This window comes from Bacillus sp. URHA0034 (assembly GCF_056280405.1).
In genome coordinates, this window is record NZ_JBWCDK010000002.1 from 2,129,509 (window position 1) to 2,360,194 (window position 230,686).

The window sequence follows — 230,686 nt, forward strand, 5'->3', positions numbered from 1 at the left end:
TTATACCAGAAGAAGGATTTTTTCTTACTGCGTTCTAATGTTCCGCTGCCGTCATCGTTCCTATCAACATAAATAAATCCGTAACGTTTAGACATTTCACCAGTAGATGCACTCACTAGATCGATACAGCCCCAAGGAGTGTATCCAATCAGGTTAACACCATCTTCGATCGCTTCACCCATCGCTTTAATATGGTCTCTTAAATAATCAATCCGATAATCGTCATTGATTGAACCATCTGCTTCTACTTGATCTTTTGCCCCAAGACCATTTTCTACAATAAATAAAGGTACTTGATAGCGGTCATAGAGTTTGTTTAGTGAGATTCGTAGTCCTTCTGGATCAATCTCCCAGCCCCAATCACTAGCTTTAAGAAAAGGATTTTTTACACCACCAATAATGTTTCCAGATGCACCTTCCTCGTCCAACTTTTCTTTCTTTTCAGTGCGTGACATATAATAACTGAATCCAATATAATCGACAGTACCTTCTTTAATGATCTCTAAATCGCCATCTTGAATGTCTAATTCGATACCATTTTCCTTAAAGTAACGCTCGGCAAAAGCAGGATATTCACCACGAACTTGGACATCTCCACAATAGTAGTTAAAAATTTGTTCTTCTTTTAAAGCATACATGACATTCTCAGGGTTGCTATCGAAAGCGTACACTGGAGCATAAACAAGCATACATCCGATTTGCGAACCAGGTATAATTTCATGTCCTATTTTTACAGCTAAAGCACTTGCTACAAATTGATGATGCAGCCCTTGGAAGCTTTCTTGTAAACGAGCTTCTTCACTTGAGGCAGAAAAACCTAAGCCGAAAAGTGGGAAATGTGTTGCTCCATTAATTTCGTTAAAAGTCATCCAATATTTCACTTTATTTTTATACCGATTAAAAATGGTTCTAACATAACGTTCAAAGAAACCAATAAGTTTCCGATTTTTCCAGGCTCCATACTCTTTAATAAGGTGTAAAGGTGTTTCATAGTGAGAAATGGTCACGACTGGTTCGATACCATGTTTGTGTAACTCATCAAATACCCGGTCGTAAAAAGCTAAGCCTTCTTCATTCGGCGTTTCTTCATCGCCTCTTGGGAAAATACGTGACCAGGCAATCGACATACGGAATACCTTAAAACCCATTTCCGCAAAAAGAGCAATATCTTCTTTATAACGATGGAAAAAATCAATTCCTTCGTGGTTTGGATAATGATACTTAGTTTGGTCAATCTCATAATCGAAACCAGGTTTCATAAGAAGTTCTAAGCGAGCTTTTCCACCAGGAAGCACGTCTGCAAGATTTAAACCTTTGCCGCCTTCTTGATATGCTCCTTCTAATTGGTTTGCTGCGGTTGCTCCGCCCCATAAAAAGCCTTCTGGAAATTTACGATTCATCAAAAGTCACCTCATTGTTTTTTTATAAATCATTAAGTTTTACAGTAGATCATATGTAGAAAGTCAGGGGAAATTGGATTTCCCCGCACCTCCTATTACTGCAAGGCTAGAAATGCTTCACGTGCGTTAATGTTTCCTTTTTTAACCGGCTCAATGGTTTGGTAACGATCCGGATTTGTAATAATGACTGGAGTAATTAGGTCATATCCTTCTGCCTTAATGGCATCCATATCGAAAGTTACAAGAGTTTGACCTATCTCAACAAAGTCGCCGTCTTCCACATGTGCTGTGAAATGTTTTCCTTCTAGCCTTACTGTTTCCAAACCAACATGGATCAAAATTTCTGCTCCATTATCACTTGTAATCCCGATGGCGTGTTTAGTTTTAAAAATAGTTGTTACTCTACCATTCACAGGAGAAACTACTTTCCCTTCCTGCGGCTGAATGGCTAATCCTTTACCCATGATTTCTGTAGAGAAGGTTGGGTCATTTACTTCGCTTAATGCTTTTACCTCACCTTTTAATGGGCTGAAAATTTTTTCAGCGGCTATAATTAATTCAGACTTAGTGTCAACTGTGTTAGTTGATTCGGCTGTTGTTGAATCTTGCTCTTCTTCACTTTCTACATCTTCAAATCCCATAATAAAAGTAGCGATAGCACCTGCTGCGAAAGCAATTGGTAATCCAATGATAGCTAATACAAATGTCGATCCGATAAAGGAAGTGATACCTGGTAGACCAACGTTACCACCAAGAATGAAATATTTTACACCTACTGCACTGTAGTAAGCGCCGCCAACGGCACCACCAATTAATCCGCCAATAAATGGCTTCTTAAGTCGCATGTTTACACCATACATAGCTGGCTCTGTAATGCCCATAAGTGCAGTTAAACTAGTTGTCATAGCTAGTGACTTAAATGACTTATTTTTAGAACGTAATGATACTGCAAATGTTGCTCCTGCTTGACCCATATTCGCCATAAACATTGAAGGCAGGATCACGTCATAGCCCTTAGTTGTAAGATTGTTCATTACTATTGGAAGGAACGCGTAGTGCATACCTGTCATGATAATTAATGACCAGGTACCACCCAAGATTAATCCTGCAAAGATCCATCCATGTTCAAATAGTGCCCCAACCCCTAATGAAAGCCAGTTTCCGATAATTGAACCTAGTGGACCAACTGCGATTAATGTTACTGGAACAACAATTAATAAAGTTATTGTTGGAACTAGAATTAGCTTAAACATGCTAGGTATAATGCGGTCTACCCATTTTTCAACATAAGCTGCTATCCAAATCGCTAGTAAGATTGGGATGACTGTAGATGAATAAGTTACAGCAGTTACAGGGAGCCCTAAGAAGTGGATCGGTTTACCAGCACTTAATAATGCTGTTAATGTTGGATGTAAAAGAGCGGCCGCAATAGTTGCTGCTACATAAACGTTGCTGCCAAACTTTCGTGCTGCACTGACTGCTAATAGGATCGGCAAGAAGTAGAACGCTCCATCTCCGATTGCATTTAAAATCGTATATGCTTGGCTCTTATCTGTCATCCATCCAAGCGCAATCGCAATGGCAAGAATCCCTTTGATCATACCTGCTCCGGCCATCGCTGGAAGGATTGGTGTGAACGTACCTGAGATTACATCAAAAATAGCATTGATTGGATTTTTACCTCTTGTAGGTTTCTTGCTTTTGCTATCAATCTTAATTGCGCTGTTCTCAAGAATGGCGTTATATACCTTTGGTACATCATTTCCGATAATAATCTGGAACTGGTCACCGCTTACATTTGTGCCCATGATGCCAGGAACTTTTTCTAATCCTTTACGGTCTACCTTACTTCGATCATGTAAATTGAAACGTAATCTTGTCATACAGTGAATGACATTCTGAACATTTCCTTCTCCGCCGACAAGTTCTACGATACTAACTGCTGTTTTTTTGTAGTCCATGGTTATACCTCCTGATTTTTTGTAAAAAAATAACCTGAGGAACATGAGATGGAATTGACCCAATGGTCCCCGCTCGTGTTCCTCAGGTTTTGCCTGCATTACCAGTAACAATCCTGTTTAAAATATAAAGTTTACCGTAGCCGCTTGCAGGTGCTGGCCAGTCCCCACAAAGAAACTACGGCTTAGGGAATAAAAAAAACCTAAATTGTATAGCACACCCATAGAGTAATGGCCTACAATTTAGGTTTTGCCTGCTTGATCAGTAACAATCCTAAAAATTAATTAATTTGTAAACTTATAATAGCATCCGCTTTCACAGGCTGTCAACGCTTTCTTTTTAAAAAATTTCAGGATCTATTTACTACTCGTTCAATATGAATGGTAAGATAGGCCATTTCTTCCTTTGTCAGCTGATGATTATGTGTTTTTGCAATAAAATCGCGGATTTTCTCCACGCATGCAAAGGCGTCTTTTTGCTTCTCTTTGACCATCTCATAGAGAAAATCATCTTCATTGTTGTAGGGAGATTCGGCATATAATCGCTGTGCAAAAAATTTGAGATGAGTAAGAAAACGGAAATAATTCAATGATTCCTCATCAAGGTCTATTTTGAAATGATATTTAACGATATTTAGAATATCCTGAATTAACTTTGTCATGTTAACAACGTTGGGCATTTCTTCGTTTAACTCTGCATTGACAATATGCATGGCAATAAAACCGGCTTCATCCTGTGGAAGAGTAATCCCAAGCATCTCTTGTATTTTTGTTATGGCCTTCAAACCAATTGCATATTCGTCAGCATAAATTCGTTTGATTTCCCAAAGCAACGGATTTGAAATAATTAAGCCTTTTTGACTTCTTTCAATCGCAAAGGTGATATGGTCCGTTAACGAAACATAGATACTGTCATTTAAGTTTTTTCCCAGTTTCTCTTTCGCGTAGGAAATAATCCGTTCCGAGACATCCATGTATTCCATAGGAACATCATACAATAGTGTTTTAAATTTCTCCGAGACATCTTTATTATCTAATTTAAAAGTTTTCTCGATCTTTGATTCGTCCACAAGGTCACCTGGTCTTTTTTGAAACGCAATCCCCCTGCCCATAATTACAAGTTCTTTGTTATGGGAATCGATAACACTGATGACATTGTTATTAATTACTTTTGCAATTTTCATGTCAATCACCTCTAAAAAAATAAAAACCTAAAACTAACGATAATGGCATTAGTCTTAGGTTTTGCCTGATTTAACAGTAACAATCCTATAATATAAAAATTAAATTAATAAAATCTTAACATCAAATAAAAAGACAAGCAATAATTAAAAGAACGACAGATAGGAAAATCGTCCCTTGTTAGTTTTTAGGGAGGAGTCTTTGGATTAACGATTTGGGTTTCTTACGGAATTTTTCAACCATGAATTGGAATCCGTACATAAGGACGGATTTTGCCATAAACAAGATTCCCATTTGATAATGCTTTAATCTTATGAGTGAAACAATTCCCATCCTTTTTAGAATAAACATTCCGGGATAAGAAAATAAAAAGTCCGTGACCAAGTTCACGATTATATAACGAAAAAAGTTCCCAAATGTAAACTTTAAAATCCAAATCGAACCAATCATAAACGGTCCTAAAAGGAAAGGCAATTCCCCCATTGTATTGGGAATTAGTTTATCGTAAAATTTCCACCATACTCTCTTTTTGGCCACTACGCTTTCCACAGATATCCAAGCCATCATAAAAAAGGATGCTGGTAAAAAGCGCTTAAAGTTTCTTTTTCCGAGCATTGGCAATGACATCCATGGAACTATCAATAACACGAGTAACAACATTTTATTATATTTCATCTATAGCCATTCCTTTTTTATTTTTAATATGCGCCATACCCAGTGGTATTATTTACTATTTTGGAAATTACTTCTATAAATTTTTTCAAAATAATGTCATTGACCCATGTTTTTTTTTATAATAATATATTAGTTTGCAAGTATTCTAATTTAACGTGGTTCGAGAACCTCCCACGTAAAAAAACTAAGGAGAAATGAATATGGAGAAATTTGCGCAGCCGGAAAGTACAAATGCCTCAACAGGCAGAGTGCATAGCAATGTGCAAGGAATCGTCGTTAATGGGATTATTGCAGCGTTGTATATTGCAGTTTCAGCGTTGATTCAACCGTTCGGGTTTACCCAAGTACAGTTCCGTATATCGGAGATGTTTAATCACTTAGTCGTATTTAATAAAAAGTACATTTACGGGATTGTTTTAGGGGTATTTTTGACGAACTTATTTTTCTCGCCAATGAAGGCTTACGATTTGATTTTCGGAGTAGGCCAATCAGTGATTGCTTTAGTCATTACGATTTTATGTTCACGATTCATTAGAGAAATATGGGCTAGAATGGTAGTCAATACCCTTATTTTCACGGTAACGATGTTCTTAATTGCACTTGAACTTCATTTAGCATTTGATCTGCCTTTCCTATTCACATGGCTGACAACCGCTATTGGTGAATTAGTTGTGATGGCTGTCGGAATGCCGGTCATGTATGTCCTCAATAAACGAATCCATTTTGAAAAAATGGTTTAATTGTAAACGAAGGGTTGCCGCTTTTTGTGGCAGCTCTTTTATTTTTGAATGGAAATCGTGGCAAGGGTAGAAGTAATACATCAGGTTTTCTCGAGATTAAGCAGATAGATGGCAATTAAATTTTCAAAAAATTATAATATTTAGGTAAGTATTTTAATTTAAACCGATATATTTATCATTAAGCATCATTACAACAATCAGGAATAAACATCAATCATTGACTAAAGGGGGAAAATGGGATGGTTCAACGTCCAGAAGCGAGTGAGTTTCCTAAGTATTACCAGCCATATGTAAAGTTAGTTCCAGATGGGGACTTCATTGAGATTTTGAAGGAGAACTTGGAGAACACTACAGCCTTAGCTGATCGTATATCAGAGAAAGATGGGCAGTCTCGATATGCTCCAGGTAAGTGGAGTATCAAGGAGGTCCTTGGTCATATGACGGACACCGAACGGATTATGAGCTATCGTCTGCTGCGAGTCGGCCGCGGCGATCAAACACCACTTGCTGGTTTCAATGAGAACGACTATATTGCTGCATCTAACTTTAATACGTTGTCGGTTAAACAAATCTTGGAAGACTTCACAGCTGTACGCAGGGCTACCATCACACTCGTTAACAATATGCCAGATGAAGCCTGGGAGAGGATTGGCGTTGCCAACAATTCCGAAATCACTGCACGTGCCCTTGCCTACATCATAGCAGGCCACGCACTGCATCATCTTAAAATAATAAATGAACGATACCTATAGTATTAATGGTGTCAGGCACCATTATTTGGTTAAGCATAGGTGATAGAAAAAAAACCTTAATGGGTTTTCTTTTTGTTGCGAACATTTGTTCTTTGTTTTATAATTGAAATATTGGTAAGAATAGGAATTGTGTTGTTTCACTTATCCTTGTGCATACCAATGTTGTTTTATGTTCCAAACGGAAAGTGAAGTTTACCCATTAACCAAGGAGCTGATTTATTATGACATTACGTTTGATTCCCTATTTAGTGATGAATGGTAATGCAAAGGAAGCAATTGATTTTTATCAAAAGGCCTTAGATGCTCAGGTTCTCTTCAGCCAATCATTCGGTGAGATGCCGGAGAACCCTGAATTTCCATTACCTGCAGAGGCGAAGGATCTTGTTAGTCATGCAACCATTAAAGTTGGTGAAACAGAGCTAATGTTTTCCGATACTTTTCCTGGCCAGCCACATCAGAGCGGTAACCAGGTAACAATCTGTATTACAACGAATGATGCTGACCAGGCGCATAAATTCTTTGATGCATTACAGGATGGCGGTCAAGTGGGTATGCCGCTGCAAGAGACCTTCTTTAGCCCAGCATACGGCAGTGTAACGGATAAGTTCGGGGTTAATTTTCAAGTCTTTACTGAGGGTAGATAATCCTTTTGATCCCTTCCCTATACGGATATCAGCATGAGGCTCCTATACATAACGGAAAAGCAACTAAAAACGGCTTTGCATGCATTTTATGCAGCAAAGCCGTTTTTTTGAGTTTTTATCCATTTCTCACTCACTGATCGAGTCAATATTAATTTCGTTTATAAATTAACCTTTGCCTCTACACCATAATGGTCAGATACCACCATTTTATTGTGATTGTTAAAGATGACTCTTGAAGAATCTACTTGTACAGGTTGATTGGTTAAGATTAAATCAATTCGCAGGTCTTGTTTATTATTGCTCCAACCGGCAATTTTTCCTTTAACAGTGATTCCTTCATCATTGTTCTTCGCCAAATGGAACGTGTCATAAAGACCATGATTTAACAAGTATTCATAGCCCTCTCCCTCGAGTGATGCATCGTTGTTGAAATCCCCCATTAGAAAGAAATGCTCATCCCAATTCACTTTTTGAAACAGCTTATCTGCCTGTACCTTAAATGGTTCGACTTCATCGTGCCACCATCCCGTATGACAAGAATAAAAGGTGCAAGGCTTGTCCTGGTAGATAATCGTTGCACCCACTATTCTCCTTGTTTTCCAGTTAATGATATAATCTTCACTTTGTGAGACAAAAAATGAGTGCTTCTGAATGACTGGGTGCTTGGTTAGAAGAGCTAGTCCTTCTTCAAATGTTCCATTCGTGATAAAGTGAGAAATGTCCCATACCATCGAATATTCATTGCTTCCACGCTTTTTTAGTTCCTGTAACAATACGTAGCCGTAATTGTTTTTCCTAACCTGTCCATCCACATACTCTTCCGCTATTGCCTGGCTAACCTCTTGCAAGGCAATTACATCATATGAATTTTCGATTATGGTTTCAGCCAAATGCGCGATCTTATCAAGCTGATGTTCCTCATGCCAAGAATGACAGTTTAATGTTAAGAGTTTCATAATCACCATACCCCGATGTATTTTAACATAGTGAATATTTTAACATACAAGTATGATGTTATAAATTAATGAGTCTTCAACATTGGTATAGTGTTAATACTATTAATGGTGACAGGCACCTTTAACCTAGTCTGGTGCGGGCTGCGGCTGGCTGGTATTTTCTCATTGGTCCTTTTTCGAGGACTTCTTGGAGATAGAGATTACCCTTCGGACTCGTTTTCTTAAGCAGATCCAATAGATATGTAATGTCATCAAGCGCTCTATGTGTTTGATAATCTGTGATATCATGAGCCTGTAATAAAGTCAGGAGTTTTCCGTTTGGAAATCCATAGTTCTTCCAAGGGATATTTCTCATCGTACAATACCACTTTAGTTCATTGACTTCAGGATACATATGGTACAAAAAGCTGCGGTCAAAAGATGCGTTATGAGCAAACACCGTATCAGCACGGTGGAAATAGGTTTTAATTTTCACATCATAGAAGCTTTTCCCTCTTACTAACTCATAAGGAATCCCATGGACACGAAAGGCAGTATCATAATTGTTCCGGGCTGTCCTTGAAAGGGGCTCACGTAAAAAAGAATCCTCCTCGATTATTTCGATGATTTCTCCCGTTTCCCTCCTGTAGGTAAATAACTTCAGTGCAAGTTCAATTACTTCGTCTTTTGTTGGTCCTAAACCGGTTGTTTCAACATCCAATATTAACCCATATTGTTCCGATCTTTGCATACTGATCATTCCTTAAAGTAAAGTTATCCCCATTATATCAGAGCTCTGATAATTAAAACATTACCATTGTTTGGATGTAAGAATGAAGCTAACTGCTACTGACCATTCCCTTAAGAAACGCTTGAATAATGATGTTCAAACTATCATCCAAATCCAACTTCATTTTAAAACCACCTTTTTGCTCTAATGCAGCGAAACCATGCAAAATACTGCGTAATCCTCTAACAGTGTGTAAGGCCTGCTCTCCCTCCAAATGATAGGCTTGCAGGACACGGATTGAAAGGTCAACAATTTTCCTTCCGGCCTGTTGTACCTCTTCGTCATCTGGGTTTGGAGCAAGTAGAGTTGCCTCATAAATCCCTGGATGTTTTCGGGCAAAATTCACGTAAGCCCTGCTCATGGCAAGGACGGCTTCCGTTGTTTCCACCCCATTAGCGGCATCCGCCATTTCCTCATATAATTGGTCGATGCCATAAATAGCAAGTTTTTTTCGTAATCCGGGCAGTCCATCAAAATGGTTATACAATGAAGGGGGGCGAATCCCTAATTTCTTCGCAAGGTTTGCGAGTGTAACCTCGGACATCCCTTGGTGGTCGGCAATTTCCCCCGCTGTATCTAATATTGCGGACATTTCAAGTCCGACTTTTGGTCTTGGTGACATGTTCCTTCTCCTTTATCCGATTTTCCAATGAAATTCTTCTACTGCTTTTTCCATCACAGCAGTTGGGTTCTCCATCATTTCCCCGTGGCCAACCGCGAGCAGCTTGGGTTGATAGCTAAGCAATTTTTTGGCACTTGCTAAAGCCGTTTTCTTACTCCAAGTACCGAAAGCAGGGAATGGAAATAATGGTTTTATATCCCCGGCAACCGCGATACCGCCTCTTGTTTGAAAGGCATCGCCGGCAATTAAAGCTTTAGTCCGCAAATCGAGGAATGACATTGACCCCGGTGTATGACCCGGTGTTTCGATCGCTGTTAATGACCCAACTAAATCGCCTTCATTCAGTAAAATATTGGCCCGGGTTTTTAGATCTTTCGGAACTCCCCCTTTTATCGGAGTTTGATCTTCATGAGGATCAAGTGAACGATCATTATTCATTAGTCTGTAGTCACGGGATGAAATATAGACAGGTACTTCTGGGAGTGTCATTTTGATTTTATCAAGTGCACCCACATGGTCTTCATGGGCATGTGTTAGTACAATTTTAGAAATGGGTTTTCCGATTTTTTCGGCAGCCTGCAATATTCCTTTTGCACAAAATCCAAGGGCAGCATCGATTAACGTTAACCCATCCTCTTCTTCCACCAAATAGCAGTTTACCGGAAAAACACGTGCCATAAACGTTACTTGATAAACATATCCTTTTTTTAACAGCCTCATTAAACCCATCCCCCTAAAACTAATATTGTTAGTTTTATTTTAACTAATCGCATTAGTCTTATCAAGAATCATTTCCAATTTATTGAAATAAAAAAATAAGCACCCACTTCTCAGATTGAGATGGAGATGCTTATCTTGTACCACCAGATATGGTGTGGATTTCTAGTAGCTATTATCCTCATTAAGCTCTTGTTTGCTTTCATACCAATATGTAACCTGTGTAAGGATTGCATAAACAAAAAAGAAATTCATTGCCCAGACATTAATAAAAGGAGCAATGCCTCCATATTCAATCGTTTCATAGCCTTTTAGTTTCATTACGATCATTGATTCGATAAAAATAAGTACAAAACCAATTACACCCGCAACTGCTGCTTTTACCATTGAGCAATCCCTCCAAATTTTTCTGTCCTTTATGCTTATCCCTATTTATACATTAGCAATATTATATTTTCGACAATTTTATGAACACTGATAATTCTATTATATGGCATTTTTTAATAAACACAACTACCCAAAAGTAAAAAAGACGCCTGACACCCTTAGGGTGTCAGGCATCTTTTTTACTTTGTTAACAGTGTTTGTGGTTAAATACTTTATTTACCGTTGTCCTGGCGGTATGTGCCATGACCGTGGTGATATCCGTGACCTGGATAATAGCCTCCATGTCCATGATGATACCCATGTCCTGGATAATAACCGCCATGTCCATGATGATACCCATGTCCTGGATAATAACCGCCATGCCCATGATGATATCCATGACCTGGATACCCTACCGGCGTTGGATAATACCCTCCATGACCGTGATGATAACCCTGACCTGGATAATAGCCGCCTTGGCCATGATGATATGTTTGACCAGGAACCCCAAATTGTCTTTCCTCCATATAAATCCCTCCTTTATATCTAGCTTTAAACAGTGTATGACTATACTTCAAAATCGGAATAGATAGACGCCTATTACTCTGCGAAACATGTTAAAGTTAAGCTAATGGAAAAAGCCATCTTAGACATTAGCAATTTTCACAACTTCTACATAAGTTCTGCATAACTTCTTCATATATTTTTCTTATGATTAAGGTAACTTAATTAGGAAATAGTTCGAAGAACTGATTTCTTAAAACTTCCCATAATTTGATTGGTGAACCCACCAGTCTATTTTTTTGTCCTCAAAACCAAATCTTCACAACTTCCACATAACTTCCCCCTATTATCTACACAAGTTTTCATTATTATAAGAGTAACTTAATTAGGAATAAGTTCGAAGGAGCTCATTTCTTAAAACTTCCCATTTTGGATTGGTGCCGGCACCAATCTATTTTTTTGTCCGAACCACATGCCTGGTGCCTGTCACCATTTCCACTACCCTGACACACAAAAAGCCAGCCAACACAAAGTGTGATGGCTGGTTCGTTTTTAGTCTTTCTTTAATATACTCCTACTTGGTTCCAGGCGGAGGCAACTGCATTGTATTGGGTGCTGCCTGTGCCGTAGAGGTCTGCAGCGGCGGCCAGCAGTGAGGCGCGGGCATCGCTGAAGTTACTTTGTGGATTTAGATACACGGTAAGCGCACGATAGTAGATTTTCTCAGCAACGGATGTTCCTAAGCTGGAGATCGTTAAATAAGCAGCTTTGTTAGGGATTCCACTATTCGTATGCACTCCGCCATTATCAGACGTAGTATTGACATATTTGCTCATGTTATCAGGCTGTCCATAAAGGGCTGGGTTGGATAAACTGCGGAGCGCATCGCCTGATTTACTTGGCGTATACACGTCTTCACCGATTAAATAGTCTCCCTTGTCCATAAATACCCCGAATGTATCGGAAATCGACTCATTCAATGCCCCAGACTGGTTCACATAATCTAACCCTGCTGTTCTTTCCGTTACTGCATGTGTTAATTCATGGCCAACGACATCTAGAGCACCCGACAAAGGTCTAAAGGTTACTCCGTCACCATCCCCATAAACCATTTGTGAACCATTCCAGAAGGCATTATTGTAATTGCGGCTGTAGTGCACCGAAGAACGAATTGTTGCGCCATTGTTATCAAAGCTATTACGATTAAACGTATTTTTGTAATAATCATAGACTTTACCGGCATAGTAGTTGGCATCGACATCCGCGCCTTGGGAAACAGCATTGAATTGATTATCAGCGTCCACTGAGTAATTACCCGGTAACACGGTTCGGCTTTGTGCCGTTCTAGTTTCAATTACCCCGGACATCGGCTTTGTTACATCATATAAATAATAAGTGCTGTTTGAATAATAAGTATTTAGCGTTTTATAGTCCCCTAATACTCCGTACCCAGAGCCTGTTGTCGCACCATCCGCTACAGCATTATACGAATCTAACACATTCCCATTCACAGCATCAACATATACCACCCAGTTAGCACCATATGGCTGGATGAATTGCAGGTTAGTTTTGTAGGCCAGATAGAAATCACTTTCTTTTTTATAAACTACCAATTCTGCTTTTTCCACCGTATCTTCAAATTTCACACCAGTTGGCCCTGCTTCTGCATTGGTTAATGTTTCCTCTTTCGTTAAATTAATAGATTTCCAAGCTTTCTCAAGTGCAGCGTCTTTAGTCAACTGAGCTTTCAGATTCCTCTTAAAATAGTTGGCTGCGGCTGGAAAAACATCGCCATTAATCGCTGTAATGATGCCATTTTTATCAGTATGCACCTTGAATTTGGCCCCATCCACCGGAATTCCTTGCACAGATTGAACAAAATTATAGTGCTTGCTGCCAAGCTCGTCGGTCTGAACATCCAGCAATGTTAAATCTTTATCTGCGTCTAATTGATAGAGCGACTTATTATCTTTTAAAAATTGCTTTACGGATGTTTGATCTTTATAGGCCTTAGTAGATAGTTTACCGTGGACGAAGGAGGGAACGGTTTGCCCTTTTTTCCACGTTACCTTTGCATCCTTGCCAAACTGACTTGCATCCTTAGCAGCTGTAACATTATACGGAACAGTGTTGGCTGCAGCAGCCGTTATCGGCAGTACTGATCCAACCGTTAAACCTAATGCTAGCATGATAGATGTTCTCTTCTTCATCGTTTCCCAGCCTCCTAATAACATATTGTTTTATGGTGCAAGAACATCATATCATGGTAATATCAACCGCATAATTGGGAAAAAAGTGATAAGAAAGGGGCTCAGCAACTGTCGATTCTTGAAATTCTATTAAAAATCCCAACACTCCTATTTGCTGGCGTTGGGAAAATTAATATAAATCAAAGATTCATATTCAGTTCTTTAAATTTTCTTTCCTTCTTTAATTGAATAATGAAGTTTACAATAGGCATATCTTTAAGAACACGCATAAAGCCTATTTCTTCCTCATTAAATTGATCCTTTCCATGCCTTTATTAATCAAATGATTCCCCGCCAAAAAGACAGCAATGCATAAGATGACAGACCAAAAGCCCAATCGGCCTAAATAAATATTTCCAATAAAAATAATCAACAGCAGCCATCCACATTTAAGAGACCAATAGAGGAAATACATGAATTCCCCCCTTTCTGTCATACCATTTGTCTTTATATTCTCTGGAAATGCCTTAAATTTCAATCAGCACGTTCACAACAACTTCCCCCATTGTTTTTCCTATTACAGCCAATTCTTCCGGCCGCCGCAAGTAAAAGCGGCCCTTACTTTCATAAAATCATACATCAGCGCAGCCTTCCTGCCCTTTTCCGTATACGGATTCATCTTTGGGCGAAGACATTCAAGAAAATGCGAATCACATTCACAAGCTGATAAGCCGCGGCTAAGGCAATAGTCATGTTTTTGACAGCATGCGTCAACATCATTAATGGGGGCTCCAGGACCGCTGCAGCCGGGTCCACACCACTTATATCCTGGAAAAATACATAACGAAAAGAGACTCCTTCTCCTCTGATTTTGCATGGTAACACCTCCCTAACCTCTTTCTATTAGGGTATGAAAATTAAATTTGGATGAAATAGCCAAAATCCTATTTAACTATAAAACAACGCTCAAAGCAGGAAAGCCACTGAGCGTTGTTATTTTTAAACATATTCATTATTGCACTACTGAGGTCTTTCGATTTCAAATATCTCCCCTATTTTTGCATAATTATTACCTGCCAAGCGGCTTACCGCAGCTAAGCCTTTAGGATCGATTCTCCCACTTTTATAAAGGCTGCTTTCTATATGATATTGAACAATTCTACCGATTATAAAGTCACATCCCGGGGAATCTGTGCCGCCTAATTCTAAGGCTTGCTCTAATGTGCACTCCATTCTAACTTTAGCTTCCTTTACACCTGGTGTAGAAATCTTTTCGCTTTTTACAGGAGTTAATTGCGCTAAGTCGATTTCACTTTGGTCCGGCGGGAGGCTGGCCGCTGTTTTATTGATGAGTTCAACATTTTGTTCATCTACAATATGCACAACAAATTCTTTAAGGCCGATAATATTTCTCGCGGTATCCTTTTGCCTCCCGCCTGAGCGTTGAATAGCTATGGATAGCAATGGAGGATTGGCTGAAACAATATTAAAATAACTAAACGGTGCACCGTTTAAAACACCCTCGTTTGACATGGATGTCACGAAAGCAATCGGTCTTGGTATAATACTGCCGATTAGAAATTTATAATTTTCTCTTTCGGAATTTTTGGATGGGTCTATAGAAATCATAATGAAGTCCTCTCCTTGTTAAATGATCTAGTATAAATTAAATGTAACTTATTGATACAGTATTCCCCAATTTTATGCGGTTAAAAAAACAAGATTAATCGCCCCCTTCCCTGTAACGGCAGGAATAATATAAATAAGACCATCCACTAAAGTAAGAAGAAAGATTAGTATGAAGAAGGAAAGCCCTATCTTAACTCCTAATGTTAAGAAGATAAATGCAAGTTAAATAGGCATCGAAAAAATAAAATCTCATAAGGCTCCTCCACTAGGGAGTAAATAATGAGAGACTGTATCAAAAAAAGCAGCAATATGGTAAATGGTAATGAAAGCTAAAAAAGAATTCAATAAACTTAACCCAACGCCTTTTGATTAATAGAATTCAGCAAAAAAACAGCCAAATCGTAAGGGCATTATTAATGATAAAATTGATTTTATTTTCAATCGGACTATTTTGCATGACAGTATTTAGTATTAGAGCGATTACAATTAACGGCACGATCCAAAGATAGATTTCTCTTTTCAGATCGGCAAGTGAGTCAAACTGTTCTTTCATCAAATAATCATAGAAATTTTGACTTTCCTCAGATCCATGCATAACAGTTGAATAAATAGCAGAATCTATCTAATATTTGATTGGAATTTTTAGGAGGTTCTATGGAACTCAAACCAACAGCGGGAGAGATTTCGAATTTATGGCAGTTTATTATCGCCAATCAAGCCCACCTTTGTTTATTAACATATTGGGACTTTCACGCGGAGGACGAAGATTTAAAAAAAATTATAGAGAAATCTAAAAAAATAGCTTCAAAAATAGTTGATGATGGTCTTGCTTTATATAAAAAGGCTGGGTTTACTCCGCCAATTGGATTTAGTCTGAAGGGTGACGTGACCCCTGATGTCCCTCGGCTAATGTCCGATAAACTAACCCTATTTGTTCTCCATGTACTTTCCGAATATGGGATATATGGATATGGGTTAACCTTGGGAAAAACAGATCATCCAGAGGTTTTGCCTTTTTTTGAAACATGTCTAAAAAATTCAACGGAGCTTTATCGGATGATTACAGAAACTGTTCATAAAAAGGGATATGGGCATCAGCCTGTTTATATACCAGAACTAAAACAGCCAGAAATGATTGAACATCATTCTTTTATGTCAGGCTGGTGGGGGAACCAACGACAGCTTACAGGGATTGAAATTGATAACCTTATTTTTAGCCTGCGAGGTGTAATTCTCGCCAAAACAATGTTTATGATATTTTCACAAATTGCTAAAGATCCAAAGGTTCAAAAATATTGCCTAAGAGGTAAAAATATAGCTGGAAAAAGGGTAGAAAGATTTCAGTCCTTTAATACAGCGGAAAACCTTCCGTTTCAAGCTACATTTGAATCTGAGATAACAGAATCGACGATTTCTCCTTTCTCCGACCGCCTGATTATGTTTGAAGTGCTTTCGCTCGCTCAAATTGCCATCGCTAGATATGGGAATGCTCTAAGTTTTGTCGTCAGAAGAGATTTAAGCAGTTTATTTGGATTCCTAATTGTTGAGACCGGCACCTTTCTTGATGATGGATTGAACCTAATGATTGAGTATAAATGGTTGGAACAGCCCCCAATGGCTGCCCATAAAATAAAGTAATATAAGCGCTGCATGTTTTCCGATTTTTAAACAAAAGTCCCTAATATACTTATACTCCTGCCTATCGAAAAAAGGCGTCAACACCTAAACTGGTGTCAGACGCCTTTTTTTATCCTAAATGCTTATTCGAAGGTAAATGATTCAAGATTTGCTGATAGGCCGCCGCTTCCTTTACTAAGCCCTTAGCTTGATACATTTTACTAATCTTCCGGACAGGCGAGGGGTTCTGTGGCTGCAGCTCCATCTCCCAAGCGAAACAGTCAATTGCTTTGTCATATTGTTTAAATTCCGCATAATAGTCACCCAAATCCATCATCCGATCAGGATTTTCTAGTAAACCTGTCATTTCCTTTATTTTCCGAATCACCTTTGATGTTGGGAATACGGTCTGAAACGATAAGAGCTTCTCCTCAACAGAAGGAAGATCATATAAATCAAGCAGCTTTACCGATAATTGAAATAATTTCTCCTCCCATTGCAGAAGGGGATGATGATCAGGCAGATGCTCCAATGCAACAATCCATTCATTAATATGTGCTAAGACAAAGTCTGGATCGGATTTTTCCCAAATCTGTTCTAGCAACTCATCATAAGCCGATGGCAGGTCCTCAATAAATGGGAATAAGCAGCTAGCTGCCTTCTCCACCCTACCAGCCTGCAGCATTCTTTCGAGTGTGGGTTTTGCCTCAAGCAAAGAACTAAATGGATTAATATGGACCTGACTTAAGAGGAGGAGCCAGTCTTCCATCGTGATAAATTGTAAGGCTATTTCGGTATATTTTTCTACCCGGCCGGCATCCGGGAGTTCTAACCACAGCAATAAGGCAGCTAGACCATCTTGTTTGTTTAAAAGGAATTCTCTTTCTTTTTGATGGGAACGATGTCTGAAACAGTGTAATTCCACAAATAGTGGATCCTTTTCATAGAGAGAGGGGAAATTGTTGGAATGATAAATTAGATGATACGAATGAAACTCATGTGAATCCATACGTTCCTTTGCAGATTTTAATGAAGGAGAGAAATCATGTAAGAGTTGGATAACTTGAAAGGATTTTAAAAATTTGCCGTTTCTTCTAAAGCTAAAATAGATTTTATCTAAAATACTAATTAGCTGCTCTTGTTCATAAAAGGCGTCAAGTGTCGTCGCAATATAGGCAACTTCCTGGAGTGAAAAATGGAGTTGCAGCTGAGAGAAAAGTTTACTCTTCGAAGGAATGGTAACGGATAGATGGGGTATTAGTGCTGCTATGATTGGGTGAAAAGAATCAATGACTATTCCTTCAGTCAAAGCCTTTTGTATAAACGTTTCATCATCTACATGATCAAGCTTAGCTCCATAAGCCAAAGTGTTTTTATAATAAACTAAGTACCATTTTTCGTTATTCTCGGTTATGACCTCGAAAACCTTGCTCCTTGCAAAAACGGCCGCACGAGCAAGCTTCCCTTTTACCATTTGTTTTTTATCTTTAATCAAAATTTCACTACCCATAGCACTCGTCCCCTTCCTCACATGACAACTGGTTTTATCTAAAGTATATCATAAGTCTGAAAAAGACGAACTAAATCAAACAATTGTTAAAAGCCAGGGATATTAAAATGAAAGGGCCTGCCTCGTTTTTGAGGAAGGCCCAACTTAAATCTATATGGAATAATCCTCTGGGATAAACACCTTTAACTGCTTTGGTTTTATATATACTTCTTCCCCATTTTTAAGGTCAAGGTTTCGAAAATATTCCTTCGTTAATTCGGCTTCTAAATAATCACCAGTATCGTTTCGTATTAATTCCACCTGGACAATTGCACCAATTTGATGAATATAATTGACTTTGGCGCCTGCATAATCCTGCCTATATTCCCGTCTGATACTAATATCATGCGGTCTAGCATACCCAACCGCTTCGGTATTAATAGTCTCTGCAAATTCGGGAGCGTCCACTTCGAACTCCCCTTGCTGTAATTTTCCATTATGCAAACGGCCTTTAAATAGATTCACATTTCCTAAGAAGTGATAAACAAACGGACTATTCGGGTGTTCGTAGACTTCCTCCGGCGTGCCAATCTGTTCAATTTTCCCCTCATTCATGACGACTATCCGGTCAGCCACATCAAGGGCCTCCTCCTGATCATGGGTCACAAATATACTAGTAATTTGATAATCATCATGCAGCCTTCTTAGCCAGCGGCGAAGGTCTTTTCGTACCTTGGCATCCAAAGCGCCAAACGGTTCATCTAACAAAAGCACCTTAGGCTCGACTGCTAATGCCCGGGCAAGGGCGACACGCTGCCGTTGTCCGCCTGATAAATGCGACGGATAACGATTCGCAAATGCTTCAAGTTTTACTAGTTTCAATAATTCAGTGACTTTTTCTTTTATTTCACTTTTTGAGGGTCTATTTTTACGCGGACGGACTTTTAAACCATACGCAATATTATCAAAAACCGTCATGTGGCGGAATAGGGCATAATGTTGAAAAACAAAGCCAACCTTGCGTTCTTTTGCACTCAATAGAGTAATATCCTCATCGCCAAACAGGATTACACCATCGCTGGCATCTTCTAGTCCAGCAATGATTCTTAAGAGAGAGGTTTTCCCAGATCCAGAAGGTCCGAGGAGTGCAACCAGTTCCCCAGTTTGAATGTCTAGATTAATATGTTCAAGGGCTTGAAAGCTTCCGAACGATTTAGAGATGTTATTAATTTGAATGCTCATTTTATGCTTCCCCCTCTTCTGGTATCATGGTCTTATGTGCTTTCCACTCAATGATATTTTTCACTACTAACGTGATGATCGCGAACAGTGACATTAGTGATGCGACGGCAAAGGCCGCCGAAAATTGATATTCATTATATAAAATTTCAATATGAAGCGGCATCGTATTCGTCATTCCGCGAATATGCCCAGAGACAACCGATACCGCACCAAATTCTCCGATGGTCCGGGCCGTACAGAGAATCACTCCATATAATAAGCCCCATTTTATATTTGGAAGGGTTACCAGCCAAAACGTTTTCCATCCGCTTGCCCCAAGTGTCATCGAGGCCTCTTCATCGGCTGTTCCCTGTGTTTGCATTAACGGAATTAATTCTCGCGCTACGAAAGGCAAGGTGATTAGCAAGGTGGCCAGCACAATGCCCGGAACGGCAAAAATTATTTTTATATCATGCGCCTGCAGCCATGGACCAAATAATCCGTGACTGCTGAATAACAAAACAAACACCAGCCCGGCAATAACCGGTGAAATCGCAAACGGCAGGTCAATAATCGTAATCAGCAGACTTTTACCTTTAAAATTAAACTTAGTAATCGCCCATGCCGCGGCCACGCCAAAAATCGCGTTAAGCGGAACGGATATCAGAGCTACAAGCACTGTTAATTTAATCGCCGCTACGGCATCTGGATTGCTGATCGCCTCAAAAAATACGGCACTGCCTTTATCAAAGGCCTTTATAAAGATAGCAATAAGCGGTAAAACCAGAAACAAACCTAAAAATCCGACCGCTAATGTAATCAATAGATAACGAACCCAACGTGGTTCAGCTTCTTTCTTGGGATTCTGTATCTGTGGATTTGAGTATTGTAATGGAACATGTCCGGACATTATTTACACCCCATTATTAAATAAATTTTCGATTGGTCCACCATTGTAATAAGTTAATAACCAATAGCATGCAAAAGGAAAAAACAAGCATGACAGCGGCAATCGCAGTTGCTCCCGCATAGTCATATTGTTCTAGCTTTGTCATGATTAACAACGGGGTAATTTCTGTTTTCATCGGCATATTTCCTGCAATAAATACCACAGAACCATATTCACCCAGCGACCTGGCAAATGCCAAGGCAAAGCCTGTCAGAGCAGCAGGGAACAGCTCAGGCATAACCACTTTTACAAAAGTCTGGACCCTGTTTGCCCCTAAGCTCGCAGAGGCCTCTTCCACTTCTTTATCCACGTTCTGTAACACAGGCTGTACCGTTCGAACCACAAAGGGTAAGCCGATAAACATTAAGGCCACAGTAATTCCGAGTGGAGTAAACGCCACTTTAAAGCTTAAAAACTGTCCAACCCAGCCATTTTCCGTATACAAGGTCGTTAAGGCAATCCCAGCGATCGCGGTTGGCAATGCGAATGGTAAGTCTACGAGCCCATCAATGATCCGCTTACCTGGAAAACGGTATCGAACTAGGACCCAAGCGATTAAAACTCCAAAAATAACATTGATCGCTGCCGCCATTAGAGATGCACCGATGCTTAACTTATAGGATGCCATAACCCTTGGCTCCGAGATGGTATGCCAAATTTTTGACCAAGGAGCTGACGCCGAGTTTATAAAAATCATCGATAAAGGCAAGATAACTAGAATACTAATATAGGTCATCGTGAACCCTAGCGACAGTCCGAAACCAGGCAATACGCCTGTTCTCTTTTTAAAAAGACCCATGAGGTTGACCCCTTCCGATTTAGATACATAGGGAGCACGAATGCTCCCTATTCATATTCTTATTTTGGCTGATAGATTTGGTCGAATGTCCCGCCATCATTAAAATGTTTTTCTTGCGCCTTTTTCCAGCCGCCAAAATAATCATCAATCGTGACCATCTTAATTTGTGGGAAGACATCCGCATATTTCTTCAGAATTTCCTCGTTCCGAGGACGATAGTAATTCTTCGCGATAATTTCCTGTCCCTTATCGGAGTATAAATATTCAAGATAGGCCTTTGCCACTTCTTGTGTTCCCTTTTTATCTGCCACTTTGTCAACAACAGCTACCGGCGGTTCCGCAAGAATGCTGAGTGACGGATTCACGACCTCAAACTTATCTTTTCCTAGCTCATTTAAAGTAAGGTACGCTTCATTCTCCCAGGCAATTAACACATCACCAATTCCGCGTTCTACAAACGTAGTCGTTGCACCACGTGCTCCTGAATCTAACACTTCAACATTTTTATATAATTGACTCATAAAGTTCTTGGTTTTGGCTTCATTTCCGCCAAATTTCTCTTGAGCATACGCCCAAGCGGCTAAATAGTTCCATCTAGCACCGCCAGACGTTTTTGGATTCGGAGTGATAACAGAGACTCCTTTCTTCGTCAAGTCATCCCAATCCTTAATTCCTTTTGGATTCCCTTTTCTAACTAAGAAAACAATCGTTGAAGTATACGGTGTAGAATTATCCTTTAAATTCTTTTGCCAGTCCTTTGCAAGCAAACCATTATTAGCAATCTCATCAATATCATAGGCCAATGCCAGTGTTACAACATCTGCCTCAAGTCCATCAATAACTGCACGCCCTTGTTTACCAGAACCTCCATGTGATTGTTGAACGGTGACCTGCTGACCGGTTTTCTTTTCCCAGTATTGAGCAAATTCCTTATTGTACTCTTCATAAAGTTCTCTCGTCGGATCGTACGAGACGTTTAATAACTGGACTGGATCTTTCTTTTTAGTCGTATCTTGAGCGGCTGTTTTCTCTTTTTTCGTGGATGTTTCAGTACTAGATTTCTCGTTACTGCTGCACCCTGCTAAAATAAGTGCGATTAACACAAGTACCAGTGTAAATTTGTATAAATGTTTCTTCATCATGATTCCCCCTCTGATTTAAAAAAGCTGCTTAATTTTTATCCCTGCTTAGGAATCGTTGTGCCTCTCTCCAGGCAGAACTTAAGCATATGTAAAATTAAGCAGCCTTCAGTCGACTGATCGGCTAGAATTAAACTCTTTGATTTTTTGCAGTAGAACGTCTTGATTCAAAACGAGTCTTTTCTGTTTTATCTATTTGTGTGATCGCCCCGTCGTGAATCGTGATTGTAACAGAACCATACTCAATATTTTTTAATGCTTCTAAAATAACTTTTGTTCTCTCTTGATCTATTGCTGCCATTAGACCCTCTCCCTTTAAATTTAATTTATCAATATCACATCAGAATACTTGGTTTTATGAATAAAAAATTTTAAGGTTCCATCTGATTGACTACAATGCGGACTGCACTTACTAATTGGATACGTCATTTGCTGATCTCTCCTCTCTTAGACAAAAAAAGGCTTATACTCTCGTCTGGGAGTATAAGCCTTTGGTTGACCAATCAGCTTAACCTTTTTATTTAATAATTGGGCTTGAATTATTTCCATTTTATTCTGACTTTTCCGAGGTGTCAAGTGGGTTTTAGGATAATTTTATTAAATTATTAAAATATTTTTATTGATTAGATAGAGTTTCTTTATCAAAGCTGAGTCGGTAGGCTTTTACAATGATACCGTCATTGGCAGGTTGAAAATCATGTTGCGGTATACGCTCAAATCCAAGCCGTTCATATAATCTCATTGCACCAGTCATAAATTCTCCTGTATGCAAACCAATCGATTGGAAGCCTTTTGCTTTTGCCCTGGTGATGCATTCAGAAATCAGCGCCGTTGCAATCCCTTTTCCTTGGGCCTCAGGGGCGACAGCGAGCATGCGGATTTCCGGATAATCCAGTTTCTCGACATTGCCTTCGTAGGCATCTGCTTTAGCCGGGTATAAAACCACACTGCCGACAATCATTCCATCAATTACTGCCACGATACGTTCAATATCAGGATTGGTATCGGAATCAGTAGAAATGGCGTGTTTCAATGCATTCCAATGACCTGCTGGCAGGCATTTGGCGTGTATTTCATAAGCATAAACCCTTTGTTCTCGAATAAATGGCAATTCGCTTTCTAAGCAATCACGTAAGATCATTATCCCTTTACTCCTATTCTGCTTTCTCACATTTTATTAAAAATTTCTCAGGCTTATTACTTAAATTTTGACGATTATGATGGGAAGTTAGTCCCGAAAGATCTGGCCCTTTCGGCAAAATATGATAACTTTTTTGGTCATTGCTTGAGATATGGTTAGATAAATGGTAATGCCTTTTAATCGCATCAAAATCAGTCGTATCGCCAAAGCCAGGTGTCTGAAATAAATCGCGTAAATATCCCCATAAATTCGGAAAATCAACGATTCGATTACGATTCGCCTTAAAGGCGGAGTAATAGGCTGCATCAAAGCGGACAAGTGTAGCATAAAGTCGAATATCTGCATCGGTAATATAGTCGCCAAATAAGAATCTCTGTTTTGAAAGTCGTTCTTCTAATTCATCTAATCTTGAAAATAAGATATCATAGGCCAGTTCATATGCCTCTTGGGACTGGGCAAATCCGCATTTATAAACCCCGTTATTCACATCCTGAAAAATGATATCATTTAATTGGTCAATCTCGTCCCGTAAGTGTTCAGGATATAAATCCGGGGCATTCTCTTTATGAAACGGTGCCCATACGGTTTCGAAATAGTTTGTTAGTTTAAAATAATCATTATTGACGACCTTTTGTTCTAAAATATCGACGATAACAGGAACGGTGGGCCTGCCAGTGTAATCAGGATCTGTTTTTAAATATATTTCACTCATATAGCGAATCCCTAAGACTGGATCAACGCCATCCTTGTCTAACGAAAATTCCCAATCCACATGTGGTAAATTCGGTCTCATCGGACTGGCAGTCCCTAAACTGATGACCTCTTCCAGCCCCAGCAGACTGCGGACAATAACAGAACGATGTGCCCAAGGGCAAACTGCTGACCATAGCAGGCGGTATCTTCCTGCCTCAATGGCAAGCTCTCCTCCCTGATGTCCAAACGGAGTTGTAAATCTATTTTTTTGGCGATTAAACGAGCCATCAGTCTTAATTTCGTTTACTGATCCCTTACTCTCACTTTCCTGCATATTAACACCCTCTCCTATTGATCATTTAATTTTAGTAGTTCTATCTTTTATCGGTCAATACAAATAACTGACTATACACAATATTTAAAAATAATTTTTTTTTTGAAAAAAAATGCCCTTGCACGGATAGCAAGAGCTTTTGGCAGCCACTAAGTAAGATATTAAGAGGAACGCCGGTATTTATATTGTCTCCATTGATAATGGATAAAGCAGCCGATACAAAATCCAAGAATGGCGACAAATGCTGCAGCCGCAACTAGAATGGTAAAGATCAAGCCCAACGTATTCCAGCCCGCTAAAAAGCTAATAAAACCTACAGCCAGACAAGAAACAGCCAACTTCTGATTAAACTGTTGCTGCTCCCAATCTTCAGGAATGTAAGCCTTAGTCTCTCTTTTTAAAAATAATTTTGCAAACTGCATTATCGGATTGAATCCGAATAGTAGTCCACTCAACCCAGCAAGAAGCGGTATTAATAAAAGCCACTCTATACCAGATATCCATGTGAGGACCACACTTAGAACAATAACCCATTGGTTTGTTCTTACAAGCGGACGAGGAATTGATCGTATATCGTCAGTCATCCAAAATACCCACCTTTCTCATTGGAATTATATGTTTTATTTCAATTTAGTTTAACTTGAATTTATTTTTTTGTATAGTCAAACAGCCGTCAATTTTCCTTTACAGCAAAAAAGGTATGCACATATATATGCGATACCCTCCTTAGTTAGTATGGTTTTAATATCATAAGAGCGATGATAATGATGAAAATCAAATTTTCTAGGTATTCACAGCGAAATAAAATTTTCGCTAAACGCCAGTACTCCTCAGGGATCTCCTCACCTTGATGTGCCGCCAGCAATGCTTTTACAGGTTTTGACCTTGGAGACAAGACGAGCGGACCCATCGCAAGGGCCGCTAAAAATAAGACCAAACTTGTCACATACCAGCCCATCCGAAACAAGCTGGGATTTAAAATGCCCATTGTTAGGCCTGTAACCAGCAGCAGTGTGCCGCCTGCCATTACAAAAATATGGAGCTTGTGTCTGATCCGATAGGAATGTCTCAATTCAGTCATAGTATTTCCTGATTTAATGACCGTTGTTAGAATAAACCCCGGACCCATTCCGATGATCGCAGAAAAGATATGAATGAACACAACCATTTTGTAGAATGTAATCACTTGTAAACCTCCATAACCAGTTCCAATGTTCCCATTCTACCATATATTCGATAAAAGTCTGAGCTGCTGGGTTTACACGATCATTATCTATTAAATAAATAATGCACCGCCTCTTCCAATTCTTCAACTAATGGAAAGGAGTTTTGGTATCTCAGACTTTCTACAATCTGGGTATAGTACCATTCTTGTTTTTCCTTACCGGCATTAAATTTGCTCCAAATTTCATTCCCTATTTGCTGATAATCGTTCGTAATGGAACGTATGTTATGTAATTTATCCGCACAAGCGACTGCCCGGATATCACTTGGAGCGTTTTTTAAGTATTCGATCGTATGTGTTTTTCGTTGGCCCCACGATAAAGATTTATCCGGTTCAGAGCATCCAGCAACAATTTCCGCAATCTTGGTTCCGAATTCCTGTTCAACGTCTTGCAATGAAAGGTCTGTGTCTTCTACCGTATCATGAAGGATACCAGCCGCTATCAGCACTTCATCGTATCCTGCCTTCATTAAAATCATCCCGACTGCAACAGGATGCACAATATAGGGGATATCGCTTCCTTTTCGGCGTTGATTGACATGGGCTTTAGCCGCAATTTGCAGCGCTTTTTCAATGACATTCATTTGTTTTTCCCTCCTTTTTTACATCCTAATTTTACCAAAAAGAAGATAAACTTAAAAGGAGCTTGGATCTCCAAGCTCCTCTCTTTTGTTCATTTAAGCTTCTTTACTTTTTTCCAATACCGTAGATCCCTTGAATAGAGGAACTAGAAAAAGGACTCCGATTACAAACAGCAAAGCGGTCGTTTCATACATTGAAACTAGGGAAAAAGTCTTTTTCAACCAACCGCTCGTTGTCATTGTAATCACCATGCATCCCATGAAAATCGGATTTAATATCCCATTAACCCTGCCAATAAAGGCGGAATCGGTATTCTTTAAGATCATGGTATTGATTCCGATATGCACACATGGCATAAACAAGCCGCTGATAAATTGCGCTGTCAATGTCAGCCAAAACATGTCGGAAAGCCCCATTACCAAAAAGCCAAGTGCGCTGACACTCATACCAATCGCCAGCAGAATCTGCGCCGGTGTCTTTTTGGCGAACCCGACCGTTAAGCCCCCGCCTAAAATCATTCCGATTCCAAATGCCGCCATTAGCCATTGAAGCTGCTCTTTCGGCAAACCGAGCTGTTCAGTTACGAGAAATACCGCTAAAGGCTGGGTAAGGCCAAGCGCCAATCCCGCTGCCGCAAAACTGCCTCCAAGCATGGTAAGGGCACGGCTCTTCCATACATAATTGAAACCCGCCTTCATCTCTTCCAGTAACGTCGTAGCTTCTGACTTTTCTTCTACTTCATAGTCTGCCGGCAGAAGAAATAAGATCCCCGCTGAAAGTAAAAAGGCTACACCCATAATGGCAATCGCTGCATTGATTCCAAAATGCTGGTAAACAAACGTTCCAAGTACCGGTCCAAGAATCATAAACAAAGCAAAGATAGTTTGATAAATGGACATTCCCATTTGAATGAGCTCTTCTTTTACATGAAGTTTAAAAAGCTTCATTCCAGCAGGTTGTGAAAATTGCGATAAAATCGACGATACCAATGTTGCAAAAAAGATGACTTTCCATCCGCCAAAGAACAGAGCCAGCAAGACCACAAAAATCGAAATAGCACTAAGAAAATCACACCATATCATCGTCCTTTTCGGTTTCCAGCGGTCAGCAAACGTCCCGCCGATAAAAGAAAACAGAAAGATTGGGGCAAACTCCGCTACCGATATCAGTGATACAGCGACAGGGTCTTCATTTGTTTTTTCTACCACATATAACAATATGGAATAATTCCTTACCCAAACCCCAATTTGCAGAAAAAACGTCGAGAGTAATAACGTCTGAATTACCCTATTTCGAAGCAATGAACCAATTGAAACATTTGCATTTGTATTTGCTTGTTCCATAAAAAAACCTCCTTATCCAACAATCCGGACAGGAGGCACTTTAGGACATAAAACGGCAAAGTACTCGACTACTTCGCCACATTTATTAAAAAGCCCGCACGAATCCTATCCAGAATATGTTCGTTATCCGAATTTTTTCCAAAAATAGGATTAGTTAATCATCAGACTTTAAGTCACCCTTTTCGTTATAACGTATGTTTATCTTACTGTAATTCCAGTTTAGAATCAAGTGACTTTTGTAACTTTATGGAATTTTTCCTCTATTCGTGATCAAGCTCCTCTGTCAAATGTTTCGAGCTAAGATTAAATTCTGTATAATTATTAAGATTAGGACTGTTATTTAAAATCTGATGTGCATCCCACTGGGCCTTTAAAGGTTGAATGTAATGTTCTGGAACAACAACCCCTCTTTTTTTCAAATGCGAAAAAATGCTTTCTGTCATACTCAAGCGACCCCTTTCCTGTTAGAAGTGACACACTTGCTCCTCTATATCATTATATCACCCGAACCGCACATTTGATAGCGCTTTCATTAATTTCTAATAAAAGAAAATAACGTTCAGTTTGGATCATGAACGTTATTCATCATTTGGATTAATCATATATATATCCTTCCTTCAGCAACTAATTCCCTGTGTTATTTAAATGTAAGACCATATAGGCATCATCATAATATTTTCCGTTTATTTTTAAAGCATTCTTTTCTAGTCCAAACTCTTGAAAGCCGAATTGGGTATAAAGCTGTTTAGCACTGAGATTACTGGAAGTTACATTTAAATTGATTTGTTCAACTCCCTCGATATCCTTCGCCTTCTGGATGGCTGCATTCATCAATCCCTTTCCTGCCCCTAATCCCCGGCTGCTAGGTGTAACATACATAGCAAAAATATTTGCCCGATGACGAATTTTTATCCGTTCTTCTTGCAGAAGAGTCACAACGCCAATTAGTTTCCCCTGATCGAACGCACCAAAGGTAAAATTTCCTTCTGCTGTAAAGTTACGAGCTGTTTGTTCCACGGCGTTTTCCCTTGTGACTGACTCTTCATAGCTAGTTAAGAAGGCCTCGGGATGGTTCTTTAATGCTTCAAGCCTTAATCCCCAGTAGCTGTTGGCATCAGTAGGAGTTAATAACCGAATTTTCATTATCGCTCTCTCCTTTGATCATTTCGACTAGAAACTCTGAACGCTGACGATCTCCACTTTCAATTATTTCCAACATAAGTTATAACCCGATAACCAATGCTAATAAAAAGGGGTAATCATATGAAAAAACTTCTAGTCAGTTTGATTATTACGTTTGTTTTTATAGATATGGGATTATGGCAGATCCCCCACGAGGCCGCCGCCCAACAAAAACCCATCCCGCCATATGCCAAATGGGGAACCTTCGCAATGAAAAAAACGCAAGAAAGGTATCCTCAGGCAAAAATTATTGATTATCTTCATATTGGGAGAGTATCAGGCCCACGAACCAGCACTGAAAAATTTAAACTCTGGTTAAAAGATGACAAAAAGGAATTTGGCGTGTTTGTGGATATTGAGTTCAACCCTGCAACCAGTCAGGTCATCAGGACTACTTTTAAAGAAGCGACACGGTAAATGAAGGAGGGAATGTTGAGTTTCCCTCCTTCTTGGATTGGTCATTCGTTCGGACCGAACACTCTATTGCGAATATCTGGGGTTTCTCGTTTTTCCACCCGTTGCTGTAAAGTTTCCCTCATCCCAGGAGCGAGAAATTCACAAGCGGCGAGTTCCTTCATTTTTTCAAAATCTTGTTTTTGACCATGAAGGATTTCATTGCATGTTTGGATTGTCCAGTGTGGGCACGGACGTTCCAATAAGGTAACCGATTGGCCTTCCTCCACTAGACCTTCATTTAACACACGGAAGTACCAGCCTGTTCGGCCGGTGTTTTGTATTAACAGGGCTAATGTCTTCGTTTTAAATCGGCGCGCCGGCTTCCAGCATGGCTGCCGTGGCTGCGATATTTGAACAATGGCTTCACCAATTTGGAAGGTATCTCCAATTGAGACATCGGCTTCTGTAATATTTTTTAGAACAAAGTTTTCACCCATTCCACCTAAGGAAATATCGGTAATATTGTGTTCATTTTGCCAGTATGGATAGTGTTCGGAGGAATAAGCAAAAACCGCTTTCTCCGGCCCGCCATGATTTTTCTGATCATATTGGCCGTCGCCATTTAGGCCTGTTTTCCCAACCCAGACCGAGCCTTGGACAGGTTCTTTAAAAATGGCACTCGTCCATTCACGGTCCATCGGTTGGTTGGCGTCTTTTTGACCCACCGTTTTTGGCAGACCTGCATAAACCTTATGTAATAACATCTTGATTATCTCTCCCCACGTAATGCCTTTGTCAGCAGGCTGATAGCTTCGATTACCTCATTTACATTCTCTTGATCATTCATTTCATTTCTAGCATGGCGTAACACCGGCCTTAGGGATTCGACAGAACGGCCAAACTCGTTCATCCATTTGTAACGAGGAACCATCCAGGTGTGAAAATGGTGAGTAGTATCTTCGTTATAAAAATAATAAACATGGTCGATTCCTAAAACTTCTCTTTGCGCTTTTCTGATTTTCGTTAGTAAGTGAATATAATCAAGCTTCTCTTCTTCCGTTAATTCGTCAAAACCATATATATGCCGCTTGGAAGCTAAGATGATTAATCCTTTGATAGGGTAAGCGACATCCTGATGCGCGTGGAAATGCTCCGTCTCGATGACAACTCCACCATCAGGCTGCACTATGCCGCTCGTTAATGCACAGCTTAAACATTCTACCTCAACCGTGGTTCCGTTAGATAACATGATTTGTCTCATTACTATTCCCCTTTACTAGAATGCTATCTTTTTTAGTATAGTAGGGATAGGCAGGATCATGAATTAAAAGGCATATAAAATGAGTTTAATTTGTACTATTTTTGTTGGGAGATTCGGCTGACCAGTGTGATGGATAAGAAAGTAATCGAGGCAGCTTGGTCTTGGCATCTCCCTTGGCAGCATTAACTTGTGCTTGAATAAGAAAGATACTTCCAGTCAAATCGGCTCCGCTTAGGTTAGCATCGCGCAGGTCGGCACCAATAAAATCTACATTTCTTAGGTCAGCTTCTCTTAGGTCAGCCGCAATCAGATAGGCCCCACGTAAGCTAGTTCCTCTCAAATCCGTTTTTCTTAAGTTAGCTCCGATAAGGTCAGCACCACGACTTATCTTTCGTTTTGGTTTCGAACCGGCACGGACAAGTTCACTTGTTTTTACAAGTAAGTGATTGATCTCCGCTCTGTGTGCGGATACATTGAGTTGCTTAAGTTCGTTTGGACTTAGCAATGTAAGTTTTTCAGTTTGAGCGATGGCCTGACGAAGTGGTGTATGGATGGCTGCTGTGGATTTTAATGATAGGGCTTCAGATAAATACCAGAGCATCTCCTGTAGCTGCTGGACGATTGGGAATATAGCAAACATATCCTTGGTTGTTTCAGTGTCGCTGTGGTCGCGCCAGTCCTTACCTTGGTAGATAACTTGTGAGACTTTTTGTCCCGCTCCAAAACATTCATAAACCGCACAGCCTTTGAATCCTTTTTTCCTTAAATGCTGATGGATTCCGCAACGAAAGTCTGATTGAAGATTCGGACAGGGTGTGCCGCCATCTTTGTCAAAAGCGAAGTCTGCTGAAGCAGCATAAGGCAAGGCGACACAGCACAACCCAAAGCATTCTTCACACTTGGCACGAAGATGCTCTTGACTGCGGTCATCACGTAATAAAACTCCATGATTAGACATACGTTCACTCCTTTCTATTATCTACTATAAAACAAATGAATCAGGGATGGGAGTAGTTTTTTGGTTAGGCTTTGATTGGATCTTCTAAAATAAAATCCTTAAGGACTTTCCAAAAGAAATCATACTGGCTATTAGCTGCCCATTTTTAAGCCTTGTCATGAGGGAGCGTCTTTGAGCTAAAAAAACACAAGCAATCCAGATCGCTTGTGCCTGTAAAAATAATCCATTTATTCTTTATCTCCCGCAGAAGCAGCACCAAGAATATTTCTAAATGTTTTCCTCCATACCAAATACCCGTACTCCATTGTTGACAACGTCAACCCCATCCAGGCAGACAGACACGAACCTGGATAAAACTCATATGTACCCTGTTGGACAGTCTCTCCTTCATTCTCCCTCTTACACCGGCCAGAAGCAATTTTTTCAAGAGCGGGATCTTCCACCACATCCAGAGACACAGCTGCCACCTTTTCAGAAGCCTCAGCAGCGCCCTCTTCTCCTGCTTCTGATAGATCCACTACTGAATCAGCCACAGAACCGGAAGTCTTTTCAGGAACTACAGCTTCAAAAGATTCCCCCATTCTTGGAATCTCCGGTTCTGCCCCCTCATTCTCTTGAAGCAACCCATCAACAGGTCCGCCAGACATCGAGTTGATGGCCTCCGTTATAACCTTCGCAATTTCTTCCTTTGACAATACCTTAATGGAGATCCACCCGCGTGGATCCACCTGAAAACCGTGCTTTTTAATCGTATCCTCTGACATATACTTCCCGATCACGTAGCCATTTCCACTTGGGTGTAATTGTGTGGCCAAAATCTGCCCCTTTTGAACACTTTCAGGATAAACAAAGCTCACCTTTCCATTACCGTTCATCTTTTCCTTCAACTTAAATGAATGAAAAATAGCCTTTTTTTCCTCAAAAGATAACACTCCAATGACTCCCTTCCAAAACACCTATATTTTTTAAAAAAAAACAGGCAAAACTAATAAAGTAACAGTCATCAACTTCCAAGTAAATTTTACCAATACCAACATTATTATACCAAATAAATGACACTGGGACTTAATTTCTAGCCATTTTATAAGCCTTAAAGCCTTTTTTAAAATTACGTCAAAATAGTGAATGTTTTTGGATGTTATAGATTGTTTATGAAAGTTTTTGATTGATTTTTTCTCAAAAAGTCAGTATGATAGAACTACAAGTAAGTAATGAAAGCGTTTTATAGGAGGCAGATAGGATGTTAGAGCCTGAACGCCATCAAATTATTCTAGAAACATTAAAGAAAAAGAACTCCGTTAAGCTGCATGAACTAGTTGAGCTTACGAATTCATCAGAGTCTACGATTCGCCGGGATCTCACCCAACTAGAAGAAGGCAAATTTCTTAAAAGGGTCCATGGTGGTGCAGCCAGACTTCAAGGAAAGCTGCAAGAACCCAGCATGACTGAGAAATCATCCAAAAACCTTCAAGCTAAGCGGGAAATCGCTCAATACGCTGGAGGCTTGGTTGAAGAAGGTGATTGTATCTATTTAGATGCAGGATCGACTATTTATGAAATGATTCCTTTCCTTCCTAATCAGATTGTCGTTGTAACAAACGGACTTATGCATGCAAACGAGCTTCTCGACAGAAATATAAAGACATATTTACTAGGTGGTCAAATCAAGCCTACTACCAAAGCCATGGTTGGCCGCGGTGCACTTGAGAGCCTCGAACAGTACCGTTTTGATAAATGCTTTATGGGCGTAAATGGAATACACCCACAATTAGGGTATACAACTCCTGACCAAGAAGAGGCCATGATTAAACAACAAGCTATTAACCTAGCTCGTGAAGCCTACGTTTTAGCAGATGAGTCAAAGTTCTCTGAAATATCATTTGCAAAAATAACTGACCTTCACGAAGCAACAATCCTTACAAATCAGTTGGACCTCGATTCGAAGGAACAGTATTCCAGTAAGACAAAAATAAAGGTGGTTACTTCATGATTTATACAATAACGCTAAATCCATCACTTGATTATATCGTAGAGTTAGAACAAGTCACTTTAGGCGGATTAAACAGAACGAAAAAAGAAACTAAATTACCAGGCGGTAAAGGGATTAACGTATCACAAGTCCTAAAAAGATTAGGTATAACGAATAAAGCCCTTGGATTTATCGGCGGCTTTACAGGTGATTATATTGAAAACTATTTAAAGTCACTTGAAATTAACACGGATTTTGTCAGGGTTGATGGTGATACAAGAATCAATGTCAAGGTTAAGTCAGAATCAGAAACAGAAATCAATGCTGCTGGTCCTAGCCTAACCAAAGAAAACTTTGACGAATTAAAGCAAAGAATATACGAATTAACTAGCGAAGATACCCTTGTTTTGGCAGGAAGCATACCTTCCACTATGCCGACAACGACATACGAACAGCTGGCCGAGATTTGTAATGAAAAGGGAATTAAATTTGTGGTTGATGCCGAAGGAGACTTGCTAAAAAAGGTCATTCCATTGCAGCCTTTCTTAATCAAGCCTAACCATCATGAACTTGGTGACTTATTTGATAAAACGCTCTCCACTTGTGAAGAAGTGATTCCCTATGGAAGAGAACTTATCAAACAAGGTGCACAAAATGTCATCGTCTCACTTGCAGGTGAAGGTGCAGTCCTAATTAACAGAGACAAAGCCATCATCGCAACGGTCCCAACAGGAGAGGTTAAAAGCTCCGTTGGTGCTGGGGATTCTATGGTAGCTGGCTTTCTAGCAACCTATGAAAAAACAAAATCGATTGAAGAAGCCTTCCGCTTTAGTGTTGCGTCAGGAAGTGCTACAGCCTTTTCGATTGGTCTATGTACCCCTGAAAAAATTGAAAGTTTACTGCCGCAAGTAAAGCTCGAAACGAAATTATTTTAAGGAGAATGTCTATGAAAATTACAGAGCTTTTAACCAAAAATACTATTAACTTAAACATAAAAGGCACACAAAAATTAGATGTAGTTGAAGAGCTAGTTACCGTCTTAGATCATGCAGGTAAATTAACCGACAAGGCAGAATATAAAAAAGCCATTTTAGCAAGAGAAGAGCAAAGTACCACTGGCATTGGAGATGGGATTGCCATTCCTCATGCCAAAACAAAAGCAGTTAAACAAGCAGCGATTGCTTTTGGCCGATCAACAGGCGGCGTAAACTATGAATCTCTTGACGGCCAGCCTGCCCACCTTTTCTTTATGATCGCAGCAACAGAAGGTGCAAATAATACTCACTTAGAAGCACTGGCACGTCTTTCAACTATCTTAATGAACCCAGAGGCTCGTCAACAGCTGTTAGAAGCAAAGTCCGAAGATGCAGTGTTAGCAACCATCAATAAGTATGATCAAGAAGATAAAGAAGAAACACAGTCAATGTCTGGGAAGAATCAGTTTATTGTAGCGGTTACTGCGTGTCCAACTGGAATTGCCCATACGTATATGGCAGCGGATTCCTTAAAGGCAAAAGCGAAGGAAATGGGTGTCGACATTAAAGTCGAAACCAATGGATCCGGCGGAGCGAAAAACGTCCTGACAGCAGAAGAAATTGAAAACGCTGTGGCGGTTATCGTTGCGGCTGATAAAACAGTAGAAATGGCCCGCTTCAACGGCAAGCATGTGATTGAAACTGCGGTAGCAAATGGAATTCGCAAGCCGAAGGAATTAATTGACAAAGCGTTAATGCAGGATGCTCCAGTTTACCATGCTGCTGGCGGGGCAGGTTCCGCTAATAAAGAAGCTGGCTCACAAGGCGGGCGTGGTGTAGGTGCAACGATCTATCGTCACTTAATGAACGGTGTATCCAACATGCTTCCATTCGTGGTTGGCGGCGGTATTTTGATTGCCATTGGTTTCATGTTTGGCTTTAATGCATTTAATCCAGATGACCCATCATATAACCCAATTGCAGAAGCCCTTCATACCATTGGCGGCGGTAATGCCTTTGCTTTAATGGTCCCTGTCCTAGCTGGTTTCATCGCAATGAGTATAGCGGATCGTCCTGGATTCGCTGCAGGTATGGTTGGAGGTATGCTGGCAAATGCCGGCGGTGCAGGTTTCCTAGGCGGACTTATTGCAGGTTTCCTTGCTGGTTACTTAGTCGTAGGTTTGAAGAAAGTATTAACGTTTATGCCAGCATCACTTGAAGGTATTAAAACGATTCTTTTATATCCATTATTAGGTATCGCCTTAACCGGATTTATCATGTTATTTGTTGTCAATAAACCAGTCGGTGCGCTTAACCAAGCCATCTCTCACTGGTTATCCAATCTTGGAACTGGAAATGCCGTATTACTTGGAATTATCCTTGGTGCAATGATGTCGTTTGATATGGGCGGCCCAATCAACAAGGCAGCATACGTATTCGGTACTGGATTATTAGCAAATGGTGTATATGAGCCAATGGCAGCGATTATGGCAGCAGGTATGGTTCCTCCACTAGGTATTGCTATCGCAACGACTGTATTCAAGAAAAAGTTCAGCCAGCAGGATCGTGAAGCAGGTAAGGTAAACTACATTATGGGATTATCTTTTATCACTGAAGGGGCAATTCCGTTTGCAGCCGCAGACCCGCTTCGTGTCATTCCTTCTGTAATGGCAGGCTCTGCTGTAGCAGGTGCATTATCGATGATATTCCATATTGGCCTTCGTGCCCCTCATGGCGGAGTATTCGTAATGCCACTTGTTAGCGGTAACTGGTTGCTTTACCTGTTATCCGTTGTGATTGGAGCAGTTGTTTCCGCAGTCCTTCTTGGAATCTTGAAAAAGCCTGTCACAGAGTAATAGATAATAAGCTCGATTTCCTTACTGGGAATCGGGCTTTTTTTATGCTAGCGTCCCATTAATAAACTTTTTCAAAACACAATTGACCTAATTCCTTTTGTGATTATATAATAAAAGTGAGTAATCACTCATTTTTTATTCCCGAAGGGGGTTTATCTATGTCGGCATCAATTCTTTTGAAAGATGTTAGTAAAAGTTTTGGAAAAAAAGAAGTGTTGCATAATGTTAACCTATCTATTGAACCCGGACAAATCTACGGCCTAATTGGGCCCTCTGGCTCCGGCAAAACCACTCTAGTAAAAATTATTGTCGGAATGGACCGTCCCTCCAAAGGTGATGTACAGGTTCTTAATACGAAGGTACCTAACTTACACTTGCTGCAAAAAATTGGTTATATGGCCCAAGCCGATGCGCTTTACACCGACTTAACAGGTGAAGAAAACCTGGCCTTCTTCGCTTCTCTTTTTAAACTAAGAAAAGAAGTACAAAAAGTACGTATTGCCTATGCCGCCAATTTAGTCAATCTCACCGCCGATTTAAAAAAGAAGGTTCAAGACTACTCAGGTGGAATGAAACGCAGACTTTCTCTAGCAGTTGCCCTTATTCAGGACCCACAGGTTCTTGTTTTAGATGAACCTACAGTCGGAATCGACCCTGAGCTGCGTCTCTCGATTTGGACTGAAATCCAGCGTTTGAAGCACGCGGGCAAAACGATATTAGTCACGACCCATGTTATGGATGAGGCCGATAAATGTGATTATCTTGCCATGGTTCGAGATGGTGAAATTATAACAAGCGGCTCACCGCAGGAATTAAAGAAACAGTACGGAATTGCTACATTAGAAGAGGTATTTTTAAAGGCTGGCGGTGTTAAAAAATGAGAATCCTTGCTTTAGTTAAACGAATTATCCATCAAATGCTCCGCGATAAACGTGCACTTGCCTTGATGATGGTTGCTCCATTATTAATTCTCACTCTTCTCCATTACCTGCTGGGAAGTAATACGGTAGACCCGAGAATCGGTGTGATCGGAGCGGACGCTTCCCTTGTTAAACAATTAAAAAGTAAAGATATTATGGTTAAAGAATATCAAGAGCGTTCCAACTGGGACAAAGTTATTAATGAAGATGATTTAGATGCGGTCCTTCAAGTCAAAGATAACGATATCGATTTAACGCTAGTAAATGACCAGCCTTCAGCGACTAAGGCCTTGCTAATCAAGATTCAACAGACGATCGCCGTGGAAAATGGAAAAAAACAATCGGCAAAGATGAGCCAATTCCTTCAACAGATTCAGAGTAAGCTTCGAGGGACACCAATAAACATTGAACAGGCTAAGGCTCCAAAAATTAAAACGACATACATTTACGGTGATAAGGATACAACCTTTTTTGATCAGTTAAGCCCTATCTTAGTTGGTTTCTTTGTCTTCTTCTTTGTATTTCTCATTTCAGGTATCGCTTTACTTCGGGAACGGACCACTGGAACGTTGGACCGTTTATTAGCCACACCGATTCAACGAAGAGACATTGTGTTTGGATACTTGTCAGGTTACGGCTTATTTGCGATTATTCAAACCCTGATTGTCGTCGTTTATGCGGTCAAAGTATTAGACATTATGCTCGTGGGCTCGTTTTGGAATGTGGTCATTATTAATTTGTGCCTTGCGCTTGTTGCCTTGTCGCTTGGGATCCTTTTATCAGCTTTTGCCAATTCCGAATTCCAAATGATGCAGTTTATTCCAATCGCCATTGTTCCTCAAGTCTTTTTCGCGGGAATCTTTCCGTTTGAAGGAATGGCCGACTGGATGCAAGTGATCGCAAAAATTATGCCCCTGTATTACGGCGGGGATGCGTTGGTTTCCGTTATGTATAAAGGGCTAGGCTTTAATGATATTATGAACGATCTGCTCGTCTTATTAGGATTTGCTCTTGTTTTTATCCTCCTAAATATAGTAGTTTTGAAAAAGTATCGAAAAATTTAAAGGAGCTAACGATGTTTGAACAAGAAGAAATGCTCATTCAGCAACTGTTTGATGAGGATAAATTAACTGAAAAACAACGGAAGATACTTGTTGCGGCGATTGAGTCGTTTTCTGAAAAAGGGTATGCCTCCACGTCCACAAGTGAAATTGCTAAAAAAGCTGGTGTAGCGGAAGGAACGATTTTCCGTCATTATAAAACTAAAAAAGATCTATTAATGGCAATCGTTGTCCCCATCATGGCAAAGGTGGTCGGCCCCTATATTATAAATGACTTTGATAAAGTCTTAAACCAGCAATACGACCGCGTCGAGGATTTTCTCAGGGCCACGATCGATAACCGCAGAGATGTCTTAAAGAAACTGCTCCCTGTAGTTAAAATCATGCTTCAAGAGATTCCATTTCACCCAGAGCTGCGAGAACAATTTATTGATTTGGTTGCAAAAAATTTGTTTGGCCGTGTTTCAAACATCATTGAAGGCTACCAGCAAAAAGGGCAAATTACTGAAATGCCTCCCATAAGTGTAGCCCGTCTCGTGATTACTAGTGTCATGGGTTACTTATTTTCACGGTATATTCTATTCCCAGATGCTCCGTGGGATGATGAAATGGAAACAGAGCGCACGATTCAGTTCATCATGCATGGGTTAGGAAAAAAAGAATAATTCATGAAATAACCTGTACCTGAGCTTAAGGATACAGGTTATTTTTATGTGGAATATGATAGAATCCAATTATCTAAATCTATTGTTTCTGGTGTTTATACTAAAATAACCTGTTCAATCAAAGCAGAAAATGACAGGGAATTTATATCCACAGCAAAGTGATTGATATCGCCTTAAAATACGGATACGACACTTCTGAGGCTTTTTCCAAGGCCTTCCGAGGCCAGCATGGTTTAACACCAAGACAGGCCAGAAATCATATTGGAAAGCTAAAATCCTATAACCGCCTGGTCATCCAGGTAAATTTGAGCCCGCAAAAATGGATGATAGATAAAATAGCACAAGCAATCTAAAGTTGACTGCTTGTTCTCTGGTATGTTTAAAAACCAACCGTCATCTTATCCGGATGAGAACCTGCACGACTATCTTGGTTTAATCCATCAATTCTGTCCATATCCTCTTGGGACAACTCAAAATCAAAGACCTCGGCATTCTCAATAATGCGATTCTCCTTAATCGATTTTGGAATCGTCACTACTTCATTCTGCAAATCCCAGCGCAAGATGACTTGAGCTACGGATTTATTGTACTTTTGGGCAATATCGACAAGAACCGGTTCGCTGAGCAGCTGTCCTTGTTTTAAAGGAGACCATGCCTCAAGTTGAATACCTTCTTTTTTACAGAAAGCGTGAAGCTCCTTCTGTGTTAAATGCGGATGATACTCCACCTGGTTCACCATTGGTTTAATTTCAGCCGAACTAATCAAATCTTCTAAATGGTGGATTTGAAAATTGCTTACGCCGATGGCACGCACACGACCATCCTTATATAGCTTTTCAAACGCTCTCCACGTATCTATATATTTATCTTTTCCCGGCCAATGAATTAAATAAAGGTCCAGATAATCTAGTCCAAGCTTGTTAAGGCTCGTTTCAAAAGCGTTTAGCGTGGATTCGTAACCTTGTTCAGAATTCCAAAGCTTTGTCGTAATAAACAACTCTTCGCGGGGAATGCCCGACTCTTTAATTGCTTGGCCTACACCCTCTTCATTGTTGTAAATCGCAGCCGTGTCGATGCTAACGTATCCGTTCCGTAGAGCAGCTTTAACAGATTCAACAACTTCTTCGCCTTCTTTTACCTTAAACACGCCTAATCCCATCCATGGCATTTTCACGCCGTTATGTAGTGTCGTCGTATCTTTTAGATTAGCTGGCACCATCTTATCCCCCCTATCGGTTATTATCCTCTTGCCGCTTGTACTTTTTCGATATACTGCTTTGCATATTCAGTGATTTTTTCATATTCCCCGGTTTTAGCAGGTGCAACTAAATTTCCGCCTACACCAACCGCGACACAGCCATTCTTAATCCATTTATCAACATTCTCCAAATCAACACCGCCTGTTGGCATAATATTAATTTGTGGAAGCGGCGCTTTAACAGCCTTAACAAAATCTGGACCATAGGCACTGCCAGGGAATAATTTCACAATATCTACTCCCGCTTCTAACGCACGCTTCATCTCAGTAAGCGTCATGCAGCCTGGCATATAAGGAATTTGATAAAGATTACATAGTGTTGCCGTTGCTTCATCAAACGCCGGGCTGACCACAAACTGAGCTCCGGCTAAAATCGCAATTCTAGCAGTAGCCGCATCAAGGACAGTTCCTGCGCCAATCACTACATCAGGATGATTTTGATAAAGCGCTGCCAATCCTTTAATTACTTCATCTGCACCTTGAACAGTAAAGGTCACCTCAATACCCTGAATTCCGCCTTTTACACAGGCTTCAGAGATGTTTACGGCCTCTTCCTTAGAATCCGCACGGACAACTGCGACTACCCCGCAATCTACAATTTTTGTTAAAATATCGATTTTTTTTAGCACGCTGATCACCTCTTCAAATCTATTTTTTTCAAATAATCTACTTACATAGTATAAACCTATTTTATAGCTTAACGAAAGTATCTACATTCGTATGTATAAAAGTACTTACCTTTTAAAAAATGAACCCAGCTGCATTACCAGGTTCTCTTACTTATCTAAGCGTACTTAATATATGGGGTATCAATGATCAAAGGGCTTTCTTCTCTTACATAATAGTAAAGAACGGAAGGACGATTATGGCGAGGCACAGGAAAAATACAGCAGCAGCACTTAATTTTTGTTTTTCCTTCCAAAGGGTAACGCCAAAACCAAAGGTATAGGCTGTAATGCCAAACAAGATGATGTAAGTTATGAATTGCATCCTATCCTCCCACATTGACCGGTTTTTTTGATTGCTTTCCATAATCAATAATCTCTATTTCCGGTTTTACGATAATATCGGCTCTTAAAAACGATTTCCCCCAATTGAATTTTTCAAAGTCCTTGATCGTTAAAAAATAGGGACGTGCATAAAGGGATAAAGGATATGGTACACCCTTTAGTTGTGTTTGTGATTTTTTAAATAAATTTTCATTCATTACCTTGAAAAAGCTAATCACTTGTTTTTTAAGTATTTGCCTGTTTTTTTCAGATGTGTAGGAAACCATCGATGGATTGGTCATAATTTCTACTTTTAAAGGGATGCTGATAATCATTTGGGGCTTCGTCCCTTTTAAATTTTTCATTTTCACCTTATTATTTTCCCTTTTCATTATTCTGGCAGCAAATTGCATCCCTTTGTTAGAAAAAGGATCCGGAATATCGATTAATATATCTTTGATGTCGGTTGTATCATCAAGAATATTGACAAACCTCGTTTCCTGGCCAGTGAGCTTTTTCGTCATCACTCCATTCTTAAAAACAGCCGAACCAATAAATTGCGTATCATCCAGTTCACCGGTTGCATTTACCTGGCCCGCAATGTATTCATCTTCACTTTTTATCTTGGTCTTCTTACTCTTTACAGCCGTCGTATACATCGCTAAATAGAGGTCAGTACCTCTCTCGAGGGTTTTAAAATAGCGGAATAACGTTGAATCTGGAATCATCCCATTTTCAATACCGTGATCAACCATGTATTGAAAGTACTTATGCGGTCTAGTTTCCATTTTCGGTTTATTTTGCATGAAATAGGTACTTGCATTTTCTTTAGAAACGGCCAAATAAGTATTCATACGAATTTCTTTGTCCTTTTGGGTGTCAGAAATGGTCGTCGGAAAATTTTTATCCTTCGCATATTTCTCAGATACGATAATAATTTTTAAAAATTCATAACTTATGTTTCGAGAAATGATCGAATTGGCGGTCCCTTTGGCGGCAATAAGATCATTCACATCAAAGGTAATGATTTCTCGAGGCTTTTCGATTGACCCCCCGCCGCCCTGCATACTGCCTACCTCAGGATTCGCAAGCAGCATGGTCACTTTGATTTTTCCTTTATGTTCGGATTTATCAATTCCTAACCCAATTACATAGGAGCGATCTTCGATTTCCTGTCGATCCCAACAGCCCGTTAAAAGGCATACTACACTTAGAAATATCATTCCTTTACATACTATTCCTGTTTTTCGCATGTTTAAATTCTCCTCTTAACATTGCGGCTAACCAAAGCAAGACAGACATAGAAGTATATACAAGCCCAGCAGCACTCGAAATAAACATTTTAAGCTGACTGACCACTACTGCTGATTCGGGAAAGCTTCCAATTAATAAATAAAGTGTGGCTAAGGATGGAATTAAGTATTCGAAATCTTTGATTTTAAACAGAAAACCGAACATCATTCCATTAATATACAAAAATGCCGTAAAGCGAATAAATGCTGACATTAGCCAAATGACAAAAAAGATGATTTCTACATTAGGAAGATAGCTTCCCAGTGATATAAAGCGGATCAGTGTATGAAAAGGATAGCCAATTGTTCCTAACGAAGTGTCAAACATACAGATATAAGCTAGAATCATCACACTTAGGCTAAAGGTGATAAATATAAAAGAAATCCAGGTTCCTTTACGGAAATCCTTTCCAGAAGTTATAAAAGGGATGATGGTCGTAAATAGAAAAAAATCAGCAAACAATGATAGTCCAAGAAAGCTGCCTTTAACGATTTTTACAGGTCCTGACCCTAAAATCGGAAACATTGCGCGAATCGTACTGGTTTTGGTGCTTAACATAAAGGCAATATATAAGGAGATAACGGCATAGAAAACAATCAGATACGATACAGATCCAATATGTTGAATTCCTCTTTTGGCACCATATGCACATATTGCAAATAACAAGGCATAAATCACTAGTACCGGGGATGTTGGAAAATAAAATGTCCGGATGATATTAGAATAAGACCTGGAATCGAACGATACCCCACATGAGCTAATAAGGAAAATCAGCAGGCACATCAAAAAACCAATGTACTTGCCAAATAATTTTCGAATCACAGAAAACAAATCCTTGTCAGGGTACAATGTAAGTGTTTTTAATAATAAAAGTAATGGAACAACAAAAATTCCCGCGGCAAGAATGGGAATCATCCAGGAGGCATTTTGTACTACTTTGTAGAGAATGGTCGGGGTATCTTCGGTCGCCTTCGCCCCAACCATTAATATAGCAATAGATACATATTCACGAATACCAAGCTTTATCTGCTGCTGATCCATAAGTTTTTATCCCTTTCTTTGTCTAACCATATCCTTTGGTTTTAAATAACCAGGGCGAAACCTTTCTTTAAACGGAACATGCCGGATAATCAAATCCTTGGATGAAAAGAAGCGCGGTGTCATCGGTGCAAAGTATGGGGTACCAAATGATTTTAACGAAACAAGATAAAACAATCCTAACATAAATAAAGACGTTGCCCCGTAGATACCCATAGCCCCGGCAGCAAAAATAAATAAAAAGCGGCTGATTCGGATGGCAAAGTTAAGACTGGCATCACTGATAATAAATGAACTTAAGCCGCTTAAGGCAATGACGATGATAACGATTGGACTAATCACATTTGCTGATACGGCCGCTTGTCCCAAAATTAAGGCACCAACAATACCTATTGTAGGACCAATCGGAGACGGGACACGCAACCCGGCCTCCCGAATGAGCTCAAAGGCAATTTCCATCATCAAAATTTCGATAATCGATGGAAAAGGAACGCGTTCTCTTGTCCCAGCAATCGCCATTAATAAATCCGGTGGAATCATACCAACATGGTAATTGGTAATGGCAATATAAAAGGAAGAGGCGAATGCCGCAACAAACATCGCCATTAACCGCAAGATGCGAATGAAATTTCCATACGGTGTCCTTAGATAATGATCCTCAGGAGAATGGATGATTGCCCAAAATGTAGCTGGCAGCACCAAACAGCTGGGCGAGTTTGACATCAATAGAATAATATGACCCTCTTCAATGAAGGAGGCTGCCCGGTCAGGACGTTCTGTATACAATAGCGTTGGAAATAGAGATCTGGGCCGCTCTTCAAGATATTGCTCTAATATACTTAAATCGAGGATTTTATCTGTATCAAGTTCGGCTAATTTTTCCTTGATGTTTTTGAGCAGCTCTTCACTCGCTAAATCTTTCTGATAAACAAGAAAGACATCATTCCTTGACCGTTTCGATACAACCTGAGACTCAACAATGAGATTTTCATTTTTAATCTTTTTGCGGATAAGGGCTATATTATCAATTACCTTTTCATTAAAGGCTTCCTTTGCCCCTTTGACAATTACCTCATTCTCCGACGTCTCTATTCCACGACCGCGCGTTTTGGTCGTTTCAAACAAATAGCAGTCCTGATCACCATCGATAAACAGTGCGGTTAAGCCACCTGTTATAAACTCTGTAATTTCCCCGATGATGGTCGATGATTTTAGAATGGGATAGGAAACTATATCCTCAATATTTCCTGTAGGCTGATCGCTTTTGAGTAATTTTTCGATGATGCCTTCCTGAATATTTTGGACATCAACCATTGTACTTATATAGATAATAAAGGCACGACGGTCTAGTGCCCTAATCCTAAATTCACGTAGTTTGACATCCGCATTTTTCGGATAACTAAAGAGGGTTTTAAAGGTCTCCAAATTATCTTCATAATTCTTGCTTATATCTCTTTTCTTTAGATCTATTACCTTTTGATTAGAATGTTCGTCAAACTGTGGTTCAGAATTTAATTTGCTCAGAAGCATTTTCAAAATTGTCTTCTTCATTATGAACCACCCCCATTTTTAAATAGTTTTCCAACTTTTGGGGTCTTTATGTATGTAAGGAAAGGATTGGAATAATTGAATATAGTCTGATTTTTCTATAGGATAAGGAAAGTGAAAACTATTAAGAATTGAGGGATAAAAATGAATTTACTTTGGGATTTTGATGGGACCCTTTTTGATACATATCCAGCACTAGTTGAGGGGTTCGTAAGTCTTAGCAAGCAGGACCTTGATCGGACCGAGGTATTACGGTGGCTCAAAAAGGATTCCAAGACAGCCTTTAAGCATTATGGTATTTCGGAAGACCTGAGGGCTGAATATCAACGGTTATACAATATCCACTCTGTAAACAGCCAGCCTTTTGATCATATTGAGGAGGTTTTGGCTTCAGTTGATCATAATTTTATTGTCACACATCGTGAAAAGGAATCCACCCTGATGCTGCTTGAAAAATTCAATTTATTAAAATACTTCAAAGAGATTGTCTCCGTCGAAGAACAAGGGTTTACTAGAAAGCCGCATACGGCTTCCTATGAGTACGTCTTAAGTAATAATCACATTGATTTGGTTGTAGGTGATCGCGATTTGGATTTAATCCCGGCGCGTAGTTTAAACATTAAAACAGTTGCGTTTCAAAATCCTAATATCACCGCGGATTTTCACATTGATAATTATTCGGATTTTATTTCTAAGGTCCTTAATCAGTTATAGAATAGTGTAGAATAAATCTCATCCCAAAAGAACAAACTATCCCAAACAAATCATCGTTTGGGAGAAACGTATGTCAGTGTTTTTAGTCATTATCATGAGAACGATCACCGCTTTTATCATATTGTGGATTTTTGTACATATTCTCGGAAAACGGACCATTTTTCAAAAAACCTATCATTTGTTTATTGCCACCATTACCATGGGTACAATAGCAGGAAATTTAACCTTTAATTATAAAATCAGCTTTCTGTATTTTGTCCTTTCGTTTGTCATTATGGGATCCATTATTTTCACTCTAAATATCCTCTCTGTCAAAAGTCAGCGCTTTCGAGAACGAATTGCCGGAAAACCTGTCACGCTCATACATCAGGGGAAAATCCTAGAGGAATCATTACAAAAAATTGGGTTTTCAATTGACATGCTGAAACAAGCATTACGAGGCAAAGATATCTTTAATATGGATGAAGTCGAGTGGGCTATCTTAGAGGTAAATGGCTCCCTATCAGTTTTAAAAAAAGCAGAATACCAAAGTATCACCCGAAAAGATTTAAATATGAATCCGACACCGTACAAGGTTCCAGTAGAATTAATAATGGATGGTGAGATATTATCGGATAAACTCACAAACTCTCCCTACAGCGAAGAATGGCTCAAAGCAGAACTCAAAAAAAGGAATACTCAGGTGTCTGAAGTCGCTTACGCCGTCGTGGGGACAAAAGGAAACTTGTATATTGATTTATATCAAGACAAGCAGCAGCCATCAACCAAAAGATGAGCTGCTGTTTTTTTTAGAAACCCTCCAGAAAACGGTTGTGAAAACACGTATTTTATGATTCGATTAACTATACTAGGGGGGTTAGACATGAAAGGCAAAATGAGACTTATCACGACCATGCTCATCTTCGGGAGCATTGGGGTCTTTGTAAAAAATATTGAAATGTCTTCCAGTGAGATTGCGTTTTTAAGAGGGGTAATCGGAAGCCTGTTCCTGCTTGGAGTTAGTTTTTTAGTCAAACATAAGCCAGCGTTCAAAGCGCTAAAAGCAAACGCACTCCTACTCTTAATATCAGGAGGAGCAATCGGCCTGAATTGGATTTTCTTATTTGAGTCATATCGGTACACAACCATTTCTAACGCTACGATTAGCTATTACTTTGCGCCCATCTTTGTGATGATCCTGGCGCCATGGGTTCTGAAGGAAAAACTGACAAGCGTAAAGATTGGCTGCATTATCGCCGCGATGATTGGCCTGTTTTTAATTGTAAATCCTGGAGGAGAAGGGCAAAATCAGACCCTTGGCATCTTGTATGGTCTGCTAGCAGCAGCCCTATATGCAAGCGTCATCCTGATGAACAAATTTATTAAGAACCTATCAGGGTTTGAAATTACCTTAGTTCAATTAATGGCTGCAGCCATAGTGCTATTGCCATATGTATGGTGGCATGGGGATCTTACTTTTACAGGGCTAAACTCTACTTCATTTATCTTTATCCTGATTCTTGGTATTGTCCATACAGGATTGGCCTATTTTTTATATTTCACCTCGATTCAAGAACTTAAGGGCTCCACTATTGCTGTCCTGAGTTATATAGATCCTATTTCCGCCGTTATTATCGCAGCCATTTTCTTAGGTGAAAGCATGACGGTCATTCAAATGATTGGCGGTATCCTTATCCTCGGCTCGACCTTATTAAGTGAAAAACTAGAGTTAAAAATCAAGACTCCCACTACCACCCCGTAGTGGGAGTTTTGATTTTGTATTCTCACTTACATTAAGCCCTCACTGACTGTCAAATTTCTGCCATAACTTTTCGAACAAACTTTGAACTTATCCCTATTGCCATGTTTTTTAAGTGAAAAAAGAATATAGTAGAACCATAAAGAGAAAACAAAAAAAGAAGGGCGGAATCATTTATGTTTAACAAATTTTTAAGAGAAAATAAAATTGCTTCTTATATTCTAACTGTCTTGCGTTTATATCTTGGCTACTCTTGGATTAGCGGAGGAATTGGAAAATTAACGAGCGGTGGATTCGATGCTTCTGGATTTTTAAAAGGAGCGATCGCCAACCCAGTTAAAGGCCCGGACGGCGCAGTCGTATTTGGCTGGTATGTAGACTTCCTAAAACACTTTGCTTTGCCAAATGTTGATATCTTTAACGTCATCGTTCCTTGGGGTGAAACATTAATCGGGTTAGGCTTAATTCTTGGCTGCTTAACAACTGCTGCAATGTTCTTTGGTCTAGTGATGAACTTCTCTTTCTTCCTTGCAGGAACAGTATCTCATAACCCTAGAGACATTTTCTTAGGCTTCATCATCTTAACTGCTGGCTACAATGCTGGTAAAATCGGTTTAGACCGCTGGGTTGTTCCTTTTGTTAGAAAAATGGCTAACAAAAATGCTGGTGCTGAAAAGCCTAAAGCAACGGTTTAAAACAACATAATGAAAAGACGGTTCAGGATTCCGAACCGTCTTTTTTATTTTAATTATTTATTAAATCCGTTCCATAAGAGTTATCGATCGCACACAACCATTGCCCTTGTGCATCCTTCTTAAAAACATAGGTTGCTCTTCTATCCATTGAATACTCCGAATCCTTTTTATCGGTATCAAGCAGCGTTTGAGAAATAACCAACGCAGTGTCTCCGGTTTCTAAGATCAACATTTCTCCTTGTGTTGGTTGAAGACTGTTATTAAAATACTTTGCAATCGCTATAAAAGCTTTTTTGATTTCTTCTTTACCTTTTGCAATCATTCCAGGCTTAACAACCAAAATGGCATCATCAGTATAATAATTCATCAGTGTATCAAAATCTTCCTGCTTTATAGCATTGTCACACTTCTTTATAACCTCTTTTAATTCATGCTCCAACCATTTTCCCTCCCGATAAAACAATTTAGACTTAATAATATTTTAATAGAGAATTAATATGCTTATAACAAATAAGACACAGTTTGTTAATATTAAATGGGTATACTTCATATTAGTGGGGATAGCATGTGTGGCTATCATGGTATTTGGCGTAGGTGGAGCCGGTACTAGAGGGGACGGGATGATGAATTAAGTACTGCAGTTCAAGACCCCAGTAATTTACTTTTGGCCAATTGATTCCAATTTCTTTTTGATGGCGCGCTCTTGATCGATTTCTAGCTTCTCCTTAGGTAGCATGGATTTATCAAAAATTCAACACGGTACTGATTATTTAAATTTATAATTCTCTACTCGGGAGTAATTTCCCTTCATCCGAGACTAAACACCCCCCTTTTTTAGGCATAAAATCCTTTCATCCGAATGTCAGCTCTCTTTATCCAAAAGATGGACAGATTCCCTAATTCCATAAATATTTTCACCTCCTTCTAGAAACGATAAGAATGGAGGTGAAATATCCTGATGAAAAACGAAAACGACAGCGGGGGAAACCAAATGAAGTATAGTATTTGGAATACTCGTACAGAAGAAAATACTGAAATCACCAAAGAGAAAATAACCGAAGCTTTAGAACGTTCCCATCTGCAATCAAATTCAACAGATCAGCATGACTTAAAGCAGCCGTAAAATGGCTGCTTTAGTTTCTACCTAGATGCTCTGACCCATTCTGAATAATTCTAGACACTTTTTGACTCTCTTGTCTGCCGCCAAACTTAAATACCACAATTCCGGCCACAATCACCAGTACACCAAGCAAATGTTTAAAAGTAAAAGGAACCTTTTCCAGCCCCATAAACCCCATAGAATCCCACCATAATGCGAACGCAAGCTGCGAGATTAAGGCGATTGAAATAGCAACTGTTGGTCCGAGTCGTTTGATTCCTTGAACAATACAAGTCACCACTCCTACTCCAATGACTCCGCTCACCCAGTACCAGGGCTTCATCCCATGTAACTGAAACAATTCTCCCCCTTCAAAAATCAGTCCCATTATAAGAGATGCCAAAAATCCAAGTCCTAATACCAGGGTAGTTGTCGCCCAAGAACCAGCGCGTTCATTGACCTTACTGTTAAATATGTTTTGCAGACTTACTAACGAACCCGCGATCAACGCAAAAATAAATCCTACTATCATTTATGCTTCTCTCCCTAAACCTTATTCGTAAATATTGTCCCCAGCAAGCTTTCTTAATCCCTCTATATCCTTTACAACAATAAAGCCTCGATTCCGCTCAATCAGACCTTCATTGCAAAACTGAGTGATCACCCGATTTAAGTGACGGTAGCTTGTTCCAATTAAGCTGGCAGCGTCCTTTATACTGGTAATTAGCTCCGATTCCTCAAACGAAATAGATAAAAGGTAACTCGCCAGCCGGACTTCCACAGGGTACAAAATATTAAAACTCATTGATTTATTTTTAAGATGAAACTTTTTCGTAATAATCTCTAATAAAAAGTTGAGCAATGGTGCATGGTCACGCCCATATTGTTTCAGCCAGCGGTGCTGAACACCGATCATCATAACCGACGATACCGCTTCAACCGTGTTGATAAAATCAATCCCCTGTACGTATTCCAGGTCGCCAATGACCTCAAGCTGCGTTTTAAACGAAAGGATAAGGGTTTTGCCTTCAGGAGAATTAGTATAGATTTTAATCTTTCCTTCAACCAGAATATATAAATATTGCGCTGGATCACCTTGAGAGCATATCAACTCCCCCTTATCAAACCAATACAGAGTTAAATGCTGAAGGAGCTGTTCCGTAAATATCCTATCAATCCGATGCCTCTTGATATAAGACTCCAACTTACCGCGATCTATGATTTCCCGCATGTCTTCCGACCTCCATTTAGAAACGAAGTATGACTACACCGGCAATCATCAAACCAATTCCGATAAATTGCGGCAGTCTCATCCGTTGTTTGACAAGCCCAAACCAGCCATTACTATCAATAATAAAGGTTAACGTTAACTGGGCAATCAATATCGCCGAAATTGACATAGTCACCCCAATCCTTTGGATCGATGTGACGTTACCAAAAATAACAATTGCCGCAAACGCGCCTCCAGATAAATATAAAGGATTTACCTGTTTGAATCCTTGCCATTTATTTTCACGCACGAATAAAGTAATCACGAGGGCCACCACAAAACCGGTAAACTGGGTAATCGTTGCTGCCTGCCACGTCCCAATGCCCTCACTAATCCGTGTATTGGCTACCCCTTGTAGTGTAATAAAAGCTCCCCCCAAAACGGCAAATAGGAATCCTTTCATCTTGTATCTCTCCCTAAACTTGATTTACCTTTATTAAAAAATATTTCTTCATGTTCAGGGTAGGACATATGTCCTCAAGTTCAACATTTTTATTTTGACCCGGAGTATTAATATCGATCAATGAACAAGACTAATATAATATTCTCTGTTAGGCATGAGTTATTTAAAATGAGACAGCTAACCTTAAACTATATAATTTTATTTCTCGCCCTTATATGTTGGTTATCATCTATACCGGTTTAGGAATATACATTTTACATCAAGGCTGGACTCGTATTTTTTAATTCTCATTGATGGAATTATTATTACAATTAAAAAAACTGCAAAAAAAACGATGCTTCGTATTATGGATGCATCGTTCTAAAAAGCTTATTGTTTTACCTTTAATCCAATCAAAGAAGCAAACCCGATTGCCTGTTCCGGTGATACTTCACAGCCCGCCAGACTTTCAATCGACACATTTAATTTTTCAAATCGGCAAGTACTAATGTCGATCCCTTTTAATAGCGTTTGTTCAAAATGGGCATCATTAAGGTCGCATTCAGTCACTTTCACTTTAGTAAGTTTGCTATCATAAAAGTTTGCACTCTGTAACGAGCTTTGCTGAAAGGCTACCTGTTTTAAACTAGCATCAACAAACTCGCTGAAATTAGCCAAACAATTGTCAAACGTTACATTTCCCAGATTGGCATCAGAAAAATCCACACCCATTAATTTACAGTCCTTAAAGGAGACGCGGTGGATGATTCCTTCACTAAATCTAACATTGGACAAATCACAGTTTTCAAAGACTACATCTGTCATATCAATCCTATGCAGCTTAGCATTAAGAAACGTTACATTTTTAAAGACAACTCCCGAAAGTATCAGTTTATTAATTTCAACCTCATCTGCTCGAGACCCCGTAACCATACAATTGATTAATTGCGGTTCTTCTTCATTATAAACATCATTGAATTGAGCCGTACTTAAGTTTGTTGCTATTTTGGGAGATTCAATTTTAAGCCCTTTACTCATACTATCACCCTTAAGTTAGTTATTATTAGGTAACTCTACCATATGGAAGCTACTGATGATAGGTCTTTTATTTTGAAAAAAATTGTGCCCTTCTTCATTGCCCGGTGAGGTGAATTTTGCCCTGTTACGGTAAATGAAGCACTCTTTCATTCCCCGATGAGGTGAAATTTTGCCCCGTTACGGTAAATGAACGGTAAATGAAGATCCCTTTCATTGCCCGGTTGAGGTGAATTTTGCCCTGTTACGGTAAATGAAGATCCCTTTCATTGCCCCGTGAGGTGATGTTTGCCCTGTTACGGTAAATGAAGATCCCTTTCATTGCCCGATGAGGTGAATTTTGCCCTGTTACGGTAAATGGAGATCCCTTTCATTGCTCGGGTGAGGTGAATTTTGCCCCGTTACGGTAAATGAAGCCTCTTTCCATTGCCCGATGAGGTGAATTTTGCCCTATTACGGTAAATGAAGATCCCTTTGAATGAATTCTCTTCCTAAAATTAGAAAATAAATATCCAATTGACAGCCCATCATTTTAGTACTTAAACAAAAAGCACCGCAAATGCGATGCAATCAGTTAATCTGTCTAATGTGGAGATAAAAAGGAAACCGTTATAAATATCCAATCTCTCCCACAGTGTTAACTCTCCGATAATGATCGAATCTTTCTCAACGAAGGGAACAAATACATCCATAATCCTGCAACAATGATCGTTCCAACTCCACCAATAAAAGCAGCAGGAACTGTTCCAATAAGACCAGCTAGTGTTCCTGATTCAAACTCACCCAGCTGATTAGAAGTCCCAATAAATAGCGAGTTTACCGCATTCACGCGGCCGCGCATTTCATCTGGCGTTTGCAGCTGTACCAGTGAGGATCTTATGACCACACTGATGACATCCGAACCACCAATAAGCAATAACGCCACCAACGAAACAATTAAGCTGCTTGAAAGGGCGAAAAGCATCGTCGCCAAGCCAAACACAGCAAGTGCTCCAAACAGCTTTAATCCGATATTGTTTTTAAGCGGATAATAGGCAAGGACAAGCGAGACTAATAACGCACCTACTGCCGGAGCAGTCCGCATTAATCCCAATCCCCATGGACCTGTATGTAGAATATCCTGTGCATAAATCGGTAAAAGTGCGGTAGCCCCGCCAAGCAGGACGGCAAACAAATCAAGCGAGATAGTCCCTAAGATTACGGGATGACGATAGATAAATTCCAATCCTAAGAATATGGACCGTAATGATACCGGTTCTGATTTTCGGACGAATTCATGTTCAGCACGAATCATATATGTAAGAATAGCTCCGACAAGCAACGCGACTGTTGCCGTACTGTAAACAAAGGAAGCCCCTAATGAAAATAGTAAACCGCCTATCATCGGGCCTAAGATTTGGGATGTCTGCCCTGCCGTAGTACTTAATGAAATGGCTTGCTGCAGAATCTTTTTTGGTACCAATTGCGGCAATAACGCAGCTGAGGTGGGACCTTCAAATGCACGGCAAGCTCCAAGAATTGCAGCTGCCACCAATATCGCTTCACGCCCGAGCCAGCCGCCAATATTTCCATATAGAAGCAATCCAGCTATAAAAGCTTCAATAATGAGGCAGATAAAAACAATTTTTCGACGGTCATAGTTGTCTGCAACCTGACCAACAACAAATGTTAGTAGTACCATCGGAATGAACTGAGCAAGACCCACTAGCCCTAAACTGAAAGCGTCATGCGTCAAATCATACATTTGCCATCCGATCGCAACGGACAGCATTTGGAATGAGGTTGATGCTAAAATTCTCGATACCCAATAGTTCCGAAAAGCTGGCTCTCTAAAAAGTGAATCTCCTGATGAAAGCAAAATCAAATTCACGCCCTTTTTCTCAATAATGCCTATAATTTTATAGCGTCTATTATACTCCTTTTCATACTAGACTTCATTTCATATGTACCTCCATGAAGGTTCTCTTTTCTGGAACTCCACCCAATTTCACGAGAATTTGATTTTTTTCGAGGATATTGTTAATTAATTCCACGTAAATCCGACATTTTTCGTGCAAATTTAGCATATTTCCGCATAATTCCACTTTAAATTACTTTTTCTAAAACTTTTTAAGATATAATAAAGGAACCGACGGTATAGTAAAAGTTAATCGATATATTCGATACAACAACTAAAGAATTTGCGTCTTATTATAATGAAATAACTTTTCGAAAGGACTAGTCATTTTGAAGCTAAAACGGATAGGAAGTGTATTGTTTACTATAACTCTAGTTCTGGTCTTCATCCTATTCTATTTGGATTCTAAATCCTCAACACACTTGAAAAAAAATCAGTCAGTACCATTACCTACAGAACTCAATCCGGTTGTAAAAGAACGGAGCGATCAATTAATCCAACAGGCCGCCAAAAAGGGAATTGAAATTGTCATTACGGATGGCTTCCGAAGTGCGGCTGATCAGGACAGACTATATGAACAAGGCCGTACGACCGGGGGAAATATTGTTACAAATGCCAAAGGAGGAGAGTCCTATCACAATTTTGGGCTTGCCATTGACTTTGCCTTAGAGACTCCTTCAGGTGATGTAGTTTGGGATAGGGAATATGATCGAAATGAAAATGGTTTAGCAGACTGGACTGAAGTGGTTCAAATGGCAAAGGCTTTAGGATTTGAATGGGGCGGCGACTGGAAGGGTTTTAAAGATTACCCCCATTTAGAAATGAACTTCGGCCTGACTATTGCTGATTTACAGAATGGTGAGAGACCTGCCGGTACATCGCTAACAGCAGAACTCGACCAAGAATAACCATATAATAGTTACTTATGGCACCGCACTTCTGCGGTGCTTTGTGTTTCTAAAAACTAGTATGTTAAAATTGCATTTTTTAAGAATCGAGTAAAAATAAACACTTCCTCCGTCTCTACTTTTGTTAGTAAATAGGTTGAAGAAGTTGGAGGAAAAATTTGATCTGGCGTTATTTTTACTAACTTCTTCAGAGCGATTTCTTCCTTAACCACTGTAAGCGGTAAATAGGAAACACCCAGTCCTGCCTCAATAAACCGTTTGGTTACCTCCACTTGATTAACTTTCATGGTTTTGACCGTCGGATAATGCCTCTTAATCACGTCCAAAAGCGAATCCCAATAATCTGGATGGTTGTGGGTTATCAATCTATATGTATGAAGCACGTTTTGTTCATCTAAAGAGGATTCGCTTGGCCCAACTAAGATGACCGATTCTTTGTGGACTGTCTCTATTTTAATATTGGTTTGAATAGGCACGATTCTGCTTAACCCAAGGTCTGCCCTTCCAGCGCTGATTTCCTTGCCAATCTCATATGAATTGAGGACATTGATAATCACTTCGATATTCGGATTTTCATCAGTAAATTTTCGTAATAAAGCGGGCAGAAAAGATGAGGCAATTTGTGGGGCTGCCGCAATAATCAGCTTCCGATTATACCCCTGTTTCCACGATTCAAAGTCGTTCATCCCCTGCTCGTAATTATTAATTAATTCCCTCGCATAGGATAAAAACTTATAGCCAGCTGGCGTGAGAACCACTTTATTACCCACTCGTTCAAATAAAAGAATGTTAAGGTTCTCCTCCAGCCTTTTAATATGTTTAGTAACAGCAGGCTGAGTCAGAAAAAGCTCTTCAGAAGCTTCTCTAAAATTTTCATACCTGGCACAAATAATAAAGGTTCTTAACCACTTTATATCCATCGTAGATCCCCCCTATTCCAATAACAGTTTGTTATTAAATTCTATATTTTTTGTTAATATCCATTCTTTAACCCCTCCATTATAATCGAATCAATAAGAGTATACAGTTTATTTTAAAATTTCTTACAAAAGAGGAGCTGTTGCAAGATGGAAAAAATAATGGACACTTGGAATGCCAATTTATACGACTCGAAACATTCGTTTGTATCGATGTATGGGGAAAGTTTAATTGAATTATTAGCTCCTCAACAAGGGGAAAAAATCCTTGACCTTGGCTGTGGAACGGGAGATTTAGCAAAGCAATTATCTGATTATGGTTCAGAGATTATTGGGGTCGACCAATCTGACAAAATGATTGAACAAGCAAGAGGTAAATATCCAACCATTAAGTTCCTCGTTCAAGATGCAGCAGAGTTAAAATTCCAACATGAATTTGATGCTGTATTTTCTAACGCTGCACTCCATTGGATTAAACAACCAAAGCCAGTACTAACATGTATTTATAATGGCTTAAAACAAGGCGGTAGATTTGTGGCTGAATTTGGAGGTAAGGGTAATGTTCAGGCTATATCGGATGAATTGATTCGTCAAATTGAGGCAGAAGGTTTCACCTTTAACATGGAACAATTCCCTTGGTTTTTTCCGAGTATCGCTGAATACTCGTCCTTAATGGAACAAGCAGGGTTCAGAGTAACTTTTGCACAACACTTAGACCGGCCAACTCCATTGGAGGGAGAATCCGCAATTAAAAACTGGATCGATATGTTCTGCAGCGGCATGTTAGCAGGTGTTCCTGAAAGTAAAAAAGCCGGCATAATAGCAAAGGTGGAAAACAATTTAAAAGAGGTTCTATATAGAGACGGCAGCTGGATTGGGGATTATAAAAGGATTCGTGTTATCGGCTTTAAAGAATAGTTAGGACAATACAAATATTTCACCTCGAAAATAAACCAATACCTACAAGTTATGTAAAAATAACCTGTAGGTATTGGTTTATTAAAAATAACGACATAAAACAGGCTTTATTGGTATTCCTTCATGAGAGTAGGTAATAATTGCAAAATAACATTTAATGGGTGGCTTGTCTTTTGAGTAAGGCAGAGCATTATTCCACCTTCGATTGAAGCCGTCATCATAAGCGCAATTGAATCAGCTGTTTCTTTTGATAGACCATCCGCTGCTAACTTATCCGAATAAATTCCTTGCATCTTTATGTATAAGTAAGAACAGGCATTTCGGACTGGTTCACTTAATGATGCCATTTCACTAACGATACTGGTAAAGGTGTAACCAGCAATGGTACCTTCACGATCATAGTTAGCAATTAATTTTTCAATCATTGCCTGTGTGGCTTCTTGGGTAGTTTGATATCTGTTGAAAATATCCTCAATGTCTGTCGTAATCAACTCACTCATTGACTGCAGACAGGCAATAAGTAATTCTTCTTTTCCATTTGGAAAATGGTGATAGAGGGAACCCTTTGAGATGTTACACGCTTTTAATATTTCGTTTAAACCTACACCTATATACCCTTTTTGTTGGAAAAGAGTTGTTGAGACGTCGATGATCATCGATTTTGTATCCATTTCCGCTGTTAACCTCCTCGGGGTACTTCTGTTTATTACACTATCAAATAATTTTTCTATTTCAAGTTTTTGTTTAAAAATTAGTCCTATTAAAAAGAGCCCCACTCTACTATAGAAGGGCACTCCAAAGAAATATCCGGGTAGTTTCGGGTTTGGAGAATAAGAGCTGGGATAAATAAAGAAAGGAAACCTTGTTCAAGGCTTCTCCTTCTACTATCACTAAGTTAATCTTTCACTAACCCGCCTCTTAAATCAGTCACACCAAATTCCAGGTACCCTTTTAAACAGCTTAACATAAAGACCCAGCCTTCTTTATTATCTAACAGTTGATTTACAGAATCGGCATCGTTTTCATTGAAACCATCTTCAACAATTTCAATGATGGTATTAGATGGCTCCACCTCTTTTAAAGTTATAGTGACGACGTGCCCCTCTCCATTTGCGCCCCACTGGAACACAATTTTCTTGTTGGTTTGGGTTTCCAACACTTCGATTTCTAATTGGGCATTGTACTCTTTATACCTCACAGTAATGGTCTTACCTTGTTCCCATCTCTCTGAACTCGAAGAGAACCAGAAATTCCCGATTTTAGCTGGATCTACGAAGGCCTCATATACTTCATTTGCTGGTGTTTTTATATTAAATTTTGTAAGATTCCTCAACCTATCATCCCTCATTTTCTTTTTCATATTTTTAATCATTGTACTTTTAAGAGTGATTTATACTTGTAATCCCTTTAGTACTTATTTAACTCACAATATAGGATAACTTATTAATTCGCTGCGTTTCTCCCCCTACCTCCTTACAACTATGGAAAAATCTAATTGTAGTTCTTTTATCGTTCCTTTAACGATAGTTATTAGGTATTGAAGAGTTCAGTTAAAAATTCCTATGAATTTAGGAGGAGAAATGATGAAAGCGATCGTTTATGACAGATATGGTCCGCCAGATGTTCTTCAATTACAAGATGTGGAAAAACCTGAGCCTAAGGATAATCAAGTACTAGTAAAAATCCATGCAGCATCCCTGAATTATGGAAACTTGGTCCTCTTAAAAGGAGAACCGTTCTTAGCGCGCTTTGCCTTTGGTCTATTGAAACCTAAATACACTATTCCTGGAGGTGATATTGCAGGTCAGGTTGAAGCTGTTGGTAAAGATGTAAAGCAGTTTCAACCAGGAGATGAGGTGTTTGGTGACCTATCCGGATGCGGGTGGGCTGGTTTTGCCGAATATGTATCTGTTCCTGAAAATGCAATAGCATTAAAACCGGCCAATTTGTCCTTTGAAGAGGCTGCTGCGGTCCCAATGGCGGGAGTCACAGCGTTGCAGGGTCTGCGGGATAAAGGAAAACTTCAGCCCGGACAGAAGGTACTGATAAATGGTGCCTCTGGTGGTGTCGGAACGTTTGCTGTACAGATTGCGAAAGCACTCGGTGCTGAGGTAACGGGTGTGTGCAGTACGAGAAATTTAGATATTCTGGAGTCAATTGGGGCAGACTATTGTCTTGATTATACAAAGGAAAACATTACTGAAAAGGGGGAGCGTTATGACCTGATTCTTGGTGTTAACGGAGGTCTCCCTCTATCAGATTATAAGCGTGCTTTAACGCCTAACGGTATTTTTGTTCATGTCGGTGGTTCCGGCTCTCAAATGTTTCAAGCAATGGTCTTGGGACGATGGATTTCTATGACCGGGAGTAAAAAGATGGGCAGCTTTTTGCAAAGGGCTAACGAACAGGATCTGATTTTTATGAAAGAACTGGTTGAAGCCGGCCAGGTAAAACCAGTTATTGATAGATGTTATAAGTTGAGTGAAATAAGGGATGCCTTTAGGTATTTTGATGAAGGGCATGCGCAGGGGAAGGTTGTAATCACGATTTGAAAAGAATGATTCGATAGCTTTTAGGGATACCTTGTTGATCCTGTCGGAATCCCTCCTGCATTCGGACAGGACCTCCTCTCTTCGCAACTCTTCTGTCCGAATCAGACTCGGATTCGGACTTGCCCCCCTCATCTTCTTGACAATCCAGTCGGAATCAACCCTGTATTTGGACTAGCCGAGTCATCTTCCTGACGATTCTGTCCTAATCGCAAATCACTTTTTATGTAAATAAAAAAACGGATGGCATTTTACACCATCCGAAAGCTGCTGTTTGTTTTATTGTTCCGATTCAACTGGAAGCCAGGCTTGTGACCATTTCTCAATTTCTCTAATGATGGGTTCCAAGGCTAGTCCTTTATCGGTTAGGGAATATTCTATACGTACTGGTGTCTCAGGGAACACCTCGCGTTTAACGATTCCTTGATTTTCTAAATCCTTTAGACGCTCCGAAAGAACCCTTCCACTAATTCCCATAGAAGCTTCTAGTGAACAAAAGCGTTTCGACCCTGTTAGCAGCTGATAAATCACTAGACCTGTCCAGCGCTGGCTCATCATCACCATGGCTTTTTCGAATCGAGGACAAATTTCAGGTTGATTCATGGTTTCCCCTCCTATTCATTATTATCATATTACAAATCACAATATAATTACAATACATTATAAAATTATTTGACATAACTTAATTTCAAAAATATAATAAGTTACATAAAGTAAGTGAGTTATTAAGCCGAAGGAAGTAACATTATTACCATTATAATTCTGGTTCGATTGCTCTTTTCTTTTTACATTACCGATAAGTTGATATAAATAGAATCTATACGACACTAAATAAGGTGGTCCTTAAACATGAATTATGAAGCAGATGTTTGTATTGTCGGTGGTGGTCCAGGCGGTGCATTACTAGGATATTTGCTTGCGGAAAAAGGTATATCAACCATCGTTCTTGAACGTCACACAGGGATCGACAAAGAATTTCGGGGCGAACATCTCAATCAGGACGGAGAACGTGTTTTAAAAAAATATAATCTATATAATGAAGTACAAGAAGCTGGGCTGCTATTAATGGAACGGGTAGAATATTGGCAGCATGGTCATGTAATAAAAACTGTTATACCAGCAGCAGGTGAGGAACACGTGGGTATCCATGTCCCACAGAGAAATCTGTTAAGTGTATTGATTCGCAAATCTGAACCCTATCAGAATTACAAGCTTTTAATGGGGACAAAAGTGACTGAAATAAGCTTTAATAATAATGGAGATGTAACAGGTCTTATCGCAACAAAAGGCGAGCAAGAGGTAACCATAAAAACTAAGATTGTCGTTGGCGCGGATGGCCGATTCTCGACAGTTAGAAGGCTTGCGGAAATACCTTTTGCAACCATTAAACATGGGTATGACTTGCTTTGGGCGAAAATCCCGAGCCCTGAAGGATGGGAGCCAACCATTAAAAATGCTCTAGTCGGCGGCAAGCAGCTAGCCTTGTTTACCCAGGAAGGCGGATTTATTCAGATTGGCTGGAACATTGATGAAGACGCATATCCAACATTGAAAAAGCAATCATTTGCCCCATTTATTGAGCAAGTGATCGAGGCATTTCCAGAGCTAACGGAAACCGTCCATCAGAACATACAGTCATGGAACGACTTTATTTTATTAAAAGTACAAAGCAGTCATTCAACGATATGGGCGAAGGACGGGGTTGTCATCATGGGGGATGCAGCTCATACCATGAGCCCAACAGGTGCGTTCGGAATCAATTGCGCCCTTTTAGATGCTGATGCTTTAGCAGCTGTCATCGAGGAAGCACTCGATCGAAAAGATTGGAGTGCAGCACAATTAAGAAAATTAGAAGACTCCCGGCGTGCTGATACCGAGAAATTACAAAGGCAGCAATTGATTAAAGAACAAACCTTTCAAGACAATTTTAAAATTCCTGCACTGTCAACAAGTGTTTAGAAACCAATAAAAACATGGGATTGGGGAAATGATTATGGAACAAGTTCAATTAAAGGCGGACGTCCTTTCTATATTAGAGGATAAAATAAAATTGATTAAAAAAGGCGATGAGGCCATCTATCTGGTTGGTCCAATTAAACTGCCTGTTAATTTATATGGGGAAACGATTGAGTTTAAATGGTACAGCTGGTTAAAGACCGAGCATGTTACCGAAGATTTTCAACAAGTCATCCAGCATTTATCTTCTGCTAAGTTAGCAGAATTTCAACAATCAAGTGTCCTCGTTTACGGCGATTTTGAATACGGGGATGATGCCTTAATTCGGATGCACTCCATCTGCCACACTGGCGATATCTTTGGCAGCAAACGCTGTGATTGCGGCTTCCAGCTGAGACAGTCGATGAAAATGATTGTCGAGCATGGTTCAGGCGCGTTATTTTATCTAGCTAATCACGAAGGCAGAGGAATCGGTTTATTTAGCAAGGCAATGGCCTATATTCTTCAAGAAAATGGATATGATACAGTTGAGGCAAATGAAGGTTTAGGTTTTGCTGATGATACTAGAAACTATGATGATGCAATTGAAGTATTAAAGGCATTACGATCAAAGCCAGTAACACTCATTACAAACAATCCGAAAAAGCTGAAAGCCTTAAAAAATGCAGGTGCCCCGCTCTCCGGCAGAACTCCATTATGGGGTGATGTTTCTGAGTACAATGAGAAATACTTAAAGACAAAAGTTAATAAATCAGGACATTTAGAGTAGCTTGGAAAAGCTTTGAGAAACAGGATGATACGGCAGGAGGATATGGGTTTTATGAATGATGAATTTTATATGCAATTGGCATTAAAGAATGCCCAAGCCATGAAAGGTCAGACCGATCCGAATCCACTGGTTGGTGCTGTGATTGTCAATGACAATCGAATCCTAGGGGTCGGCGCTCACATGAAAGCCGGCGAACCACATGCTGAAATCCATGCCCTTCGAATGGCAGGAGATCACGCTAAAGGCGCGACCATCTATGTAACTCTAGAGCCATGTTCCCATCATGGGAGAACAGGTCCTTGTGCCGTAGCACTAGTCGAGGCTGGAGTGAAGAAAGTCGTCATCGCGACATTGGATCCGAATCCTGTGGTCGCAGGTAACGGAGTAAAAATACTTAAAGATGCCGGGATTGAAGTCGTAATAGGGGTTTGTGAGGAAGAATCCCGTCAAATGAATGAAGTATTTAATAAATTCATCATTGAGAAAAAACCATTTGTCACCTTAAAAGCAGCCACTACTCTCGATGGTAAAACGGCTACCCATACAGCCAGCAGCAAGTGGATTACCGCTGAGGCTGCACGGAGTGATGTTCATCAGCTGCGAAGTGAAAATATGGCAATCCTTGTCGGGGTTAATACAGTGGTGGAAGACAACCCTGAACTAACCTCAAGAATTCAAAATGGACGAAATCCGATTCGGGTGATATTGGATTCTAAGCTCAGAATTCCTTTGGGTGCTAAGGTAGTAACCGATCAGCAGGCAGAAACTTGGGTTTTTACTAGTGAAAATTATGACGTAGAAAAACGGAAACAGTTAGAGGAACTGGGCATCTCCGTTTTTGTAACTAGCGGCTCAAGTCAAGTGGATCCGGCGGAGGTAATGAATACCCTTGGGGAAAAGCTTGTATCCTCCGTGTTAATTGAAGCAGGCGGTACGATCAATGCGGCTCTTTTTGAAAAACAGTTAATTGATAAAGTGGTCCTATACATGGCTCCAAAACTTGTAGGCGGGCAGTCCGCTCCTACCTTTTTAGAAGGAGCAGGAATTGCCGAAATGGGTAATGCCGTTGAGTTAGCCAATCTAAATGTTGTACCAATTGGCAGGGATTTTAAATTCACGGGATATCCGATATATTAAAAAATGGACGGTGCTGGTCACCATCCATTTTTTTTAGATGAAAAAGCAGTTCATTTACCGTTACCGGGGTATGTTGTACCACACTGGGAAATGAAAGAGCGCTTCATTTACCTAACAGGGGTAATCGCCACCTCACTGGGCAATGAAAGGGTGCTTCATTTACCGTAACAGGGGTAATCGCCACCTCTCCGGGCAATGAAAGGGTACTTCATTTACCGTAACAGGGGTAATCGCCACCTCATCGGGCAATGAACGGGCTCTTCATTTACCGTTACTGGGGTAATTGCCATCTCATCGGGCAATGAAAGAGCTCTACAACAATCGAAATGGGAAAAGGAATTTTTCTAAAAGATAAAAATAAGCAATTTGAAAGAGGGGTTAACATGAGATTTGGTTTTGATATTGATGATACGCTGATTAATTTACGAGAGCATGCCTTCCACATCTATAATAAGAAACTAGGCCAGGAAATAGGACTTGAAGTTTTTAACGCGTTAAAAAAAGTAGAGATTCATGAGCCATTTGGAATGACAGCCGAAGAAGGCTCGAAGATGTGGAAAAATACACTGGAGGAAATTTACTACACTAATTGTCCCGCTTTTCCCGGAGCGGTGGAACTGCTGCAGGAGCTAGAAAGGCAAGGACATGAAATTTATTATATTACGGCACGTTACCACGAGCATGGTGAGCGTACGAAGAAATGGTTATTGGATCACGGCTTTCCTGTTCATGATGAGCGCTTCTTCTGGGGAATGAAGGATCATGAAAAAGTGAATATTATTAAGCAATTACACTTGGATTTTTACTTTGACGACAAGCCAGAGATTTTACAGACTCTGTCAGAAGAAACCGTAAAAGTCTATCTGAAAGATCAATCCTATAACCGGCATATAACAATGCCTCGGATTGTAAACTGGCCGGAGTATCAGGATTTTCTTAAGAATTTAGCAGACTAAAAACGAACATTTACCTCCATCTCAAATGTAGTATGATATACTAATTTAGGTTTGTTTTTAGAGAGGAGTATTATTAGTGGAGTTACAACATGAATCAACTGCACGTATGAAATCGACATATATATTTTTATTGGTTACTGGGATTGTATTAGTAGCCTTTAATCTGCGCCCAGCTATTACATCAGTAGGTCCCTTAGTGGGCTTGATCCAAGAGGATGTTGGACTTGCCCATTGGAGTGCCGGTTTATTAATGAGTTTTCCATTACTTGTTTTTGCCGCAATGTCACCGATTGTTCCAAAGCTGGCTAACCGTTTTTCTAATGAAATGACGTTATTACTCGGCTTAATCTCGCTTGTCATTGGTATCGTGATTCGGTCTATCCCCATGACGTTTTTTCTTTTCACAGGCACTCTTTTTATTGGGGTGGGAATTGCAATCGGTAACGTCCTTTTACCTGCTGTGGTAAAGGATAAGTTCCCCGAGAAATTCGGTCTCATGACAAGTGTCTATTCTACTTCAATGGGATTGGTTGCATCAATAGCATCAGGATTGAGTGTTCCTCTCGCAGAAGATATGAATCTTGGATGGCAGGGGGCCCTCATTGTATGGGGAATACCAGCCGTGATAGCCATCTTGTTGTGGGCCTATCTGGTTAGGTTTAATCAAGGGAATCAAAAAGAAGTCAAAAAGGCTGCATCAAGTTCCAAAGAAATGTGGCGATCGCCTCTTGCCTGGCAAATTGCCATCTTTATGGGGTTTCAATCCTTTCTATTTTATGTAACGATCTCCTGGTTACCTGAAATTCTCCAAAGTCATGGACTAAGTATGGGGACAGCCGGCTGGATGCTATCGATTACTCAATTAGTCGGGCTGCCCGCTAGTTTCTTTATCCCTGTCATCGCAGGACGTTATCGTTCCCAGATATGGATTGCATTTCTATTAGGGTTGTTGTCCATTATTGGTTATACTGGATTACTATTGGGAACATCCTACCCCATCTTAATCATTAGCATTATCTTTATTGGGGTTGCACTAGGCGGGAATTTCCCATTGGCGCTTAGTTATATTGGACTTCGCTCGCGGAACGCCAACAGGGCTGTAGAGTTATCGGGAATGACACAATCAACCGGTTATATCCTGGCAGCAGTAGGCCCATTGCTTATCGGCTATTTGTTTGATATGACCCATGTGTGGACCCTGCCACTTATTGCTCTGACGATCGTTTCTGTCGTTCTTACGGTTTTTGGTATGTTGTCAGGTCGATCTCAATATGTATAAAAGCCAACTTTCATTGTTGGCTTGTTTTTTTATTTAATCATTTATGATTGACTTATAAGCTGATTCATTGCGTTTAACTTGGAAGAAAGCTCATTAAACCAGTCTTGGTCCCCTGTAGATAAGGCCAAGTCGATTAGAAATAGGATCTGTGCTTTGTTGGATACGTTAGAAACCGGCAGCCGCTTGAGCCGCTCAATCAAAATCGGTACGGTCTTTCCAATGATTTCATGATTGTCACTGGTAACAACACTTACCTTAGCAACATCTGGAATATCCAATGATTCAATATAACCAATGATCAATTCCCCATCCCGTAACGTTCCCTTAATCCAATCACCTGTTTGTAATAACATTCTTTTCACCTTCTTATATATTTTAGTCTTAAATAGACAGTTAATAGCTCTACAATAAAAGCTTCTATTTTTAATTACAGCATTCAAGAATACCTAATAAATCAAACTGTAACTTTTTTCATTACAATTTCACTAAAAAGGAATATGCGATCATAAGACACCAGCAACTGATTATTGTTCCTGGTTGACTAGATCGACAACTTCCTTCATTGTATAATCCTTTAGATATTCACCCAGGTGTTTTTCAGCCCCGATGAAAATTGCACAAAGGACTCTTTGCATATTTGCGCCCACTATACACCGTTCATTTGAATCAGGACACTTAGGCTGCAGAGCACCTTCAGAGGTAATCAAATAGATATCCCAGAGACTTACTTCACTTAGATCTAATGCAAAAATAAATCCGCCGCCCGTTCCCTCTTTTGATTTTATAAATCCATGTTTTTTTAACAAACTTAACACTTTACGAATCCGTACGGGGTGGACACCTGCACTCTCTGAAATAGCATCACTTGTTGACATCCGGTCCGGCTGCAGCGCAAGAAAAGTTAAACTATGAATGGCAAGTGTAAAATCACTATTCATGGCCTGCCCTCCTAAAAAGTAAAAAACTGCTAATCACTTTTGTTTTATTAACGTACTGTAATACTAAACATTACAGATCATCCTGTCAAGGATCCTATAATCCTGTAATAGCTCGAAACCGGCTAGCAGATCATTTCTAGTTAAAAAGTTAAATATCCCATTGTTTTTTAACTTGTTCTTCTGCAATGCTTTTAATTTCATCCCATGCCATTTCTTTTTTCACAAGAACATTTGTATGATAATTCCTTTTTTTATAATTAACTGTTACGAATACTTCAATCATCTCTGTTTTCCTCCATTAAAATTAATACATTTTTAATTCGCCACATTTTCCCTTTCGGAATACAAAAATGTGCGAAGCTTGCGAGGTAGAAAACTGCGAATTTCCTCCTCGTTATATCCAACCTGTAATCTTTTTTCGTCCAATATAATTGGACGGCGTAACATTTTTGGGTGCTCCATGATTAATTTATAAAATTCATTGAGCGGAAGCGATTCAATATTTATATTTAACTCCTGGAAGGTCTTTGAATTGGTTGAAATAATTTCACTAGTGCCATCTTCTGTCAATCGAAGAATAGATTTAATTTCGTCGACGGTAAGAGGATTAGCTAATATATTTCTTTCTATATAGTCAATATGATGTTCCTCAAGCCACCCTTTCGCTTTTCGGCAAGAACCACAGCTTGGTGTTGAATAAAGAGTCACCATGTGCTTACACACTCCTTATATATTATGGTATACATAAGAGACCAAACCTTCCTCACCATTAGGTAGGTACCCCCATGTCAGTTAAATAAAACTAAGCTTTTAAATATTTATTACTGAAAAAGAACATTTCAACGACAATTAAATGTAATAAAAAAAATTACAGTTTAGTTTTTAAAAAAACAATGAGCTAACTCATTTACCAGTTTCTATACTGTAATTTTATTATTTACAGTTAAAAAAGTCAATAGGAAGGTGTTGGATTCAAATAAAATTTTATAGCAACTTACGAATAGGACAAGCAGTTCCCCTTTTGACAGCCAAAGACCAACTGATACTACTATCCATCGTACACTAACAACAATAATCGTACGGATGCAGCAGCGGCACAGCTTTAAATAACCAACTCGGTTTTAACGAGTGATCCTTCCAATGCCAAGCACCTAATGCGGTGGCACAGGCATCAATCCAATGACTTGGTTCCCCACTTAAGATAGGAAGTCCTACTAAATCTTGCTGACCTAGCCAGTCCCAAATAAACAAGCGTGATAACAGATCTTGTTTGTAGTTCAACACAAATTCAAAGTCATTTTTAGACAGCCTTGAACCCATAACAGCCCCGGGATGTACTTCAACGATGGAGACAGGGTTAGGGGTTCTAATATTCTCGATTTCCCTAGTAAGTTTAATTCCTCTTAGCGTTAAATATACCATTCTATTTAGAGTAGGCGGCATAATTGATCCTGGCTTCATCCCTAATCCGACAATAAACTTTCTAAGTTCACGGTCCCCTTGCCTGTCCCCGCCTCCATCCTCGTAGGATAATGGGGCATCTATGCCTATTACGACTTCCCCATGCTGACTTTGTAGTAAAATCTCATTTAAGATCGCCTGGTCGCTAATGTTACTAATCCATTTCACAAATTTCAACTGGTTACCTTCTTTTTCAAATACAGACAGAACAGTATCCTTATGGTTACTCGGCCCTGATAAATCAATGCCAATAACTCTCATCATCAACCATCACTTTCTTTAATAACATCTTTTTCAAATTAATTTCTATGTTGCTGTCTATACCTCTTTCAGTGAAATACTTGTTTATTTTCCAAAAGATCCAATTTACATTTTAATCGAGTAATACAATTTTTTCCATAAAAAGAATATGAGAATATCTGAATTTTCCATATAGAATCCAACAAAAAGTTGTTTACTAAGATAATTACCCATTGATTAATACAGTAAATTCGACTATTATCTAATTAGATATCGATGAAAGTAGGTGTATTTCAAGAATGCAATTAAACAAAATTGTTGAATTTCATAAAGCATTAGGGGATCTTACCCGGATTCGTATTATTGCTCTGCTCCAACAGGGGCCTCTACACGGCCAAGCTATTGCTGGAAAGCTCGGGCTAAAACCTCCAACCATAACCCACCATATGGCGAAGCTGCGGGAGGTTGGATTGATTTTTGAAAAACGCGACAAAAACACCATCTATTTTTCACTTAATACGAAAATATTAGAAAGCAGTGCTAAAGCGATTCTAACAGCTGGCACAGGAGGAAAATCAAGTATGGAAATGTCGGTTACCGCAGAGGAACGGGCAGCTATTATCAATAACTTCTTCACCAAAGACGGAAAACTGAAAACCTTTCCTGCCCAACGAAAGAAAAAGTTGGTAGTGCTTGAACATATGGTCAAAGGATTAGAATTTGGAAAAGTGTATCCTGAAAAAGAAATCAATGAATATTTAAAGCAATTTCATGAGGATTATGCCACATTACGGCGCGAGCTTATTATGTGCCAGTATATGTATCGTGAAAATAATCAATATGAATTAAACCCTGTTGAGCTGTGGTGGTTAAGCTAAAAGAGGTCATCCGGCGCTCGTTTTTTTTGCTTAACTAATTAGATAACCATGAAATTAGACTTTCATAGAGGCGGTCGTGATGGTCATGTTGCGAGAAGAAAAACTTTAAACCGAGATGCCAAAAAAAAGGATGCTGATTTAATAAGACACAAAACTTATTAAATCAGCATCCCTCCTGGGAATTATTTTCTTTTCGGAGCAAGTTCCACCCCTTGGCGGATTGCCTCCATTAAGCTCTTTTCTTCGACAATTCCCTTACCGGCAATGTCAAATGCGGTTCCGTGGTCTACACTGGTTCGAATAATCGGTAAGCCAACTGTAATGTTTACGCCGGCATCTAAGCCTAATACTTTAACTGGGCCGTGTCCTTGATCATGGTACATAGCAACAACGATGTCAAAATCGCCGCGAACGGTTCGGAAAAATAATGTATCTGCTGGTAAAGGACCTACAACATTGATTCCTTCTTCTTTGGCCTTATTGACGCCAGGAATGACCTTCTCCTCTTCTTCACCGTAACCAAATAAGCCATTTTCACCTGCATGCGGGTTGATTCCACAAACCGCAATTCTTGGGTTTTCAGTTCCTGATTTAGTAAGTGTTTCATGAGCTAACTTGATCACACGGTAGACACGTTCTGGATTAATCATTTTAACAGCATCAATAATACCAACGTGTGTTGTCACATGAATAACCTTTAAGTTCGGCGCAGAAAGCATCATTGAAAACTCGCTTGTATTGGTTAAATCAGCGAGAATTTCTGTGTGCCCAGGATATCGATGTCCCCCCTTGTGCAAAGCTTCTTTATTTAAAGGAGCCGTACAAATGGCATCAATCTTGTGGTTATTCGCTAAATCAATCGCTTTTGCTAAGTATTCAAATGCCGCATGTCCTGCCTCGGCGGACACTTGTCCAACAGGTAAGTCTTCGCTAAGTAAATTAAGGTCTAAACAGTAGACGATTCCGCGTTCAAACGTAAGTCCATCAATTTGATCATCAGTGATGGTTTCAACCGTTAAATCACTATTAACAAATCCTTTTGCGCGATTTAGAATTTTGGTATCACCAATGACAATTGGATTACAAATATCATATATTTCTTGATTTTGAAGGCTTTTCAAAATAATTTCTGGGCCTACACCTGCCCCATCTCCCATTGTAATTCCGATAATTGGTTTGGTTTCAACCATTTCAAACATCCTCTCTTGTCATATATTTCAAAGCATTTAGTAATGAATGCTCATTTCCAAAACCGCCGGCCTTTGTAACCGTCCAGAAGCTTCGAGCGTTGGCTGCATTACCTAATTTCCCTAAAGGTAGTCCCGCTTCTATTTCTGTATACAATTGCATTTGATTCATATTTAGTTCGTTACAAACCGCTTTTGCGGTGTCCCCGCCAGTTAGGATCAATCCATTAATATCGGGCATTGATTGAACAATGGCATTTGCAATAACGCCAAGTTCCCTGGAAATAGCTTCACTAATTTGTGTATTATCTATAGAAAGTTCAGTTCCAAGCTGTTTAGTTGCCTCTCTATTTTTATCTGACGAATCTACAAATAACACAAAATGCTGCTTGTTGGATTCCTTCGTGAACTCATCGGTAATGTCTGATATTCTATAGGTCTTTTTGATTAATTTAACAGGATCTAGTTCTACAAAATAAGTATCTGTCATCGTCTTTACCATCTCAAGCTGCTTTTTTGTAACCAATGATAGACTTGCTGATACCGTTAACGTCTTAGTGACCAGTAGTTCCTCTTGCTGATTTGATTCCGCCTTGTCTAGTTGCAAGGCATTCGGCAAATATTCAATTAATCCTGCTGATCCAGCCCAAACGGTTTTTTTATTAATCTGCGCAAATGTATCTGCAATCATCTTTAAGTCTTCATCTGTTGATGCGTCACAAATAAACCAAGTAGTGCCCTGCCCTGTATTCTCTACAATTTTATTGATTAAATTCTCGTTTGAGGAGTTTAATAAAGCTTGTTCGATTAGACAAATCCGATCGTCTACATATTTTTTTAATAAATTTGGAATAAAGCTATCCTTTACCGGTGTTTTCGGATCCCTGCCAAATTCTGTTTCCGAAACACGTTCACCGTTCACATATTGATATCCATTTATCGTTTGACGATTCATTTTTGGAAAAGCTGGAGCAAGAACAATAATTTCAGGTTGATAAACAGAAACAAGAGCCGCCAATTCAGCGGCCACATTTCCTCTTAAAGTAGAGTCTATCTTTTTATACACTTGTTCATATCCTTGTTTTCGAAAAATAGAACTTGCATTATAAATCGTTTCATAAGCAACCTCTTCACTCATCGCACGACTATCGGTATCAATTATTGCAACATCCTTTGTTGATTGTAAAGACGAATCCTTATAATCAAGGAACACGGTAGAAGATATCCCAATCTTCGATAACTGCACACCTGCATCATTTGCCCCTGTTAGATCATCTGCAATAATGTAAAAACGCTGCATAATTTAAGACTCCTTTACTACTACATTCTTTCCACAAATTTTAAACTGTTGCTTTTCGCTGCTCTACCCTTTTGGCAAACCAGGTGGTAATAAGCGGAGTGAAAATGGCAGTAACAATAACAGCTGCTGTAACTTGTAGTGTTGCTGTAGCAGCAATCTCACTATATCCGGTATAAACAGCCGCAACGGCCATTGGTACAGCTGCAGCATTTCCAGCAGTTGATGAAGCGGCAATACCTGCAATACCGTTTCCTCCTGTGATGCGATCAATGATAAATAGAACTATACCAGTAACTACAACTACCGCTACACCTAAGATGACCCCAGAAAATCCAGCTTTCACGACATTCGTTAAGTTAATTCCAGCACCGATGGCTAAAGAAAACAATGGAATAATAACGTCTTGTCCCTTACTTAAGAATTCCCGCATTTTTTCATCAAGGTTTCCAAGGATCATTCCAAGTAATAAAGGAAGGATAGCAAACACAAATGCTAACAATGGAAAACTTGCTAATCCAGCAACACCAAGAATTAACATCGTAAAGAATGGACCAGATTCAAGAGACATAATAGAATAGGCAGCAACATCTTCTGCTTTCTTTCCTAATTGCCCCATAAGTGCCATATAAAGTCCACCGTTTGTATCAGAAAATGCCGCTATAATCGCTAAAGCAGATAACCCTAAGAATAAGTGGTTCTGATCTGGAAAAATTGCTTTAATCAGTAAAGCAATGAGAAATGTTGTTCCAATTTTACCAACCCATAAGCTTACCCCTTTTTTCAGGATGTAACCGGTTGCCTGGAATCGTATGGTTGAACCTAAACAAATATAAAATGCTGCTAGTAGAGCAGAAGTTCCTGTTAATAGTCCCCCTGTAAATGAACTTTTAAATTCAGGTAAATCAAAAATCCCTGGTAAAAATGTACGAATTAACGCTCCAATAAGTAAAGGTATTAACATCATACCGCCTGGAACTTTATCAATAGCTGCTTTAATTCTCATATCAATCTCATCTCCTATGTTGTATTTTTAAACAGTAAAATAGCTGAAATCGATTACATTTTTTATCTTAACTCCAAAGGAGTAAAAATGCAACAACTTTATTTAAATTAAAACTAGTACAAATAAAATTGTTGCATTTTTAAACAGTTATTAAATTATCCTTTTAACTTCCGCCAAAGGGTTGAGCGATTAATATTTAAACGTTTGGCCGCCTTGGTTTGGTTATATGCCTCTTCTTCTAACACTTTTTCAATAATCTTCTTCTCAATATCTTCTAAAGTCCCCATTAAAAAATCAGAAGAAATTCCTACATCTACTAATCCTTTCTGATTCAACAGATTTTCAATTAATTCTTTTTCAATTACATACCCCTTTTCCGTGAGTACCGCATCTTTAAAAAATGCTTTTAATTCTTCCACATTACCTGGCCAATCATACTCCGCCAATAAAGCAAACCCATCTTCCTTCATTTTAATGGCAGATGTCCCTAACGTTTGGTTAAAATGAAGAATAAACGACGTCACAAGCTCCCTTAAATCTTCTTTCCGTTCCGCCAAAGAAGGGATATAGATCCGAATAATATCATCACTATATATTTCCCAAGAGTACTGTAGTTCAATCATATCAATAATAATTGTTATTCCTCTAACTTTTATAGATCCAATTTTTCTCCAAAGCTCATCTCTTAACGCCTCATCTAAAAGATCAAAAGAATGAATATAGAGTGTTTTGATATCCATATCAATCTTCTCAAGACTGATATCTAGTAAATCCAATGCTTTTACCGAAGCAAATAAGCCGTTCCCATGTGTTTTATGGTAATGAATATATTGAGCAATCAATTCCTTCTCGGTACCCTTTTTTCCATTTAAGATAAAACAAGCGTGCGAAAGACAGCGATCAATCATGGTGAGACATGCATTCATTGCTCTACTTTGATGAATGATTAGTGGGGGAGCCAGCACATTGACCTTCATTATTTCTTCTGATGCAGGATTAATCTTCAAATGAGAAAATTGACAAAAAAGATAGGAAGATTCTGTTGTCATTATTTTCGTTTTGATTAGTTTTAATGTTTCTCCGTTATGATCTTTTATATAGGAGATTTCCTTCCCGCTAACATCATTCTGATTTGTACCTATAATCAATGGAATTTCATTTAGGGGTCTTGAGTGGAAAGTAGTCCATTGTTCGTAGACAATATCGCCATTGTGGGAAAGAAGCATAAAGTCTTTTGCAGTAACATGTAATAAGGCCTTTAATCGTTCGATTTCCAGCTTATTATTCAACATCCATCGAGCCACCATTTTTGCTTCCTTAAATGAATCAAATATGGCTTCCCTTCCCGATTGAAGCAATATTCCTAGCAACCCCAATTTTGAAGCTGTTTCAAACGTTACGACATCCCCTATGATGAGTTGATACCCTTCTTGTTTTAACCTCGATAGTAATGGCTCTGTTTCCCTTGCATCATTAATCGTAAAAATATCTATCGGAATATCCAAAAGATCTATAATCGCCTTTGCTCCGAGAGTAATAGTTGGGAAACCAACAATTGCCTTCTTCCTTGGAAGATCATTGGCAAGCGTGAAGACTCGAAGCATATCGTAACCAGAAATATGGACATCGATAACTGGAATGCCGACCGCTTCACCAATCAATTTGGCCGTTCCACCACGACTGATGATGACGTCAAATCCTTGTGCTTCCGCTCTTTTTGCTAAAGCAACGCCTTCCTGAAGATTCCCAATTTTAATGTGGAGATCTATTTCGGTCTCTTCATACCGACACTCTTCTATTAAATTCTTCATAGCGGCATACGGGGCCACAAACAATGCTTTTATCTTCATTCGTACCACACCTATATCCTTTAAATTCTAGTCTAGTCATAGCATAAGTCGATGGGGATTGCAACGAGCAGTCCTTTATATTTTCAAACTGTTATATATAACTGTTTTGAAAATTATTGGCCAAAAGTGATATATTATGACTAAAAAACATTTTTCTCTTCTAGGAGGATTACATGAAAAAGCTCATAAAAGTTGTCGCAGCGATTATTGAAAATGAACAACAAGAAATTTTATGTGCACTTAGGTCACCACAAATGTCTTTACCAAATATGTGGGAGTTTCCAGGCGGAAAAGTGGAAGCAAATGAGGACATCTATTCAGCCTTAGCAAGAGAAATTGATGAAGAGTTGAACTGTAAGATTGAAACATTCAAAGATGTATTTAACGATAATACTCACGATTACGAAACATTTATTATTAATTTATTATCGATTAAATCCAGAATTGTTGATGGTAATCCTGTACCAAGTGAGCATTCCAAATTAATATGGTTGAAACGAGAGGATATGGATTCCCTTCAATGGGCACCGGCAGATATTCCAGCCGTTAAGCAATTAATGGAGGAAAAATCTTAAATAGCAAAAAGCCTTGCTGCATTCAACAAGGCTCATTAATTTATAAAATATTCTTATTTGCCCTTGGTACTAAATAAGAAGGCATTTCCTCCTTCAAGTTCCATATAAAGCTCATTGGCTTACTACCTGAATGATTTACATGATCCGCTGTACCGAGGAACACAAATGGTGAAGTATAACCATTTTCCTTTTTATACTCCCTAACAAAAAGGGCAATTTGATGATTTCTCTTTTTATGATGAATATATCGCTCCGCAATTTTGCTTCCTTCCGCAACACGACTTTGAGTTTGCCAATGAAAAAGCCGTTCATTAATCGCATAGTCATCATACAAAGTTGAAGGCGAGAAATCTTTTTCTGACTTATTTAAGGTTATAAAAAAGATATCAAGATTCTTATCTTCGAAATGCTTTACTCCTTCACGGAAGGCAGGGCTACTTGTTTCATTGTAATATCCAAAAGCAGCAAGTATTTGTGAAGTGTTATATTGGCAATGCACACCTAATGGACAATTAAAATCAAAGTCATTTTCAATCTCCAATGTTTCTAAGGATTGATACAGAAAGTGAAGGATCTCTTTGATTTCTTCTTTAAATTCAGGCTGTGCCAATACCTTAGCAATTCCCTCTTCAAGCGATGAAAATCCTTCACTTACCGGGTGTGCATTATAAAATGAATAGTAGAAAATCGCTAGCATTAACTGCTCTTCCTCATTGTAAACAGTCCGCTCGTCTATGTAATCCATAAAAAATTGTAGTAGCTTCTTGGAGTTTAGATGAAACAAGTTAGGTAATCGTTTGGTTATTACTTTTTCATCACCAAACTCAAACTTTAATGCAACACCTGCCTCAACCATCATCCGGCTAAAGCTTCGATCACCATTTTTTCCATAAAAGTCATAAATAGAAAGGTGATAATGGTTTAAAAAGTTGTCAAGGGTTAACTTTAAACCGGTATCTTGTTCAAAATATTTCATCTTGGCAACAAGATTTCCTCGAGTGTTAGCACTGGATTTAATATTTCGTAGAATGTAATCCTTTGCTTGTTTTTCTAATTGAACAAAGCAGCCTTTCGGGAGATGGAAGAAACCATTTTCAATATAGTGCTGAACGGAATGCTTGGTTTTCCCAATTAAAGCTCGGAATTTTTCTTCGAAATTATAGTTCTTATGTGCCTGTCCAACGAAGTCCAGGACAGTTAAACACTCTTTTCCTTCGGCTAAACGTAATCCCCGACCTAATTGCTGCAAAAAGACTGTCAAACTTTCTGTAGGTCTTAAAAAAAGAATGGTATTTGCCTCAGGTATATCGATCCCTTCATTATAGAGATCTACAACGAAAATGAACTTGATTTCACCTTGAACAAGCCTATTTTGTGCATCTCTACGTGTCTTACCATCGACATTTCCATATAGGGCAAGAGAAGGGACTCCCACTTTATTAAAGAAATCAGCCATGTACTTCGCATGTTCGATGGATACGCAGAAACCTAACCCTTTAACCTGATCAATATCTGTCACGTATTTATTGATCGATTTAACAATCTGGCTGCTACGCTGATCATTCAATGTATAAACATTCTCTAACTCTCTGATTTCGTACCCTCTTCGACTCCACTTTAGTTTGGATAAATCAACTGTATCGCTTACGCAGAAATACTGAAACGGGCTTAGAAGTTTTCGGTTAATTGCTTCCGTTAAGCGCATTTCGGCAGAAATCTTACCATCAAAATAAGTAAGAATATCTTTTCCGTCCATCCTTTCAGGTGTCGCTGTAAGTCCCAAAAGAATTTTCGGCTGATAGTGACCTAATAGCTTTTGATAAGAATCGGCCGCAGCGTGATGGAATTCGTCCACGATGATAAAATCATAAAATTCACTCGTCGTATTCTCATAGAGCTTTTTGCTATTAAAGCTTTGAATACTCACGAATAAATGGTCAATAGAGTCCGGCTGATAGGTTCCAACTAACATATCTCCAAAATTCGGATTCTTTAAAATGGTACGGAAGGTTTCAAGACTTTGCTTAAGGATTTCTTCACGATGTGCGACAAATAATAACTTAGCAGGTTTATTTTTATTCTTATACCGTTTATAGTCAAATGCTGAAATAACCGTCTTACCGACACCTGTCGCGGCAACTAAAAGATTTTTCATATGGCCAAAAACTTCTCGCTCCACCTGCAGCTTCTCGAGAATCTCTTTTTGATAGAAATAAGGCTGGATATCAAATAGAAACTGCCGCTCATTTTCATCATCATGGTTTTTACTTTTAGATAACGAATGCCTTAAAAGTATTTGGTCTTTTTCACTTTCAGGGTGAAACTTTTTGAACTCATTATCATTCCAATAGCTTTCAAATGTTGCCTCAAATTTCTTTACGATATCAAACGAATCCTTTTCCGTGACCTTGATGTTCCATTCCAAACCAGAAGTTAATGCGGGATTCGATAGATTGGAGGAACCAATATAGGCTGTACTGAAACCGGTCTCCCTTTTAAACAGATAGGCCTTAGCATGAAGTCTGGTTCTATCTACATCATAAGAAATCTTTATCTCCGTATTCGGGAGCTTGCTAAGCTCTTGAATCGCCTTATAATCCGTTGCCTCCATATAAGAAGTCGTAATTACTCTTAGTTTATTATTCGGATTATCTGTAAAAGTCTTCAAATCCTCAATAATACATCGAAGACCACTCCATTTAATAAACGAAACAAGCATATCTATCGAATCAGCTGTTACGATTTCCTTTTTCAGCTCTCCTAGCATATTAGGCTCATAATTGGAACCGGTAAAGAGTGAGCTCTGTGATAGAGGCGTAATAGGTCGGATCACTTCGCCCTTTTGGATACTGCGAATTGAATTGATCCGCGAATAGATAGACGTGAGTACCTCGCCTTCCTCTTCAATACGTAATTGGCGGAACTCCTCTTCATCTAGTCGCTCACTTAAAATGGATATAATTTCGTTGCATGTACGAATTTGATTAACTAGAGCCTGTTGATCATCACTTTCATTGTCACGGACAAATTTAAGAGCTTTTCTTGTAACTAATGATATGTAGGAAGATAATAGTTTTCTTGCCTCCTCAACGTCAATGCGTTCTTTGCCGATGTCATATGTATTAATATCAAAGCCTGTTAGTTCATCTTTTAGTTTTTTGCTAATGATTTCTTCGTAGATCCCTTGTTTAAGCATTTATATACTCCTTGTTTTTTCATTTTCAATCTCATGATCTTACTTTTTCTTCTTAATTTATTTGAAATCCTTTATTTTATAAATCTTCCCATAAAAAAATGTGGATATTTTCAACTACAGTTTTTTACTCAAAAATATAGTTTATGCACTCTACATGTGCGGAGTCTATTTGGCAACACATGGGGTGTTTATGAGTTTACACTTGTTTTAAAAAATTTTAGTTTAGAACCTAACCAATTCTTTGATTTTTCTGTAGTTATTCCCAAATGGCAATAACTCTTATCTTACCTCTAGTTTTGGTTGTATAATAGAGTCTTACCCAATGGTCATACGTCCAAGTAACTATAATTCAATAATGTTATTTTATTAAGACAGGGCGGACTTCAATTTTCAGAAAAGTAACTTCAAGATAGAAAAACAGGCCAAATTCTATTATGATAATCACATGTGATATTAGATAAGGGGTTAAAAAAAATGAGCGTATTAAACGTACAAAATTTAAGTCATGGTTTCGGTGATCGTGCGATTTTCAATGATGTGTCCTTTCGACTTTTAAAAGGAGAACACGTTGGACTAGTTGGGGCAAATGGTGAGGGTAAGTCTACTTTCATGAATATTGTGACTGGAAAGTTGCAACCCGACGAGGGTAAAGTTGAGTGGTCACGAAAAGTTCGTGTAGGTTATTTAGATCAGCATGCGGTACTTCAAAAAGGTACTACGATGCGTGACGCTTTGAGTACTGCTTTTCAATATCTTTTTGATGCTGAAGCAGAGATCAATGAACTTTATGCAAAAATGGGTGATGAAGGTGCTGACATCGATGCACTACTTGAAGAAGTTGGAGAATTACAAGAAACTTTAGATAGTAATGATTTCTATCAAATTAATTCAAAAGTTGAGGAAGTTGCTCGTGGTCTAGGATTAGACGATGTTGGACTCGATCGAGATGTAGATGATCTTAGTGGTGGGCAACGTACGAAAGTGTTGCTAGCTAAGCTTTTGCTAGAAAAGCCTGAAATCCTATTACTAGACGAGCCTACGAACTATTTGGATGAACAGCATATCGAATGGTTGAAGCGCTATTTACAGGATTATGAGAATGCATTTATCTTGATTTCACATGATATTCCATTCTTGAACAATGTTGTTAACTTGATCTATCATATGGAAAACCAAGAGTTGAATCGCTATGTTGGTGACTATGATAACTTCTTAAAAATATATGAAATGAAGAAGCAACAGCTAGAGTCTGCTTACAAGCGTCAACAACAAGAAATTGCTGATTTGAAAGATTTCGTTGCTCGTAACAAGGCAAGTGTTGCGACTCGTAATATGGCGATGTCTCGTCAGAAGAAGCTCGACAAAATGGAAGTAATTGAATTAGGGAAAGAGAAGCCGAAACCAGAGTTTAACTTCAAAGAAGCTCGTGCAGCTAGTCGTTATATTTTCACGGCTGAAGATCTTGTTATTGGTTACAATGAACCACTTTCCCGCCCACTGAATTTAAAAATGGAACGCGGACAAAAAATTGCATTCGTAGGTGCAAACGGTATTGGTAAGTCTACTCTTTTAAAAAGTATTCTTGGGTTGATTAATCCAATTTCCGGTAAAGTGGAACGTGGTGAGTATCAACACATCGGTTACTTCGAGCAGGAAGTTAAACAGTCCAACTACAACACTTGTATTGAAGAAATTTGGAGCGATTTCCCAAGTATGAATCAGGCTGAAGTCCGTGCTGCTCTTGCAAAATGTGGATTAACGACGAAACATATTGAAAGTAAAATCGAAGTCCTTTCTGGTGGCGAAAAAGCCAAAGTTCGATTGTGTAAAATTATTAACACAGAAACCAATTTATTAATTCTAGATGAACCTACCAATCACTTGGATGTGGACGCAAAAGAAGAATTGAAACGTGCTTTAAAGGCATATCGCGGAAGTATCTTGATGGTATCCCACGAACCTGATTTCTATCGCGAAATTGCGACCGATATTTGGAATTGTGAGGATTGGACTACGAAAGTATTTTAAATAAAGATTAAGGTGTACCCAATGAATAAAAATTCACTTGGGTACTCCTTTTTATTAACCATCCAAAATTTTTAATAAAAATATACTTTTAGATTTCTTAAAAAGCTCATCCAAACTAAAGTTGGAATGAGCTTCTATCTATTTCAATATTAATTTTACACCAGCTTCCACATGTGTGGACTGTAATTGGCAATACAAATAAATGTTGGTGGGTTTACCACCCCTTTCCATTAATAACTCTCCAAGAGCTGTTACATCATACATTTGTACCTCTCCTAATTTCTAGAATATATTAAGCCAGAAGACTGCTCTTCTGGCTTTTTATTTGAAATGGAACTAATTTAAGTTCTGCTTCGTAATCTATCAAGAAGCACGGCAATAACAATAACTATCCCTTTTACAACTTGTTGCCAGTAATAATCCACGTTAAGCAAAGTCATTCCATTCGTTAACACAGCCACAATCAAAACACCAATGATAGTTCCTTGTATACGGCCACGTCCCCCTACAAAACTAGTACCACCCAGCACGACAGCTGCTATCGCATCTAGCTCAAATGCTATTCCTACCATGGGCTGCCCTGAGAACAAACGTCCTGCCATCACAACGCCACTAACACCGGCGAGTAAGCCACTGATGGAATATACATTAATCAGGGTGCGATTAACCTTAATCCCTGTAAGATGTGCAGCTTCTTCATTACCGCCAATAGCATAAACATGTCGCCCGAACATCGTATACTTTAAAACGATTAACATGATGATATAAACAATTGCCATCACATAAATAGGAGCAGGAATCCCCAGAATTTGACCTGCTCCAATGAACTTGAACTGCTTTGATGCCAAAACTACAGGATATCCGCCGGTTATTACATAAGCCACCCCCCTCAGGTAGGTCATACTTCCCAGCGTCACGATAAAGGCAGGCAACTTAGGTACAGCTGTTAAAAACCCATTAATAGCCCCAGCCACATATCCTACAGCAACTCCTACTAACATAGCGATAACTGGAGGAGTTCCGGCATTTGATAGTAATACAGATATAACACCGCTCAATGCAAGGGTTGAGCCTACCGATAAATCAATTCCTCCTGTTAAGATAACTACAGTCATCCCAGCTGCCAGAATGGCAGTGATTGAACTCTGCTTTAGTACGTTTAAGATATTACTTGAGTCTGTGAAATTCGGTGCAAAAATAATCATAACTATGATTAATAAGGCAAGAATGATTACCATACCCAGTTGATTAAAAATCTGTTTTGACCGCTCCTTGAATGAAACTACGGATGGACTTGACATTTGTAAGTTTGTATTCATTATTTAACCTCTCCTGTAGCATAGTACATAATTTTTTCTTGTGTAGCTTCATCACGAGATAGTTCAGCTCTTAGTTTCCCCTCATGAATCACTAAAATCCGATCACTAACTCCTAATACTTCTGGTAATTCAGAAGAAATCATCAATACAGCAAGCCCTTGTTCTGCTAATTTACTTATGATCTTATGAATCTCAGTCTTTGCACCTATGTCTACACCACGGGTCGGTTCGTCAAGCAGCAGTATTTTAGGACCAATAGATAACCATTTAGCGATAACAACCTTTTGTTGATTCCCTCCGCTAAGCCCCATAACATTTTGTTCTTTTGATGCCGTTCTTACTCCAAGTTCTTTAATGTATCGATCCGCATCACGATTCATTTGCTTATACTGCAATAGTTTAAATTTACGATAGGTTGGCAATTGTGCCATTAGTATATTTTCTTTTACAGATAAATTTGGTAATAGCCCCTGTTCCTTCCTGCTCTCAGGAACATGAGCAATGCCAAGTTTTATTGCGTCAATCGGACTTTTTATATGAACCTGCTGGCCATCCAAAATTATTTGACCCTCTGACAGTTCGGATAGTCCAAAGATTGTTCTTATCAGCTCAGTCCGTCCCGCACCGACAAGGCCTGCTAAGCCCACAATTTCACCAGGGTAGATTTTCAGTGATATGCCCTTTACAAAATTCTTGTCAGAGACATTTTTTAACTCAAGGACTGGTTTTTGTTCAGACCTAACATTACTTTCGATTCTTTCTCTTACAAATAGCTCATTTAACTCTCTTCCTACCATTAGTTTTACTAGATTCTCGGGATTTGTATCCGAAATTGGCCCACTTTTGACCCAATGACCGTCTCTAAGAACTGTAAAGCGATTTGAAATTTTAAAAATCTCATCCATTCGATGAGAGATATAAACAATAGCTACGCCTTTTCTTCTTAATTCTTCAATGATGCCAAAAAGCTTTTCTATTTCTTTATCTGTCAGAGATGCCGTCGGTTCATCCATAATTAAAATCTCAGAATTAAGTGATAAAGCTCGAGCAATTTCTACCATTTGTTGTTGGGCAACACTTAAGGTGGAAACATCCGCTCGAGGATCCAAGGAAGATCCTATGGATTTTAAAACTTGGGCAGCATTTTCATAAATATCATTCCATTTTATTAGGCCCAGCCTATTTTTCTTAAATGTTGTCCCCATCATGATATTCTCACCAATGGACAAATTAGGCGAAAGGCTTATTTCTTGGTGAATAACACTGATCCCATTATTTCTTGCCTCCATTGGATTATTCCAATGTACTTCTTGACTTTTATATTCAATCGTTCCTCCATCAGGCTGATACACTCCGGCCATGATCTTCATTAAAGTAGATTTTCCTGCACCATTCTCCCCCATCAAGGCATGAACTTCCCCTTTATAGAGTTCGATATTAACGTTTTGCAACACCTTGACGCCGGAAAATTTCTTCGTAACCGCCTTCATCCTAAGGATGGGTAACTGACTCTCTGGTAGACGACGATTTATTTGTTCTTGAACTTGAAATACTGCCATTAGTGCCACTCCCTAAGTCTCTTTTTAAGCCCTATTTTACTTGGATATAAATATAGTGCTCCTGATTAGCACCATATTTTACCTCCACTAGAGGGAAATCAATTACCAGCCACTATAGGAATCAACATTATCTTTAGTGATAAATTTAGTTGGAATAAGAACTTTTGAGTCAACTTTCTTTCCATCAATGACTTTTAATGCTAAGGCAACACCATCAATAACCATTTGATTCGGGAATTGTGCTGAAGTACCAGCAAAGCTTCCGCCTTTTTTCAACGCATCAACCGCAGAAGGCGCACCGTCAACACTTACGACAAAGAATTCATTTTGTCTACTAGCTTGTTCTTGAGCAATTTGTACTCCAACAGCCTCTTCATCATTTATTGTAAATACTGCATCGATTTTTTTGTTTGCTGTTAGTGTACCTTCCATTACGGTAAGAGCCTTTTCACGATTACCCTCACCATTTTGTTTAGCAACCACCTTGATATCTGGATATTTTTTAATTACTTCGTTAAAACCTTTAATTCGGTCTGTCACTGCTGAAACAGGAGGTCCATCAATAATAACAATATTACCTTTTCCATTAAGTTGTTTTACAAGGTACTCCGCAGCTAATTTACCTGCTTGAACGTTATCAGACATAACCACTGAGTCAATGCCGCCTTCTGCAAATCCATCAAGCGCAACAACCGGAATACCCGCTGCTTTTGCCTCACTAACTGCACCAGCAATACCAGCGGAATCAAATGGGCTTAATAATATTAAATCAACTTTTTTTGTTATAAAGTCTTCAATTTGTGCAGTTTGTTTAGCAAGATCTTGATCCGCACTCACAGTCGTTACTTCAGCATTATACTTAGAAGCAACTTCTTTAGCCCCTTTAGACATCGCTACAAAGAATGGATTACTTAAATTTGGAACTGTTAAACCAATCTTTAGCTTTTTTTCAGTATTAGACTTGTCATCTGTTTTACTGCTATTAGAAGCGCTTTCATTATTGCTGCATGCACCTAAAAGGCATAAAGTTAAAATTAATATTACTATATTAAAAATTTTAAAGTTCTTCATAGTTTGTAATTCCTCCTAAATATGGTTTTGTAAAGTAATAGATATAGCAAAACACAACCTTGTAATAAAATCTGTAATACCGTAGTATAAAAATGAGTACTAAAATTAGTATTAATTTTAGATATACTCAGGCTGGGTTATGATTTTGGGCGTTTTTCCATTTGGTCGTGGTTGCCCTGAATCGTAACCTTTTTTTGTGGATCTTTCATTTTTCTCCCCCAAAGAACAAGTTAATTAAAGCGATTAAAATCCCCTTCTATTATTTTCACAACTCTTTAAGCATCACCTCCTAAAAATAGTGTGGATATTCATTAAAAACGCTTTCATTAATCACCCTCATTTTTCTGTTTTATCTGATAGTAGATCCTTACCTATGGGGGAAAAGTCAGACTACGCGAACAGAAATTCCTGATTCCTCGATGTGGTTAAGTACTGTCTTTTGTGCAGCACTATCGGTTTCACCGTTCTCAATAAGCTTAGCCGCTTCCTTTGCAATAGCCCTTTTCTCTTTTTGAAACTGCACTTCTTTCTCAATGTAAGTCGGTTCGAAGGTCACACTTTTGAACAAAACAGCCCCATCATGTGTTCTTTTTAACAATTGTGCTTCCTCTAGTTCCTTTAAGTCCCTATGAAGTGTTGATTCAGACAAGATGAAGTGTTGACTTAATTCTTGTACATCTACTCTAGCATTCTTGTTTAGTAACTCTAGTATGGCCGATTTTCTTTCTATACCGTACATAGAATCGTTTTTCCTCCAATTCATTTGAAATGCGAGGTTTGACCGTTCTAGCTCACTTTTGAATGAATTTGGTGTTTTGTGCTCATTTTTGATTATATGTGCTATTTTACCAATTTACAATATGAATTTCAGGATAATTGTGAAAATTTTAAAATTAAAAAAGTAAAATGAAAATACTTTTGTTTTTCGAAGATTAGAACACGTTATACTCAACCTATTAGGGGGAAACTCTGACTAAGTAAAATTTAGAAGTAAACATAAATAAAGGCTTCGAATGGTATTGATTGGAGAGAAATGAAAGTAACTTTGGCAGAGAAAAATTGAAGTATAAATTCTAAAGTTTCTCCATTTAGGGAGAAACTCCTAGTTTGTGGTCCCAAAATTGAATAGAGGCAGGAATCCCTTACTGGGTTCCTGCTTCTTCTTTTAAATCATAGCCGAGACGCATACGACGTGTGTGGACTGTGTAAAAATTAGAAACTTAAAATCAAAAAGATAAAGCTATTACTAATAAACTAATACTAATTGTTCGGTTCGTCATATCAATTCAATTCAGAAAATAACCTTTACCTTCCTTTCACCATCCTCTTCAACCCTGTCTGGTAAATTAATAAGAACTCTTTCACCAACCCCTCCCTTTCCAATAGTGACCTATACAACCTGTAACGAGAACATGGATCAAAATTTAGAGTTAAATCACAGCGAATTAAATTAAAAATTAAAAATTTAATCAGGCACAAAAACCGACAAGGTTCGAGCAAGACATTCTGTAAAATAATAGTATAATTTACCATTTCAAAGCATCGGAAATATTTCACACAAAATTAATTACCGAAGGCTGAAGGATGTTAATTGCTGAATTATCAGGTATGGGGGGAGCTATATGGAAAGCACAGTTACTATTCAAGAAATTGAGAAACAACGTCTAAAATCAACTAAATGGTATGCAAATTGGTGGTTTATCACAGCAAGCGCCCTCATTATTATCGCACTTATCATTGGAGCAGGCAGCTACTATCAGGCAAGCCACTTCAATTCAGTAATCAAGATTAATGACATCAAAGTTGGTGGACTGACGGCCGATCAGGCACTTAATAAATTAAAAACAACCGTATTTAAAAATGTTGTATATGTCGGGGAGCAACAGATTTTAGATGGAAAAGATACAACGATGGGATTTACAGATAAAGATCTGCCCGCTATCAAAAAATTATTAAAGAACCAGTGGACTTTTTTTCCCTCTTCAAAAGCTAAGGATTATTCATTAATGCCCAGCAATGAGGATCTGTATCGAAATCAGACATTGAAAAAGCAGGTGGAAGAAAAGCTGTTAGCCATGAATAAAAGTTTAAAAGCCCCACAAGATGCGGTAGTTCGTTTGGCACAAGGCAAAATCGTTGTTTCCCCTAGCATTAGCGGAGAGCAGTATGATGTTGCCAGTCTCTTGAAGGACTACGAAAAGCACGAATATATTAGTGAAATCCGGCTTAGCCCAGTATACATACAGCCAATTAAAGAAGACAGCGAGTTTGTAAAAAATCAACAGAAAAAGCTGGAAGAATTCCTTGCACAGACCGTCGATTATAAGGTGCAGGATAAAGTTTTTACGTTAAAGGGAAGCGAAGTAATTAAGAATGCCTCCATATCAAAAGATTTGCAGATTAAGATGGATGATGCCGGTGATATTAAAAATAAGATCGCTGATGTTAACAATTCCCAATCCACATTAAATAAAGATTTCACCTTTAAGACCCATTCAGGTTCGGTGATTTCAGTTAAAGGTAAAGGCTATGGATGGGCTATAGATGTAGAAAAAGAGGTACCGCGTATTAAGGAGGCTTTTGAAAAAGGAGCGAAATTGGTTTCCGCCTCTAATATTTACGGAAATGGTTGGAATGGTGAAGGCTACGGATATAATGCAAGTACGAACAATGGTATTGGCGATACCTATGCTGAGGTCTCCATTGCAGAGCAGCGAATTTGGATTTACAAAAAGGGCAAATTAGTCGTCACAACGAATGTCGTTACCGGCACGCATAATACCCATCATGATACATCACCAGGAGTTTGGTACATTCTTTATAAGCAGACACCTGCCGTCCTAACAGGCAGAGAAAATGGAAAAATCACTTATCAGGTAGATGTTGATTATTGGGCTCCTTTTACAAATGACGGCCAAGGATTCCACGATGCCAGCTGGCGAGGCAATTGGGGAAGTAAAGCCTATCTTTCGGCGGGGTCGCATGGCTGTGTCAACACACCGCCAAGCATTATGAGAACCGTGTATAACAATCTTAACACTCACGAGCCGGTTGTAGTTTATTAAGTCGCGGGAGGCTGCCCCAGGAGATTAATAGGATTGCGTGACACTTACTCGAATTCTATCGAAGGGATTTCGGAAGGTCCCGTCCTAGCGGTATTTACGCATTTGTGTGTGGGTGACGTTCACTATCTGTATGCTATAATTTGGAGTGGAAATATAAAAATAGAGGTGACCATTCTTGGCAATACACGTTGTACTATATCAACCAGAAATTCCAGCTAATACTGCAAATATTGCACGTACATGTGCCGCAACGGATACAACCTTGCATTTAATCCGACCACTTGGCTTTTCTACAGATGAGAATATGATCAAACAAGCAGGTTTAGATTTCTGGCAGTTTGTAAACATAACGTATTATGACTCATTGGATGAATTTTTTTCAAAAAATCAAGGTGAATTTTACTATATTGAAACGTTTGGCGAAAAACCACATTCATCCTTTGATTTCAGTGATATATCAAAAGATCACTATTTTGTGTTTGGAAAAGAAACAACTGGTTTACCAAAAGAGTATCTAGAAACAAATAAAGATCACTTTTTGAGAATACCCATGAATGAAAATATTCGTTCACTGAACCTTTCTAATACAGCTGCTATATTGGTGTATGAGGCTTTGCGCCAGCAAGGGTTTCCCAATTTACAATAAAAAAAGCAGACTTGCACAATTTTGTTCATATCAAAAACACTTATAAGAACGATGGAAATGTTATATTCCAACTTGTAAATACGTTATAGAAACACGAAAAGGCAACGCCCTCAGGGTCGTTGCTTTTTTTAAATGAGTTGCGGAATCAACTCCACATTTGTCTGAGTAAAAATTAATCAAAAGATAAGCCTTTTAAATAGCCCAAACTTCCCTTAAAAAAGGGAAGATGACAAGGAATAAATGAAAGTTCCTTGTCAGAGTATGCCTTTTCCTCGATTATTTTCTTATACCTAAGCGCATTCGATAGCTAAATAGAATATCTTTTGTTTCTCCGGAAAAAACTTTTTCCACATGGTTTCTAAAATCCTCGAATGCAGCTTCGAGGTCTTGTTCACCTAGTTTTAATGCCGTTTGAAGACCACCTTGACTTAGTGCAATATTGGCGTAACGGGCGGCATCACATTTTTCCCAGTGATGAAAAACAATTTCTTTTGTAAACGAAAACAATCCTGATTGTTGGATTTGATGCAGATGGTCCTCTTTATTCCATTTATGTGCTTGCTTTTCAGAAGGAAGAAGTTGGGAAAGACGATAGTCTGCGAGGGAGTATAATTTCATATAATGGTCTTCTAAACTCCAGTCACACGTTGGCGGCCAATCACAATCGTAAGCGGCGAATATTCCCTTCGGGCGAAGAACACGGGCAAATTCTTTTAAAGTGGATTGCGGCTCCATCCAATGAAAAGATTGTGAGCAGGTAATAATATCTGCCGTTTCATCGGGCAGACCAAGCTGATGGGATAATGATTTTACGAATTTAAGTCCAGACGGTTTTTGGGCTGCTTCCCAATTGGATAATGCCACCTCACGCATATCATCATTAGGCTCCACACCTATTACCTTCTCAGTTTCTTTAAACCAGATAAAGGTAGAAAGTCCGGTACCGCAGCCAACATCAACCACTAGCTTGGGTTTTTCTTGCAAGTAAGTAGTTAATATTTTTACCACTTCGTTTGGGGCACTTGGTCGATTACGATCGTACAGCACACTAAAACCATTAAAACGATCAATGTTATTCCTATTTAATTCCGCCACATGAGTTAACCTCCGTTTATTAACTTGAAAAATAATTATTTTTATCATTATGATAATAATATTTTCCTTTATGAGCAAAAAAACCTACGTAGCACCTACTAAAATGAACGGCTGCTTTTATTCATTATTCAAAAAGAGCAATCAGCATATAACTGATTGCCCCGAAGCGTTTGACTAACATTCAATTTCAAATCTTTCACAATCCACAGTAATCATGATTCCTTCAGCGGTTAGAGAAGTGCTGCCTGAAGAAACATTTTGTACGTTAAAAATATTACGCAATACTACCTTATATTGTCCGCTTAAACCTTCGCTGTTTACTTTAATACGATTTCCCTCTTTTACAGCTGTCACCTTAGCTGCTTTTTCTCCCTGATGAGTGTAAATTTCTGCAGAAGCAGGCGTGCCTTCTTGTAATTCAAATAGATGAAGGGTTACATTTTCAGTATAATCATAGGAGGCTTTATTTACTTCAGCTCCCATTGCAATAATGGAATTTTCGCGCGCCATTAAAGGCAATGTCATATACCCATGTTCTTCTTGAATCCACTTTCCTCCTTCAACTACCTGGTTCGTAATAAAATTGGTCCATTTTCCGGCAGGAAGATAATATTTTGCAAGACTCTGGTCATTAAGTATTGGTGCCACAAGCAAGCTGTCACCCAGCATATATTGCTGATCTAAATAATGACAAGTTGGATCCTCTTGGAATTCCAAAACCATCGGCCGCATCATAGGAATGCCTGATTGTGCCGACTCACATGCATTTCTATACAAGTATGGCATTAATTGAAGCTTCAGCTTAGTAAAATATCTTGATACTTCGACTGCTTCTTCACCATAAAGCCAAGGAACTTTGTATTCTCCGCTTCCATGATAACGGCTGTGTGAAGAAAGAAGCCCAAATTGAGTCCAGCGTTTATAAAGGTCTGGTGTCGCCCCTGCTTCAAAGCCGCTGATATCATGACTCCAATAGGAGAACCCGGACAATGCGAAGGATAATCCGCCGCGTAATGTTTCTGCCATCGAGTAATAATTAGACCAGCTATCACCGCCCCAATGAACTGGGAATTGCTGCCCGCCTACAGTGGCTGAACGTGCAAATACTACCGCTTCCTTTCTGCCAAACCTTCTTTCCAATAATTCAAAAACAGTCTTGTTGTAGAGATGTGTATAGTAATTGTGCATCTTTTGCGGATTGGAATGATCGAAGTACACCACATCTGTTGGAATTCTTTCACCAAAGTCTGTTTTGAAGCAATCTACTCCCATATCGAGCAATACTTCAAGCTTTTCCTGGAACCATTTATATGCATCCGGATTCGTGAAATCAACAAGGCCCATGCCTGCCTGCCACTTATCCCACTGCCAAACGCTTCCGTCAGCACGTTTTACTAAATAACCCTTTTCCATTCCTTCATCAAATAACTCAGACTTTTGCGCAATATATGGATTGATCCAAACGCAGATTTTTAAGCCCCTGTTCTTTAATCTTCTTAAAATGCCTTCTGGGTCCGGAAACATTCTGTCATCCCATTTAAAGTTAGACCACTCAAACTCCTTCATCCAGAAACAGTCAAAATGAAAAACTTCTACTGGAATATCCCTTTGTTCCATGCCTTCAACAAAGCTGGTAACCGTCTCTTCGTCATAATTGGTCGTAAATGAGGTACTGAGCCATAAACCAAAAGACCATGCTGGAGGCAGACTTGGTCTTCCCGTAAGTTTCGTATAGTTAGATAAAACATCTTTTATAGTAGGTCCATTTATAATAAAGTATTCCAAGTATTCCCCTTCCACACTAAATTGGACCTTAGAGACTTTTTCTGAACCTACTTCAAAAGAAACCTTTTCCGGATGATTCACTAGAACGCCGTAGCCTTTGTTGCTTACATAAAAAGGTACGTTTTTGTAAGCTTGTTCACTGCCGGTTCCCCCATCTTCGTTCCATACATCGACTGTTTGACCATTTTTAACAAACGGAGTGAAGCGTTCACCCAATCCGTAGATTAATTCACCTACATCAAGAGAAAGCTGTTCGCGCATAAAAGGCTGGTTTTCATCTGCTAAAATATAAGCCATAGAACGCCCATCAGATTGAGCTAATAATTCATCATTATGATGGAAGGATAGCTTCCAATCGTCTTTATTCACACTTGTTTTTAGATTTCCGCTAACAAGTGTTAGTACTTTCTCTTGGTTGTTAATGACCGTTTCCACATTTTCTTCATGGATTTCAAAATGAGGTCCAAGGTCTAAAGTCCCCTTATGATGGTACGCTTTTACTTTAATAACGTCGTTTATTGGGGAGGATAACTCGATTGTGATCATTCCTCCGTCTAAAGTATCGCCACGATGATTAATTTTTCGGCATGGGGCATAAATGGTCACTTTGTTATCTGTTAGCCTAGTATCATTTACCTCAGCAGGGTGAAAGAATTGGTACCCCTCTTTATTTAACCAGCATCCATTACTGAATTTCATTTGTTGATCGCCGCCTTTTATTAAAATGTATTTTTTTAAGACAGGTTAGTAATCCTTACAGATTCTCAAGGACTAATACATCTTTCGGTGACAGAACGATTTCCTCACCATTTGCGTACTCTTGTTTAGTAAGTAGATTCCGATAGGATTGCTCTAATACCAATTTTTTAGGAAGGTCATTATGATTTAATATAAAGGTATACTGATTTTCTTCCTTTACCCTCCTTGAAACTTCTATACCTTCATTTGCTCGCAAAATAGGTTCAATGCCTGCATCATGGCAGATATTTTTAAGTAATTTGGCTAAATACCCCTCTTCCGGATTAGAGCCGATATACCACGCTGCACCTTGTCCACAGGCATTTTTCGTAACCACTGGAATGCCCGCGTAAAAATCTTTTCCATATGTAGCAACGGCTTCTGCCCCTTTCAAATGGATAATGTCAAATAATAAATTACAGCTATAGGACTGTTCCTGTTCGATTATTTCATTACACTGATGAACTGGCAGAGCATCTGTTTCTTCCACCCAGATTCCCAACAACTCACTTAGTTTCCCAGGGTAGCCGCCTACCTGAACAAGGTCGTGTTCGTCTACATAGCCGCTAAAAAAAGTGGTCAGGAATGTACCGCCATTCTTCACAAACTTCTCTAATTTTTGGTCTACACCTTCTTTTACCATGTAAAGAACCGGGGCAATGATTAATTTATATTGATCAAAGTCATCATCCACGCTGATTAAATCGACATTGTAATTTTCGTTAAACAAAGCCTGGTAATAGTGAAGAATTTGTGTTTGGTACTTTAGATCAGCACTTGGCCCTGCAGAATATTCAATTGCCCACCAATTATCCCAATCAAATATAATGGCAATATCTGATTTGACTCTGCTTCCAAGAAGTTTACCACCTAATAGCTCCAGCTCCTGCCCCAATTCGGCGCACTCTCGGAACACTCTGGTATTTTCATGCCCTGCATGATCGATAACAGCGCCGTGGTATTTTTCACATGCACCTATGGATCGGCGCATCTGAAAAAACATGACCGTATCCGCACCATGGGCAACAGCCTGGTAGCTCCAAAGCCTCATCACACCTGGCCGTTTTAAGGCATTATAAGGAAGCCAGTTAGTTACACTTGGTGTTTGCTCCATCAACGCAAAAGGCATCCCTTTCTTTAATCCGCGCATTAAATCATGACTCATCGCTGTTCTGCTGTATGGATCATCATTGGATGGATAGTTATCCCATGAAATAAAATCAAGATAAGGGGCCCATTTTTGATAATCCAACGGTTTATAGAGGCCCATAAAATTGGTTGTGATCGGAATATTAGGTGTTATTTCTTTTAATACCTTGTATTCGTCTTTATAGCATTCTAGTAAGCTATCAGAATTGAATCTTGCATAGTCTAATGAAATTCCTTGGAAGGTTGTCCGATTATAGCCAAAATGTTCGCTCAAGCTATTAGGAGGGACAATCTCATCCCAATCATAAAAGGTGTGTCCCCAAAAGCTTGTATTCCAGGCTTTATTGACATTCTCGATTGTTTTATATTTTTCTTTCAGCCATACCCGAAAGGCATTAGCACAATTGTCACAATAGCACTCCCCGCCATACTCATTAGAAATATGCCAAGCCACAATATTTTCAAAGTCCTTATAGCGTTTGGCGAGTTCTGCAGCAAGCTTTACAGAGTACTTTCTATAGGTTGGACTATTCGGACAGGAGTTGTGTCTCATGCCAAATTTTCGTTTTCTCCCCTCAAAATCAACCCGTAATATATCCGGGTAACGTTTCGCCATCCATGCCGGATGTGCGGCGCTCGAGGTTGCCAGACAAACATTAAATTGATTTTTCTTTAACATCTCCATAATTTTATCAAGTTCAGAGAAATTATATTCCTCTTCATTAGGCTGTAATTTGGCCCAGCTAAACACATTGATTGTCACGGTATCAACATGTGCTTTTGGAAGAAGGCGCATATCCTCCTGCCAAACCTCCTCTGGCCACTGTTCCGGGTTGTAATCCCCGCCGTATAAAATTTTATGTACCTTAGGAGATTCTATCATGTGGTCATCACCTCATTTAAATCGTCAATAACAGATATGCAGCTTCTTTCGGCTCTAATTCAATGCAAATGGAGTCTAATAGATTTACTGCTTTACAATTCCGATCATGTTTAATGTTAAGATTTAGGAATAACGGAGATTGAATTGTAACTTGCTGCTTAATAGCCGATTCAATTTCTAAAATAATTTCCTTCTTCTCTGTATCCCACTTTAACTCTTTTACCAGCAATTGCCTTGGCAATAGAAGCCCCTTGACTGTTCCCTTCGAAAACTGTTCAGGTAATGCCCCCAATAGTGTTATCTCACTATGATTGTTACTATAAATAAGCATTTCATTGATAATTTGCGGGATTGCCCCATTCCCATCTACATTAAAGACATTCTGATTGTTGTAATGGGAAGTAACCATCGTTGGATACATCGAATCATTGACTATCATCATTTGCAAAATCTCATAGACTAATTGGCTCATCCCGAATTTGGTTGCACATAGGGCGGCATGCATTCTGCCATGTGTAGAGGACGTATCTCCCTCTTTGTTCCTGAGCCAGGCCTCCAACCGTTTTTCCAAAGCAATTTTAGAGGCATTCCATAACACTGGATTGCTACTGCTGGAAAATTCATTACTTTGAAAAATCGGATATAAATGTGAAAAATGCCGATGATTATAATTTTCCTCTTTTCCTGGGATTGACCATTCCTGAATCGCTCCTTCTTTATTAATTAAGTAGGATGGCAGTTTGGAAAGCATCGTTTCCCATTTGCTTATTTCATCTGATTCCAACCCCAGCTCCTTATGGGCTGCCATCAAATTGGTCAAAACCTCTTTTGCAACCGCTATATCCTGAGTCGCATTATCGCCGCAGCCATTTTCCGCTGAATAAGAAGGTGTAAATCGGTAAGTACCGTTGGAATCTTCAATTAAGAAATCTTCGTAGAATAAGGCACATTCTCTTAAATAAGGAATGGTTTCTTCCAAAAGAAACTTTTTATCTCCGCTATATTGATAATATTGATAAAACCAGTGACCAAGCCAGCCTGCTCCGCATGTCCATAAAATGAGCGGCCATTCTTCGTTCCAATGGAAGTGCCTTCCTGTGGTGCTTGAATGGCAGGAGGCAATGATTCCCCTGCAGCCGTAATAGCTGGCTGCATTTTCGCGAAATCCCGGCAAGAATTCTTTTACCATTCGGAAGAAGCCGTGCAGGCCTTCCATCATATTACATGAAAGGGCGGATGCAATTGATAACTGGACATTGGTATCAAACGTATAATCACCGCTCCAGGCAGGATGAAAATTCCCTGCCCATATCCCTTGCAGGTTGGGGGACAGTTCACCAGAACTGCAAATGAAAACGTAACGTCCTGCATCATACATTTTTTCAAGCAATGCCGGAGGAATCGTATCCGTTTCCTTTGCTTCCTGTACTAAATCTTCTATGGAACGCATTCGATCTCGATCCTCTACCAGATTTAATGATACGCGATTAAAGATTTCGGTATGGATGGCCGTATGCCTTTGTAAAAGCTCTTGGTAAGAATAGTCAACCTTGTTTAAATCGTTTCTAATGTCATCACTGCTTATTTCCAATTCGTGACGAATAGGAACGATTTTCATTAATAACGATACACTTTCCGCATGTTCTACATGAATGCCTCCCTCTGCCGCTTTTACATTTCCATTTGGGGCAATGATACGAATTCCTACCATATAGCCTTTTCCAGCGCCTTTTAGATAGAGATTATTTAAAAAGATAAAATTCTTCTGTATATCACGATGATGATCAATCAGCGGCTGCCCGTAATCCTCCACTTTAAGCAGGCAGGACACAGTGTTCTCACTGTTTGTAATTGAATGGACAATCATATTATCATAACGCGAGACAAACGTTTTTCGCTCGTGATGAATATTCTGTTCATCAACAAAGCTGACCACGATTTCACCTGTTTCAAAATTCTCCATTCTATAGTAATCACTAATCTCCTTTAATGGGGATTGGATATGCAAGTGAAAGCCCGGATGAGAAGGGTCGCTCATTTGAAGGCCGCCATAGCCTAACTCCATGCTTTTTTCATAAAAAAATTCAATCGCCTTTTGATAACCTTCCTTTTGAATCATCTTTCTTACCGTTGGCAGATAGGGTGCCATCTTGGGCAATGTATCATTGTTACCCTGTGGAAGGTATAATCGGCAATGCGTGCCAATGATTGTTTCATCGGAGGGATCGCCAAAGACCATAACTCCTTGGCTCCCATTTCCACTTACCATTGCATTTTCCCAAGTCTTTGCATATGAGCGATTTACTGCACCTCTTAATGGAACATTTTGAGCAATATTTATCATAGAATCTCCTTAAACGATTTTTAGACTATTTAAAGAAACAGGGCCTTCAAATTTTACATAGACATCGTGAATCCCTTTTACCTCTTCAAATTGTGCTTCAACATCCCGCCATTCAAATGGATACATGGAATTAACGCTGAGATTGGCAAGGCTCTTACCGTTTACCTCATCTAGCACAACGGCGATTGTTCCTGCACCGCCATCAGTTGCTGCATGTATCTCAAGCTGCCGGCTGCCTGCCCCTAAATCAACATTTTTAAAGCAAATCCAACCATTTGATTTATTGGTGACACAGTTCCAGTTGTGATCCCCTTTATTGAGGAACACGTTTTCATAGTCATCATAGTTTTCCGCTTTTGTTTCTCGAGTTAAATTTCTTGGTGGTACTGTTTCACCATCAATACTTATTTCAGTGCTTAATCGAATATCTTGGCTGGAGCTTCCAACTGACAGAATGCATTGTCCATTTTCCAAACAATTTCTTTCCTGGCTGACATCCCAAAAAGAAAGCTGCTTTGATTCCACCGTTAAGAAAAGCTTTCTTGTTTCACCAGGTTTCAGTGTGATTTTTTCAAAATCAACTAATTGCTTCAATGGACGTTTTACTGAAGAACCCTTTATTGTTGCATACAACTGAACGACTTCACTAGCTTCTATCTCACTGTTATTTTCAATTTTAAACGACACAGTGCTAGCGTGATCTTGGAATAGTGTATCTGTTTCTACTTCCAGACCTGAATAATTAAAATGTGCATAGCTTAAACCATGTCCAAACGGGTAAAGCACTTCCCCCTCTGTATACATGTAAGTTCGCTTGCCTTTAATGATGTCATAATCAAAGATGGATGGAAGCTGCGAAACATCCTTATACCAAGTCATACTTAATCTTCCAGATGGTGCCGCGTCTCCGAAAAGAATAGAGGCAATTCCATCACCGAGCCTTTGTGAACCATGTGAGGTGTATAGAATGGCTGGGATATGATCATTTGCCCAGTTAACGGCAAATGGGTAGCTTCCGACGATGACAACAATCGTATTTGGATTCGCTTTAAACACTTCCTGAATCAGTTTTTCTTGGTGTTCTGGCAACACGATATCTGGACGGTCTTCTGTTTCACGTCCATTAAGCATCGGATGATTTCCAACAACAACAATGGCTGCATCAGATTGCCCTGCTGCTTCCACTGCCCGTTCAATCCCTGATGAAATAACTACTTTCTCGAATTCCTCGGCTGTTGAAGAAGCAATGAGTTCTTTTGTTCCAGAAACGGCTAATGATTCACCTTCCCATGCTGATAAATGATAGTGACTGCCATGATTTAATTGGCTGAGGGTGACCTTCTCTCGAATAAACCAATCAAATACTTCATTTTTATCAGCTGAAAAATAAGCTCCCTTTTCCGCTTTTCTGATATATTTTTGCTGGGCCACACTCTTTAGGACATTACTGTCCCAGCCCCATTCTTCTAATTCAAAGACTTCGCTTTTCCCTATAGTAGAACTGCCTGCGACTACTCTATTTTCATCATTAACAGTTAAATAAGCATTTTCCCTAATAGACTTTAACGCAATTTCGTCATTCCCTTTTACGAATATAACCTCTTTATCTTTTAATCTATTGATGATTCCTTGTAATGGCGTCACCAGGTGCGGTGCATAGCCTGTATACCAATCCTTGTAAGCCTCGTCCGCGTTAGGTCCGATAACAGCAATTTTATGAATCTTCTTTTCATCGAGAGGTAAAACATGATCGTTTTTTAACAACACGATGGATTCCTTTGTGGCTTCAAATGCAAGCTGATCATGTTCTGCGCTGCACATTTTTTCAACTGGGATTTCATGATATGGATTCAATGACACATCCTGGTCAAAGTGGCCAAGGCGGAATCTTACACTTAACATATTTCTGATTGCTGTCGTAATATCGGACTCTGATATCCAATTGTTTTCCAATGCTTCATAAGCCGACTTTTCCACTAGCTCCTTGTCATCTACAAAACAATCAATTCCTTTTTTCAACGCATCCGCCAGTGCTTCGGCAGGTGTATCATAATAATGGTATTCTGTTACGTTAAGTGTAAGTGCCCCGCCATCACTGACAACATAACCATCCATGCCCCATTCATCTTTCAGGACATTCCTAATTTCATGAATCTGCATACATGGAATGCCGTTCACTCCGTTATAAGCTGTCATTAATGACAGCGCATTGCCTTCTTTGAATGCCGGTTCAAATGCCTTCAAATAATACTCGTTTCGATTTCTAGGATCGATACTGTTTGAAAGATGCCCACGGCCATATTCATTGTTATTTCCGTAAAAGTGTTTCGGTGCTGCTACCATTTTCAGGTAAAATGGGTGATCCCCCCGCATGCCGCGAATTAATTCCGTTGATAGTTTGCCGGTTAAGTATGGGTCTTCACCGTAAGCTTCCTCTGTCCTTCCCCAGCGCGGATCCCTTTCCATATCAATGGTAGGTGCCCATAAAGTTAAACCATGATTTCGATCATTGAGCTGGTAAAATACACGGGCTTCATCTCCAATAGCATCTCCGATTCTTCTCAGCAATTCTTTATTCCAGGTACTAGACAGACCAATGGGTTGTGGGAATACCGTTGTTTTCCCGCCCGAGCGGTCCACTACTCCGTGCGCCGCTTCTCCGCCTATATGATATTCTTCAATTCCAAGGCGGGGGATGGCACTTCCCGAAGTAGATAGCAGGCTGATTTTCTCATCTAAAGTCAGCTCTTCTATTAAATTATTTAATCGATCCTCAAAAGGCTGGGTTTCATCTTTAAATAGCAATGTTTTATTCATCCATCTTCGCCTCTTTCATTTATAATGTGTTTAATTTTTGAAGATTCATAGCCTTTACCTGGACTTTCTCGAAAGCTTTATTGGCAGACCACATGACGATATAACTTAGGATACTGCTGCCAAAAAAAAGAAAGACACCAGGAAGATAACGCAAGAGGATATAAGTGAACCATACTCCGGCAACCATGATGATAGTATAAGGAAATTGTGACAATCCCATCATGATGGAATACCTTATATAAGCAAGTGGATTTAATTTAAAATGTACGTAGGTCGGAAAGAAGTACATAAAGGAAATTAGATATAACACCGCTACGATCAGCAGCAACATAACCAGTACAATATTAAGACTGCCTGGTGATAGAACTAAAAATCTTTCATCAATAAACAAAACATAACCTCCAAGTAAATAGACAAGTCCCACTTTATTCGACTTAACAAACTCGGACTTGTATACTTTCAAAAAGGTGGACCAAATCGGTATATCTGTATTTCCTCTAATCCAGGCCCGTGTGATGGTAAATAAAGAAATAGTCGCCGGCATAAATCCAAAAATGATGAGTCCTGTCAATGTGAACAACATCCATAATAAATTTACATAGCCGAATTTCATGATCCAATCACAATATTTATATACATTCCCATTTAGCTTCATCTTTCTCCCACCCCTCTTGCTACATATTCTACTTAGTGGAAAAAAGGACCGAATAATTTTGCCAGGTCCTTTTTTCCCTCTTGTCATTTTAGATTATTTGCCGCTCCATAATTGAATACGAGCTTTAACCAGTTTGGTATATTCATCTTCCATTTTCTTAACGCCAATTTGATCAAGTGCTTTCAAATAAGCATCCCAAGCTTTGTCAAAGTCCTCAGGTTTTGCAAGGATTGCTTTTGAAATATAGGCTTTTGCAGTGTCTTCAGACTTTTGGAAAATCGCACCATATTCAGTATTGCTGGATGCATTAATGCTCCAAGCCGCACCCCATGCTTTAACAGGGAATTGATCTTTATCAGGGAATAAATCCTTCCAAGTTTTAGCGTTATAGTGTGCTAATACATCCTTTGTAGAAGCAGAATAGTTTTCAACAACGTTTTCTGGGAAGTTCGTCGTATAATAATTTCCGGTTGTATCTTTAACACCATCACCGAATCTCATAGAGATGTTATACATGCCAATACCGGTTTTCTTGGTAAACTCAGCATTGTTCTTTGTTTTTTCAGTTTGAACATCTGCTGGGATTACACGTTTCTCATTTTCAACTTTATATTCTTTACCCTCAATACCCCAGTTATTTAGGATTTGACCTTCATCTGATGCTAAGAAATCAAGGAACTTGATAGCACGAACAGGATCCTTGCAGCTTGTTGTGATACCAACTCCCCAGCCGCCTGAAAAACCAATATCTTGGAAATCAGCACGTTTATACTGGTCATTTATTACTACCGGATAGTGTCCATATGTTAAATCATCTTTACCTGCACCTTTTAAGGTGTTTTCAGCACTGCCATAATCCCATGATTGGTCAGCTAGACCGACAACGCGTCCGGAAGCAATTTTTGCCTGGTATTGGTCATATGTTTGCACAAAGCTTTGAGGATCTAACAAACCAATCGCATTCATGTGATTCAACCATTTGAAGTATTCTTTTTCTTCCGGAAGTCTAGAATGGAAAGTGGCTTTATATGTTTTTGGATCAATATAATATTCGCCATCATCCGGTTTGCCAGCGGCACCAAAGGCAGGATTGGTTACAGTAATAAGGAAATGCCAGTCACTGCCGATCAAAGACATACCAATTGTTGGTTTTCCATCGACTGTTGGATGCTTTTTCACGTAGGAAGTTATAACGTTTTCATAATCCTGCAGCGTCTTGATTTCTGGATAACCCCCCTCCTTAACAGCTGCATGTTGAAGCTCCATACCGCCGCCGGCATCAAAATATGTTTGTCCAACAGAATCATAAGTTGGAATGAAATAAACTTTTGGATCATCATTGCTATACCTTAAACGTCCCCAGTTGTCGCCAATCATTTTTTTGATATGTGGAGCATATTTTTCGATTAATGGTTTTAGGTCAATCATCGCACCTGCATCCACCATTTTGGCAGCAGAGCCTTTGGGGCTAATTAAATCAGGATATTGGCCGCTGGCAGCGATTAAGCCCACTTTATCATCGTTTCCTACTTGGAAAGATGCTTTTAACGTAACACCGGTTTTTTTCGTAAGTTCCTTCCCTACCTCATCCTGCATATTGTTCCAGGTCGGATTAGGGTCTGCACTAAAATAAGATAGAGTAATTGGACCAGTACTTGTTTTTTCTTTTGTAGCACTGGAGCTTGTATCGCTGCTACAAGCAGTTGTGCCGAGTAACATCATTGCGGCAGTAGCTAAACCTAACACTTTTCCTTTGACTTTCATGGATTGAACCTCCCTTTTTTATAAAACGGTTTCAGAAAATCTGGCCTTACTCAATCCTTAACAGCACCAAGTGTCATCCCCTGCATGAAATACTTTTGCAAAAATGGATAAATAAGTAGTACAGGTACCGTAACAAAAATTGTAACTGCCATCTTTATTGATTCCGGTGTTACCATATTAGCTAGTTTTTCTGCAGTTTGCGCGTTCACATTAGTGGTGGAGTTCGTGTTTTGCATAATTTTCACTAACTCAAATTGCAAGGTAGTTAAATTGGGGCTCAACGAGTTATAAAGGTACGTATCAAACCACGAATTCCATTGGCCAACTGCGATAAAAAGAGCAATCGTTGCAAGAACTGGTTTACAAAGCGGCAAGATGATACGCCAATAAATGACAAAATCATTTGCCCCATCAAGTTTTGCTGATTCTTGCAGTGAGATTGGTAATCCATCAATAAATGAGCGGATGATAAATATGTTAAATACACTAACCATCCCAGGTATGACATACACTAAAAATGTATTCATTAAATGAAGATCACGAATTAGCATATAACCTGGTACAAGCCCGCCAGAGAAATATAGTGTTAGGGCAAAAAAGGTAGAAATGAATTTTCTGGCACGATAATCTTTTCTGCTTAGTGTATACGCTATCATTGAGTCGCAAAAGACTCCCAAAGCAGTCCCAATCACCGTTCTTAAAACTGAATTCTTTAAACCGATTAGCAATGTGTCGTATTCTAATATCTTTTTATAATTATCTAATGTGAAGGCACGGGGCCAAATCGTAATACCGCCCTTAACAGTATCCTGTGATAGATTAAAAGAAATCGCCAGCACGTTTAAAAACGGGTATAGCATGACAACAACTACAATAAGCATGAAAACAATATTACAGGTATCAAAAATTCGATCAGAGGTACTGGTAGGTAAGGATTTTCTCTTCTTCGCCATGGTAATCCCCCCTTTACATTACACTTTCGCCAGTTGTTTTTTTGAAAATCGCATTGGATGTAAACAATAAAATAATACTAACAACCGAGTTGAAAATACCAACCGCTGTACCATACGAAAATCTGCCTAAACTAATACCGTAGTTTAATGCGTAAAGTTGAATAACATTGGAGTGACTTTGAACAAGTGGATTTCCCAGCAGCATTTGCTTTTCAAATCCGATATTAATTAAGTTACCAATTGATAGAATTAATAGAATCGTAATGGTGGTCCGAATTCCAGGTAATGTGATATGCCAAATTTGGCGAAATCTCGATGCACCATCTACTTTAGCTGCTTCGTACAGTTGTGGATCAATTCCAGCTATAGCAGCAAGATAGATGATGGTATTCCAACCAACCTCTTTCCAGACATCCGCGGCTGTGACAATTTCCCAGAACCAATTTTCCTTTGACATAAATTGAATTGGCTTATGGATAATATGCAGGTTTACGAGAATCTGGTTCACAATTCCATCGTCTGTAGATAGCATTTGTATTACAATTCCGGATACAACTACCCATGAAACAAAGTGGGGTAAATAGGAAATTGTCTGAACTGTTCGTTTGAAAACTTGATTTTTTAACTCGTGTAAAAGAACTGCTAGAACAATCGGGCAAATAAAACCAACAACCAACCCCATGATACTCATTGCAAGAGTATTTCTCATCACTAGGTAAAAGTCATGATCAAGAAATAATTGTTTAAAGTTTTGCAAGCCAACCCATTCTTGCTGTGAAAACGACAACCCAGGCTTATAATTCTGGAATGCCATTGTCCATCCCCAGATCGGAATATAGGAAAAGACAAAAACCCAAATAACAAAAGGAAAGGACATTAAAATTAAATACTTTTTATTTAGAATCTGGGCCCATAATGATTTTTTTGTTTTCACAACTATTGGATTTGAAACTTCTAATGGTTGCGCTTTCATTCCTCTGCCTCCTTTAAGTCTATGTAATTATAGTAATGGATTCGGTAAACTATAAAAACCTGAAAAATTTAGACACTTTTCATATAGTTTTTAATGATTTTAAACATGTCTTTTAAAAATCATTTATTAAGTAGAGAAAACTCATAATGTGTATGGTACGGTTAGAGCATTGACAACGAATTTAGAAAAAGTAGAGAATACTAATCTCTTATAAATTCAATCAAACGTTCGTTTAAAACTAAATTAATATAGAAAAACCAGGTACCCTATTTCATGATGGGTACCTGGCACACTTACTTAATTTCTTATTTTTGTTTTCTAAATTAGGAACTGGAGTTTTGCGGTATTGTTTATATCCTCTTCGTGGTACTGTCACAAGAGTTTACTTTTTTAAAGCTATACCTACAACCTGATCCCCGGCCTTGGTAACTTTATAAGTGATCGCTTCCCCGCTCCAGAAATGGAATGTTAATTCCACTTCACGTCCATCGGCAACATCCTTAAAGAAGCGGTCTAGTCCATATGGGAATGTTACCGTATTAGTTTCATAGGATGGTGAAAAAGCATAGCCAAATTCCTTATAGGATGTCCAATTTTGCGGACCAGCATTGCTGCCGTCATCTGTGTATTTCGCTTCCATTGTCCGTAATTGTGTTCCGTTAAACTGAAGTGGAATCGTAAAATTACTTGTAGTTCCTTGCGCATCCGCAAATACCGGTGTGTCATACTTATAAACATTGAAATACCAATTTGCACCACTGTCAAAATGAGCTGTTAATACAGCCACTCTTCCTAGTTTTTTGGAATTTAAGTTAGAAAGCAGGCTTGCTCTAATCGTTAAATCTTCACCCTTTAATTTATAGTCTTTACCAGCCTTTAAGTCTTTTCCATCAAGTTGAAGGGAAACAAAATGATTTCCTTTTAAATCAAGCCTTTTCGTGACATCCTTGAGTTTTTCACCCTGCTTCAAGTAAATAAAATCAGTATCAGCTGTCGCAGAGCGGCCGCTCCAGCTTGCTTTCATCATGTCATAAAGCTGAGGATCGTTCCACTCGTATGAGGTACGATTAATGTGTTGTCCATTGTCCCAAAGCATATGAACTAACCCTTTTTCCTGCGCATAATGAATCATAAACTCGAAGTATTTTAATTTTTCACCTTGTTCAATTGTACCGGTATTTTGGTCAAACCCAAGCAAACCATATTCACCAATAACGACTGGTATGCCGTTAGCAACAAATTTATCGTGAACTCGGTCAAACGTTGTTACGATATCGTTCATGGTATCTTTTTCAAAACTTGAATAACCGGCAATGTTCACGCTAAATGGCCAAAAACCATAGTAGTGTACCGTAGCAATAATATATGGATCATGTAATCCGGTAATGAAATCATAAAGCGCATTCACTTTTTCCGGCTCAGAGCCTGTATTTAACGTAGGCAAAACAAGCGGACGGATGTCATTATTCCCGCCGGTATTTCTTACGATATGATAGAAAGAAGCATTAAGCTCATTTAAATACTGGATATTTTGAGTGGTGTCACCTGTATAGAATTGCGGTTCGTTTTGGCTTTCAAACATTAAATCAAGAGGATAATCTTTGAAGCGGTCAGCCAGTTGTGTCCAAATCGCATTATATTTAGCGACAGTGTTATCATGAACATATGGCATATTGGCAATCCAGTTCCATGAATCGTGATGAACGTTGATCATGACTTTCAATCCTGCATCAAGTGACCAATCTACCACAGTTTGCACTCGGTCAAGGAATTCTGGATTAATCTTATTATCTTGATCCAATCTGGTTGCGAAAGTAATAGGGATACGGATACTTTTAAAGCCTTGCTGTGCAATTTTATCAATTAATTCCTTCGTTACTCTTGGGTTCCCCCAAGCTGTCTCATCGAATACATCTTTCCCTGTATCGAATCCATCAAATGAATTTCCCAAGTTCCATCCAGGCTGCATCGCATTGGCATATGATTGAATGTCATACTTTGGCTGCGGTGTTTCTACTGCAGCAAAGCTTTTGGCCGGGAATGATAAAGAAAACAGCATCAGAGCACATAATACTACCTTACTTATGTACCTCAAAAAAAACCCTCCCTTATTTTCTTCTGTAACTTGCGTCAGCGCTAACTAAACATCATTCACCTCCATCGTTTTATTTAAAATCCCTCTCCTAAGAACTGTTAGCGCTTTCAACTAAATTTTAGTATAAAGAGGATTTAAAAAATACAGGAAGAATTGGACCTAAAATCATATAATAATTAAGCTTTTTATCCAAACTAGATGGATCTGCTTCAATAAAAAAGAATAATAGTTGATAGATTTATAAAAAAGCTGCCTAACCAACTTAAACTTAGTTGATTAGACAGCTTTTTTTATTATAGAGTCAGGAAAGCTTTATTAAGCCAATTCTTTATCTGTTTCTTTTTTAAAGGCTGAAGGAGAAACACCAACATATTTTTTAAATTTGCTAAAAAAGTAATCTACATTCGTGTATCCAACAAGTTCTGCAACCTGATATACTTTTATATTTTTCTTTAGGAGCTCTTTTGCTTTTTGAATTCTCACTTTATCAAGATAGGTGTTAAAGGATTCACCAGTTGTATTTTTAATTAATTTTCCCAAATAGGGACTGCTGTAATTAAATATCTCCGCAAGAATTTCCAACTTTATATTTTTTTGATAGTTTTCATGAATGAATGCAAATAATTTTTCTATTTGCACTTCCTTTGTATCGATTTTCATCTCTTTTAAAATCAAAGAAAAGAAATCGATGATGCCGGCTTCTAGTTGATTAAAGCTTGCGGAATGATAAATTTGCTCAACCAGGTTCGGATATTCTTCCTCTAGCCATGATAGGCTTGAATCGGCACTGATTAACTTTGTTACAGCAGAGGAAACCAAATGAATATACTTCTTTTTAATCGCATTTCCAGATTCTTTATCCTCAATGCAAGAAAGAAAGTCTTGTTGAATAATTTTTAAAACTACTTCCTTGTTGCCCATTTTTAATCCATAAATAAGCTTATCAATCAGTTCATTCTCATTTTTTAAAAATTTATTTGCGTCCTGAAGAAAAGATAACTTTGGGTTAATGGATGTCTCAGGACAGATGGGTGTATTCTCAGAGTAGAAAAATTTCCTATTAAGCAATTCCTGGGCTGTTTCATATGAATTTTTTATCTCAGATAGCTGCTTGACTTCTGAACCTGCAATAATGCAAAAATCCCCATAAGGTTTTAAAATCCCCATTAATTCGAGGTACAAAAATTTTAAATTTTTATTTTTTGTTATTTGTTTATTCAACAGAATATAAATTGTTGATGTAAAAATAAATGGAACTCCTCTGTTGTTTTCACCAAAGTAGTTTTTTAAGAACTCTTTTAACTCTGTTTCTTTTTTCGAAAAAACGCCTTGTTGTAATTCCTGAAGCAGCAGAAGTTGATAGGAATCCCATATTAAGTCTAGGTTCTTCGCTTCAAGTAGAATAGTGTCATCATTAAATGTATCATTTTTGGTTAATAAAATTGAAATCAGTTGTTCTTTGCGAGCCGGAATATTTTTTTCCAAAAACGATTGATTTTGTTTTTCCTTATCGAGGACTATTTTTATTTTTTCTAAACTGCAAACCAGTTCATCCTCATTTATTGGTTTAAGAATATAATCTTCGACTCCCCAGGATATTGCTCTTTTCGCATAACTAAATTCAGTGAATCCACTGAGTATAATAAAGTGCAGGTGTTGATTCGTTTTTCTTATTTCTTCGATTAATCTGAGACCATCCATTCCCGGCATTTGAATATCTACTACCATCACATCAATTTTCCCTTGATATTGGTTATACTTTTTTAATCCTTCAGTACCACTTGAGGCAGTATCAATAATGTGAAACCCATATTCCTCCCAAGGAATAATTAGTTGTAAGCCTTCACGAATCATTGGCTCATCGTCGACAATTAACACATTATGCACTCTTAATTCCCCCTAAAGGTATAGTGAAGTATACTCTTGTCCCGAAGTTTGGCTCTGATTCTACCTTTAAGCCATAACTTTCTCCGTATGCGAGCCGAAGCCTTTGGTGAACATTACTCAATCCGATATGTCTTCCATCATTATCATTTATATCATTTAATCTTTCTTTAATCTCTTTTAGCTTATCTTGACTAATTCCCTGTCCATTATCGACAACCTCAATAAGTAATTCATGATCTATCATTCTTGCTTTCAAAGAAACAAAACCATCTTTTTCTTTATTTCGTAATCCATGAATCAGTGCATTTTCTACTAATGGCTGAACCGAAAGTGGTGGGATGTTGATAGGTTTAGATAAGGAGTCGATAAAGATATCATATGATAAGCGACTTCCAAAACGAAACTTCTGGATTTCTAAATAACTTTGAACCATTTCAAATTCACTCGTTAACGGTACGTCCGAGCTGCTAACCTCTAAATTTCTGCGCATTAGGTATCCAAGTTGTTTTACTATATGACTTGTCTCTTTGTCGCCATTAATTAGCGCTTTCATTCTTATTGATTCTAAAACATTATATAAAAAGTGAGGGTTAATTTGACTGGCCAGCATTTTAAACTTTATTTCTTTTTCTCTGATAACCTGCAAATTTTTCAGAATCTCAGCTTCTTTAATATCACTCATTAATTTCTTAATATTATCGATCATAAAATTGAATTGATGCGCTAGCTTGCCAATTTCATCATTACCCGCCAAATTTAATTTTGTATCAAGATTCCCTTTCGTTATCTCGTTTATTTGGGTACTTAAACGAGAAATCCGATTGGACAAGAATTTTGAAAAAAAGTAGATTAAGATAATCGCAATCATACTACTAATCAAAATGAGAGTAAGTGCAAGCATGCTCGTTTTATTGGCATTTGCAGTAATACTTTTAACAGGAACCATCGTTACAATTTTGAAATTATTGTAACTTGATTCAGGCTTTATACTGGTTATTACCATTTTATAGGAATGATTTTGTAACATTATATCAAATGTTCCATTATTCTTTAGTAATTTTAAAGGAAGTTGGGTGATATCGTGCTCTATTAAGCCTTTTTTGCTAGAAGCAATAATATCTCTTCCGTTAATAATTAAAGTGGGGGAAGTATACTCATCAAGAATCGAATCAAAATAAGAACGATCAAGATCTAAAACCAGCAGTCCATAGCTGTTGTCATGCAGGAAGTCAATTCTTCTTACCAATGTTAAATATTTTCGATTATTTTTTGTGAAATCTTCAGTGAAATACCAACCAATATAACCGCGATGTTTGACAGCTTCCTTATACCATACCTTCTTTTCCTCACTTTTATCCGGTTGGATGACTCTCCAATTATCGATCATCGTTGGGTTATTCATATAAAAGCGTAAGTTGGATACAAAATCATATAAATCCATGTATTCGTCGAAACGCTTATATTGCTGAAATGCCTCAACATATTGGGAGTTATTTATATATTTTGTATTGGCGAATTTCTCTAATTGGTTGTCAAGTAGTAATTGACTTGATATATTAATAGGAACTTGCAAAATCGCATTAACCTGTTTAGCAATCCTTTTATTATCATCCATGCTTTTATTCATCGCATCTTTAATGGAGATTTGCCGTAATTGGTGTGTTAAATAATAACCTGTAATCATGATGGGAATAAAAACAACTATAAGAAAAGAAAAGACTAGCTTTTTTCGGATACTAAGGTCGTTAATATTTGATATGAACTTCATAAAAAATTTGTTTTGCACGCATACCATCCAATACCTTTTTATTTAATCTATATTCCCAAGAAAGCATCCATACTTAGTCTCTCTATTTCCAAAAAGAGACTATAAAACTATTATAATACAATTTTTAAGCGTTTACATTCAAAATTCTGACAATTTTTTTAAAATTAAGGCAACCGCCCTAAATGAACTGACCCTCATCAAGTAAAGAGAGGAAAGAAATAATCTGCACTGAGCTCTTTTTCCCTGAATTCTAAAAATGCTCCCCCTAAGGCTAAACAGATTTTTATTTTTTCATCTGTCGTCTACCTAAGGGAGAGCATCTCTAAAATGGTTATAATTTTTGTTAAAGCATTTAGTGCTATTGTGAGTAAAACATTTTTTATAATATGTCCTTAAATTTGCTTAAATTCAATCCACTCAACTTGGAGTCCCGGCTTGATAAAATCAAGTTTTAACTCGTATAATCCTTCTTCCAGCTCAATTTTCACCAGCCTTTGAGTAACCCATTTGCCATCTGTTCCATTCGTTTGAATCGTTGTCAGGAATTGACCGTTTAAGGTAACATTGCAGGCATTTTGGGATAATTGATTATTCTTTGACATAGTCCTTACAAAAATACGATATATGCCGGCAGCTTCTACATTTATCATCGTAGATGCTTCAACACTAGGATTCACTTTGGCATCCTGTGACAAACTATGTGCTTCCTCCGAGCTAAGAGCAGAATTTCCTTTAAACTGAATAACCTCTTCCCCACTCTTCTGTTTTCTGAAGAAAACTGGTGCCTGCATTAAGAATCGGCAAATATTTATGGCATTGCGCTGTAACTCCCCAAGTGTAAGAGAACCATTTTCTAAAGATTCCAGGGTATTATCGCCCGAAGCATTCATTTCCGCCCCATAATTTGGAACCACCATATATAAATCATTTTGGGCCCTAGCCATAAAGCCTGTATTTTTCGTATCTGAAGCTCCTCCATTAATACAATCATTCATTTTGGCCCACCAATCTGTCATAACAATTCCTGTGAAGCCCCATTCCTTACGGAGGACAGTAGTTGTTAAATCATAATTCGATGCGGACCAATGCCCATTGATTGGATTATAGGAGGTCATGATTCCTTGGGCGCCGCCCTCTTTCACGGCCACTTCAAACCCTTTTAAATAAATTTCCCGAAGGGCCCGTTCAGAGACGATCGCATTCACATTGTGCCGTTCTTTTTCCTGACTATTGCAGGCAAAATGTTTCAGGGTGGCATTGGATCCGCCTCTCCTGATTCCTCGTATCGTTGAGATGGCAAAAGCACCTGTAATCAGTGGGTCTTCTGAAAAGTATTCAAAGTTACGACCATTTAATGGACTGCGCCGAATATTCATTCCCGGCCCAAGCAGCATATCAATGTTGTTGCTTACTAATTCTTGCCCCTCCAGTTCATAAAGGTCCTCAACCAGTTTGGTATCCCAAGTGGCCGCAAGCAGTGTACCGATTGGAACTTGCGTAGCCTTATGCCCGCTGTCCATCCGAATTCCTGATGGGCCGTCTGCTGTACAGCCAATTGGAATTCCAAGTTTATACAAATGATCACTTACACCCCCAAAAGCTGAAGCCGTTCCAGGGGTAACGAGCGGGCTGCCCATTCCTTCGCCGCGAGCAATCCCAGCCAGGTCTTCATCCGTTAGCTGGGCAATAAAGGTTTCCATACTTACTTTTTCATCATATACATCCTTTAAGGTAAATCCACAATCACCAGTTTGCTCAATGGATGCCGGAAGATGCTTTTCAATACGTTCTGCTAGGGAAATCATTTGTTTAGGCACAGGAATATACGTTAATTCATAGGTTCCATCTTCATTTCGAAGGCCAGGTTTCATCCTTGTAAAATCTTCCGTCGGTGCCAATACCTCTTCCAATTGTTCGATGACTTGAAGGCTTTCTACCAAATAACCGTTTTTTCCGTCAACACCGATTTTTACGGCATTACGCACACTGTTTCCGACGTAAATATTGTATAATCCAGTTTCTAATACATAGGCAGAGCGATGACCTGTAACCCCGCCATCATCGTAGGAGGCCATACGGCGAACGTGAAAACTAATGGTCAAGGTTTCTGTTTCTCCAGGCTGCAGCAAACCCGTTTTCGCAAACGCTCCTAAAACTCTTGCAGGTTTCCCTAATTCCCCCTGCGGCGCTTCATAATAAACCTGGATAACTTCTCTCCCTGCAAAAACCGCTCCAGTATTTGTCACTTTCACTTCAATTTCAAAATATTGCTCTCTATTTTTTGTTACCACTTTTGCTTCTTTCGACTCTATTTTAAAATTGGTATAGGACAAACCATAGCCAAATTCAAATTGAACCTTTTGGGGGCAAAAAGTTTCAAAATAGCGGTATCCTACATAAATATCTTCCTGATAACAGTTCCCCCGCTCACTTCCGTGGTTACTTGAAGATGGATAGTCATCAATCGAATAAGCAATCGTATCGGTTAATTTGCCGCTTGGGTTCACATCACCAACCATCACATCGGCGGCAGCATTTCCTCCCTCCATGCCTCCCTGCCATGTGTAAATCACACTGGTAATTGGATTTTGGTAACACTCATTGATCCAGCTCATATCAATAATGTTGGATACATTGAGGACAACTACCGTCTGTTCAAAATACGTGGTGACAAGCTTAATCATTGCTTTTTCATTATCTGTCAATAAGTAGCTGCCCGGTTCGGCTGCATTATCCTGATCCTCTCCAGCTGTCCGTCCAATCACAATAATCGCCTTGTCGGATTGGTTTCTTGCTTCTAAAACAATGTCATCTGTTAATGGCATCTCCTGTTGATGCCATGGCTCGGCTGCCCAGCCGCCTCCGCCGTTATCAAACGGATTATCTTCTATCCATTTTTCATATATAACTGCCAATTCTTCATTTACATTGATCTGCTTCTTGCTTCTAAGGCTATCTAACAGATTAGTGGTATATTCAACATTTACACTTCCACCTGAGCCAGTGCCGCTTCTGTAATAGTTAATTTGCGTTCTGCCAAAAATAGAAACCGTTTCGCCTTTTCTAATTGGAAGAGTCTGCCGATCATTTTTTAATAAAACTGCTCCTTCAGCGGCGGCTTTCCTGCTAAATTCAGCAAATCCTTTTAAAGGAACACCAATTGTTTGTATACTCACTTTTTCCCCTCCGTTATATATATTTCGATGAAGCTATCCATTTAGATTCAGGTTTGATGAACCCTTCTTGAGATATTAAACTATTTTTCTACCAATTAAATTCGGCAGGATACCTTCTTTTTCACCCTAACAGAAATCGCTTACATTAAAAACACAAAAAATTAAACGATTAATCATGTAAAAATTAGTGATTGTTTGCGGAAAATAAACCTATCATTCTTTCCTCCATAAAAAAAGAAGCAAGAGAACCGTCCCCTTGCTTCCTGCGCTTTATAATAAGGCGGTACTCTGAGCCACTTATGACGATCCAAATAATCTTTTACTGTTAAGCCAGCCATAGTTTTCTTTAAAATAATTTTGGAAAAAATTAAACCAACATCCGCACGAATTGACTCCGAGAGTCCTCTGGGAGCAAACGTCACACCCGAAGCAAGATTATAGGACATTAAATTTGCTCTTTCTTCATCATTTAATTTTGCACCCTCCGGTATATTCGGAAAATCACCGATTGGTTTTTCTGAAGTTGTTTGCGGCAATGGGATACCTTCTTTAATTAGAAACTCTTTAATTTCATCTCTAATTGGTATATGCACAGTTTCCCTTATATCCTTTAATAGTTGTTTTAGTTCAGGATCTTCTGAAAGATTGTAGTGGATTTCTTCACTACGTAATGACGTTTCCGTGCCTAAAAGAAAAAACCAAAGGTTGGAAACCTCCATCACGTTTAAAGGTCTTTTCTCCCCGTCCATAAGGGTTGAAATGCATCATGAATTACATCGAATGTATTCATATTTCTAACGTCCCACCAAACTTTGGATATATTTGTTTTGATGGTATTCTTCCCACATGAAAACTAAACCATACTAATTAAAATACCTTTGAAAAAGCCTATCTGCGGTGCGTATCGCCAAGGCCTGTGTTGTAAGCGTTGGATTCGGTCCGCCTAAACTATTAAAATGGACGCTGTTGTCAGCAACATATAACCGTTTTACTTGGAATGATTCACAATTTTCATCGACCACGTAACCGATTCTCATTGTACTTTCGATATGAATCATCATGCCTGGGGGCCAATTAGACCAAATAACTTTCTTTGCTCCTGCCTTTCGTAACAAATCAGCTGCCAATTTTACCATCTCTTTGCGCTTTTTTCTAGATGGTTGGGTGGGCCTATAGAAAACAACAGGGACAGGCCCATTTTCATCACTAACGGAAGGATCAACTGTAACTCCGTTCCGCTGAACCACATCATCGGCAGTAGATACTAAGATATTTAAAGTTTGACGGTAGGAGTTCATCCACTCTTTTAATCCATATCCAACCAGGCGCCCTTCAATATCCCATAAATCGTCTGTTTTAGCAGAGTGTAAAAAAGAATACCCCGATTCACTAATCCCATAAAAAGAAGCAGTCAATCCTGGACTCATCCCAACCGACTGTATCGCTCCCACCCCTGGAACATCCAGTCTTGCCCCACATGTATGTCCCACAAAGGGATTAAGTTCAGGGCTTCCCACTATAGAAAGCAAATCTTTTTCATCGAAGACTCCGGATACCCAGTCCATATAATGGTTTACCAAACCTCTCCCCACCCAGGGATTGTCCGGTAAGCCTGAATTTAACCAAAGGCGTGGACTTTCGATGCTTCCGGAAGCCATTACGACGATTTCCGCTCTTACCTCTTCCTGTTCTCCTGTCCATGTGTCCCTTATTTTTACACCAATGGCCCGTATTCCATTAGAACCGTTCTTTTCTGTAAGGATTTTTACCACAAAGGCATTGGGTCGTATTCTCACATTTCCAGTCTGTAAGGCAAGCGGAACATAGCTGACATTTGTTGAGCGTTTTGCAATTTTATCCATAGACGGACCATGCGGACAGCCGTTGATGCAGTGTCCAGCAAGTGTACATCCTTCCATCCAAGCTAGTTGTTCATCAGAAATATTGGGATTGGAGATGTTTTCATTGGGAGGTAAGATGGCATTAGGCTGCGGCCTATATCCAGGGACTGTCACATCCAGTACAGGAATCATCGGCCATCCTGCCTTCTTAGCACCATAATAAAATAATTCTTCTTTGGCCGTTACAGGCGCAAAGTTCACTGGTAATTCCGCCTCAACCTTTTCATAATAAGGGATAAGTTCACGATAAGATATGGGCCATACATGATCTATAGCCATTGGATATGCCCGTGGACAATTGGCTGTATAGGTTTGAGTAGTTCCGCCGACACCAGCAGATTGCCAAATCATACCCTTCTGTTTCACATTTCGAAACCATTGGGTCCTGCTTCGATCCGCTGGCCCCCAGCGAAACCTACCGGAAACCAGATCATTCATATTCATTTCATACTTGTTTAATAATTGTTTATATAGATTTATATCCAAATCAGCCAGTGATGAGCTATATTTATCTCCGTGTTCTCTATTTGGATGAGGCCACTTTTTATTACCGTACCATGGCCCGGCTTCCAGAACCAATACCTTTAATCCTTTTTCCCCCAATTCTTTTGCGATAACAGCTCCTCCACCCCCTGCTCCAATTACAATCACATCCTGATTCCCCATTAGACCTTCCCCTTTTTATGTGGCATAAATGCTAAAAACCCTCGAAAATCACGGTATGCAAAAGAGGGACCTGGATAATGAGACTGGATCCATCCAGGTGGAAAGTATTCAACTTTTCTAAACTCAGGAGTAAACTGACTTGTTGTCCCGTATCCTGTCCATTCTGAATAGAAGCCAAACAGTGTGAGTTGATTTAGTACATCAATCATAGTGTGGATAAGTGTCGGGTTATTTTGATAAGGAGGACTTAAGTTTTCAAGATTCAATTCCATGCTTTCAATAAGGGTAAGGGACCTTAACCGGTCAACCATTGATAACTTGGTGAACGGACCTCCACAATGAAAACTATTTATAATAAGAGGATAGACATTCTGTCCGGTCTTAATTAGTTGGATCGCTCCCTGGTCCAACAGTTCAGCGGTTGACCTCGTCATTGATCTTATGTTTAGTTTTGTTTTTACGGGAGGAGCAATTGAATGGTCCAAAATCCAAATTACATATCCATAAACCTTCAATTCCAATGCCCCTGGTAATTGAACAGGTTCTTGTATTCTTGCAGTAAGAGGAGTTGCTGGAATAATTGCCTGAACAAGTGACTCGAAAGTGGACCTTATATAACAATCGTCTGTTCTGTCACTTCCCTTAATCCCCATTTTTCCTCTCCCCTTCTAAAAATAAGAATGAATCATACCATTCCTAATATTATTTATCAGCTCGTTTTTCTATGTCAGGAAGTTTTTAAGTTTTATATAGGTACTTATTTCTCAACTATTAGCTAGTTCATATTGTGGGTTGTGCCACTGAATGTGAAGGAAGCAAAAGAACCGTCCCCTTGCTTCTCGGGACTCGCACACTTCCACAAAAAGAAGCAAAAGAACCGTCCCCTTGCTTCCTAAATGAGAATAAAAACAGGTAAAAGAGAAATGATTATTAATTTACTTACTATTGGGCAAAGTATCTGTACAGTTGATACATTCCGCTTGACAATACATTAGCTTGTATATGATAATACTTATTGAATTAGAATTATTATAGTTTACAAAAACTATCCAAACCATTTTAGGAGGAATTGATTATGTCATTAATCGGAAAAGAAGTACAAGCATTCACGGCTCAAGCTTACCATAATGGTGATTTCATCACTGTTTCTGAACAAAACTTCAAAGGTAAATGGAATGTTGTTTGCTTTTATCCAGCAGATTTCACATTCGTATGCCCTACTGAGTTAGAAGACCTTCAAAACCAATACGCAACATTGAAAGATCTTGGTGTAGAAGTTTACTCTGTATCAACAGATACTCATTTCACTCACAAAGCATGGCATGATCACTCACCAGCAATCAGCAAAATTGAATACATTATGGTTGGTGACCCTAATCAAAAGATTTCCCGTATCTTTGATGTGCTAGATGAAGAAGAAGGTCTTGCACAGCGCGGTACTTTCATCATCGATCCAGACGGTAGAGTACAAGCTATGGAAATCAATGCTGATGGCATTGGCCGTGATGCAAGCACGATCGTGAACAAGATTAAAGCAGCACAATACGTTCGTAACAATCCAGGTGAAGTTTGCCCAGCTAAATGGCAAGAAGGTGGAGAAACACTTAAGCCAAGCCTTGACCTTGTAGGTAAAATCTAAGCAGTACGTTTAACATTCTAAGGGAATTGGAAGCTTCCAATTCCCTTTTTTAGTACATAATGAAAACTACTATTTTGAACCTTACAGAATCCCTCTTCTTTTTAAGTCGAAAGTTATAGGTATTTTTCACTTGACTGATAATGAAGTTTATATGATAATAATTATTGAATTAGAATTATTATTATTAACAGAATTATCAACTGACTGATAGAAAAAAATTAAGGAGTGAGAGATTAATGATACTGGATAAAGATATAAAAGCACAGTTAGAACAATATCTTCAATTGATGGAGGGTGACGTATTACTTAAAGTTAGCGCAGGATCCGATGACGTTTCCCTCGATATGCTTGCATTAGTAGACGAATTAGCCAATATGTCCTCTTACATTAAAGTAGAGAAGACTGAATTACAAAGAACTCCAAGCTTTAGTGTCAACCGTGTCGGCGAAGACACTGGGATCACTTTCGCAGGTGTACCTCTTGGACACGAATTCACTTCTTTAGTTTTAGCATTATTACAAGTGAGCGGAAGAGCTCCTAAAGTTGATCAAAAGCTTATTGACCAAGTTAAAAATATCAAAGGCGAATATCATTTCGAATCCTACATCAGCCTTACCTGCCACAACTGTCCTGATGTCGTACAAGCTTTGAATATTATGAGTACGCTAAACCCTGGCATTACTCATACAATGATTGATGGTGCCGCTTTTAAAGAAGAGGTAGAAAGCAAAGACATCATGGCTGTACCAACTGTATTCCTAAATGGAGAATCCTTCGGCAGCGGCCGTATGACACTTGAGGAAATCCTCGCCAAGATGGGCACCGGTTCAGATGCCTCAGAACTTTCTGATAAGGAACCATTTGATGTGCTTGTTGTTGGAGGCGGACCAGCCGGTGCAAGTGCAGCCATTTATGCTGCACGCAAAGGTATCCGAACAGGTATTGTCGCTGAACGCTTTGGCGGTCAGGTTATGGATACGATGGGGATTGAGAACTTTATTGGTACAAAATATACAGAAGGTCCTAAACTCGCTGCAAGTCTTGAAGAACATGTCAAAGAGTACAATGTTGATGTCATGAATTTACAACGAGCCAAGCGTATTGAAAAGAAGGATCTTATTGCAATCGAGCTTGAAAATGGTGCTATTTTAAGAAGTAAAACCGTCATTCTTTCAACAGGTGCCCGCTGGCGTAATATTGGAGTTCCTGGCGAGGCAGAATTCAAGAACAAAGGTGTAGCCTACTGCCCACACTGTGATGGTCCATTGTTTGCAGGAAAAGACGTAGCTGTTATTGGCGGCGGTAATTCCGGTATTGAAGCAGCCATTGATCTCGCAGGTATTGTTAACCATGTAACCGTCCTAGAGTTTGCGCCAGAATTGAAAGCTGATTCTGTCCTGCAAGACCGTCTTTACAGCCTGCCTAATGTAACGGTTATAAAGAACGCGCAGACAAAAGAAATTACTGGTACTGACAAGGTAAACGGCATTTCTTATATTGACCGTGAAACTGGAGCAGAACATCATGTTGAATTGCAGGGTGTATTTGTTCAGATTGGTCTTGTACCAAATACGGATTGGTTAGAAGGAACACTTGAACGTACACGCATGGGTGAGATTGTTGTAGATAATCATGGCGCAACAAGTATCCCTGGAGTGTTTGCGGCAGGGGACTGTACCAATAGCCCATATAAGCAAATCATTATTTCAATGGGGTCAGGTGCAACCGCAGCACTAGGTGCATTCGATTATTTGATTCGAAATTAATTTTTGCATTTACTTTATGTAAACATTAAGGGAATTGGACGTATCCAATTCCCTTTTTAGCATTTCTATGTTTTATAAGGTTTACATACTTACCTAGATATAAAACATAATTACTTATGATAAGGTTCAATGTTAGAAATCAAAGAGAGGTTCTAAACTAAATAAGACCCATAATCAAGGGCCTTAACATTTAATAATTCAATTTTACGTACGACTCATATAGGCACGGACTGTCATAGGTGCAAAAATCGCCACGATAACTGCTGCACCTATGAGGGAAATAACAAAATCGGAGCCAATGTTACCATTGTTAGCAAGTTCACGAACGGCAGTTATTAAATGTGACAGTGGGTTCACCTTAACAAACCATTGGAGCCAAACGGGCATAGTATCAACCGGCACGAAAGCATTAGAGAGAAATGTGAGTGGGAACAACGCAAGCATCGAAATCCCTTGTACACTTGAAGCCGTTCGCGCAATCACACCAAAAAAGGCAAAGATCCAGCTGATGGCCCAGGAGCAGGCAATGACAAGGACTCCAGCAAAGACAACGTACCCGAATCCCCCGTCTGGCCGGTAGCCCATAATATAACCCATCGTAAAAGTTAACACGGTAGCAATGGTATATCGGATTGTATCTGCTAAAAGTGCTCCCGCTAATGGAGCAATACGTGCAATCGGAAGGGACTTGAAACGGTCGAATACCCCCTTATCCATATCCTCCCGCAATTGGACTCCCGTAACAACGGAGGTTGTTATTACAGTTTGAACGAGAATTCCCGGGATGATAACCGGCAAATAGTTTGCCACATTTCCTGAGATGGCCCCGCCAAAAATGTAGGTAAACATGAGGGTGAAAATAATTGGCTGAAGCGTAACGTCAAACAATTGCTCAGGTGTACGTCTAATCTTCAGCAAGCCTCGATAGGCCATAGTAAATGAATTTTGCACGGACTGACGAAAACTTGTATGGTTTTTCAGTTGCCGATTCGCATATAAAGCACTTTTCATCGTATTATCTCCTCTACATTCACCGATTTATTTAGGACACTAGTTACGTCTTCACTTACCCCATGACCAGTTATGGTTAAAAAGACTTCATCAAGGCTTGGTTTTTGCACACTTAACTCTGCTAAATGGATTCCAGACTCACGGAGAGCGATAAGCAAATCAGTGACCCGACTGGCATCTGCCATTGGTGCAATAATCTTCCCGCCTTCAGAAGACACATTTGACTTTGCATTTAACACTCGTTCTACAATATGACGGGCTGAACCAATATCCAGGGGATTTTCGATTTCCAGATGCAAGGAAGAGCTGCCAACTGATGACTTTAACTCATCCACTGTACCCTCCGCTACAACGATTCCTCTATCAATTACCGCAATTCTATCCGCCAATTCATCTGCTTCTTGTAAATACTGTGTTGTCAACAGGACGGTTGAACCTGTTTTTACTAACCGACGAATGGTTTCCCACATCTGATTCCGGGTACGCGGATCAAGCCCTGTAGTCGGTTCATCTAAAAAGATAAGCGGCGGCTGAGCAATAAGGCTGGCTGCCAAATCGAGACGACGCCGCATACCTCCGGAAAAGTTTTTCAATGGACGCCGTGCCGCTTCTGTTAACCCGAATTCCTCGAGTAACTCCTCTGCCTTCCGCTTTGACTCTGCTCGCCCCAATCCTAGAAGCCTAGAGAATATAACCAAATTCTCAGTTGCACTTAATGATTCGTCGACAGAAGCATACTGACCTGTAACCCCAATCAATTGACGAACAATCTGCGCCTCCTTCACGACATCATGCCCAAAGATTTTTGCTGAACCAGCATTGGGCCGCAGCAGGGTTGCGAGCATCCTGATCGTAGTTGTTTTACCAGCCCCATTTGGACCAAGCATGCCATAGATGGTACCTGCCTTCACGTTCAAATCGACGCCGTTGACCGCACGGTTCTCCCCAAAATTCTTTATAAGACCGCGTGCTTCAACGGCCCATTCACTATTTTCTGAATTCGTTTGGTGTAAATGTGCCATTTTCATTCCTCCTCTATCACTGTGAACATGGTAGCAAGCTTTTATGAACTGAATATGAACTCTTAGTTCATACTCAGTTCATAAAAAATGTGTATGCTAAAATAGAGCGGAGTATTTTTTTTATGAAAAAGGATGGAATTAAATGACCAAAATTCTAATTGTAGACGATGATCCTCATATTCGTAAATTGGTAGGCGTGATACTAACCGAGGAAGGCTTCTCGATTTTGGAGGCGCAGGATGGTAAAGAAGCGTTATCCTTGCTGGATTCTGAAAAGATCGATCTCATCATTCTCGATATTATGATGCCAAACATGGATGGCTGGGAACTTTGTGAGAATATTAGAGCTTATTATTATGAATATCTCCCTATCTTAATGCTGACGGCTAAAGGAGAAACAGTTCAAAAGGTAAAAGGCTTTGAACTAGGAGCAGATGACTATCTGGTAAAACCATTTGAACCAGCCGAATTGATTGCTAGAGTTAAGGTATTGCTCAAGCGTTACCACATTACTCTGTCAAATAAGGTAAGTATTGGAGCCGTTGAACTTGACCGAACCACCTTTCAAGTGTTCGATGGCAGGAACCATATTTCTTTACCGCTTAAGGAATTTGAGCTTTTGTTTAAGTTCATAGCGCATCCCAGTAAAACTTTTTCGAGAGAACAGTTGATTGAGGACATTTGGGGTTATGATTACGAAGGTGACGAACGAACCGTTGATGTTCATATAAAACGTCTAAGACAGCGTTTTTCAGATGACAGCTGCCCTTTTAAAATTATAACCATTCGCGGGCTTGGCTATCGTCTAGAGGTAAAAAAATGAAAATTATAAAGATCTTAAAAAAAGGCGGCGAGGTCTTAGCCATTTTGCTGCTATTATTTTTATGCTGGACAGTCGCTTTTTTCATTACCTCCTGGCTTTTACATGAGTTTTCAATTAGAAGTTTATCTTTATACATGAAGCAAATCATCGATTCTTTTTTGGGATTTTTCCTCTTTGGGTTGGTCATGTATGCCATTTCCAAAATTAAATTTTTCCAAAAAAAGCAGAGTCTTTTTTTTCGTCCAATGATTGATGCGATGAAAAATATGGCTCAAGGTAATTTTAATATTGATCTTTCTTTCTACAAGAAAGAGCTTGGGAATCGGAATCATCCTTTTCATGAAATAGTTGAAAATATTGCCCATATGGCAACGGAGCTCGGTGAAATGGAACAAATGCGCCAAGAGTTTATTTCCAACGTTTCCCATGAGATTCAATCACCGCTTACATCCATTTCAGGATTTGCTCATACCTTAAAAAACGTAAATTTATCTCATGAAGAACGCAGGCAGTACCTTGAAATTATTGAAGTGGAAAGCATGCGGCTTTCTAAGTTAAGCGATAACCTGTTAAAGCTGACTTCGTTAGAATCCGGTCATTCACCTTTCGAGCCAAAGTCCTATCGTTTAGACGAACAATTGCGCAGAGTCATCCTTTCGATTGAACCACAATGGAGAAATAAAGACCTTGAAATGGATGTTAAACTGGATAGAATGGCGGTTATTGCTGATGAAGATCTTATGAATCAAGTTTGGATTAATTTAATCCATAATAGCATTAAATTTACGCCCCACAATGGGAAAATAATCGTAAAATTAATAAAAAAGGATACAGATAAGATAGAAGTGATTATTAAAGATACGGGGATTGGGATGACAAAAGAGGTTCAAATGCATATATTTGAGCGTTTCTATAAGGCAGATCCATCAAGGAGCCGATCTTCCGGCGGAAGTGGATTAGGGCTCGCCATCGTAAAGAAAATCGTAGAAATGCATAAAGGTAATATACTGATTAATAGTTCACCAAATGAAGGTACGGAAATAAACGTGATATTACCAATCAACTTTATATGAGGGTTTTAACACAAAAATGGAATGATTAAATTGTTCTTTTTCCTTTTCATTCAACTCAATTTCGACTACTTTTCGGATGCCAACACAGTTAATGTCTTCCTTACTAAACGTTCCTTAAATTAAGAACCCTGCACTAATAATGAAGCCTTTATTTGGATAGGATAATATTCCAGATACATTGCTGTTTTGTTAGGAGTTGAATGAGATTGAAAAAATGCTTTCTTGCTGGACTTATTTGCCTATCAATTACAGCTGTTCCCTACTTCGTTTTAGCACAGTCACTTCAAAGCACAGAGATTAAATATAGACAAATGACCTTACGCCCTATTTCCACGGAAGTAGTCGTGATTGCTCATCGAGGGGCGTCTGCCTACGGACCGGAAAATACACTGGCAACCTATAAACAGGCCATAAGGATGAAGGCCGATTATGTGGAATTGGATTTACAAATGACGAAAGATGGCCAGTTAATTGCCATGCATGATGAAACATTGGCAAGGACGACCAATGCTAAAGAACTCTTCCCTAGCCGCTCACCATGGCGGGTAAAGGATTTTTCACTAGAAGAGATCAGACGTTTGGATGCAGGTTCTTGGTTTAATCAAGCATATCCGGCTCTGGCAAAAAAGGAGTACATCGGGCAGCATGTCCCAACACTTGAGGAAACCATCAAATTTGTCAAACAGTATGGAAATGGAAAGGTCGGGGTTTATCTAGAAACCAAAACACCAGGCGTTTACCCAGGAATGGAAGAGAAAGTAATTGAAATCTTAAAAAAAACGAATATTCTCGATGACCGGAATCTTTTCCTTGAATCATTCAGTGAGCAAAGTCTTCGTAAATTGAACAACCTCGCCCCAAAAGTAAAATTGATTCAGCTTTATAAAGGAAGCATGCTGTCAGGTAAGAATGTGTACAAAGAATTCAAGCGAATATCTGAATATGCTTCTGGAATCGGTCCTAATAAAGGGCTTGTTGTTCGGAAATTGATGAAGGCTGCTCATGAGAATCACCTTCTCGTCCATCCATGGACCGTCGATTCTCAGTTCGATATGGTAACATTGCTTTCACTTGGTGTGGACGGTGAGTTCACCAATACTACCGACCAACTTGTGGATTTACTAGAAAGGCCATTTATTTCACACGGAGCAGCCAACGGTAATGTTACTAACTCATCCGCCATTTTATGGGCCCGAACCAATGGAGATACAAAAGTACAATTTGAAATTTCAACTGACAGCCAATTTAAAACCCATTCGCTTGTCATGTCCAGCCACGCCGATGATCAGCATGATTTTATCGTAAGTGTTGAATTTGTCGGATTAAAGCCTAATACAAAATATTATTACCGGGCTCATGCCGTCTCTAGCAAATTTCATGTGACCGGCTCGTTTTATACAGAACAAGTGGAAACAGCTAAAGGCCAATAAAAAGATGTAAGATAATTGCTAATCTAATATAAATACTATATGAAGAGTTTTAGCATGGTTTTTTCACATTATTTTTTTCTCTCGTACCTTATGAAGTATTAAGGCGATATTTTTAAACACAAAAATAGCAGCGCCCCATCAACTATTGACGGACGCTGCTATTTTTTATGGTTTCATTGTTTCCCAGCTGCCAACATGGTGAACAGCTACTCCGCTGTATCCAGGCGTTCCGGAATAGAAGATTTTTACTTTGGCCAATTCCTGGTTCATGTAAGCTTCTCCCTCTCCAAAAAGGGAATTGCTCCACCTTCATCACAATAATTTCCCAAAGTCTCTTCATAAAGAATGAGGATTGATGTTCTTCAACCCGTACATCTTAGAATACTTATTTAGCCGTTTACGTATGTTATTATGTGTTGGTGGGTTCGATATAATATCACCGAACTTAGTAATAAATAGTAAGCTATTCCTCTGCCATATTCCCTTCTAATCACTGCATTATGTTCAATCAATACCATTAAAAGCTTTTTAAGGAAACCATCAAAAGGTAGTTTAATTTGCTGATGATTCTTCATGATGCTACCATCTAAATTTAGTACATTCTTATTAAAATTAACATGCCTCTCCTCAAGCTGAACCAATGTGTTTATTCGTATGCCTGTCTTAAACATCACTAGGACAGCGACAACATCCCTTAGCTGTATGAAATTGCTCAAATCTAGTAAGGAGAGTAAAATATTAACATCTAATAATTTTTCTTTTGGTCATATAAAAAAACCTTCTAGATCGTTTATGATTCGAGTCAATAATGGGTGTAATTTCTTACATGACCGTTATTCTGACCGTTTCACTAAACGATATAGAAGGTTGATTTGACGGGCTTTATCGCCCCTTTTCGATACGCGCCTTAGAGGATTCGAACCTCTGACCGTACGCTTAGAAGGCGTATGCTCTATCCAGCTGAGCTAAAGGCGCATTTATGGCGGAGAAGGAGGGATTTGAACCCTCGCGCCGGTTACCCGACCTACACCCTTAGCAGGGGCGCCTCTTCAGCCTCTTGAGTACTTCCCCAAAGACATAAAAATGGCTCCGCAGGTAGGACTCGAACCTACGACCGATCGGTTAACAGCCGATTGCTCTACCACTGAGCTACTGCGGAACAATAAGAAAATATGCTATATGGTCGGCCTAAATGGGCTCGAACCATCGACCTCACGCTTATCAGGCGTGCGCTCTAACCAGCTGAGCTATAGGCCCATATTGGAGCGGGTGATGGGAATCGAACCCACTACATCAGCTTGGAAGGCTGAGGTTTTACCAGTAAACTACACCCGCAATGTAAATTTGGAGGCAACACCCGGATTTGAACCAACGCATGTCGCAGTGAAAGTGCGATGCCTTACCGCATGGCTATAGCCCATTAATTAAAATGAAATAGGGCGACTGATGGGAATCGAACCCACGAATGTCGGAACCACAATCCGATGCGTTAACCACTTCGCCACAATCGCCATAATGGTGGAGGGGGACGGATTCGAACCGCCGAACCCTGAGGGAGCGGATTTACAGTCCGCCGCGTTTAGCCACTTCGCTACCCCTCCATATAAAAAAAGGTGGCTCAGGACGGAATCGAACCGCCGACACAAGGATTTTCAGTCCTTTGCTCTACCGACTGAGCTACTGAGCCACACAAAAAAATATCTATATCAACAGCAGTTTTACCTACTGGGATAAAAATGGCGGTCCGGACGGGACTCGAACCCGCGACCTCCTGCGTGACAGGCAGGCATTCTAACCAACTGAACTACCGGACCAAATTGCGGGGACAGGATTTGAACCTGCGACCTTCGGGTTATGAGCCCGACGAGCTACCGGACTGCTCCACCCCGCGATAATAGAAATTATAAAGTTTGGAAAATGCTCCATGTTTTGTTACTGACTGTCCCCATCTCAGAATGCCTATTCAAGCAGCAGCTCGATGGGTACAACTCGCAGTTTATTCCTAGAAGCAACGCTCGTTGCTCCACCCCGCGATAATAATATACTTTGTGGAGGAGGAAGAGGGATTCGAACCCCCGCGCGGTTTAACCCGCCTGTCGGTTTTCAAGACCGATCCCTTCAGCCAGACTTGGGTATTCCTCCGTTTAAAACAATGGACCCTGTAGGACTCGAACCTACGACCGGACGGTTATGAGCCGTCTGCTCTAACCAGCTGAGCTAAGGGTCCATTAACACTAATAGTAATATTAGCATTAATGTTTATAGCGGCGGAGGGGATCGAACCCCCGACCTTACGGGTATGAACCGTACGCTCTAGCCAGCTGAGCTACACCGCCATTTTTTTCAATAAATATAAATGGAGTCTAGGGGGATCGAACCCCTGACCTCCTGCGTGCAAAGCAGGCGCTCTCCCAGCTGAGCTAAGACCCCATGATTACTATTATTAACTTTCGTCTGGTCGGGAAGACAGGATTCGAACCTGCGACCCCTTGGTCCCAAACCAAGTGCTCTACCAAGCTGAGCTACGGGCTCATTAAATGGTGCCGAGGACCGGAATCGAACCGGTACGGTAGTCACCTACCGCAGGATTTTAAGTCCTGTGCGTCTGCCAGTTCCGCCACCCCGGCATATATGGAGCGGAAGACGGGATTCGAACCCGCGACCCCCACCTTGGCAAGGTGGTGTTCTACCACTGAACTACTTCCGCAAATATGCTAATTTTTTAATCATAAGCATGGTGCGGGTGAAGGGAGTCGAACCCCCACGCCTTGCGGCGCCAGATCCTAAGTCTGGTGCGTCTGCCAATTCCGCCACACCCGCAATATTTTGCTTTTGAAATAAACTATGGTGAGCCATGAAGGACTCGAACCTTCGACCCTCTGATTAAAAGTCAGATGCTCTACCAACTGAGCTAATGGCTCATACAAAGATGATTTTCTACAACTAATTTGTGGTAGGTCAGATGCTCAAAAGAACTTGCGTTCTTTCTCGCAGATTGCCCGCAGAAGCTGATTCACAGAAGTCTGCAATCTGCTCTACCAACTGAGCTAATGGCTCGTATTAAGGTGCCGGCGAGAGGACTTGAACCCCCAACCTACTGATTACAAGTCAGTTGCTCTACCAATTGAGCTACCCCGGCATATAGTAAGAAAAAATATATTAAATTCAAACACGCTGTCTTTGAAACCGTCATCTGACCTCAGAAAGATTATTCAAGTAGCAGCTCGGTCAGTATGCTGAAGCTTATTCAGGCAGCTTATTCGGTCTTGCTCTACCAATTGAGCTACCCCGGCATTAAGTAAAGAAAAATTATAGTGGAGGATGACGGGATCGAACCGCCGACCCTCTGCTTGTAAGGCAGATGCTCTCCCAGCTGAGCTAATCCTCCATATTTAAAAAATGGTGACCCGTACGGGATTCGAACCCGTGTTACCGCCGTGAAAGGGCGGTGTCTTAACCGCTTGACCAACGGGCCAACTGTAAAAAGTAAACAAAATAATAGCCCCAAAAGGGGCCTAGCCTGGCAACGTCCTACTCTCACAGGGACAAAGTCCCAACTACCATCGGCGCTGAGAAGCTTAACTTCCGTGTTCGGTATGGGAACGGGTGTGACCTTCTCGCCTTAATTACCAGACTATTTATTTAGAGAGTTCGTTCTCTCAAAACTAGATAATTTATAGAAGAAATTGGGTAAAAATGAGTTTATTCGCTTTAGACTATGGTTAAGTCCTCGATCGATTAGTATCAGTCAGCTCCACATGTCGCCACGCTTCCACCTCTGACCTATCAACCTGATCATCTTTCAGGGATCTTACTAGCTTGACGCTATGGGAAATCTCATCTTGAGGGGGGCTTCATGCTTAGATGCTTTCAGCACTTATCCCGTCCGCACATAGCTACCCAGCGATGCCTTTGGCAAGACAACTGGTACACCAGCGGTGCGTCCATCCCGGTCCTCTCGTACTAAGGACAGCTCCTCTCAAATTTCCTGCGCCCACGACGGATAGGGACCGAACTGTCTCACGACGTTCTGAACCCAGCTCGCGTACCGCTTTAATGGGCGAACAGCCCAACCCTTGGGACCGACTACAGCCCCAGGATGCGATGAGCCGACATCGAGGTGCCAAACCTCCCCGTCGATGTGGACTCTTGGGGGAGATAAGCCTGTTATCCCCGGGGTAGCTTTTATCCGTTGAGCGATGGCCCTTCCATGCGGAACCACCGGATCACTAAGCCCGACTTTCGTCCCTGCTCGACTTGTAGGTCTCGCAGTCAAGCTCCCTTGTGCCTTTACACTCTACGAATGATTTCCAACCATTCTGAGGGAACCTTTGGGCGCCTCCGTTACTCTTTAGGAGGCGACCGCCCCAGTCAAACTGCCCACCTGACACTGTCTCCCACCCCGATCAGGGGTGTGGGTTAGAATTTCAATACAGCCAGGGTAGTATCCCACCGACGCCTCCACCGAAGCTGGCGCTCCGGCTTCTCAGGCTCCTACCTATCCTGTACAAGCTGTACCAAAATTCAATATCAGGCTACAGTAAAGCTCCACGGGGTCTTTCCGTCCTGTCGCGGGTAACCTGCATCTTCACAGGTACTATAATTTCACCGAGTCTCTCGTTGAGACAGTGCCCAGATCGTTACGCCTTTCGTGCGGGTCGGAACTTACCCGACAAGGAATTTCGCTACCTTAGGACCGTTATAGTTACGGCCGCCGTTTACTGGGGCTTCGATTCAGAGCTTCGCGTGAGCTAACCCCTCCTCTTAACCTTCCAGCACCGGGCAGGCGTCAGCCCCTATACTTCGCCTTGCGGCTTCGCAGAGACCTGTGTTTTTGCTAAACAGTCGCCTGGGCCTATTCACTGCGGCTCTTCGAGGCTATGAACCCCAAAGAGCACCCCTTCTCCCGAAGTTACGGGGTCATTTTGCCGAGTTCCTTAACGAGAGTTCTCTCGCTCACCTTAGGATTCTCTCCTCGCCTACCTGTGTCGGTTTGCGGTACGGGCACCTTTTATCTCGCTAGAGGCTTTTCTTGGCAGTGTGGAATCAGGAACTTCGGTACTATATTTCCCTCGCTGTCACAGCTCAGCCTTTACGAGAAGCGGATTTTCCTGCTTCTCAGCCTAACTGCTTAGACGCACATATCCAACAGTGCGCTTACCCTATCCTCCTGCGTCCCCCCATCACTCAAACGATAAAGAGGTGGTACAGGAATATCAACCTGTTGTCCATCGCCTACGCCTTTCGGCCTCGGCTTAGGTCCCGACTAACCCTGAGCGGACGAGCCTTCCTCAGGAAACCTTAGGCATTCGGTGGATGAGATTCTCACTCATCTTTCGCTACTCATACCGGCATTCTCACTTCTAAGCGCTCCACCAGTCCTTACGGTCTAGCTTCAACGCCCTTAGAACGCTCTCCTACCACTGACACCAACGGTGTCAATCCACAGCTTCGGTGATACGTTTAGCCCCGGTACATTTTCGGCGCAGAGTCACTCGACCAGTGAGCTATTACGCACTCTTTAAATGGTGGCTGCTTCTAAGCCAACATCCTGGTTGTCTAAGCAACTCCACATCCTTTTCCACTTAACGTATACTTTGGGACCTTAGCTGGTGGTCTGGGCTGTTTCCCTTTTGACTACGGATCTTATCACTCGCAGTCTGACTCCCACGGATAAGTCTTTGGCATTCGGAGTTTGTCTGAATTCGGTAACCCGATGAGGGCCCCTAGTCCAAACAGTGCTCTACCTCCAAGACTCTAACTACGTGAGGCTAGCCCTAAAGCTATTTCGGAGAGAACCAGCTATCTCCAAGTTCGATTGGAATTTCTCCGCTACCCACACCTCATCCCCGCACTTTTCAACGTGCGTGGGTTCGGGCCTCCATCCAGTGTTACCTGGACTTCACCCTGGACATGGGTAGATCACCTGGTTTCGGGTCTACGACCACATACTAATTCGCCCTATTCAGACTCGCTTTCGCTGCGGCTCCGTCTCTTCAACTTAACCTTGCATGTAATCGTAACTCGCCGGTTCATTCTACAAAAGGCACGCTATCACCCATTAACGGGCTCTAACTACTTGTAGGCACACGGTTTCAGGAACTATTTCACTCCCCTTCCGGGGTGCTTTTCACCTTTCCCTCACGGTACTGGTACACTATCGGTCACTAGGGAGTATTTAGCCTTGGGAGATGGTCCTCCCTGCTTCCGACCGGATTTCACGTGTCCGGCCGTACTCAGGATCCACTCAGGAGGGAACGAAGTTTCAACTACAGGGCTTTTACCTTCTATGACGGGCCTTTCCAGACCGCTTCATCTACCCCGTTCCTTTGTAACTCCATGTTGAGTGTCCTACAACCCCAAGAGGCAAGCCTCTTGGTTTGGGCTAATCCCGTTTCGCTCGCCGCTACTTAGGGAATCGCGTTTGCTTTCTCTTCCTCCGGGTACTTAGATGTTTCAGTTCCCCGGGTCTGCCATCATTACCCTATGTATTCAGGTAAAGATACTGCTCCATTACGAGCAGTGGGTTTCCCCATTCGGAAATCTCCGGATCAAAGCTTACTTACAGCTCCCCGAAGCATATCGGTGTTAGTCCCGTCCTTCATCGGCTCCTAGTGCCAAGGCATTCACCGTGCGCCCTTTCTAACTTAACCTAAAAGGTTTTACTCTATTTAAATAGAGAGAAAAAACTAAAATGGCGATTTTACTCGGTTTTTACTTGGTTTCTTCTATACGATTATCTAGTTTTCAAAGAACGAATATACTCTTGAGAGATTGTACTCTCAAAACTAAACAAACAAAAAGCGGTCAACTTCTTATCAGTCCGTAAGGACTGCATTATCCTTAGAAAGGAGGTGATCCAGCCGCACCTTCCGATACGGCTACCTTGTTACGACTTCACCCCAATCATCTGTCCCACCTTAGGCGGCTGGCTCCTTACGGTTACCCCACCGACTTCGGGTGTTACAAACTCTCGTGGTGTGACGGGCGGTGTGTACAAGGCCCGGGAACGTATTCACCGCGGCATGCTGATCCGCGATTACTAGCGATTCCGGCTTCATGTAGGCGAGTTGCAGCCTACAATCCGAACTGAGAATGGTTTTATGGGATTGGCTAGGCCTCGCGGCTTTGCTGCCCTTTGTACCATCCATTGTAGCACGTGTGTAGCCCAGGTCATAAGGGGCATGATGATTTGACGTCATCCCCACCTTCCTCCGGTTTGTCACCGGCAGTCACCTTAGAGTGCCCAACTGAATGCTGGCAACTAAGATCAAGGGTTGCGCTCGTTGCGGGACTTAACCCAACATCTCACGACACGAGCTGACGACAACCATGCACCACCTGTCACTCTGTCCCCCGAAGGGGAAATTCCTATCTCTAGGAGTGTCAGAGGATGTCAAGACCTGGTAAGGTTCTTCGCGTTGCTTCGAATTAAACCACATGCTCCACCGCTTGTGCGGGCCCCCGTCAATTCCTTTGAGTTTCAGCCTTGCGGCCGTACTCCCCAGGCGGAGTGCTTAATGCGTTAGCTGCAGCACTAAAGGGCGGAAACCCTCTAACACTTAGCACTCATCGTTTACGGCGTGGACTACCAGGGTATCTAATCCTGTTTGCTCCCCACGCTTTCGCGCCTCAGCGTCAGTTACAGACCAGAAAGCCGCCTTCGCCACTGGTGTTCCTCCACATCTCTACGCATTTCACCGCTACACGTGGAATTCCGCTTTCCTCTTCTGCACTCAAGTCCCCCAGTTTCCAATGACCCTCCACGGTTGAGCCGTGGGCTTTCACATCAGACTTAAAGGACCGCCTGCGCGCGCTTTACGCCCAATAATTCCGGACAACGCTTGCCACCTACGTATTACCGCGGCTGCTGGCACGTAGTTAGCCGTGGCTTTCTGGTTAGGTACCGTCAAGGCACCGGCAGTTACTCCGGTACTTGTTCTTCCCTAACAACAGAGCTTTACGACCCGAAGGCCTTCATCGCTCACGCGGCGTTGCTCCATCAGACTTTCGTCCATTGTGGAAGATTCCCTACTGCTGCCTCCCGTAGGAGTCTGGGCCGTGTCTCAGTCCCAGTGTGGCCGATCACCCTCTCAGGTCGGCTACGCATCGTCGCCTTGGTGAGCCGTTACCTCACCAACTAGCTAATGCGCCGCGGGCCCATCTGTAAGTGTCAGCCGAAACCGACTTTCAGCTTTCCCTCATGAGAGGGAAAGGATTATCCGGTATTAGCACCGGTTTCCCGGTGTTATCCCAGTCTTACAGGCAGGTTGCCCACGTGTTACTCACCCGTCCGCCGCTAATCAACAGGAGCAAGCTCCTATTGATTCGCTCGACTTGCATGTATTAGGCACGCCGCCAGCGTTCGTCCTGAGCCAGGATCAAACTCTCCAAGAAAGTTGATTAGCTCATTTTGTTACGTTGGCTCATGTTCATCTTATATAATAGAAGAAACATGATAATTTATTGTTTGTTGACGTTTTTGTTTGTTTAGTTTTCAAAGAACAATACATCACTTTAATTAGCGACAGTGAAATCTATTATATTATTTCACTTGATAGAAGTCAACCTCTTTTTGAAATCAACCTTGCCGCTTCAGCGACAAATAATAATATAACAGATAATCAGTTTACTAGTCAACTTATTTTTGTAAAAAATTTTTAAACCTAAAGTAATACTCTAACTAAATCACAACACAATGCATTTTAGATTAATAATTATTAGACCAATATAACAGTACTGCAACAAAATGCATCATTTAATTACTGAAACAGATTTTCTCCCCACATTTTAATTCCCGAAAATTCCTCAAAAGATACAGACCAATTAGATTAAATTCCTAGTTGTGTTTTTTCACGCAAAACTTCCGATTGGCCCCGTTCTCATTGTGACAGGGCTCCTGACCTCACAAAACAATGTTAGATTTTCTTCCATTTATGCATTTTATCCCCTAGTCCACATATACCTTAACTCATAAACTTCAAATCATATGTGACAGACACAAGCGTGCCGTCCCGAGTATTATGAACTATTTTCGCAGCAACCACCTTCCATTAGTCGTTAAGGTGGACCGGCAAGGATTTTAATGTAGAGTGTAGATGGGGAAAAGAACGGACCTCTGGCTGAAACATCAGGAACTCCTGGGAATACGGTAGAACTTTGGTACTTGGGAAACTTTTAAATCATTTGACAAAATACTTCATCAGATAAAATGCTGCTATATAACTTTAATCAAAAAACAAAAACTATTATGTATAGATTTGGTCCAAAAAGCAACTCGGCTCCAAGCAGGAGCCGGCTTGCTTCAAATATGCGGGACTATTATTCACTTTTTATATTCGTGAATCTTTAAGGAGTCGGTTCGCCACCATTTGCATTTAATGTCTCACCAACAACGTAGCTGGATTCAGGGCTAGCGAGGTAGACATATGCAGGTGCCATCTCTGCCGGCTGACCGGGACGGCCGAGTGGCGTCTGCATCCCAAACTCCTTCAGCTTCGACTGCGGTTGTCCACCGCTGATTTGCAGTGGGGTCCACACAGGACCAGGTGCAACGGCATTTACTCTGATTCCCTTAGGCGCAACCTGTTGCGCTAGCGCCTTAGTGAAAGTATTGATTGCACTTTTGGTCGTAGCATAATCGAGCAGAATCGGTGACGGGCTGTACGCTTGGATGGAGCTCGTATTGATGATGGAGCTACCAGGTGGCATATGTTTGATTGCGGCCTTGCAGAGCCAAAACAGCGAGTAAACATTCGTCTTGAAGGTGGCGTCGAACTGCTCCGTCGTCAAATTGGAGATGTCCTCCACGAACTGCTGCATACCCGCAACATTGGCGAGAATGTCGAGCCCTCCAAGCTGACTCACAGCGGCTTGGACAAGTGATTTACAATACTCCTCGTCCTGCACGTCTCCAGGAACAGCCACAGCCTTACTTCCAGCTTCTTTGATAAGCTTGACCACTTCTTTAGCGTCTGGCTCCTCCTCTGGTAAGTAGGAGAGGACCACATCAGCCCCTTCTCTGGCAAAGGCGATGGCCACAGCCCGTCCGATGCCACTATCGGCTCCGGTTACGATTGCCTTGCGGTTTTTCAGACGGCCAGTTCCACGATAGGTTTTTTCCCCTGCGTCTGGCTTAGGCATCATTTCCTTTTCCAGTCCCGGTGGATTCTGCATCTGCTGAAATTCTGATCCTGCCTTTGTATACATCGTTGTTGGGTCCTGGATTGTATATTGGTCGTTACTCATTCTAGTATCCTCCTTTGGGTTATTGTGCAAATGTTTGATTTGCATAGGAACTACAGAATTAATTACCCTAGTTCATGCAGTTTTAACCTCAAAAGGGATTTTGGACAAATTTGTTTAGTAATTATCGAGTTTAGTTGTAGCTACCCCGTAAATTTCAATAACAACAATAACTATATACCAACCTTATGCCAGCCGGCATCTCCTAAAAAATGTTCACGGGTGACTGATTCTCCCAAATATTTACGGTAAGAAGTTCCATTCGTGGGAAAAAATGAAAATTTTCTCTTTGTTGAGGCTTCTGCACCATTCAACAAATCGTTCAGCTAAATGATTAAACTCATAAATAAAAATTGTATTGATTCTTCAACTCCAATGAATTTGTTCTTAGTTATAACAAACTAGTCAAAACCTCTTTAAAAAGCTTTCTAAATTGCTCGCGATCCTCTGCTGAAAACGGCTTGGGTCCCTTTGTTCGTTTGCCGCTTTTTCGAGCCATTGCACTAAAATAGCGTGTTTGCAATAATTGATCAATGTTCTCATTAGAATAACGAAAACCTTTATGGTGGAGGACTATATTTCCTTTTGCTAGACCTAGCGAAGCAAGACCATAATCTTGGGTAACAATAATGTCTCCTGCTTCTGTTAACTTCATAATCCGATAATCGGCAGCATCTGCTCCTGAATCAACATAAATGGTTTCCACTCCTGAAGGTTGTTCTGCATTAGAAAAATGAGAAAAGCTAGTCACAAGGATAACAGGAATATTTGCATTCCTTCCTTCAGAAATAACAATATCTTTTACAGGACAAGCATCTGCATCAACATAAATTTTCATCTGTATCTCTCCCGTAAAGAAGTTCGAATTAATAGTGATACTATTGATTAACGGAGCTTTTGTCAAACAATGTAAGCAAAGGGACGGTTCTCTTGCTTACAAAAACGCTAAGGTGCCGTACCCTGCCTGCCCCTGATTCCAATTACCCGAAAAGGTGGAAAACCCCTATAAAAAAAGGCATGTAGGAACAATATATCCCTACATGCCTTCTTAAAACCTATTTCAATACACTTATTTAAAAAGCAGCCTTAGATAACTCGGGCTGTGACAATTCCTTCAATTTGGCTGATCTTTTCCACCAATCCTGGAATCACTTCTCCGTTTACTTTATTTTCAATATCAATCATAGTGTAGGCAAATTCGCCGCGGCTTCTGTTCACCATGTCAGCAATATTTAAATTATAGCTGGAAATAGCTGAAGTAATCTGCCCAACCATATTTGGAATGTTGCGGTGGAAAGCTGCCACACGACGTTTTCCTGTGTATGGAAGTTCAGCGTTTGGAAAATTAACTGAGTTTTTGATGTTTCCCGTTTCTAAAAATTCCTTCACCTGACGCGCTGCCATAATCGCACAATTTTCCTCTGATTCGGCTGTGGAAGCACCAAGGTGCGGAATAGAAATTGTATTTTTCATTTTTAATACATTTTCATTCGGGAAGTCTGTAATATACTTGCCGACAACTCCCTCTTCCAATGCCACTGCCATATCTACTTCATTCACTAACTCACCACGTGAGAAATTTAAAATATGAACACCAGGCTTCATAATGCCGAAAGAATCTTTATTGAACATTCCTTTTGTATCATTGGTTAAAGGCACGTGAACCGTAATATAATCTGACTCAGCAAACAATTGTTCAATTGTCATGGCACGTTGTACATTTCGAGACAAGTTCCAAGCTGTATCAACAGAAATGAACGGGTCAAACCCAATAACATCCATATCTAAATCGAGAGCATCATTAGCTACAAGTGCACCAATAGCACCTAACCCGATAATACCAAGCGTTTTTCCTTTAATTTCTTTGCCGACAAATTGTTTCTTGCCTGCTTCAACAAGCTTTGGCACCTGATCGCCTTCGCCTTCTAACGTCTTTGTCCAAGCTACACCTGCAAAAAGGTTTCGAGATGAAGAAATCAATGAAGTTAATACCATCTCTTTGACCGCATTCGCATTGGCACCAGGTGTATTAAAAACAACGATTCCTTGCTCGGTACATTTGTCGACGGGAATATTATTGACACCAGCCCCGGCACGTGCAATTGCTTTTAGATTATCTCCGAACTCCAGTGAATGCATATTAAAACTGCGAACAACAATCGCATCAGGGTTTTCACTGTCATTATCAATTGTAAAATTCCCCTTATTAAATACCTTTAGCCCGCTTTCTGCGATGCTATTTAATGTTTTAATTGTCTTCACGTTGTCTACTACTAGTGTGCTCATTTGGTATACCTCTCTTTAGATAGGATAGTTTATGAAAACTTTGGAATTCTAAATTAACCTTACATTGTACAAAATTTCACAATAACAATACTATGGAAGACCGCCTCCTGATATACAGAAAGAGGTAAGGGAAAACTATTCTTCCCTTACCTCTGCCCAGGCGAACGGCTTCGACACTATATGCTCCCCCACGGTTATCCGTGTTTCGCCAGTTACACATAGTCTTTTTAATTTATTTGTATTTTAACAAATATTCTAATACTTTTCAATTGTAAAATAAACATCTTAAAAAATGTTTTATCTTTTACAAATGGGCAATGCCGACTATGGGCTTCAGTCAATTTATTTATTTTTCAACATAGCGAAAACCTGCTCTACATCCTTATCACCGCGTCCTGACAAATTCACAATCAGCACATCATCCGCAGTTAATTCTTTTGCTAGTTTCACAGCATAGGCGACTGCATGAGAGCTTTCTAGTGCTGGGATAATTCCTTCTGTCTTACTGAGTAATAGAAATGCATCTAAGGCTTCTTGTCCAGTGACCGTTACATACTCGCCTCTTCCACTAGTTTTTAAGTAGCTATGCTCTGGTCCTACACCAGGATAATCAAGCCCAGCGGCAATCGAGTAGGTTGGTTTCGGATCGCCCTTTTCATCTAATAACGTCAAACATTTAAAACCATGAATGACTGCCGGAACTCCTTCACTTAAGGTTGGCGCCTCCGCTGGTTCTACGCCAATAAGGCGAACCTCTTTTTCGTCAATATAGTGGGCAAATGCCCCAATGGCATTACTTCCCCCGCCTGCACAAGCAATGACTGCAGTTGGCAGTTTTCCTTCTTTTTCAAGGATCTGGCGTTTGGATTCTTCACTAATAATCGCCTGAAAATGTTTGACCATGGTTGGATATGGATGAGGCCCCACAGCAGAACCCAATAAATAAAAAGTATTTCTATAGTTTTGGACTAAATCTCCTAAAGCTTCATCAACAGCATCCTTTAGGCGGCCTTGCCCCTTCGAAACAGGAACAACCTTTGCACCAAGTAATTCCATCCGGAAAACATTCAGTGCTTGCCGCTCGGTGTCTAACTTGCCCATATAGATGACACATTCCATTCCAAACATTGCACATGCCGTTGCCGTTGCAACGCCATGCTGGCCTGCTCCTGTTTCCGCAATAATACGCTTAACACCCATCCGCTTGGCTAATAAAATTTGCCCGATCGCATTATTGATTTTATGCGCCCCTGTATGGTTCAGGTCTTCGCGCTTTAAGTAAATCTTTGCACCGCCTAATTTTTCGGTTAAATTTTCAGCGTAGGTTAAAGGATTTTCTCTGCCAATATACTCTCTCAAATAGTATTTATATTCTTCGATAAATTCGGGATCATTCTTATAGTGCAAAAACTGTTCTTCCAATACGTTCATTACGGTTTGCAAATCCTCTGGAACAAAGCTTCCTCCAAATTCACCAAAATATCCTTTATTTTCTACGCTAACTTTTTCCATGCTCTTCTCGTCTCCTTCTAATCTATGTTTCAGTTCAGTTAATACTGAATTTTCTAATTATTATTTTATCATTTTACACTATTCTAGCAACTGTTTTTATCTGGATATAATAACTTCAAAACATGAAAAGTACCTTTGAAAATTCCAAAGGTACTTTTTCATTATTATTTAGTAAATTTTTTAAAAATTAGTGTGGCATTATGTCCGCCAAAACCTAATGAATTTGATAGAACTACTTCTACATCCTTCTTCTTAGCTACATTAGGGACATAATCTAAGTCAAGTTGTTCATCGGGTGTTTCATAATTAATGGTTGGGGGGATGATACCTTCCTTGATGGCTAAAAGAGATAAAATCGCCTCAATTGCCCCAGTTGCCCCCAATAGGTGGCCTGTCATTGATTTTGTCGAACTGACCGAAAGCCTATAAGCATGTTCCTTGAACACTTCTTTAATCGCTAACGTTTCGTACAAATCATTATAATAAGTGGATGTCCCATGTGCATTGATATAGTCCACATGTTCCGGTGTGATACCAGCATCCGCCAAGGCTAATTTCATGGAGCGCTGGGCACCTTCGCCTTCTGGTGCAGGGGTGGTAATATGATGCGCATCCCCTGTAGCCCCATAGCCGAGTAGTTCTCCATAGATGTGAGCACCGCGGGCTAATGCATGCTCTAATTCTTCTAACACGACAACACCCGCACCCTCGCCAATAACAAAACCATCACGATTCTTGTCAAAAGGCCGGCTTGCTGCAGCTGGGTCTGGATTTTTCGAAAGAGCCGTCATGTTAGAAAAGCCAGCAACGGTCATCTCTGTGATTGTTGCTTCTGTTCCCCCGGCAATCATCATATCCACGTCGCCTTTTTGGATCACCCGGAATGCATCGCCAATAGAATTCGCACCAGATGCACAGGCGGTAACGGAACAATTGTTGATTCCTTTTGCGCCCAGTTCGATGGAAACTTGACCTGCCGCCATATCCGGGATAAACATTGGTATCGTAAATGGATTGACCCTTCTTTGGCCTTTTTCAATAAATTTCTTATGTTGTTCCTCAAACTCACCTAAACCGCCAATTCCTGAGCCAATCCAAACACCGACCCGTTCCGGATGAATATCCACACCGATTTGAATACCAGCATCCTGAACAGCCATTTTACTGGCGGCCACAGCAAACTGACTATAACGCCCCATTCTTCTTGCTTCTTTTCGATCCATAAATGCTTCTGGGGAAAAGTCTTTTACTTCAGCAGCAATTTTTACATCTACTTTTTCTATATCAAATAATGTTGCAGGTCCAATCCCTGAAACACCATTTTTTATGTTATCCCATGTCGTAAAAGCATCATTCCCCAACGGAGTGACTGCTCCAATACCTGTAATCACAACTCTATTCATTTAAACGTTCTCCCCCACCCGTTTCTGATTAAAATGTATCAAAAAATTCACTAATCCCTTCGTCCATCCCTTCTATTTTAACGAATAAAGGGGTGTTGGACAAATCGATTTGCAAACAAAGACAAACAAAGGGACGGTTCTCCTGCTTCTCGAAGCAGGAGAACCGTCCCCTTGTTTCCTTTTGGGGCTGCTAGATTTTATTTAAATCTTGAATGAAAGTTGATTATTTTTTTACAACATTATATCGTTTTAACGCGATTTTCCCAAATAAAGTAAGAACGCGATCCATAAAAAATCCCATTAAGCCAAGTATGACGAGGCCTACGAAGATCCAATCTGTTTTAAAGTAGAGTCTTGCATTCCAGATCATGTAGCCAATTCCCTCATTCGCTGCCACCATTTCGGCTCCGACGATGGCCATGAAAGAGGAGCCCATGGCTAGTTTCGCTCCAGTAAAGATATAAGGAAGGGATGCGGGAATAATAACATGGAACATGATTTGGACTTCTGAAGCCCCCATACTTCTAGCAGAACGAATTTTATCTTCCTCGACAAACAGTACACCAGTAATAGTATTGATGATTACAATAAAGAAGGTTGCATACATGATCAAAAAGATTTTCGATTGCTCTCCAATTCCGAACCAAAGCATGAATAAGGTAATAAAGGCAAGGGGTGGAATAAAGCGAACAAAATTAATAATCGGATCAAGCAGTACTCTAAGAAATGTGAATCGGCCAATCAATAGACCAATCGGGATAGCAATCAAATTCCCGAGCGTCCAGCCAATAATCACCCTCAAAAAGCTCGCGCCCATGTATGTGAATAATGAGCCATCCTTACTAAGATCCATCGCCCCTTGCCAAACAACTAATGGGCTGGGCAAAAACTGGGGATCAGAAAAAGCCGCAGCAATGCTCCATATCAAGATAACCAAAATCCAGCCTAACATGCCACTCTTTAAGATCATTTTCAAAAAGGAAAACTGTAATCGAATTTTCGGCAGGGAAGCTTGATCTTTTTTTAATTCATTTCTCTGTGTGTACACTACTGTCCCCTCCTATTAATCAAAATGTGATTGGATCTGTTGATAAAGATGATGAAATTCTCTATCTGTGAAATTTCTTGGATAGGCTAAAGGAATTTCATAGATAGTAGAAATATTAGATGATGGACCAACAGACATTACGCCAACTCTTTGACCAAGTAAAAGGGCTTCTTGAATGTCATGGGTGACAAAGATAATCGTTTTATTCGTTTCCTTCCAAATCCTTACCAATTCTTGCTGCATTGTTCGGCGGGTCATTGCATCCAGGGCGCCAAAGGGTTCATCCATAAGAAGAATATCAGGGTCATTGGCTAAGACCCGCGCTAATTGGACCCGCTGTTTCATTCCTCCTGAAAGTTCCTTTGGAAATTTTCCTTCATGCCCCTTTAAGCCAACAAGTTCAATAAAGGAGGCAGACTTTTCCTCACGGATCGATTTTGGAACTCTCTCCATTTTTAACCCGAACTCTACGTTTTCTTTAACGGTTAACCACGGAAAAAGAGCAGAATCCGCTTGCTGAAAGACAACGCCTCGATTTCTTCCGGGCTTATGGACTCTTTCATTATCTACTAAAACTTCTCCAGCGGAATTTTTGATAAATCCGGCAATGATGCTTAGCAGTGTTGACTTCCCACAGCCGCTCGGACCTAACAGGATATAAAATTCACCGCGTTTAATGGTTAAATGAACATTCTCTAAAATATAAGTAGAATTGCCATTAAACGATTGAGATAATCCAGAAATGGAGATCACTGAGGGTTTTTCGATTTCTTTAAGGGCTGTGTTCATAAGGTCCCCTCCCTTTTCCTAATAGGTAACTGATTCAGGCAATGCCTTTTTAAGCGGATCCAAACTCAATTTATCTTCCAAACTAAAAGACTTGCTCACTATCCCTTTTTCCTCCATCCATTTTTTCATTTCCTCTAGATGGTTAGCATCTTCTTTGGTAAAGCCAAGTACATAATTATTTCTATCAAGATCCTTTAATACACCATCCTCTGGCAGTTTCAATTGTTCAAAGGCCAGCTTTGCTGTTTCCTCTTTATGATTTTGGACATATTGGACCCCTTCGTTTAGAGCTTTTAATGCATTTTGAACCGCTTTAGGGTTCTCTTCAACCAATGATTTTTTGGCAAGAAGGTAACTATCAATCGTCACACCTGCCCCAGTTAAGTCATCAATTTGATGGACGCCTTCAATACTTTTAAATTTTTCTAAAAGGGCACCGCTCACCCAAACCGCGTCAATATCTCCTTTTTTCACCCCTACAATGGCTTCATCCGGCGTGCTGTAAGGAACATAGGTGACATCTTTTTCACTTATATCATGGGCTTTTAGATACTGCGCCCAAACGTATTCATTAACCGTCCCTTTATTGACTCCTATTTTCTTACCTTTTAAATCAGCCGCGCTTTTAATCTTTCCATTCGCAAGCAGTTGATTGGCCTTTGAGGTCTTATCATTTCCTCTCGTAAGCGTAGCTACTATAACCAAATCTCCTTTTGTCAATGAATTAATGGCAACATAATCAGCGGCAATCCCCGTATCTGCCTGTTCTGTTATAACGGCATTGATCGTGTCTACACCCATCGCAAAATTTGAGAGCTTAGCATCAATTTTTTGTTCTTTAAAAAATCCTTGCTTATCTGCCTGCCTAAATTGAAGCGAGCCGCCTGCCGCTGTATCAATCGCCATTCGAATGATATTTTTCTCACTTCCGGCTGCCTTTGCACTCCCCGAACTTTCTTTCGAGGAGTTAGAGCAACCAACTATTAGTAAACTACTAACTAGCGATATTAGAATAATGGAAGATTTTAACTTTTTCATTTTCATTATTAGCATCCCCTTAGCTCTTTTCTGATTGGCGTATAATGGTTTCATCTATTCTTGCCACGCAAAGTGCTCCTTCTTCATAGGATACTTCAGTTCCTGCCACCGCAACGACTGAATCGGTACCGGTACCTGCCGCATTAGGTACTCTAAATGATGCCACATCGAGAGGCACAATCTCTTTTTCCTCCGGTCTTTCAAGCTGTGGTACCCATTCATATGGAAGACGGTAAGAACGATAGACCATATTTGAGTTTCGAGCGTTTTTATAGGGGGAGATATATTCCCATACAAGTTCATGTTCGCGTGTTACCTCAAATATTCTGCCGTCTGCTCCTTCAGTTATCAGCGTGTTTCCATTAGGCAGCCTTTGGGCTGAACTGATATACGGGCTGTAAAACCGGTACGAATCCAATGGAGCTTGGAATCCAGCCTCCGTAGGGGTATATTGCCATTCGATTTCAAGCGTAACCGGATTGATTTCTAAAATTCTTGAGTGATCTCGAACCGCATTTTTTATACCATAAGGAGATGCAGGATTAGGATTGCCATAACCGCCCCAGCCGCCATTATCAAATACGAGGAGATTCCCTTCACCAGGCAGACCTTTTGGAATGATATGGGCATGGTGCTGTCCGATAATCCATTCGATATTCTTTACATCTGGAGTTGAATAATCAGGGCCAAGCTTCCAAACGATTTTTCCTGATTTTTTATCGATAATTGCAATGATATTCGATTCCCGGGCATCCCAGATAATATTATCTGGATGGAAGCGCTCGTCTCCCTGATCGTAAAATTTATTAGGCCCAATGGTGGACATGGAGTTGATATGCATCCAATCTCCATCGGAATTGTTCCCGAAGCCTCTTAAATTTGGATCACGGAAGAGAACATTTTTCGCACTTTCATCAAATCCAAGCTCGTCAAAATGATCACTTACGGCCCATTCCCATAGGATATTTCCTTCCCAATCGACCTCGACAATAATGTCATCTAGAAGTGGCTTGTCAGAGATTTCCGGCTTATGGACATTTCTGTGAGCCAAGATGAGCGTCTTTCCGCTCTCTACCTTCGATTCTAATCCGGGAGCATAGTAGCCGACAGGATTACCTTCGCGCTGGTAATCATGATGGGCTCTCGCCATCCATTCGGGTTCATGACCTGGGTCTTCTATGTATTCGAGCCGGTCAAATTTCCAGACAATGTTACCATCCCAATCGACTTGTACCAAATCAGCTTCATCTTGAAAACTATATTTAGGATCCCTTTGTTTCGTATGGCCCAAAACATACCCGCCTGGCAGCATCTTATTAGGAAAACCGCGAAGACCTTTCCACAAGTGGACTTCCTTTCCATTCATATCAATTAATAAGGCACCATGATCGGCTGCTTGAAAAATCGTATAGCCGCTCCAGGCTTTTTGAGGATTAAAAACGGTTGCTCCTGTTGGATAAATAGATGGATGACCCATATTAAACACTCCTTGTTTTTTAGTTTAATAAATTAAAAGGATATAGAAATGATTAGGAAACGATCATTTCTATATCCTTTGGTTGACCAATTGGATAGGGTTGCTATTTAACTAGTTAATTTTCCACAAGACTCCTCCTGTTTTTCGAAATAAAAAAGGATACAGAAATGATGAAAAGAATCATCTCCGTATCCTTTGGTTGACCAATCGGATCTTACTTTTAAAATTTTCAAAATGTTTTATTATTTGCAGTTTAATATAATTAATCCTATTAATCAAGTAGGTTTAATGAACTTTATTTTTTTTTTTGAAATACGGGAAGGATTTAATCGTCCAAATGCCACATTCCTACGCTTTTTCATAACCTCGTTTATAACTTCGAACCAACAATAGATAGCAGATAAGCGCACACACAGCGCAAAATGTAATGACTAGTCCCATTGGAGTTGCTGTGCTGCTGCCCCCAATTCCAACTAAAGGGGTTGCAATTGCACCAAGCCCCATCTGTGCCAAGCCAGTTAGTGCGGAAGCGCTGCCTGCCTGTTTACCCTGTCTCTCCATCGCTAAAGATGTACTCGGAGGGCCAATTAGACCTACGCACGAAACAACTATGAAAAGCGGAGGAAGTAACCCGATTAACCCTGCCTCAACCTGAATCAGCATTAGCAAAATTAAGCTTCCAAGACCAGCAATTATCAACCCGCTGACAAGTATCTTCTTTTCACCGTATCGTTGACATAGTTTAGAACTAAGTTGTGATGCAAGAATGATTCCAATACTGTTAATGGCAAAAATAGCACTATAAGCCTGTGGTGAAATACCATAAAATTTCTGTAACACAAATGGTGACCCAGAGATATACGCAAACATAGCGGCCATTACAAAACCTTGAGACAACACGTATCCCATAAATACCCGGTCTTTTATAAGAGTTTGCATAGAAGAAAGAGTCTGCTTAATTCCTCCAGTCTGCCGTTTTTCCAGCGGTAAACTTTCTGGTAATCTATAGATTACTCCCACCAGTAGACCTATACCTAAAATACCAAGGATTAAAAAAATACCTTGCCAAGATGTAAGACGGAGCAGCTGCCCTCCTATAATAGGTGCAACAATCGGTGCAATACCATTAACTAACATTAATAGAGCAAAAAATTTGGTCATCTTGTTCCCCGTGTAATGGTCACGTACAATGGCACGTGAAATAACAAGTCCAACTGAACCAGCAAGACCCTGAATTAACCGTAAAACAATCAGAACCACAATGGAGGACGTAAATGCACACAATAGTGACGAGACAATAAAGATGATCATCCCGATAATAAGCGGCGTTCGGCGGCCGCGAGCATCACTAATTGGTCCTGCAATTAATTGGCCAAATGCGAGTCCCAGTAAACAGAACATAAGACTTAATTGTGCTAAAGACGTACTAGTGTGTAAATCTGAAGTTAAAGTAGGTAAAGCTGGAAGGTACATATCCATGGAAAATGGAGCAAGTGCAGATAAAAAACCTAATATGATAACAATCCCAATTTGTTTTTCACTTTTAGTACTAATTCTTTCGGCTAATTTATTCTCCGTTTTCAAATTCATTTTTTCCTCCAGGTTTACTACAGCATTATATTAATCAATCAAAAATATCTACTCTAAATTTTTTATGATCTGCTTTAATACATGTAGACAAATGTCTATTTCATTCTGACTTATACCATTTGTAGCATGCTGCACATTATTGAAAGCTTCTCTATTTAATTTTTTCTCTAATTCCTTTCCATCTGAAGTTAAGTAAATTAAATTCGTACGTCGATCGGTTGGATGGGGAACCCGTTTAACCAGTCCTCTTTTGATCATATTGTCGATCAGCCTGCAAACACTTGGATTATCCTTTTTGGTTTTTATACATAATTCATGTTGTGATAGTCCATCCTCTGTCCATAGATGTATTAAAATAGTCCATTGCTCGAATGTAACTGGATAATGATTCGCTTTAAATCTTTGATTTAAACGATTGCTCATTAGTCGTGATGCTTCTGCAAGCTGATGCCCAATTGATTCGGATAAAGTATATTCAGAAAACTCCATAAATTCACCCCCATCACATTATAAAGAAAACTAATTGTTTGAACAATATATGTTTATTTAATATTTGTTTAAACACATATTTTTTTAGAAGGAAGGTCGTTTAGCGAGCAGTTTTTGTCATCTAACAATATCCAATAAAAGAAACAAGTCGTGCCATTCCATTTGTTTAACACGGCTTGTTTCTTTTTTCACTCTATATTATTTAGATTTAAGAATTCGCTTATCTTTTTTACATGATTATCTTTTAGATAAGTACTATACAAGCTGCTGGATAAGCGGATAGGATCACCAAAAAAGTAACGTTCATATTGGGTTTGTCTTGTACCAAATGAACTCATGGTAAGATCCCATGCCAAGCGGAATACCTTAACTCGTTCCTCAGCATTCATACATTGCGCCTGTAAATATTGATCTAGGTCTGCCCTAATTTCCGAATCAAAGGATTTCTCGGTTGGTAATGAGACCATTCCACTAGCCCCGATTATTTGTACAATTTCAATGAAACGAGGATAAATTTTAGGAAAGACGTTACACGCGACCTGTAGCGGAACCATACTAGAGCGCATAAAGCCCCACTCATCCAGCTCTGCATCGTTTTCTGACTTCTCTACTAATGCTTTCATCGTTTCAAGACCTATGATGATCTCAGAAATTTTTTCTTGGATATGTTGATATTCACTAACATTTATTGTTTTGACAAGAAGTTGGGCAACACCGAGAATAAACTCTGTTTTGATGATTTGTCTGGTCACTACTTGATGGTAGGCAAAGGTGTGAAAGGAGCTTCGGCTCATGAAATCAGTTGCTGCTTCCACATTATCGTAATAAAATACCCGCTCCCATGGTACGACTACATTATCAAAGACAACAATTGAATCCATCTCCTCATATCTTGAACTAAGGGGATGATTAAAAGCGGATTCTCCTCCCACAAATGATTCTCTGCAAATGAATTTTAATCCTTTTGTATTGGAAGGGATGGAAAAGGCAAAGGCTTCATCGGGGTCTAGAAATAATCTAGGAGCGGTAATAACCAGGACTTCATCTGTTAAGCCCCCTTGAGTCGCAAGCAGACGAGCCCCTTTTATTACGATTCCTTGTTCATTTCTTTCAATAACCTTAGCTGAGATGGGCTGATCAGAAAGTTCCAAATATCCCTCGGAACGGTTCACCTGAGGTGTAATAAATGTATGGGTAAACGAGAGGTCTTGTTCCATCGCTCTTTCATATAAGGCTTGAATATTTTCAGGAAAACAATTTTCTTTGTCTTTTAGCAGGCTGGCAGAGGCGGCAAAGCTCATTACAGCTGTATTCATATAGTCGGGGCTTCTTCCCATCATTCCATTGGTGAATCGTGCCCAGTGTTCGATCATCTTCCTTCTTCTTTTTAAATCCTCTTTTGTTTTTGGCTGCAAATAGGATAATCCTATTCGTTCTTCTTTATTTGGTAAAAGGAATGTCATTTCCTCTTTTAGTTCGGGATCATTTTGTAAATCATACAAGGAGGCCTTTGCTTTAAGAATCCCTTTAAAGGCAGGATGCTCCGAAATTCCCCCCTTGATTTTTGCACCGTCATACCAAATTTCATTTTCCAGCTTATTTAATCGTTCAATAAAATCCTTTCCGTTAATAGTCCCCATTTTCTCCCTGCTCTCTATTAGTAATTACTCCGAAAAACGTACTAGCTCTGTTAATATCATCTTATTGTAAGAGACAGAAGCTTGTTCCGCTTGGAAAAGCCTTGTTTTAAAATGGAGAAAATGTCCAATCACACAAAAAAGTGCCTTCACCCTAATTGGGTAAGGCACTTTATGAGAAGCATGGGGACGGTTCTTCTGCTCCGGAAGCATGAGAACCGTCCCCATGTTTCCGCTATTAATTATAAGGAAAAACCTTATACCATCTTTCACTGTCGAGAGCCCAATAAAAATATTTGTTGTCACCCTTAAATACCATGACATGTTCGCCATTCGGGAGTTTGCACCCCATAATCGGGTCTACATCGTCTAAATTATAAATAGTTGGTCCATACCAAGGATAGCCATCCGCTTTGTTATCCCGCATCCAAAATCCAATTCCACCCGTTTTTAGTTTACAGACAACTACAAATTGACCTGATGTACTTTCAAAAAATATCGGATCTCCAGTAACACCTTTAGCAATCTTCTCACTCTTATTCCAGCTGCCATCTGGTAATTGATAATAGTGGATTAAGGAGGAGTTCGACCGGACAACCAGCTCTAAATTTCCAAATGTACTTTTAATTGGAAGTGCTACGGAATAATTTTTTGAATTGTCATCATACCATGGATATTCCTTGCTTCTGTACTTTCTTGTGTTATATTCTTTGTCAAGTTCAAGGATCAATTTCCTAACTGGATCCGCTTGATCTCGAATGACGGGATGAGCTAGACCGTTAATTTCAGTTTGATTTAGGCAGTAAATCATTTCATCTATGGTAAAGTAAGGGCGATATCGTATCATCCTTGTGTCGTTTTCATTGGGGTATTTTTTCACCTTGAATCCAAGTTCCTTAGCCATGTTAACGTAGAATATTTCATCAGTACCAAAAGAAATGGTGTCGATTAAAGCATTTTTTAATTTTTGCTTTCTTTCTGGATCTAGCAGCGCTTTAACTATCGGTCTGGAAATGACCTGGCCCACATTAAAAACTCCATAGTAGGGTTTGAGATTAAATAATTGCTTCCACCTGCTTTTGTCTTTCTTAAGTTCATTTCCAATATACCAATCTTCTTCGGGGATTCTTAGCTTCACCCCCATATAATCGGCATCCTTCATTTGAGTTTGAATAAATTCTTCATAACCTTTATTAATGAACAATGCATCAGAATCAATATTAATAAAATATTTATACTCAATCCCCAATTCTTCAAGCCATTCCATTACTTCCATAAAATAAATGGTCGTCCATCCCCGCACTAACTTATGGCTATAAGGACATACAGGAACACCTAATCCCTCACACAGTGTTGGATCATTCCCCCCGTTATATAAAACCATTGTACTGTTGGGGCAATAGTATCGGACATTGTCAATTAACTGCTTGACTAACTCTCTATCCTCATGAACAAGGATGGCAAAACAAATTTTACTTTTCGGGGATTCTGGTAATATATTTTGATCATTAACTTTAACTAGTTTATGATCAAAATTTTCTTCTGGTGTCCTATACCGTTCATCAATAAGTTCCTTCATTTTCTCTATGTTTCCGCTAGCAAGTTCATAACGTCCAAGGAGTTTCGCATTTGCTTTACCGTTTGGATTTGTTTGATAGCTTGAACCCGGGTGCCATAAGTGAAATACTTTCCCTTCTAAATTTATTAGATTGCCGCAAATCGTCTGAGCTGCATGGGAAAAAGCATCGTCTTCTCCCCCCCAGCCAATAAATCGCTCATCAAAACCGCCAACTGCTTCGAAGTTTTCTCTTGATATGACAAACAGCTTTCCAGCAAATCCTTCGTAAACCCAATTGGATTTCGTACATTCTTCAGCTGTTACCTCAATAGGCCAATTTGGTTTTGTCTTTAACAGCTTCTCCGTACCTTCCATTTCAACATTATAGACTTCTGTAAAAGGAACGACAAAGCCACCCTTCTTGAGTAATTTAATTGAATCCACAATCAGGTTAGGGTCATAAACAACATCCGCGTCCGCTATGACAAATATATCTCTGGTAGCTTTTTTAGCTGCTAGGTTAACAGCCTTAGATTTATTAATTTCACTGCCATCCATTAATCCTAAACATATTTCTGCTTCCGGCATGACACGGGCATAATACCGTTTAATCCATTCGAACGACTTTGCTCTTGGGCCATAATCCGATTGGAAAGGAATAATAATTGAAACTTTTTCTAACACAACAACTCTCTCCTTCTCATACGGAAATTATTCACATGATTGTTCCTTACTCATGATTTTCATTAGTTCGATATAATCCCCTAACTTCCCCAAATCGTACCGATCCCCAGATACAATTTTTCCAAATACAGGTTCATTTCCAAGCAAACTTTTTATAGCATCTGTCAGCTGAAATTCCCCGTCTACGCCTGCCTTTAGTTCCTCTAGGTATTGAAAAATGGCCGGGGTAAAAACATATCTTCCAATAACCGCTAAATCCGAAGGAGGATTTTGTATTAGGCTTTTCCACTATATTTTCAATTTCAATCAGGTTCGAATTAGCTGTTCCTTGTATGACCCCATAATTTTTTAACTGATCTTGATTTACCTGCTTTAATCCTAAAACACTACTTTTTGTTTCCTTATATTCATCAATTAATTGTTTAAGAGCAGGGTTCTGATCAGAAATGACAAAATCATCTGGTAATAACACGCCAAACGGTTCGTCTCCTACAAATTCTTTTCCGAGTCGGATTGCATCACCAAGTCCGTTGGCATAGTGCTGCTTTATATAGAGAATATCTATATTTGGAAGTTCTAAATGTTTAAGCATATGTTCCTTATTTTTGCTTTTTAAAAAAGCCTCTAACTCCATTGAATGATCAAAGTAGTCCAAAATAGAGTGCTTTGAATTAGAAATTACAATTAATAGTTGTTCAATCCCTGACTGAACTGCCTCCTCAACAATATAATGAATGGCCGGTTTTAAGCCTAACGGGAACATTTCTTTAGGTATTGCTTTTGTTATAGGAAGGCTCCTAGTACCGTACCCGGCTGCAGGGATAATCGCTTTCCTCACCATAAGTTTTCCTCTCCTTCTTTTAATGTACATCTGTGAAAAATATAATCTTATAGAAAATTAGACTAATTATTATCTTGGCTTTTTATACTTATGTAACTTGTCACGAAATGGAAGCGGCTTGTATCACAAATTCACTCAAAATTAAGTTTATTCGTGAAAAATAACTACTTTCCGCAGGGCGCCACAGGTTTATTTGTCCCTGTCAAAACCGCTCCAACTTGCATTTCATAAGGTAATAGCACTTGATGGTGTTATATACATTGAGGTTGTTTGTCTAATAGAATGTGATAAGGGAGAGATATAGCTTGAAATTGGCTATTATGTGCGGAATGCCGCTAAGCGGAAAATCAACATACGCTAAGATACTTCAAAGCCAAGGGTGGGTACGGGTATCTCTGGATGATATCAGATTAGCTTTACATGGCGAAATTTATAAAGCGGAAGCTGAACCGCTCGTGTGGGAAAGTGCTGAACTCATGGTCAGGTCATTACTAAAAAGTGGACATAAAGTGGTTGTTGATACCACCAACAGGACGAGAGATCGTCGGAAAAGATGGATACGTGTCGCTAAGGAATATGGACTAACTTTAAAGATCTACTTAGTTGATACTGATTATGAAACTTGTAAATTACGGAATAAGTCGGAAAAGCGACTCTCTCAAGAGGTATTAAAACAAATTTACAAAGAATTTGAGATACCTGATTCAGACGAGGGAAAAATCAAAAAGGTAAACGGTTAAGATTAATAGAAAAATTACAATGTCATAATTAGGAGGAAATAAGGTGAGAAAGTATATTGCTTTTGATATCGGCGGGACACTGGTAAAGCATGGCTTATTATTAGAGGATGGTTCCATTCTCTCAAAAGGAAGCTATGATACTCCCTCCTCAAATCTAGAAAAATTTCTAGATATGATGGTTAATACCATAAGGACTTATCAACAGAATCATGATGTACTGGGGGTTGCCGTTAGTTTGCCGGGTTTTATTAACCCCCATACTGGTTATTCAGAACAAGCGGGAGCTATATCAGCCCTAAATGGTCAGAATCTTAAAAAGTTACTAGAAACAAGAATTCCCCTGTCAGTTGAAATTGAAAATGATGGTAACTGTGCTGCTATTGCAGAAAAAATGAGTGGGAATGCAAAAGGTTGTACAGATTTTATTTGTATGACGGTTGGTACGGGAATTGGCGGCGGGATTTATATCGATGGAAGGCTTTTGCGGGGGCACAGTTTCAGGGGTGGTGAATTTGGATTTATGATTACGCAGTCCTCAGGAGATGCCATGCATAACAATGCCTCTACTACTGCCTTAATTCGTTCCTATAAAAATCTAAAGGGTATTAAGGAAACTGAAAAAGTGAGTGGTGAGACTATTTTTCAAAATGCTGCACATGATTATTCAGTGAGAATGCTCGTGGATGACTGGATTAAAAACCTTAGTTATGGAATTTTCAACCTAGCTGCAACCTTAAATCCTCAAAAAATACTAATCGGTGGCGGGGTATTTACGCAACAAGGTTTAATAGATCATATTAATCATCAACTTGACAATCTATATTGGTGGAAAGAAATTAAGATACCGATAGAAAGCTGTAAACATCAGAATGACGCTGGAATGATTGGTGCTATGTATCATTTTAAACAAAAGCGCCGCAGGAGACGCAGCTTTTAAGAAAAATAAAACTGACACTAGTCAAGCAGCGAACTTATTTTGTGAAAAAAGGCAGTGAAGAAATTCACTGCCTTTTCACTAAGAACCTGCTATTACATAAATAACTTAAATACAATCGATTCATAAGGGCGAAGCTGAACATTAGATACATCCATGTCCGAGTCCACTGGATAGTTGTTAATAAGTAACTGTTTTGAACGATACTGAATGTGTGGAGGCAATTCAAAAATCGTCTCGTTCTCATAAAAATTATTAATCACCAGTAGACATTCGTTTGCTAATGTCCGGGTATAAGCAAAGATAGAATCATGTTTTTCCAAAATAAGCTCATAGTTACCATAGACAATAATTTCCTCTTGTTTCCGAAGTTCAATCAGCTTTCTATAGTAATGAAAGATCGAGGCTGGATCCTCAAGTGCCTGTTTTACGTTAATTTCTTTATAGTTCGGGTTTACATTCAGCCATGGTGTCCCTGTAGTAAAACCGGCATAGTCAGAACTGTCCCATTGCATTGGTGTCCGTGCATTATCACGGCTTTTCTTATAAATGGATTCCATCACTTCATTAGGATCCATTCCCAGCTCCGTTACTCTTTCTTTATACATATTTAATGTTTCAATATCATTGTAATCCTCAATTGAAGAAAAACGAACATTGGTCATTCCGATTTCTTCACCTTGATAAATATACGGTGTTCCCTTCATCATATGAAGAAGTGTTCCGAGCATTTTGGCTGATTCTGCGCGATATTCCTGGTCATTGCCAAATCGAGAAACAATTCGCGGCTGATCATGATTGTTCCAATAAAGACTGTTCCAGCCATTATTCTCTAATTGTTTTTGCCACTTGGATAGGTTTTGTTTTAAATCTATTAAATGAAGAGGCTTTAAGTCCCATTTGCTTTTTCCAGCCTGTTTATCCAAACTCATATGCTCAAATTGAAAGACCATATTTAGCTCCTGACGGTCCTTGCCTGTATAAAGCTGTGCTTGTTCCGGGGTTATTTTAGGGCATTCACCAACCGTCATGATGTCGTATTTCGATAGAACTTCAGTATTCATTTCCTTTAGAAAATCGTGGACTCGCGGTCCGTTATGTTTGTAGTCCTTATTTTCCGCTGTTCCGGTCTGAAAATCTTGATAAGGAGCAAGAAACTCCCTTTTTGAAATCATGTTAATGACATCCATTCGGAACCCATCGACACCCTTATCAAGCCAAAACCGCATCATATCATATATTTCTTGGCGAAGCTGTGGATTCTCCCAATTTAAATCAGGCTGCTTTGGAGAAAACATATGAAGATAATATTCATCTGTTTCGTGGTCATACTCCCAAGCGGAGCCGCCAAAGGAAGCGATCCAATCTGTAGGAACTTTTCCGTTTAAAGCAGGCCTCCAAATATAATAATCTCGGTAGGAATTATCTTTGGATTTACGCGCTTCTGTAAACCACGCATGCTCATCAGACGTATGATTGACGACTAAGTCCATCACCAATTTAATCCCCCGTTGATGCATTTGCTGCAAAAGCTCTTCCCAGTCTGTCATCGTCCCGAACTCTCCCATAATTTCTCGATAATCGCTTATATCATATCCATTATCATCATTAGGAGATTGGTAAACGGGTGAAAGCCATACGACATCGACACCCAGCGTCTTTAAATAATCTAGTTTTGAGATGATTCCTTGGATATCGCCAATTCCATCTCCATTACTGTCCATAAAGCTTCGGGGATAAATTTGATAAACGACGCTTTCTTTCCACCATTTTTTTGCAACCATAAAAATTGACTCCTTTTTGCCATCCACATGAAGTGCCTTATTTTTCAAGTAATTGATTGATCGTTTCTTTTGTTGGAAGAGAGGAAATGGCCCCTTTTCCTGTCGTTGTAAGTGCACCACTTGCATTCGCGAAGGTAAGAATCTCCAAGTGATGCTGATGTAAGATTTCTTCAAGACTTTGTTGTCTAACATTTTTTTCTAACAGCTGGTATAAAAATCCCCCTATAAAAGCATCGCCAGCGCCAGTAGTGTCTTCTACATCCACTGTAAATCCGCTTGTATAATAGTGTTGGTCATTTACATATAGTTCTGCACCCTGAGAACTTTTGGTAAATATAACAGCTCTTACGTCGCCAACAAATAAAGATTGGATGGCCTGGTCTATGTCTTGGATCCCCGTAATGAACTCCAGCTCTTCATCCGATATTTTCACGAGATGTGCAGCTGGAATAAAGTCCAAAATTGTTTTTCTGCAATCTTCAGGATTTCTCCATAGAGGGAGCCGTACATTTGGATCGAAGCTGATCAGACTTCCTTTAGCCTTTGCTGAACGAATGGCCTTAACATGTGCCTGCTTCATCGGACTTTCCACTAAATCGACAGAACAGAAATGGAGAATATCTCCGTTATTAAACCAACTCTCCTCTATTTCATTGTGTTGAAGCAAAAGGTCTGCAGAAGGATTGCGGTAGAATGAAAAATCCCGCTCCCCGTCAGAACGTAACGATACGAAGGCGAGCCCTGTATTGGCCTCACTTGTTCTTAAAATTTTATCCGTATTTACACCAGCCTGCTGAAGCTGCTCTAAAAGAAAGTCACCAAAAGCATCGTTACCTAACTTAGTAATTATTGAAGAATTTCCCCCGAATTTTGCCACTGCTGCTGCAACATTTGCAGGAGCGCCGCCAGGAGCCCGCTCAAACGCAATCACATCTTTTAAGGCTCTTCCCTTTTGGAGAGGAATGAAATCGATTAATACCTCACCAATTGAATACATAGTGCTCAAGTTCTTCACCTCATCCTCTTACTAAATATCCCATTTACTTGCTTGAAATAATACTCTTCCACCTTCAGTAAAGAAACGAATCTCTTTGCTGTCAGCATTCGGGAAAATCCGGCTTGTAAATACTTCTTCCCCGTCGTTTATAAAAATCTCAACAGAAGAGATATCAACAAAGAGGTGAAACTTTATTTTTGAGCCTTGGACCGGGCACTTTCTCACTGTCCCATATAATTCGCCTACCGGTTTTCCTGACAAGGTGCGATCTAAAATGACCTTGTTTTGAACGGCATCGTATTTAACAACCGTTTTTTCATGTTCTCCCGCCCTAAATTCAACACCGAAAGCCTCTGCATCAAAATTTTCAAACTCACATTCCATTTCATAAGATGTTCCATAAAATTGTTCGTAAACCTTCTTCTCATCAAAGATTACATCCTTTATGACGTAGAGCTGTTTGCGAAGTCCTTTAAGCTCCTTTACTGGCTGTTGGATGAGTTTACCGCCACGAATTGATAATTCTCTAGGTAATGTCAAACAATGGGCCCATCCATTTTTATCCGTCGGGTAATCTATTTCCGGAAGCCCCATCCATCCTATTAAAATCCGCCGTCCGTCCGGGTCCAGCATCGTTTGTGGTGCATAAAAATCGAAACCTCTATCTAATTCTTGAAAAGAGCCGTGTGTTAAGGTCCTGTTTTTTAAATCCAGTGGTTCACCAAGAATATAACCAGATTGATAAATGTTTTGAAACTCATCTCCATCAGGGGTTAGTCCCTGAGGGGAAAAAATCAAGACACCTTGTTCCTGCATTTCAAAATAGTCCGGGCATTCCCACATATAGCCAAACGAAGGGAGACTCGTTTGCAATTCCCCTTCAAAATTCCAACTCAGCATATCCGTGGAACGATATAACACGACACAGCCTGTTTGATTTTCCCGCTGCGCTCCAATAACCGCGTAGAAGTGATTGCCCTTCTTCCAAACTTTAGGGTCACGAAAATGATCTGTATAGCCTTTGGGTACGTCATGTATAACAGGCTGGTCCCATTTTTTTATTACCCCCGTTTTATCCAAAATCGCAAGGCATTGGTAAGGATGTCGTACCCAATTTTCATCGCGTGTATTCCCTGTATAAAGTAAATGCAATTTACCTTCATGTTCAACTGCGCTCCCTGAATAGGCACCATGGCTGTCATATTGATTCGTCGGTTCGATGCCGATCCCGACATTTTCCCAATGAACCAAATTTTTTGATTTCGTATGGTACCAGTATTTTAAACCATGGACAGGTCCAAGCGGAAACCATTGATAAAATAGGTGATATTCGCCGTTATAATATGAAAATCCATTCGGATCGTTTAATAGACCTGTTTCTGGCTGGATGTGAAAGGTTTGACGCCACTCACAGCTCCTAACCTCTGATCGCAATTTCGAGAGTTCTTCCCTGCTTGCTTCTTCTATCCGGCGATAACGCTGCTCTTTTGTCCACACCATGTTTGTCAAACTCCTTTTAAGCAATGAAGGAGAATCAATTGATTCCCCCTTCGCCATGTATTAATTATGCTGCCTGATTTTCCACGTTCACTGAATTTTTCTTTGCATCTCTTTTGGCTAATAAGATTGTTAGCATGAATGCTACAACAATTGAAATGGCCATACCAATACAGTAGTAAGGGATGGAATCTGGCTTGATTGAGATAATTCCTGGAAGACCGGCTGCGCCCATTGCCACAGCTTTTACCTTAAAGAAAGTGACAAAGGCTGCTCCGACACCGGCCCCAATAATCGCACCGATGAACGGATATTTTAGCTTTAAGTTGACACCAAACATGGCAGGTTCTGTAATACCTAACAAGGCAGAAATACCTGAAGCAGAGGCAATACTTTTCATCTTTTTGTCTTTCGTTATAAGAAAAACAGCAAGAGTTGCAGCTCCCTGAGCTACGTTTGACATGGCAGCTATTGGGAATAAGAAAGAACCACCTGTTTTAGCTATATTAGAGAGTAGTTGGGTTTCAACTGCAATAAAGCTTTGGTGCATACCTGTGATAACAATTGGACCATAGAAGAATCCAAAAATCCCACCGCCAACAAATCCAGTCGTGTTATATAACCAAACAATTCCATCTGTAAAAAGGTTACCAGCAGATCTTGTAATTGGACCGACAAATGTGAATGTGAGTACAGCTGTTACAAGAATAGAAAGCAATGGTGTTAATAAGTTATCCAACGCAGATGGAATAACTTTTCGTAAGTTTACTTCAAGCTTCGCCAGGATAAAAGAAGAAACTAGCACTGGTAATACGGTTCCTTGATAACCTACTTTTTCAATTTCAAAGCCTAGTATATTCCATACAGGGACTTTATGGTCGATCAAAGCAGCCCCATATCCATAAGCATTTAACAAATCGGGATGAACCATAATCATTCCAAGAGCTGCTCCTAAAAAGGCATTTCCGCCAAATCGCTTCGAAGCAGAGAAACCAATTAAAACTGGCAAGAATACAAAGGCAGCGTTTGCAAAGGTGTTAATCATGGCTGCTAAATCTGCAATACCGGGATTCGCATCAATTAACGATTTTCCGTCTATAAATAAATCTTCTGCTGTTAAAAGATTATTTAATCCCATTAAAAGACCGCCTGCAACAATAGCTGGGATTATCGGTACAAAAATATCTGATAACAATTTAACGAGCTGTAAAAGTGGATTTTGTTTTTTAACTCCAACATTTTTCACCTGACTTGTCGACATTTCGGAAATTCCTACAAGATCAATGAAATGCTTATACACTTCATTTACAATTCCGGCACCTAGGATAATTTGGAATTGTCCCCCTGTTGAAAATGTCCCTTTTACCGTTTCAATTGCATCCAAAGCAGCTGAATCAATCCTGTCTTCATCATCTAATACTAAACGCAGCCTGGTAGCACAATGTGCAGCAGCAGATACGTTCTCTTTTCCTCCAATCGCAGCCAAAATGGCCACTGCAGCTTCTTTGTGGTTCATCGCTCATTCTCCTTTATCATAGCTTTTTAGTTGGTACCGGTTCCAATTCATGTCAAAAAAATAATTATATAAAGTCCAAAATAAAGGAACCGGTTCCATATAGTTAAAAAAAAGTGCTAATAAATTAAGTGTGGAACCGGTTCTAATTAACTTCAAATTAAAAGGTTCCTGTTGGAACCGATTCCACACATATTATAATTTATGATTATATAAATTGTCAACGCTTTCCCTTTCAATTATTTTATATTTAGAAAAAATAATTGGAGGAATGTCTTCATTGCTCAACAGTCGAACCATGCTTTGCGCTGCCACTTGCCCAGCGTCTCTATAATAAAACTTAACCGTTGTTAAACTAGGGTGTATAATTTCTGTTACTTCATACCCGCCGAACCCTGTAATCGACAAATCCTCTGGGATTCTGATCCCTTTTAAATGGGCAGCTTTTATGGCTCCCAGCGCGATATTATCGGTAGCACAAACGATTAAAGAAGGGTCAAATTCGTCAATAATTTTGGGAACATTGGCGATGGATTCAGCCATTTTAAAACTTGTTTCATAGTATTTAACTTCACAACCTTCAACCTCTTGAATGGCTTTTCTAAAGCCTTCCTTTCTCTTCACTCCTACCGCTATATCCTTTTCTGTGACACCTAGAAAGACAATCTTCCGATGGCCTTTAGACAAGATATATCTGCCCATATCATAGCCTGCCTCATAGTCATTATGAATGACACTATATACCTGTTTATGCTCTTGTCCAACAAGTAATATTGGAATTTGCAGCTGTTGAAATGCTTCCAAATGCGTAGCCGTAATTTGTGTAGCCAATAGAATAATCCCTGCAACCTTTTGCCTAGCCATTGTATATATATTTTCAATCTCACGGTCTAGATCCTGACTGGTATTTGAAATCAACATTTGATAATTTAGTTCCCTAAGCTGTTGGTCAATTCCAATTAACGTCTGCGAAGTTGCATATGAATCCAGTCGAGGCACGATGGTCCCAATAATATTCGGTTTCTTTGCCTTTAAACTTTGGGCAAATGTATTGGGGATATAACCAGTTTCTTTTATCACTCGCTCAATCTTTTTTTTCGTTAATTCACTGACAGACCCACCATTTAAGTACCTAGAAACCGTACTTTTGGCGACACCAGATAATCGGGCAATGTCTGCAATAGTTTTCATAGCTTCATCCCCATTTTCATATAGCAATCGTACATTTTTTAATTCTATGGTTAAATTTTATTGTTTTTCCAAGGTTATTTCATTTTCAAAGATTTATTTTAGTATAAATCATTTTCTCCATGAAGATAGTCATTTAGAATAAAACGGTTGAACTTTTTCCTGCATTTCCTTAAAATAAAATAAAATTGAATATTATTTCGAGCTAGTAAATAATTTTGGAACCGGTTCCTCAGTTAGAACTATTTCACACAGTAAAATTAATCATAAAGGTGGTTTCACACATGTTTAAAAACTTATTTAAAAAGAAGACGTCTGAAAATGATCCATTTATTTTACAACCATTAGAAGGGCAGCTGCTTCCAATTGAATCCGTTCCGGATCCTGTTTTTTCACAAAAAATGATGGGAGATGGCTTTGCCATCGAGCCAACAAAAGGAACGGTAGTTGCACCAGTTGATGGGAAAGTCATTAGTGTATTTCCCACAAAACATGCTGTGACCCTTGTCGATCATAATGGAAGAGAGATTTTAATTCATGTTGGAATGGAAACCGTCAGTTTAAAAGGTGAGGGGTTCACTGCTTTTGTTAAAGACGGGCAAACCGTTGAAAAAGGACAAAAGCTACTCGAGGTTGACTTCGACTTGATTAAAGATAAAGTACCATCCATTATTACCCCGGTCGTATTTACAAACTTAAGTGAAAACGAAAAAATCATTCGTGATGAGCAGGGAATAAGAATTATTTAATCATCCAAAAGCCTCTCTTAACTTTAAGGGAGGCTTTTATATGTAATAGCAGCTGCTAACCTAGCATAACGGAGAAGATACCCTATTATTAAATCTCTGATTGAGTTAACTGCTTTTTCTTCTTTAATAAAATCAAGTAATAGAAAATGTAATAAGCAAACATGATGAGCAATAATCCTGCTGTCCAGGAACTTCCGACGGCTGTACTAATGTTTTGATAACTAGACGGTTGTTGGTTTGATGCTGCCGTTGTTAGGATACCGGAAGTGTACATACCATAAAAGCGGTAGATCAATCGAGCTAAAAAGATAAAGGTGACTGTACTGCCAATCCATGTATTGGGGCGGTAGTAAAAATGCTTTTCCCGCTTTTCAAATGTAGTTAATGCTGCCCCATAGTAAGCGAGCAGAATCCCAGCTAAAATCCCCACTACATCTGAAATTAAGCTGATCGGATGAGTAAGTCCTCCAGATAAAAAGACCAGCCCGATAATAAAGAAAATACAGGTCCTAATCACTAGTTTTCTTGGATTAAGCTCCTGCCAGCCAATATTCCGACGTACCCGCCTATAAATACCGAAAATCACCAAAGCGGTAATGATGACGACGGTATACAAGTGTTGCGTCATGTTTTTACCTCCAATTCAGAAATAAATAGTTAGTGAAGTATAATTTCCATATATATGTAACATATATTGTAATTAGTTTGGACACAACCATTATTTTATAAAGATTCTGAAAATATATATTTAAAAAGCAAAGGAGTGATATGGTTGAGTTTGAGCTTACGCGGTCACCATTTATTATGCGTCCATGGTTTTCGCGGCATGGGATACAGTCCTGATTTTGTAAAGAAAATGAGCGCAATTGTCGAGCAAATCAGGGATGTACAACAGGATTTCCCAATCAAGGTTGTCGCCGCACTCGATGATACTTGCTGTACTTGCCCTCATAAGGGGAAAACGGCCTGTGAGGCAAGCATCGGTTCTAATGAACATGTCCTAACCATGGACCTTAATGTCATTCGTCAACTGGAATTAATTGAAGGAGCTGTCTATAATAAGTCCTTTTTAGTTCAATTAACGGCTGAGAAAGTCAAACCAGATGATTTGGATTATATATGCAAGGGATGCTCCTGGCTTTCCTATGGAGTCTGCAAAGCGGGGATTGCCGATTTACGGGATAAGTATTTAAAATAGTAATTTAAATAAAGCGGGAGTACTAGAATGGAGTCATCTCCAGATACGGTTTAACCTTTGACATGCTGTTCAAAAATAGTTTTTGTCATAATTTCGCAAACTATTTAGCCAGAGCGTTAGCTAAACTATTGACCTGCTCATTTTTGCTCTAGCTTTTTTAAAATAGTGAGGATATTTCTTTCTAATTAGGAAATCTTCATAAGAGAGATGCTAAAAATGGAAGGAAGATGATTGTGGCAAACTTAACGATTTATGTAAAAGAAGCTGTCAATGAGCAGCCGATTCAATCACTGGAATCTGTCCTTTCGCAGATGGATGGCATTGAGAGAGCCTTGGTTGACACTGCGGATGGAGAAGTGAAAATTGAATATAATGAAACCCAAGTCTCTCCTGAAAAAATTAGAGAGACAGTTCTGCAGCATGGGCTAAATCTTCAAGATTAGTTTATTCTTAAGGAGCTATCAGTTTACACCAAAATCCCCCAAATTTGAGTTTGGGGGATTTTGAATTTCCTTTTTAGTTTATAAACCTCCGCAGGACTGATTCGTCCCTTCTGTTTGTTGTTTATTACCGGCTCTTTCAGTTTCATTTGAAACAGATTCGAGTCCATAACCTGTTGAACTAATTTCAAGTTTTTCTTCTTGGTTCTTCTTAGAGGTTGGATTAAGGTTTGGATCAAAATTGTTAGTGGTCAATTGGCGCCTCCTTTAGATATAATATATAAATTATCTGCAATCCTTCCGGTTTTCATTATAAAAATTTGCAGTGAATCCGCTTTTCCTTTTAGTACGTATGGAAAATGTCTCCACTTCCAAAAATTTTACAGTATTTTTACAATTAAACTAACTTCCTTTTACAAACTTTGCCTATACTGTGGTTATTAAATAAATGATAAGGAGTTAGCAAATGATTGAATTCCTAACCCGCTTGGTGATTTTGGTCCCCCTTTGCACATTTCTTTGTCCTTAACCGAATCATTCCACTGTAACTATTCCTTTTCCTATCCAATATCTCTTTATTTGCTCTAAATCCCATCATTAAATAAAGTAATTTTACTAACAAATAAATAATTAACTAGACAAGGGCAAAAGCACATAACCCACATAAACTGTAAGTACCGTGGCATATTTGATTATTTGTACTCATATACTTGTAAAACATTTTCACTGGAAAGGGGAATCTTGACCTATGGATATTTGCATTTCTTGTGGAAAAGAGTTATCGATTATGGAGAGAAATAGGACTGAATGCTGGGAATGTAGAGATACGACAGTAGAAGCCTATACTGAAGAAGAAAACTAGTCCTTATGTTGTGATGTCCTTTGGTTCTTAGAAAAAGGCCCAGTCCCTAATGCTAGGACTGGGCCTTCTAATTTATTTAAAAAATGAACTCAATAAAGGATTATGAATATACCATCAGTGTTAAACTAAGTGGGAGTTTTGGTACGAAGGGCGGTATCTTATATGAATTTTGCTCAAGCCCAGGACACACTGACTATGGTTGAATGGATTTTCAGAGCTGTCGTGGTTTTTTGCTTTTTGCTGATTGTGGCTAAAGTTTTAGGACAGCGGGCCATCTCCCAGTTAAAAATCCTTGATTTTGTGATTGCGTTAGTGATTGGAAATATTATTGCCCATCCCTTGTCAGACCACCACCTTGATTTAATGGGCTCTATGACCACTTCGATTGTATTAGTTGTGCTGTACCTTTGCGGTATTTTTCTTAGTCTAAAAATCCCATGGTTTAGACGGCTCGTTAATCATGCCCCCATCACCCTTATTCAGGATGGAGAAATCATATTTAAAGGATTAAAGAAAGCAAGAATTACTATTGATGATTTATTAGAAGAATTACGGGAAGAAAAAGTCACTGATTTGAAAAAAGTGGCCTTAGCAATTTGGGAAGCTGATGGGAAAATTTCTGTCTTTTTAGATCCAAAATATGAACCGATTACGCCAGCTGCCTATAAAATGGCTACAGAACCATTTGATCTGCCAAGGATTATTATTAAAGAAGGCAGAATCAATTCAGAGGAGCTAGAACAAATACATAAGGATATTAACTGGGTTGTTTCCGCGTTGGAACGAATATATCAAACGGAGGTTAAAAACGTATTGCTTGCAACCCTTGATTCAAAAGATAATCTGAAAATTTTTTTATATAAGTGAAAAACTGACTCAAAAATTTTTTTGAGTCAGCCTCTATTTCCGCTATTCCAAAATTGTCAATCATTGCATCGGATTGGAATAGTCATTCACTAGAATCTGCACTTCGTCCGTTTCATGAATAACCCCCGGCCTTTCAACGGCACAAACAATCCCCCGACGCTTATAGCCTGCTTTGACAAAACGAGTGGCAAGCTTTTGATGGTCCTTATAGTGCTTTTGGATTTCTTCTCCCGGCAATGTGCAGGGCATATTTTCCCCCATACAAATTAGGCCGGCTCCACTTGGAAAAATAATCCTTGAACCTTGTGTGAGTTTCGTTAATTCAGGATATCCCTCTACTAACAGATTTGCTCCTAACCACTCCGGCAGCACCTTTTCGATTTCTAGCTCGATAGCAATTTGAGCTAAATCCTCCTTAGACACGATTGTAATCTGCCTGCGGTTTAGGATCTCAGTTCCCCTAGGGTACATGGGCTGTCTTGAATCGGCCTTACTCGTGATCCCAAAATGGCGGTCACCTCTTATTCCGCCGAACTCAAGGGCAGCTTCCGGAATTCTTCTGGTCACAAATGTCTCCGGAAGATCGCCAATTAATAATGATTGAATGCTTGCTTGAACTTTTTTCAAGAAATATCCCTCCACTTCTATTTGTTAAACAGGTTATTTCAATATTACCATTATGACTCCCCCAAAACATGCCAATTGATTTTTACCGCTAGCTGCCAATACAATGACTATAATGATTTGAATTTAGTGAGGAGGGGTAACTATGTACGTTTACCGCGATTATCCTGCATTTTCTTGGTCTAATTCCCGGCATAAGACCTTTTTAGAGTGCAACCGAAAGTATTATCATCAATACTATGAATCTCATAATGGCTGGGAATATGAAGCGCCTGAAGAAAACAAGGCCGCTTATCGCCTAAAAAATATTAAAAACATCCCGATTCTTTTAGGGGATGAAATCCATAAGGTTATTGACCTTCAGCTCAAAAAATTTCTAAATGGTAAGAGCCTCTTTACGGAAGACGATATGATCGCTTTGGTAACGAAAGGCTTGAATAAAGCCTATTTAGACTCAACCAGATTTCGCATGCACTGGTTTCAAAAGCCAAAGCGTTACCAGATGCTGCATGAAATTTACTACGGTGATGGTCTGAGCCCTGATGAGATTAGCTCTGCGAAAACGAAGCTGCAGCTATGTGTGAATAACTTCTTTAGGAGTAAAACCTATCAAGATATTTTGACCAAGTTAGAGATGCATGTCCTGCACTCCGAGGATTTTCAAACGTTTGAAGTGAATGGTGTCGATGTATTTGTTGTCCTCGACTTTGTTTACAAGGATGTAAGTCAGGAAAAATGGGTGGTGGTCGATTGGAAAACTGGTAAGGAGTCAGAGGAAGACCGGAAACAGCTTGCCCTTTATGCCCTATTCCTTTCACAGAAGCATGATATTGAGATTGAAGACATCGTCCTTCGGAATGAGTATTTGTTAACAGGCAAAAGCCAGGAGTATCAATTAACCCAGTTTGAAATCAACGCAGCGCAGCAACTAATGAACGAAAGCATCTACCATATGCTTGGGTTCGTCGAAGATCCCGTTAAAAACAAACCACTAAGTATCGACCAATTCGAGAAAAACTCATCGAACAAATGCCAGCGCTGCAACTTTAAAGAAAAATGTGAAGTTTAAAATGGTGTCAGGCACCACAAAAAGACAGTGTCCACTGGTGGCTGACACTTTATATGTCGTATTCCCATATTCCTAGGTGTCCTTTTGCCGGGATGGGTTGTTCCAGCTGCTGCATGTGTTTTACTTCCCAAGCGTAGTTTCCCACGTTGAAGTCTCCTAAGTAGTAGGGGTTTTCTGATACTGTGCTGCCATTTTCTAGGACGGCCCACGTGGAATGATTGTCGGTTACCACTAAGCAATTAATTAGCTCACAGGTAGCGATAATTAGTCCGGTTGGGAGAGTATCAACTGTATATCCATGTTTTCCGAGCAAAGCTTGAATGGCTGGATGCGAGCAGGCTGTCTTATCTATCTGTTTACTTGTATGGATGGCCAACGGCCCCCTATAGGTGGTTCTCCACGTCCTTGTTTCATATTTGGCTTCTCTCAGTACAAAAAGGCTAGCCCAAGGCTGTTTCATTGATAAAACCTTCATTATAACCGGGCCCTCCCTTAAAGTTACGTTACTAAAAGTATTCGCACAGATTCTTACTCCCATTCAGTCTTTAAAGCTCTATTGGTTACCGTAAGTCCGAGTTATTCATAAAATTATTACATAGATTACATTAGACCTAACCACACTTCTATAGTATAGTTTGAATTGTTAGACTAATAACTTTATAGTTTGTACCTATAAAGAAATGTATTGGAGGAAACGGTGAATGGAATATCGACGTTTAGGCAATACGGGATTAAAGGTCAGTGAAATCAGTCTTGGAAGTTGGCTTACATATGGCGGATATGTGGAGGAACAAAATGCCGTTGCCTCTATCGATCAAGCCTATGAATTAGGTATTAATTTTTTTGATACCGCAAACGTTTACATACGCGGTGAGGCCGAGAAGGTTGTTGGAAAAGCATTAAGCAAATATCCTAGGAGCTCTTATGTCCTAGCAACAAAGGTATTTGGAAATATGGGTGAGGGACCCAATGATCATGGTCTTTCCCGTAAACATATTATGGAGCAATGTGATGCCAGCCTAAAGCGCCTTGGCATGGATTATATCGATATTTATTATTGTCACCGCTTCCACCAGGATACCCCGCTGGAAGAAACATTGCGTGCACTGGATGATCTCGTCCGTCAGGGAAAGGTTCTTTATCTCGGTGTCAGTGAATGGACCGCAGAACAAATTTCAGAAGCAGTCCATATTGCCGATAAAAAGCTGTTGGACCGTATTGTTGTAAATCAGCCTAATTACAGCATGCTGCACCGCTATATTGAGAAGGAAGTCATTCCGGTAAGCGAAAAACATGGAATTGGCCAAGTGGTCTTTTCTCCTTTAGCACAGGGTGTACTTACAGGAAAATATAAAAAAGGCCAGATGCCGCCGGCAGGAAGCCGTGCCGCTCAACAAGATTTAAATCTTTCTCATGTGTTAACAGAGCAAAACCTTGATAAAGTAGAGCAGTTACAAAACATTGCAGCGGAAGAAAATCTAACTTTAAGCCAGCTTGCACTTGCTTGGATCTTAAGACAGCCAAACGTTGCAAGTGCCCTTATTGGAGCAAGCCGTCCGGAACAGCTTATAGAAAATGTAAAGGCTTCGGGTGTAACCATATCTACTGATAGTCTTGCACAGATTCATGAAATTTTAAATGCATAGGCTTTTAAGGTGAAAAATTGAAAGAGCATCTGCTACTAGCTTAGCAGATGCTCTTTTTTCGTTACTTCTATTCATTATAAAGCGTAATACTCAGGTGTATGAACAACCAAAACATCACAAGTAGCCGAACGAACGATTGATCCAAATACAGAACCAATTAAGTACCGTTCAACAGCATTTAGTCCTGTAGCACCACAAATAATTAAATCCGTCTCTACAAAGTCAGCAATCTCTTTGGTGATCATCGTTTTTGGCGATTAATGAGGCTTTTTAATGAATAACGATAGGACAACATTAATTACCGCTAATACTAAACTAATGGTAAATACAATCGAAGAACCCGCTGCTGCTGCCTCTGGCAGTTCATTGGCAGTGACTGCTAAATAACTATTTTCCTTGGCCGCAAAAATGGATACCAATACTGCAATACCGATTGCCCCCGCTACTTGTTGAAGCGTTTGAGTAAGTGCAATTCCATCTGGATAGTACTGTTTCGGAAGCGAATTTAATGTATTGGTTTGGACAGAAGCAAGCACCGCCCCTATCCCCAACATCATGACAATATGGGTTACCACAACCATCCAAATAGCTGTGTATGCACCAAATTGCGAATAGAAGACATAACCAATCGCAACTAAAATAGTTCCAGGGGTAATCACCGCTTTGGGACCATATTTATCAAACAAACGTCCAATGGCTGGAGCTAATACACAATTAAGCAAGCTTCCAGGCAGCAGGATAAGTCCTGTTGTAAAAGCCGCAATTAAAAGAGCCATTTGCATATACATTGGTAAGATGACGAGCATGGACAACATATTAAAGAACGTAATAAACGTCATAAAGACTCCAAGAACGAAAAGTGGGTACTTAAAGGCGATTAGATTCAGCATGGGATTCTCCATTTTCGTTTGACGAATCGCAAAAATAGTCAGTGCTATAAATCCAATAATGATAGATCCAAGAACTGTTGCACTCGTCCAGCCTGCCTCACCCGATACACTGAATCCGTAAACGACCCCACCGAATCCAATCGTCGAAAGAATAACCGATACTGCATCAATCGAAACTTGACGGGTCTCATTTACATTCGGCAAATAAAGGACCCCAATAATAAGAGAAAACAGTAAGAATGGTAATGTAACCAAGAATATCCAATGCCAAGATAAAGTATCTAATATAAGTCCTGCAATGGTTGGGCCTAGTGCCGGGCCAGCTAACATAACTAAGCCCATAACACCCATCGCAGCGCCTCGTTTATTTGGCAGGAAAATCGTAAAAATAACATTTTGCGTTAACGGTAAAGCAATAGCTAAGCCAGCTGCCTGGACAATACGCGCCGTCAGTAAAAGACTAAATACAGGTGCTGCTGCTGCTAAAATAGTCCCGATAAGGGATAATGCTTTTGAAGTCAAAAACATTTGTCTTGTTGTAAACTTTTGCATCAAAATACCAGTTACCGGAACTAAAATACCTAATGTTAAGAAATAGCCTGTTGCTAACCATCCGATCGTCGTTGCATTAGTGTTAAATATTCTCCCTAAATCCCCTAAGGCAATATTTAATGCCGTTTCACTAAATAGTCCTACAAATCCAGCCACAAAAAGAGCCGCCATGATTGGACCTGTTTTAATTTGGTTATTCACCATTGAGCCTGTTTTCGCTTGTTGATTTGTGATCGATCCTGTTGTGATTTGTTCACTCATTTATTTAAACCCCTTTAATAGATTTAGTACTTATCAACGATTGCCCATAAGTCCACCTCCACTAGACCAACTGGTCTGTTTATAACAATAACAAAATTTTTTTCCTTACGTCAAGTTTTTTTTACAAATTTGACACAACCGTTGGCATCTTCACTCTTAAAAATTAACTCCATACCTAAACTAGTTTTCCAACCCATTCATAAAAGTGTCTAAAAGTAACATGCTATTAATAATACTATTTACTTTTGAGGTGAAGGAATGCGAAATAGGTTAATTTTCGGTATTTTCACACTTGGTTTAGGCATTATTCTGTTTGCTACCATGCGCCCGTTTTTCTTAGATAAAGGAGAACAGCGGAACAATACAATCACCCGCACGGACATCCGGAGCAAGCCTCTACAGGTACAAAACGTCCAGCATCAGAATAGCCAAATTCAAAGAATTAATATGATTAAAACCAATCATCAGCTCGTGCACAGGCTCAACAACAGCCCGGCAATCAAGGTAATTCACCATAACAAGCAGGACAAAAGCCATTATTATGAAAAGGAAATAGTCGTCAATTTCAAGACAATCCCTCCACAGGAAAAAATAAATCAATATCTAAAAGACATTGATGGAAGCCTGAAGGAACAACATGAAACCCTTTTTATTTTTAGATCCAACAGTTTATCAGCTAATCAACTGGAAAAATACTTTATCCAAAATCAAGCGGTTGAATATGCTGAACCGCATTACATCTTTATACCGAATGAGGTGAACGACACCTATTACCAAAGTTATCAATGGAATTTGCCGGCAATTGGGACAGAACGGGGCTGGAACCTTAGCCGCGGCTCCAAAAAGGTGAAAATCGCTGTGGTCGATACTGGTGTCGATCTGGATCATCCAGACCTTGCGCGGCGTTTAACAACCGGCTATAACGCCATTGATAATAGCAACAAGCCAGACGATGATAATGGCCATGGCTCACATGTGGCCGGTATTATTGCTGCCGATACTAATAATGGTGTGGGTATGGCAGGAATTACGTGGTATAACCCTATTATCCCGGTAAAGGTAATGGGCGCCGATGGAACGGGTGGATCTTTCTACGTTGCAAAAGGAATCCGCTGGGCGGTTGACCATGATGCAGATGTAATTAACTTAAGCCTGGGGAATTATCAAACTTGTGATGTTTTAGAAAGTGCGATTGATTACGCATTAGAAAAAAATGTTGTCGTCATCTCTGCTGCTGGTAATGATAATACCAGCCAGCGAAGCTATCCCGCCGCCTATCCAGGTGTGTTGGGGGTATCTGCAGTGGATTGGGATGGTAAACGGGCAGAATTCTCGAACTTCGGAGATTATGTGGATGTGGCTGCACCTGGTGTAGATATTCCAAGTACTTTTTCCAATGGAGAATATGCCTCCCTTTCTGGCACCTCCATGGCCGCGCCACATGTTACCGCTTTAGCGGGTTTAATCCGGTCAGTCAATCCAAAGTTAAAAAATACTGATGTAGTCAAAATCATTACCGGCAGTGCGCAGCCAGTGGGCAAAAACACACGAAGTCCTTACTTTGGGAATGGAATTATAAACAATGCTGCGGCTCTCCAAATGGCAGAGAAAAAGGCTAAGTAGTAATTGAACCGTCGCCGCCCGCAAATTTGTCATAAAAAAATGGCTCAGTTCACCGAACCGGGCCATTTTCCATTTCTCTCAGCTAAAAACTAGTTATATTTGGATAGGTTTAAACCATTGTTTTCCTGCCACTCCGCATATAATACATCCCTATAATGGTTAATATTTTGGTTGCCTAACTGTTCTTTTAGCCATTCTTCTGTTAATCCTGCTTCTTGAAGATTTCCGGATACCAATTTCCCATCCATTATCAATGCAAAGGGCAAACTCACTTGTTTTTTAGGAACATTTAGGTCTTGTTTTGTAGGAGCCCCGTATTCATGTTTGGGGACAATGCTAAGTTGTCCGTCCCGTTCCAAAATAACATATTCTGCCTCAAAGATTGAAAAATAACCCTGCTTTCTCATTTGCTGTTGCAGTTGATTTAAATCAATATGATTCTTCTTCAAGCTTTGATAAAGGATTTGTCCATTTTTAATTAATAATGCTGGTTTGCCTTCAAACATTACTCTAAATACCATAAACTTTTGAGTCGATTTTTCTACACAATAAATCAGCAGCCCCCAAAAGAAAATCGTAAAGACAATTTCTGTTATATCAATCCGATCATCAAATACGGCATCCCCTACAAAATTCCCCATGACCAATCCGGTGATAAAATCAAACGGGGTAATCTGCGAAAACTGAATTTTCCCTAAAAATTTTAATACTAGGAGGAGGGTCAAAAAGCCTACTATCAATTCCAAAGCAATATCTAAATACATACATTTTTCTCTCCTAAAAAGGACCTAGATAATTCGGTTAATATATAGTGTTACCATTTCCCAGATTTTATTATGTATTCTCAAGTTACTGTCTTAAACTTTTATTACTAAAGCAGTGCCTTTTTGTACGAGATCATCGGTGTCCATTAACTGTTATGCCCTTTAGTTAAGAGGGTTTTCTTTTTTTAAAAGTAGTTGAAAAAATATCCTATTCCTTTAATATAGTAAGTGCCGTGATATTTTTAAAAATTAGTTATTTTAAAATAATTGTGATAGGTGTGCTAAATATAAAATATTTCCAAATCGGAGGATTTATTTTTGCCAAACTTATATGACAAATTACCAATTGATGTATTAGCTCAGTTTTATTTCCATATTAATAAAAATATCGAAAATGGTATCCTATCAAAAGCGATGTACTATGAGATTAAGCTGATTAAAAAGTCCATTATCAAAAAGGGATTACATATGACGGATCTTGATAGATATATTAATCACACCATTAGATAAGTTTCTGTCCAGTATGCTTAAATAAGAGGGAGCTGAACGATTAATCGTCCAGCCCATTAAAGGAAATATGAATTCATGACGCCTGCACCCAAGCATTAACGACCGCTCAGGAATTTCCTCCTGCTGTTCCTTATTCCGCCGGTGCCTCTTCGACAGCTATTTGATAGGCATCTAATATCGCTTCACTTTCTAGTGGATCGGAAATGCCCACTAAATACTGGTTTCCCTCTTCCCCTTCAATTTTCATGACAATAGTTTCGTCATCCGCAGCCAAAAGTGCATAGGATTCTTCCTCCATATCAAACAATGCCTCAACAGCGAACTCTTTTCGATTGCCCTTCTTATCTTCAATTGTTATATAATCTCTATGTTCATCACCCATCAGTGCCACTCCTTTTTCGTTTCTCATTATACTTTTCCCATCAGCGTAAAACGTTATGAGGTTAAACATAAAAAAGCAGACAGTAGTTGATACTGTCCGCCTGCTCTCATGATTCACGCATTAAATTTTTCCATTCAATTCGATACAAATCCCGGCGGCGATCCTGTAATTGTCGGACCGAACCCGTTTTTTGTGAACGTCTTAGCTTTTCGATATCCACGTCACCTACAACCACCGTATCTATATTCGCATCACATTCCCCAACAATTCCATCTCGGGCAAATTCAAAATCCGAAGGGCTGAAAATTCCAGATTGTGCGTATTGAATATCCATGTTTTTCACATGAGTTAAGTTACCTACCGTGCCAGCAATACAGGTATAAATTTGATTCTCAATTGCCCGTGCTTGAGCACAATACCTTACCCGTAAATAGCCTTGGCGGTCATCCGTACAGAATGGCACAAAGATGATGTTGGCACCCATATCGACGGCCATTCGGCCAAGTTCAGGAAATTCGATATCATAGCAAATGAGGATCGCGATCTTTCCACAATCCGTCTCAAATACATTGAATTCGTTTCCTTCCGAAATACCCCACCATTTCCGCTCATTCGGAGTGATATGCAGCTTAGACTGCCTCTCAATCGTCCCGTCTCTCCGGAATAGATAGGCAACATTGTAAACTTCACCATTCTCTTCAACAAAATGGGAGCCACCGACAATATTGACATTGTATCGAACCGCAAGCTCTGTAAACAATTCGATATATTGATCTGTATAGGTAGCTAGCAGCCGCACTGCCTGGTCCGGCCTTTTTTCTTCTGAAAAGGACATTAACTGGGTGGTAAAGATTTCTGGAAATACCGCAAAATCAGAACCAAAGTCTGCCGCAACGTTGACATAATATTCAACCTGGCGTTTAAACTCGTCATAGCAGTCAATTTTTTTCATCATATATTGTATCGCACAGATTCGGACAGGATCTGATGCACGGTACACGCGACGGGACTTCGGATGGTAATCGATATTGTTCCATTCCATTAGCGTCGCAAATGCCTCTGATGCCGTGTCATCAGGCAGGTATCGGGAATTAATTCGTTTAATCCTAAATCCCTGCAGCAGCTGGAATGATAATACTGGATCATAAATGCTGTGTCTCTCAACAGCATCAACATATTCACGCGCTGTCATTTGATCCTTGTATAAGTGATAGTTGGGAATTCGTCCGCCAATGATAATGCTTTGCAGGTTTAACTCGCGGGCCAATTCCTTTCGTGCTTCATATAGCCGATGGCCGAGCTTCATACGGCGGTATTCGGGATCGACCATTACCTCAATTCCGTAAAGGTTAAATCCCTCTGGGTCATGATTGGTGATATACCCGTTGTCTGTGATCGTATTCCAAGTGTGTTGGTTTTTGTATTCATCAAAATTGATAATAAGACTTGAACATGAGCCGACAATTTTGTCTTCATATTCCACACAGAACTGGCCTTCAGGAAAAATGCGGATATGACTGCTCAGCTGTTCCCTCTTCCAAGGTTCCATATTAGGAAAGCAAACCTTGCCTAACTCTATAATCGCATCAATATCCTCCATTCGTATGTTCCGGATAATGATTTTCTTTTCGTATTTGGATACATCTGTTTCAGTCACTATCTCTCACCCTCTCGATAAGAGTCTTACCCTTATTATTTAAAAAGTAAACTATTCATTATTTATAGTTCCCAATAAAATACTTAATTACAGTTTCTTATTCAATTTTTTACAAAGAAGGAGTTGCCTCGAACGGTGGAGAATACCCTTTATAAGGTATACTGATCATGAAAGGATGAGTAACGATGATAATTATCTTAGGAATATTAGGATTACTAATTACATTGCTGGTCATTGCCACAATTTTATCGATAGAAACACAGTTAAAAAAACTCAATAAGACAAATGAGAAAATCGTGGAATTACTTACTGAGCTAAAGAAAGATCAGTTCAAGTGATTTTTAAACTTGTTATATTTACCAAGAAGGAGACTTAGTCATGATTGAACTACAATATTTTGAACAAGCAGATTTTCAACAACTGATTAGCTGGATAGATTCGCCTGCATTCCTGCTTCAATGGAGCGGTTCTGCCTTCGACTATCCCTTAACGGAAGATCAATTAGAAAACTACATCAAAAATGCCAATAAGGAAGATTCAGATACCTTGGTATATAAAGTAATCGATCGAGAAACCAAGGATGTTATCGGACATATCTCATTGGGAAGAATTGATAGAAAAAGTAACTCTGCGAGAATCGGCAAGGTACTAGTCGGTAATCAAGATGTGAGAAGTAAGGGGATCGGTCAGCAGATGATAACGGCAATCCTTAAGATTGCTTTTGAACAACTACATTTGCATCGAGTCAGCCTCGGGGTATTTGACTTTAACATTGCCGCGATTGCCTGCTACGAAAATGCGGGTTTCATCAAAGAAGGTTTACTTCGGGATTCAAGTAAGAATGGGGACGAATACTGGAGTTTATGGGAAATGAGTATTTTAGAGGATGAATGGTTAAAGCTGAGAAAGTAAAAAAGGACCCAGTACTTCGGTAAGCTGGATCCAGGGTGTTACAATTTCTCTTTGGTTAAGGATAATTCTCTTATTTTATCAATCCAATCCTTGAAGCTCCCAAATTCATCTGGCTCAAATCCAAAGTGGTCCTTTATCAGCCGGACAAATTTGCTTTCCTGATCATGAAAGACACCATCTGAATAAATCAATTGGAAGAGTTCCGTCAAAACGATATTTTTTGATCGTTCACTTTTGAAGCTCTCGAGTATGTCCCCTAGATCCATCCCTGTCGGTTCATAATCCTCCATCCCCAATTCTTTCCGGTACTTGTTCAGTATGGAGGTTTCAAATATAGATAAATTTCCGTCAATGGATGCGATCAAAACAGCAAGTTCTAGAAAAGCGGTCTTTTCCTCTGGCTGAAGTTCTGCTAAAAACATCACTACATCTCCTTTTCTTCTTTCTTATATATACGAAAAAAGTGGGACTAAGTTTCATCTTTTTACAAGATTGATTAAACAATGGCTCTGGTTCCTGTATGATAATAAATTGATATAATATTGATTAGTTTATGCAGTAATGAGGATAAAAGGAGATGAAATAATGGATCGAAATAAATTTTCAGCGATAGCCCATCGTAATCACGCGTTCGCTAATCCTATCGGTGAAGCGAAGCTCATGAAAATGATAGGAATGACGGCTCTTAAGCCTAACGATAAAGTGATAGATATTGGTGCAGGAAAATGTGAACTGTTAATCCGCTTAGTGGAAAGCTATCAGGTAAAAGGAACGGCCATTGAATTGTATGATGGTGCAATTGCAGAAGCAAAACGACGGGCAGCCACGCGGATTCCAGAGGATAGCATTGACTATATCACAGCGGATGCAGGTGATGCAGTGCAAGGATTAGGACTTGGGAGTTTTGATTTAGGAGTTTGCATCGGTTCGACTCATGCTTTGGGTGGTCTTGAGGAGAGTCTAAAGACACTTAAAAATCTTGTTAAGAAGAATGGATATATTTTAGTTGGTGAAGGATATTGGAAGCAGTCACCAAGTTCTGAGTATTTAGAGGCGCTTGGCGGTGCGGATGAATCTGAATGTAAAAGTCATGCTGATACGGTCAGGGTTGGTGAGGAGTTAGGATTAATTCCGCTCTGGTCATATGTGGCAGGTGATGAGGAATGGGATGATTATGAGTGGCTTTATTCATCTTCTATCGAGAAATATTGTTTAGAGCATCCAGAGGACCCGGATGTTGAGGCAATGCTAGAGCGGATCCGGTCTTGGAGACGGACCTATTTGCAATGGGGACGCGATACTTTGGGGTTTGGGTTGTATTTGTATAGGAATCTATAGTTTTAATAAGCTTGGCCTTCTTGAAGAACAAAATGGAAGGTTGACGTGAAAATTCCCGTCAGCCCCCTGCATACTCCTTCCGCACAATCTCTACATTGTCCTTATGACATTCCTTCGTAAAGTTAGAAGGAAATCGCATTTCCTTTTCCAAACTGCTCAGCTGTACCGCATCCTCCTCCATCACAGCCTTTATCAAGCGCCTCAAATAATTTCTAGACAGTTGAATCCGACGCCCCATCTCTTCCTGACCATCGGTTGCTTGCCCATGCCCAGGTACCAGCAAGGACACACTATGATTCAACAATACTTTTTCTGCCTTCCGAAGCGTTTCCTCATATGCTTTAGCACTGTAATAAATAAACGGCAGCTCAAAATCGGAAAGGTAATCGCCCGCAATCCATAGACCAAGCGGTTCGATTAACGTAAATAAGCCATCATGCGTATGACCCTGCGCAAGGTAAAAGGTTAATGTCGTCTCACCCAACACTAACTGCTGCCCATCTTCACGAATCACGTAATCTACTTCCGGGAAGCCAATCTTATAGGGGGGCTCAATATAGTACTCATTGTAAAATTGCTGAATCAGCTCTAACTTTTGCTCTTTTTGCGGATGTTCCTGCAATCCTTTGCTGCCGATCACCTTCGCCCCCGGGAACGCATGATACCCGATTATATGGTCAAAGTCACCATGTGTAAATAGAAGATACACTTCTCTATCCCCTTGAACACGTGCAACATGGTTCTTGATTTCCTCTATCTCCTGTGGCAGCCAGTTTGGGTCGACCACGATTACGAGGTCCTCTGTCACAGCAACCGTACAGGTCGTCTGAAATAATGCACTTTGAAACACGGTTATAGATTTATTTTGAAATTGGATCATAGCTGCTCCTTCTCCCTAAGGAAGTAATAATATTTTCCCTGTACTTTTACGGCTTTCAAGATACTCATGGGCTTCCTGGCCATCCTTCAGCGCGAAAACGGTTGGCTCTGCTACTCGGACTTTCCCCTCTTCCATCCAGCGGAAGAGCTCCTTTGAACGAACAATCCGTTCTGCACGGGAGGTAAGTACGTTCCATAGATCGCCGCCAGTCAGGGTTTTCGACGTATCCATCAACATTCTTGGATCTACAGGGGCTGGGTCTCCTCCGGCCATTCCGTAGAAAACAACTGTTCCACCAACACGTGTCGCCTCAAAACTGTCGGAGAGCGTCGACCCTACTGACTCATAAACCACATCGACTCCTTTGCCTCCAGTTACTTCAATCACTTGTTGTTTCCAATCATCCTGATACAAGAAAACCGTTTCCGCTCCCGCTTCCTTTGCGGCAGCAGCTTTATCCAAAGATGAAGTTAAACCAATTACTTTTCCCCCGAGCAAGTTTACAATTTGAATGAGCAGCTGTCCTACACCACCAGCGGCAGCATGTACCAGAACAACGTCATTCTCTTTCACGGCATAACTATCCCGCGATAAATAATGTGCAGTTAAACCTTGAAGCAAGACAGATGCCGCATCATTTAGTGAGATGGTCTCCGGAACTGGGATAGCCTTTTCATATGGGACAGCAACGAACTCAGCGTTCGCATATGGCACATCAGCAAAGGCAATTCGGTCTCCCACCTTTATCCCTTCTACATTTGCTCCTACTTTTTCAACAATTCCAGCCCCTTCATAACCTAAAATATAAGGGGGCTTGCCCACTAAGTGGTAGTTCCCTTTTCTTCTGTATATATCAGCAAAGTTCAAGCCTATCGCCTTCATTTTTACGAGAATCTCCTCGTGACCGATGATTGGATTTTCAATTTCTGTATATTCGAGAACATCTGGTCCTCCAAATGTATTAAATACTAGTGCTTTCAACTAAAATACCCTCATTCGTTCAAAATTTGTTTACGCTTTTATTATTTAGAAATGTCCTTTAGAAAGCAAGTAATACACAATCACAGAATACCCGCAAGCATTATGAAAGATCCATCCAGATGAAAGGTAAAAAGAGTGTCATACTAACAAAATAAAAAAGGCTTGAGTTTGTAGTCACAAACATCAAGCCCATTGCTATTAATCGTTCATTTATATTTATTTTTTGAAACAAACAGAATCACGTAAATATCTTATGACAAACAGTATAGGACCCATAAACAGAAATGCCTCCAACAATAAAAATCATTGCCGGAATCAAATAGATAAGATAGAGCGAAATTAATAGGATTCCAATTAACAAGAGTGTTGTCAAAGGATAAGAAATGGCCATGACCAGTGAATTTCGAATAATATGTTTCCACTTGGTATCAAAATGAGCCATTACGGGAAATAAATAAACGGTTATTGATAAAAACAATAGAGCTAACACCCCGAGAATACCCATCATTAGCAAGTTCGAATGCACCAGTTGATAATTGAGAAAAATTATATAGGCTAATATAAACCATAGGAACGAGATTCCCATGCTCTGAAAAAGACATTCCCGGAATAACCCGAAAAAGGTTCGGAAGACCCCGTCTGTTTCTTTGCCTATAACCCATTTTCGAATCACGCCATACATCGCAGTTGTCGCTGGAAATATTGTAACCACTGGAATGCAGACAATCAGCCAGATCAGATTCAATAAAAATAGGTCTACCATTCTTTCAATGCCCCTCAGCATTCGACTATTCAGGATATTCATGGATGACTTCCCCTTTTTATTTCCAGATTGAGTTTAGATGATAGATTTCTAATGAGACGAGTGAAACATCTCCGCCACTTGCAAACAATGCTAATCCCTCACTTGTGCTGCTCGGAAAAATTAAATCCGTCATGATTGTTTCACCGCTATTTGCAAAGACTTCGACAGAAGACCAATCCAGGAATAAACGAAGTCTTACCCGTCCTCCTTCTGGTTCTACTCTTGCAGTATGTCTGCAAGCGAATAACGGATGGAAAGAAGTTTCACCTGAATGCTGCCGGTCGATAAAAAGTTCCTGTGTTGTTGTATCATAACCAATAATTGTTTTTTCTTCGTTTGAGGCTCTTACTTCAAATCCAAATTCTATTGCAGAATTCAGTTCAAACTCGGCCAATAGTTCGATTTCTTTACCATTACAATCGGATAGCAGATTATCAATATTTGAGTGAATGATTAAATCTTGCCATTTTCTTTTTTCTTTTCGAAGACTTTCTATTTCCTTCACTGGGGTCTGTGTTAATCGGATGCCTTCAGACGTGTTGTTAAGTGACAGCTCCCTCGGCAGGGTCATAGCACTTCTCCATTCTTTCGTCGGTGTGATATTGGCGTATTTCCAGTTACTCATCCAGCCGATCAATACCCGTCTTTGGTCCATTGTATCCGACCAGGTCACGCCTGCATAATTATCGCGTCCGTAGTCGAGCCACAGAACGGTATCATCTGGATTATCATTAACAAAAGTTTTTCCGTCGAATTCTCCAATGAAATATTGAGTTCGTGAACCCTCTGGGTGAGCGTCGTCGTTTCCGATGCTGACAATCATGACCCATTTCTTTATATTCGTATCACCAATCGGCAATTCAAACAGGTCCGGACACTCCCATACTCCATCATGGGAGCCAGTGTCCCTGCCAAATTCACTGGCAAAGTCCCAAGTTTTTAGGTCATCTGAAAGATAGATTCTTACATGGTTACCAACAGCTAAAACCATGATCCACTTATTAGACTCTTCGTGCCAGAACACTTTTGGATCGCGGAAATCCGGGCAGCTTTTATCGATTAAAACAGGGTTTCCTTCATATGTTGACCAGGTCCTCCCTTTGTCATTGCTGTAAGCGATGCTTTGCGTTTGCTTTGGGCCATCCGCTGAAGTGAAGATGGCCACAAGGCCTGTTCCCCCATTAAAAAATCCGCTCGAATCCTTCCAATCTACTACCGCGCTCCCAGAGAAAATCGCTCCATTCTCATCAGGGGATAAGGCAATCGGCAGATGCTCCCAGTGAATCAAATCCTTGCTTACCGCGTGTCCCCAATGCATCGGTCCCCATACCGTGCTATACGGATGGTATTGATAAAACAAATGATATTCTCCTTCATAATAAACCATCCCATTGGGGTCGTTCATCCAGTTGGATTCTGGTGTAAAATGATACTGTGGCCGATAGTTTTCTGTATACTTTTCTGAACTTAGCAAATTTGATTTCTCAGCTACCATAGTTAGATGTTCTCCTTTGTCGTTGCCTTTGAAGTAATAAGTGTAATCGTCTCATCGAGAGTAGGCATACTTAGAATCGCACCTCTTTTGGTTGTAGCTAATGCGCCTACAGCGTTAGCAAACGAGGCTATTTCCGTTAATTCTTCCTTCGACAATTGATCGAACTTGCAGTCTTTTTCAAGGACCTTGTATAAAACCCCTCCAAGGAATCCGTCTCCTGCTCCTGTTGTATCTTTTACATTTACTTCATATCCGGGTACTAAACCGATTGTTTCGCCATGCCTGAAAAAGCAGCCATTTCCCCCTAAAGTGATAAACAATAATGGAACTTGATAGTTTTCCGATATCATCTTGGATCCCTTTTCTAAATCACTAAGTCCAGTTAGAAACACTAATTCTTCCTCAGAAATTTTTACGACATCGGATAATTGAAGCCCCTTGCACATCATCTCTTTGGCATGGTCTAGATTCCCCCATAACGATTCCCGTAAATTGGGATCAAAGGATATAAGGACACCATTTTCTTTCGCAAACGAAATAGCTGCCAGGGTGGTTGCAGCAGAAGGGTTATGCGTCATTGATACAGAACCAAAGTGAAAAATCCGTGAATCTCTAATAGTGTCAAAATTTACCTCTTCCACTTCTAAGGTTGTATCTGCCCCAGGATCACGATAAAAACTAAATGTTCGATCACCTGTTTGATCGAGGTGGACGAAAGCTAACGTTGTATTGGTATGTACCGAGGTCACTAGGCCTGAAGTATCTACATTTATTTGCTTCAATGTATTTTTTAGAAAAATACCAAACTGATCGTTTCCAACTTTCCCTATAAATCTTGTTCTTTTTTGAAACTTTGATAGTACGGCCAAAACGTTTGCTGGCGCACCACCTGGATTCTGTTCAAACAGAATCCCCCCATTTTCTGAAAATCCGGAAGGTGTAAAATCAATGAGTACCTCCCCAAGTGCTGTAATATCGTACATGTTGTTCACCTTTCTCCTTAGAAAAGATAAGGCAGAACAAAGGCGGCATCCTTTATGTTCTGCCCTCTAATGAATCTATGAATTATTTATTGTTCTTGTTAAATTCATCAAGACCTTTTTGGTATAGTTTCATTAGCTCAGGAAGTCCCATTTGGTCTAATTGTTTTAGATAACCATCCCATTCCTTCTCGATTCCACCATCTTGCAGCCAGTGAGCTTGTTTTTGATTGACAAACTGAGTAATATCGGTCTGCAGCTGGTTAACTCGTTTGGTATCCTCTTCATTAAAGAAGACTTGTGGATAGTTTTCTTTTTCAACATATGGACGATAATACTTATCTAAAATCGCCAAACGTTCTTTTGCACGCGGTTCCATGTCGACCACTTTACCGAAGTCATCTTTTAATACCACGAATGGTCCTCCAGGAGCTACCTTTTGACGGAATTCCCCCATTGCCACGCCAGCCGGCAATTCTTTATTTACAAGCATTCCATTTGCATCTTCTTCATAAATTTCACCAAGTGGACCCCAGTCAACCTGAGCCGATTCTTTTGGATCATATAACTGGTCTACCCATCTTGCCGTAATTTCTGGATATTTATTGGCTTTCGTGATTACAAAAGCATCACGGCTGTATTCAGAGTAATTAGACCGTCCTACAATTGGTGTTCCATCTGGTCCTTTAAGAGGCGGCAGAACCGCATAGTCATTTTGACGATCTGTTCCGACTAATTCAGTGCTTTCCCACCAAATAAAGGAACCAAGTGTCTCATCTTTTGTTTTACCTTTTGAGAATAATTTCGCTTGGTCCTGGGTCGTTGCTTCAGGATCAAGAATCCCTTCCTTCACCCACTTATGGTAATAAGCAATCGCCTTCTTATATTCCGGCTGCACCGCACTGAAGATGACTTTTCCATCACGGACAATACGGTGGTCATTATTATCAGGAACACCAAAGGCAGCAATCATATCACCAAAGTTTCCACACCAGCCATTAAAGAGGTATGTTAACCCAATCTCATCCTTTTTCCCATTTCCGTTTGCGTCTTTATCTTGAAACTCCTTCAGGACATTGTGGTATTCTTCAAGGGTAGTCGGCATTTTCAAACCTAACTTATCCAGCCACGTTTTGTTTATGTACATGGTGTTTGGAAGTCCAACAAGGTCCATTTCCTCTGCTCTCGGCAGTGAATAAATGTGTCCATCAGGAGCAGTGATAACACTCTTTAGTGCCGGTCTTTCTTCTAATCTCTTTTTTAAGTTAGGCATATACTTATCTATTAGTTCATCGAGAGGAATGATCGTTCCATCTTTTGCATACTTCACGATATCTAGATCTGTAAATCCGGAATTATAAAAAGCATCTGGTAAATCCCCGCTTGAAAGCAGGAGGTTTTTCTTCTCTTGATATCCTTCACTTGGAATGTTATTCCACTTAACTTGAACATTAGTCTGTTTCTGAAGCTCTTTGAACAGAGTCATATCTTTAAAATTTGGAGCTAAAGAAGATTTGGGTGATACAAAATTTAACGTAATGTTTTTATCTACAATCGGTAAGCCAGTTTCATTCATCTTCACATTGACTTTCTTTTCACTTGCATTTGTGTTTGAACTATTGGAGCAACCAGCGAGAATAGCAGATAAACCAATTGATAAAACCAGTGAATTCCTTAGCCATGACTTTTTCATGTCGTGCTCTCCCTTTATGATTATTTTTTATTTTTATATAATGGCGAAATGGTTTCAGGTAACTAAAAGATCATCCCTTTACTCCGCCAACTAACACACCTTTGACAAAATGCCTTTGAACAAAAGGATAAACAATTAACAATGGGAGGGCTCCCACAATAATAATTCCATATTTAATGATCTCTCCCACTTGCTGCTGCGCTGCTAGGTTGTCAAGATCACTTAACATTTTGATGCTTAGCTGATTTTGAGTCAGAATATTTCTCAAGATCAACTGCAAAGGATAAAGACTCTCATCATTTAAATAGATGAGGGCATCAAAGTACGAGTTCCATTGTCCAACTGCATAAAATAAAACCATAACGGCAATGATTGGTTTGGAAAGCGGCAGTACCACTTTTAAGAAAAATCTGGTGTTAGAACATCCGTCAATTTTACCTGCCTCAAGAAGTTCATTGGGAATATTCTCTTCAAAGAAGCTTCTGGCTACAATCAGATTCCAAACTGCGACCGCTTTAGGAAGGATCATGGCCCAAATCGTATTAAGCATTCCTAAATCCTTGACCACTAGATAAGTCGGGATCAATCCCCCATTAAAGAACATTGTGAAAAGAATCACCATCATAAAAAAGCTTTTTCCGTAAAAGTCTTTGCGTGAGAGTGCGTAAGCTGCCATCAGTGTCAGTGAAACCTGGACAACAGTTCCTACAACGGTGTATACGACAGTGTTTTTATACCCCAGCCAGATTTTGGGGTCACTGAAAATACGTTTGTATCCTTCAAAGGTGATTTCCTTAGGAAAAAACCAAACTTCACCGTTATAAACCATATTCGGGTTACTGATGGAAGCGATGATAACGAAATATAAAGGATATAATACTGCAAGGCAAATCAGCGATAAAAATATGGTATTGACGACATCGAATATTTTATCTTCTTTGGATTTTATCTTTTTTACCGTTTGTGCCATGTTTAATGCCTCCTCACCATAAGCCTGAGCCAGAAATTTTCTTGGCTGTTTTGTTGACAATAAAGAGCAGAATCAAATTGATTATACTGTTAAATAATCCAACAGCTGCACCGAAACTGTATTCAGCTTGCTGTAACCCCACTTTATAAACGTAGGTCGGAATAATCTCCGCTGCCGGTTGATTAAGAGGCGTCTGCATTAGGTAAGCCTTTTCAAAACCAATATTCATTAGATTCCCTACCGACAAAATGAGAAGGATAATGGCTGTTGGCATAATTGCCGGAATATCCACATGTAAGATCCGCTGCCATTTATTTGCACCATCCATTGTTGCGGCTTCATGAATTTCCGGGCTGACACCTGCAAGTGCAGCAAGATAGACGATACAAGCCCAACCTGTTTCCTGCCAAACTCCGGAACCGATATAAAGGGGCTTAAACCAACCCGGTTCTGACATAAAAGTGATCGCTTTTCCTCCAAATAACGTGACCACACTATTAATTAATCCTTTATCTGAAAAAAAGACAAACATCATTCCAGCGAGTACCACAATGGAAATAAAATGCGGGGCATAAATGACGGTTTGTACAAATCGCTTATATTTCTCATGAATCATTTGATTTAGCAAAAGGGCAATAATTATGGGCATCGGAAATCCGATGATGAGTTGAAAAATACTCAACCCTAGTGAATTCTTGATTAAATTCCAAAACTGATAAGAATGGAAAAAACGTTCAAAATGTTCAAATCCTACCCAAGGGCTTCCTAAAATCCCGAGTGATGGGGTAAAATCCTTAAAGGCGATTAAAACACCGTACATAGGAACATATTGAAATACAATAAAGTAGATGATGGCAGGCAACAAAAAGAGATAAAGCTCATAGTTTTCCAATATCCTTTTGAGCCTGCTTTTCTTGTTTACCTTCTTCAAATGAATGGCGGGTGCTTCTAAAGAATCAGTGGAAGCTTTTAAGGTTAATTTCATAATATCTCCCCTCAACTTTTTTAAAAATGGCTCTGTTAAACGATTTTGTTGTTTTTTATACTCTGTTGATTGGAGCGGAAGGCGCTCGACTCCTGCGTGAGTACGGGCAGGGAAGACCCCACAGGCGCTAAAGCGCCGAGGAGGCTCCCCGGTACGCCCGCGGAAAGCGAGCGCCTGGAGCGGAAATCAACAGCCATATTTAACAGAGCCTTAAAAATAAATACAACTCGTTTGATCAGGCTATGTAATCACATTAATGCCAGCATCTTATCAAACTGCACTTAGTGTAGAAATGTTCTCCGTTTTATTCGTTGAAACGTTTCCAACGATAGCTAAAAAAATTAAATAGGTTCATCTTGTCTATAAAATAATTCAAATCTCTAAATCTCTCATTATCCATAACCTAGGTCAGTTCAACTTTCCAGCGGTTGAAACGTTTCAACCAAAAACAAAAAAATTTAGCTGCCTTTTCTAACCATGTTGGGGATTCGGTAAATCTCTTCTGACCCTGTTTTTTGGATTTACATGGATCCCCAGCTATTCCGTTGAAACGTTTCCAACTACACTAAAAAATAAGTTAGCTTGTTTCACCTTGTCGATAGTGTATTGGTATTCGGTAAATCTGTTGCTTCAACTCTTTTCCTTCAATTTTCCTTAAAAGAAGGTTAACAGACATTCTCGCCATTTCTTCAACTGGCTGCCTAATGGTGGAAAGGAATGGATGAAACAAATCATTGTCTTGGATTCCGTCATAGCCGATTACTTTCACGTCTTCAGGAACGTTCAAACCCTTTTCTTTTGCCTTTTTAATGTATTTAGCGGCAAGAATATCTGTATTGGCAAATATTCCGTCTGCTTCGCCATGCTTTTGAAAGAAGCGCTCGAAAAAATCATCATCTTCGTAAACATCGCTGTTTTCTTCAAATGTGACATATTCGATTCCTTGTAGTTTTGCTTCGTCTTTAAAACCATCTTTCCTTAGAATGACTTCACTGTAGCCGAAACTGGTTATTCCAAGATAAGCGGCTTTTTTTACTCCTGCCTTTGCTAGTTCTCTTGCAGCAATTCGCCCACCTTCATAGTTGTCAGAGGTCACACAGGGAATTTTTGTTCCAATATGACGGTCAATGCTAATAAATGGGATGTCAGGATTCACATTTTCTTCGATGTCATTGTAAGTAAGTCCGATAATCCCTGCCACTTTATTTTGATAGAACATGTCAAGGTAGTAGACTTCCTTATCTGGTCTTCCCCCGCTATTGCAGAGCATGAGTTTATACCCTTCCTGGTCGAGTTGATCTTCGATGTAATAGGCCATTTCTGAGAAGAAAGGATGCCATATACTAGGTAGCAAAAGGGCAACCATTTTCGATTTTTGCATTTTAAAATTTCTAGCCACTTCGTTTGGAATATAGTTTAATTGTTTAATGGCATCATTCACTTTCTTGATGTTCTCAGGTGTAACATTTGAATGATTATTAATAACTCTTGAGACAGTGCCAACTCCAACTCCTGCTAAACTTGCAACATCTTTAATGCTTGGCACTACAACTACCTCCGATATTTATGCGATTTCATGAACTCAATTATCCTTTGGAAACGTTTCATTCATTTGATAAACCTATCTTACCATCACCATGGAAACGTTTCAATATATTTTAATAAATTTTTAAAAAAAGAATCAACCGATCGGACGGCATTTTTAATCCTCCACTTAATGGGTGGTGAAAGATATTTCGTCCACATAAAAAGCCTCATAAATGGAGAGGCTTCTAGATAACAGGATAATATTGCTCATATCTAGGATTGCAATAATAGGGTGGCCGCGGTCCGATTAGGGGCATTATAACCGGCCGCTGATTGGTGTTGTATTGTACGGCAACCTTTTCGTCAGAATGATCGACTAACAATAATTGGGCTTCCCGGCTTAGTTGATGGTATAGCAATGGTTAAACCTCCTTCCTCTTCCTCCACGTTATTCGCTCTGATTCGATAATGAGCCCGTCTTTCCAGGTGAATTTTTAAAAAACCGAATCGATCGCAGGCTCTTTCATACAGAACCATGCACTACGTTCGCCCAAAAAACATACTGTAACAGAAATATGTTTTCCTAGGAGGAATCCCCTTGGCACACGATGACCATCTAAATTCATCCCATAACTATCCTATGTACCCTCATTACGGAAAAATTACCCGCTACGAAGACATTCCGCTGACGGTTCCGGAACAACGGCAGCTGCGCCAGCCTGGTGTTGAAGGACTCATGGTTCCACGTCCCATCATTGAAAATCCGAACTACCATGGAAGTGGAAAACTAACTGGAAAAGCAGTACTAATAACGGGTGGGGACAGTGGGATCGGGGCAGCGGCAGCGATTGCTTTCGCCAAAGAAGGCGCCAACGTGGCCATTGCCTATCTAGACGAACATGAAGATGCCAATCGAACCAAAACTCGGATTGAAGAACTCGGGCAAAGGTGTTTATTATTACCTGGAGATCTTCGCGAAAAACGGCAGTGTGCAGCGATTGTCGAGAAAACCGTCCAAACCTTTGGCCAGCTCGATATCCTTTGTAATCATGTGGGCATCCAATTTCAGCAGTTAAGCCTTCTTGATATTACCGATGAGCAGTTTGATGATACCTTCAAAGTCAACATCTATTCTCATTTTTACACAACCCGTGCTGCCCTTCCTCACTTACAAGCAGGAAGCTCAATTATCAATACTGCATCCGTTGTCGCGTATTATGGAAATGATCAATTAATTGACTACTCGGCAACAAAGGGAGCAATTGTTAGTTTTACTAGGGCATTAGCCCGCAATTTGGTAGAACAAGGAATTCGGGTAAATGCGGTTGCTCCCGGAAGATTTTGGACGCCGCTTATTCCGTCCAGCTTCTCTGCTGACCAGGTACCGATCCCAGGTAACCCTATGCAGCGTCAAGGTCAGCCTTTTGAACTTGCCCCAACGTATGTCTACCTCGCTTCCGATGATTCCCGATTTGTGACCGGACAAACGCTTCATGTAAACGGCGGGCAACTAATGTCTTCATAACAAAAAAGGCGGGTGGATCACATCCACCGCCCTTACCATTATTCAGGAATCATAATCTCCAGCTTACCTTCACGGTTTGTTACCTCAACTACCTTATCAACAAACAAATATGGCGTATCATAGCGGTCTTGCTTTTTAATATCAATATAACTATTGTTCGCGGTCAGGACTGGAAACACCGCATTCGTTTTCTTAAATAGATTTTGAGTAACCTCAACCTCTGCCATTAAAATGATCTGTTTATTGGATAGCGCAAAATATAGCTTCCCAATCTCTCCGTCATCCTCGATTATCTTCACCTGCTGCAGAATCGAAATCAAGCAGGCCACAAAATCATTCACCTGTTCGTTTGATAATCCCGCTATTTCAACAGCCGCTAAAGCCTTATTGAGTCCATTTTTTATTTCTTTAAACGAAAACACATCTTCGATACGGAAAGCTGATTTTGTTTTCCCAAGGCTTTCAAATTTTTTCCTTGTTTCAAGAAGGTATTGTGTTACATAACCTTGATGCTGATCTCGCAGCATTACAAAATCGGTCAGTTCTTGTAAACTTCGAATCTCTTTAGTTTGATTCCTGATTACTTGTAAAAACCCATACAGATCCTTCTCATCAAAAGTGTTTTCTAGTAACTTTTCATAATAAAATTTCAGTAATGATTGTTCTTTTTTATCCATTGTTGTCTCCCTAAACTGTAATCTCTCCTTATTGTACAATAAAGGTGACTAAATGGACTAAGATCTTTGAAAGAAGGAGGGATATATTGAATCCTCTTCATAAGTAAAACTTATAATATTTTATAAAAATTAATTACTTTTTTTTATTGACCCTTCAGGTTATGATAGTATAGAACAGCATGTTAGAACGGGTGAACTATTAATGTAACGCTTTTTAGTCTTATATGTAGTAGTATCCTATTAATGGTAAGTTCCGGAATAGGTTTGCTTGTGTTAAATAAAAATCGTCCGAAAAAATCATCTGTTTGCACCATATTTTTGCTATAATGGTCTTAATCCCCATAACTTTCTGCATAAAACCCACTAGAAACTATTTTTCATTTATATTAAAAGGAGGCTCTACTATGTATCAGATTAAAGGAAAAGAAAAAATATTTGTTTACACAGGTCCTGATGGATCAGGACGAAAGACAATTGCAAAAATGGTCGCTACTGCATTTGATATGGAAACCGTCATCTCTTACACTACCCGCTCCCCACGTCACTATGAAAAAGACGGTGAAGATTACCACTTTGTCAGCCAAGAAACCTTCAATCAGATGGAATCCCAACAAGAATTTCTCGAAAGCGTTGAAATTGATGGTTTCCATTATGGAATTCGGGAACAAGACATTGTTGACGCGTTTCAAAACCATGATTATGTCTATCTGACCTTGAATCCTGAGGGAACAGAAAAGCTGAAAAAGATGTATGGCGAAGGAGTCATACGAATCTTTATCTATGCGGATCGTGATACTGTTGTTCAAAGACAGCATGACCGTCAAGATGCAGATGATGTAATCGAGCGCCATATGACTCATTACGATGAAACCATGAGTTATAAAAACAGTTGCGAATATGCTTATGAAAATTATGATTCCCCACAGGTTTCCTATCAAATCAGCGAATTAATTGAATCCTTTCTGGATCGTAATCTCGAAGTAACAGATTATTAATCAACCCCAACGAAGGCAAACAGTGCCAGACACTGTTTGCTTTTTTTTGATTGACTGGACAAAGGGTACATAAATGTGATATAGTTACCCAGGATAACTATTGCTGTAGGTAACTATTTTTTATACTGAAGAGGTGTTTGCCATAAAAACTTCTCAAAAGTTTTTTCATCAATTACTAATGATGTACCGGCCATTTGAAAACAGGCTAAATGTTCATCTTGCTGAACACCAGCTATATAGAGCACAATGGTCGATTTTGTACTATTTGGCCCAACATGGAACTGTTACGCTCGTGGAGCTTTCTCATTATATGGGTGTCGAAAAACCGACGATTACAAGAACGATTAGCCGGTTAGAGGAACTTGGATATGTAGAGCATGTTCCTGGGAAGGATAAACGTGAAAAAAGGATGCAGCTTTCGGCTGCCGGCAAACGTGTTTATCAAGATGTCCGTGTAACCATTGACCAATACGAGCAGGAAATTTTAGAAGGAATTACTGAGCAGCAACAAATCGAGACCATTCAAATCATGGAGGAAATTCAACATAATATTAACAAAGTAAGGGGTAATTAATGTGAATACATCAAGATTATGGACGAAGGATTTTATTATTGTATCCGGGATAAATTTTTTAATTAACCTCGTATTTTACCTGTTGATTGTTATTATTGGCGAGTATGCAGTAAATCATTTTCATGCATCAACAAGTCAGGCAGGTCTGGTGACAGGCATCTTTATCATTGGTTCTTTAATTGGCCGGCTTTTTACGGGCCGTTTCATTGAGTCACTCGGCCGCAGAAAAACATTATTTATTGGACTAGTCTTCTTTATCTTGACTACCATGCTTTATTTAATCAGTGCTAATATTGGGATCATGCTGATAACCCGTTTATTGCACGGTGTGGCCGCGGGTATCGTCGGGACCGCCACTGGTACCGTTGCCGCTCAAATCATTCCTGCAGCACGTAAAGCAGAGGGAATTGGTTACTTCAGCATGAGTACTACTCTTGCAACAGCAATTGGTCCTTTCATTGGGTTATTTATGACTCAGCATACCACATTCCAAATGATCTTTATTTTTTCCATTGTCTTAGGGATCTTTAGTTTCATTACTTCTTTGTTTGTGTATGTTCCTGCCGTTACAGTAACGGCCAAACAATCTGTGGTACCGCAAGGGGGAGGCATTAAGCTTGCAAACTTTATTGAGCCTAAGGCTGTGCCAATTGCCCTGATAACGCTCGTTATTTCGTTTTGTTATTCAAGTGTTCTTTCATTTATTAAGTTCTATGCAAATGAAATTAACTTAGTTAGTGCGGCAAGTTTCTTCTTTCTTGTCTATTCAATCGCCGTTTTATTCTCACGTCCATTCACCGGCCGTTTAATGGACACGAAAGGTGCAAACTATATTATGTACCCAGGCTTTGTAATCTTAGCGGGCGGAATGGTGCTCCTGAGTGCAGTCAATTCAGGCTCTATGTTACTCGTGGCCGGCGCTTTAATTGGTCTTGGCTTTGGTAATATGCAGTCAAGTACACAGGCGATTGCCGTCAAATTAACACCGGCACATCGGATGGGATTGGCGACTTCAACGTTTTTTATTGCTCTTGACGCCGGGCTCGGTTTTGGACCCTATATCCTTGGATTTATCATTCCAGCAACGGGTTATCGGTCGTTGTATGTCATTCTTGGCATAGTTGTTCTTATATCAACTGCTCTTTATTATTTTTTACATGGTAAACGGGAAAGCGATATTAGAGCAAATTTAAATAAAGCCGCATAATCTATGGAAGAGGCGAATTGCTTTCGCCTCTTTTTTTATAGCTAAGATTCCCGCCTATTGTCCATGACTTGCATAAGACCTGCTTGAGGGAAATAAGATAGAATAAGCATCCTAAATAAAGGGGTTGTTCTAGTTGGCCATTTTCAATAAGCTTGCGTTATATTTTGTGATTTTGTATTCTGTTATCATTTTGATAAATACTTATTTAGGAGAAAGTGAACGGCTGCAATCAAATGTCATGGTTTTTTTGATGAATGGATTTGCCTATATTGTCTCTGCTTTGGAGGTAGAAAAAGAAAAACAGATCGTTTTAGAGACCTGAGTTTATTTCGATCTAATATAGGCCCTTAACTCCTTTTATAACAATGGTTAAGACAGTTTAACTAAACGTTTGATTAGTTTATTGCATTTATTAATTAAACGTTTGATTAAATCTTAAATCCCTTGGTCATCAAGGTTTTACGCATTTCAATCAAACGTTTGTTTAACTTTTCTACAAAAAAGGAAGCCTTACAGTGTGGTGATGTAAGGCTTCCTCTTTTAAATCATTTATCCTGTTGGGAGCTTTATTTTTTCCCTTAGCGCAGTAAGATACTTTCTTACAGTCCCCAACATCAGCTTTTCATTGAGTGCTTCAGTTTGAACCGGTTCCTCATCCTCAAGTCCATTAAGCTCTTCGTCGATTAGTTCTTGAGAAAAGATCCGCCTTCCAGCAATAATGCCTCGAATAGAATCAGCTAACTCCTCACTGGGACTGTCTTTTAGTAAGTATCCTCTTACGTTCGCTTTTAACGCACGCTGCCAGTAACCCTTTCTAGCAAAGGTGGTTAAAATGATCACTTTGCAACCGTGTGGCTTTAAGATTTCGGCTGCCTCTAATCCACTCTTTACTGGCATCTCAATATCCATTAGACAAACATCCGGCTTTAAACGATAGGCAAGTCTAATGGCTTCCTCTCCATCTGCAGCAAGTCCGACGACTTCTAGATCATCTTCCAAATTGAGAAGGGAACCGATTGCCGTTAACAGCATCTCCTGATCTTCCGCTATTACAATTCGAATCACCTTTGTTCTCTCCTTATCTGGCCAGTAAGTAGTAGACAGCTATTCCTCTTTGTGAGAGTGGAGTAAGTCTCTTTTATAATTCTGGCTTTGCCTGAACAGAAATCCTCTTTTTCGCAGCTGCTTTAATGTCTTTAAAGGTCACAAAATTCTTCGCTTTCTCATCCCAGAGACGGAAGCGCAATGAACGGAGGCTTGTTGCAAGTGTAATCGTTGGGACATGCTGTAATGGCGTTGCATTAGCATGCGCCTCTTCGAGTTTATAATTCGGGACCCTTGGGCTTAAGTGGTGTACATGGTGAAAGCCGATATTCCCTGTTAGCCACTGTAATACTTTGGGCAGCTTGTAGAAGGAACTTCCTTCAACTGCAGCTAATACATATTCCCACTCTTTATCATGCTCAAAATAAGAGTCTTCAAAGGTATGTTGTACATAGAACAGCCAAATCCCTGCGGCTCCTGAAATCATGAATATCGAACCTTGCACTAACAAAAAGGACTGCCAGCCGACTGCCCAACAAAGCAATGCAACCAAGGCAACGATGATGATATTAATTAAATACGTGTTGTTACGTTCTTTTGGCCTTGCACCTTTACGGTTGAACCTATTTTTTAACAGGAATACATAAATGGGACCTAATCCAAACATGACGATAGGATTGCGGTAGAATCTGTAAGCTAAACGAGTTTTCAGCGGTGACGCTAGATATTCATCGACGGTCAGTGTCCAAATATCTCCTGTCCCGCGCTTATCCAAGTTGCCGCTTGTCGCGTGGTGAACCGAGTGTTCATGTCCCCATTGATCAAAGGGATGCAATGTTAGAACCCCCATACACGTTCCTAGGATACGGTTGGCACGGCGGCTCTTAAAAAAGGAGAAATGGGTACAATCATGGAAAATGATAAAAATCCTTGTTAAGAAGCCTGCTGCAATGATAATCGGAACCAAAGCTAACCAATAAGAAACCGATAGGCTAACATAAGCCAGATACCAGAGTACAATAAATGGGACAACTGTGTTGGTAATTTGGAAGATACTTTCTTTAGTTGTTGACTTTTCAAACGGTGCGACTTGTTTTTTTAGATTTTTCGTATCATGTAAGGTCATTTTATTAAATTCCCTTCCTTCTTAGTCTTTCTTCAAATTATAGAGGAAGGATTATGTACATGTTAGTAGCAGGTGTCATATGACAACCATGATAAATGTCATATTTGAGGTGAGTATATTGAAAACGGTGTCAGGAACCGTTGATTTTACGCGATTCTCGGTTGTCATACTGGAAGAAATTACATAAAAAATTTTTAAAATTTTTTATTGACACCTCACTTTTATAGGTTGACTGAAAGAAAAAGGCTGATTCAAAGGTCTCCTTTGAATCAGCCTCTCCGCAGCTGTTCACTATAATTGTGCATCTGGAATGGACACTGTACACGAATGGTGTCAGGCACCATTTACACTATTCTAGATTGCTGTGCCGGGCGAAGGCGTCGCTGTTGCTTACGCTGCTTAGCTGACTGTACTGCAGGCAGATGGTGTCAAATAGAAGGTGCACGCATTGGTCGAATAATGACCCTAGCGGCTGGATTGTTTTTAATTCATTTTCGCGGCGGTATTTTGTGGCCGCCGGAACATGGAGGATGCTGGAAGAAGCCGCCGCTAGCGGTGATTCTGGATTGGTCGTTACCGCGATGACCCGGCAGCCAATTGATTGTGTCTTTTCAGCCGTCCAGACAACACTTTTCGTTGTACCAGACCCCGATACTGCGACCAAGAGGTCTCCTTCGCCAATCGCAGGAGTGATTGTTTCCCCTACCACAAACACCGCTGCTCCTAAATGCATTAATCTCATCACAAAGGATTTGGCCATTAACCCTGACCGTCCTTCACCGATAATAAAAATCCGCTTTGCCTTTTGTAATTCAACTGCCAGCTCTTGCAGATTCTCCTCAGCTACCTGACTTAATACGGTCTCAATTTCTTTTAAAATAGTCGAAACGATCATACTAACTCCTCCTCTTGATGGCATATTTGTTTGAACTTAGCGGCCGTTTCAGCAGGATTTACCGCTTTCGTAATGGCCGAGCCAATAATGGCGACAGCGGGATTCAACGATGCTCTCAACGTACCAATTGACTCTAACGTAATTCCGCCGGCAGCTGCCACTTGAAGGGCCGGGTCATCAAACCCGCTCTTGGTTCCACTATTTTTTGAACCCGCTTCTTCTTGTTCATCCTTACTAACATGGTCACAAAGAATAGCTTCCTTGTATTTCAGTAACGCCTTTTTTTGTTCTGAAGAGGTATTCAATAAATCAATCATCACTTTCTTCTTATATCGACGGGCAACTTCCATACACGCATCGATGGTGACAAGCGGCGCTGCCCCCATTACAGTTGCAATATCAGCTCCTGCTTCAAAACACATTTCAAATTCATATCTGGCATTATCAATAGTTTTAATATCTGCTACCACCATTTTCTCTGGGAAGGCCTGTTTCAGTTCTTTGACACTGACAACACCGAATTCTTTGATTAACGATGTTCCTACCTCAACCCAATCAATCGAATCAGCGACTTGCCTTGTTAGCTCGATAGCTTCCGCAATCTCCATCCGGTCCAAAGCTAATTGTATTTTCATGATATAGACTCCTTTTTTCAAAAGTAAAACGGTTTACTAAATCGGTTTACTAAAAGTATACACCCTTTAAGCGTAATTGAATAGAGGGGAGCACCTACCCCCTCCTCTATACCAACTTACTTGGAAAAACAAACTCCTCTGGGTCTCTATCCACTTTATTGATTTGTTCAAATAAAAGTTCCGCCGCCTTTGTTCCCATCTCTGTTGCTGGTTGAACGATAAAGGTAATCGGCGTTCCCATCACCTGTGCAAATGGGATATTATCAAAGACCACTAGCTCGACATCCTCGCCAATCTTCAATCCTTTTGCTCTTAGGCATTTAACTACCTCTAAAAACACACGATCATTACCAGCAAAAATTGCAGTTGGCCCTTCTTCCAATGTAAATAACTCTTTAAGCTTACTGCTGATTCCTGGAATGTCTGATTCAATCACATAGTTTGGATTGATTTCCAGACCGGCAGCTTTCATTGCGTGCTGATAGCCCTCATAACGCTCCCTGCGGGTACTCACCTTCAGCGGCTGAACAGCAAAGGCAATCCGCTCATGCCCGTTTGCTACAAATTGCTGAATCGCACGAGAGGTCGACTCGTGATTATCTGTGACAACCGAAAAGACCGGTAGATTTTCCACTTTTCGGTCCACGAAGACAACCGGATAACCTTGCTTTATCATACTTTCATATAATTGATTATTTTGTCCTGTTGGAAAAATAATCAGACCATCCACTTGTTTGGCCCGCAGCATATCAATGTACTTCTTTTCCTTTTCCGGATCATCATCTGCATTACACACAATCGCATGCAAATCGTGATGATTGCAAAAATCCTCAATTGCTCGGCTTACTTCAGTTGAAAAATAATGCATAATATTCGCCACTATAATCCCAACCATCGAGGTTCGTTTCTGCTTTAAGCTTCTGGCAATATAATTGGGTTGATAGCCTAGGGCTTCAATTGCCTCTTCAATTTTCAGTTTTGTTTTTTCACTCATATATTCAAAGCGATTATTTAAATATTGTGAAACCGTACTCTTTGAAACACCTGCTGCTTTTGCAACATCTGCCATCGTCACTTTTTCCATGCTACTCGTCCTCTTTCATTCACTGTCGATGACTCCATTTTAGCGGCAATGCTGTAAATTTTCCAATTTTAAAGAGCGCAAGCGACTTGAACAGCCCCGACAAGCATAAGACGCTCTGGGAAGGAAGGTGTTCTTTGCCTTCATTCCCAGAGTGCCTGTAGACCATCAAGGGGCTAGACGCTGGAGCCAGACGTCGACAGTCCTTATATTAAGAGTTTTCCACAAGCGAAAGTTTTATAATTCCTAAATGAAGAAAAGAGGATGATCGCTGGCAATCTGCCTGCTGTCATCCCTCGTTTCATTTCTAGATTAAGCCGTTTTGTTTACACCTGCGGGCTTGCTGTTACGATCCTTTTTTGCTGCTTTTACTGCCCAAACAGTTAAGATTGCAGAAAGGAATAGAGAACCTGCCATAAAGATATATGATGCACCAAATCCACCTGTAGTTCCATTTAAGTAACCAACAATATACGAACCAGCGAATGAACCTAACGCACCCATACTGTTAATTAGCGCCATTGCCCCGCCTGCTACATTTCGAGGCAGGATTTCAGGAATAATCGCAAAGAACGGTCCATATGGTGCATACATAGCACCCCCAGCAATCACAAGCAGGGCGAACGAAATCCAGAAATGGCTTGTGCCAAGTGCATAAGAAGCATAGAATGCTACTGCACCGATTAATAGGAATGGCCAAACGAAACCACTGCGATTTAATGTTTTATCGGAGAAATAGGAAGCCGCTAACATTAACACAACGGCTAAAATATACGGTACAGATGATAACCAGCCTGTTGTCACAATATCCATGTTTGGTGCTGCTTTTATAATAGAAGGAAGCCACATCACAAAGCCATAAACCCCGATGCTCCAAAGAAAGTATTGAGCACTTAATAAAATCACTGGTTTTGATTTAAAAGCCTCACCGTAATTTTTAACCGCTTTCAAACCTTCTTGTTCTTTTTCTAACTGTAGTTCAAACTCGCGTTTTTCTTCTTCTGATAACCATTTTGCATCTCTTGGTTTGTCATTAACTAATTTCCACCAGATGAATGCCCAGATCACTGCAGGCATTCCTTCAACGATAAACATCCATCTCCAGCCGACAGAGTTTAGTAAGTATCCGGATACAATGGACATCCATAATACAGTGGCTGGATTACCTAAAATTAAAAAGGTATTCGCACGAGAACGTTCTGCTTTTGTAAACCAGTGGCTTAAGAATACAAGCATAGCCGGCATAACGGCACTTTCGACTACGCCAAGTGCAAACCGAATTACAAACAATAGATTAATATTAGTAATGAGACCCGTTGCCGAAGCTAATCCGCCCCATAAAATCAAGGACCAGAAGATTAATTTCTTTGCACTTTTCTTTTCGGCATAACTAGCACCAGGTACTTGGAAAAAGAAATAACCTAAGAAAAATAGCGAACCAAGTAATGAGGAAGTACCAGGTGTAATATGGAGATCTTTCGCTAATCCTGCCGCTGCCCCGAATCCATAGTTTGCCCGATCAAGATAGGCAAGACTATAGGTAATAAATGCGATTGGAATTAAGCGAAGCCATCTTTGTTTTGCAATTGTTTGTTTCATCCTATTTCACTCCCTGTATATTTTTTTCTATAAAGGCTAAAAGTTTATCTCTTGTCGGATAACCATCATTATCTCCCGGCGCCTGAACAGCAAGGGAACCAATCGCGTTTCCTCTTATAACTGCTTCTTTAATAGTAAGTCCTTCTACTAATCCGCTGATAATCCCAACAGCAAATCCATCGCCGGCGCCAACCGTATCAATAACTTTTTCAACCTTGAAGCCTGGCACCATTCCTTCTTCAGATGGTGTTTTATAAAATGCCCCCGTGCTGCCAAGCTTAATTACGACCAGCTTAACACCTTTATCAAGGTAAAAGGAAGCCATATCACGAGGATCTTTGTAACCGGTTAAAATTTCGCCTTCAGAAACTCCCGGCAGTACATAATCTGCCTTGAATGCCGCTTCGTTAATATGTTTGACCATTTCTTCTTGTGAACCCCAAAGGCTTGGACGCAGGTTGGTATCAAAGGAAACCGTACGGCCATTTTTTTTCATAAAAGCAAGAGCATGATTAGCAAATTCTCTTGCCTCTTCCGATATCGCTAACGGAATTCCCGTCATATGCATGTGTTTTGCTGCTAAAAAGTAATCCTCTTTAAAATCGGCTACATTTAGATGACTTGCTGCGGAACCTTTTCGAAAATATTGAACCTCAGGGTCACCCTCTACTACTTTCGATTTTAATTGAAAACCTGTTGGAAATTTTTCATCAAGCCAGACATGCTCGATGTTGACGTTTTCATTTTGCAGCCGATTGATGATGAATTTGCCAAATGCATCATTTCCGACCTTACTTGCCCAACCGGCGGCAAGTCCGAGCCTTGCCAGTCCAATCGCGACATTGGTTTCTGCACCTGCTAGTTCTCTAGTGAACTGACTGACTTCGTGCAACGCCCCCGGTTGATTAGCGATAAACATCGTCATCGCTTCTCCAAACGTAACTACATCTAGCGGTTTCATCTGAATAACGCCTCTCTTTCTCTTGCCATATCGGTAATCAATTGGATATAATCCTTCGTTTTCTCTTTCGGCACGATTGGAAATTCGAGCGCTTTGACGGTTTCGGCCGGAAAACTACTCATAACTTGCTTCCAACTATGTTCACCCTCTCTTTCAAGCGGCACGGTTTCGAGTGTTTCTGTTACTTGTTTCAAATGAAGATAGCTGACATATGGCGCCAGTTTTTGAAGTGCTTCCTCTACATCCTGGTTTGAATAATACCAGTTTCCTGCATCAAAGGTCATTTTGACAGGCACACTTTGGTCGACAGCGTTTTCAAAAAAAGCCTGTAAATGCTGAACACTTCCTCCATGAGGTGTCTGATCATTTTCAACCAGAAGTTGTATATCCTTTTGCTTCGCCAAGAATTCTCCTAGCTCGGCTATATTTGATTTATCTTGCTGAAAATGTCCTAACGAAACCTTAACCCACTTTGCACCAAGAATAACAGCTTCTTGAAAAATATAATTCAATTGATCTTCGTTTAACTGGTAATCTTCTTTCCAGCATTCAATTGGAGCAGAATATACAGTGAAAAGTCCATATCGGTCAATTTCACTCTTTATTTTACCAAGCGGTAAGACTACTGCTGGTAATAATTCACGGCGAATCTCTATTCCATAAGCTCCGGCTTCAGCTATCAGTTTGACAAATGACGCTTGACCGTTAGTAGTCACTTCGATGCTGTCAAAGGCATTTAACGGGATAATTACATTATTCATAATAAAGACCCTTTCTAGATGAACATTCTTCTAAAACATTTTGGTAAACCGATTTAGTAAATCGATTTATCTGTATTATAAACTAGATGTAAGCGTTTTTGCAACCTGAATTTTTAAAAATGTTTCAGTTTATGTAGAATGCCTGCTGTTTGTACTATAATCGTATTAACTAAGTACTTAATAAGAAGGTGATGAGATGACAAACATTAGGGATTTAGCCAAGATGGCTGGAGTTTCTGTAACTACAGTTTCAAGGGTGTTAAATAACCACCCCTATGTAAGTGAGGAAAAAAGACATAAGGTCTTAGCAGCCATTAAGGAAAGTAATTATCAGCCGAATATTAATGCTGTCCATTTAAGCATGGGCAAGACCTTTCTTGTTGGTGTGGTTGTTCCCTTTATTGACCATCCTTACTTTTCTCTATTAATAAAGGGCATCGCTGCAGAAGCATTAAGACATAACTATAAGCTGGTCTTATTTCAGACCAATTATGAAAAGGATAAAGAACTTGAAGCCCTGCAAATGATTAAACAAAAGCAGATTGATGGCCTAATTATTTGTTCAAGAATCTCCAGCTGGGATTTAATTGAAGAATATTTATCATATGGACTGATCACTTTATGTGAAGATACCAGAGGCAGGGATGTCTCTTCAACGTTTGTTGACCATTATCAAGGTTTCATGACAGCTCTTGAATACCTATACCAGAAAGGGCATCGTAAAATTGGCTATTGCATCTACCGCAGTTCGGGTACAAATAGCAAAAATAGAGCATTGGCCTATCAGGATTTTATTGAAAAATATCAGCTGTCCTATCATCCTGAATATATTATGACTGACTGTCTTCAATTTGAAGATGGAAATAAAGTAATAGACCGGATTCAGCAATTGTCTAATCCTCCAACTGCTATGCTGCTAACAAGCGATGAGGTTGCGGCAGGTATTGTTACCAGTGCCGCAAAAAGAAAAATCTCCATCCCAGGGGATCTCGCGATTATTGGTTTTAACAATCAGCCAATCGCCCAAATGATGCGGATCACGACGATTGAAATTCCTCTTATCGAGATCGGCAAGAAACTTTTTCTTCAGGTAGTTAGCGAAAGTAAAGAGGCCTTCCATCAAGAGATACCAGCTACATTAATTGAACGTGAAACTGTTTAAGTTTTGTTAAGACTTGACCTTGAGGCTCAGGTCTTTTTTTATAATTCCCTTGACCTGAAACGCGTTTCATAAAATATGATTTAGTTGCAAGACCTGCAATTACCGTCGGCGTGATCTAATTCATTAGAGCGTAACGACGGTGTTGTATCTTACCGGGGGTGGATGGATTGACAAAACCAATTGTTTTTTTTGATATTGATGGAACGTTATTAGATGATAAAAAGGTAATTCCAGAGTCTACGAAGAAAGCGGTTCGGCAGCTTCAGGATAAAGGGATTCAGACTGTCATTGCGACTGGGCGTGTCCCTAAGATGTTTTACTGGATTCAAAAGGAACTTAACATTGATTCTTATGTTTCCATGAACGGACAATATGTGGTGTACCAAGGAAAAGAGGTCTACTCCAATCCAATTGACCCTTGTGTCCTGCAATCCATGTCTGCTATGACGTTTCACAACGGCCATGCCTTAGCATATTGCAGTCATGAGGATTATAAAGTAAATGAAAAAAACCATCCGTTTATTGAAGCTAGCTTCGACTCCTTGATGATGCCCTATCCCGAGGTAGATAAAGATTATTTTAATCAATTGTCGATCTATCAAGGTCATTTATACTGCAGCGAAAAGGATGCGACACGTTATATCGATCGCTTCGCTGATTTCAGTTTCGTAAAATGGCATGATGTTGCCTACGATATTCTCCCACGCGGCGCATCTAAAGCAGTCGGGATTCGTAAACTTCTAGAAGTATTAGGTATTGAAAAAGAAAATGCCTTTGCCTTTGGGGATGGATTAAATGACATTGAGATGTTAACAACGGTAGGAACAGGAGTAGCGATGGGGAATGCTGTGCCAGAAGCAAAAGCAGCGGCGGATGTCATTACAACTTCTTCCTCTCAACATGGGATCCTCAATGGACTTATCAAGGTGGGTCTGTTGGAAGAAAGTCTTGCTTTTTAGTACTTACGAGTTAACGAACAGTTCTGGTAACTGTTTTGAAAAATTAGATGCTCATCTCTTTTGTCTTTATGGACGGTTCATGTGGACATATTTTACATATATCTTTCTCTCTTTGTCCTCATGAACTCTTCATGCGGACATATCTAGCTTAAATCCTTCTCTCTTTGTCCTCATGAACTCTTCATGCGGACATATCTTGCTTAAATCTTCCTCTTTTTGTCCTCATGGACGCTTCATGCGGACATATCTTGCTTAAATCTTCCTCTTTTTGTCCTCATGGACGCTTCATGCGGACATATCTTGCTTAAATCTTCCTCTTTTTGTCCTCATGGACGCTTCATGCGGACATATCTTGCTTAAATCTTCCTCTTTTTGTCCTCATGGACGCTCATGCGGACATATCTAGCTTAAATCCTTCTCTCTTTGTCCTCATGAAACAGCTATTCCTTCACGCGAAAAAAACCTGATTTCCATTTGGAAATCAGGTTTTTTAGTGGGCCTAAATGGACTCGAACCATCGACCTCACGCTTATCAGGCGTGCGCTCTAACCAGCTGAGCTATAGGCCCATATTGGAGCGGGTGATGGGAATCGAACCCACTACATCAGCTTGGAAGGCTGAGGTTTTACCAGTAAACTACACCCGCAATATAAATTTTGGAGGCAACACCCGGATTTGAACCGGGGATAGAGGTTTTGCAGACCTCGGCCTTACCACTTGGCTATGCTGCCTTAAAAATGGCTGGGCTAGCTGGATTCGAACCAACGCATGTCGCAGTCAAAGTGCGATGCCTTACCGCTTGGCTATAGCCCAATAGTTTAAAAAGAAAATGGGGCGACTGATGGGAATCGAACCCACGAATGCCTGAACCACAATCAGGTGCGTTAACCACTTCGCCACAATCGCCGAAATATATATCAATAGTAGTCAAGCTACTAGTAAAAAAATGGCGGTCCGGACGGGACTCGAACCCGCGACCTCCTGCGTGACAGGCAGGCATTCTAACCAACTGAACTACCGGACCAAAATTGCGGGGGCAGGATTTGAACCTACGACCTTCGGGTTATGAGCCCGACGAGCTACCAGACTGCTCCACCCCGCGATAATAGAAATTATAAAGTTTGGAAAATGCTCCATGTTTTGTTACTGACTGTCCCCATCTCAGAATGCCTATTCAAGCAGCAGCTCGATGGGTACAACTCGCAGTTTATTCTCGAAGCAACGCTCGTTGCTCCACCCCGCGATAATAAAAGATAAAAATATAAAGTTAAGTAAATATGGAGGAGGAAGAGGGATTCGAACCCCCGCGCGGTTTGACCCGCCTGTCGGTTTTCAAGACCGATCCCTTCAGCCAGACTTGGGTATTCCTCCGTAAAAAAATATGGTAGCTGCGGAGGGGATGAACCCCCAACCTCCTGCGTGACATGCAGGCATTCTAACCAACTGAACTACCGGACCAAATTGCGGGGGCAGGATTTGAACCTACGACCTTCGGGTTATGAGCCCGACGAGCTACCAGACTGCTCCACCCCGCGATAATAGAAATTATAAAGTTTGGAAAATGCTCCATGTTTTGTTACTGACTGTCCCCATCTCAGAATGCCTATTCAAGCAGCAGCTCGATGGGTACAACTCGCAGTTTATTCCTTGAAGCAACGCTCGTTGCTCCACCCCGCGATAATAGAAATATCAAATCAAGTAAATATGGAGGAGGAAGAGGGATTCGAACCCCCGCGCGGTTTGACCCGCCTGTCGGTTTTCAAGACCGATCCCTTCAGCCAGACTTGGGTATTCCTCCGTAAAAAAATATGGTAGCGGCGGAGGGGATCGAACCCCCGACCTTACGGGTATGAACCGTACGCTCTAGCCAGCTGAGCTACACCGCCATAATTAAATTTCAACCTGCGACTGGTCGGGAAGACAGGATTCGAACCTGCGACCCCTTGGTCCCAAACCAAGTGCTCTACCAAGCTGAGCTACTTCCCGTAAAATAAGCGCGCCCGAAAGGAGTCGAACCCATAACCTTCTGATCCGTAGTCAGACGCTCTATCCAATTGAGCTACGGGCGCAAAATAAACTAAATGGTGGAGGATGACGGGATCGAACCGCCGACCCTCTGCTTGTAAGGCAGATGCTCTCCCAGCTGAGCTAATCCTCCGAATTAATGTAAGTTTTTTTCAATATTACGAAAAATCTTGGTGACCCCTACGGGATTCGAACCCGTGTTACCGCCGTGAAAGGGCGGTGTCTTAACCGCTTGACCAAGGGGCCAAATACTAAAATTGGCAAAATAATAGCCCCAAAGGGGCGAAGCCTGGCAACGTCCTACTCTCACAGGGACAAAGTCCCAACTACCATCGGCGCTGAGAAGCTTAACTTCCGTGTTCGGTATGGGAACGGGTGTGACCTTCTCGCCTTAATTACCAGACTTATGAAATTAGAGAGATCGTTCTCTCAAAACTAGATAATATAGAAGAAATTTGGTAAAAACGAGTTTATTCGCTTTAGACTATGGTTAAGTCCTCGATCGATTAGTATCAGTCAGCTCCACATGTCGCCACGCTTCCACCTCTGACCTATCAACCTGATCATCTTTCAGGGATCTTACTAGCTTGACGCTATGGGAAATCTCATCTTGAGGGGGGCTTCATGCTTAGATGCTTTCAGCACTTATCCCGTCCGCACATAGCTACCCAGCGATGCCTTTGGCAAGACAACTGGTACACCAGCGGTGCGTCCATCCCGGTCCTCTCGTACTAAGGACAGCTCCTCTCAAATTTCCTGCGCCCACGACGGATAGGGACCGAACTGTCTCACGACGTTCTGAACCCAGCTCGCGTACCGCTTTAATGGGCGAACAGCCCAACCCTTGGGACCGACTACAGCCCCAGGATGCGATGAGCCGACATCGAGGTGCCAAACCTCCCCGTCGATGTGGACTCTTGGGGGAGATAAGCCTGTTATCCCCGGGGTAGCTTTTATCCGTTGAGCGATGGCCCTTCCATGCGGAACCACCGGATCACTAAGCCCGACTTTCGTCCCTGCTCGACTTGTAGGTCTCGCAGTCAAGCTCCCTTGTGCCTTTACACTCTACGAATGATTTCCAACCATTCTGAGGGAACCTTTGGGCGCCTCCGTTACTCTTTAGGAGGCGACCGCCCCAGTCAAACTGCCCACCTGACACTGTCTCCCACCCCGATCAGGGGTGTGGGTTAGAATTTCAATACAGCCAGGGTAGTATCCCACCGACGCCTCCACCGAAGCTGGCGCTCCGGCTTCTCAGGCTCCTACCTATCCTGTACAAGCTGTACCAAAATTCAATATCAGGCTACAGTAAAGCTCCACGGGGTCTTTCCGTCCTGTCGCGGGTAACCTGCATCTTCACAGGTACTATAATTTCACCGAGTCTCTCGTTGAGACAGTGCCCAGATCGTTACGCCTTTCGTGCGGGTCGGAACTTACCCGACAAGGAATTTCGCTACCTTAGGACCGTTATAGTTACGGCCGCCGTTTACTGGGGCTTCGATTCAGAGCTTCGCGTGAGCTAACCCCTCCTCTTAACCTTCCAGCACCGGGCAGGCGTCAGCCCCTATACTTCGCCTTGCGGCTTCGCAGAGACCTGTGTTTTTGCTAAACAGTCGCCTGGGCCTATTCACTGCGGCTCTTCGAGGCTATGAACCCCAAAGAGCACCCCTTCTCCCGAAGTTACGGGGTCATTTTGCCGAGTTCCTTAACGAGAGTTCTCTCGCTCACCTTAGGATTCTCTCCTCGCCTACCTGTGTCGGTTTGCGGTACGGGCACCTTTTATCTCGCTAGAGGCTTTTCTTGGCAGTGTGGAATCAGGAACTTCGGTACTATATTTCCCTCGCTGTCACAGCTCAGCCTTTACGAGAAGCGGATTTTCCTGCTTCTCAGCCTAACTGCTTAGACGCGCATATCCAACAGCGCGCTTACCCTATCCTCCTGCGTCCCCCCATCACTCAAACGATAAAGAGGTGGTACAGGAATATCAACCTGTTGTCCATCGCCTACGCCTTTCGGCCTCGGCTTAGGTCCCGACTAACCCTGAGCGGACGAGCCTTCCTCAGGAAACCTTAGGCATTCGGTGGATGAGATTCTCACTCATCTTTCGCTACTCATACCGGCATTCTCACTTCTAAGCGCTCCACCAGTCCTTACGGTCTAGCTTCAACGCCCTTAGAACGCTCTCCTACCACTGACACCAACGGTGTCAATCCACAGCTTCGGTGATACGTTTAGCCCCGGTACATTTTCGGCGCAGAGTCACTCGACCAGTGAGCTATTACGCACTCTTTAAATGGTGGCTGCTTCTAAGCCAACATCCTGGTTGTCTAAGCAACTCCACATCCTTTTCCACTTAACGTATACTTTGGGACCTTAGCTGGTGGTCTGGGCTGTTTCCCTTTTGACTACGGATCTTATCACTCGCAGTCTGACTCCCACGGATAAGTCTTTGGCATTCGGAGTTTGTCTGAATTCGGTAACCCGATGAGGGCCCCTAGTCCAAACAGTGCTCTACCTCCAAGACTCTTACTACGTGAGGCTAGCCCTAAAGCTATTTCGGAGAGAACCAGCTATCTCCAAGTTCGATTGGAATTTCTCCGCTACCCACACCTCATCCCCGCACTTTTCAACGTGCGTGGGTTCGGGCCTCCATCCAGTGTTACCTGGACTTCACCCTGGACATGGGTAGATCACCTGGTTTCGGGTCTACGACCACATACTAATACGCCCTATTCAGACTCGCTTTCGCTGCGGCTCCGTCTCTTCAACTTAACCTTGCATGTAATCGTAACTCGCCGGTTCATTCTACAAAAGGCACGCTATCACCCATTAACGGGCTCTAACTACTTGTAGGCACACGGTTTCAGGAACTATTTCACTCCCCTTCCGGGGTGCTTTTCACCTTTCCCTCACGGTACTGGTTCACTATCGGTCACTAGGGAGTATTTAGCCTTGGGAGATGGTCCTCCCTGCTTCCGACCGGATTTCACGTGTCCGGCCGTACTCAGGATCCACTCAGGAGGGAACGAAGTTTCAACTACAGGGCTTTTACCTTCTATGACGGGCCTTTCCAGACCGCTTCATCTACCCCGTTCCTTTGTAACTCCATGTTGAGTGTCCTACAACCCCAAGAGGCAAGCCTCTTGGTTTGGGCTAATCCCGTTTCGCTCGCCGCTACTTAGGGAATCGCGTTTGCTTTCTCTTCCTCCGGGTACTTAGATGTTTCAGTTCCCCGGGTCTGCCATCAATACCCTATGTATTCAGGTAAAGATACTGCTCCATTACGAACAGTGGGTTTCCCCATTCGGAAATCTCCGGATCAAAGCTTACTTACAGCTCCCCGAAGCATATCGGTGTTAGTCCCGTCCTTCATCGGCTCCTAGTGCCAAGGCATTCACCGTGCGCCCTTTCTAACTTAACCTAAAAGGTTTTACTCTATTTAATAGAGAGAAAAAACTAAAATGGCGATTTTACTCGGTTTTTACTTGGTTTCTTCTATACAATTATCTAGTTTTCAAAGAACGAAATGACTTTGAGAGAATTGCTCCCTCAAAACTAAACAAACAAAAAGCGGTCAACTTCTTATCAGTCCGTAAGGACTGCATTATCCTTAGAAAGGAGGTGATCCAGCCGCACCTTCCGATACGGCTACCTTGTTACGACTTCACCCCAATCATCTGTCCCACCTTAGGCGGCTGGCTCCTTACGGTTACCCCACCGACTTCGGGTGTTACAAACTCTCGTGGTGTGACGGGCGGTGTGTACAAGGCCCGGGAACGTATTCACCGCGGCATGCTGATCCGCGATTACTAGCGATTCCGGCTTCATGTAGGCGAGTTGCAGCCTACAATCCGAACTGAGAATGGTTTTATGGGATTGGCTAGGCCTCGCGGCTTTGCTGCCCTTTGTACCATCCATTGTAGCACGTGTGTAGCCCAGGTCATAAGGGGCATGATGATTTGACGTCATCCCCACCTTCCTCCGGTTTGTCACCGGCAGTCACCTTAGAGTGCCCAACTGAATGCTGGCAACTAAGATCAAGGGTTGCGCTCGTTGCGGGACTTAACCCAACATCTCACGACACGAGCTGACGACAACCATGCACCACCTGTCACTCTGTCCCCCGAAGGGGAAATTCCTATCTCTAGGAGTGTCAGAGGATGTCAAGACCTGGTAAGGTTCTTCGCGTTGCTTCGAATTAAACCACATGCTCCACCGCTTGTGCGGGCCCCCGTCAATTCCTTTGAGTTTCAGCCTTGCGGCCGTACTCCCCAGGCGGAGTGCTTAATGCGTTAGCTGCAGCACTAAAGGGCGGAAACCCTCTAACACTTAGCACTCATCGTTTACGGCGTGGACTACCAGGGTATCTAATCCTGTTTGCTCCCCACGCTTTCGCGCCTCAGCGTCAGTTACAGACCAGAAAGCCGCCTTCGCCACTGGTGTTCCTCCACATCTCTACGCATTTCACCGCTACACGTGGAATTCCGCTTTCCTCTTCTGCACTCAAGTCCCCCAGTTTCCAATGACCCTCCACGGTTGAGCCGTGGGCTTTCACATCAGACTTAAAGGACCGCCTGCGCGCGCTTTACGCCCAATAATTCCGGACAACGCTTGCCACCTACGTATTACCGCGGCTGCTGGCACGTAGTTAGCCGTGGCTTTCTGGTTAGGTACCGTCAAGGTACCGGCAGTTACTCCGGTACTTGTTCTTCCCTAACAACAGAGCTTTACGACCCGAAGGCCTTCATCGCTCACGCGGCGTTGCTCCATCAGACTTTCGTCCATTGTGGAAGATTCCCTACTGCTGCCTCCCGTAGGAGTCTGGGCCGTGTCTCAGTCCCAGTGTGGCCGATCACCCTCTCAGGTCGGCTACGCATCGTCGCCTTGGTGAGCCGTTACCTCACCAACTAGCTAATGCGCCGCGGGCCCATCTGTAAGTGTCGGCCGAAACCGACTTTCAACTTTTCCTCATGAGAGGAAAAGGATTATCCGGTATTAGCACCGGTTTCCCGGTGTTATCCCAGTCTTACAGGCAGGTTGCCCACGTGTTACTCACCCGTCCGCCGCTAACCAACAGGAGCAAGCTCCTATTGATTCGCTCGACTTGCATGTATTAGGCACGCCGCCAGCGTTCGTCCTGAGCCAGGATCAAACTCTCCAAGAAAGTTGATTAGCTCATAATTTAAAACGTTGGCTTCATTTCATAAGAAAATGAATATTTATTGTTTGTTGACGTTTTTGTTTGTTTAGTTTTCAAAGAGCAATCAGTGACAGGATATTATCATATCACTTTATGAACCAGGATGTCAATTATTATTTTAAAATAATTTTTCGTCCTGCTCAACGAGTATTAATACTATCAGATTCATTTAACCTTGTCAACATCTGATAATTATTTTTTCAATGAGTGGTTTGCCGATCGTGGCATCCCCTCATCAGGATTACTATATTACTATCCTATCAAAAGGAAGTCAACACCTATTAAACATTTTTTTAAAAAAGCCTTTTTCGTAAAAATTAAAGAAAGCCTGATTACTTAAACATAATCAGGCAGCTTAACCATAAATGTAGTTCCCTTTCCCATTTGACTTGTTACTTGTATCGTTCCTTTATGTGTTTCGACAATCCATTTTGCAATGGATAGTCCAAGTCCATGGCCGCCTATTTGGCGGGATCGGGATTTATCAGCCCGATAAAAGCGTTCAAAAATTTTGTGATAATCCTCTTTCTTAATCCCAATCCCTGTATCTTGAACGATAATTCTTATTTCTCGCCCTTCTTTTAGGAGATTCAGTTTTACCTCGCCGCCATCTGGTGTATATTTGATCCCATTGTCCAAAAGGATATAGATCAACTGCGATATCCTTTGAGGATCTCCTTTAACGTTTGTAGCAGCAGTTGCAGATAACTCTAGCTGAATTTGTTTGCGGGCTGCAATCGGATGTAAGGACTCGATTGCTTTTTCAGCTAAGGGCTTTAGATCAAAAACTTCTGTTTTCAGCACATTTGTATTCGAATCTGAACGTGCGAGGGTTAACAGATCGCTGACTAGGTTCGTCATTCGTTTGACCTCCTCCCTCATATTTGCAAGCAGCTTACCTGCCATCGCATCCTTTTGGGTATCAACTGTCATTTCCAGCGCATCAACAGATGATAGCAAGACACTTAGAGGTGTCCGTAATTCATGGGAAGCATCCCCCACAAATTCTCGCTGCCTGTTAAAGGCAGATCTAATCGGAACCATCGCTCGTTTAGACATACGCAGGCTAATATAGATGGCAACTCCCACAAAAACAATCCCCAGCACAATAAGAATGACCAGAACCCAGTGAAATAACCGATAGGCAAATGAGACATCTTTTCCTATATATATTTGGCCGAAAAATTGACCTTTGTAATAAACTGCATGGCTGGCAATCATCATATGGATATCTTGAGATTCATCAGGCGCATGGAATTGTGCTCTTCCTCTAGTTGGTTTCTGATCCATGCGTAGAATTTCATTTTGAATATCCTGTCGATTGAACAAATGTTTATTTAAGAGTGAGAGTAATTGCTGCCGTAAGCGGGGATTTGCCTCGCTGCCCATTACTACTTTCCCGCTAGTATCCATTACATAGTAGAAGGACTGATCAACTCCAGAAAAAGTCACTTCTTGATTTTGGATTCCTCTAAGGTCATTTTGACCATTCATACTTAACAAGTTCTCAAGGTAACCCGCTTCCTGCGAAACTAGGGACCGCAGCTCCCGTTCTTGTGTATTTAGAACGACAAAGTAAAGAACCGAATAAACAACAATAATAAACAAAATGAGAAAAAGCATGATAAGTCCGCTAAAATTTCGGGTTAACCGGTTTTGGGTATTTCTAAAAACATCTTGATCCCCGCGATTCAAAAGGAGGTCGATGATGGAAAAAAAATTACGTTTCAAATTTATATCCCACCCCTCTTATACTTTGAAGTTTATCTTGTTTAAGGATTAAGGATAGTTTTTTACGGATTAATTTAACGGTTGCATCAATTGTCTTCATCGTGACTTCTGTTTCAAGACCCCAGACCCGCTCATAAATAAGCTCGCGGGGCAGGACTTGTCCTTTATTTTTCATAAGTAAATCTAATAATTGAAATTCTCGGGGACTAAATTGGATTTCAATGTCTGCAAACCGAACGATGTGGCTGGCCCGATTAAGAACGAGACCATCTATCTCCGTCTCTTCTTCTACAATTGGTGCATAATTACGGCGGGATAGTGCTCGCAGCCTGGCTAATAGTTCGTCAAATTCAAAAGGTTTAACAAGATAATCATCTGCACCGGAGTCAAGACCTTCAATCCGGTCTTGGACAGTATCTTTGGCAGTGAGCATCAAGATGGCACCTGAATAACCTTGCTTTCTTAAACGCTTGCAGACATCGACACCGTCTCCATTTGGCATCATCCAATCCATAATGATCACATCATAATGTGCAGAGGTTGCATAGTAGAAGGCGTCATCCCCTTCCTTGACCCATTCTACATTGCAATTACCTTTCTTTTTCAACATATAAACCATTAAATCACCTAGGCGACTATCGTCTTCTGCTAATAGGACATTCATCTATAACATGCTCCTTTTTCCCGCTTTTGTCTATATGTATCCTAATGAAGATAGCTTAAGTTTGCCTTAACAAAAAAGAGGCACCCGGCCATGGCTGGTGTACCCCCTTTTTGAAACCCGTATTCAGCTGTTTACCATGATTGTAGTTGTGTTTGGTGAAAACTCGATGAAAAGTAGCAGTTCAATTACATTTTTCTAATAGAAAAAGAGCACTACCCATTTCTGGGACAGTACTCTTCAGGTCACTCCTATGCAATTTCTCTTTCCATTTTTAGCCTTTTTCTTTTTCTATCTGCACCTATTACCTTCAAGGATAGATAGATTCCTGATCCAGTTAAGAAAATCATTGCGATGGCTGTAAGGTCAATTAACCATTTAATATTTGTCGTTCCAATTCGTCCTTCATGAAGCCCTCTAATAATACTCATGAATGAACCCGATTGCGAACCTTTTGTACCAAATCCATTTTGTCCGCCAGGGCCAGCAAACTGCCGATTTGAATTACTTTGTGCGCTTCCGCTGGTTTGATTATTAGTTGTACCATTAGCTTGAGATGATGTGTTTGACTGTGATTGAGTTTGGCTCGAACCTTGCGTTTGTCCTGCTGGTTGGGTTGAATTTGTAGTCGTACCTTGCTGTTGCCCAGGCATCATGCCAGGCTGAAAATTACCTCGTTGTTCTGTTTTTGATGACTGACCGATTAGCCACGGTTCATTCATGAGCAGACCCGTAATAGATTCCATCAAGATAAATATCGAACAGATTAACCCGATCCATAAATGTGCTTTCCTTGTTTTTTTCATTAGAATACACTCCTATTTGTAATTACTTTTTAGTTGCCGGACTTTCCACTTGTCATTCCTTGTCCACTTCGCTGCATGTTGCCGCTAGGCATTTGGCCCATGCCGCCTTGCATGCCGCCCATACCTTGCATCATTCCGCCTTGTTGGTTCGTTGATGAACTACTTGAAGATAGCTGTGGTAATTCGACCGTTTCGCCTTCTGTTACGCCTTCAGTGATCTCGACATATTCGTCGGTAGAAATACCAGTTTTAACGGTTTTTTGTTGACCTGACGTAGTTGTGGAGCTATCAGTGCTTGTACCGGTCGAATCGACAATTACATATTTTTCATTATTGTTTGTATAGATGGCATCAGCAGGTACATATAATGCATCTGTTTTACTAGCTGTTAATATAGTAGCTTCTGTACTCATACCAGCTTTAAGGTTGGTGGGTTTTTCAATATGAATGGTTACAGCGAAGGTTGATGAGCCATTTGTTGAGGTTCCTTCTTCCGCAACATCTGTTACTTTTCCTGTGTATGTCACATCAGGATAGGCGCTAACAGCTAAAGTTACAGTTTGGTCTTTTTTCACTTTAGGAATGTCCAATTCATCGACTTGAACGACTGTTTGCAAATCGTTGTAATTGGTTAGGTGTGCGACCACCATGCCTTTGTTGATCCGGTCTCCTGAGGCAACCGAAACCGTGGTAATCGTTCCAGCAGTTGGCGCTGTAATTGGATCGCTGTCATCCGTAAAGGTTACTAATGTTTCCCCAGCACTTACGGTGTCTCCAGCAGAGACTAACACCTCATCGATTTCGTTATTATCAGCTGTTGCTTTTATATCCTCTGTGGTTACAGGTTCAACTGTTCCCGAACCGCTAATCGTCACTTCCAACTTCCCTTTTTGGACAGTAGCTGTTCGAACTTGTGTAGTAGTACTTGTACTAACACTGCTTCTGGAGTGAAACCATTGATAGCCGACATACCCAACAACTAGTACACTTATCAGTATCCAAATCCACTTTTTCATTTATCTAGACTCCTTTGATCATGGAGCAGTCCGGACCCGCTCCAAACATTTTTAATTTCATGAGCCTATTATCATGTGCCTCCCTTAACTTATCCTTAATAAAAATTAAAAAAGTAAAAAAGTGCCTGACACCCAAAATAGAATATGCTGGTGTCAGGCACTAATAAATGGCATAGGAAGTTGGAAATGTTGCTAATGGTGTCAGGGACCAATAAGTGGCATAGGAAGGTGGATATGTTGCTAATGGTGTCAGGCACCAATAAATCGCATAGGAAGGTGGATATGTTGCTAATGGTGTCAGGCACCCTTTGAAACAACAAAAGCAGCCGTTTGCAGGGCTGCTTTTGTTTATTAGAAGTAATACATCCTCTTTATCGGTTGTCAACTTTTTCTGGATAGAGGTCATGGTTCATCAAGCGGTAGTTTGCCATTTCCTCATATTTTGTACCTGGTTTTCCATAGTTGCACCATGGGTCAATGGAGATTCCACCGCGTGGCGTAAATTTACCCCAAACCTCAATATAGCGCGGATCGAGCAATTTAATTAGATCATTCATGATGATATTTACACAGTCTTCATGGAAATCTCCATGGTTCCTAAAACTGAAAAGGTATAACTTCAACGACTTGCTCTCCACGATTTTTTTATCTGGAACGTAAGAAATATACATTGTCGCAAAATCCGGCTGACGAGTCAGCGGACACAAGCTAGTAAATTCCGGGCAATTGAATTTCACGAAATAATCACGCTCTGGATGGAGATTGTCCACTGCCTCCAAAACCTCAGGTGCATATTCAAATGAATAGGTAGTTCCTTGATTACCTAATAGTGTTAAATCCTTTAATCCTTCTTCGTGGCTGCGGCCAGACATAAAAAAACCCCCTATAAAAATGTGTCCCCACGCTTTATAAGAGAGTTTCAGCTGACGATCCTTTAACTACTCGGATAAAAAAACAAAAAGCCACGTCCGATATGGACATGGCTGAAAGTCATGTATCCATAGTTTTTTATAGAGGGTATCAGCTATGAACCTCTCCCGTTCAAGTACGGGTATTCTCATCTCTATATAATAGAGAATGGGCTGAAAAACGTCAAACAGAAAATATAGGTAAACCGATTCCAACGATTTAATGCCCTCTCGGAAGAGCATGTTCCTACTTTAGATTATCATTTAACACATTCTCTTCTAAGACTGATAGATCACCATACACTCTGGTGATATTGTTTGCGCCCCAAGCACAAAGGGAATCTAAAATTCCTTGCAAACTCCTGCCATATTCACTAAGCTCATACTCAACCTTGGGCGGTACTTGATTATATACAATCCGGTTAATAACGCCGTCTTCTTCTAATTCTCGTAACTGCTGCGTTAACATCTTTTGGGTAATATCCGGCATCAAGCGTTTTAATTCACTTGTTCGTTTTTTTCCATGTGTTAAATGGCAAAGAATGACGCATTTCCACTTTCCCCCGATGACCTCTAGTGTCGCCTCAACCGATATATTGTACTTCTTTTTCTTCATCAATTAGTCCTCCGTCCCCATAGGCACCAATAAGTACCTACCGTACTTTTTAGTGTCTATATCACTTTAAAGTGCGTACTTTTCCTTTGTGCTCATATATCCCATAATAACATTTGCCGGTTGAAATATCACACTTTGATTCTTTTTATAGGTTTGCTTTTAACCAATCATTCATGCAATAGCACCACTTTAGGAGGAGAGATAAAAATGACGTTAGATAAAAAAAGAAGTACTTTCGCTCTATTAGCATTAGCCGTTAGCGCTTTTGCGATTGGAACAACGGAGTTTATCAGTGTAGGGCTTCTGCCGCTCATAGCAAAGGATTTACAAATATCAGTTACAACTGCCGGCTGGACTGTTTCTTTATATGCCTTAGGAGTAACTTTCGGGGCTCCTATACTTACTTCACTCACTTCAAGGATGTCTCGTAAATCCTTATTACTTTGGATCATGGTTGTTTTTATTATCGGCAATGGGTTGGCAGCAAGCGCATCAAGCATTGGGATTTTATTGGCGGCCCGAGTGATATCGGCCTTTTCACATGGTGTCTTTATGTCGATCGGTTCTACCATCGCTGCAGATTTAGTCCCGGAGAATCGAAGAGCCAGTGCGATATCGATCATGTTTTCAGGGCTAACGGTGGCAACCGTTACTGGTGTCCCGTTTGGAACCTTTATTGGCCAGCAATTCGGCTGGAGAATGGCGTTTGTTATTATCGTCGCAGTCGGCGTGATTGCCTTCTTTGCCAACAGTATCCTTGTTCCGTCTGATTTACGAAAAGCGGTCCAAACAACGTTCCGCGATCAGTTCAAATTGATAACCAATGGTCGGCTTTTGCTTTTATTTAGTATTACTGCATTAGGTTATGGAGGAACTTTTGTAGTCTTTACGTACCTATCCCCTATATTGCAAGATGTAACAGGCTTTAAGGAAAGCACTGTTGCTGTGATTTTGCTTGTTTATGGTGTCGCGATTGCCATCGGGAATATGGTTGGCGGCAAGCTGTCTAACCAAAATCCCATTAAGGCGTTGTTTTATATGTTTATCATCCAGGCTGTTGTTTTATTTATTTTACTATTTACGGCACCTTTTAAGATTGCAGGATTAATTACGATTTTCTTCATGGGTTTATTGGCTTTTATGAATGTGCCTGGATTACAAGTTTACGTCGTTATGTTAGCAGAACGGTTTGTGCCGACTGCTGTTGATGTTGCATCGGCGATTAATATTGCCGCCTTTAATGCTGGAATTGCCATCGGATCCTTCTTTGGCGGCGTGATTACCGACTCGATTGGATTAATCCACACCTCTTGGATTGGAGCATTAATGGTCCTAGGAGCGGTCATTCTTACTGGCTGGAGCCGAAGCCTTGAAAAGAAGGATCGTAAGGAAACCGTTAATATGGTTGAAAAAGTTATTTAATTTTTTTAACCCTATGATTCATGACAGGCTTGGGGCGGTCTAATCCCCCCTGCCTTTTTATAAAAAATTATTTTGGAGGAAGAACTATAATGATTAACAACTTACAAGATACAACAACACTTAGCAATGGAGTAAAAATGCCTTGGTTTGGGCTTGGAGTATTTAAAGTAGAAGAAGGGCCTGAACTTGTGAATGCCGTAAAGTTCGCGATTAAGCATGGATACCGCAGTATTGATACTGCTGCTATTTATGAAAACGAGGAAGGAGTAGGAAAAGCAATCCGTGAAGGGATTAAAGAGGCGGGTATTGCAAGAGAAGAACTTTTTGTCACATCAAAAGTTTGGAATAGTGACTTAGGCTATGAATCAACTCTAGCAGCTTATGAAACAAGCTTAAAGAAATTGGGGTTAGACTATTTAGATTTATATTTAATTCACTGGCCAGTTGACGGAAAATATAAAGATGCATGGCGGGCCTTGGAAACTCTTTATAAAGAAGGCAGAGTAAAGGCGATTGGCGTAAGTAACTTCCATGTTCACCATCTTGAAGATTTAATGAAAGATGCTGAGATTAAGCCAATGATTAATCAGGTGGAATACCATCCACGGTTAACACAAAAAGAAGTTCGAGCTTTTTGCCAGCAACACGGGATTCAATTGGAGGCCTGGTCACCATTAATGCAAGGGCAGTTATTAGACCAGCCCATCATCCAGGCAATTGCTGATAAATATAACAAATCTACCGCCCAAGTGATATTGCGTTGGGATCTCCAAAACCAAGTTGTTACCATTCCAAAATCAACAAAAGAACATCGAATCGTCGAGAACTCGTCTATTTTTGACTTCGAACTTACTAAAACAGAACTGGAACAAATTGACGGTTTGAACCAAAACCATCGCGTCGGCCCAGACCCCGACAACTTCGACTTCTAAACAACCAAAAGGGTTGGTCACGGTGCTCATCACCATTACCAACCCTTTTATTGTGTTAATCTACTTATTGGTGCCTGTCACCCTTTAGAATATTTTCCCTGGGTTTAGGATGTTTTTGGGGTCGAGGTTGGCTTTGATTGTTTTCATGATAGGGATTAGGTCTCCGTGTTCTTCCTGCAAGAACGCTTTTTTGCCAAGTCCGATGCCGTGTTCACCGGTGCAGGTTCCCCCTTTGGATAAAGCATAGGAGACAATTTGATGATGAACTCCTTCGACTACTTCCGACTCTTCTTCACTGTTCGGATCAATCGGCAAGCAGGCATGGTAGTTGCCATCACCGACGTGGCCTAAAACAGCCCCATCTAAGCCAAATTTCTCAATGACACTCCTCGTCTGCTTTAAGGCCCCGGCCAGTTCCGATAATGGGACGCAGACATCGGTAAACATTAAGACTCTGCCAGGATTAGCGGCCTGAATAGCAAAGGCCGCATGGTGCCTTGCCTCCCATAATTGGGCCCTTCTTAACGAGTCATTCTCAAATTCAAAGGAAACACATTGCTCATCCTTCAGAATCTCTTGCATGACTTCTACACTATATGTAACTTCCGGTTCATTGCCGCTAAACTCTAGGAACAGGGTTGGCTCCTCCCTGAATTCAGTATTTTTAAAATGATTAACGGCTCGAATTGTTTTTTCATCGACCAGCTCAATTTTCCCGATCGCTAGACCTGCTTTTAAGAGAATTGCAGCTGCATTTCCGGCAGCTTCAATCGAAGGAAACGTGGCTTTCACAGCAGATATGGCCTCTGGAATTCCGCGCAGCTTTAGAGTAAGCTCTGTAAAAATACCCAGTGTCCCTTCTGATCCGACAAACAAGCCTGTTAAATTGTAGCCTGCCGATGATTTAAAAGAATGCCCACCTGTTCGAATGATGGATCCATCGGCTAAAACCACCTCTAACCCGAGGACTTGATCACGCATGACTCCGTATTTTACGCTGTTGGTACCACTTGCATTCGTAGCAGCCATTCCGCCAATCGATGCGTCCGCCCCTGGATCCGTTGGAAAAAACAACCCATGTTTTTTCAAGGCTTGATTGAGCTGATTTCTAGTCACCCCTGGCTGGACAATTACTTGAAAGTCATCAGGCCGGATCGATACGATTTGATTCATTAGGCTGAAATTAAGACTGATGCCCCCATGAACCGGAATAATATGCCCTTCCAAACTTGTCCCAGCCCCGTAGGGGACAAGGGGAATAGAATGTTCACCGGCGAATTGAACAATCCTGCTTACTTCCTCTTTTGACTTAGGAAACACAACGGCATCCGGCCTGAATGGCGGATGGTATGCCTCCCCTTTACTGTGCTGTTCTAAAAGGGTTTCATTAATTGAAACCCGCTCCCTATCCCCGATAATCGCTAACAATTCATCATAAAGATTCATTCTGGTCTCCTCCATCACATTGAAAACTAGTAATCTATCTTAATCACTATTTTAATCTGCGAGAATATTAATTTATAGTTAATATTAAAAATTTCCACTCTTTTCTTTGGAATCAACGCTATTTAAATAATAAATTTCTGAGGAAAAGTCTTCCTTAATCAAAGGCAGGGTAAAGCCTATCTTCATCAGCTCATCCCCATAAAAAAAACTGTCCTCGTTATTTATTTTGTATTTAAGCTGTGGATTCAGTCCCTGTAATCTCAATCGTAAAAAAGGTGGATTCGGCATTGCCAGCGTTTTATAATAAAATACCACCGCTTCCTTTTGACCGGCTCCTACATACATCCAGGCAGTATCCATCCCCTCAAAAGGACTCCACAGCCGATACAAATCACCAAAAAGGACAATATCTTTTATTTGATGATAGAGCTGGATTTCCTTCCTGACTAACTCTCTATCTTTCCTGCTTAGTTTATCAACATTTAATTCAAACCCAAGATTGGCTGCCATCGCGACATGACACCTCATCAGCAATGGCGTCACCCTGCCTACCTGATGATTCGGGACATCTGATACATGGGCACCCATGGTGATGGCTGGATAAACGATACTTGTTCCATACTGAATTTTCAGCCTTTCGACCGCATCCGTATCATCACTCGTCCAGGTTTGCGGCATGTAATAAAGCATCCCTAGGTCAAAGCGGCCGCCACCGCCCGAACAGCTTTCAAACAATATCTTTGGAAAGCGTGCCGTTAATACCTCTAATATTCGATACAACCCGAGCATATAGCGATGGGCCGTCTCCTTCTGCCTTTCTGGAGGCAGTGCTGCTGACCCCGCTTCTGTCATATTTCGGTTCATATCCCATTTTACATAGGAAATTGGGGCACTCTGAAAAAGAGTAGTGAGCGTGTCAATCAGCCAGTCACGTACTTCTTTCCGGCTTAAATCCAGAACAAGCTGATTTCTCGAAAGGGTTCGATTCCTCCCCGGTACATGCAGACACCAATCTGGATGCCTGCGGTACAAATCACTGTCCGGCGAAACCATTTCCGGCTCGACCCACAAACCGAATTGCATCCCCTTCCCATTGAGATAACGCGCTAATCCGTTTAATCCATTGGGCAGTTTTTTTCGATTAACCTCCCAATCACCGAGCGAACTCTTTGCATTATCACGGCGGCCAAACCAGCCATCATCTAAAACAAACAGCTCAACGCCAAGTTCCTTAGCGGCATCAGCAATATCCCTTAACTTTTTTTCGGTAAAATGAAAATAGGTAGCCTCCCAATTATTAATCAAAATAGGCCGTGTCCTGTCCCGATAAACCCCCCGGCAAATCCTGCTCTGAATAATTTTATGAAAAGTCCTCGACATTCCGCCTAAACCCTCTGAAGAATAGACCATCACCACCTCTGGTGTTTGAAAAATCTCCCGCGGCGATAAAACCCAAGAAAAATTAAACGGATTAATCCCCATGCTGATTCGAGTTATCTCAAAAGGATCCACCTCAATCGAAGCCTGAAAATTCCCGCTATAGACCAGGCTAATTCCATAAACCTCGCCATAGTCTTCAGTTGCATTTTTTGATAATAACGCCAGAAAGGGATTCTGCTGATGACTGCTCGCACCCCTTGGCGAAGAAATGGATTGAACACCGTGGGCCATCGGCCGTCGTTCTATCTGCCTTTCTCTAGCCCACGTTCCCTGGAGATGAAGCCAGTCCCAATTCGAGTTATGGAAATCAACAGACATGCTCATACATTTCTCTATCTTCACCTCACGGCTGCCTAGATTTTCAAATGAGACCGACCTCGTGATCACCTCAACATCACGGTAAATCGTATAATGCAAGTTCAGTCCAACACCAAGCATGGAATCTACCAATGTTACAACCAGTGTGTCCGCCTCATCCTCCTCCTCCACATAGGCCATTGGCAGCTCATTCAAGCGAGGTTTTCCTTTAAGAATTTCATATGAATCATATACAAATTCAGTAACCGTTGACCCGTCAGGACTTTGAAGCAGATAGGCTGGCGTTCGGAAGTCGCCATTTCCAAAGGCAGGATATTCCTGCGGCAGGGTATCAAGCGAAAAACCGGGATCAGAAGGTTCATTCATCGGTGAAAAAGTCCGGCCCTTGACTGGCAGAATCGCTGAAGGCTGGAGCATACGAACCGAACTCCCCCAATATACATGCGCTAAATATTTTCCATGGACAAGTTGAATCATGTAACTGATTTTGCCATTATATAAATGAAATAGCTTCTGATCTTCCTTCCATTCAATCGGCATCCAACCACTCCTAAAAAGACATTTACTTCACTATATTCATGGCTGAGGTGGAAAATGGTGTCAGGGCATACATAAAAGTGAGAATTTTTGCAGATAATATATATTAGCTAAATTTTAGAATTGATATAGGAAGTGTAACGATGGATTACTTGAATCATCTTATTGAACACTTTGGCTATCTTGGGATTATTTTCGCTTTGGTCGGTGGAATTATTGGTTTGCCAATTCCTGATGAGGTTCTTCTTACTTATGTTGGCTATAATGTTTTTGAGGGGAAATTAGCGTATCTGCCCTCACTCCTATGTGCCTATTTTGGGGCAAGCAGCGGCATTACGCTTAGCTTTATATTAGGGATTGTGTTAGGAGCGCCATTTTTACATAAATTTGGTCCAAAGCTCCATATTAGTGAGGCAAAAATTGAACGAACGAAGAAATTGTTCAATAAATTTGGTCCATTCCTTCTTGTTATAGGTTTTTTCATTCCAGGAGTGCGGCATATTACGGCGTATCTCGCAGGAATCAACCACTTCTCTTATAAAAAGTTTGCCCTGTATGCTTATTTAGGTGCACTGCTATGGTGCTTTGCCTTTATATCTCTTGGCAGAATACTTGGTGAAAATTGGGTATTTGTAGGAACCTATTTTTCTAGATATAGTATCTATATAATTGTTTTTTTCCTAGTTGGAATCCTCCTGTCCTATTCCTATTTGAAGAAAAGAAAAGTAATGAAGTTAGAAAAAGATGCCCTCAACTAAAGGGCATCTTTTTTTTGCTATCATCACCAGCCTCGGCTTGCCCCGCCCCCGCCAGAGGAGCCGCCCCCGCCCCCGCGGGAACCGCCGCCACCGCCTCCTCTTCCGCCCCCGCGTGATAAAATGGAGAGGAGTAAGTAGGTCAGGGTGCCTCCGAAAAATTTAAAGTCAAGGAAGACCACAACAAGAACAATAATAACGATCAGCCAGGATGGGATTCCGATTCCTTTATCCTTTGGGGCCGTTTTTTGGCCGTTCTCGCCATTATATTCCGCAAGAACCTCTTTGGCTAGTGCTTGATAGGTTTCCATTACAGCTTGGTTTGGCCGGTTATTTTTTAAATAAGGAATAGCATATTGATCTAAGATTCGGCCGGCTTTCGCATCGGGAATTCTTCCTTCAAGTCCGTAGCCGACCTCAATCCGAATTTTGTGTTCCTTCATTGATAAAACAAGCAGGACCCCATTGTCCTCTTTTTTGCTGCCGATTCCATATTGACGGAATGCCTCGTTCGCGTATTCTTCGATGGATTTATCGCCAATGGATTCAACGGTCAACACAGCGACCTGTGCTGTTGTCTGATCTTCAATGTTTCTGCCTATGTTGATTAATTGTGCTTTTTCTGTTTCATTTAGGACATTGGCAAAATCTTGTACATAAATATCTCCGACGGGAGCAGGTATTTGGACATCCTCAGCAAGTGCACGGGCTGCACACAGAAATAACGTGGTAAAAACCAATAAGAAGCTGAAGATCCGTTTTGCTTTCATTACCCATTGCCTCCAAAATCAACTTTTGGGGCTTGTTGGGCTTGTGGGTCTGCTTTGAAATATTCTTTTTGATCAAACCCGCCGATTCCTGCAATAATCGAGCCCGGGAATCTTTTTACCTTTTTATTAAATTCGGCAACTTGCTCATTATAATCCTTACGCGCAACAGCTATTCTGTTTTCGGTTCCTGCCAGTTCATCCATTAACTGGGTAAATTGCTGGTCCGCTTTAAGGTTAGGATAATTTTCAACGACAACAAGCAGGCGGCTTAATGCACCGGATAATTGATCGTTAGCGGTTGCTTCTTCTTCCGGGGTTTTTGCACCGGCAAGCCGTGCACGTGCATCTGAGATCGAGGCAATGACTTCTTTTTCATGAGCGGCGTAGCCTTTTACGGTATTGACTAAGTTCGGTATTAAATCGAGCCTTCGCTGGAGTTGATTGTCGATTTGAGCATGTGACTGATTTACGTCTTCTTCTAGATTGACAAAACTGTTATAGCTGGACATAAACATGAGGCCGGAGATAACAATGACTGCGACCACAATTCCTATTCCTAACCAACCTTTTTTCAATCTTATCACGTCCTTTCTCACCTATAGTATATATCACTAAGTAAATAAGTTCCCTTTTTAGCCATTTAAAAACTTACCTATAAATCCAATTTAATTAAACGTTTGATTAGTTTTTAATTTGACTAAGCTTAACCAGGCTCACAAGGTTTTAATTAAACGTTTGATTAATTTTTTTCAGTGGCCACTCCATTTGAATTTAAGAATTTGTTAAGTTCCTTATGGCATAATAAATCCATCAAAAACTCTTGGCACTAAAACTTTCCTCCAACTAATTAATCGTTTGTTTAATTTTTTGTAAAACATAAATTTGAAACCTTTTGTGGACATGGTCGTATATATATGTATCTATACGAAGTTTTACCTACAATAAACTCTAATTGACGGGGAGATATAAATTGGGATTATACATTTTGCAAATTGGACAGTATGCTTTTGAAATTTATTATTGGCTTATCTTAATATCGATTTTCGGTTCCTGGTTTCCACAGTTCCAATCTACAAAGTTGGGGATATGGATTTCTAAACTCGTCGAACCATATTTAGGCTTCTTTAGGCGTCTCATCCCTCCACTCGGGCCTATTGATATTTCACCAATTATCGCTATATTTGTTTTTAGATATGTACGAGGATTTGCGCTAGAAGGATTACGCCAGTCATTGAATGTAATTGGGGTTTGAGAATAATTAAACCGCAAAAAGCCTGAAGAGGGAACCTTTATAATAAAGTGGTTCCTCTTCAGGTTTTTCAATGTTAGGATTCTACCCTTCCACCATAGTTTTACTAATCAAACGTTTGATTAGTTTTCTTTTTCACACCAATCAATCGTATATTCCAGGTCATTTACACGATTCTTGGTAAAAACTCTTTCCACGTAATGAAGCTTGTCCTCTGTCATGAACATCACCGTCGAACTCCTCGTTCCATAATGCTCACTCTCAATAAACAACGGTGAAAGCAGCCGTTCCCATTCCAATGAAACCCCTGTATTTGGAAGAGTCTCATCCGGGGCGGGATCTGCATTTTGCAGCAGGGCAAACAACGCTTCTGCCATCCCATCGTTTTTCTCACTTATTATTCGTGCCAAACCTTCCCTCCCTTTTTCTACCTTCGGCCAGCTGCTATTTAATAAATGATTACTCACCCCATATATACCAGGCTTTAATTTTTCCAGTTTCTGGCCGACATTAGAATAATAATATAAATCGTGCTCATCCCCTGCCAATAAGTTATAACCGGGATACATGTGATTATGTGCTGCAAGATGCTGCATATATTCTTCTATATTCCCTTTATATTTCAAGGCATCCGCCACTAATTCTCCACGTGAGCGTTTTCCCTCTGTTGCTTCGTTTGGATTACGGTAATTTGTCAATGCCGCAAAGCGCCCGCTAGTGGTCACTCCCATCCACGTGCCCATTTTTTCTAGATCTCGCCCTGCCAGAATGTCAGGATAATCCTCCCAAAAGTGCGCGGGAGCGGTTGGCCGTCGATAAAATTCATCACGATTTGCCGCAACAATTAGTGGATACTCCTTATGAATTCGATATGAAAATAGAATCAAGCACACAAAGATCACAACCTTTATAAAATATACACTAATACTGAATAGACTTCCCCTTTCATCATTCGTCACACTCTCAACAAAAACCTTTAATCGGTGCCTGTCACCTTTTTTAACTCCACCGACTTGTTAATGGTGACAGGCACCGGTGAAAGCATGGAATTATTTTTGGGGTTTAGCGGAAAATAATCTTGTTTGAAGGATGAATAGGAGGTTATATTATGTCTGAATTAGAGCCGCTTGAGTATGATACGGGTACTGCGATTCGCGATTATGACATTATTCAAATTACTCAAACTGAGAATGGGTATGAGGTCCTGCTGGATGTAAATTTAGACAGCGGATACTCTTTAGCAAGAACAAAATTAGAAATCACTCATGAAGATTTACAAGGCTATGAAACAAATGAAGTAGAAGAAGGCATTAAATATGCGTTAGGGTTTTTCTCATAAGAGACATATCTTAAACGGAGGAAATATCCCCGCTCATTGCTCTATAGCAGCGAAGCAGGGATATTTTCTTTATATGACGAGACGAATTTGGTTCCCTGCTGGATCACTAGTGACATAAAAGTTTCCTTCATTCCTTAAAGGAGCACCAATTTGCTCTAGTTGTTCCAAGACTTTTTTTCTTGCCTCCTGATTTGGGAAGACAATTGAATACCAATTTAAACCAACGCTATTTTTCGGCGGCGTTGGAGCTCCTGCTCCCTGCCACGTATTGATGGCAACATGATGGTGATACCTGCCGGACGAAAGAAATACTGCTTGCGGGTAATAACTTACAACCTCAAAGCCAATTCCTTTTGTGTAGAATTCTTTTGTTTTTTCTAAATCACCTACATGTAGATGTATATGCCCCATAATGGTTCCAGACGGAAGGCCTTTCCATTCAGTATCACTCTCAGCTAAAATACCTTCTGCATCCAACTGTTCAGTGGCCATATCAACTAAACCATTTTTCCATGCCCAATCAGAAGAAGGCCGGTCCCGATAAACTTCAATCCCATTCCCATCAGGATCATTCAGATATAATGCCTCACTTACATAATGATCAGCAGCCCCAAGCGGGTACCCCGTTAAAATTAAGTGCCGTAAAAAGTCCCCTAGGTCGGCACGAGATGGCAGTAATATGGCAAAATGATACAATCCCGACAAGCGTTCTTGCTTCGGAATGACATCTGCTGGCTCTTCCAAGGTTAACAGCGGAGTTTGACCGTCAGCAGTCAAAACAGCTTTCCTTTCACTTCGTTCCAATAGTTGAAGACCGATAATATTTTGATAAAACGTAACAGAATAAGCGAGATTTTTTACTTTTATATTAACCTCACCAACATAAATGTTTGGTTCCTGATGAAACTGTTCCATGTTCATCCCATCCTTTTCCTATTAATACAAAAATATCGCAATCATTCTATGCCTAATATGGTTTAATTTCATTTCACTTATTATTTATTTGAACGTCTTAAGTATAACCTATTTTTATCTTGAATTCAAATATTTTTAATTAAGTGTATTCATACCCATTATTAAAACTAACACAGTCTTAACACTCTCTTTACACTAGATTTATAAAAAATCCATCATTCGCTAATACAATAAAGTAAACAAATTATTGGAGGGATTGGATGAAGGTTACGGTTGCTGGAGCAGGTTTTGTAGGATTGGTTACTAGTGCTTGTTTAGCGGAGCTTGGACATGTGGTGACATGCGTTGACGTTCAAAAAGAGAAAATTGATATGCTGCAGAGAGGACGCTCCCCCTTCATTGAGCCTGGGTTAGAGTCTCTATTAGAAAAGAACTTACATAACAAGCAGCTAAAATTTACGATAAACCCGGATGCTGCATACTCAAAAGCTGAACTTATTTTCATTGCTGTTGGTACACCGGAAAAACACGACGGTTCAGCAGATCTAAAGTACATTCACGTGGCTGCCCATACGATCGCCCATTATATCGAGCAGGACGTGATTATTTGCACTAAAGGTACTGTTCCATTGGGTACAAACGAACTCATTCAAGAAATCATTGACAGCAGAAAACCTCCCAACCTTCGAGCAGAAGTAGTTGCTAATCCTGAATTTCTTCGTGAAGGCACAGCGATTATTGACTTTTTTCATGGACACCGTATTGTGATTGGCACCAGTGACCCCAAAGCGGCAGCGGTTATGGAGCAGTTTTACCAACCGCTGCAAATCCCGATTTACAAAACGGATATCCGAAGTGCCGAAATTATTAAATATGCTTTCAATGCCTTTTTAGCAGCCAAAGTTCGTTTCATGAATGAAATGGCAGGTTTTTGTGATAATGTCGGGGCTAATATAGAGGAAGTAGCATATGGAATTGGTCTGGACAAAGAGATAGGCCCTCACTTTCTCAAAGCGTGGCGACCTGACATTGCTAAGTAACCTGTTGGAGGGGACTGTTCATGATGAAAATAATCGATGCAGTTTATGGATTTGAATGCCGGTTATTTCAACGAGTGAATCGCCATTATGATAAAAAGCTTTTAAATCTATTTTTCCGAATTCTCACACAGTTTGGAGGGGCAGACATCACCATTGCCGCTGCCTTTCTTCTTATTGTAATCTCTTCAGGTGAACCTAGGTTAACCGCCATTAGCAGTGCTCTGGCATTATCGACAAGCCATATCCCTGTCCATGTCATGAAACAGCTGTTTCCAAGAAAAAGACCTTACTTGATGATAGAAAGCACCAAGTTTCCTGCCAATCCTTTACAAGATCATTCATTTCCATCAGGGCATACAACGGCTATTTTTTCCGTTATAACTCCCTATATCCTATCTATTCCACAGCTTGCATTTTTACTGATTCCTTTAGGAACGTGTGTGGGGATATCCAGGATTTACTTAGGGCTTCATTATCCTTCCGATATCCTTGCTGGAGGTGTACTTGGTTCCATTACAGGGATATTGTGCTTTTGTTTGTTATGTTTGTAGGATATATAGGTTAAAAATGGTGACAGGCACCGCATAAAGACACTGTCCATTCTAAGAGGACAACGTGCGGTGCCTGTCACCAGTATTAGGCTTCTACGATATCTGGTTGTGCGTAGGTGTTTTCGTCGAATTCTCCTGTGGCTTTGCTTGTCAGAACACCTGCTGTCATCGCTCCACTAACATTTAGTGCTGTACGCCCCATGTCAATCAGAGGCTCGACTGAAATGAGAAGACCGACGATTGCGATAGGAAGGTTCATGACTGATAAGACAATTAAGGCAGCAAACGTTGCTCCGCCGCCAACGCCGGCCACGCCAAATGAGCTAATAGCCACAACCAGGATAAGAGTCACGATAAAGGATAGGCTTGTTGGGTCAATCCCTGCACTTGGCGCCACCATCACCGCTAACATGGCTGGATAAATGCCCGCACAGCCATTCTGTCCAATCGTTAAACCAAATGATCCTGCAAAATTGGCAATTCCTTCTGAAACACCAAGGTCCTTGGTTTGTGTTTTAATAGTCATTGGCAATGTTCCTGCACTTGTTCGCGAAGTGAAGGCAAAGGTTAAGGTTGGGAGTCCCTTCTTCACATATCTGAATGGATTTAATTTCGCCAATGATAAGAAGAGTAAATGTACAACGAACATGATAATCAGTGCAACATAAGAGGCAATAACAAACTTCTCTAGTTTTGCGATTGCCTCGTAATCACTTGTTGCCGTCACCTTTGTGATAATGGCTAGAATTCCATAAGGGGTCAGGCGCAAGATGATGGTGACAACTCTCATGATAACCGAATAGAGGGTATCAATAATCTTCGCGAAAAACTCAGCAGGTCCAGGCTCCTTCCTTTTAACCCCTAGGTAGGCAATCCCAATAAAAGCTGCAAAGATCACAACCGCGATCGTAGAGGTAGCCCGCGCACCTGTTAAATCTTGAAATGGATTACTTGGAACTAATTCAATGATTTGTTGCGGCAGGGTCATGTTTTCAATTCCTGCTGCTCTTTCCGCTAATTGATCATTTCGTGCCTTTTCAGCATCCCCTTGAGTAAGCTGGACGCCATCAAGGCCAAAGCCTAATGCCGAGCCAATCCCAATCGCTGCAGCAATAGCTGTTGTTCCAAGCAGGATTCCGATCACCAGAAAACTGATCTTTCCTATATTTTTCGTCAATTTGAGTTTTGTGAACGCTCCGACAATTGAAATAAAGACAAGCGGCATCACAACCATTTGGAGCAGTTTTATATATCCGATTCCCACAATGTTAAACCAATCAATGGATTTGGTGGTCACTTCATGAGTGGTCCCATAAATCAAATGAATGAGATAACCAAAAATAATTCCTAAACCCAAAGCCGTGAAGACTCGTTTTGAAAACGACACATGCTTTTTCTGCATCATAAATAACCCAAACATAAGCAATAGTAAAACAGCAACATTTATAATGATCAGAAACGTATCCATCTTATTCCTCCCCTGTTTCCTTATAGAAAATCCAACTTTCCTATCAGTCAACTCGGAATTACCTTCATCTGAATCTACTGCGTTACCATTCATCAAACGTTTGATAGTAAATTAATATGCCAAGTTGGTCATTATATACCACAACCTTAGCTTGCAAACATAAGAAAAGGTGACAGGCACCACCCGTGGACATTGTCCACGGGTGGTGCCTGTCACCTATATAACTAATTTCAACTTGCTAGTGGGAGTTTGATTTCTACTTTGGTTCCTTTGTTTAGTTGGCTGGTATAGGTAATACTTCCGTTGTGTTGTTTTAGGATTTTGTGGCAAATCATGACACCAAGGCCAGTACCTTTTTCTTTTAGGCTGTAAAACGGCTCTCCTAAACGCGGGAGCAATTCCTCAGGGATGCCTAAGCCATGGTCCTGAACCGATATCATACAATCATTCGCTTCATTATCCCTCATTCTAATGTGGATATCACCGCCAACAGGCATAGCTTCTATGGCATTCTTTAACACATTTAAAAACACCTGTTTTAGTTGATTCTTCTCCCCTTTAATCATAAATGGCCCCCCGGCAATCTTTAAGTCAAACTGAATATTATTCATATTCGCTTGAGGGGATAGTAACTCAACCGTATTTACTAGTAACTCTCCTACATTTACTTGGTCCAACTTCACGGCTTGCGGTTTTCCTAGCGAGAGAAGCTCACTTGTGATGGATTCAATCCGCTCCAGTTCACTTAGGAGCAAGTCATTATATACGGCCGAACTATTTTCGGCTTTATACAACTGAACAAAGCCTTTTATGGTTGTCAGTGGATTCCGGATCTCATGGGCTACCCCTGCTGCCAGTTCCCCGACAATCGACAGCTTTTCTGACTGCAAGAGAATTTCCTCAGATTTTTTCCGCTCTGATATATCCCTGCTGATGATGACAATATTTTCAACTGTATCTCTTTGGCCCTTAACAGGCATACACTTAGACTCAAATTCAATCCAGTGTCCATCCATATGTTTTATTCTAATTTCTATCGATTGGGACTCATTATATTCAAACATTCTTTTAATCGAATCAAGAAACATCGGTTTATCATCAGGATGAATTAACCTGAAACACTTATGTTTCTCTAATTCAGAGCATGGATAGCCTAATACATGTTCATGAGAAGGAGAAAGGTAACAGATAGCGTGTTCCTTATCCATCAACATAATCAGGTCAGATGTATTTTCTGCAATCAGCCGGTATTTGGATTCACTCGCTTCCACCAGCTTATACATATTTGACAAACCACGATTTAGCCGGAACAGCTTCTCATGGGATTCAATCAGTAATACGCCAATAATCACGCCCAGCATGACAAACAATAAATATTGAAAATGAAATAAAGGCTTATCTCTAAAAGCGTGAAAAATGATGGGCACAATGATGATATAAATAGCCACATAAGCTGCGAAAAAAATAACGCTTCTTTTCACATGAGAAAGTCGTTTTGTTACAAAATGAATAATAGATAAAATAATAATAATAGCCGTCCAGCCGACGATTGCCGTAGTCCATTGACCACTTTCAAATAATCTCGTCATTAATGCAAAAATACCCGTAATAATTCCAGGTAAGGGGCCGAAGTAGACAAATACCAAAATTAATGGGGCATAGCGAATATCGTAAGAATAGCCCTGCTGTTGAAAGGATAACTTGATCAAGACAACCGAAACAATTCCCCCGTATACCCCTACCCAATATCGCAAGTTTTTGATGGGCTTATGATGAATGAATGAACCGATTACCAACGGTGTACTTACCAATAGAGAAAAAATCGAGAGATTAATAATATAGTCTAAAAGAACCATCGAACTCCCACCCAAACTTTTTCAAATTTACAATTTCTCTCTAATCTTAAACCAGAGCTAATTCTATTACTATATGGAAACGACATTTTACAGAACTTTCATCCTAGCATTTTTATCAATGAGAGAGGCTAAGTTATTTTATATCATATAACTTACATTTCTCGTAAAACCTAGTTTTGCCTATCTCCAACAATCTAGCAGCTTCCTGCTTATTCCCATTGGTCATAGTCAGCGCATTCAAAATCGCTTCTTTTTCCACTTGAGCCATCCTTTCCTTTAACGGAAGCATTTTTTCAGCAGTTTTTGCATTACACACGGGACTAATCATCTGGGTAGTACTCTGCCACTCTAGTTCTCTTAAATATAAAGGAAGATGGAACACTTCAATCGTTTGTCCATCAAGGACATTAATGGCTCGCTCCAGCACATTTTCAAGCTCACGAATGTTCCCTGGCCATGAGTGCTCCATCAGTCTCTGTTCCACTTCTTTCGAAATTTCTATTCCTGTTCGGAAAAATTTTCGCTCCAGTTTTTTTAACAAACTTACCGAAATTAACTTAATATCCTCTTTCCTTTTATTCAACGGGGGGATTTCAATTTTTATAACATTCAAGCGGTAATATAAGTCACGTCGGAATTTCCCTTCCTCGACCATTTTTTCAAGATCACGGTGTGTAGCCGCAACGATCCGGACATCGACAGGAATTGATTTTTGTCCGCCGACCCGCTGTACTTCTTTTTCCTGTAAAACTCTTAACAGTTTACTTTGCATCGACAGCGGCATATCACCGATTTCATCGAGAAAAAGAGTTCCGTTATGAGCAAGTTCAAATTGACCCTTTTTCCCACCCTTTTTTGCTCCCGTAAACGCGCCATCCTCATATCCGAATAATTCCGATTCCAAGAGATGTTCAGGTATAGAAGCACAGTTGATTGCTACAAACGGCAGTGAAGAACGGAGGCTGTGGTTGTGGATGGCATGGGCAAACAATTCCTTTCCTGTGCCGGATTCCCCTATTAAAAGAACAGAAGAGTCGCTTGCAGAAATTCGCTCCGCCAATTTTTTCGCCGCAAGAAAGGGCTGACTTCTGCCAATTAAATCGTGAAAATAGTATTTACTCTTTAACTCTTTGTCTATTTTAGTTTTATAATATTTTAATTCTTCCACTAAATGCTGAATCTTCGTTTTATACATCCGCCATTCATCGGGACTGCGAAACATAACGGTCCCGAGGGCACCTACAAGTTTCCCATCGACGATTAAAGGGTATCGGTTCGCAATCATTTCACTGCCATTAATGGGATGCAGGGCAGCGAGCTCTTTTATGCCTGTTTTTGCGACAATGTGCATCCTTGTGTTTTCAATTACATCCTGGACAGGGCGGTTGACCGCCTCTTCAACAGTTGTCCCCAAAAACTCACAGTAGGCTTCATTTATATAGATAATCCTTCCTTCTCGGTCGGTCACGACAATTCTTTCCGCTAATAGATTGATAATCTGTTCATGCCAATCAACTGGAATCGCTTCCATTTTACTGTTCATAGATTCACACCTTTCCAATGCTGGATATACTTATTATAACAAAGGATGATTGATGTTAAATAGATTAGAAGTTTTTCCCC

The 230,686-nt window shown here is 40.3% G+C and carries 205 protein-coding genes, 37 tRNA genes, 6 rRNA genes, 3 pseudogenes and 3 riboswitches (1 of these 254 cut by a window edge); of the genes and pseudogenes, 62 read left to right on the forward strand and 189 right to left on the reverse strand.

Going from position 1 to position 230,686, the window contains the following annotated elements; translation table 11 throughout:
- The 4 genes from ACZ9EE_RS12180 to ACZ9EE_RS12195 all read right to left on the reverse strand — a co-directional run.
- Positions 1 to 1,400, reverse strand: the 5' portion of a protein-coding gene (locus tag ACZ9EE_RS12180) for a glycoside hydrolase family 1 protein (protein ID WP_476027404.1). It extends 34 nt beyond the left edge of the window; 1,400 of the gene's 1,434 nt are visible here — the first part of the coding sequence; it begins with the start codon at positions 1,398 to 1,400; the stop codon falls past the left edge of the window.
- A 95-nt stretch (positions 1,401 to 1,495) separates the two neighbouring features.
- A complete protein-coding gene (locus tag ACZ9EE_RS12185; protein WP_476027406.1) occupies positions 1,496 to 3,361 on the reverse strand; it encodes a beta-glucoside-specific PTS transporter subunit IIABC in 1,866 nt (621 codons plus the stop codon).
- A 347-nt stretch (positions 3,362 to 3,708) separates the two neighbouring features.
- A complete protein-coding gene (gene licT / locus ACZ9EE_RS12190) occupies positions 3,709 to 4,542 on the reverse strand; it encodes a BglG family transcription antiterminator LicT (protein ID WP_476027408.1) in 834 nt (277 codons plus the stop codon).
- Between the two features lie 178 nt (positions 4,543 to 4,720).
- The gene (locus ACZ9EE_RS12195; protein WP_476027410.1) at positions 4,721 to 5,215 is read right to left on the reverse strand and encodes a hypothetical protein; all 495 of its coding nucleotides are present in this window, start codon (positions 5,213 to 5,215) and stop codon (positions 4,721 to 4,723) included.
- A gap of 149 nt (positions 5,216 to 5,364) precedes the next feature.
- Positions 5,365 to 5,409: riboswitch (PreQ1 riboswitch) on the forward strand.
- Positions 5,410 to 5,415: 6 nt separating this feature from the next.
- Between ACZ9EE_RS12195 and ACZ9EE_RS12200 the strand changes: the two genes are divergently transcribed.
- The 3 genes from ACZ9EE_RS12200 (at position 5,416) to ACZ9EE_RS12210 (ending at position 7,351) form a co-directional block, all read left to right on the forward strand.
- On the forward strand, positions 5,416 to 5,955 hold the full coding sequence (locus ACZ9EE_RS12200) for a QueT transporter family protein (RefSeq protein ID WP_476027412.1): 540 nt from the start codon (positions 5,416 to 5,418) through the stop codon (positions 5,953 to 5,955).
- Positions 5,956 to 6,194: 239 nt separating this feature from the next.
- Positions 6,195 to 6,707, forward strand: a complete 513-nt coding sequence (locus ACZ9EE_RS12205) for a DinB family protein (RefSeq protein WP_476027414.1) — start codon at positions 6,195 to 6,197, stop codon at positions 6,705 to 6,707.
- A 221-nt stretch (positions 6,708 to 6,928) separates the two neighbouring features.
- On the forward strand, positions 6,929 to 7,351 hold the full coding sequence (locus tag ACZ9EE_RS12210; RefSeq protein ID WP_476027416.1) for a VOC family protein: 423 nt from the start codon (positions 6,929 to 6,931) through the stop codon (positions 7,349 to 7,351).
- 158 nt (positions 7,352 to 7,509) lie between these two features.
- Here the strand turns inward: ACZ9EE_RS12210 and ACZ9EE_RS12215 are convergent, their stop codons facing one another.
- The 11 genes from ACZ9EE_RS12215 to ACZ9EE_RS12265 form a co-directional block, all read right to left on the reverse strand.
- Positions 7,510 to 8,307, reverse strand: coding sequence for an endonuclease/exonuclease/phosphatase family protein (locus ACZ9EE_RS12215; protein ID WP_476027418.1), 798 nt, complete (start codon positions 8,305 to 8,307; stop codon positions 7,510 to 7,512).
- 121 nt (positions 8,308 to 8,428) lie between these two features.
- Positions 8,429 to 9,037, reverse strand: coding sequence for an exonuclease domain-containing protein (locus tag ACZ9EE_RS12220; RefSeq protein ID WP_476027420.1), 609 nt, complete (start codon positions 9,035 to 9,037; stop codon positions 8,429 to 8,431).
- 88 nt (positions 9,038 to 9,125) lie between these two features.
- Entirely contained in the window at positions 9,126 to 9,698 is a 573-nt protein-coding gene (locus ACZ9EE_RS12225) for a TetR/AcrR family transcriptional regulator (protein ID WP_476027422.1), read from the reverse strand.
- 12 nt (positions 9,699 to 9,710) lie between these two features.
- Positions 9,711 to 10,418, reverse strand: a complete 708-nt coding sequence (locus ACZ9EE_RS12230; RefSeq protein WP_476027424.1) for an MBL fold metallo-hydrolase — start codon at positions 10,416 to 10,418, stop codon at positions 9,711 to 9,713.
- A 162-nt stretch (positions 10,419 to 10,580) separates the two neighbouring features.
- Positions 10,581 to 10,802 carry a hypothetical protein gene (locus ACZ9EE_RS12235; protein ID WP_476027426.1) on the reverse strand — a complete coding sequence of 74 codons (222 nt, stop codon included), beginning with the start codon at positions 10,800 to 10,802 and terminating at the stop codon, positions 10,581 to 10,583.
- Positions 10,803 to 11,014: 212 nt separating this feature from the next.
- Positions 11,015 to 11,308, reverse strand: a complete 294-nt coding sequence (locus ACZ9EE_RS12240) for a hypothetical protein (protein WP_476027428.1) — start codon at positions 11,306 to 11,308, stop codon at positions 11,015 to 11,017.
- Between the two features lie 540 nt (positions 11,309 to 11,848).
- Positions 11,849 to 13,495, reverse strand: a complete 1,647-nt coding sequence (locus ACZ9EE_RS12245; RefSeq protein WP_476027430.1) for a M4 family metallopeptidase — start codon at positions 13,493 to 13,495, stop codon at positions 11,849 to 11,851.
- A 274-nt stretch (positions 13,496 to 13,769) separates the two neighbouring features.
- Entirely contained in the window at positions 13,770 to 14,012 is a 243-nt protein-coding gene (locus ACZ9EE_RS12250; RefSeq protein ID WP_476027433.1) for a hypothetical protein, read from the reverse strand.
- 39 nt (positions 14,013 to 14,051) lie between these two features.
- Positions 14,052 to 14,351, reverse strand: coding sequence for a phospholipase (locus ACZ9EE_RS12255; protein WP_476027435.1), 300 nt, complete (start codon positions 14,349 to 14,351; stop codon positions 14,052 to 14,054).
- Between the two features lie 143 nt (positions 14,352 to 14,494).
- Positions 14,495 to 15,103, reverse strand: coding sequence for a flavin reductase family protein (locus ACZ9EE_RS12260; protein ID WP_476027437.1), 609 nt, complete (start codon positions 15,101 to 15,103; stop codon positions 14,495 to 14,497).
- 379 nt (positions 15,104 to 15,482) lie between these two features.
- Positions 15,483 to 15,656 carry a hypothetical protein gene (locus ACZ9EE_RS12265; RefSeq protein ID WP_476027439.1) on the reverse strand — a complete coding sequence of 58 codons (174 nt, stop codon included), beginning with the start codon at positions 15,654 to 15,656 and terminating at the stop codon, positions 15,483 to 15,485.
- 101 nt (positions 15,657 to 15,757) lie between these two features.
- On the opposite strand from ACZ9EE_RS12265, the gene ACZ9EE_RS12270 reads away from it, so the two are divergent.
- Positions 15,758 to 16,741 carry a DUF3231 family protein gene (locus ACZ9EE_RS12270; RefSeq protein ID WP_476027440.1) on the forward strand — a complete coding sequence of 328 codons (984 nt, stop codon included), beginning with the start codon at positions 15,758 to 15,760 and terminating at the stop codon, positions 16,739 to 16,741.
- A 109-nt stretch (positions 16,742 to 16,850) separates the two neighbouring features.
- Here the strand turns inward: ACZ9EE_RS12270 and ACZ9EE_RS12275 are convergent, their stop codons facing one another.
- The 14 genes from ACZ9EE_RS12275 to ACZ9EE_RS12340 all read right to left on the reverse strand — a co-directional run bounded on the left by ACZ9EE_RS12275 (position 16,851) and on the right by ACZ9EE_RS12340 (position 28,778).
- Complete coding sequence (locus tag ACZ9EE_RS12275) at positions 16,851 to 18,230, reverse strand: tetratricopeptide repeat protein (RefSeq protein WP_476027442.1); 1,380 nt, start codon at positions 18,228 to 18,230, stop codon at positions 16,851 to 16,853.
- A gap of 150 nt (positions 18,231 to 18,380) precedes the next feature.
- Complete coding sequence (locus ACZ9EE_RS12280; RefSeq protein ID WP_476027444.1) at positions 18,381 to 19,451, reverse strand: sulfate/molybdate ABC transporter ATP-binding protein; 1,071 nt, start codon at positions 19,449 to 19,451, stop codon at positions 18,381 to 18,383.
- 1 nt (position 19,452) lies between these two features.
- On the reverse strand, positions 19,453 to 20,340 hold the full coding sequence (gene cysW / locus ACZ9EE_RS12285; protein WP_476027446.1) for a sulfate ABC transporter permease subunit CysW: 888 nt from the start codon (positions 20,338 to 20,340) through the stop codon (positions 19,453 to 19,455).
- 16 nt (positions 20,341 to 20,356) lie between these two features.
- Positions 20,357 to 21,178: a sulfate ABC transporter permease subunit CysT gene (gene cysT, locus ACZ9EE_RS12290; RefSeq protein ID WP_476027448.1), complete on the reverse strand. Its 822-nt coding sequence runs from the start codon at positions 21,176 to 21,178 to the stop codon at positions 20,357 to 20,359.
- 59 nt (positions 21,179 to 21,237) lie between these two features.
- Positions 21,238 to 22,317: a sulfate ABC transporter substrate-binding protein gene (locus ACZ9EE_RS12295; protein ID WP_476027450.1), complete on the reverse strand. Its 1,080-nt coding sequence runs from the start codon at positions 22,315 to 22,317 to the stop codon at positions 21,238 to 21,240.
- A 130-nt stretch (positions 22,318 to 22,447) separates the two neighbouring features.
- Positions 22,448 to 22,618, reverse strand: coding sequence for a YezD family protein (locus tag ACZ9EE_RS12300; RefSeq protein WP_476027452.1), 171 nt, complete (start codon positions 22,616 to 22,618; stop codon positions 22,448 to 22,450).
- Positions 22,619 to 22,933: 315 nt separating this feature from the next.
- Positions 22,934 to 23,458 (reverse strand): GNAT family N-acetyltransferase, encoded by a 525-nt coding sequence (locus ACZ9EE_RS12305; protein ID WP_476027454.1) that lies wholly within the window; start codon positions 23,456 to 23,458, stop codon positions 22,934 to 22,936.
- 13 nt (positions 23,459 to 23,471) lie between these two features.
- Positions 23,472 to 24,485, reverse strand: a complete 1,014-nt coding sequence (locus ACZ9EE_RS12310) for a glutathione S-transferase family protein (protein WP_476027456.1) — start codon at positions 24,483 to 24,485, stop codon at positions 23,472 to 23,474.
- Between the two features lie 161 nt (positions 24,486 to 24,646).
- Positions 24,647 to 25,069: a DUF4395 domain-containing protein gene (locus ACZ9EE_RS12315; protein ID WP_476027458.1), complete on the reverse strand. Its 423-nt coding sequence runs from the start codon at positions 25,067 to 25,069 to the stop codon at positions 24,647 to 24,649.
- A gap of 146 nt (positions 25,070 to 25,215) precedes the next feature.
- A complete protein-coding gene (locus tag ACZ9EE_RS12320; protein ID WP_476027460.1) occupies positions 25,216 to 25,671 on the reverse strand; it encodes a DUF2269 family protein in 456 nt (151 codons plus the stop codon).
- An 83-nt stretch (positions 25,672 to 25,754) separates the two neighbouring features.
- On the reverse strand, positions 25,755 to 26,294 hold the full coding sequence (locus tag ACZ9EE_RS12325) for an HD domain-containing protein (protein ID WP_476027462.1): 540 nt from the start codon (positions 26,292 to 26,294) through the stop codon (positions 25,755 to 25,757).
- A gap of 93 nt (positions 26,295 to 26,387) precedes the next feature.
- Entirely contained in the window at positions 26,388 to 27,635 is a 1,248-nt protein-coding gene (locus ACZ9EE_RS12330) for an MFS transporter (protein WP_476027464.1), read from the reverse strand.
- 260 nt (positions 27,636 to 27,895) lie between these two features.
- Positions 27,896 to 28,078, reverse strand: a complete 183-nt coding sequence (locus ACZ9EE_RS12335; RefSeq protein ID WP_476027466.1) for a hypothetical protein — start codon at positions 28,076 to 28,078, stop codon at positions 27,896 to 27,898.
- A gap of 181 nt (positions 28,079 to 28,259) precedes the next feature.
- Positions 28,260 to 28,778 (reverse strand): N-acetyltransferase family protein, encoded by a 519-nt coding sequence (locus ACZ9EE_RS12340; RefSeq protein ID WP_476027468.1) that lies wholly within the window; start codon positions 28,776 to 28,778, stop codon positions 28,260 to 28,262.
- Between the two features lie 120 nt (positions 28,779 to 28,898).
- Here ACZ9EE_RS12340 and ACZ9EE_RS12345 point away from each other — a divergent pair, with 120 nt between their 5' ends.
- Positions 28,899 to 29,234: a DUF3889 domain-containing protein gene (locus tag ACZ9EE_RS12345; RefSeq protein WP_476027470.1), complete on the forward strand. Its 336-nt coding sequence runs from the start codon at positions 28,899 to 28,901 to the stop codon at positions 29,232 to 29,234.
- Positions 29,235 to 29,275: 41 nt separating this feature from the next.
- Here ACZ9EE_RS12345 and ACZ9EE_RS12350 read toward each other — a convergent pair whose 3' ends face one another.
- The 4 genes from ACZ9EE_RS12350 to ACZ9EE_RS12365 form a co-directional block, all read right to left on the reverse strand.
- A complete protein-coding gene (locus tag ACZ9EE_RS12350; RefSeq protein WP_476027472.1) occupies positions 29,276 to 29,977 on the reverse strand; it encodes an MOSC domain-containing protein in 702 nt (233 codons plus the stop codon).
- Between the two features lie 5 nt (positions 29,978 to 29,982).
- Positions 29,983 to 30,474 carry an HIT family protein gene (locus ACZ9EE_RS12355; RefSeq protein WP_476027474.1) on the reverse strand — a complete coding sequence of 164 codons (492 nt, stop codon included), beginning with the start codon at positions 30,472 to 30,474 and terminating at the stop codon, positions 29,983 to 29,985.
- An 85-nt stretch (positions 30,475 to 30,559) separates the two neighbouring features.
- The gene (locus ACZ9EE_RS12360) at positions 30,560 to 31,432 is read right to left on the reverse strand and encodes a pentapeptide repeat-containing protein (RefSeq protein ID WP_476027476.1); all 873 of its coding nucleotides are present in this window, start codon (positions 31,430 to 31,432) and stop codon (positions 30,560 to 30,562) included.
- Positions 31,433 to 31,659: 227 nt separating this feature from the next.
- The gene (locus ACZ9EE_RS12365) at positions 31,660 to 32,364 is read right to left on the reverse strand and encodes a hypothetical protein (RefSeq protein WP_476027478.1); all 705 of its coding nucleotides are present in this window, start codon (positions 32,362 to 32,364) and stop codon (positions 31,660 to 31,662) included.
- 308 nt (positions 32,365 to 32,672) lie between these two features.
- Between ACZ9EE_RS12365 and ACZ9EE_RS12370 the strand changes: the two genes are divergently transcribed.
- The 7 genes and pseudogenes from ACZ9EE_RS12370 to ACZ9EE_RS12400 all read left to right on the forward strand — a co-directional run.
- Positions 32,673 to 33,422 (forward strand): DeoR/GlpR family DNA-binding transcription regulator, encoded by a 750-nt coding sequence (locus ACZ9EE_RS12370; protein ID WP_476027480.1) that lies wholly within the window; start codon positions 32,673 to 32,675, stop codon positions 33,420 to 33,422.
- A complete protein-coding gene (gene pfkB / locus ACZ9EE_RS12375; RefSeq protein ID WP_476027482.1) occupies positions 33,419 to 34,336 on the forward strand; it encodes a 1-phosphofructokinase in 918 nt (305 codons plus the stop codon). Before ACZ9EE_RS12370 ends, pfkB begins: the two co-directional genes overlap by 4 nt.
- Positions 34,337 to 34,347: 11 nt before the next feature.
- Positions 34,348 to 36,231 (forward strand): PTS fructose transporter subunit IIABC, encoded by a 1,884-nt coding sequence (locus ACZ9EE_RS12380; RefSeq protein ID WP_476027484.1) that lies wholly within the window; start codon positions 34,348 to 34,350, stop codon positions 36,229 to 36,231.
- Between the two features lie 158 nt (positions 36,232 to 36,389).
- Positions 36,390 to 37,112, forward strand: a complete 723-nt coding sequence (locus tag ACZ9EE_RS12385; RefSeq protein WP_476027486.1) for an ABC transporter ATP-binding protein — start codon at positions 36,390 to 36,392, stop codon at positions 37,110 to 37,112.
- Entirely contained in the window at positions 37,109 to 38,215 is a 1,107-nt protein-coding gene (locus tag ACZ9EE_RS12390) for an ABC transporter permease (RefSeq protein WP_476027488.1), read from the forward strand. The genes ACZ9EE_RS12385 and ACZ9EE_RS12390 overlap by 4 nt, the downstream gene beginning before the upstream one ends.
- 11 nt (positions 38,216 to 38,226) lie before the next feature.
- Positions 38,227 to 38,877 (forward strand): TetR/AcrR family transcriptional regulator, encoded by a 651-nt coding sequence (locus ACZ9EE_RS12395; protein ID WP_476027490.1) that lies wholly within the window; start codon positions 38,227 to 38,229, stop codon positions 38,875 to 38,877.
- A 155-nt stretch (positions 38,878 to 39,032) separates the two neighbouring features.
- Positions 39,033 to 39,212 (forward strand): annotated as a pseudogene (locus ACZ9EE_RS12400) (helix-turn-helix transcriptional regulator); the annotation flags it as partial.
- Between the two features lie 44 nt (positions 39,213 to 39,256).
- Here ACZ9EE_RS12400 and ACZ9EE_RS12405 read toward each other — a convergent pair.
- The 6 genes from ACZ9EE_RS12405 to ACZ9EE_RS12430 all read right to left on the reverse strand — a co-directional run bounded on the left by ACZ9EE_RS12405 (position 39,257) and on the right by ACZ9EE_RS12430 (position 45,006).
- Positions 39,257 to 40,093 (reverse strand): aldo/keto reductase, encoded by an 837-nt coding sequence (locus ACZ9EE_RS12405; RefSeq protein ID WP_476032939.1) that lies wholly within the window; start codon positions 40,091 to 40,093, stop codon positions 39,257 to 39,259.
- A 23-nt stretch (positions 40,094 to 40,116) separates the two neighbouring features.
- Positions 40,117 to 40,764, reverse strand: a complete 648-nt coding sequence (locus tag ACZ9EE_RS12410) for a bifunctional 4-hydroxy-2-oxoglutarate aldolase/2-dehydro-3-deoxy-phosphogluconate aldolase (RefSeq protein WP_476027492.1) — start codon at positions 40,762 to 40,764, stop codon at positions 40,117 to 40,119.
- Between the two features lie 205 nt (positions 40,765 to 40,969).
- Positions 40,970 to 41,125, reverse strand: a complete 156-nt coding sequence (locus ACZ9EE_RS12415) for a hypothetical protein (protein ID WP_476027494.1) — start codon at positions 41,123 to 41,125, stop codon at positions 40,970 to 40,972.
- Position 41,126: 1 nt separating this feature from the next.
- The gene (locus ACZ9EE_RS12420; RefSeq protein ID WP_476027496.1) at positions 41,127 to 42,377 is read right to left on the reverse strand and encodes a Ger(x)C family spore germination protein; all 1,251 of its coding nucleotides are present in this window, start codon (positions 42,375 to 42,377) and stop codon (positions 41,127 to 41,129) included.
- Positions 42,352 to 43,458 (reverse strand): GerAB/ArcD/ProY family transporter, encoded by a 1,107-nt coding sequence (locus ACZ9EE_RS12425; protein WP_476027498.1) that lies wholly within the window; start codon positions 43,456 to 43,458, stop codon positions 42,352 to 42,354. Before ACZ9EE_RS12425 ends, ACZ9EE_RS12420 begins: the two co-directional genes overlap by 26 nt.
- Before the next feature lie 6 nt (positions 43,459 to 43,464).
- Positions 43,465 to 45,006 (reverse strand): spore germination protein, encoded by a 1,542-nt coding sequence (locus tag ACZ9EE_RS12430; RefSeq protein ID WP_476027500.1) that lies wholly within the window; start codon positions 45,004 to 45,006, stop codon positions 43,465 to 43,467.
- Between the two features lie 141 nt (positions 45,007 to 45,147).
- Between ACZ9EE_RS12430 and ACZ9EE_RS12435 the strand changes: the two genes are divergently transcribed.
- From ACZ9EE_RS12435 to ACZ9EE_RS12450, 4 genes are all read left to right on the forward strand, one after another.
- Positions 45,148 to 45,717, forward strand: a complete 570-nt coding sequence (locus ACZ9EE_RS12435; protein WP_476027502.1) for an HAD hydrolase-like protein — start codon at positions 45,148 to 45,150, stop codon at positions 45,715 to 45,717.
- Positions 45,718 to 45,787: 70 nt separating this feature from the next.
- Positions 45,788 to 46,492 carry a DUF421 domain-containing protein gene (locus ACZ9EE_RS12440; protein WP_476027504.1) on the forward strand — a complete coding sequence of 235 codons (705 nt, stop codon included), beginning with the start codon at positions 45,788 to 45,790 and terminating at the stop codon, positions 46,490 to 46,492.
- A gap of 87 nt (positions 46,493 to 46,579) precedes the next feature.
- Positions 46,580 to 47,458, forward strand: coding sequence for a DMT family transporter (locus ACZ9EE_RS12445; RefSeq protein WP_476027506.1), 879 nt, complete (start codon positions 46,580 to 46,582; stop codon positions 47,456 to 47,458).
- 173 nt (positions 47,459 to 47,631) lie between these two features.
- Complete coding sequence (locus ACZ9EE_RS12450) at positions 47,632 to 48,150, forward strand: DoxX family membrane protein (RefSeq protein WP_476027508.1); 519 nt, start codon at positions 47,632 to 47,634, stop codon at positions 48,148 to 48,150.
- 49 nt (positions 48,151 to 48,199) lie between these two features.
- Here the strand turns inward: ACZ9EE_RS12450 and ACZ9EE_RS12455 are convergent, their stop codons facing one another.
- The gene (locus ACZ9EE_RS12455; RefSeq protein ID WP_476027510.1) at positions 48,200 to 48,589 is read right to left on the reverse strand and encodes a YybH family protein; all 390 of its coding nucleotides are present in this window, start codon (positions 48,587 to 48,589) and stop codon (positions 48,200 to 48,202) included.
- A gap of 519 nt (positions 48,590 to 49,108) precedes the next feature.
- Between ACZ9EE_RS12455 and ACZ9EE_RS12460 the strand changes: the two genes are divergently transcribed.
- On the forward strand, positions 49,109 to 49,273 hold the full coding sequence (locus ACZ9EE_RS12460) for a hypothetical protein (RefSeq protein WP_476027512.1): 165 nt from the start codon (positions 49,109 to 49,111) through the stop codon (positions 49,271 to 49,273).
- 10 nt (positions 49,274 to 49,283) lie between these two features.
- Here ACZ9EE_RS12460 and ACZ9EE_RS12465 read toward each other — a convergent pair whose 3' ends face one another.
- The 5 genes from ACZ9EE_RS12465 to ACZ9EE_RS12485 all read right to left on the reverse strand — a co-directional run bounded on the left by ACZ9EE_RS12465 (position 49,284) and on the right by ACZ9EE_RS12485 (position 53,806).
- Complete coding sequence (locus ACZ9EE_RS12465; protein WP_476027514.1) at positions 49,284 to 49,781, reverse strand: DMT family transporter; 498 nt, start codon at positions 49,779 to 49,781, stop codon at positions 49,284 to 49,286.
- Positions 49,782 to 49,802: 21 nt separating this feature from the next.
- On the reverse strand, positions 49,803 to 50,480 hold the full coding sequence (locus ACZ9EE_RS12470; protein WP_476027516.1) for a Crp/Fnr family transcriptional regulator: 678 nt from the start codon (positions 50,478 to 50,480) through the stop codon (positions 49,803 to 49,805).
- Between the two features lie 16 nt (positions 50,481 to 50,496).
- Positions 50,497 to 50,922, reverse strand: a complete 426-nt coding sequence (locus tag ACZ9EE_RS12475; RefSeq protein WP_476027518.1) for a DMT family transporter — start codon at positions 50,920 to 50,922, stop codon at positions 50,497 to 50,499.
- A 369-nt stretch (positions 50,923 to 51,291) separates the two neighbouring features.
- On the reverse strand, positions 51,292 to 51,939 hold the full coding sequence (locus ACZ9EE_RS12480; protein WP_476027520.1) for a pentapeptide repeat-containing protein: 648 nt from the start codon (positions 51,937 to 51,939) through the stop codon (positions 51,292 to 51,294).
- A gap of 634 nt (positions 51,940 to 52,573) precedes the next feature.
- Positions 52,574 to 53,806, reverse strand: coding sequence for an MFS transporter (locus tag ACZ9EE_RS12485; RefSeq protein WP_476027522.1), 1,233 nt, complete (start codon positions 53,804 to 53,806; stop codon positions 52,574 to 52,576).
- A gap of 413 nt (positions 53,807 to 54,219) precedes the next feature.
- On the opposite strand from ACZ9EE_RS12485, the gene ACZ9EE_RS12490 reads away from it, so the two are divergent.
- Positions 54,220 to 54,741: a M15 family metallopeptidase gene (locus ACZ9EE_RS12490; protein ID WP_476032940.1), complete on the forward strand. Its 522-nt coding sequence runs from the start codon at positions 54,220 to 54,222 to the stop codon at positions 54,739 to 54,741.
- A 56-nt stretch (positions 54,742 to 54,797) separates the two neighbouring features.
- On the opposite strand, the gene ACZ9EE_RS12495 is transcribed toward ACZ9EE_RS12490, so the two are convergent.
- Complete coding sequence (locus ACZ9EE_RS12495) at positions 54,798 to 55,661, reverse strand: LysR family transcriptional regulator (RefSeq protein ID WP_476027524.1); 864 nt, start codon at positions 55,659 to 55,661, stop codon at positions 54,798 to 54,800.
- Between the two features lie 147 nt (positions 55,662 to 55,808).
- On the opposite strand from ACZ9EE_RS12495, the gene ACZ9EE_RS12500 reads away from it, so the two are divergent.
- On the forward strand, positions 55,809 to 56,576 hold the full coding sequence (locus ACZ9EE_RS12500; RefSeq protein WP_476027526.1) for a class I SAM-dependent methyltransferase: 768 nt from the start codon (positions 55,809 to 55,811) through the stop codon (positions 56,574 to 56,576).
- Positions 56,577 to 56,683: 107 nt separating this feature from the next.
- Here ACZ9EE_RS12500 and ACZ9EE_RS12505 read toward each other — a convergent pair whose 3' ends face one another.
- On the reverse strand, positions 56,684 to 57,247 hold the full coding sequence (locus ACZ9EE_RS12505; RefSeq protein ID WP_476027528.1) for a TetR/AcrR family transcriptional regulator: 564 nt from the start codon (positions 57,245 to 57,247) through the stop codon (positions 56,684 to 56,686).
- Positions 57,248 to 57,471: 224 nt separating this feature from the next.
- Positions 57,472 to 57,909 carry an SRPBCC family protein gene (locus ACZ9EE_RS12510; protein ID WP_476027530.1) on the reverse strand — a complete coding sequence of 146 codons (438 nt, stop codon included), beginning with the start codon at positions 57,907 to 57,909 and terminating at the stop codon, positions 57,472 to 57,474.
- A 250-nt stretch (positions 57,910 to 58,159) separates the two neighbouring features.
- Between ACZ9EE_RS12510 and ACZ9EE_RS12515 the strand changes: the two genes are divergently transcribed.
- Positions 58,160 to 59,128, forward strand: a complete 969-nt coding sequence (locus ACZ9EE_RS12515) for an NAD(P)-dependent alcohol dehydrogenase (protein WP_476032941.1) — start codon at positions 58,160 to 58,162, stop codon at positions 59,126 to 59,128.
- 276 nt (positions 59,129 to 59,404) lie between these two features.
- On the opposite strand, the gene ACZ9EE_RS12520 is transcribed toward ACZ9EE_RS12515, so the two are convergent.
- On the reverse strand, positions 59,405 to 59,728 hold the full coding sequence (locus ACZ9EE_RS12520; RefSeq protein WP_476027532.1) for a winged helix-turn-helix transcriptional regulator: 324 nt from the start codon (positions 59,726 to 59,728) through the stop codon (positions 59,405 to 59,407).
- A 246-nt stretch (positions 59,729 to 59,974) separates the two neighbouring features.
- On the opposite strand from ACZ9EE_RS12520, the gene ACZ9EE_RS12525 reads away from it, so the two are divergent.
- From ACZ9EE_RS12525 to ACZ9EE_RS12550, 6 genes are all read left to right on the forward strand, one after another.
- The gene (locus ACZ9EE_RS12525) at positions 59,975 to 61,084 is read left to right on the forward strand and encodes an FAD-dependent monooxygenase (protein WP_476027534.1); all 1,110 of its coding nucleotides are present in this window, start codon (positions 59,975 to 59,977) and stop codon (positions 61,082 to 61,084) included.
- 34 nt (positions 61,085 to 61,118) lie between these two features.
- The gene (locus tag ACZ9EE_RS12530; RefSeq protein ID WP_476027536.1) at positions 61,119 to 61,850 is read left to right on the forward strand and encodes a GTP cyclohydrolase II; all 732 of its coding nucleotides are present in this window, start codon (positions 61,119 to 61,121) and stop codon (positions 61,848 to 61,850) included.
- A gap of 51 nt (positions 61,851 to 61,901) precedes the next feature.
- Positions 61,902 to 62,987 carry a bifunctional diaminohydroxyphosphoribosylaminopyrimidine deaminase/5-amino-6-(5-phosphoribosylamino)uracil reductase RibD gene (ribD, locus tag ACZ9EE_RS12535; protein WP_476027538.1) on the forward strand — a complete coding sequence of 362 codons (1,086 nt, stop codon included), beginning with the start codon at positions 61,902 to 61,904 and terminating at the stop codon, positions 62,985 to 62,987.
- 3 nt (positions 62,988 to 62,990) lie between these two features.
- Positions 62,991 to 63,155, forward strand: a complete 165-nt coding sequence (locus tag ACZ9EE_RS12540; RefSeq protein WP_476027540.1) for a hypothetical protein — start codon at positions 62,991 to 62,993, stop codon at positions 63,153 to 63,155.
- Positions 63,156 to 63,313: 158 nt separating this feature from the next.
- A complete protein-coding gene (locus ACZ9EE_RS12545; protein ID WP_476027542.1) occupies positions 63,314 to 63,943 on the forward strand; it encodes a 5' nucleotidase, NT5C type in 630 nt (209 codons plus the stop codon).
- 76 nt (positions 63,944 to 64,019) lie between these two features.
- Entirely contained in the window at positions 64,020 to 65,222 is a 1,203-nt protein-coding gene (locus ACZ9EE_RS12550; RefSeq protein ID WP_476027544.1) for a CynX/NimT family MFS transporter, read from the forward strand.
- 41 nt (positions 65,223 to 65,263) lie between these two features.
- Here the strand turns inward: ACZ9EE_RS12550 and ACZ9EE_RS12555 are convergent, their stop codons facing one another.
- The 5 genes from ACZ9EE_RS12555 to ACZ9EE_RS12575 all read right to left on the reverse strand — a co-directional run bounded on the left by ACZ9EE_RS12555 (position 65,264) and on the right by ACZ9EE_RS12575 (position 67,885).
- Positions 65,264 to 65,575, reverse strand: coding sequence for an IDEAL domain-containing protein (locus ACZ9EE_RS12555; RefSeq protein ID WP_476027546.1), 312 nt, complete (start codon positions 65,573 to 65,575; stop codon positions 65,264 to 65,266).
- Between the two features lie 171 nt (positions 65,576 to 65,746).
- Positions 65,747 to 66,160 carry an RrF2 family transcriptional regulator gene (locus tag ACZ9EE_RS12560; RefSeq protein ID WP_476027548.1) on the reverse strand — a complete coding sequence of 138 codons (414 nt, stop codon included), beginning with the start codon at positions 66,158 to 66,160 and terminating at the stop codon, positions 65,747 to 65,749.
- A gap of 148 nt (positions 66,161 to 66,308) precedes the next feature.
- A complete protein-coding gene (locus tag ACZ9EE_RS12565) occupies positions 66,309 to 66,443 on the reverse strand; it encodes a BA3454 family stress response protein (RefSeq protein ID WP_476027550.1) in 135 nt (44 codons plus the stop codon).
- Between the two features lie 32 nt (positions 66,444 to 66,475).
- A complete protein-coding gene (gene spxA / locus ACZ9EE_RS12570) occupies positions 66,476 to 66,871 on the reverse strand; it encodes a transcriptional regulator SpxA (protein ID WP_476027552.1) in 396 nt (131 codons plus the stop codon).
- Positions 66,872 to 67,222: 351 nt separating this feature from the next.
- Positions 67,223 to 67,885, reverse strand: coding sequence for a DUF429 domain-containing protein (locus ACZ9EE_RS12575; protein WP_476027554.1), 663 nt, complete (start codon positions 67,883 to 67,885; stop codon positions 67,223 to 67,225).
- A 275-nt stretch (positions 67,886 to 68,160) separates the two neighbouring features.
- Here ACZ9EE_RS12575 and ACZ9EE_RS12580 point away from each other — a divergent pair, with 275 nt between their 5' ends.
- Positions 68,161 to 68,739, forward strand: a complete 579-nt coding sequence (locus ACZ9EE_RS12580; RefSeq protein WP_476027556.1) for a DUF2087 domain-containing protein — start codon at positions 68,161 to 68,163, stop codon at positions 68,737 to 68,739.
- Between the two features lie 182 nt (positions 68,740 to 68,921).
- Here the strand turns inward: ACZ9EE_RS12580 and pdxA are convergent, their stop codons facing one another.
- The 4 genes from pdxA to ACZ9EE_RS12600 form a co-directional block, all read right to left on the reverse strand.
- Positions 68,922 to 69,929 carry a 4-hydroxythreonine-4-phosphate dehydrogenase PdxA gene (gene pdxA, locus ACZ9EE_RS12585; RefSeq protein ID WP_476027558.1) on the reverse strand — a complete coding sequence of 336 codons (1,008 nt, stop codon included), beginning with the start codon at positions 69,927 to 69,929 and terminating at the stop codon, positions 68,922 to 68,924.
- Position 69,930: 1 nt separating this feature from the next.
- On the reverse strand, positions 69,931 to 71,226 hold the full coding sequence (locus tag ACZ9EE_RS12590; RefSeq protein WP_476027560.1) for a four-carbon acid sugar kinase family protein: 1,296 nt from the start codon (positions 71,224 to 71,226) through the stop codon (positions 69,931 to 69,933).
- Between the two features lie 40 nt (positions 71,227 to 71,266).
- Complete coding sequence (locus tag ACZ9EE_RS12595) at positions 71,267 to 72,229, reverse strand: 2-keto-3-deoxygluconate permease (RefSeq protein WP_476027562.1); 963 nt, start codon at positions 72,227 to 72,229, stop codon at positions 71,267 to 71,269.
- A gap of 155 nt (positions 72,230 to 72,384) precedes the next feature.
- Positions 72,385 to 74,079, reverse strand: a complete 1,695-nt coding sequence (locus tag ACZ9EE_RS12600; RefSeq protein WP_476027563.1) for a PrpR N-terminal domain-containing protein — start codon at positions 74,077 to 74,079, stop codon at positions 72,385 to 72,387.
- A gap of 173 nt (positions 74,080 to 74,252) precedes the next feature.
- Here ACZ9EE_RS12600 and ACZ9EE_RS12605 point away from each other — a divergent pair, with 173 nt between their 5' ends.
- Positions 74,253 to 74,654 (forward strand): (deoxy)nucleoside triphosphate pyrophosphohydrolase, encoded by a 402-nt coding sequence (locus ACZ9EE_RS12605; RefSeq protein WP_476027564.1) that lies wholly within the window; start codon positions 74,253 to 74,255, stop codon positions 74,652 to 74,654.
- Between the two features lie 40 nt (positions 74,655 to 74,694).
- On the opposite strand, the gene ACZ9EE_RS12610 is transcribed toward ACZ9EE_RS12605, so the two are convergent.
- Positions 74,695 to 77,850 carry a DEAD/DEAH box helicase gene (locus ACZ9EE_RS12610; RefSeq protein ID WP_476027566.1) on the reverse strand — a complete coding sequence of 1,052 codons (3,156 nt, stop codon included), beginning with the start codon at positions 77,848 to 77,850 and terminating at the stop codon, positions 74,695 to 74,697.
- 474 nt (positions 77,851 to 78,324) lie between these two features.
- Between ACZ9EE_RS12610 and ACZ9EE_RS12615 the strand changes: the two genes are divergently transcribed.
- A complete protein-coding gene (locus tag ACZ9EE_RS12615) occupies positions 78,325 to 79,878 on the forward strand; it encodes an ABC-F family ATP-binding cassette domain-containing protein (RefSeq protein ID WP_476027568.1) in 1,554 nt (517 codons plus the stop codon).
- A gap of 138 nt (positions 79,879 to 80,016) precedes the next feature.
- Here ACZ9EE_RS12615 and ACZ9EE_RS12620 read toward each other — a convergent pair whose 3' ends face one another.
- From ACZ9EE_RS12620 to ACZ9EE_RS12640, 5 genes are all read right to left on the reverse strand, one after another.
- The gene (locus tag ACZ9EE_RS12620; protein ID WP_476027570.1) at positions 80,017 to 80,142 is read right to left on the reverse strand and encodes a hypothetical protein; all 126 of its coding nucleotides are present in this window, start codon (positions 80,140 to 80,142) and stop codon (positions 80,017 to 80,019) included.
- 77 nt (positions 80,143 to 80,219) lie between these two features.
- Positions 80,220 to 81,179 (reverse strand): ABC transporter permease, encoded by a 960-nt coding sequence (locus tag ACZ9EE_RS12625; protein WP_476027572.1) that lies wholly within the window; start codon positions 81,177 to 81,179, stop codon positions 80,220 to 80,222.
- A gap of 17 nt (positions 81,180 to 81,196) precedes the next feature.
- Positions 81,197 to 82,756 carry a sugar ABC transporter ATP-binding protein gene (locus ACZ9EE_RS12630; protein ID WP_476027574.1) on the reverse strand — a complete coding sequence of 520 codons (1,560 nt, stop codon included), beginning with the start codon at positions 82,754 to 82,756 and terminating at the stop codon, positions 81,197 to 81,199.
- Between the two features lie 102 nt (positions 82,757 to 82,858).
- Positions 82,859 to 83,827, reverse strand: a complete 969-nt coding sequence (locus ACZ9EE_RS12635; protein WP_476027576.1) for an ABC transporter substrate-binding protein — start codon at positions 83,825 to 83,827, stop codon at positions 82,859 to 82,861.
- A gap of 385 nt (positions 83,828 to 84,212) precedes the next feature.
- The gene (locus ACZ9EE_RS12640; RefSeq protein ID WP_476027578.1) at positions 84,213 to 84,590 is read right to left on the reverse strand and encodes a DeoR family transcriptional regulator; all 378 of its coding nucleotides are present in this window, start codon (positions 84,588 to 84,590) and stop codon (positions 84,213 to 84,215) included.
- An 859-nt stretch (positions 84,591 to 85,449) separates the two neighbouring features.
- Here ACZ9EE_RS12640 and ACZ9EE_RS12645 point away from each other — a divergent pair.
- Positions 85,450 to 86,892 (forward strand): L,D-transpeptidase family protein, encoded by a 1,443-nt coding sequence (locus ACZ9EE_RS12645; protein WP_476027580.1) that lies wholly within the window; start codon positions 85,450 to 85,452, stop codon positions 86,890 to 86,892.
- 175 nt (positions 86,893 to 87,067) lie between these two features.
- Positions 87,068 to 87,538 carry a tRNA (uridine(34)/cytosine(34)/5-carboxymethylaminomethyluridine(34)-2'-O)-methyltransferase TrmL gene (gene trmL, locus ACZ9EE_RS12650; RefSeq protein ID WP_476027582.1) on the forward strand — a complete coding sequence of 157 codons (471 nt, stop codon included), beginning with the start codon at positions 87,068 to 87,070 and terminating at the stop codon, positions 87,536 to 87,538.
- A 276-nt stretch (positions 87,539 to 87,814) separates the two neighbouring features.
- Here the strand turns inward: trmL and ACZ9EE_RS12655 are convergent, their stop codons facing one another.
- From ACZ9EE_RS12655 to ACZ9EE_RS12730, 16 genes are all read right to left on the reverse strand, one after another.
- Complete coding sequence (locus ACZ9EE_RS12655; RefSeq protein ID WP_476027584.1) at positions 87,815 to 88,633, reverse strand: class I SAM-dependent methyltransferase; 819 nt, start codon at positions 88,631 to 88,633, stop codon at positions 87,815 to 87,817.
- 174 nt (positions 88,634 to 88,807) lie between these two features.
- Positions 88,808 to 91,117, reverse strand: coding sequence for an alpha-xylosidase (gene yicI / locus ACZ9EE_RS12660; RefSeq protein WP_476027586.1), 2,310 nt, complete (start codon positions 91,115 to 91,117; stop codon positions 88,808 to 88,810).
- Between the two features lie 55 nt (positions 91,118 to 91,172).
- Positions 91,173 to 93,185 carry a beta-galactosidase gene (locus tag ACZ9EE_RS12665; protein WP_476032942.1) on the reverse strand — a complete coding sequence of 671 codons (2,013 nt, stop codon included), beginning with the start codon at positions 93,183 to 93,185 and terminating at the stop codon, positions 91,173 to 91,175.
- A 19-nt stretch (positions 93,186 to 93,204) separates the two neighbouring features.
- On the reverse strand, positions 93,205 to 95,532 hold the full coding sequence (locus tag ACZ9EE_RS12670; protein WP_476027587.1) for a glycosyl hydrolase family 95 catalytic domain-containing protein: 2,328 nt from the start codon (positions 95,530 to 95,532) through the stop codon (positions 93,205 to 93,207).
- Between the two features lie 9 nt (positions 95,533 to 95,541).
- Positions 95,542 to 98,349 (reverse strand): glycoside hydrolase family 3 C-terminal domain-containing protein, encoded by a 2,808-nt coding sequence (locus ACZ9EE_RS12675; RefSeq protein ID WP_476027589.1) that lies wholly within the window; start codon positions 98,347 to 98,349, stop codon positions 95,542 to 95,544.
- Positions 98,350 to 98,368: 19 nt separating this feature from the next.
- A complete protein-coding gene (locus ACZ9EE_RS12680) occupies positions 98,369 to 99,004 on the reverse strand; it encodes a YesL family protein (RefSeq protein WP_476027591.1) in 636 nt (211 codons plus the stop codon).
- A 93-nt stretch (positions 99,005 to 99,097) separates the two neighbouring features.
- Positions 99,098 to 100,768 carry an ABC transporter substrate-binding protein gene (locus tag ACZ9EE_RS12685; protein ID WP_476027593.1) on the reverse strand — a complete coding sequence of 557 codons (1,671 nt, stop codon included), beginning with the start codon at positions 100,766 to 100,768 and terminating at the stop codon, positions 99,098 to 99,100.
- 50 nt (positions 100,769 to 100,818) lie between these two features.
- Entirely contained in the window at positions 100,819 to 101,721 is a 903-nt protein-coding gene (locus ACZ9EE_RS12690; RefSeq protein WP_476027595.1) for a carbohydrate ABC transporter permease, read from the reverse strand.
- Between the two features lie 13 nt (positions 101,722 to 101,734).
- Positions 101,735 to 102,694, reverse strand: coding sequence for an ABC transporter permease (locus ACZ9EE_RS12695; RefSeq protein ID WP_476027597.1), 960 nt, complete (start codon positions 102,692 to 102,694; stop codon positions 101,735 to 101,737).
- 382 nt (positions 102,695 to 103,076) lie between these two features.
- Positions 103,077 to 104,789, reverse strand: a complete 1,713-nt coding sequence (locus tag ACZ9EE_RS12700; protein ID WP_476027599.1) for a cellulase family glycosylhydrolase — start codon at positions 104,787 to 104,789, stop codon at positions 103,077 to 103,079.
- A gap of 315 nt (positions 104,790 to 105,104) precedes the next feature.
- Positions 105,105 to 106,676 carry a response regulator transcription factor gene (locus tag ACZ9EE_RS12705; RefSeq protein WP_476027601.1) on the reverse strand — a complete coding sequence of 524 codons (1,572 nt, stop codon included), beginning with the start codon at positions 106,674 to 106,676 and terminating at the stop codon, positions 105,105 to 105,107.
- Positions 106,669 to 108,444: a sensor histidine kinase gene (locus ACZ9EE_RS12710; protein ID WP_476027604.1), complete on the reverse strand. Its 1,776-nt coding sequence runs from the start codon at positions 108,442 to 108,444 to the stop codon at positions 106,669 to 106,671. Before ACZ9EE_RS12710 ends, ACZ9EE_RS12705 begins: the two co-directional genes overlap by 8 nt.
- A 392-nt stretch (positions 108,445 to 108,836) precedes the next feature.
- Complete coding sequence (locus ACZ9EE_RS12715) at positions 108,837 to 111,620, reverse strand: glycoside hydrolase family 3 C-terminal domain-containing protein (RefSeq protein WP_476027606.1); 2,784 nt, start codon at positions 111,618 to 111,620, stop codon at positions 108,837 to 108,839.
- 173 nt (positions 111,621 to 111,793) lie between these two features.
- Positions 111,794 to 112,369 (reverse strand): DUF3231 family protein, encoded by a 576-nt coding sequence (locus ACZ9EE_RS12720; protein WP_476027608.1) that lies wholly within the window; start codon positions 112,367 to 112,369, stop codon positions 111,794 to 111,796.
- Between the two features lie 114 nt (positions 112,370 to 112,483).
- On the reverse strand, positions 112,484 to 114,187 hold the full coding sequence (locus ACZ9EE_RS12725; RefSeq protein ID WP_476027610.1) for a GMC family oxidoreductase N-terminal domain-containing protein: 1,704 nt from the start codon (positions 114,185 to 114,187) through the stop codon (positions 112,484 to 112,486).
- Positions 114,187 to 114,840 (reverse strand): hypothetical protein, encoded by a 654-nt coding sequence (locus ACZ9EE_RS12730; RefSeq protein WP_476027612.1) that lies wholly within the window; start codon positions 114,838 to 114,840, stop codon positions 114,187 to 114,189. Before ACZ9EE_RS12730 ends, ACZ9EE_RS12725 begins: the two co-directional genes overlap by 1 nt.
- A 422-nt stretch (positions 114,841 to 115,262) precedes the next feature.
- Between ACZ9EE_RS12730 and ahpC the strand changes: the two genes are divergently transcribed.
- Entirely contained in the window at positions 115,263 to 115,826 is a 564-nt protein-coding gene (gene ahpC, locus ACZ9EE_RS12735) for an alkyl hydroperoxide reductase subunit C (RefSeq protein WP_476027614.1), read from the forward strand.
- A gap of 236 nt (positions 115,827 to 116,062) precedes the next feature.
- Positions 116,063 to 117,592 (forward strand): alkyl hydroperoxide reductase subunit F, encoded by a 1,530-nt coding sequence (gene ahpF, locus ACZ9EE_RS12740; RefSeq protein ID WP_476027616.1) that lies wholly within the window; start codon positions 116,063 to 116,065, stop codon positions 117,590 to 117,592.
- A 204-nt stretch (positions 117,593 to 117,796) separates the two neighbouring features.
- Here ahpF and ACZ9EE_RS12745 read toward each other — a convergent pair whose 3' ends face one another.
- Positions 117,797 to 118,603, reverse strand: coding sequence for an ABC transporter permease (locus tag ACZ9EE_RS12745; protein ID WP_476027618.1), 807 nt, complete (start codon positions 118,601 to 118,603; stop codon positions 117,797 to 117,799).
- Entirely contained in the window at positions 118,600 to 119,625 is a 1,026-nt protein-coding gene (locus ACZ9EE_RS12750; protein WP_476027620.1) for an ATP-binding cassette domain-containing protein, read from the reverse strand. Before ACZ9EE_RS12750 ends, ACZ9EE_RS12745 begins: the two co-directional genes overlap by 4 nt.
- Before the next feature lie 142 nt (positions 119,626 to 119,767).
- On the opposite strand from ACZ9EE_RS12750, the gene ACZ9EE_RS12755 reads away from it, so the two are divergent.
- The 3 genes from ACZ9EE_RS12755 to ACZ9EE_RS12765 all read left to right on the forward strand — a co-directional run bounded on the left by ACZ9EE_RS12755 (position 119,768) and on the right by ACZ9EE_RS12765 (position 122,951).
- Positions 119,768 to 120,448, forward strand: coding sequence for a response regulator transcription factor (locus ACZ9EE_RS12755; protein WP_476027622.1), 681 nt, complete (start codon positions 119,768 to 119,770; stop codon positions 120,446 to 120,448).
- Positions 120,445 to 121,521, forward strand: a complete 1,077-nt coding sequence (locus ACZ9EE_RS12760) for a sensor histidine kinase (protein WP_476027624.1) — start codon at positions 120,445 to 120,447, stop codon at positions 121,519 to 121,521. Before ACZ9EE_RS12755 ends, ACZ9EE_RS12760 begins: the two co-directional genes overlap by 4 nt.
- A gap of 206 nt (positions 121,522 to 121,727) precedes the next feature.
- Positions 121,728 to 122,951 (forward strand): glycerophosphodiester phosphodiesterase family protein, encoded by a 1,224-nt coding sequence (locus tag ACZ9EE_RS12765; protein ID WP_476027626.1) that lies wholly within the window; start codon positions 121,728 to 121,730, stop codon positions 122,949 to 122,951.
- 389 nt (positions 122,952 to 123,340) lie between these two features.
- Here ACZ9EE_RS12765 and ACZ9EE_RS12770 read toward each other — a convergent pair whose 3' ends face one another.
- From ACZ9EE_RS12770 to ACZ9EE_RS12965, 40 genes and pseudogenes are all read right to left on the reverse strand, one after another.
- Positions 123,341 to 123,625 (reverse strand): site-specific integrase, encoded by a 285-nt coding sequence (locus tag ACZ9EE_RS12770; protein ID WP_476032943.1) that lies wholly within the window; start codon positions 123,623 to 123,625, stop codon positions 123,341 to 123,343.
- A gap of 227 nt (positions 123,626 to 123,852) precedes the next feature.
- Positions 123,853 to 123,926: transfer RNA gene (locus ACZ9EE_RS12775), tRNA-Arg, on the reverse strand.
- A 5-nt stretch (positions 123,927 to 123,931) separates the two neighbouring features.
- Positions 123,932 to 124,022: transfer RNA gene (locus ACZ9EE_RS12780), tRNA-Ser, on the reverse strand.
- Positions 124,023 to 124,035: 13 nt separating this feature from the next.
- Positions 124,036 to 124,110, reverse strand: a tRNA-Asn gene (locus ACZ9EE_RS12785).
- 21 nt (positions 124,111 to 124,131) lie between these two features.
- Positions 124,132 to 124,208 (reverse strand) — tRNA-Ile (locus ACZ9EE_RS12790).
- 4 nt (positions 124,209 to 124,212) lie between these two features.
- Positions 124,213 to 124,286: transfer RNA gene (locus ACZ9EE_RS12795), tRNA-Gly, on the reverse strand.
- Positions 124,287 to 124,296: 10 nt separating this feature from the next.
- A tRNA-Glu gene (locus ACZ9EE_RS12800) sits at positions 124,297 to 124,369 on the reverse strand.
- 20 nt (positions 124,370 to 124,389) lie between these two features.
- A tRNA-His gene (locus ACZ9EE_RS12805) sits at positions 124,390 to 124,462 on the reverse strand.
- 5 nt (positions 124,463 to 124,467) lie between these two features.
- A tRNA-Tyr gene (locus ACZ9EE_RS12810) sits at positions 124,468 to 124,552 on the reverse strand.
- Positions 124,553 to 124,565: 13 nt separating this feature from the next.
- A tRNA-Phe gene (locus tag ACZ9EE_RS12815) sits at positions 124,566 to 124,638 on the reverse strand.
- A 50-nt stretch (positions 124,639 to 124,688) separates the two neighbouring features.
- Positions 124,689 to 124,765 (reverse strand) — tRNA-Asp (locus tag ACZ9EE_RS12820).
- Positions 124,766 to 124,768: 3 nt separating this feature from the next.
- Positions 124,769 to 124,842, reverse strand: a tRNA-Met gene (locus ACZ9EE_RS12825).
- A gap of 158 nt (positions 124,843 to 125,000) precedes the next feature.
- Positions 125,001 to 125,093: transfer RNA gene (locus tag ACZ9EE_RS12830), tRNA-Ser, on the reverse strand.
- Between the two features lie 11 nt (positions 125,094 to 125,104).
- A tRNA-Ile gene (locus tag ACZ9EE_RS12835) sits at positions 125,105 to 125,178 on the reverse strand.
- A gap of 35 nt (positions 125,179 to 125,213) precedes the next feature.
- A tRNA-Met gene (locus ACZ9EE_RS12840) sits at positions 125,214 to 125,287 on the reverse strand.
- A gap of 21 nt (positions 125,288 to 125,308) precedes the next feature.
- Positions 125,309 to 125,381: transfer RNA gene (locus tag ACZ9EE_RS12845), tRNA-Ala, on the reverse strand.
- 108 nt (positions 125,382 to 125,489) lie between these two features.
- Positions 125,490 to 125,578 (reverse strand) — tRNA-Leu (locus ACZ9EE_RS12850).
- A gap of 5 nt (positions 125,579 to 125,583) precedes the next feature.
- Positions 125,584 to 125,658 (reverse strand) — tRNA-Gly (locus ACZ9EE_RS12855).
- A 28-nt stretch (positions 125,659 to 125,686) separates the two neighbouring features.
- A tRNA-Leu gene (locus ACZ9EE_RS12860) sits at positions 125,687 to 125,771 on the reverse strand.
- 25 nt (positions 125,772 to 125,796) lie between these two features.
- Positions 125,797 to 125,872, reverse strand: a tRNA-Lys gene (locus ACZ9EE_RS12865).
- Positions 125,873 to 126,017: 145 nt separating this feature from the next.
- A tRNA-Thr gene (locus ACZ9EE_RS12870) sits at positions 126,018 to 126,090 on the reverse strand.
- Positions 126,091 to 126,266: 176 nt separating this feature from the next.
- Positions 126,267 to 126,339, reverse strand: a tRNA-Val gene (locus ACZ9EE_RS12875).
- 12 nt (positions 126,340 to 126,351) lie between these two features.
- A tRNA-Glu gene (locus ACZ9EE_RS12880) sits at positions 126,352 to 126,426 on the reverse strand.
- Between the two features lie 43 nt (positions 126,427 to 126,469).
- Positions 126,470 to 126,585 (reverse strand): 5S ribosomal RNA (gene rrf, locus ACZ9EE_RS12885).
- A gap of 84 nt (positions 126,586 to 126,669) precedes the next feature.
- Positions 126,670 to 129,604, reverse strand: a 23S ribosomal RNA gene (locus ACZ9EE_RS12890).
- 194 nt (positions 129,605 to 129,798) lie between these two features.
- A 16S ribosomal RNA gene (locus tag ACZ9EE_RS12895) occupies positions 129,799 to 131,348 on the reverse strand.
- Together the 16S, 23S and 5S rRNA genes with 22 tRNA genes alongside form the textbook arrangement of a ribosomal RNA operon.
- 951 nt (positions 131,349 to 132,299) lie before the next feature.
- Complete coding sequence (locus ACZ9EE_RS12900; RefSeq protein WP_476027628.1) at positions 132,300 to 133,199, reverse strand: SDR family oxidoreductase; 900 nt, start codon at positions 133,197 to 133,199, stop codon at positions 132,300 to 132,302.
- 388 nt (positions 133,200 to 133,587) lie between these two features.
- The gene (locus tag ACZ9EE_RS12905; protein WP_476027630.1) at positions 133,588 to 134,034 is read right to left on the reverse strand and encodes a YaiI/YqxD family protein; all 447 of its coding nucleotides are present in this window, start codon (positions 134,032 to 134,034) and stop codon (positions 133,588 to 133,590) included.
- 248 nt (positions 134,035 to 134,282) lie between these two features.
- The gene (locus ACZ9EE_RS12910; RefSeq protein WP_476027632.1) at positions 134,283 to 135,482 is read right to left on the reverse strand and encodes a phosphoglycerate dehydrogenase; all 1,200 of its coding nucleotides are present in this window, start codon (positions 135,480 to 135,482) and stop codon (positions 134,283 to 134,285) included.
- A 147-nt stretch (positions 135,483 to 135,629) separates the two neighbouring features.
- Positions 135,630 to 135,708: riboswitch (ZMP/ZTP riboswitch) on the reverse strand.
- A 116-nt stretch (positions 135,709 to 135,824) separates the two neighbouring features.
- A complete protein-coding gene (gene trpB / locus ACZ9EE_RS12915) occupies positions 135,825 to 136,994 on the reverse strand; it encodes a tryptophan synthase subunit beta (protein ID WP_476027634.1) in 1,170 nt (389 codons plus the stop codon).
- Between the two features lie 164 nt (positions 136,995 to 137,158).
- Entirely contained in the window at positions 137,159 to 138,397 is a 1,239-nt protein-coding gene (gene fabF, locus ACZ9EE_RS12920) for a beta-ketoacyl-ACP synthase II (protein ID WP_476027637.1), read from the reverse strand.
- A 223-nt stretch (positions 138,398 to 138,620) separates the two neighbouring features.
- Positions 138,621 to 139,367 (reverse strand): ABC transporter permease, encoded by a 747-nt coding sequence (locus ACZ9EE_RS12925; RefSeq protein ID WP_476032944.1) that lies wholly within the window; start codon positions 139,365 to 139,367, stop codon positions 138,621 to 138,623.
- A 93-nt stretch (positions 139,368 to 139,460) separates the two neighbouring features.
- On the reverse strand, positions 139,461 to 140,234 hold the full coding sequence (locus ACZ9EE_RS12930; RefSeq protein ID WP_476027639.1) for an ABC transporter ATP-binding protein: 774 nt from the start codon (positions 140,232 to 140,234) through the stop codon (positions 139,461 to 139,463).
- 18 nt (positions 140,235 to 140,252) lie between these two features.
- Entirely contained in the window at positions 140,253 to 141,278 is a 1,026-nt protein-coding gene (locus ACZ9EE_RS12935) for an ABC transporter substrate-binding protein (protein ID WP_476027641.1), read from the reverse strand.
- 13 nt (positions 141,279 to 141,291) lie between these two features.
- A complete protein-coding gene (locus tag ACZ9EE_RS12940; RefSeq protein ID WP_476027643.1) occupies positions 141,292 to 142,749 on the reverse strand; it encodes an aryl-sulfate sulfotransferase in 1,458 nt (485 codons plus the stop codon).
- Between the two features lie 348 nt (positions 142,750 to 143,097).
- Positions 143,098 to 144,339: a multidrug effflux MFS transporter gene (locus ACZ9EE_RS12945; RefSeq protein ID WP_476027645.1), complete on the reverse strand. Its 1,242-nt coding sequence runs from the start codon at positions 144,337 to 144,339 to the stop codon at positions 143,098 to 143,100.
- A gap of 48 nt (positions 144,340 to 144,387) precedes the next feature.
- Positions 144,388 to 144,828 (reverse strand): MarR family winged helix-turn-helix transcriptional regulator, encoded by a 441-nt coding sequence (locus ACZ9EE_RS12950; RefSeq protein WP_476027647.1) that lies wholly within the window; start codon positions 144,826 to 144,828, stop codon positions 144,388 to 144,390.
- A gap of 188 nt (positions 144,829 to 145,016) precedes the next feature.
- Positions 145,017 to 146,468: a 4-hydroxyphenylacetate 3-monooxygenase, oxygenase component gene (gene hpaB, locus ACZ9EE_RS12955; RefSeq protein ID WP_476027649.1), complete on the reverse strand. Its 1,452-nt coding sequence runs from the start codon at positions 146,466 to 146,468 to the stop codon at positions 145,017 to 145,019.
- Positions 146,469 to 146,703: 235 nt separating this feature from the next.
- Complete coding sequence (locus tag ACZ9EE_RS12960) at positions 146,704 to 148,707, reverse strand: galactosyltransferase-related protein (protein WP_476027651.1); 2,004 nt, start codon at positions 148,705 to 148,707, stop codon at positions 146,704 to 146,706.
- Positions 148,708 to 148,734: 27 nt separating this feature from the next.
- Positions 148,735 to 149,548, reverse strand: a pseudogene (locus tag ACZ9EE_RS12965) (UTP--glucose-1-phosphate uridylyltransferase).
- 305 nt (positions 149,549 to 149,853) lie between these two features.
- Here ACZ9EE_RS12965 and ACZ9EE_RS12970 point away from each other — a divergent pair.
- Both ACZ9EE_RS12970 and ACZ9EE_RS12975 read left to right on the forward strand, forming a co-directional pair.
- Complete coding sequence (locus tag ACZ9EE_RS12970; protein WP_476027653.1) at positions 149,854 to 150,288, forward strand: AAA family ATPase; 435 nt, start codon at positions 149,854 to 149,856, stop codon at positions 150,286 to 150,288.
- Between the two features lie 43 nt (positions 150,289 to 150,331).
- Positions 150,332 to 151,225: an ROK family protein gene (locus ACZ9EE_RS12975; protein WP_476027655.1), complete on the forward strand. Its 894-nt coding sequence runs from the start codon at positions 150,332 to 150,334 to the stop codon at positions 151,223 to 151,225.
- Positions 151,226 to 151,317: 92 nt separating this feature from the next.
- Here the strand turns inward: ACZ9EE_RS12975 and ACZ9EE_RS12980 are convergent, their stop codons facing one another.
- The 5 genes from ACZ9EE_RS12980 to ACZ9EE_RS13000 form a co-directional block, all read right to left on the reverse strand.
- Entirely contained in the window at positions 151,318 to 153,006 is a 1,689-nt protein-coding gene (locus ACZ9EE_RS12980; protein ID WP_476027657.1) for a glycoside hydrolase family 13 protein, read from the reverse strand.
- Between the two features lie 37 nt (positions 153,007 to 153,043).
- The gene (locus tag ACZ9EE_RS12985) at positions 153,044 to 154,012 is read right to left on the reverse strand and encodes a carbohydrate kinase family protein (RefSeq protein ID WP_476027659.1); all 969 of its coding nucleotides are present in this window, start codon (positions 154,010 to 154,012) and stop codon (positions 153,044 to 153,046) included.
- 21 nt (positions 154,013 to 154,033) lie between these two features.
- Entirely contained in the window at positions 154,034 to 155,503 is a 1,470-nt protein-coding gene (locus tag ACZ9EE_RS12990; RefSeq protein ID WP_476027661.1) for a glycoside hydrolase family 32 protein, read from the reverse strand.
- 64 nt (positions 155,504 to 155,567) lie between these two features.
- Positions 155,568 to 157,016, reverse strand: coding sequence for a sucrose-specific PTS transporter subunit IIBC (locus tag ACZ9EE_RS12995; RefSeq protein WP_476027663.1), 1,449 nt, complete (start codon positions 157,014 to 157,016; stop codon positions 155,568 to 155,570).
- Between the two features lie 192 nt (positions 157,017 to 157,208).
- The gene (locus ACZ9EE_RS13000) at positions 157,209 to 158,204 is read right to left on the reverse strand and encodes a LacI family DNA-binding transcriptional regulator (protein WP_476027665.1); all 996 of its coding nucleotides are present in this window, start codon (positions 158,202 to 158,204) and stop codon (positions 157,209 to 157,211) included.
- A 281-nt stretch (positions 158,205 to 158,485) separates the two neighbouring features.
- On the opposite strand from ACZ9EE_RS13000, the gene ACZ9EE_RS13005 reads away from it, so the two are divergent.
- Positions 158,486 to 158,950, forward strand: a complete 465-nt coding sequence (locus ACZ9EE_RS13005) for a PTS sugar transporter subunit IIA (RefSeq protein ID WP_476027667.1) — start codon at positions 158,486 to 158,488, stop codon at positions 158,948 to 158,950.
- An 88-nt stretch (positions 158,951 to 159,038) separates the two neighbouring features.
- On the opposite strand, the gene ACZ9EE_RS13010 is transcribed toward ACZ9EE_RS13005, so the two are convergent.
- Complete coding sequence (locus ACZ9EE_RS13010) at positions 159,039 to 159,578, reverse strand: CcdC protein domain-containing protein (RefSeq protein ID WP_476027669.1); 540 nt, start codon at positions 159,576 to 159,578, stop codon at positions 159,039 to 159,041.
- A gap of 144 nt (positions 159,579 to 159,722) precedes the next feature.
- Here ACZ9EE_RS13010 and ACZ9EE_RS13015 point away from each other — a divergent pair, with 144 nt between their 5' ends.
- Both ACZ9EE_RS13015 and ACZ9EE_RS13020 read left to right on the forward strand, forming a co-directional pair.
- Positions 159,723 to 160,148, forward strand: a complete 426-nt coding sequence (locus tag ACZ9EE_RS13015) for a DUF1284 domain-containing protein (protein WP_476027671.1) — start codon at positions 159,723 to 159,725, stop codon at positions 160,146 to 160,148.
- Between the two features lie 227 nt (positions 160,149 to 160,375).
- Positions 160,376 to 160,591 (forward strand): heavy-metal-associated domain-containing protein, encoded by a 216-nt coding sequence (locus ACZ9EE_RS13020; protein WP_476027673.1) that lies wholly within the window; start codon positions 160,376 to 160,378, stop codon positions 160,589 to 160,591.
- A gap of 78 nt (positions 160,592 to 160,669) precedes the next feature.
- Here ACZ9EE_RS13020 and ACZ9EE_RS13025 read toward each other — a convergent pair whose 3' ends face one another.
- Positions 160,670 to 160,843 carry a hypothetical protein gene (locus ACZ9EE_RS13025; RefSeq protein WP_476027674.1) on the reverse strand — a complete coding sequence of 58 codons (174 nt, stop codon included), beginning with the start codon at positions 160,841 to 160,843 and terminating at the stop codon, positions 160,670 to 160,672.
- 769 nt (positions 160,844 to 161,612) lie between these two features.
- Here ACZ9EE_RS13025 and ACZ9EE_RS13030 point away from each other — a divergent pair.
- The gene (locus ACZ9EE_RS13030) at positions 161,613 to 162,317 is read left to right on the forward strand and encodes a DUF421 domain-containing protein (protein WP_476027676.1); all 705 of its coding nucleotides are present in this window, start codon (positions 161,613 to 161,615) and stop codon (positions 162,315 to 162,317) included.
- 60 nt (positions 162,318 to 162,377) lie between these two features.
- Here ACZ9EE_RS13030 and ACZ9EE_RS13035 read toward each other — a convergent pair whose 3' ends face one another.
- Positions 162,378 to 162,944 (reverse strand): MOSC domain-containing protein, encoded by a 567-nt coding sequence (locus tag ACZ9EE_RS13035; RefSeq protein ID WP_476027678.1) that lies wholly within the window; start codon positions 162,942 to 162,944, stop codon positions 162,378 to 162,380.
- 142 nt (positions 162,945 to 163,086) lie between these two features.
- On the opposite strand from ACZ9EE_RS13035, the gene ACZ9EE_RS13040 reads away from it, so the two are divergent.
- A complete protein-coding gene (locus tag ACZ9EE_RS13040; protein ID WP_476027680.1) occupies positions 163,087 to 164,010 on the forward strand; it encodes a PD-(D/E)XK nuclease family protein in 924 nt (307 codons plus the stop codon).
- Between the two features lie 49 nt (positions 164,011 to 164,059).
- On the opposite strand, the gene ACZ9EE_RS13045 is transcribed toward ACZ9EE_RS13040, so the two are convergent.
- Positions 164,060 to 164,485: an ASCH domain-containing protein gene (locus tag ACZ9EE_RS13045; protein WP_476027682.1), complete on the reverse strand. Its 426-nt coding sequence runs from the start codon at positions 164,483 to 164,485 to the stop codon at positions 164,060 to 164,062.
- Positions 164,486 to 164,711: 226 nt separating this feature from the next.
- Between ACZ9EE_RS13045 and ACZ9EE_RS13050 the strand changes: the two genes are divergently transcribed.
- Positions 164,712 to 165,656: an aldo/keto reductase family protein gene (locus ACZ9EE_RS13050; protein WP_476027684.1), complete on the forward strand. Its 945-nt coding sequence runs from the start codon at positions 164,712 to 164,714 to the stop codon at positions 165,654 to 165,656.
- Positions 165,657 to 165,730: 74 nt separating this feature from the next.
- Here the strand turns inward: ACZ9EE_RS13050 and ACZ9EE_RS13055 are convergent.
- Together ACZ9EE_RS13055 and ACZ9EE_RS13060 are read right to left on the reverse strand one after the other, a co-directional pair.
- Positions 165,731 to 165,913: pseudogene (locus ACZ9EE_RS13055) on the reverse strand (universal stress protein); the annotation flags it as partial.
- Positions 165,914 to 167,359: a DHA2 family efflux MFS transporter permease subunit gene (locus ACZ9EE_RS13060; protein ID WP_476027686.1), complete on the reverse strand. Its 1,446-nt coding sequence runs from the start codon at positions 167,357 to 167,359 to the stop codon at positions 165,914 to 165,916.
- Positions 167,360 to 167,617: 258 nt separating this feature from the next.
- Between ACZ9EE_RS13060 and ACZ9EE_RS13065 the strand changes: the two genes are divergently transcribed.
- Positions 167,618 to 168,982, forward strand: a complete 1,365-nt coding sequence (locus ACZ9EE_RS13065; protein WP_476027688.1) for a S8 family peptidase — start codon at positions 167,618 to 167,620, stop codon at positions 168,980 to 168,982.
- An 89-nt stretch (positions 168,983 to 169,071) separates the two neighbouring features.
- Here ACZ9EE_RS13065 and ACZ9EE_RS13070 read toward each other — a convergent pair whose 3' ends face one another.
- Positions 169,072 to 169,746 carry a DUF421 domain-containing protein gene (locus tag ACZ9EE_RS13070; RefSeq protein ID WP_476027690.1) on the reverse strand — a complete coding sequence of 225 codons (675 nt, stop codon included), beginning with the start codon at positions 169,744 to 169,746 and terminating at the stop codon, positions 169,072 to 169,074.
- Positions 169,747 to 170,064: 318 nt separating this feature from the next.
- On the opposite strand from ACZ9EE_RS13070, the gene ACZ9EE_RS13075 reads away from it, so the two are divergent.
- The gene (locus tag ACZ9EE_RS13075) at positions 170,065 to 170,256 is read left to right on the forward strand and encodes a hypothetical protein (protein WP_476027692.1); all 192 of its coding nucleotides are present in this window, start codon (positions 170,065 to 170,067) and stop codon (positions 170,254 to 170,256) included.
- A 130-nt stretch (positions 170,257 to 170,386) separates the two neighbouring features.
- Here ACZ9EE_RS13075 and ACZ9EE_RS13080 read toward each other — a convergent pair whose 3' ends face one another.
- Together ACZ9EE_RS13080 and ACZ9EE_RS13085 are read right to left on the reverse strand one after the other, a co-directional pair.
- Entirely contained in the window at positions 170,387 to 170,665 is a 279-nt protein-coding gene (locus tag ACZ9EE_RS13080; protein ID WP_476027694.1) for a DUF1292 domain-containing protein, read from the reverse strand.
- 79 nt (positions 170,666 to 170,744) lie between these two features.
- Entirely contained in the window at positions 170,745 to 172,295 is a 1,551-nt protein-coding gene (locus ACZ9EE_RS13085; protein ID WP_476027696.1) for a GNAT family N-acetyltransferase, read from the reverse strand.
- Between the two features lie 378 nt (positions 172,296 to 172,673).
- On the opposite strand from ACZ9EE_RS13085, the gene ACZ9EE_RS13090 reads away from it, so the two are divergent.
- Positions 172,674 to 173,207, forward strand: a complete 534-nt coding sequence (locus tag ACZ9EE_RS13090) for a GNAT family N-acetyltransferase (protein WP_476027698.1) — start codon at positions 172,674 to 172,676, stop codon at positions 173,205 to 173,207.
- Positions 173,208 to 173,245: 38 nt separating this feature from the next.
- Here ACZ9EE_RS13090 and ACZ9EE_RS13095 read toward each other — a convergent pair whose 3' ends face one another.
- Positions 173,246 to 173,629, reverse strand: coding sequence for a TerB family tellurite resistance protein (locus ACZ9EE_RS13095; RefSeq protein ID WP_476027700.1), 384 nt, complete (start codon positions 173,627 to 173,629; stop codon positions 173,246 to 173,248).
- A gap of 163 nt (positions 173,630 to 173,792) precedes the next feature.
- On the opposite strand from ACZ9EE_RS13095, the gene ACZ9EE_RS13100 reads away from it, so the two are divergent.
- On the forward strand, positions 173,793 to 174,545 hold the full coding sequence (locus ACZ9EE_RS13100) for an SAM-dependent methyltransferase (protein WP_476027702.1): 753 nt from the start codon (positions 173,793 to 173,795) through the stop codon (positions 174,543 to 174,545).
- Between the two features lie 58 nt (positions 174,546 to 174,603).
- On the opposite strand, the gene ACZ9EE_RS13105 is transcribed toward ACZ9EE_RS13100, so the two are convergent.
- From ACZ9EE_RS13105 to ACZ9EE_RS13150, 10 genes are all read right to left on the reverse strand, one after another.
- A complete protein-coding gene (locus ACZ9EE_RS13105; protein ID WP_476027703.1) occupies positions 174,604 to 175,425 on the reverse strand; it encodes an MBL fold metallo-hydrolase in 822 nt (273 codons plus the stop codon).
- A gap of 15 nt (positions 175,426 to 175,440) precedes the next feature.
- Positions 175,441 to 176,406 (reverse strand): quinone oxidoreductase family protein, encoded by a 966-nt coding sequence (locus ACZ9EE_RS13110; RefSeq protein ID WP_476027705.1) that lies wholly within the window; start codon positions 176,404 to 176,406, stop codon positions 175,441 to 175,443.
- A gap of 238 nt (positions 176,407 to 176,644) precedes the next feature.
- Complete coding sequence (locus tag ACZ9EE_RS13115) at positions 176,645 to 177,211, reverse strand: YesL family protein (protein WP_476027707.1); 567 nt, start codon at positions 177,209 to 177,211, stop codon at positions 176,645 to 176,647.
- Positions 177,212 to 177,227: 16 nt separating this feature from the next.
- Positions 177,228 to 178,706: a glycoside hydrolase family 32 protein gene (locus ACZ9EE_RS13120; protein WP_476027709.1), complete on the reverse strand. Its 1,479-nt coding sequence runs from the start codon at positions 178,704 to 178,706 to the stop codon at positions 177,228 to 177,230.
- Between the two features lie 2 nt (positions 178,707 to 178,708).
- Positions 178,709 to 179,689 carry a carbohydrate kinase family protein gene (locus ACZ9EE_RS13125; protein ID WP_476027711.1) on the reverse strand — a complete coding sequence of 327 codons (981 nt, stop codon included), beginning with the start codon at positions 179,687 to 179,689 and terminating at the stop codon, positions 178,709 to 178,711.
- An 82-nt stretch (positions 179,690 to 179,771) separates the two neighbouring features.
- Positions 179,772 to 181,379 carry an ABC transporter substrate-binding protein gene (locus ACZ9EE_RS13130; protein WP_476027713.1) on the reverse strand — a complete coding sequence of 536 codons (1,608 nt, stop codon included), beginning with the start codon at positions 181,377 to 181,379 and terminating at the stop codon, positions 179,772 to 179,774.
- Between the two features lie 70 nt (positions 181,380 to 181,449).
- A complete protein-coding gene (locus ACZ9EE_RS13135) occupies positions 181,450 to 182,349 on the reverse strand; it encodes a carbohydrate ABC transporter permease (protein WP_476027715.1) in 900 nt (299 codons plus the stop codon).
- A gap of 13 nt (positions 182,350 to 182,362) precedes the next feature.
- Complete coding sequence (locus ACZ9EE_RS13140; protein ID WP_476027717.1) at positions 182,363 to 183,334, reverse strand: ABC transporter permease; 972 nt, start codon at positions 183,332 to 183,334, stop codon at positions 182,363 to 182,365.
- 577 nt (positions 183,335 to 183,911) lie between these two features.
- Positions 183,912 to 184,880 (reverse strand): LacI family DNA-binding transcriptional regulator, encoded by a 969-nt coding sequence (locus tag ACZ9EE_RS13145; RefSeq protein ID WP_476027719.1) that lies wholly within the window; start codon positions 184,878 to 184,880, stop codon positions 183,912 to 183,914.
- Positions 184,881 to 185,106: 226 nt separating this feature from the next.
- Positions 185,107 to 185,280, reverse strand: coding sequence for a hypothetical protein (locus ACZ9EE_RS13150; protein WP_476027721.1), 174 nt, complete (start codon positions 185,278 to 185,280; stop codon positions 185,107 to 185,109).
- Positions 185,281 to 185,501: 221 nt separating this feature from the next.
- Between ACZ9EE_RS13150 and ACZ9EE_RS13155 the strand changes: the two genes are divergently transcribed.
- Positions 185,502 to 186,386: an SDR family oxidoreductase gene (locus tag ACZ9EE_RS13155; protein WP_476032945.1), complete on the forward strand. Its 885-nt coding sequence runs from the start codon at positions 185,502 to 185,504 to the stop codon at positions 186,384 to 186,386.
- A 38-nt stretch (positions 186,387 to 186,424) separates the two neighbouring features.
- On the opposite strand, the gene ACZ9EE_RS13160 is transcribed toward ACZ9EE_RS13155, so the two are convergent.
- Positions 186,425 to 187,063, reverse strand: a complete 639-nt coding sequence (locus ACZ9EE_RS13160) for a hypothetical protein (RefSeq protein ID WP_476027723.1) — start codon at positions 187,061 to 187,063, stop codon at positions 186,425 to 186,427.
- A 404-nt stretch (positions 187,064 to 187,467) separates the two neighbouring features.
- On the opposite strand from ACZ9EE_RS13160, the gene ACZ9EE_RS13165 reads away from it, so the two are divergent.
- The 4 genes from ACZ9EE_RS13165 to ACZ9EE_RS13180 all read left to right on the forward strand — a co-directional run bounded on the left by ACZ9EE_RS13165 (position 187,468) and on the right by ACZ9EE_RS13180 (position 190,161).
- Complete coding sequence (locus ACZ9EE_RS13165; RefSeq protein ID WP_476027725.1) at positions 187,468 to 188,058, forward strand: guanylate kinase; 591 nt, start codon at positions 187,468 to 187,470, stop codon at positions 188,056 to 188,058.
- A gap of 142 nt (positions 188,059 to 188,200) precedes the next feature.
- Positions 188,201 to 188,632, forward strand: coding sequence for a MarR family winged helix-turn-helix transcriptional regulator (locus ACZ9EE_RS13170; RefSeq protein ID WP_476032946.1), 432 nt, complete (start codon positions 188,201 to 188,203; stop codon positions 188,630 to 188,632).
- Positions 188,628 to 189,839: an MFS transporter gene (locus tag ACZ9EE_RS13175; protein WP_476032947.1), complete on the forward strand. Its 1,212-nt coding sequence runs from the start codon at positions 188,628 to 188,630 to the stop codon at positions 189,837 to 189,839. The genes ACZ9EE_RS13170 and ACZ9EE_RS13175 overlap by 5 nt, the downstream gene beginning before the upstream one ends.
- Before the next feature lie 133 nt (positions 189,840 to 189,972).
- Complete coding sequence (locus ACZ9EE_RS13180) at positions 189,973 to 190,161, forward strand: hypothetical protein (RefSeq protein WP_215041527.1); 189 nt, start codon at positions 189,973 to 189,975, stop codon at positions 190,159 to 190,161.
- A gap of 227 nt (positions 190,162 to 190,388) precedes the next feature.
- Here ACZ9EE_RS13180 and ACZ9EE_RS13185 read toward each other — a convergent pair whose 3' ends face one another.
- The 8 genes from ACZ9EE_RS13185 to ACZ9EE_RS13220 all read right to left on the reverse strand — a co-directional run bounded on the left by ACZ9EE_RS13185 (position 190,389) and on the right by ACZ9EE_RS13220 (position 197,941).
- Entirely contained in the window at positions 190,389 to 190,904 is a 516-nt protein-coding gene (locus ACZ9EE_RS13185; RefSeq protein ID WP_476027728.1) for a response regulator, read from the reverse strand.
- Positions 190,905 to 190,977: 73 nt separating this feature from the next.
- The gene (gene desA / locus ACZ9EE_RS13190; protein ID WP_476027729.1) at positions 190,978 to 192,009 is read right to left on the reverse strand and encodes a Delta(5) desaturase DesA; all 1,032 of its coding nucleotides are present in this window, start codon (positions 192,007 to 192,009) and stop codon (positions 190,978 to 190,980) included.
- 349 nt (positions 192,010 to 192,358) lie between these two features.
- Complete coding sequence (gene hxlB / locus ACZ9EE_RS13195; RefSeq protein WP_476027731.1) at positions 192,359 to 192,904, reverse strand: 6-phospho-3-hexuloisomerase; 546 nt, start codon at positions 192,902 to 192,904, stop codon at positions 192,359 to 192,361.
- Complete coding sequence (gene hxlA, locus ACZ9EE_RS13200) at positions 192,901 to 193,539, reverse strand: 3-hexulose-6-phosphate synthase (protein ID WP_476027733.1); 639 nt, start codon at positions 193,537 to 193,539, stop codon at positions 192,901 to 192,903. The genes hxlB and hxlA overlap by 4 nt, the downstream gene beginning before the upstream one ends.
- Before the next feature lie 106 nt (positions 193,540 to 193,645).
- Positions 193,646 to 194,623 carry a LacI family DNA-binding transcriptional regulator gene (locus tag ACZ9EE_RS13205; protein WP_476027735.1) on the reverse strand — a complete coding sequence of 326 codons (978 nt, stop codon included), beginning with the start codon at positions 194,621 to 194,623 and terminating at the stop codon, positions 193,646 to 193,648.
- A 309-nt stretch (positions 194,624 to 194,932) separates the two neighbouring features.
- A complete protein-coding gene (locus tag ACZ9EE_RS13210; protein WP_476027737.1) occupies positions 194,933 to 196,219 on the reverse strand; it encodes an MFS transporter in 1,287 nt (428 codons plus the stop codon).
- A 1-nt stretch (position 196,220) separates the two neighbouring features.
- Positions 196,221 to 197,180 (reverse strand): sugar kinase, encoded by a 960-nt coding sequence (locus tag ACZ9EE_RS13215; RefSeq protein ID WP_476027739.1) that lies wholly within the window; start codon positions 197,178 to 197,180, stop codon positions 196,221 to 196,223.
- Positions 197,177 to 197,941 carry a sugar phosphate isomerase/epimerase family protein gene (locus ACZ9EE_RS13220; RefSeq protein WP_476027741.1) on the reverse strand — a complete coding sequence of 255 codons (765 nt, stop codon included), beginning with the start codon at positions 197,939 to 197,941 and terminating at the stop codon, positions 197,177 to 197,179. The genes ACZ9EE_RS13215 and ACZ9EE_RS13220 overlap by 4 nt, the downstream gene beginning before the upstream one ends.
- Positions 197,942 to 198,137: 196 nt before the next feature.
- On the opposite strand from ACZ9EE_RS13220, the gene ACZ9EE_RS13225 reads away from it, so the two are divergent.
- Both ACZ9EE_RS13225 and ACZ9EE_RS13230 read left to right on the forward strand, forming a co-directional pair.
- Positions 198,138 to 199,103 carry a LacI family DNA-binding transcriptional regulator gene (locus ACZ9EE_RS13225; RefSeq protein WP_476027743.1) on the forward strand — a complete coding sequence of 322 codons (966 nt, stop codon included), beginning with the start codon at positions 198,138 to 198,140 and terminating at the stop codon, positions 199,101 to 199,103.
- A 167-nt stretch (positions 199,104 to 199,270) separates the two neighbouring features.
- Positions 199,271 to 200,062: a Cof-type HAD-IIB family hydrolase gene (locus ACZ9EE_RS13230; protein ID WP_476027745.1), complete on the forward strand. Its 792-nt coding sequence runs from the start codon at positions 199,271 to 199,273 to the stop codon at positions 200,060 to 200,062.
- A gap of 494 nt (positions 200,063 to 200,556) precedes the next feature.
- Here the strand turns inward: ACZ9EE_RS13230 and ACZ9EE_RS13235 are convergent.
- From ACZ9EE_RS13235 to ACZ9EE_RS13350, 24 genes are all read right to left on the reverse strand, one after another.
- Positions 200,557 to 200,630, reverse strand: a tRNA-Ile gene (locus ACZ9EE_RS13235).
- Positions 200,631 to 200,634: 4 nt separating this feature from the next.
- A tRNA-Gly gene (locus tag ACZ9EE_RS13240) sits at positions 200,635 to 200,708 on the reverse strand.
- 11 nt (positions 200,709 to 200,719) lie between these two features.
- A tRNA-Cys gene (locus tag ACZ9EE_RS13245) sits at positions 200,720 to 200,793 on the reverse strand.
- 7 nt (positions 200,794 to 200,800) lie between these two features.
- Positions 200,801 to 200,875: transfer RNA gene (locus ACZ9EE_RS13250), tRNA-Gln, on the reverse strand.
- Positions 200,876 to 200,892: 17 nt separating this feature from the next.
- Positions 200,893 to 200,968 (reverse strand) — tRNA-His (locus ACZ9EE_RS13255).
- A 41-nt stretch (positions 200,969 to 201,009) separates the two neighbouring features.
- Positions 201,010 to 201,086 (reverse strand) — tRNA-Asp (locus ACZ9EE_RS13260).
- A 4-nt stretch (positions 201,087 to 201,090) separates the two neighbouring features.
- Positions 201,091 to 201,164, reverse strand: a tRNA-Met gene (locus ACZ9EE_RS13265).
- Positions 201,165 to 201,340: 176 nt separating this feature from the next.
- Positions 201,341 to 201,433: transfer RNA gene (locus ACZ9EE_RS13270), tRNA-Ser, on the reverse strand.
- Positions 201,434 to 201,523: 90 nt separating this feature from the next.
- A tRNA-Met gene (locus tag ACZ9EE_RS13275) sits at positions 201,524 to 201,597 on the reverse strand.
- Positions 201,598 to 201,767: 170 nt separating this feature from the next.
- Positions 201,768 to 201,860 (reverse strand) — tRNA-Ser (locus ACZ9EE_RS13280).
- An 11-nt stretch (positions 201,861 to 201,871) separates the two neighbouring features.
- Positions 201,872 to 201,948 (reverse strand) — tRNA-Met (locus ACZ9EE_RS13285).
- A 23-nt stretch (positions 201,949 to 201,971) separates the two neighbouring features.
- Positions 201,972 to 202,048, reverse strand: a tRNA-Pro gene (locus ACZ9EE_RS13290).
- A 9-nt stretch (positions 202,049 to 202,057) separates the two neighbouring features.
- Positions 202,058 to 202,131, reverse strand: a tRNA-Arg gene (locus ACZ9EE_RS13295).
- A gap of 13 nt (positions 202,132 to 202,144) precedes the next feature.
- Positions 202,145 to 202,220: transfer RNA gene (locus ACZ9EE_RS13300), tRNA-Val, on the reverse strand.
- 38 nt (positions 202,221 to 202,258) lie between these two features.
- Positions 202,259 to 202,333: transfer RNA gene (locus ACZ9EE_RS13305), tRNA-Glu, on the reverse strand.
- A 41-nt stretch (positions 202,334 to 202,374) separates the two neighbouring features.
- Positions 202,375 to 202,490, reverse strand: a 5S ribosomal RNA gene (gene rrf, locus ACZ9EE_RS13310).
- An 83-nt stretch (positions 202,491 to 202,573) separates the two neighbouring features.
- A 23S ribosomal RNA gene (locus tag ACZ9EE_RS13315) occupies positions 202,574 to 205,508 on the reverse strand.
- A gap of 193 nt (positions 205,509 to 205,701) precedes the next feature.
- Positions 205,702 to 207,251, reverse strand: a 16S ribosomal RNA gene (locus ACZ9EE_RS13320).
- Positions 207,252 to 207,623: 372 nt separating this feature from the next.
- On the reverse strand, positions 207,624 to 209,018 hold the full coding sequence (locus tag ACZ9EE_RS13325) for a sensor histidine kinase (RefSeq protein ID WP_476027747.1): 1,395 nt from the start codon (positions 209,016 to 209,018) through the stop codon (positions 207,624 to 207,626).
- Positions 209,008 to 209,682 (reverse strand): response regulator transcription factor, encoded by a 675-nt coding sequence (locus ACZ9EE_RS13330; RefSeq protein WP_476027749.1) that lies wholly within the window; start codon positions 209,680 to 209,682, stop codon positions 209,008 to 209,010. Before ACZ9EE_RS13330 ends, ACZ9EE_RS13325 begins: the two co-directional genes overlap by 11 nt.
- Before the next feature lie 248 nt (positions 209,683 to 209,930).
- Positions 209,931 to 210,485, reverse strand: a complete 555-nt coding sequence (locus tag ACZ9EE_RS13335; protein WP_476027751.1) for a PepSY-associated TM helix domain-containing protein — start codon at positions 210,483 to 210,485, stop codon at positions 209,931 to 209,933.
- Positions 210,486 to 210,514: 29 nt separating this feature from the next.
- Positions 210,515 to 211,501 carry an efflux RND transporter periplasmic adaptor subunit gene (locus tag ACZ9EE_RS13340; protein ID WP_476027753.1) on the reverse strand — a complete coding sequence of 329 codons (987 nt, stop codon included), beginning with the start codon at positions 211,499 to 211,501 and terminating at the stop codon, positions 210,515 to 210,517.
- Positions 211,502 to 211,872: 371 nt separating this feature from the next.
- The gene (queF, locus tag ACZ9EE_RS13345) at positions 211,873 to 212,373 is read right to left on the reverse strand and encodes a preQ(1) synthase (RefSeq protein ID WP_098532388.1); all 501 of its coding nucleotides are present in this window, start codon (positions 212,371 to 212,373) and stop codon (positions 211,873 to 211,875) included.
- Positions 212,374 to 212,495: 122 nt separating this feature from the next.
- Positions 212,496 to 212,542: riboswitch (PreQ1 riboswitch) on the reverse strand.
- Positions 212,543 to 212,656: 114 nt separating this feature from the next.
- Complete coding sequence (locus ACZ9EE_RS13350; protein WP_476027755.1) at positions 212,657 to 213,025, reverse strand: winged helix-turn-helix transcriptional regulator; 369 nt, start codon at positions 213,023 to 213,025, stop codon at positions 212,657 to 212,659.
- A gap of 207 nt (positions 213,026 to 213,232) precedes the next feature.
- Here ACZ9EE_RS13350 and ACZ9EE_RS13355 point away from each other — a divergent pair, with 207 nt between their 5' ends.
- Both ACZ9EE_RS13355 and ACZ9EE_RS13360 read left to right on the forward strand, forming a co-directional pair.
- Positions 213,233 to 214,447, forward strand: coding sequence for an MFS transporter (locus ACZ9EE_RS13355; protein WP_476027757.1), 1,215 nt, complete (start codon positions 213,233 to 213,235; stop codon positions 214,445 to 214,447).
- An 89-nt stretch (positions 214,448 to 214,536) separates the two neighbouring features.
- The gene (locus ACZ9EE_RS13360; RefSeq protein ID WP_476027759.1) at positions 214,537 to 215,379 is read left to right on the forward strand and encodes an aldo/keto reductase; all 843 of its coding nucleotides are present in this window, start codon (positions 214,537 to 214,539) and stop codon (positions 215,377 to 215,379) included.
- An 84-nt stretch (positions 215,380 to 215,463) separates the two neighbouring features.
- On the opposite strand, the gene ACZ9EE_RS13365 is transcribed toward ACZ9EE_RS13360, so the two are convergent.
- Together ACZ9EE_RS13365 and ACZ9EE_RS13370 are read right to left on the reverse strand one after the other, a co-directional pair.
- Complete coding sequence (locus ACZ9EE_RS13365) at positions 215,464 to 216,825, reverse strand: FAD-binding oxidoreductase (protein ID WP_476027761.1); 1,362 nt, start codon at positions 216,823 to 216,825, stop codon at positions 215,464 to 215,466.
- Positions 216,826 to 216,909: 84 nt separating this feature from the next.
- Positions 216,910 to 219,123, reverse strand: coding sequence for an alpha-galactosidase (locus ACZ9EE_RS13370; RefSeq protein ID WP_476027763.1), 2,214 nt, complete (start codon positions 219,121 to 219,123; stop codon positions 216,910 to 216,912).
- 140 nt (positions 219,124 to 219,263) lie between these two features.
- On the opposite strand from ACZ9EE_RS13370, the gene ACZ9EE_RS13375 reads away from it, so the two are divergent.
- Positions 219,264 to 219,878, forward strand: coding sequence for a DedA family protein (locus tag ACZ9EE_RS13375; protein WP_476027765.1), 615 nt, complete (start codon positions 219,264 to 219,266; stop codon positions 219,876 to 219,878).
- Between the two features lie 23 nt (positions 219,879 to 219,901).
- On the opposite strand, the gene ACZ9EE_RS13380 is transcribed toward ACZ9EE_RS13375, so the two are convergent.
- The gene (locus ACZ9EE_RS13380) at positions 219,902 to 220,645 is read right to left on the reverse strand and encodes a TPM domain-containing protein (RefSeq protein ID WP_476027767.1); all 744 of its coding nucleotides are present in this window, start codon (positions 220,643 to 220,645) and stop codon (positions 219,902 to 219,904) included.
- A complete protein-coding gene (locus tag ACZ9EE_RS13385) occupies positions 220,645 to 221,160 on the reverse strand; it encodes a LemA family protein (protein ID WP_476032948.1) in 516 nt (171 codons plus the stop codon). The genes ACZ9EE_RS13380 and ACZ9EE_RS13385 overlap by 1 nt, the downstream gene beginning before the upstream one ends.
- 455 nt (positions 221,161 to 221,615) lie before the next feature.
- Here ACZ9EE_RS13385 and ACZ9EE_RS13390 point away from each other — a divergent pair, with 455 nt between their 5' ends.
- On the forward strand, positions 221,616 to 221,897 hold the full coding sequence (locus tag ACZ9EE_RS13390) for a YggT family protein (RefSeq protein WP_476027769.1): 282 nt from the start codon (positions 221,616 to 221,618) through the stop codon (positions 221,895 to 221,897).
- Between the two features lie 119 nt (positions 221,898 to 222,016).
- Here the strand turns inward: ACZ9EE_RS13390 and ACZ9EE_RS13395 are convergent, their stop codons facing one another.
- Complete coding sequence (locus ACZ9EE_RS13395; protein ID WP_476027771.1) at positions 222,017 to 222,853, reverse strand: NRDE family protein; 837 nt, start codon at positions 222,851 to 222,853, stop codon at positions 222,017 to 222,019.
- 149 nt (positions 222,854 to 223,002) lie between these two features.
- On the opposite strand from ACZ9EE_RS13395, the gene ACZ9EE_RS13400 reads away from it, so the two are divergent.
- Positions 223,003 to 223,233 (forward strand): hypothetical protein, encoded by a 231-nt coding sequence (locus ACZ9EE_RS13400; RefSeq protein ID WP_476027773.1) that lies wholly within the window; start codon positions 223,003 to 223,005, stop codon positions 223,231 to 223,233.
- Between the two features lie 69 nt (positions 223,234 to 223,302).
- On the opposite strand, the gene ACZ9EE_RS13405 is transcribed toward ACZ9EE_RS13400, so the two are convergent.
- The gene (locus ACZ9EE_RS13405) at positions 223,303 to 224,148 is read right to left on the reverse strand and encodes a VOC family protein (RefSeq protein ID WP_476027775.1); all 846 of its coding nucleotides are present in this window, start codon (positions 224,146 to 224,148) and stop codon (positions 223,303 to 223,305) included.
- 260 nt (positions 224,149 to 224,408) lie between these two features.
- On the opposite strand from ACZ9EE_RS13405, the gene ACZ9EE_RS13410 reads away from it, so the two are divergent.
- Both ACZ9EE_RS13410 and ACZ9EE_RS13415 read left to right on the forward strand, forming a co-directional pair.
- Entirely contained in the window at positions 224,409 to 225,188 is a 780-nt protein-coding gene (locus tag ACZ9EE_RS13410; protein ID WP_476027777.1) for a nucleotide sugar dehydrogenase, read from the forward strand.
- A gap of 20 nt (positions 225,189 to 225,208) precedes the next feature.
- Positions 225,209 to 225,739: a phosphatase PAP2 family protein gene (locus ACZ9EE_RS13415; RefSeq protein ID WP_476027779.1), complete on the forward strand. Its 531-nt coding sequence runs from the start codon at positions 225,209 to 225,211 to the stop codon at positions 225,737 to 225,739.
- 85 nt (positions 225,740 to 225,824) lie between these two features.
- On the opposite strand, the gene ACZ9EE_RS13420 is transcribed toward ACZ9EE_RS13415, so the two are convergent.
- The 3 genes from ACZ9EE_RS13420 to ACZ9EE_RS13430 all read right to left on the reverse strand — a co-directional run bounded on the left by ACZ9EE_RS13420 (position 225,825) and on the right by ACZ9EE_RS13430 (position 230,606).
- Positions 225,825 to 227,207, reverse strand: a complete 1,383-nt coding sequence (locus ACZ9EE_RS13420) for an L-cystine transporter (RefSeq protein ID WP_476027781.1) — start codon at positions 227,205 to 227,207, stop codon at positions 225,825 to 225,827.
- A gap of 230 nt (positions 227,208 to 227,437) precedes the next feature.
- On the reverse strand, positions 227,438 to 229,063 hold the full coding sequence (locus ACZ9EE_RS13425) for an ATP-binding protein (RefSeq protein ID WP_476027783.1): 1,626 nt from the start codon (positions 229,061 to 229,063) through the stop codon (positions 227,438 to 227,440).
- A gap of 133 nt (positions 229,064 to 229,196) precedes the next feature.
- On the reverse strand, positions 229,197 to 230,606 hold the full coding sequence (locus tag ACZ9EE_RS13430; RefSeq protein WP_476027785.1) for a sigma-54 interaction domain-containing protein: 1,410 nt from the start codon (positions 230,604 to 230,606) through the stop codon (positions 229,197 to 229,199).
- Positions 230,607 to 230,686 lie beyond the last annotated feature (80 nt).

Coding starts and splice junctions, on each gene's coding strand:
- ACZ9EE_RS12395 (WP_476027490.1), top strand. CDS start 38,227: ATGTTTGAACAAGAAGAAATGCTCATTCAGCAACTGTTTGATGAGGAT.
- ACZ9EE_RS12325 (WP_476027462.1), bottom strand. CDS start 26,294: ATGAATGTCATTGAAAAAGCGCTGCAAATTGCGGCTAAAGCCCATGTC.
- ACZ9EE_RS13065 (WP_476027688.1), top strand. CDS start 167,618: ATGCGAAATAGGTTAATTTTCGGTATTTTCACACTTGGTTTAGGCATT.
- ACZ9EE_RS12670 (WP_476027587.1), bottom strand. CDS start 95,532: ATGATAAATATTGCTCAAAATGTTCCATTAAGAGGTGCAGTAAATCGC.
- ACZ9EE_RS12380 (WP_476027484.1), top strand. CDS start 34,348: ATGAAAATTACAGAGCTTTTAACCAAAAATACTATTAACTTAAACATA.
- ACZ9EE_RS13020 (WP_476027673.1), top strand. CDS start 160,376: ATGATTGTGGCAAACTTAACGATTTATGTAAAAGAAGCTGTCAATGAG.
- hxlA (WP_476027733.1), bottom strand. CDS start 193,539: ATGAAAATACAATTAGCTTTGGACCGGATGGAGATTGCGGAAGCTATC.
- ACZ9EE_RS12215 (WP_476027418.1), bottom strand. CDS start 8,307: ATGAAACTCTTAACATTAAACTGTCATTCTTGGCATGAGGAACATCAG.
- ACZ9EE_RS12730 (WP_476027612.1), bottom strand. CDS start 114,840: ATGGGGATTAAGGGAAGTGACAGAACAGACGATTGTTATATAAGGTCC.
- ACZ9EE_RS13425 (WP_476027783.1), bottom strand. CDS start 229,063: ATGGTTCTTTTAGACTATATTATTAATCTCTCGATTTTTTCTCTATTG.
- licT (WP_476027408.1), bottom strand. CDS start 4,542: ATGAAAATTGCAAAAGTAATTAATAACAATGTCATCAGTGTTATCGAT.
- ACZ9EE_RS13225 (WP_476027743.1), top strand. CDS start 198,138: ATGACAAACATTAGGGATTTAGCCAAGATGGCTGGAGTTTCTGTAACT.
- ACZ9EE_RS13080 (WP_476027694.1), bottom strand. CDS start 170,665: ATGAGAAACGAAAAAGGAGTGGCACTGATGGGTGATGAACATAGAGAT.
- pfkB (WP_476027482.1), top strand. CDS start 33,419: ATGATTTATACAATAACGCTAAATCCATCACTTGATTATATCGTAGAG.
- ACZ9EE_RS13410 (WP_476027777.1), top strand. CDS start 224,409: ATGAAGGTTACGGTTGCTGGAGCAGGTTTTGTAGGATTGGTTACTAGT.
- ACZ9EE_RS13135 (WP_476027715.1), bottom strand. CDS start 182,349: ATGGCACAAACGGTAAAAAAGATAAAATCCAAAGAAGATAAAATATTC.
- ACZ9EE_RS12225 (WP_476027422.1), bottom strand. CDS start 9,698: ATGTCACCAAGACCAAAAGTCGGACTTGAAATGTCCGCAATATTAGAT.
- ACZ9EE_RS13370 (WP_476027763.1), bottom strand. CDS start 219,123: ATGCCGATTGAATGGAAGGAAGATCAGAAGCTATTTCATTTATATAAT.
- ACZ9EE_RS12475 (WP_476027518.1), bottom strand. CDS start 50,922: ATGAAAGGATTCCTATTTGCCGTTTTGGGGGGAGCTTTTATTACACTA.
- ACZ9EE_RS12265 (WP_476027439.1), bottom strand. CDS start 15,656: ATGAAAGAACAGTTTGACTCACTTGCCGATCTGAAAAGAGAAATCTAT.
- ACZ9EE_RS12565 (WP_476027550.1), bottom strand. CDS start 66,443: ATGATTGAAGTATTCGTAACAGTTAATTATAAAAAAAGGAATTATCAT.
- ACZ9EE_RS12300 (WP_476027452.1), bottom strand. CDS start 22,618: ATGGCAGCAATAGATCAAGAGAGAACAAAAGTTATTTTAGAAGCATTA.
- ACZ9EE_RS12640 (WP_476027578.1), bottom strand. CDS start 84,590: ATGAATTGGAGGAAAAACGATTCTATGTACGGTATAGAAAGAAAATCG.
- ACZ9EE_RS12260 (WP_476027437.1), bottom strand. CDS start 15,103: ATGATTTCTATAGACCCATCCAAAAATTCCGAAAGAGAAAATTATAAA.
- trpB (WP_476027634.1), bottom strand. CDS start 136,994: ATGGAAAAAGTTAGCGTAGAAAATAAAGGATATTTTGGTGAATTTGGA.
- ACZ9EE_RS13005 (WP_476027667.1), top strand. CDS start 158,486: ATGTTTAAAAACTTATTTAAAAAGAAGACGTCTGAAAATGATCCATTT.
- ACZ9EE_RS13360 (WP_476027759.1), top strand. CDS start 214,537: ATGATTAACAACTTACAAGATACAACAACACTTAGCAATGGAGTAAAA.
- ACZ9EE_RS12675 (WP_476027589.1), bottom strand. CDS start 98,349: ATGAATAAAACATTGCTATTTAAAGATGAAACCCAGCCTTTTGAGGAT.
- ACZ9EE_RS12760 (WP_476027624.1), top strand. CDS start 120,445: ATGAAAATTATAAAGATCTTAAAAAAAGGCGGCGAGGTCTTAGCCATT.
- ACZ9EE_RS12605 (WP_476027564.1), top strand. CDS start 74,253: ATGAAAAAGCTCATAAAAGTTGTCGCAGCGATTATTGAAAATGAACAA.
- queF (WP_098532388.1), bottom strand. CDS start 212,373: ATGTCTGGCCGCAGCCACGAAGAAGGATTAAAGGATTTAACACTATTA.
- ACZ9EE_RS13380 (WP_476027767.1), bottom strand. CDS start 220,645: ATGAAAGCAAAACGGATCTTCAGCTTCTTATTGGTTTTTACCACGTTA.
- ACZ9EE_RS12635 (WP_476027576.1), bottom strand. CDS start 83,827: ATGAAGAACTTTAAAATTTTTAATATAGTAATATTAATTTTAACTTTA.
- ACZ9EE_RS12470 (WP_476027516.1), bottom strand. CDS start 50,480: ATGCGGGAAATCATAGATCGCGGTAAGTTGGAGTCTTATATCAAGAGG.
- ahpC (WP_476027614.1), top strand. CDS start 115,263: ATGTCATTAATCGGAAAAGAAGTACAAGCATTCACGGCTCAAGCTTAC.
- ahpF (WP_476027616.1), top strand. CDS start 116,063: ATGATACTGGATAAAGATATAAAAGCACAGTTAGAACAATATCTTCAA.
- ACZ9EE_RS12750 (WP_476027620.1), bottom strand. CDS start 119,625: ATGGCACATTTACACCAAACGAATTCAGAAAATAGTGAATGGGCCGTT.
- ACZ9EE_RS13165 (WP_476027725.1), top strand. CDS start 187,468: ATGTATCAGATTAAAGGAAAAGAAAAAATATTTGTTTACACAGGTCCT.
- ACZ9EE_RS12930 (WP_476027639.1), bottom strand. CDS start 140,234: ATGAACACAGCCCTTAAAGAAATCGAAAAACCCTCAGTGATCTCCATT.
- ACZ9EE_RS12435 (WP_476027502.1), top strand. CDS start 45,148: ATGAATTTACTTTGGGATTTTGATGGGACCCTTTTTGATACATATCCA.
- ACZ9EE_RS12990 (WP_476027661.1), bottom strand. CDS start 155,503: ATGGTGTGGACAAAAGAGCAGCGTTATCGCCGGATAGAAGAAGCAAGC.
- hxlB (WP_476027731.1), bottom strand. CDS start 192,904: ATGATCGTTTCGACTATTTTAAAAGAAATTGAGACCGTATTAAGTCAG.
- ACZ9EE_RS13350 (WP_476027755.1), bottom strand. CDS start 213,025: ATGAAGAAAAAGAAGTACAATATATCGGTTGAGGCGACACTAGAGGTC.
- ACZ9EE_RS12355 (WP_476027474.1), bottom strand. CDS start 30,474: ATGAGACAAATCATGTTATCTAACGGAACCACGGTTGAGGTAGAATGT.
- ACZ9EE_RS12330 (WP_476027464.1), bottom strand. CDS start 27,635: ATGGAACAAGCAAATACAAATGCAAATGTTTCAATTGGTTCATTGCTT.
- ACZ9EE_RS12360 (WP_476027476.1), bottom strand. CDS start 31,432: ATGTCTAATCATGGAGTTTTATTACGTGATGACCGCAGTCAAGAGCAT.
- ACZ9EE_RS12305 (WP_476027454.1), bottom strand. CDS start 23,458: ATGATCTTACGTGATTGCTTAGAAAGCGAATTGCCATTTATTCGAGAA.
- ACZ9EE_RS12745 (WP_476027618.1), bottom strand. CDS start 118,603: ATGAAAAGTGCTTTATATGCGAATCGGCAACTGAAAAACCATACAAGT.
- ACZ9EE_RS12545 (WP_476027542.1), top strand. CDS start 63,314: ATGGGAAAAGGAATTTTTCTAAAAGATAAAAATAAGCAATTTGAAAGA.
- ACZ9EE_RS12255 (WP_476027435.1), bottom strand. CDS start 14,351: ATGCAAAATCAGAGGAGAAGGAGTCTCTTTTCGTTATGTATTTTTCCA.
- ACZ9EE_RS13420 (WP_476027781.1), bottom strand. CDS start 227,207: ATGGATACGTTTCTGATCATTATAAATGTTGCTGTTTTACTATTGCTT.
- ACZ9EE_RS12625 (WP_476027572.1), bottom strand. CDS start 81,179: ATGTCAAGTCCATCCGTAGTTTCATTCAAGGAGCGGTCAAAACAGATT.
- ACZ9EE_RS13060 (WP_476027686.1), bottom strand. CDS start 167,359: ATGAGTGAACAAATCACAACAGGATCGATCACAAATCAACAAGCGAAA.
- ACZ9EE_RS12445 (WP_476027506.1), top strand. CDS start 46,580: ATGAAAGGCAAAATGAGACTTATCACGACCATGCTCATCTTCGGGAGC.
- hpaB (WP_476027649.1), bottom strand. CDS start 146,468: ATGGGGACTATTAACGGAAAGGATTTTATTGAACGATTAAATAAGCTG.
- ACZ9EE_RS12235 (WP_476027426.1), bottom strand. CDS start 10,802: ATGGTAAAAGCAGCAGTTGCGGGTGTAATTGGTTTTGTACTTATTTTT.
- ACZ9EE_RS12460 (WP_476027512.1), top strand. CDS start 49,109: ATGAAAAACGAAAACGACAGCGGGGGAAACCAAATGAAGTATAGTATT.
- ACZ9EE_RS12465 (WP_476027514.1), bottom strand. CDS start 49,781: ATGATAGTAGGATTTATTTTTGCGTTGATCGCGGGTTCGTTAGTAAGT.
- ribD (WP_476027538.1), top strand. CDS start 61,902: ATGAATGATGAATTTTATATGCAATTGGCATTAAAGAATGCCCAAGCC.
- ACZ9EE_RS12310 (WP_476027456.1), bottom strand. CDS start 24,485: ATGCAGGAAAGTGAGAGTAAGGGATCAGTAAACGAAATTAAGACTGAT.
- ACZ9EE_RS13365 (WP_476027761.1), bottom strand. CDS start 216,825: ATGAATCTTTATGATGAATTGTTAGCGATTATCGGGGATAGGGAGCGG.
- ACZ9EE_RS13040 (WP_476027680.1), top strand. CDS start 163,087: ATGTACGTTTACCGCGATTATCCTGCATTTTCTTGGTCTAATTCCCGG.
- ACZ9EE_RS12450 (WP_476027508.1), top strand. CDS start 47,632: ATGTTTAACAAATTTTTAAGAGAAAATAAAATTGCTTCTTATATTCTA.
- ACZ9EE_RS12185 (WP_476027406.1), bottom strand. CDS start 3,361: ATGGACTACAAAAAAACAGCAGTTAGTATCGTAGAACTTGTCGGCGGA.
- ACZ9EE_RS12370 (WP_476027480.1), top strand. CDS start 32,673: ATGTTAGAGCCTGAACGCCATCAAATTATTCTAGAAACATTAAAGAAA.
- ACZ9EE_RS12590 (WP_476027560.1), bottom strand. CDS start 71,226: ATGCAGCGTTTTTACATTATTGCAGATGATCTAACAGGGGCAAATGAT.
- yicI (WP_476027586.1), bottom strand. CDS start 91,117: ATGAAATTCAGTAATGGATGCTGGTTAAATAAAGAGGGGTACCAATTC.
- ACZ9EE_RS12555 (WP_476027546.1), bottom strand. CDS start 65,575: ATGTTATTACAAACAGGTGATTGGATTAAGGGAACGTTACGGGATGGG.
- ACZ9EE_RS12335 (WP_476027466.1), bottom strand. CDS start 28,078: ATGACAGAAAGCATTTTTTCGCATTTGAAAAAAAGAGGGGTTGTTGTT.
- ACZ9EE_RS12950 (WP_476027647.1), bottom strand. CDS start 144,828: ATGGAGTTTTCTGAATATACTTTATCCGAATCAATTGGGCATCAGCTT.
- ACZ9EE_RS12390 (WP_476027488.1), top strand. CDS start 37,109: ATGAGAATCCTTGCTTTAGTTAAACGAATTATCCATCAAATGCTCCGC.
- ACZ9EE_RS12935 (WP_476027641.1), bottom strand. CDS start 141,278: ATGAAAATGAAAAAGTTAAAATCTTCCATTATTCTAATATCGCTAGTT.
- ACZ9EE_RS13160 (WP_476027723.1), bottom strand. CDS start 187,063: ATGGATAAAAAAGAACAATCATTACTGAAATTTTATTATGAAAAGTTA.
- ACZ9EE_RS12495 (WP_476027524.1), bottom strand. CDS start 55,661: ATGGATATAAAGTGGTTAAGAACCTTTATTATTTGTGCCAGGTATGAA.
- cysW (WP_476027446.1), bottom strand. CDS start 20,340: ATGTCCGGACATGTTCCATTACAATACTCAAATCCACAGATACAGAAT.
- ACZ9EE_RS13130 (WP_476027713.1), bottom strand. CDS start 181,379: ATGAAAAAGTCATGGCTAAGGAATTCACTGGTTTTATCAATTGGTTTA.
- ACZ9EE_RS13340 (WP_476027753.1), bottom strand. CDS start 211,501: ATGAAAAAGTGGATTTGGATACTGATAAGTGTACTAGTTGTTGGGTAT.
- ACZ9EE_RS12295 (WP_476027450.1), bottom strand. CDS start 22,317: ATGAAGAAACATTTATACAAATTTACACTGGTACTTGTGTTAATCGCA.
- ACZ9EE_RS12505 (WP_476027528.1), bottom strand. CDS start 57,247: ATGGATACAAAATCGATGATCATCGACGTCTCAACAACTCTTTTCCAA.
- ACZ9EE_RS13120 (WP_476027709.1), bottom strand. CDS start 178,706: ATGGTAGCTGAGAAATCAAATTTGCTAAGTTCAGAAAAGTATACAGAA.
- ACZ9EE_RS13430 (WP_476027785.1), bottom strand. CDS start 230,606: ATGAACAGTAAAATGGAAGCGATTCCAGTTGATTGGCATGAACAGATT.
- ACZ9EE_RS12480 (WP_476027520.1), bottom strand. CDS start 51,939: ATGAGTAAAGGGCTTAAAATTGAATCTCCCAAAATAGCAACAAACTTA.
- ACZ9EE_RS13050 (WP_476027684.1), top strand. CDS start 164,712: ATGGAATATCGACGTTTAGGCAATACGGGATTAAAGGTCAGTGAAATC.
- ACZ9EE_RS13335 (WP_476027751.1), bottom strand. CDS start 210,485: ATGAAAAAAACAAGGAAAGCACATTTATGGATCGGGTTAATCTGTTCG.
- ACZ9EE_RS12525 (WP_476027534.1), top strand. CDS start 59,975: ATGAATTATGAAGCAGATGTTTGTATTGTCGGTGGTGGTCCAGGCGGT.
- ACZ9EE_RS13220 (WP_476027741.1), bottom strand. CDS start 197,941: ATGAATAATGTAATTATCCCGTTAAATGCCTTTGACAGCATCGAAGTG.
- ACZ9EE_RS12900 (WP_476027628.1), bottom strand. CDS start 133,199: ATGAGTAACGACCAATATACAATCCAGGACCCAACAACGATGTATACA.
- ACZ9EE_RS13000 (WP_476027665.1), bottom strand. CDS start 158,204: ATGAAAACTATTGCAGACATTGCCCGATTATCTGGTGTCGCCAAAAGT.
- ACZ9EE_RS12425 (WP_476027498.1), bottom strand. CDS start 43,458: ATGGATCAGCAGCAGATAAAGCTTGGTATTCGTGAATATGTATCTATT.
- desA (WP_476027729.1), bottom strand. CDS start 192,009: ATGACCTTACATGATACGAAAAATCTAAAAAAACAAGTCGCACCGTTT.
- ACZ9EE_RS12220 (WP_476027420.1), bottom strand. CDS start 9,037: ATGCAAAGATCGGAACAATATGGGTTAATATTGGATGTTGAAACAACC.
- ACZ9EE_RS13405 (WP_476027775.1), bottom strand. CDS start 224,148: ATGGAACAGTTTCATCAGGAACCAAACATTTATGTTGGTGAGGTTAAT.
- ACZ9EE_RS12560 (WP_476027548.1), bottom strand. CDS start 66,160: ATGAATAGTGATTTTACACTTGCCATTCATAGTTTAACTTTTCTTGCG.
- ACZ9EE_RS13140 (WP_476027717.1), bottom strand. CDS start 183,334: ATGAAATTAACCTTAAAAGCTTCCACTGATTCTTTAGAAGCACCCGCC.
- ACZ9EE_RS12620 (WP_476027570.1), bottom strand. CDS start 80,142: ATGTATGATGTAACAGCTCTTGGAGAGTTATTAATGGAAAGGGGTGGT.
- ACZ9EE_RS13155 (WP_476032945.1), top strand. CDS start 185,502: ATGTACCCTCATTACGGAAAAATTACCCGCTACGAAGACATTCCGCTG.
- ACZ9EE_RS12580 (WP_476027556.1), top strand. CDS start 68,161: ATGCAATTAAACAAAATTGTTGAATTTCATAAAGCATTAGGGGATCTT.
- ACZ9EE_RS12280 (WP_476027444.1), bottom strand. CDS start 19,451: ATGAGCATTCAAATTAATAACATCTCTAAATCGTTCGGAAGCTTTCAA.
- ACZ9EE_RS13100 (WP_476027702.1), top strand. CDS start 173,793: ATGGATCGAAATAAATTTTCAGCGATAGCCCATCGTAATCACGCGTTC.
- ACZ9EE_RS12350 (WP_476027472.1), bottom strand. CDS start 29,977: ATGTTATTACATAAGGTTTATGCAGGTCTGCCAAAAACGGTGGGTCAA.
- ACZ9EE_RS12200 (WP_476027412.1), top strand. CDS start 5,416: ATGGAGAAATTTGCGCAGCCGGAAAGTACAAATGCCTCAACAGGCAGA.
- ACZ9EE_RS13010 (WP_476027669.1), bottom strand. CDS start 159,578: ATGACGCAACACTTGTATACCGTCGTCATCATTACCGCTTTGGTGATT.
- ACZ9EE_RS12195 (WP_476027410.1), bottom strand. CDS start 5,215: ATGAAATATAATAAAATGTTGTTACTCGTGTTATTGATAGTTCCATGG.
- pdxA (WP_476027558.1), bottom strand. CDS start 69,929: ATGGTTGAAACCAAACCAATTATCGGAATTACAATGGGAGATGGGGCA.
- ACZ9EE_RS12420 (WP_476027496.1), bottom strand. CDS start 42,377: ATGCGAAAAACAGGAATAGTATGTAAAGGAATGATATTTCTAAGTGTA.
- ACZ9EE_RS13355 (WP_476027757.1), top strand. CDS start 213,233: ATGACGTTAGATAAAAAAAGAAGTACTTTCGCTCTATTAGCATTAGCC.
- ACZ9EE_RS12685 (WP_476027593.1), bottom strand. CDS start 100,768: ATGAAAGTCAAAGGAAAAGTGTTAGGTTTAGCTACTGCCGCAATGATG.
- ACZ9EE_RS12240 (WP_476027428.1), bottom strand. CDS start 11,308: ATGGAGGAAAGACAATTTGGGGTTCCTGGTCAAACATATCATCATGGC.
- ACZ9EE_RS12345 (WP_476027470.1), top strand. CDS start 28,899: ATGAAAAAACTTCTAGTCAGTTTGATTATTACGTTTGTTTTTATAGAT.
- ACZ9EE_RS12315 (WP_476027458.1), bottom strand. CDS start 25,069: ATGACTGACGATATACGATCAATTCCTCGTCCGCTTGTAAGAACAAAC.
- ACZ9EE_RS12720 (WP_476027608.1), bottom strand. CDS start 112,369: ATGGACGGGGAGAAAAGACCTTTAAACGTGATGGAGGTTTCCAACCTT.
- ACZ9EE_RS12530 (WP_476027536.1), top strand. CDS start 61,119: ATGGAACAAGTTCAATTAAAGGCGGACGTCCTTTCTATATTAGAGGAT.
- ACZ9EE_RS12275 (WP_476027442.1), bottom strand. CDS start 18,230: ATGGGTAGTGAAATTTTGATTAAAGATAAAAAACAAATGGTAAAAGGG.
- ACZ9EE_RS12910 (WP_476027632.1), bottom strand. CDS start 135,482: ATGAGCACACTAGTAGTAGACAACGTGAAGACAATTAAAACATTAAAT.
- ACZ9EE_RS12575 (WP_476027554.1), bottom strand. CDS start 67,885: ATGATGAGAGTTATTGGCATTGATTTATCAGGGCCGAGTAACCATAAG.
- ACZ9EE_RS12925 (WP_476032944.1), bottom strand. CDS start 139,367: ATGATCTTAAAGAGTGGCATGTTAGGCTGGATTTTGGTTATCTTGATA.
- ACZ9EE_RS12725 (WP_476027610.1), bottom strand. CDS start 114,187: ATGGGGAATCAGGATGTGATTGTAATTGGAGCAGGGGGTGGAGGAGCT.
- ACZ9EE_RS12680 (WP_476027591.1), bottom strand. CDS start 99,004: ATGAAGCTAAATGGGAATGTATATAAATATTGTGATTGGATCATGAAA.
- ACZ9EE_RS13125 (WP_476027711.1), bottom strand. CDS start 179,689: ATGTACGATATTACAGCACTTGGGGAGGTACTCATTGATTTTACACCT.
- ACZ9EE_RS12540 (WP_476027540.1), top strand. CDS start 62,991: ATGGACGGTGCTGGTCACCATCCATTTTTTTTAGATGAAAAAGCAGTT.
- ACZ9EE_RS13400 (WP_476027773.1), top strand. CDS start 223,003: ATGTCTGAATTAGAGCCGCTTGAGTATGATACGGGTACTGCGATTCGC.
- ACZ9EE_RS12415 (WP_476027494.1), bottom strand. CDS start 41,125: ATGCAATTCATAACTTACATCATCTTGTTTGGCATTACAGCCTATACC.
- ACZ9EE_RS13415 (WP_476027779.1), top strand. CDS start 225,209: ATGATGAAAATAATCGATGCAGTTTATGGATTTGAATGCCGGTTATTT.
- ACZ9EE_RS12980 (WP_476027657.1), bottom strand. CDS start 153,006: ATGGTTGCAAAAAAATGGTGGAAAGAAAGCGTCGTTTATCAAATTTAT.
- ACZ9EE_RS12690 (WP_476027595.1), bottom strand. CDS start 101,721: ATGGCGAAGAAGAGAAAATCCTTACCTACCAGTACCTCTGATCGAATT.
- fabF (WP_476027637.1), bottom strand. CDS start 138,397: ATGAATAGAGTTGTGATTACAGGTATTGGAGCAGTCACTCCGTTGGGG.
- ACZ9EE_RS13030 (WP_476027676.1), top strand. CDS start 161,613: ATGAATTTTGCTCAAGCCCAGGACACACTGACTATGGTTGAATGGATT.
- ACZ9EE_RS12520 (WP_476027532.1), bottom strand. CDS start 59,728: ATGAATCAACCTGAAATTTGTCCTCGATTCGAAAAAGCCATGGTGATG.
- ACZ9EE_RS12205 (WP_476027414.1), top strand. CDS start 6,195: ATGGTTCAACGTCCAGAAGCGAGTGAGTTTCCTAAGTATTACCAGCCA.
- ACZ9EE_RS13045 (WP_476027682.1), bottom strand. CDS start 164,485: ATGAAGGTTTTATCAATGAAACAGCCTTGGGCTAGCCTTTTTGTACTG.
- ACZ9EE_RS13330 (WP_476027749.1), bottom strand. CDS start 209,682: ATGAATGTCCTATTAGCAGAAGACGATAGTCGCCTAGGTGATTTAATG.
- ACZ9EE_RS12995 (WP_476027663.1), bottom strand. CDS start 157,016: ATGAACCACAAAGAAGCTGCAGTGGCCATTTTGGCTGCGATTGGAGGA.
- ACZ9EE_RS12600 (WP_476027563.1), bottom strand. CDS start 74,079: ATGAAGATAAAAGCATTGTTTGTGGCCCCGTATGCCGCTATGAAGAAT.
- ACZ9EE_RS12270 (WP_476027440.1), top strand. CDS start 15,758: ATGGAACTCAAACCAACAGCGGGAGAGATTTCGAATTTATGGCAGTTT.
- ACZ9EE_RS12945 (WP_476027645.1), bottom strand. CDS start 144,339: ATGAATTTGAAAACGGAGAATAAATTAGCCGAAAGAATTAGTACTAAA.
- spxA (WP_476027552.1), bottom strand. CDS start 66,871: ATGGTGACTCTTTATTCAACACCAAGCTGTGGTTCTTGCCGAAAAGCG.
- ACZ9EE_RS13095 (WP_476027700.1), bottom strand. CDS start 173,629: ATGTTTTTAGCAGAACTTCAGCCAGAGGAAAAGACCGCTTTTCTAGAA.
- ACZ9EE_RS12430 (WP_476027500.1), bottom strand. CDS start 45,006: ATGAAGAAGACAATTTTGAAAATGCTTCTGAGCAAATTAAATTCTGAA.
- ACZ9EE_RS12385 (WP_476027486.1), top strand. CDS start 36,390: ATGTCGGCATCAATTCTTTTGAAAGATGTTAGTAAAAGTTTTGGAAAA.
- ACZ9EE_RS12595 (WP_476027562.1), bottom strand. CDS start 72,229: ATGAGAATTAAAGCAGCTATTGATAAAGTTCCAGGCGGTATGATGTTA.
- ACZ9EE_RS13105 (WP_476027703.1), bottom strand. CDS start 175,425: ATGATCCAATTTCAAAATAAATCTATAACCGTGTTTCAAAGTGCATTA.
- ACZ9EE_RS12515 (WP_476032941.1), top strand. CDS start 58,160: ATGAAAGCGATCGTTTATGACAGATATGGTCCGCCAGATGTTCTTCAA.
- ACZ9EE_RS13070 (WP_476027690.1), bottom strand. CDS start 169,746: ATGTATTTAGATATTGCTTTGGAATTGATAGTAGGCTTTTTGACCCTC.
- ACZ9EE_RS13115 (WP_476027707.1), bottom strand. CDS start 177,211: ATGAATATCCTGAATAGTCGAATGCTGAGGGGCATTGAAAGAATGGTA.
- ACZ9EE_RS13090 (WP_476027698.1), top strand. CDS start 172,674: ATGATTGAACTACAATATTTTGAACAAGCAGATTTTCAACAACTGATT.
- ACZ9EE_RS12245 (WP_476027430.1), bottom strand. CDS start 13,495: ATGAAGAAGAGAACATCTATCATGCTAGCATTAGGTTTAACGGTTGGA.
- ACZ9EE_RS13205 (WP_476027735.1), bottom strand. CDS start 194,623: ATGGAAAAAGTGACGATGGCAGATGTTGCAAAAGCAGCAGGTGTTTCA.
- ACZ9EE_RS12695 (WP_476027597.1), bottom strand. CDS start 102,694: ATGAAAGCGCAACCATTAGAAGTTTCAAATCCAATAGTTGTGAAAACA.
- ACZ9EE_RS12645 (WP_476027580.1), top strand. CDS start 85,450: ATGGAAAGCACAGTTACTATTCAAGAAATTGAGAAACAACGTCTAAAA.
- cysT (WP_476027448.1), bottom strand. CDS start 21,178: ATGGGTCTTTTTAAAAAGAGAACAGGCGTATTGCCTGGTTTCGGACTG.
- ACZ9EE_RS13375 (WP_476027765.1), top strand. CDS start 219,264: ATGGATTACTTGAATCATCTTATTGAACACTTTGGCTATCTTGGGATT.
- ACZ9EE_RS12615 (WP_476027568.1), top strand. CDS start 78,325: ATGAGCGTATTAAACGTACAAAATTTAAGTCATGGTTTCGGTGATCGT.
- ACZ9EE_RS12210 (WP_476027416.1), top strand. CDS start 6,929: ATGACATTACGTTTGATTCCCTATTTAGTGATGAATGGTAATGCAAAG.
- ACZ9EE_RS12440 (WP_476027504.1), top strand. CDS start 45,788: ATGTCAGTGTTTTTAGTCATTATCATGAGAACGATCACCGCTTTTATC.
- ACZ9EE_RS12500 (WP_476027526.1), top strand. CDS start 55,809: ATGGAAAAAATAATGGACACTTGGAATGCCAATTTATACGACTCGAAA.
- ACZ9EE_RS13210 (WP_476027737.1), bottom strand. CDS start 196,219: ATGAAACAAACAATTGCAAAACAAAGATGGCTTCGCTTAATTCCAATC.
- ACZ9EE_RS13385 (WP_476032948.1), bottom strand. CDS start 221,160: ATGTTTATGTCCAGCTATAACAGTTTTGTCAATCTAGAAGAAGACGTA.
- ACZ9EE_RS13215 (WP_476027739.1), bottom strand. CDS start 197,180: ATGAAACCGCTAGATGTAGTTACGTTTGGAGAAGCGATGACGATGTTT.
- ACZ9EE_RS12630 (WP_476027574.1), bottom strand. CDS start 82,756: ATGGCAGTATTTCAAGTTCAAGAACAAATAAATCGTCGTCTACCAGAG.
- ACZ9EE_RS12230 (WP_476027424.1), bottom strand. CDS start 10,418: ATGAGGCTGTTAAAAAAAGGATATGTTTATCAAGTAACGTTTATGGCA.
- ACZ9EE_RS12340 (WP_476027468.1), bottom strand. CDS start 28,778: ATGAAAATTCGGTTATTAACTCCTACTGATGCCAACAGCTACTGGGGA.
- ACZ9EE_RS12905 (WP_476027630.1), bottom strand. CDS start 134,034: ATGAAAATTTATGTTGATGCAGATGCTTGTCCTGTAAAAGATATTGTT.
- ACZ9EE_RS12610 (WP_476027566.1), bottom strand. CDS start 77,850: ATGCTTAAACAAGGGATCTACGAAGAAATCATTAGCAAAAAACTAAAA.
- ACZ9EE_RS12940 (WP_476027643.1), bottom strand. CDS start 142,749: ATGGGTCATCCATCTATTTATCCAACAGGAGCAACCGTTTTTAATCCT.
- ACZ9EE_RS12710 (WP_476027604.1), bottom strand. CDS start 108,444: ATGAAGTTCATATCAAATATTAACGACCTTAGTATCCGAAAAAAGCTA.
- ACZ9EE_RS12755 (WP_476027622.1), top strand. CDS start 119,768: ATGACCAAAATTCTAATTGTAGACGATGATCCTCATATTCGTAAATTG.